Genomic DNA, 227,303 nt, shown 5'->3' on the forward strand with positions numbered 1-227,303 from the left:
ACCTCCCAAGAAGCTGGCGACGTCAGCGGGCGACCGGACCACCATTTTCACGCCTGCGTGGCGTCCGGAACAGGTCGGAATGACTCTGATCAGCTGAGCGATCCTGAGTCGGATCGGGTTTCCGGGATCGTTTCCCATCGTGGTGGGGTCGCGTGGGCATTCAGGTGGAATCCTGCGCCCAGTGCGGCTCCTCGTGGCCGGTGGCCGGCGGTGGTGGGTGTGCTGATCGTGTTCACGCCCTGGTGCCGGTGGGCTGCGCGAGGCAGCCGGGTCCGGTCCGTTGGTGCGTGTCCCTCCGGACGCTTGCCCGCTCGACCATGGGGCCGAATGGGGGAGGGTGCCCTGCGTCGCCTGGGCGCGGGGCGTGAGGTGCGGGGCCGGGTGGGGCCGGTCTTCGACCGATCCCTCCGGCTGGCATTAGAGGTGCTGGGGGTGACGACGGCGCCGGCTTCGAGGGTGTCCACGACCGAGCGGACCAGCATCTCGCTGGTCTTGTCGGTGACGGTCTTGCCCTGATGGGTCAGGCCACGGGCGGCGATACGGCGCCAGGCGCCGTGGTCGCGGTCGCCTTGCCAGCCGCAACTGGTGTTGGGGCAGATGGCCCACTTCCAGCCGGCCACGGTCGGCTTGTCGGGGGCTTTTCGGTGCCGTAGCGGGCTCAGGCACTGTGGGCAGTGTTTGGACGTGTTTCGGGCGGGGACGGTGACTACGGCGACACCGTGCTCGGCGGCGAGGTGCCGCATGCGGTCGCTGATCTTTCCGCAGACCTGCTGGGACAGGCGCGTGTTCAGGGTGGCGCCCATGCCCCGTGCTTCCATCGACCGCAGGTCTTCCAGGTAGATGACGGTCGCCCGGGCGGAGATGGCCTGGTCGACGGCCCATCTGGCGGCGGCCCAGGCGAGCGCGTTGTTCAGGTTTTGGCGGCGCTGAGACACGAGGCGGATTTCGGAGCGCAGCACCTCGTGTTGCTCGGTCAGGTGCTCGTCGGGGCGGCCGCCGAGCAGCCGCGCGTAGTGGTCGGCCTTGGCGTGCAGCCGCTCGCTGTGGCGGCGCAGGCGGTGCTGCTCGGCCAGGACCCCGGCGGCCCGGAACTGAGCCCCAGCCCCCAGCGCGGTGATCCGGCCATCCTTATCCAGTCGCAGGGCTCCGGCGGACAACAGGGTGTTCACACCCCAGTCCACACCGAGCGCCACCGTGTGACCGGCGCGTCGGGCCTCCGGCACTGGGTGGCTGTATGCCAAATCGGCGTACACCGTGCCGCCTGCGATACGCAGGGTCGGCAAGTGCAACACCGCGCCCGGGGGAACCGTGGGCGGCAGGATGATCGGGCACTCGACCCATGTCCAGTCTCGATACGCTCGGGGATCTGGGCGGGTGGGCAACTGCAGGCGGAGCAAAACCCTGCCCCGGTTGGTCTCGCTGCGTTCGATGGTGGCCTGCTGCTTGTCACATGCGGCCAGCAGCAGCATCCGCGGGACCTTCGGGACGCCTTCGAGTTCGAAGACGTCAACCGGCAGCCGGCCATGCGCGGCACGGAACTTGACGACCTGTCGGGTTCGGCCTTCGATTAGACTCGATGGCAGATGCCTGCCGCCAGGGATCGACGCCCGAACGTGCTCCCACTCGGCGTGGGTGCGATGACGTGGTTCGGCCGGCCAGGTCGCCAGGACACCGGCGGTCACGTCGGCCCGCCATTTCACCGAGCGGAGAGCACGCCCCGCCTGTTCCTGCGCCATCCGCGCGATCCGGTCATTGACCTTCACACCCTCCGGGGCGGTGGCCCAGCCCAGGCGCCGCAGCGCCATCCACGCGTTCGATGGAAGCTTCCGGCCACCAGCGTCCACGCCGCAAGCGAGCACCTCCACGTCCGCGGTGTTCCAGTGCTCGCTGATCAGCGCACCCACCATGCCCGCCACCAGGTCGGCACACCAGCCGACCCGTTGCACAAGCACCCCCTGGGACAGGACCTCGCCGGTCTCCTCGTCCACACCCGCGCGCACCAGGCTGCGGGCGCACACGGTACGGGAGGCCTCGCCCTCGGCCAGCGGCAGCCTCCGGCTCACCGGTCGCTGGCCTGGCATTGCCCGGACTCGGCCAGCAGACGACGCCGGTTCTCCGCCGACCGCATCCCGTAAAGGCGCCCCGCGAACGTCGTGACCACCGAAACAAAGTCCTCCAGCAACTCCTCCCGTCCGCCGAGCTTCTTCGGATGGAGCACTTCCAGGGTGGCGCCGTGCACGGCCAGCAAGTGTTTGAGCCAGCCGACACCGAAGCGCGCAAGCCGGTCCTCATGCGTCACCCGCACCACGGTGACACTTCCGTCGGCGACGGCTCGCAGCAGCCGGTTCAGGCCAGGCCGGTCCTCCCGCAGGCCCGACGCCCGGTCACGGAACACCTTCACGACCTCGCCGGTGGACGTAGCCCGCAGCTCATACTCCTGCGCCTCCCACGAGGACTCCTGCCCACTGGAGTCAGAGACCCGCACGTACAAGCCCTCCAACCGAAGGCGTGCACCGCCGCCGGTGGAAACCTTCATCGCCTCGACATCGATCGAGGAGAACCGACGCTCACGGCCCACCCACGTCACCGGAATCTTCCCCGAATCAGCCCACAGACGAAGCGTCACCGGGTGAACACCAAGACGCTTTGCGGCCTTCGCAAGCCGAAGAAGTTCCACGCGATCATCCTATGATCAATGAGGATTCTTAATCAATTGGTCAGTTTGCTGGCCGCGCTGATCCCCGAGCCGCGGCTGGGCTGGGCGGTACGGGAGCACCCGGGCCGCCCAGCCCGACGTCGCTCGACAGCCGGCGAGGCGGCGTCAGCGGGACTGCAGGGCGTCCAGGCCGACCGCCATGGCGATGACGAGCCGCCGGTCGATCTGCGGGTGCTGGATGTCGACGACGTACCGGTCGCGCAGGCCCCACTTCTTGTCGACCGAGAACACCGGCTGGCCACCGGCGACGAAGTCGAAGTGGTACGGCAGCCAGGAGAGCGAGTCGACGAACCGGCGCAGCAGCGCCACCGGCATGCTGCGCTCCTGCCCGGTGATCGGCGGCAGGCCGGGCTGCTCCACGTGCCAGGTGGACCGCAGCAGCGACTGGGCGAAGTCCTTGCGGAACAGGCCGATCGGGGTGCCGGCGTGGTCCGTCACGTCGTACGTGGCGCCGAGGTCGAGCCGCTGGCGGGCCTTGAAGCCGAGCAGGGGGTGCTGCTTGGCGTCGTCGGTGTAGATGGTCACCTGCTCCTTGAACGCGAGCCGCTTCTGCTGCGCGAAAGCGAGCAGCTCGCCTTCCGAGCCGTCCGGGGCCATGGCGTGGACCTCGTACTGGTTGACCATCATCCGGATCCGCTGCCGGACGATGAACTGGTGCTGGGTCTGCAAGCGGTCGAGCTGCACGTGATCTCCTTCAATAAGCAACGCCGGAGTCTCGCACAGCTCGGCCCTCGGCGTCCGCCCTCGCCGGGAGCGGCTGCGCGAGATCGCCAGTGACCCGGTGATCGCCGGCGTCTCCACCCCTGGCGCCCGACCGGCTGTGGTCGACCGCCACGAGGAGGCCAGGGCCGACGGGTTACCGCTGACCAGCCGCCGACCGCTCGTCCTGCCGAGGAAGGCCCACCCCGACGCCGCCCCGGCTCCCACCGGCCGCCGTCTCGGGCACCGCCTCGGCACCCGACTCAGCCGCAACGGCAGGTGAGGCACCGGCCTCATCAGAGGATCCAGCGACCGCCGCCAGGTTGGCGAGCACCACGTCGAGGACCTTGACGGCGTCCGGCTTGGAGAGCGGGTTGTTGCCGTTGCCGCACTTCGGGGACTGGACGCAGGACGGGCACCCCGCCTCGCAGCCACACTCGGCGATCGCGTCCCGGGTGGCGCGCAGCCAGGCCGCCGCCGTCCCGTACGCGCGCTCGGCGAAGCCCGCGCCGCCCGGGTGGCCGTCGTAGACGAAGACGGTGGGGGCCTCGGTGTCCGGGTGGACGGCGGTGGACAGGCCGCCGATGTCCCAGCGGTCGCAGGTAGCCATGAGCGGCAGCAGACCGATCGCGGCGTGCTCGGCGGCGTGCAGCGCGCCCGGGACGTCGGCGGCCTCGATCCCCGCTGCCGCCAGGGACTCGGGGGACAGGGTGAACCAGACGGCGACGGTGCGCAGTTCCCGGGCCGGCAGGTCCAGCGGCCGGGTGTCGATCACCTCGCCGGTGGCGATCCGCCGCCGCTGGTACGACACCACCTGGCTGGTCACGTCGACCTCGCCGAGGAAGAGCCCGACCGGCCCGGCGTCCACGTACGACCGGACCGACACCACGGACAGCGAGGTGGCGTCCCGGGCGTGGGTGGACCAGTCCGGCTCCTCGGCGTGCACCAGCGCGCACCCGTCCGCCAGGTCGAGCGCGTCGACCACGTACGAGACGCCCTGGTGCAGGTAGACCGCCCCGGAATGGAGGAGGAAGTGTGCGGAGCTGCCGTCGACCGTGCCGAGCAGCCGTCCGGTGGACTCCTCCACCACGCAGACCGGTGCCCCGTTCTCGCCGCGCAGGTCCACCTCGGGCCGCTCCCGGTGCCGCCAGTACCAGCCGGTCGGCCGCTGCCGCAGCGCCCCAGCGGCCACCAGGTCCTCGATCGCCTCCTTCGCGCCCTCCCCGAAGAGTTCCAGGTCGGCCGGGGTGAGCGGGGCCTCGAAGGCGGCGCAGGCGAGCTGTGGGGCGAGCACGTACGGGTTGGCCGGGTCGAGCACGGTCGCCTCGACGGGCCGCCCGAACAGCGCCTCGGGGTGGTGCACCAGGTAGGTGTCGAGCGGGTCGTCCCGGGCCACCAGCACCGCGAGTGCCTCGTCGCCGGAGCGTCCGGCCCGGCCGGCCTGCTGCCAGAGTGACGCCCGGGTGCCCGGCCAGCCGCAGATCAGCACCGCGTCCAGGCCGACCAGGTCGACGCCGAGTTCGAGGGCGTTGGTGGAGGCGAGCCCGAGGAGGTCGCCGTGCAGCAGGGCGCGTTCCAGCTCGCGCCGTTCCTCGCGCAGGTAACCGGCTCGGTAGGCGGCCACCCGGTCGCCGAGCCCGGGCACCGCCTCGTCCAGGGCGCGTCGGGCGTTGGCGGCGACCACCTCGGCACCGCGTCGGGACCGGACGAAGGCGAGGGTGCGGACCCCCTCGACGATGCTGTCGGCGAGCAGGTCGGCGGTCTCCCGCAGCGCGGAGCGGCGGACCGGGGCGAGGTCGGCGACATCGGAGGACGTATCCGAGGGGAGAAGCGGCGGCTCCCACAGCGCGAAGGTCACCCCGCCGCGCGGCGAGGTGTCCTCGGTGACGGCCGCGACCGGCAGCCCGGTGAGCCGCCCGGCCGTCGTCGCCGGGTCGCCCGACGTCGCCGAGGCCAGCACGAACACGGGAGTGTTACCGAAGCGGGCGCACTGTCGGCGTAGCCGGCGCAGCACGTGCGCCACGTGCGAGCCGAACACGCCCCGGTAGGTGTGGCACTCGTCGACCACGACGTACGCGAGCCGGCGCAGGAACCCGGACCAGTTCGCGTGCCCGGGCAGGATGCCGTGGTGCAGCATGTCCGGGTTGGTCAGCACGAACCGGGAGTGCCGCCGGATCCATTCGCGTTCGGCGCGCGGGGTGTCCCCGTCGTAGCAGGCGGGGCGTACCCCCTCCAGTTCGAGGCCGGCGACGGCGCGTAACTGGTCGGCGGCGAGTGCCTTGGTCGGAGCCAGGTAGAGCACGGTGGCACGGGGGTCGGCGAGCAGCGTGCCCAGCGCCGGAAGCTGGTACGCCAGCGACTTGCCGGACGCCGTGCCGGTGGCCACCACCACGTGCGTCCCGGCGTACGCCAGCTCGGCGGCCTCGGCCTGATGCCGCCACGGGGCGGTGACGCCGCGCCGGGCGAACGCCGCCCGCAGCTCCTCGGGGGCCCATGCCGGCCACGGCGCCGGCTCCCCGGCCCGGGCCGGCACCCGCTCGACGTGGGTGACCGGGTCGGCGGAGTGCCGGGCGCGCAGCCGGTGCAGCAGCTCGGCGGGCGGTCGCCCGGGGCCGCTGCTCGCGGACACGGTGGCTGCGGACGACGGCTTCTGGTCGTGGCGCGGCGGCACACGCGCCGAGCTGAAGCTGTCGTAGGTCACGGCCTGCACCTTCCGAACACGATCGGGAAATGAAACGCGGGGGGCCTGGGTAAGGGGGTTGAGCCTCGGCCGGTGACCCACCGGGGCGTTCGGGCGGGGATGGTTAGATGCCGTGGAGAGCTTACCGAGGAGGGACCGATGGAGCTGTCGCTGGCGACCCGCGCCGTGGGGGAGCACACGGTGCTCGAGGTCGGCGGTGAGGTGGACGTCTACACGGCGCCTCGCCTGCGGGAACGGCTCCTCGAACTGATCGACGGCGGGGCCCGCCGGGTCGTGGTGGACCTGGGCCGGGTGGACTTCCTCGACTCGACCGGGCTCGGCGTGCTGGTCGGCGCCCTGAAGCGGCTCCGCTCGGCGGGCGGCTCCTTCGCCCTGGTCTGCGACAAGGAGCCGCTACTCAAGATCTTCCGGATCACCGCGCTGGACCAGGTCTTCCCGCTGCATCCCACGGTCGACGCGGCGATCAGCGCCGATCCGACCGGCGCCGGCGCATGATGGCGACCGTCAAGCTCTCCTTCTCGCCCGCCCCGGTGCACGTGCGCACCGCCCGCCTGGTCGGCGTCGCGGTGGCCCGCCGGGCCGGCGTACGGGAGGACCTGCTCGACGAGGTGCGCCTGGCGATCGGCGAGGCGTGCACCCGGGCGGTGGCCCTGCACCGGCAGTACGGCCTGGCCGATCCGGTGCTGGTGGAGATGTCCGACAACGGGGCGTATTCGGTCCGGGTGGTGGACCGGGCCCCGATCGAGGCGGGCATCGGTCTCGCCGCGCTGCCCCCGGACGAGCTGGCCAAGGAGTCGCTCAGCGAGGACGCACTGACCACCGGTGTCGGCTTCGCCCTGCTCGCCGGCTTCGTGGAGGACCTGCAGGTGCGCCCGGTCGAGGAGGGCGTCGGCACCGAGGTCCGGATGGTCTGGCCGGTCGGCCGCTCCTGACGTTCGCACCCCCGCAGGCCGCGTTCCCGCCCAGGGAACGCGGCCTCGTCGTGCTGGCCGCCCCATATATCAGATTTTTTCGCATAGCACAGCGACGAAGATCATCGCGAAAGGGTGCCCCCTCGGTGTGAGCCGCAACACGTCGGAGGGCTACAGTACCCGGGTTGTCAGCAAGTGATCCGTCCCGCAGCCAGCGGGAATGGGTGTTCATCGCTGGTCCGCCGGGGTGGGTTGGCGCGCGCTTGCGAGTCCGCATCCAGGCGTCGGTCCGTGCGTCTCCACGGATCGGCGCGAGTTGTTCGGTACAGGAGGACATAGATGTCCGGGACCTTGGCCGCCGACGGCGGCGCACTGTCCCTTACCGGAGCCAACGTGACGTACGTCGTCATCGCCGCGGTCATCGCGCTGGTGGCGCTCGTCTTCGCGGCCGCCCTGACCAGGGCGGTGCTGGCAGCCGGTACGGGAACCACCAACATGCAGGAGATCTCCGGGGCGGTGCAGGAGGGCGCGTCCGCGTACCTGCTGCGGCAGTTCCGCACCCTGGCGATCTTCGTGGTGATCGCCGTCGTGCTGCTGTTCCTGCTGCCGGTGCACGACACCGACGGCAACCAGACCCTGGTGAAGATCGGCCGGTCGGCGTTCTTCGTGGTGGGCGCCCTGTTCAGCGCGTTCATCGGCGGCGCCGGCATGTGGCTGGCCACCCGGGCCAACCTGCGGGTCGCCGCGGCCGCGCGGGAGCGCGAAGGCGGGCGCGAGAGCGCCATGAAGATCGCCTTCCGCACCGGCGGCGTGGTCGGCTTCCTCACCGTGGGCCTCGGCCTGTTCGGTGCGGCGCTGGTCGTCCTGCTCTACAAGGGCGACGCCCCGACCGTGCTGGAGGGCTTCGGCTTCGGCGCCGCGCTGCTCGCCATGTTCATGCGGGTCGGCGGCGGCATCTTCACCAAGGCCGCCGACGTCGGCGCCGACCTGGTCGGCAAGGTCGAGCAGGGCATCCCCGAGGACGACCCGCGCAACGCCGCGACCATCGCCGACAACGTGGGCGACAACGTGGGCGACTGCGCCGGGATGGCCGCCGACCTGTTCGAGTCGTACGCGGTCACCCTGGTCGCCGCGCTGATCCTGGGCCGGGCCGCGTTCGGCAACGAGGGCCTGGTCCTGCCGCTGATCATCTCGACCATCGGCGTGCTGGTGGCGATCGTCGGCGTCTTCATCACCCGGCTGCGCGCCTCCGACCGCAACGGGCTGACCGCGATCAACCGGGCCTTCTACCTGTCCGCCCTGGTCTCCGCGGTGCTGGTGGCGATCGCCGTGTTCGGCTACCTGAAGCCGACCTGGGCGGACCTGCTCGGCGACAACTGGCGGGCGGCGCTCAACGTCACCGACGGCGAGCCGCCGTTCGGCCCCCGCGGGCTGGCCATCGGCGCGGTGGTGATCGGCATCGTGCTGGCCGCCGCGATCCAGGCGCTCACCGGCTACTTCACCGAGACCAACCGGCGCCCGGTGCAGGACATCGGCAAGAGCTCGCAGACCGGTGCGGCCACCGTCATCCTCGCCGGCATCAGCGTCGGCCTGGAGTCGGCGGTCTACTCGGCGCTGCTGATCGGCGCCGGCGTGTTCGGCGCGTTCCTGCTCGGCGGCAGCTCCATCACGCTGTCGCTGTTCGCCGTCGCGCTGGCCGGCACCGGCCTGCTCACCACCGTCGGCGTGATTGTCGCCATGGACACCTTCGGGCCGATCTCCGACAACGCCCAGGGCGTGGCCGAGATGTCCGGCGACATCGACGAGCACGGCGCGCGGACGCTGACCGAGCTGGACGCGGTCGGCAACACCACCAAGGCGATCACCAAGGGCATCGCCATCGCCACCGCGGTCCTGGCCGCGACCGCGCTGTTCGGCTCGTACACCGACACGCTGAAGACCGCGTTCGGCGACGCGAAGGTGGAGAACGTCGAGAACGCCATCACCAACCTGCTGAACGTGGCCAACCCGCGCAACCTGGTCGGCCTGATCGTCGGCGCGGCGGTGGTCTTCCTCTTCTCCGGCCTGGCCATCAACGCGGTCTCCCGCTCGGCCGGCGCCGTGGTGATGGAGGTACGCCGGCAGTTCCGCGAGCTGCCCGGGATCATGGACCGCACCCAGCGCCCCGAGTACGGCAAGGTGGTCGACATCTGCACCCGGGACGCGCAGCGCGAGCTGATGACCCCCGGCCTGCTGGCGATCATGGCGCCGATCGCGGTCGGCTTCGGCCTCGGCCCCGGCGCGCTGGCGTCGTACCTGGCCGGTGCCATCGGGGCGGGCACGCTGATGGCGGTCTTCCTGGCCAACTCCGGCGGCGCCTGGGACAACGGCAAGAAGCTGGTGGAGGACGGCGCCTACGGCGGCAAGGGCTCCGAGTCGCACGCCGCCACCGTCATCGGCGACACCGTCGGCGACCCGTTCAAGGACACCGCCGGTCCGGCGATCAACCCGCTGATCAAGGTGATGAACCTGGTCTCGCTGCTGATCGCGCCGGCCGTGGTGGCCTGGAGCGTGGGCGAGGACAAGAACACCGGCCTGCGGATCACGATCGCCGTGGTGGCCGCGCTGGTCATCGTGGCGGCCGTGGTGTTCAGCAAGCGCAAGGGCGTCGCCATGGGCGACTCCGACCGCGACGGCGACGCCGCGGGCAGCCCGGAGGAGCGGGCGGAGCCGGTCCGCGCCTGAGCGGGTACGAACTGGTGCCGGTTCCCGGTCGGCCTCGCGCCGGCCGGGAACCGGTCCGTTCGGAGGTCCCGGGCCGGAAACCTGACCGGTGGCACTTCCACCGGGAGGCCGTACGCTGCTTCGCATGCGTACCCGCGGGGCGGCAACCGCCGGAAAGCTCACGGTGGTCCTGGCCACGCTCAGCCTCGCCGTCGCCGGGTGCGGCGGTCCCAGCCCCCGGGCCTGGGCCGCGTCGGTCTGCCAGGCGCTCACCCCGTGGCGCGCGGAGATCAACAAGCTGACCAGCAGCACCCAGCAGCAGATGACCGCGCAGACCACCCCGGCGCAGGCCAAGGAGAACCTGGTCCGCCTCTTCGCCGGGGCCGAGCAGGCCAGCGAGACCGCCCGACGCAAGGTCGAGCAGGCCGGCGTGCCGGAGACCGACCACGGCGAGGAGATCTCCGCCGGGTTCCGCGCCTCGCTGAGCAAGATGCGGGACGCGTACGGCCGGGCCCGGGGCACCATCGACGGGCTGGACACCGCGCAGGCCGGGCCCTTCTACGACGGGGTGCGGGCCGCGGTGGACACGCTCAACAAGGAGTACGACGCGAGCGCGCTGGACACCAGCAAGCTCAACTCGTCCGAGCTCAAAGAGGCCTTCGACGAGGTCCCGGAGTGTCGCTGACGCACCCTCCCCCCGACCCGGTCCGCCAGCCCTCGCTGTTCTCCACCGAGGCGGCGGACCCGGCCCTGGCGGACCTGGCCGGTCTGCTCGCCGGACCGGGAGAGGTGGTGCGGATGGGCGGTACCGCCCGGGTCTCGGTGGTGGTGGACGCCGCCTGGCGGGTGCACGCGCTGGTGGCCGAGCTGGCGGCGCGGCGCGTGCCGGCGAGCTGGGAGCCGACCGAGGACGGGCGGCACCTGGTGCGCACCGCGTACGCGACCACGCTGGCCCCGCTCGCCACGGTCTGGCTGCGCGGCACGACGAAGCAGGTCCCGGCCGGCTTCCACCTCAACGGGCGCCGGCTGCGGCTCTGGCTCGCCGCCGCCGGGGCGGTCGACCCGGCCGGCTGCCAGCTCGGCCTGGGCCCGGCCGACGAGGAGTGCTGGCCCCGGGTACGCGCCGCGCTGGCCGCGGTGGGGCTGCCGGCGGCGTTCGTGGAGCCGGCCGACGGCGGACCCGCGTACCGGATCGCCGGCCGGCGGCGGATGGCCCGGCTGGCCGAGCTGGTGGGTGACCGCCCACCGGCGGCGCCGGCGGCCGGATGGCCGGCCGCCGGCTGAACCGGTGGCGCGCAACCCCGCCGGCTGTCCGATCCCGGACACCTCCGCGCGGTCGTTCGCACAGGAAAACGGAGGGTGCCTCCTCCGCCGTGGGTGCGTGATCGTCACAGTGACCCACTCGACGCCCTACCCACGGTGTACGGTGGCGCCGTTCGGCGGGTGCCGCCGCGCGAACCGGCCGGTGGGTCGCCCGAACTGAGTGTTTGCGGCCCACGAAACCCGGACCGCGGACGGCGCGTTACGTTGGACATCCGGACCACCGGTCGTCCGGGCGTGCAATGCGGCCCGAAACGGGCATAGAGCAGGAGTGAGGTCGGAGAGAGACGTGCCGAGCAACGCTGGAACCACCCGTCTGGTCATCGTCGAGTCACCGGCGAAGGCCAAGACGATCTCGGGCTACCTCGGCCCGGGGTACGTCGTGGAGGCCAGCTTCGGCCACGTCCGGGACCTGCCCCGCAACGCCGCCGACGTGCCGGCCAAGTACAAGGGCGAAGCGTGGGCGCGGCTCGGCGTGGACGTCGACAACGGCTTCCACGCGCTCTACGTGGTCTCGCCGGACCGCAAGCAGCAGATCAGCAAGCTGACCAAGCTGGCCAAGGAGGTCGACGAGATCTTCCTGGCGACGGACGAGGACCGCGAGGGCGAGGCGATCGCCTGGCACCTGGTGGAGACGCTCAAGCCCAAGGTGCCGGTCAAGCGGATGGTCTTCCACGAGATCACCAAGCCGGCCATCCAGGCCGCGGTGGCCAACCCTCGGGAGATCGACCGCGACCTGGTCGACGCGCAGGAGGCCCGGCGCATCCTGGACCGGCTGTACGGCTACGAGGTCTCCCCGGTGCTGTGGAAGAAGGTCATGCCGAAGCTCTCGGCGGGCCGGGTGCAGTCCGTGGCGACCCGGATCGTGGTCGAGCGGGAGCGGCAGCGGATGGCCTTCCGCACCGCGGAATACTGGGACATCCTGGCCACCCTCGCGGTGGCGAACCCCGGCGAGGGGCCACGGGCGTTCAACGCCACCCTGATCGCGCTGAACGGCGACCGGATCGCCACCGGCAAGGACTTCGAGCCGACCACCGGCCGGGTCCGGGCCGGCGCGGGCGTGGTGCACCTCGACGAGGGCGGGGCCAGGGGACTGGCGGCCCGCCTGGAGGGGCGGCCGTTCACCGTCACCCGGGTCGAGGAGAAGCCCTATCGGCGCCGCCCATACGCGCCGTTCATCACCTCCACGCTGCAGCAGGAGGCGGCCCGCAAGCTGCGGTTCTCGTCCCAGCAGACGATGCGCACCGCGCAGCGGCTGTACGAGAACGGCTACATCACCTATATGCGTACCGACTCGGTGAACCTGTCGGAGACCGCCGTCGCGGCGGCCCGCCGGCAGATCGTCGAGCTGTACGGCGAGCGCAGCGTGCCGCCGGAGCCGCGCCGCTACACCGGCAAGGTGAAGAACGCGCAGGAGGCGCACGAGGCGATCCGCCCCGCGGGGGACAACTTCCGCACCCCGGGCGAGGTGGCCAAGGAGCTGTCCGCCGAGGAGTTCAAGCTCTACGAGCTGATCTGGCGGCGCACCATCGCCTCGCAGATGACCGACGCGGTCGGCTCCAGCGTCTCGGTGCGGATCCGCGCGGTCTCCGCCGCACAGGAGGAGGCCGACTTCGGGGCGACCGGCAAGACCATCACCGACCCCGGTTTCCTGCGCGCCTACGTGGAGTCGAGCGACGACGAGAACGCCGAGGCCGAGGACGCCGAGCGGCGGCTGCCCACCCTGGTCAAGGACCAGCCGCTGACCGCCGAGGAGCTGGCCGCGCAGGGCCACCACACCCAGCCGCCCGCCCGCTACACGGAGGCGTCGCTGGTCAAGGCGCTGGAGGAGCTGGGCATCGGCCGCCCGTCGACGTACGCGTCGATCATGCAGACCATCCAGGACCGCGGGTACGTCGTCAAGCGCGGCCAGGCGATGATCCCGTCGTTCCTGGCGTTCGCGGTGATCGGGCTGATGGAGCGGCACTACCCGCGCCTGATCGACTACGACTTCACCGCCAGCATGGAGAACGAGCTGGACGAGATCGCCGGCGGCGACCACGCCGCGGTCGACTTTCTCACCGCGTTCTACTTCGGCAGCGCCAACGGCGCCGGCGACCGGGACATCGCCCACGCCGGTGGCCTCAAGAAGCTGGTGACGGAGAACCTCAGCGAGATCGACGCGCGCAGCGTCAACTCGATCCCGCTCTTCACCGACGAGGAGGGGCGCGAGGTCGTCGTCCGGGTCGGCCGGTACGGGCCGTACCTCCAGCGGGCCCTGCCGGGCGAGCAGCCCGCACCCACCGGTGAGGGCGAGGAGGGCGGCGCCCAGGGCGACCGGGCGCCGATCCCCGAGGGGCTGGCGCCGGACGAGCTGACCCCGGAGAAGGTGCACGAGCTGTTCCTCGGCGGCGCGGGCGAGCGAAAGCTCGGCGACGACCCGGCCACCGGCGAGCCGATCGTGCTGAAGTCCGGCCGGTTCGGCCCGTACGTGGCCAGCGGCGAGCGGAAGTCCTCGCTGCTGCGGTCGCAGTCGCCGGAGACGCTCACCTTCGACGAGGCGCTGAAGCTGCTCAGCCTGCCCCGGCTCGTGGGGGTGGCCCCGGACGGGGTCGAGGTGTTCGCCAACAACGGCCGCTACGGCCCGTACGTCAAGCGTGGTGACGAGTTCCGCTCGCTGGACTCGGAAGAGAAGATGTTCACCGTCACGCTGGACGAGGCGCTCGCGCTGCTGGCCGCCCCGAAGACCCGCCAGCGCCGGGCCGCCGCGCCGCCGCTGCGGGAGATGGGCGCCGACCCGCTCACCGAGAAGCCGCTGGTGATCAAGGATGGGCGGTTCGGGCCGTACGTCACCGACGGGGAGACCAACGCGTCGCTGCGGCGCGGGCAGACCCCGGAGGCGCTGACCCTGGAGGAAGCCTCCGAGATGCTCGCCGAGAAGCGGGCGAAGGGTCCGGCGCCGAAGAAGGCGGCGGCGAAGAAGGCGGCCCCGGCCAAGAAGGCGGCGGCGAAGAAGACCGCCGCCGCCAAGTCCACCGCCGCGAAGAAGACGACGACCGCCAAGGCCACCGCGGCCAAGAAGGCCCCGGCGAAGAAGGCCGCCCCCCGGAAAGCATCCACCTCCACGGAGTGACCTGTCGCCGCCGGCTACGGACCTGATCTCGGGAACGATTCACGCGGCGGGTGATCCGCCGATGTCATCAGGTCCGTAGCGGGTTCAGTCGCCGAGGATCTGGTTCAGGTAGGGGTTGGCGAAGCGGCGGTCGGGGTCGAGGCGGTCGCGGACGGCCAGGAAGTCGGCGAACCGCGGGTACGCGGGCGCGAGCGACGCCGCGTCCCGGTAGTGCAGCTTGCCCCAGTGCGGCCGTCCGCCCAGTTCCGTGGCCACCTCCTCGAAGGCCCGGAAGTAGGGCTCGAAGGGCATGCCCACGTACTGGTGGATGGCGAGGTACGCCGAGTCCCGTCCGTATCCGTGGGAGAGCCAGATGTCGTCGGCGGCGGTGAACCGCACCTCGACCGGGAAGAGCACCTTGAACGGCAGGTTGTCCACGATGCGCCGCAGCGCGTCCAGCGCGGCCGGCAGGACGGCGCGGGGCAGGGCATACTCCATCTCCACGAAGCGGACCCGGCGTGGCGTGCAGAAGACCCGGTCGGAGCGACCGGTGTAGGTGCGTTCGGTGAGCGCCCGAGCGGAGACGGCGCTGATCCCGGGGGCCAGCGCCGGCACGGCGCGGCCCAGCCGGCAGGCCCCGGCGAACACGGTGTTGGCCAGGAACTCGTCGTCCAGCCAGCCTCGCCAGCGGGGCAGCGGCCGGTCGTCGGCGGGCACCCGGTCGTTGGTCTTGACCTGCACCCGGGCGGTGTACGGGAACCAGTAGAACTCGACGTGGTCCTGCTGTTCGACGAGCCCGGGCAGGTCGGCGAGCACTGCGGACAGCGCCGCCGGCCGTTCGTGCGCGCGGAGCACGAAGGCGTCGACGCAGCGCAGGGTGACCTCGACCAGCACGCCGACCGCGCCGAGCCCGACGCGGGCGGCGGCGAAGACGTCGCGGTGCTCGTCGGCGGAGCAGCGCAGCACCTCCCCGGTGCCGGTGACCAGGGTCAGCCCGGTGACGAAGGTGGACAGGCAGCCGAGTTTCGCGCCGGTGCCGTGGGTGCCGGTGGCGAGCGCCCCGGCCACGGTCTGCGCGTCGATGTCGCCGAGATTGGGCAGCGCCAGTCCGTGGGTGGCGAGTAGGTCGTTGAGCGTGTGCAGAGTCATCCCGGCCGGTACGGTGACCAGTCGGCGGGTGGTGTCGACGGTGACGCCGGTGTCCAGTTCGGTCAGTTCGAGCCGGTGCCCGTCGGTGAAGGCCGTCCCGGTGAACGAGTGCCCGCTGCCCACCGCCCGGATCGTCCGGCCGGCGTCGGCGGCGGCGCGGATCGCCGCGGCGACCTCGTCGACGGTCCGGGGGCGCGCCACCAGGGTGGCGGTGCTGCGCTGGTTGCCGGCCCAGTTGGACCAGGCGGGTGGTGGCGTACCGGCCATGGACGCTCCTCGACATGAATATGAACTGACTTCATATCAGGAACGTTGTGCCTGGTAAATACCGCAAACGCGACACGCTCGTTGTACCGGTAGTCACGGTCTCGTGACTTGTAGATATGTTCTTCCGTCGAAGGGGGGTGGCGCCGAGTGTCCACACCAGCCGCCACGACCGGGCCGCTGCGCCGGGTGCCGGTGCAGGGTCGAAGTGTCGCGCGGGTCCAGCGGATGCTGGACGCCTGTGCCGAGCTCGTCGACGAGGTGGGGTACGAGGGGTTGACCACGACTCTCCTCGCCGAGCGCGCCGAGGTGGCGATCGGGTCGGTCTACCAGTTCTTTCCGGACAAGCGGGCGATCGTGCAGGCGTTGACCCTGCGCACGATGGAGTCCTATCTCCAGCGGCTCGACGAGCGGTTCGCCTCCGACGACCTGACCCACTGGTGGGACGGCGTCGACGCGGCGATCGACGAGTACATCACGATGCACCGCACCATCCCGGGGTTCCGTACCCTGCACTTCGGCGACGTGGTCGACCTGCACCTGCTCGATGAGCAGCGGGACAACAACGGGGTGATCGCCGATCAGCTCGCCCGCGTGCTCGCCGAGCGTTACGGTCTGGCCGACGTGCCCGACCTCCGGTTCCATCTGGAGATCGCGGTCGAGGCCGCGGACGCCCTGATCAAGCTGGCGTTCCGGCGCAAGCCGGAGGGCGACGAGCGGGTGCTTTCCGAGGCGAAGGCGCTTATCCGGGAGTACCTGCACCGGCAGGTCGACGCCCGGACCGAGGCCGCTCAGCAGAGCTGAGCGGACGCCGCCGGCCGGCGGCACAACGGGAAACACGCCCGGGGTGCGACCGGGTGGCAGGACGGGAAAGACGTCCGGGGTGCGACCGGGCGGCAGCACGCGAAAGACGCCTGGGGTGCGACCGGGCGGCACGAGGTACGGCGGGCGCCCGAGGTGCGCCGGGGCCCGCCGTCACCCGATCGAGGAGCCCAGGTCCTGCTTCACCAGGCCACGTTCCGTGACTAGAGGAACGCCCGGCCTTCGCCCCGGTAGGTGGGCACAGTGGCGACCACGCTGTCGCCGTCGACGAGATGCAGTTCGTTGACGTGCTCGCACAGCTCGCCGGCCTTGGCATGGCGGAACCAGACCCGGTCACCGACCCGCAGGGCCGTCGCGGCCGTGCCCGCCACCGGAGTCTGCACCTCACCCGCGCCTTCGGCGCCGAGCAGCCGTAGCCCGGCCGGCAACCACGGCCGGGGGAGCCGGCTGTCGGCGGCCGGGCCCGAGGCGATCCAGCCGCCACCGAGCACGGTGGCCACCCCGGGCGCCGGCCGGCGGACCACCGCGCAGGCGAAGAATGCCGCCGGGGTGGGGCGCCAGGCCCGGTACGCGTCGAAAAGCGTCGGCCCGTACAGGCCGGATCCCGCGGTGACCTCGGTGACCGCGGGGTCGGCGCTGGTGGCGGCCACGCTGCCGGTGCCGCCGCCGTTGACGAACTCGAGGTCGGCGTGCTCGCGTACCGCGGCGACCGCCGCCGCCCGGCGGGCCAGCAGTTCCCGGTACGACCCGCGCTGGGCGACCCGGATCGCGGTACCCAGCACCGCCTGCCCGGGCGGGGCGTCGCCGAGGCCGGCGATCTGCGCCTCGTACGACATCAGGCCGACCAGCCGGAAGCCGGGCCGGCCGGCGACGGCGCGGGCGAGCGCGCCGGCTGCCCGGGCGCTGTGCACCGGGGACCGCCGGACGCCGACGTGCACCCGCCCGCGGAGCGGTCGCCACGAGGCGTCCAGGTCGAGGCAGACCCGCACCGGTGGCCGGCGGCCGGGCGGGCACACCTCGTCGACCAGGTCGAGCTGACCGGCGTCGTCGACCATCAGCGTCACCGCGTCGGCGAGCGCCGGGTCGGCGGCCAACCCGGCGAGCGCGCCCCGGTCGGCGGTCGGGTACGCCACCAGCACCTCGTCGCTGACCCCGGCGCGGGCCAGCCAGAGCGCCTCGGGCAGGGTGAACGCCATCACGCCGCGCCAGCCGGGGCGCCCCAGCACCCGGCTGAGCAGTTCCCGGGCGCGGACCGACTTGCTGGCCACCCGGACCGGCTTGCCGGCTGCCCGGCGGGCGAGCGCGTCGGCGTTCGCGTCGAAGGCGGCAAGGTCGACGACCGCGTACGGCGGGTCGAGGTGGGCGGTCGCCCGGTCGAGGCGATCGCGAAGTCTGTCACTGTCGGTGGCCACGGCTGCACGCTAACTGTCTGGGAGTCAATGCGAAATACCCTCGCGTATGTCCGGGCTGCGGGCGGTGGCCCCGGCGGCCTAGGCTCGGCGAGCAGGCGAATGTCGCGGAGGGGGCGCTTCTCGCCGCGACTAGAGTGTTGCACCGGGGATGCCCAACTCTGGGCCGGCACGTGGAGGTACGGCCATCAAAAGCCAGAAGAACGGCGAGTCGCCCGGCGTGTCGTCGCCCGCGCAGGCTGACCTGTCCGCAGCGGCCGCCATCCGCTCGGTGCTGCGCATCCGGCCGTTCCGCCGGCTCTGGATCGTGCTCGGCGTCGCCTCCTTCGGCGACTGGCTCGGCCTGCTCGCCACCTCGGTCTTCGCCGCCGCTCAGGTCTCCGGCGACACCGCCAAGGGCGCGGCGTTCGGCACGCTGATCGCGATCCGGCTGCTGCCCGCCCTGCTGCTCGGCCCGGTGGCCGGCGTCTTCGCCGACCGGTTCGACCGGCGTTGGACCATGGTCATCTGCGACGTCCTGCGTTTCGTGCTCTTCGCCTCGATCCCGCTCTACGCGCTGACCGGCGCCAGCGGCGCCCTGGTGGTCACCTGGGCGGCGATCGCCACCTTCCTGATCGAGACGATCACCCTGATGTGGATCCCGGCCAAGGAGGCCGCGGTCCCCAACCTGATCCCGCGCGCCCGGCTGGAGACCGCCAACCAGCTCACCCTGATCACCACGTACGGCATCACCCCGATCGGCGCCGCCATCGTCGCCGCGGTGCTCGACCGCAGCGTGCGCGGGCTGGTCGGGGGCGGGCTGCCGAACTGGGCCGAGCCGGCGCAGCTCGCGCTCTGGGTCAACTCGTTCTCCCGGCTCGCCACCGCGCTGGTCGTCGCCTTCGGGATCAGAGAGATCAGCCGGACCCGCACCGGCGAGCGCGAGCCCACCGAGCAGAGCATGGCGCGGCAGTTCGCCGAGGGCTGGACGTTCATCCGGCAGACCCCGCTGGTCCGTGGCCTGGTGCTCGGCATCTTCGGCGCGTTCGCCGGCGGCGGCATCGTGGTCGGCACGGCCAAGTTCTTCGCCGCCTCGCTGGGCGCCGGTGACGCCGCGTTCTACCTGCTCTTCGGCGCGATCTTCATCGGTCTGGCGATCGGCATCGGGGCCGGCCCGATGATCGTCCGGGACATGTCCCGGCGCCGCTGGTTCGGCATGAGCATCGTGCTGGCCAGCGCGTCCGTGCTGGTGCTCGCCTTCGCCATTCACCTGTCCATGGCGATCCTCGGCGCGATCCTGGTCGGTGCGGGCGCCGGCATGGCCTTCCTGGCCGGCACCACCCTGCTCGGCGGCGAGGTCGCCGACGAGCTGCGCGGCCGGGTCTTCGCAGTGGTGCAGATCGGCACCCGGCTGGTGCTGATCCTGGCCATCGCGCTGAGCAGCCTCCTGGTCGGCGTCGGCGGCTCGCGTCAGCTGACCATCGCCGACCTGGGCATCTCGGTCTCCTCGACCCGCCTGCTGCTGCTCGTCGCGGGTGCCGCCGGCATCTTCGCCGGGATCAGCGCGTTCGGCCAGATGGACGACAAGAAGGGCGTACCGGTCCTGGCCGACCTGTGGGGCTCGATCCGGGGCCGCCCGCTGATGCCCGCCGAGCCCTTCGTCTCCAGCGGTCTCTTCGTGGTCTTCGAGGGTGGCGAGGGCGCCGGCAAGTCCACCCAGCTCGCCGCGCTCGCCGAACGGCTGCGCGGCCAGGGGCGGGACGTCGTGGTCACCCGGGAGCCGGGGGCGACCGCCGTCGGCGAGCGGATCCGCTCGCTGGTGCTGGAGACCGCCGGCGCCGAGGCCCCGTCGCCGCGCGCCGAGGCGCTGCTCTACGCCGCCGACCGCGCACACCACGTCGCCACGGTGGTCCGGCCGGCGCTGGCCAGGGGCGCCGTGGTGATCAGCGACCGGTACGTCGACTCGTCCCTCGCCTACCAGGGCGCCGGTCGTACGCTGCCGGCGCAGGAGGTCTCCTGGCTCTCCTCGTGGGCCACCGGCGGGCTCAAGCCCGACCTGGTGGTGCTGCTCGACGTCGAACCGCACACCGGCCTGTCCCGGGTCGGTTCCCGTAACCAGGGCGCCGACCGGCTGGAGGCCGAGTCGATCGCGTTCCACGAGCGGGTCCGGTACGCGTTCCTCGACCTGGCCGCCGCCGACCCCAAGCGTTACCTGGTGCTCGACGCCGCCCGGCCGGTCGAGGAGATCGCCGAGGCGGTCGCCCGGCGGGTGGAGGAGATCCTGGGCGACCCGGCTCGCATCGTGCACCCCCGCCCGGCACAGGGCCCGGACACCACGGTCCAGCCCGAGTTATCCGACGCGGAGCTGGTGACCATGAAGCGCCCCACCTGATGGCGGACGTCTTCGCCGACCTGGTCGGGCAGGACGAGGCCGTGGCGACGCTGCGCCACGCCGCCGCCTCGGCCGCCGCCCTGCTGCGGGCCGCCGCCGTGCCGGCGGCCCGCCCGGCCGGGCCGGCGACCGGTGCCGGGCCGGGCGACTCCTACGACGAACTCGACGCGCTCGCCGAGGAATTCGAGCCGGCCCCCGGCGCCGGTCCGCCGGGCGGACCGGGCGAGGCGGCCAGCGGCGACCCCGGCGCGGGGATGACCCACGCCTGGATCTTCACCGGCCCACCCGGCTCGGGCCGGTCGGTGGCCGCGCGCGCCTTCGCGGCCGCGCTGCAGTGCGTGCACGGCACCGGCTGCGGCGAGTGTCCCGGCTGCCACACCACGCTGGCCGGCACCCATGCCGACGTCCGACTGGTGGTGCCCGAGGGGCTGTCCATCGGCGTCGGCGAGATGCGCGCCCTGGTGCTCCGGGCGGCCAGCACGCCGTCCGGCGGGCGGTGGCAGATCGTCATCATCGAGGATGCCGACCGGCTCACCGAGGCGGCCGGCAACGCGCTGCTCAAGGCGGTCGAGGAGCCACCGCCACGGACCGTGTTCCTGCTCTGCGCCCCGTCCACCCACCCGGACGACATCTCCGTGACCATCCGGTCCCGGTGCCGGGTCGTACCGCTGCGCCAGCCGCCGGCCGGCGCGGTGGCCGAGGTCCTCGTACGCCGGGACGGCATCGCGCCCGACGTGGCCGAGTGGGCGGCGGCGGCCGCGCAGGGGCACGTGGGCCGGGCCCGACGGCTGGCCCGCGACCCGGAGGCCCGGCAGCGCCGCGACGCGGTGCTCGCCGTGCCGCGCCGGCTGACCGGGGTGGGTGCGGCGTTCGACGCCGCGTCCGCGCTGATCGAGGCGGCCGAGGCGGAGGCCGCGGCGGCGGTCGCCGAGATCGACGAGGCGGAACGGGCCGCGCTGCAGACCGCGCTCGGCGCGGGCGGCACCGGCCGGGGCGCGGCGGGGGCCATGCGGGGTGCCGCCGGCCAGCTCAAGGACCTGGAGAAGCGGCAGAAGTCGCGGGCCACCCGGGCCCAGCGCGACGCGCTCGACCGGGCTCTGGTGGACCTGGCCGGCTTCTATCGCGACGCGCTCGCCGTGGCGCTGCGGGCACCGGTCGCCCCGGTGCACACCGACACCGCCGCGCTGGCCGAGGCCGGCGCGCAGAAGTGGGACGCCGAGGGAGCGCTGCGTCGGCTGGAGGCCGTGCTGGAGTGCCGGGCGGCGATCGAGGCGAACGTCAAGCCGCGGATCGCGGTGGAGGCGATGATGCTCGCCCTCTGGAAGGGCTAGGCGAGGTTTCCGGCGCTGTCCACAGGGCATCGACAGGCGCGATTGACGTGCGGTACGGTCCGGTGTGCCGCGGTGACGGTGGCGGCACGCTCAGTGAGGGGCCAGCCGGGAGGAGTCCACCGATGCCACGGGGCGAGATCGACGAGGCCTGGATCGAGGAAGCGGTCCGGCGCTACCGGCGCATCGAGACCCTCCAGGCCGAGTTCGACCAGGCGGTGTCGACGGTCGAGGTCACCGTCCGCTCGCCCGACGGGCTGGTCGAGGTGGTGGTGACCGCCGGTGGGCGGATCACCGGCGTGCGCTTCCTCGGCCCGCTGCACCAGCGCAACCCCCGGGACGTCGCCGGTTCGGTGCAGGCCGCGGTCACCGCCGCCGCCGACGCCGCGCAGTGGGCCCGGGAGAAGCTGCACAACAAGACGTTCGCGGCGTACCGGCCGCTGGCGGGAGCCTGACATGGACACCCTGCACGCCCTGGCCGCCCGCCCGGAGGAGGCCAGCGCCACCCTCGCCACCCTGGCCCGCACGGTGACCGCGACCGACCCGCCGCACCCCGCCTTCGGCGCGCACGCCGAGGGCCGGCCCGGCGAGATCGGTCGGGCCCTGCACCGGCAGTGGACCGGCGCCACCGGCGACCGGGCCCGCGAGGCGGGCGCCGCCGCGACCCGGCTGTCCGCCGCCGCGGCCGCGCTGCGCAGCGCCGCCGACCGGTACGCGGCCACCGACGAGTCCGCCGGGCGCCGGCTCCGCTGGGAGGCCTGATGGACGCCCTGGACCGTCTCGCCGAGCCGGGCCTCGATCTGCTGGCCCGGGTCGACACGCTGCTCGCCGGCGGCGCACCCGAGGGGCACCCGCTCTGGCCGCTGCTGCGTCGCATGCAGGTGCTCCCCGGCGCGGCCGTGCGCGAGTTCCTTGAGCTGCATCCGGCGCCGTTGGCCGACGCCGGTCACGCCGTGCGCCGGCTCGTCCGGGGATACGACGACGCCGCCGCCCTGCTCGCCGACCCGGTCGCCTGGTCCGGGCCGGCCGCCGCGGCGTACGACGAGGCCCGCGGCGCCTTGCTCCGCCACCTCGACGAGGGGCCGGAGAGCCTGGTCGGGCGGCTGGAGTCGACCGCCGGATACGCCGACGCGCTGGCCGACTGGGTGGAGGGGAGCCGGCTCGCCCTGGCCCGGGCCCTGGCCGACGTGCTGCGCTCCACCGAGGCGGTCACCGTGCACGCCGCCGGACGGCCGGGTGTGGACGGCGGGCCGACCGGGGCACTGGCGGCGGCGGAGATCGCGGTCCGGGTGCTGGGTGTGCTCGGGGTGGCATACGACGGCGCGGAGACGCTGCTGCGCCAGTGGGCGCCGAGCCTGGCCGAGACGACCTGGCGGGAGCGGGTGTCCGGGGCGCCCCGCTACGGCGGCACCACCCGGATCGGCCACTGAGCGAGCGAACCAGCAGGCTCAGTGCGTGGTGCCTCATGACGGCGCGCAGCGAAGCGGAGTGTCGGCATGAGCCCCCGGCGCAAGTCCACGGCGCCGCGCGCCGTACCGGCCGTGGCCGGGCTCCGGCGGCGACGCCGTGGCTTCCCCTGCACCCCCCGCAGGTCTGTCTTCACTCAACGCGGTCGGTCGCCGTTTGTCCTCCGGTGGCCTCATCTTTCAGCCGTCCGGGCGAGGATCAACCACACGGCGGGTTGGCACCGGCTCGGTCGAGCCGACAATGGATCGCTGCGCCGGGTGACCGGACGGCGACCGCTGGGCGGCCGGCAAACCGCACGGCGTCGTAGGGTGGTGGCCATGGGCATGCTCTGCGCGGTCAGTTTCAACCGGTACGGGCGCCTCTACTACCTTGACCCGGGCGAGCTGCGCCCGCAGGTGGGCGACAAGGTGCTGGTGCCCACCGACGAGGGGCCCGAGGTGGCCGAGTGCGTCTGGGCCGCGCAGTGGGTCGACGAGGACACCGCCGGTGCGCCCAAGCTGGCCGGGCTGGCCCAGGATGAGGACCTGCGCCGCGACGAGCTGCTGCGCCGGCGCAAGGCGGACGCCAAGGTGGCCGCCAAGCGGCTCATCCGGGAGCACGGGCTGCCGATGAAGGTGGTGGCCGTCGACCACGTGCTCGGTACGCCGGACACCGGCAGCGACCGGACCACCGTCTACTTCACCGCGCCGCACCGGGTCGACTTCCGTTCCCTGGTGCGCGACCTGGGGGCGACGCTGCACTGTCGGGTCGAGCTGCGGCAGCTCTCCGCCCGCGACTCGGCGCGCGTCCAGGGCGGGATCGGCTCCTGCGGTCGGGATCTGTGCTGCGCCACCTTCCTCACCGACTTCGAGCCGGTGACCATCCGGATGGCGAAGGACCAGGATCTCCCGCTCAACCCGCTGCGAATCTCCGGCGCGTGCGGCCGGCTGATGTGCTGCCTCAAGTACGAGCATCCGCTCTACCAGCGGTTCCAGGAGTCCGCCCCGGCGATCGGCACCCGGGTCTCCACCCCGGAGGGGGACGGCAAGGTGGTCGGCCACAGCGTCCCGCGGGACTCGGTCACCGTCCGCCTGGACGCCGACGGCTCCCGCTGCTCGTGCAGCCGCGCCTCCGTCTGTGCCCCCCGCCAAGCCCACGACCAGCACTACACCCCCTAACCCCGCCGTCTGGCCCGTATTGATCATGAGGTTAGCGGCGATGTCGATCTCTTTCGGCGTCGCTAACCCCATGATCAACACCGCTTGGGGGTGGGCGGTCAGCGGAGGACGATGGGGGGTTCGGCCAGGCGGGGGGTCAGCGGGGCCTGGGGGGTCAGCCAGGAGGCGGTGGGGGACTGGTCCGGGTTCAGCTGCCAGGCGTGGCAGACCTTGTCCACGGCGATCGGATAGATGGTCAGCGTGCCGTCCGGGTCGATCCGGAACCGGAGGAACGCCTTCGAGTCCTCGATGCCCTGGCCGGCGAAGAGTTCGTTGACGTTCACTCCGAACGCCCCGGCCACCAGCAGGTAGAGCGCCACCAACTGGCTGGCGACCAGCCCGATCACCGGCCCGTACAGGACGGCTGCGGCGACCGCCGGCAACGGCCACGGCCAGTCGTAGAAGGGCAGCTTCAGCCAGAGCCAGGTGCCGCCGGCGGCCAGCGCGATGTGGGCGAGCCCGTGGCTCACGCCGAGGATCCAGTGCCGGGCGTGCCGTTTCCCGCCGGCGCTCGGCGGCTTCGCGAAGAACGCCGCGCTGAGCATGGTCACCACCAGCATGATCACCAGCGGGACGCTGAGCAGCCGCTGCTCGGTCGTGCCCACCTGGTTCGCCGTCACCCCGGCCATCGCCAGCATGAGCAGGGTGTGCAGCGTACCGAGCAGGGTCGCGAAGCCCGGGTTGCGGAACGGCAGGCGGGCGAAGATGCCCCAGCCGTAGCGCCGCGAGCGGGCCTTCTCCGGGTAGCGGGCCGCCAGGTCGTACTCGCGGGTGCGGCTGGCGCGGCGGGACAGCGTGTCCCGCGGCGGCACCTCGAGCCGCTCCGGGAGCATGTGTGTCGGGTAGAGGTAGGCGCCACCGGACCCGCAGGTGATGAGCTGCCGCTCCGGGCCGGTGTAGCGGGCGTAGTGGTGCAGGTCGCCGGAGATCAGCAGCCGCACCTGCGCCCCGGTGGGGGCGATGATCGTACGGATGAAGTAGTCGATCGAGTCGTACGCCGTGGGATGGTCCGCGGCCTTGACCCAGGTGGGCGCCGGGACCGCCAGGATCACCTTCGACCTCGGGGTGAGCTTCCGGGCGACCTCGTCGAAGTAGGTGAGCTGCGGGTCGTCCAGGTAGGACCCGGACTGGTCGTCGATGCCGAGCAGCCACCAGTCGGCGGGCAGCTCCACGGCGAAGTACGAGCGGGACTGACCGGTGCCCCAGCCGGCGAAGTGCCGGTCCCGGGACCGGACGAACAGCCGCAGGAAGGCGGTCAGGCCGTCGTACCAGTCGTGGTTTCCGGGGACGGCGAAGAGCGTCGGCCGCTCGGGCGGCGCCAGCGGCAGGGCGGCCTGATACGGCCCCTTGCACCGGTCCTCGTACGCCTCGTAGGCCGCCGACGGGTAGACCTGGTCGCCCCCCATCACCAGGGTCTGTGCCCGCGACAGCCGGTGCCCGTCGACCTCCAGCTCCGGCTGGGCGAGCAGGTACGCCACCGAATACGTCGCGTCGAAGCCGTCACCCAAGTCGGCCACGTAATCCAGCCAGAGCCCGCCGTCCGGCCCGACCTGCCGGAACGTGCCGTCGCCGAACGCGTTCTGCAGCTCACGCTTGTCCAGGTACGCCCCGAACAGCATCGCCAGCAGGGTACGCAGGCCGGTGCTGATCAGCAGCAGCGGCGCCAGCCACGGGACCGGCTTACGCGGGGTGAACCCCAGCTCCAGCGGGTCGAGGCTGCGCGGCCGGCGGGTTGCCCGCTCGCCGGGATGAGCTTCGGGGAGCGGCGGCTGCGGCGGTACCTGATCATCGCTCACCGCCGCAGGGTAGTCCCGACCGGGTGCGAGCGCTGTCCGGCGAACGACCGAACTTCTCCTCGATGTCCGGTTCGGCGAGAGTGGGGATCCCGTTCGGCTCCGGGCCGGGGTGTGCCGTACACTTGACGATCGTTGCCGCCTTAGCTCAGTCGGCTAGAGCGACGCACTCGTAATGCGTAGGTCGACGGTTCGATTCCGTCAGGCGGCTCGGTACGGAAGCCCAGGTCAACGGCCTGGGCTTCGCCGTTTCCCAAGGTCGACAACCTCGCCGCCGGCTGTGCCAGTCCGCAAATAGTCCGCATCCCGCGCGGCGACCGCCTCGTCCAGCCGGCTGGCGACCGCGTCCAGGGCCAGCGACAGCACCCGGTGCGCGTACTGGATGTTGCCGGGGCGAGGCCGGACGCGGTGAGCCGTTGGGCCCAGGCCGCCACCTCCGCGTACGAAACTGCCGAAAGCGGGATGCCGTCCCAGGAGCGAACCCTGGCCCATGTGCCCTGATGGCCTGCTACTGGGCACGCATCCCGCGCTGATCTTCGGGGCCAGCAGTCATGATGTGGCGACCTACGGATTTGAGGACCTCCAGTTCTACCGGGAGGTTGCCCAGCCGTCACCGAACAAGAGGCCCACGAGATCGGACTGGTCGGCCTCGGGCGTTGGGCCCAGCGAATCGGCCTCAGCACGCACAACCTGACTGTGGTGGCGCTGTTTGCCAGGGGCATCGCATAGTCGGACCACTCGACGCTGCTCCGTGGTTTGGTGCCTGTTGTCTAGTCCCACCACCTGCTTGACGAATCCGTCCCAGCACATGCACGACAGTCGGCCTTGGTTGCTCGGTCGTCCTGGTTACAGTCGGTGACATCTGAGTGCCTGCGGGCGCACTCAAACTCAGGCAGAGAACGAACCATTGCCGCCAAGACGCCATGCACGAGGGGAAGGCCGCCCAGCTCGCTGATCTCGACCCATGCGATGTCGTCATGCTCGTCAGGTGCACGGTTGGTGGGAGAGCCAACCCAGTCTCCAATTTGCCAGACGCCCACGTGAAGAGCGTCCTCACCACTGCCGGCATGCAAGACGCCCAACCGTGAAGCGGACTCCGCCACAATGCGAACACCGAGCTCCTCGTGCATCTCACGCGCGAGGGCTTGTAGTTCCGACTCACCCGCTTCGACTTGCCCCCCGGGCAGATCCCAGACATTTGGGTATGCCCGTTTGGTCGGCCTGCGGTGTACCAGCAGGACCGCGCCGTTTTCAACGAGTGCGCCTGTGACGACGACATGCATGGCGGGATTAGAGCAGAGGGATAGGACAAGCTCGCTCCAGCCAAAGGGGACCCCCAGAAGTCCGGATCTGCCGCGGTCCGATCGCTACGGGGCGTGGCAGCCTATCGCCGGCGGTTCGGCCATGCCACGATGCGCGCCCGTGCCGCGGACCGTGAAGGCTTCCGCGGCTCGGTGACGATGAGGACCAGGGCGTGCCCATCCCTCGGGGTGCCGGATCCTCTACGCCACCCGGCCGGCGTCAGGGCGCTGCGCGTCGGCAAGCCGATGGCCTCCGGCCACCCTTGACCCCGACCGGGCGTCGCAGTCTTTGGCACCGAGGCGGGGGATGGGAGCAGCGTGGCGGCGGCCTGGCGGATGCCTGCGAGGAGACCGCTAGCGCCTTATTCGCCTTCTACGGTGAGATGCGTGTCGCTCGGTTGCCACAGAGCCGTCTGAGCGGCCTTGAGCAGTTGGGCGACCCACTGCTCCACAACGGGGTCATCGAGTCGGTCAGCCACGAAACACAACTCGTCGATCAGCGTTTGAATCATGGGCCGGTTCAGCCGGACTGGATCGGAACCTCCGAGCAGCGGCAGCAGGTGCAACTCGTAGCCCTTCGCCACGTGTGACAAGCGCCAGAACACTCGCTCGGGCACACAGAGGCCGTCGGCCGGGTTATCGCGGTAGACCGCCACGATCGGATCATTGGCGTATGTGTCGGGGTCGATCCGATCGGCGTAGTCGCTCACCATGGCATCGTCGCATCCCAAGATCGGACGTGCAGGCGAGCGGTCCGCATCTAGTCCGCAAGTGGGCGACGGACGACGGGGGAGCGGTGCGAGATGTCGAGAGGCTTTTCCCTGCTAGGCGTCGATCAGCCCAGGTCGGCATGCCGGCCAACTTGATCTCGTAATGCCTAGGTCGATGGTTCGATTCCGTCAGGCGGCTCCATAGAAGGGCCCAGGTCACCGGCTTGATCGCCGATCATGACCTGGGCCCTTTACTCGCCGTCACGAGGCCGAGCAGCCAAACGTGTCCGACCGCCGGGCTCGCTCCGGCAAGGAGGTGAATGGTCAGCGTTTGGAGGCGCGGGGGCTGCCGTCGTCACCCAGTGAGGACGCGGCGTATTCCACGCCGGGCGTGCCGAGCGTACGGCCCTCGTCGATGGTGCCGCGCCAGGCGCCCGTCGCGGTGCCTCGGCTCTCGATGTACGACTTGAACTTCTCCAGGTCGGCCTCGGCCCGCTTCTCCACGATGCGCAGCTTGTCGCCGGACTGCTCGACCAGCCCCTCCGGCTCGTACTCCATGCAGAGCCGGACCTGGGTGCGGCCGGTGCCGATCGGCTGGAAGTAAACCGCGCCTGCGTTGGTGGCGCCGCTGGTGGCCGCCCAGGCCACCTTCCGGTCCGGCACCTGCTCGAGGACCGTGGCGTCCCACTCGCGCTTCACGCCGGCGATCTCGGCGATCCAGTGCATCCGCTGGTCGTCGAGCTGTCGCACCTCGTGCACGCCGCCCATGAAGCGGGGAAACTCCTCGAACTGCGTCCACTGGTTGTACGCGGTGCTGACCGGCACGTCGACTTCGATGGACTTCTCGACCTTGGTGGTCATGGATTCCTCCTCGTCGTTCTGACGTCCGTACTCAGATCCGTACCCATCGGAGAGGCGCTGAATCGAGACGGCCGGCTCAGCCGTCCTCGCGCTCCGGGTTCTCCAGCCGGAAGAAGTTGCTCTGCTTGCCGTCGGAGCGCTCCTCCTGGTAGATGAAGTTCAGCCGCCGCTCGTCGAACGCGCGGAGCCACTCCGCCCAGCTGATCTCGCGCAGCCGCTCGTCGCGGCCGTTGGCCGGGAAGTCGAACCGCAGCACCCCCGGGTGCCCGTCGTGCTCGGTGCCGTCGACGGTGACCGGTACGCCCTTGCGCGCCTCCGCCCAGCGCCGGATCACGTCGTGGTCGGTGGTGACCAGGCTGCGGCCGGGCCGCTCCGGCTCGTCGTCCACAGAGGTGATCTCCTGGGCGTACCGCAGCGATTTCGAGCTCTGCGAACCGGTCCGGACGCCGCCCGGCGAGGTCTTCTTGCCCGCTGCGGAGCCGGCGCGCGCCGTGGAGCCGCCGGCCCGCGCCGACGTGCTCTTCTTCGCGCCGTCACGCATGCTGCTCACCAGCGCCTTGACCAGGTCGCCCTTGCGCAGCTCGGCGGTGCCGGTGACGCCGCGTCGGCGGAGCCGGTCGCGGAGCTGGTCCACGGTCAGCCGGCCGATCTCGCTCTCGTTGACGTCGGGGGTGTTCGGGGTCTGGTTGCCCGGCGGGTTCGTGGTCGCGGTCGAGCCGCTGCCGCGCCCCAAGCTGTTCTTCGTGGGCATCGCACCTCATCCTCTCTCGACCCGTGCTCCAGGGGTTCCGGCGCCGCGTTGACGCGGTGGGCCGTCCCTGGATCAGTACCCCCAGCCGCCCGTCGAAACGTGAGCCGCCGGTACCCCGGGGTGAGAGGCGGGATCAGGAGTAGATGGTCTGCACGTAGTGGGGTCCGTAGTGGCGTTCGAGGTCGGCGAGGCTCTCGGCCGGGGCCTCCACCTCCTTGACCAGCCGGGCCCGGGACGGCAGGACGTCGGGCTGCCACGTCTCCGGCTGCCACAGCTGGGAGCGGAGGAACGCCTTCGCGCAGTGGTAGAAGATCTGCTCGATCGCCACCTCGACCGCCAGCACCGGGCGGTGTCCCTTGACCACCATGTCGGCGAAGTACGGCGCGTCCCGGACCAGCCGGGCCCGCCCGTTGATCCGCAGCGTGTCGGTGCGGCCGGGGACCAGGTAGATCAGCCCGACGTGCGGGTTGGCCAGGATGTTGCGGTAGCCGTCGGCGCGCCGGTTGCCGGGCCGCTCGGGGATGGCGATGGTCGCCTCGTCCAGCACCAACGTGAAGCCCGGCGGGTCGCCCTTGGGGGAGACGTCGCAGCTGCCGTCCGCGCCGGCCGTGGCGACCAGGCAGAACGGCGAGGCGGCCAGCCACTCCCGGTCCCGCGCGTGCAGCACGGTGCGCTCCTTGGTCAGCGCCCGCTGGTTCGGCGTACCCAGCAGCTCGCGCAGTTCCTCCGGTGAGGTGATCTCCACGGTCACGTATTCCTCCCCCGTCCGTTGACGTCGGCGGCATTTTCGGCCCGCGACCGGCCGGTTTCCGCCATGGTCAGCCTAGGCGTGCGCGCCGAACGCGAGGTTTGCCCCCGGGCCGGCCGGGTACGGCTTGACCCGCAGCCGCCCGGATGCGACCGATGGAGGCCCGATGGAGAGCCGATTGAAGGTGCTCGGTCACCCCGTGCACCCGATGCTGGTGATGTTCCCGGTGGCGCTCCTGGTCACCGCGCTGATCTTCGATGTGTTGGCCCTGCCCACCGGCGCCCGCGCCAAGCGGGTCGGCCTCGCCCACGCGGGCGCCACGGAGGCCGACCCGAACGTGCCGAGCTCGCTGCGCCCCTCGACACCCGAGCGGATCGGAGACATGCGATGACCGAACAGTCCGGTGGACGTGGGTTCTGGCGCGGCCGCCAGCAGGGCTGGGACCCGATGGGCGAGCTCCAGTCGCTGCGCGCCGAGTTGCGCCGCCTGGTCGGTGGCCGGGCCGGCCCGCCGGAGGTAGAGCTGGGCGAGGCGGCCGACGGCTGGGAGGTCGTCGTCCGGCTGCCGGGCGTGGCACCGGAGGAGGTGGCGGTCGAGCTGGACGACCGGGAGCTGTGCGTACGGGCCCGCTCGGAGGCGGAGGTCAACGCCGACCACGGCATCCAGGGCGGGTTCGAGACACGCGGCTTCGAGTACCGGGTGGACCTGCCGTCCCGGGTGGATCCCGACCGGATCGACGCGGTGATGGACCACGGTCTGCTCCGGGTGCGGCTGCCCCGGGCGGCCCGGCCCACGGCGCGCACCATCACCGTCGGCCGCACCGGCCCCCGCCCCGCCACCGTGGGTACGCGGACCCTGGCCGACCCGGCTGCGGACCGGGAGCTGCACCACCCGGACACCACGGTCGACGAGATCGACCGGCCGTAGGGGTCGCGTGGCCACCCCGTCGGTGCTCGGCCCGGTCGGCGAGCGCGTACCCGACGTCGAGCGGATCGCTGTGCTGCGGGCGAACGCGCTCGGTGACTTCATCTTCGTGCTGCCGGCGCTGGAGGCGCTGCGGGCCGCGTACCCCGGGGCGGAGCTCGTGCTGCTCGGCGCGCCCTGGCATGCGGTGCTCTGGCGCGACCGCCCCGGCCCGGTGGACCGGGTGCTGGTGGTGCCGCCCGCGCCCGGCATCCGCGACGCCGGGCCGGACGAGCCGCCGGCGGAGCTGGCGGACTTCCTGGCGGCGGCTCGCGCGGAGCGGTTCGACCTGGCGGTGCAGCTGCACGGCGGCGGGGCCAACTCCAACCCGCTGGTCGCCGGGCTGGGCGCCCGGGTCACCGCGGGGCTGCGCGCCGAGGCTGCGCCGCCGCTGGACCGCTGGATCCGGTACGTCTACTACCAGCACGAGGTGATCCGCTACCTGGAGGTGGTGGCCCTGGTCGGTGCGTCGGCCACCACGATCACCCCGGCGCTGGCGGTCACCGACGCCGACCGGGCCGAGGCCCGGCAGGTGCTCGGCGAGCCGGAGCGGCCCCGGGTGGCGCTGCACCCGGGCGCGACCGACACCCGGCGGCGCTGGCCCGCGGACCGCTTCGGCGAGGTCGCCCGCGCGCTGGTCGGCGACGGGTACGAGGTGCTGGTCACCGGCACTCCCGCCGAGCGGGAGACGGTGGACGCGGTGGTCGTGGCGGCCGGCGTTCCGGTCCGCCCGCAGGTCGGCACGCTCAGCCTGGGCGGGCTGGCCGCCTGCTACGCCGGCTGCGCGCTGGTGGTGTCCAACGACACCGGGCCGTTGCACCTGGCCGCCGCGGTCGGCGCGCCCACCGTGGGCGTCTACTGGATCGGCAACCTGATCAACGGCGCCACGCCGCTACGGGCCCGGCACCGCCCGATCGCCTCCTGGACCACGCACTGCCCGGTCTGCGGCGTCGACTGCACCCCGGGGATCTACCCGCACCGCCCGGGCGACGGCGACTGCCCGCACCGGGACTCGTTCGTCGCCGACGTGCCGGCCGTCGAGGTGGTCGAGGCGGCCCGCGAACTGCTGGCGGGCTGACCGGCGCGGCGCGCCGGGTCCGCCGACCGGCGAGCGGCGGGCCGGGGCGGGCGAGGGGTCAGGCCGGCTGCGGGGTGTCCGAGGGCTGGTCGATGAGGACGACCTCCCACGCCTCCACGTCCCGCTCGGTGACGGTGGTCGGCGACTCCAGGTGGAAGGCCCCGCTGGGGAGCACCCCGGCACCGCCGTGCCGCTCCAGCACTGCGAGCTGGGCGGCGACGTCCTCGCCCTGGTGCTTCTCGTGCAGCCGGCGCCAGAACTCGAAGCCGCCGGAGTCGATCAGCTTCGCCCGGTCGTAGAGCACGCAGCCGCCGATCCAGGAGACCTTGTACGCGCGCCAGGCCCCCGCCGGCAGCCGCAGCTTCTCGGTCACGTGCAGCAGGTTCGCCGCCGGATGGATGGCCGCCCGGTCCCACTCCGGCGTGCCCGGGCGGATCCGCTCGGGGACCGGCCGGCCCGGCCACTCCTCGTAGTGCGCGTGGGTCTCGGGGCGGACGTCGTCGGCGTAGGAGAGGCCGTGCACCGCGTTGCCGACGAACCCGCAGCCCAGCTCGCGGATCGCGGTGAGCAGCCGGGCGAGGGTGCCCGGTTCCAGCCAGACGTCGTCGTCGAGGCAGAGCACGTACCGGGCCGTCGACTGGCGCAGCAGGTACGCCCGGTGTTCCGCCAGCCCGCGCCGGGGCAGCCGCCGGGTCAGCAGCACCGGGTGGCCGCGGTGGCGCAGCGCCCGGACCATGGTGGCCGCCGCCGGGTGCGCGTACGCCGGGCCGTCGTCGGACTGGTCGCTCACCACCACCCCGAAGTCGGGTACGCCCTCCTGGGCGGCCAGCCCGGAGAGGGTGACCGCCAGCTCGGCCGGCCGGTTGCGGGTAGGGATCAGCACGTCCAGCTGCCGCGGCCGGCGGAAACCGTCCGGCGTGCCGGGGTCGAGCGGTCGGTTCACGCCGGCCTGCCCGTGCTCCGGCCGACGGTGGGCGTGACCGACTGGGCCCGGATCCGGTCGATGATCGCCGAGGTGGACCGGTCCGGCACGTATCCGAGGGTGCGCACCTGCCCGCCCAGCCGGCGCACCAGCGGAGCCTCCGGGACCATCTCGGGCGGGTAGTCGCCGCCCTTGACGTAGACGTCCGGGCGGACCGCCTCGATCAGCGCCGCCGGGGAGTCCTCCTCGAAGACCACCACGTGGTCGACGCACTCCAGCGCGGCCAGCAGGGCGGTCCGGTCCTCGACCGGGTTGACCGGCCGGTCCGGCCCCTTGAGCCGCCGTACGCTCTCGTCCGAGTTCACCGCCACGACCAGTAGGTCGCCGAGCGCCCGGGCCTGGGTCAGGTAGCGGACGTGCCCCGGGTGCAGCACGTCGAAGCAGCCGTTGGTGAAGACGATCGAGCGTCCGGCCCGGCGGTGCTCCTCGACGATCGCGGTCAGCTCCTCGGCGCCGACCAGGCTGGGATGGCCGGTCTGCTCCGGCCCGCTGCCCAGCGCGTCGAGCAGGTCCTCCCGCCGGCACACGCAGGTGCCGGTGTCGGAGACGGTGATGGTGGCGGCGAGCTGGGCGAGCTGGGCGGCGGTGGGCAGGCTCGCGCCCGCCGCCAGCGCCAGGGTCATCGCCGCCAGGTACGCGTCTCCCGCACCGACGGCGTGGCTGGCCGGGACCGGGGTGCTGTGGCTGCGCCGGGGCTCGCCGTCGGCCCCGCCGACCACCGCGCCCTCGGTGTCGAGGGTCACCGCGACCACGTCCGCGCCGGTGTGCGCGCGCAGCTCGGCCAGGCGCGACTCGGCCAGCATCGCCCGGTCCACGCCCTCGCCGGCCGCCGCGTTCACGGTGACGCCCGTGCCGGTCACGCTGAGCCCGTCCCCGGTCAGCGCGACGCGCTCCTCGCCCGGGGTCGGCTCCCCGGTCGGTCCGGGGCCGGCCGCGCCGGGGTGGCCGACCGACGGCGCACCGGAGGTGGGGTGCGGGGTGCCGGCGGTCCGCTCGCCCGCCCCGCCCGGTGCCGCGCCGACGACCAGCTCGGACGGGCCGTCGGCCGGGTCGGCCGGGTGGTCCAGGTGCAGGTCACCGGCGGTGGCGCCGCGCGCGGCGGTACGGCTGCCGCCGCCGAAGCCGACCGCGGCCCGGGCCAGCAGCCGGGTGGCCTCGGCGAAGCTCGGGGTCACCACGGTCGGGTTGAGGCCGCGCCAGTCGGCGAGGTCGTGCGCGTCGAGGGCCACGGTGGTGTAGCGGTCCCGGTTGGCGACCAGCCAGGCGCGGACCGCCCGGGGCAGCGCGCCCAGGCCGTAGTCGCAGACGACCAGGGTGAGCGGCCGGCCGGCGGCGACGTCCTTCAGCTCCTCCGTGGCGCAGTGCAGCGCGGTGAGCAGCCGGGCCACCCCGTCGTCGTCGAGCGCGTCGTCCGGCTCACCGGAGTCCTCGCGGAGCAGGATCTGGTTGCCGGCGAGCATCCGCCGCTTCACCGGCGTCGGCCGTCCGGTCTGGTTGACCGTACGGTCCCAGACGCCCGCGCGGTCGAGGCAGTCGTGCAGTTCGTCGCCGGCCGCGTCGGCGCCGACCGGCGACACCAGCACGGCCCGGCCGCCGAGGGCGGAGACGTTGACCGCCGTGTTCGCCGCGCCACCCGCGGCGGACGTACGGCGGCGCAGGGTGAGGACCGGGGCGGGGGCTTCCCGGCAGAGCCGTTCGGACTCCGCGAACCGCCACTCGTCCAGCATGGCGTCCCCGACGATCAGCACGGGACGCCCCTGCCAGCTCTCCACGACGGTGGCGAGCCGGCGCTCTTCGGCTGCTGCTCCTGCCATGTTCCCTCGGGTCCCCCGAGCCGCTCCCGTCAAACCTGCCCTTGCGGGGTCCGGGGGCCACGCCGGGCGTCCGGTTTCGCCCGCTTGAGCCCGGGCACGGATTGAGGGGACCGCTGGAGAGGAGAAACCACCATGGCAGCGACGCTGCAGGGCAAGCGGATCGCGTTCCTGGCCGCCGACGGCGTGGAGGAGGTCGAGTACACGAAGCCCCGCGAGGCGGTGGAGCAGGCCGGCGCGCGGGTCGAACTCGTCTCGGTGCGGCCCGGTTCGTGAGGTCGTTCTTCAGCGCCGGCAAGCCGGTCGGGGTGATCTGCCATGGCCCGTGGACGCTGGTCGAGGCGGACGTGGTGCGTGGCCGCCGGATCACCTCGTGGCCGAGCCTGCGCACCGACCTCGCCAGCGCCGGCGCGGCCTGGGTCGACGAGGCGGTCGTCACCGACCACGGCCTGGTCAGCAGCCGCAACCCCGAGGACCTCCCGGCCTTCTGCGCCAAGATCGTCGAGGCGTTCGCCTGACCACCCGTCCTCGTCGATCATGAGGTTGGCGGCGGTCGAGGAGATCGACATCGCCGCCAACCTCATGATCGGCCCGTCTCGGGGGCATGTTCTGCGGGACGTGGGAAAGAACCCGGGATGACTGCCCAGGCCAACGGTCGTCCCGTGCTGCACGCCCGCCAGGTCCGCCTGCTGATGTTCGGTCTGATGACCGGCATGCTGCTGGCGGCGCTCGACCAGACCATCGTCGGTACGGCGCTGCCGACCATCGTCGGCCAGTTGGGCGGGATCAACCACTACTCGTGGGTGGTCACCGCCTACCTGCTCGCCTCCACCGCCTCCACCCCGCTGTACGGGAAGATGGCCGACCTCAACGGCAGACGCCCGGTCTTCCTCTTCTCGATCGGCACGTTCCTGCTCGGCTCGCTGCTGGCCGGGCTGTCCCAGAACATGACCCAGTTGATCGTCACCCGGGGCGTGCAGGGGTTGGGCGCCGGCGGCCTGATGACGCTGGCGTTCACCATCATCTCGGACGTGGTCTCGCCCCGGGAACGTGGCCGCTACCAGGGCCTGTTCGGCGCGGTCTTCGGCATCTCCTCGGTGGCCGGGCCGCTGGTCGGTGGCTACTTCGCGGAGACCAACTGGCGCTGGATCTTCTACATCAACGTGCCGCTGGCGATCCTGGCCATCGTGGTCTGCTACCACGTGATGCGGCTGATTCCGTTCGAGCGGCGGGAGCACGCCATCGACTGGCTCGGGGCGGCGTTGCTGGTCGCCGGGGTGAGCAGCCTGCTGCTGGCGCTGAGCTGGGGCGGCAGTCAGTACGCCTGGGGCTCCGGCGTGATCATCGGGCTGTTCGCGGCCGGCGCGGTGCTCGGCACCCTCTTCGTGCTCCAGGAGGCCCGGGTGCCCGAGCCGATCCTGCCGCTGCGGCTGTTCCGTACCCGAACGTTCACGCTGGCCAACGCGGCGGGCTTCGTGCTCGGTCTGGTGATGTTCGGGTCGATCATCTTCATCCCGCTCTACCTCCAGATCGTCAAGGGCGCCTCGCCGACCCGCAGCGGCCTGCTGATGCTGCCGATGATGGCCGGCATCATCGTCACCTCGGTGTTCACCGGCCGGGCGATGAGCCAGATCGGCCGCTACAAGTGGTTCCCGGTGGCCGGCTCGGCGGTGCTGGTCGCCGGCATGCTGCTCTTCCGGCAGCTCCAGGTGGCCACCTCGCTCTGGGCGGCCTTCGGTTACATGGTGGTGATCGGCGTCGGGCTGGGCCTGTGCATGCAGTCGCTGATCCTGGCCGTGCAGAACGCGGTGCATCCGCGGGACCTGGGCGCTGGCACCTCCTCGGCGACCTTCTTCCGCTCCCTGGGCGGCTCGTTCGGTGTCGCCATCCTCGGCGCGGTGCTCTCGTCGCAGCTCACCCACCAGCTCGCCGACCGGCTGCCGCCCGCCATCGCGCAGCTGCCGCCCGCTGAACGGGCCGTCGTGGCGGCCCGGGGCGGTGCCCACATCTCGATCAACGAACCGGGGACCATCCTCGCCCTGCCCGCACCGGTCCGGGCCGCGATCCAGGCCGCGTTCGTCGATTCGCTGCACCTGGTCTTCCTGACCGCCGGACTGATCGCCATCATCGCGGTGCTGGTCACCCTGGCCCTGCCGAACCACCAGCTGCGCGGCACCGGCCCGCAGGGCGCCACCGGCGGCGCGGATCCGCTCGGCGGCAAGGCCGCTGCCCCCGGCGGCAAGCCGCTGACCAAGGAGTCGAAGGGCGAAGCCGCCGCCGAAATGGAGGCCAAGTCCCAGACGATGCTCTGACGGCGCCCTGTTGGTCAAGGAGTTAGCGTCGGCTACCGGCTCCGGCCCGACCCTAACTCCTTGATCAACGCCTGCACGGCGGGCGGGGGTTACTTGAGGATCAGGCGGTTCGTTTGTTCGAAGACGTCCAGGTCGGCGAGGGTCTCGATGACGCTGGCGGAGAGCGGGGTGGGCAGCTCCTCCGGGTGGAAGAAGCCGGCGTCGTCAGTCTCGTCGGTCACCCGGGCCAGCTCGCCGTCCCACTCGTCCACGCGGAACGCGGTGGTGAAGACCTGGTACGTGTGGCCGTACATGTTGGTGTGGGTGCGGTCGGGCCCGGTGTAGAGGGCGAAGGCGCTGACCCGCAGGGCGCGCAGCCCGGTCTCCTCGCGGACCTCCCGGACCGCGCAGTCGGCGATCGACTCGCCCAGCTCCATGGCTCCGGCCGGCAACGCCCACTGGCCGTTGTCCGAGCGCTGGATCAGCAGCACCCGGGCGGCGTTGTCCCGGACCACGGCGCGGGCCCCGACGAACATCAGGGTGCGGTCACCGGCCAGGGCGCGCAGTTGCCCCACGTACGAGTCGGCCCAGGAGATGCTCACCCGGACAATCTACGCAGTTTCCGCTGCCGGCTCGGCAAATCCGGGGCTTCCGTGGTGTGACCGGCGACACTAGTTTGCTACCCATGCGTAGCACGATGATGGATGCCCCCCTCCAGGTCGCCCGGATCCTCGAACACGGCTCCACCGTGCACGGCACGGCGGAGGTCGTCACCTGGACCGGCGCCGAGCCCCGTCGGATGACGTACGCCGAGGTCGGGCGGACCGCCGCCCGGCTCGCCCACGCGCTGCGCGACGAGTGCGGGGTGACCGGCGACGAGCGGGTCGCCACGTTCATGTGGAACAACAACGAGCACCTGGTGGCGTACTTCGCCGTGCCGAGCATGGGCGCGGTGCTGCACACCCTCAACCTCCGGCTCTTCCCGGACCAGGTCGCCTACATCGCCAACCACGCCGAGGACCGGGTGGTGCTGGTCGACTCGACGCTGATCCCGCTGCTCGCCCGGGTGATCGGGCAGCTGACCACGGTGCGGCACGTGGTGGTGGTCGGCGGCGGGGACCCGGCACCGCTGGTGGCGGCGGCCGGCGACCGGATCGCCGTACACCACTGGGACGCCCTGCTGGCCGGCCGGCCGGACAGCTACGACTGGCCCGAGGTGGACGAGCGGGACGCGGCCGCGCTCTGCTACACCTCCGGGACCACCGGCAACCCCAAGGGGGTCGCCTACTCGCACCGCTCCATCTACCTGCACTCGCTGCAGATCTGCATGCCGGAGGGCTTCGGGCTCGGCCCGACGGACCGGGAGCTGGCCATCGTGCCGATGTTCCACGCGATGTCCTGGGGCCTGCCGTACGCGGCGTTTCTCTCCGGCGCCTCGCTGATCATGCCGGACCGGTTCCTCCAGGCCGAACCGATCGCCGCGATGATCGCCGCCGAGCGCCCCACCCTGGCCGGCGCGGTGCCGACCATCTGGACCGACCTGCTGACCTACCTGGACAGTCACGACGTGGACACCTCCTCGCTCAAGGAGGTGATCGTGGGCGGCTCGGCCTGCCCGCCGGCGCTGATGCACGCCTTCCACGACCGGCACGGCATCGAGGTCATCCACGCCTGGGGGATGACCGAGATGTCGCCGCTGGGCTCGGTCTCCCGGCCGCCGGCCGGCGCGACCGACGAGACGGCCTGGCGCTACCGCTACACCCAGGGCCGGGTGCCGGCCGGGGTCGCCGCGCGGATCGTCGGCCCGCTGGGCGAGCCGCTGCCCGCCGACGGGACCTCCGTGGGTGAGCTGGAGGTCCGCGGGCCGTGGGTGACAGCCCGGTACGTCGGGGACGAGACCCAGGACGAGGAGAAGTTCCGGGACGGCTGGCTGCGGACCGGGGACGTCGGCATGCTCTCGCCGGACGGCTACATCACCCTCACCGACCGGGCCAAGGACGTGATCAAGTCGGGCGGCGAGTGGATCTCCTCGGTCGAGCTGGAGAACGCCCTGATGGGGCACCCGGCGGTGCTGGAGGCGTGCGTGGTGGGCGTACCGGACGAGCGCTGGGACGAGCGGCCGCTGGCCACCGTGGTGGTCCGGGAGGGCGCCTCGGTCACCGCCGAGGAGCTGCGGGACTTCCTGGCGAAGTCGGTGGCCCGCTGGCAGTTGCCGGAGCGCTGGGCGTTCATCGACGCGGTCCCGAAGACCAGCGTCGGCAAGTTCGACAAGAAGGTGGTGCGTTCCCGCTACGCGGAGGGCGGGCTCGAGGTGCGCGAACTGGCCGCGCCGTAACACTTTCCGGCGTAGCGTCGCTGGACGGGTAGAGACTTCCTCGTAAGGACATCTCTCCCCAGAGGGCGGCCCCGGCGTTCGCACCGCGCCGGGGCCGCCCGTCCATGCGGGGCGACCCGCACGTCCATTCTCGCGAAACTTGTTCGCCTCTGTCCCGATGTCAGAGAAATCCGTTTCGCGTTTATTACGCCTCGGCCGTGGCGATCAGCACCTTACCGACCGCGCCGTCCTCCACCGCCTTGTGCGCCGCCTGGGCCGCCGACATCGGGTAGCGGTGCAGCGGCAGCCCGGCCTCCTCGCCCACCCGGATCGCCCCCTGCGCCACCGCCGCCGTCACGTCGGTCACCGCCTGCGCCTTGGCCGCCTTCGGCGCCGTGTAGATCAGCACGAACTGCCAGCGGGCGTTCGGCACCATCAGCGGCCGGATCGGCAGCGTCACCTCGGACCCGCCGTCGTCCGCGTAGACGCAGACCGCGCCCCCGGGCCGCAGGATCTGCACGTCCGCCGCCGCGTTGACGGCCGCGGCGACCTCGACGATGGTGTGCACCCCGTCGGGCGCGATCTTGCGGACCTCCTCGACCACGTCCTGCTCGCGGTAGTTGATCACGAAGTCGGCCCCGGCCGCCGCCGCGAGCTGCGCCTTCTCCGGAGTGCTCACCGTGGTGATCACGCAGGCGTCGGCCCAGCGGGCGAGCTGGATGGCCGCGTTGCCCACCGCGCCCGCCCCGCCCTGCACCAGCACCACATGGTCGCTGAGCGCGCCCGCGTGCAGCTTGTCCGGCATGAACTCGCCGGCGGTGAGGCACCGGTGCGCGGTCAGGAACGGGATGCCGAGGCAGGCGCCCAGGTCGAAGGAGGCGGAACCGAGGCGTACCGCGTGCCGGACCGGGACCACCGTGTATTCGGTGGCGGTGCCCCAGGGCCGCTGCCAGGCGGCCTCCCAGAGCCACACCCGGTCACCGATCAGGATCTGGTCGACACCCTGGCCGACCGCCTCGATCACCCCGGCACCGTCCTGCCCGGGGATCTGCCACCCGGCCGGGAGCGGCCACTGCCGGCGGGCCTTCCAGTCCGTCGGGTTCACCCCGGACACGGCCACCCGCACCAGCACCTCGCCGGGGCCCGGCTCCGGGATCGGGCGCTCGGCCACCTGGAGCACCGAGACGTCGCCGTTGCCTTCGTACACGATCGCCTTCATCGCCGTCCCCTCACCGCCGACACGTGCGCCACCGGCTGCGCTACCCGGACGCACCCTGATCATTCCGATCGGACGCGCCGGGGAAAACGTACAACGCGGTGGTCGGCGGCAGGAGGGGTGTGCTGCGGGACATGCCGGCGGTGCAGGCGCGCGGGACGGTGGGCCGGCCGGGTCCCGATCGGTCGGCCCACCCCAGGCGGCTCAGCCCGCCGCGACCGACCGCTTCACGTAGTCGATCAGCTCCGGCGACGGGCCGCCCCACTCACTGGTGATCTCCGCGCGCTGTTCCGCGTACATCCGGTAGAGCGAGTCCCGCAGCCCCGGGTCCCCGCCGTGGAACGCCTCCAGCAGCTCCATCCACCGCTTCGCCAGCGCCCGCACCCGCGGGTCCGCCGGGTCGGTCCCGGCGTCCAGCTCCGCCTGGACCTGGGCGATCAGCCGGGGCCATTCCTCCTGTACGTCGCGGATGGCCGCCTCGCCGATCTGCTCCCGCCGCTGCGCCAGCACGGCGAGCTGGTCCTCGGTGAAATAGTTCCGGATCGTGTCCTCCACCCTGGTCACCTCCTCGATCACTGCGAGCAGGTCGACGGGCGCGGCACCCCCGGCGGCGCGTACGGCGGGCACCAGCATGGCCAACCGGTCACGCAGGCCGCCCAGCGCGGCGAGCTGCCGCTCCACGTGCGCCAGGTGGTCGTCGAGCAGTTCGGCCAGCTCCGGGCCGCCGCCACCGCCGCCGTCCAGCAGCACACCGATGGCCTCCAGCGGCAGGCCCAGCTCGCGCAGCGCGACGATCCGGTACAGCCGGTCCACGTCCCCCTCGGCGTAGAGCCGGTGGCCGGCGGACGTCCGCGCGGACGGCCGCAACAGCCCCACGTGGTCCCAGTGGTGCAGGGTCCGGACGGTGAGCCCGGTACGCCGGCACAGCTCGCCGATCCGCCAGGTGGACGCCACGTCCCACTCCCTCTCGCATCGCCGCACCCTGCGGCGACCGGAATCCGACGCTAAGACCTGACGTCGCGTCAGGAGCAAGTCGTCCCGCGGGCTTCAGTCGAGCCGTTCGACCACCGCTGGGGTGAGCGCGTCGATCGAGGGCAGCAGCACCGCCGCCAACGCCTCGGCGTCCCGGTCCAGCGGGTACGACCCGTGCGGCACCGCCACCACCCGCATCCCGGCGGCGGCCGCGGACCGGACCCCGTTCGAGGAGTCCTCGATCGCCACGCACCGGGCGGGATCCACGCCGAGCCGCGCCGCCACGCCCAGCCAGACGTCCGGCGCCGGCTTGCCCCGGGCGGTCTCCTCGGTCGACAGGGTCGCCCGGAAGGCGTCGGCCAGGCCCGTGGCGGCCAGCGCCGCCGCGATCAGTCGGGTGGGGGAGGAACTGGCCAGCCCCAGCGGCCAGCGCGTGGCCAGCCGGCGCACCACCGCGTCGGCGTCGTCGATCAGCGGTACGTGTGCCGCGTACCGCCGGGTCATCTCGGCCACCACCTCGGTGGCGACCTGCTCGGCGGTGCGGTCCACGCCCAGCTCACCGCTCAGGTAGGCGGCCCACTCGCCGGTGCTCATCCCCATCAGCCGGCGCTGGGTGTCCGGCTGCCAGGCGCCGCCGTGCGCGGCCACGTACGCCCGCCGGACCTCCTCCCAGACCGGCTCGGAGTCCACGATCACGCCGTCCAGGTCGAAGAGCACCGCGTCCACCATGAGCCCATCCTGCCGGACCCCGGCGGGCCGGTCAGCGGGCCGGGGCGGTCGCCTCCCCGGTGGAGGCGCGCGGGGCGGGCAGGCCGATCGGGCTCTGCCGGGGAATGATCGTGTGGCACCGGCTCGCGATCGGTTCGAGCAGCTCGCGCAGCCGCGCCGTACGCTCCGCGCCCAGCGCCCGCCACGGGCCGAGCGCGGCGCGGTCGGTGGCCTCCTCGACCGCCCGGAACGTCGCGGTGCCGTGCTCGGTCGGCGCCCGGTCGGCGGTCAGCCAACCCTTCTCCACCAGGCGCTCCTCGGCGGTGGCCCACTCCTCGTCGGTCCAGCCCCGGGCCATCTGGTGGAACTCGCGGGACTGGTCGAGCCGGCACCGCCAGGCCACCACCTCGACCGGATCCAGCCCGGTGGTGACCAGCGCCGCCACGTGCCCGTCGCCCCGGTGCTCGCGCAGCGTCGTGGCGGCCTGCCAGAGCCGGGCCAGCGGGTATTCCCCCCGGGGCAGCGCGGCGTTGACCGCGCCCAGCACCCGGCCCGCCGTCTCGACCCGCCCGGCCGCCTCCTCCAGCAGCCCCGCCGCCTCGACGAGGTGCGACTCGGGCAGCTCGTAGGTGAACTCGGCCAGCGCCTGCACGGCACCGGTGAGCCGGGCGCGCAGCGCCTCCTGCGGGGTGGCCAGGCGCCACACCGAGGGGAGCGCCCGGGCCACCATCGGCGGCGCGAAGCTGAAGAAGGCGGCAACCACCACTGGCGCGTCCACCGGCCCGAGCGGGGCGGCCCGGCCGGCGAAGTAGCCCCGCCAGTAGCCGCGCAGCCCCACCGCCTCGTACGCGGCGCGGGCCCGGGGGTGGAAGTAGGTCACCGCGTGGACCGGCTCGAAGTGGGTCCACATCAGCCGGGCCAGTCCGGGGTCGTCCAGCGCCGCCACGTGCACCTCCGCGTCGGTGGGCAGGTCGCCGCGGGCGGGTGGACCGCCCACGGTGACCATGAACCTACTGCCGCTGGGTGACGGGAAGGAAGCCTGCTGTGACCTACTGCGCGGCGATCACGTCAACGACGAAGCGCAGCGGGCCCGCCGGGCGACCGCCCGACGCGTCGTTGCCGTACGCCAGCTCACCCGGGATGTCGAGCTGCACCCGGCTGCCCACCGGCACGCCGACCAGGCCCTGGTCCCAGCCGGGGATGACCTGGCCGACGCCGATCCCGAAGGTGGCCGGCTCGCCCCGGCCCCAGGAGGAGTCGAACTCCTTGCCGTCCTTGTAGAACACCCCGACGTAGTTGGTGGTGATCTGCTGGCCGGCCTTCACCGCCGGGCCGTTGCCCTTGATCAGGGTGGTGACGGTGAGCTTCTTCAGCTCGCCCTTGCCCGCGCCGACCGTCGGCTTGGTCTTCAGCGCCGGGTCGGCGTCGGCGGGAAGCTGCGGTGCGGCGGCGGCGGTGGGCTCGACCGGGGCGTCGGCGCTGGCCGACGGGGCGGCGGCGGTGGACTTCGTGTCGTCGTCCCCGTTGTTCAGCCAGACGATGCCGCCGATCAGCGCGGCGACCGCGAGGACACCGACAAAGGCGCCCAGCATCGACTGCCGGCGGCGCCGCGCCTCGGCGGCCTTCTTCGCCGCCAGCTGCGCGGCCAGACGCCGCTCCGCCTTGGTGCCCGGGCCCTGGCCCGCCGACCGGTTCTGCACACGCTCGCTCACGTCGACTCCCCTGCTGGGTGGGTGGTGCGGCTCGTCGGCCGCTGTCGAGACCAGCGCACACGGTACCCGCCCGGACGCCTGCGGTGCTCCTACGGCCGGCTCCGATTCCGACAGCTCGGCCATCCATGGGCGCCAGCGTGAAGTCGGTGACGAACGACGCGACCGGGCGGTGGGCCGGCAACGGGCGTGGCGGCGGCGAACGACAGCGACACCGGACTCATCGGAGTACGTTCACGACCATGGCGATCCTCACCGAAGTAGACCTTGCCCTGCTCGCCGAGCCGCAGCTCGCGCATGTGGCGACCATCGAGCCCGACGGCACCCCGCACGTCACCCCGGTCTGGGTGGACACCGACGGCGAGCACATCGTGTTCAACACCGCCAAGGGCCGGAAGAAGTACCTCAACATCGCGCGCAACCCGGCGGTCGCGATTTCCGTGGTGGACAAGGCGGACGACTTCCGCACGCTCTGGGTGAAGGGCACCGCCGAGTTGATCACCGAGGGTGCCGACGAGCACATCGACCGGTTGGCGAAGAAGTACCTCGGGCAGGACACGTACCCGTTCCGGCAGCCCGGCGAGGAGCGGGTGATCGTCCGGGTCACCCCCACCGGGAAGCTCGGCCGCGGCTGAGCCCACGGAGGGCCCCTTCTCAACGCCTCCGGTAGAGCAGAGGCCCTCCACCAACATCGCCGTTCGGCCGGGAGACCAGCTGAGTGCGCACTTGGGTCTGTTGTTCACCGCATCGACGTGTTCTCATACGGGACGACGACGTCACTGACCTCGTGGCGGCGTCCCTTGTCCATTCCGCTCTGCCTCCATCCCACAGGCGTGAAGGGTGCAACGATGCGCAGAAGATCATCTTTCCAGCTGGCGGTCCTGACCGCTACCGCGGCGACGTTCCTGGCGGCCGGAGGCGCCTCCGGGGCGGTGGCCACGGCAGCGCCCGCGACCGCCTCCCCTGGGGTAGCGGCGTGTGAGCCGGGTGCCGAGGGGCACAGCGCCGCGCGGGTGAAGGAGGGCGCCACCGCCCAGGAACCGGAGCTGTACTCGAAGAACGAGGCGAACGCCTACGGCGTGCTCAAGGATTCGCCGCGCCTGCCCAACGGCAGCGTCACCATCCCCACGGTCTTCCACATGATCTCCGACCACCCCCTGAGCGCGGCCGAGACGGACCGGTTCAACACCATGATCGCCGCGCAGATGAAGGTGCTCAACGATTCGTTCGGAGGCAGCACGGCGCCCGACGCCTCCGACACGCCGTTCCGGTTCTCGCTCGTCGACACGACGTGGACGGTGAACAGCAACTGGTACACGGTCGTGCCGGGCAAGAACGAGCGCGACATGAAGAAGGCGCTGTACACCGGCGACGCCCGCACCTTGAACGTGTACGCGGCCAACATCGGCGGCGGGCTCCTCGGCTGGGCGTACTTCCCGAAGGGCTACAACAACGGCCGGGACTACATCGACGGCGTGGTGATGCTGGACGAGTCGATGCCGGGCGGAACGGCCGGCAAGTACGCCCTGGGTGACACGCTGACGCACGAGGTCGGGCACTGGCTGATGCTGGAGCACACCTTCGCGCACGGTTGCTCCGCCTCCGGCGACTTCGTCGCGGACACCCCGCGCGAGGCGGCGCCGCAGTTCAACTGCCCGGTGGGCGCGGACACCTGCACCGCACCCGGGCTGGACCCGATCCACAACTTCATGGACTACACGCAGGACTCCTGCATGAACATGTTCACGGCGGGCCAGGCGGACCGGATGAGCGACGCCTGGGTGGCATTCCGGGCCGGTGGCGGCAAGCAGTAACCAGGGCTTGGTGCCGGGGTTGACGGGCCGCCTTCAGCGGCTCGTCAACCCCTTCGCCGTCAGGCGGTCTTGCGGGGGGCCGCCTTCTTGGCGGCCTTCTTGGCCGGCGCCGCCTTCTTCTCCGCGGTCTTCTTGGCCGCCGCCTTCTTCGCCGGCTCGGCCTTCTTGGCGGCGGCCGCCTTCTTCGCCGGGGCCTTCTTCGCGGCCGCCTTCTTCGCCGGCGCCTTCGCGGTCTTGGCCGCCTTGGCCGCCTGCTGCGCCGACCGGGCCGAGGTGATCGGGGTCGGCTCGCCGGCGCCGCCGGCGGGTGCCTCGCCGCGGGCCGCCCGGGCCCGCTCGACCGACGCCTTCAGGGCGGCCATCAGGTCCACCGCGGCGGCCGGCGCGGCCTCTTCCTCCTCCGGCTGGACCACCTCACGGCCCTCGATCTTGGCGTCGATCACCTCCTGCAACGCCGCCCGGTAGTCGTCGGTGAAGGCGTCCGGCTCGAAGTCGCCGGCCATCGAGTCGATCAGCGAGCTGGCCATGGCCAGCTCCGGGGGACGGACCTTCAGGTCCTCGTCCAGGAACCCGAAGTCGGGGGTACGCACCTCGTCCGGCCAGAGCATCGTGTTGAGCAGCAGGACGCCCTCGCGTACCCGGAGGGTGGCGAGCTGCTCCCGCTGGCGCAGGGCGACCTTGACGATCGCCACCCGCTCCGAGTCGGTCAGCGCGTCGCGCAGCAGCACGTACGGCTTGGTGGCCGAGCCCTCCGGCTCCAGGAAGTACGCCTTGTTGTAGAGGATCGGGTCGACCTGCTCGGCGGGGACGAACTCCAGCACGTCGATCGCGTGCGAGGTGGTCAGCGGCAGGTCGGCGAAGTCCTCGTCGGTGAGGATGACCATCTCGCCGCCGCCGATGTCGTACCCCTTGGCGATGTCGTCGTAGGTGACCTCCTCGCCGCAGACCTGGCAGGTGCGCTTGTAGCGGATCCGGCCGCCGTCGTCCCGGTGCACCTGGTGGAAGCGGATGTCCTTCTCCTCGGTGGCCGAGTAGACCCGCACTCCGATCGACACCAGGCCGAACGACACCGCTCCTTTCCAGATGGCTCGCATCCCCGCGCTCCTCTCCCTGGTTCTGACCAGAATTGCAAACGATCGAACGGCACGCACGCCCTTCCGTGCGCAACTACAGTGATCAGGTGCCCGGCGCGCCGTTGAAGCCGATGCTCGCGATGACCGGGCATCTCCCGGCCGGTGCCGGCTGGGCGTACGAGTTCAAGTGGGACGGGGTCCGCGCGCTCGCCGACATCTCCTACGGCGACCAGCACCTGTACGCGCGTTCCGGCGTGGAGATCACCACGGCGTACCCGGAATTGATCATGCTGAAGGAGCAGGTCGACGACGCGCTGCTGGACGGCGAGGTGGTCCTCTTCAACGAGCTCGGGCAGCCGTCGTTCACCGCGCTGGCCGAGCGGATGCACGTGCGGAACCCGACCAAGGCGGCGCGGCTGGCGGCCAGCATGCCCGTCACGTACATGATCTTCGACGTGCTGCGGCTGCGCGGCGACGACCTGACCGGCCGCACCTACCGGGAGCGGCGCGCGGCGCTGGAGTCGCTCGGGCTCGGCGCGGCCCGGTGGGCGGTGCCGCCCGCCTTCGCCGACGGCCCGGCCACTTTTGCGGCGGCCGGCGAGCACGGGCTCGAAGGGGTGATGGCCAAGCGGGTCGACGCGGTCTACCGGCCCGGGGTGCGCTCGCCCGACTGGGTGAAGGTCAAGCTGGAGGTGACCGGCGACTTCGTGGTCGGCGGCTGGCGGCCCGGCGCGCGCAAGATCGGCGGCCTGCTGGTCGGGGTGCCCCGGCCGGACGGACGGCTCACCTTCCGGGGCCGGGTCGGCGGGGGGATCGGCGCGGCCCTCGAGCGGGACCTGCTGCGCGAGCTGGAACCGCTGCGCAGCGCCGCGTCACCGTTCGCCGGGGACGTGCCGCGCGAGGATGCCCGCGGCGCGATCTGGGTAACCCCGCGGGTGGTGGTCGAGGTCAAGTACGGCCAGCGCACCCCCGACGGGCGGCTGCGCTTCCCCCGGATCCTGCGGCTGCGGCCGGACAAGCCACCCGAGGAGGTCGACGATGCCAGCTGACCGGTTGAAGGTGGACGTCGAGGGACGCGCGCTGGAGCTGTCCAACCTGGACAAGATCCTCTACCCGAAGGCCGGCTTCACCAAGGGCGAGGTGATCGACTACTACACCCGGATCGCCCCGGTGCTGCTGCCGCACCTGCGTGACCGGGCGCTGACCCGGATCCGGTACCCCAACGGGGTGGAAGGCGGCTCGTTCTTCGAGAAGAACGCCCCGGCTGCCACCCCCGGCTGGGTACGCACCGAGACGCTGCCCGCCCCCGGGTCGAGCAAGGGGCGGGAGACCATCGACTACGTGGTCTGCGACGAGCTGCCCGTGCTGGTCTGGCTGGCCAACCTCGCCGCCCTGGAGCTGCACACGCCGCAGTGGAAGATCGGCGAGCACCCGGACATGATGGTGGTCGACCTGGACCCGGGCGCCCCGGCCGCGCTGAAGCAGTGCTGCCAGGTGGCGCTGCTGATGCGCGACCGGCTCGCCGACGACGGCATCGAGGCGTACCCGAAGACGTCCGGCAAGAAGGGCATGCAGCTCTGCTGCCCGATCGCCGGTACGCAGGATTCCGATTTCGTCTCGGGTTACGCCAGGCGGATCGCCCAGGAGCTGGAGCGGGCGCACCCGAAGCAGATCGTGTCGAAGATGGCCAAGAACCTGCGTCCCGGCAAGGTCTTCATCGACTGGAGCCAGAACAACGCGGCCAAGACGACGGTGGCGCCGTACTCGCTGCGCGCCCAGGCGGTGCCGGCGGTGTCCACCCCGCTGACCTGGGACGAGGTCGAGGCGGGCGCGGCGGGCAAGCGCCCGTCGACCAAGCCGTACACGGCGGGCGAGGTGCTCAAGCGGGTGGAGCAGCAGGGCGACCTGCTGGCCCCGCTCCTCGACGGCGGCCCCGAACTGCCCGGGGGCTGAGCGGCCCGGGCAGTTCGGGTCAGCGGTTGCCCTACAGGGCGAACAGCAGGGCGGCGTCGAGGAGGACGACCACGGCGGTGGCGAAGTGGATGCCGAAGGCGATCGCCTTCGTGCCGCCGTGCCGCAGCACGATCAGGGTGTCCCCCAACGGGTTGAGCGCGACGATCAGCATGAACCAGGCGACCGCGTCGGCGCTGGTGAAGGCGATCAGGGCGAGGCCGAGCAGGCCGTAGGTGAGGTCGCGCAGGCCCTTGATCGTGAGATACGCGGGGTCGCCGTCCGGCGCGGCCGGCACGCCGTAGCCGGCGGCCGAGGCGCGGGGCACCAGCAGGAACCGGGCGCCGATGAAGACGCAGAAGAGGCTGAGGACGACGGCGAGCCCGTAGGCGAGGGGACTGAGCATGTTCGGCTCCATTTGCTAGCAGCGCTAGATGCGAGAGCGAAGCTAGCAGAGCGCCGGCAGATTGGCTAGCGGTGCTAGAGTTTCGGTCATGGGGATTCAGGCCCGCCGGGAGCGGGAGCGGGCGGAACGGGAACGGGCGATCGTCGCCGCGGCCCGGGAGCTGGCCGAGTCGGAGGGCTGGGACGCCGTCACGACCCGCCGACTCGCCGCCGAGATCGAATACAGCCAGCCCGTCCTCTACAGCCACTTCAAGGGCAAGGACGCCATCATGGCGGCGGTCGCCGTGGAAGGCTGCGCTGATCTGGCCGCCGAACTCGCCGCCGCCCGGGCCGCCGCGACCGACCCGCGGCGGGCGGTGGCCGAGATCGCCAGGGCGTACGTCGCGTTCGCCGAGCGCCGGCCCGCGCTCTACGACGCGATATTCAACCTCCCCACCGATCTGCCCTTCGCCACCAAGGACGTGCCGGTCGAGCTGGCCCGGGCCTTCGCCGAACTGGCCGAGACCCTGCGCCCGGCCGCTGGCGACGACGACCTCGAGGCGTTCACCGAGACCTTCTGGAGCGGGCTGCACGGCCTCGCCACGCTGATGCGCAACGGCCGGCTCCGGCGCGCGGACCACGAGCGGCGGCTGGCGATCCTGGTGGACCGGTTCACCCGCTGAACCGACCCGCCGGTCGAGGGCGGTCGGGCCGGCGGTCGGCTGGTTAGGGTGAGCGGATCGGCAGGAGGAGTTTCCGATGGCTGTCCACACGCCCGCACCCGTCCCGGCCAACGCGCCATGGGAGGTCGGGCTCCCGCTGCTCACCTACTGCGACGACGCGACCGGGGAGCGGGTCGAGCTGACCGCGCCGCAGCTCGGCGGCTGGGCCGCGCGCAGCGCCAGCCTGCTGCGGGACGGCTGCGGGCTGGGCCCCGGCAGCCGGATCGCGGTGCTGCTGCCGCCGCACTGGCGTACCGCCGCGGTGCTGATCGGCGCCTGGTCGATCGGGATGGCCGTGTCGTTCCGGCCGCGGGCCACCGCCGGGCTGCCGGTCCTCGAACCCGGCGGCGACCAGCCGTACGACGCGGTGTTTGTGACCCCGGAGCGCCTCGACGACTGGCTGGAGGACGTGCCACTCGGCACGCATCGCTACCTGGTCCCCACCGGGCCGGCGCCGCTGGCCGAGGTGCCCCTCGGCTGGCTCGACTGGTCCATCGAGGTGCTCCGGCACACCGACACCCCGCCCGACTACACCGCCGTCCGCCCGTGGGACCCAGCCAGCCCCGACGGCACCAGCTACGGGGAGTGGCGGCAGTTGGCGTCGGCGATCGCCGAACAGCTCGACCTGCGGGCCGGTGATCGGCTGCTGGTCGACGCGACCGAGCACGAGCAGCCGGTGAAGTGGCTGCTCGCCCCGCTCGCCGCCGGCGCATCCGTGGTGCTCTGCGCCAACCTCGACCGGTCGAAGCTGGCTGTCCGGATCGAGGCCGAGCAGGTCACCCGGGTGCTCTCCACGTAGCTCTGATCACTTACAGGTCATCCGGTTCTTCCAGGCCAGGCCGATCACCACCGGGCCGTTCGTCGACGGGTCGTGGTACGAGATCGCCACCACCGCCCCTCTCGGAATGGCCGACGGGTTGATCGTCAGGACAGTGCTCGCGTCCGCCTCGCTCTGCGAGGGGAAGATCCGATCATCAAGTCTGGGCGCGGGCACGGACTGGCAGATTGAGCCGACCCTGACTTCCGCCGGCACGCCGGCTTCGGACAGCGCCTTTCGAACCGCGTCCGGGTCGGCGAACTGCTTCTTCGACAGACTGAGAGTCACCGTCCCGTTGGGCTCGCGGACCACGGAGAAGGCGACCAGTTGCGTCGGAGCCATGCTGGCTGGCCGCTGCGCGGACGGCGGCCCGGCGGACGGCGGCGCGGCGGGTCCCGAGCCGGTGAGCGCCGGTACTGCCAAGGCCAGCCCGGCGAGCATCGCCCCGGCCGCGGTCACTGCGGCCAGCCGCCGTCGGCGCCGCGAGGTGCCCGCGGCGATGATGTCCTCGGCCGGCCTGTCCATGTCGAGGCCGGACAGGCCGTCCGCCACGGCACGCAGTACGTCTTGATCTCTCACTGCTTGATCTCCAGAGTCTCGGCGGGTACGAACTGGCCGCGCAGCGTCGCGACGGCCCGGGACAGGTGAGCGGTGACAGTTCCCGCGGCGATGCCGAGCACCTGAGCGGTGGTCTCGGTGTCCAGGTCCAGGAACACCCGCAGCGCGATCACCTCGCGCTGGCGGGCGGGCAGCCGCCGCAGCGCCGCCATCAGCGCCGCGTCCACGCCCCCGGCGTCCGGGCCGACCGCCACGTCGTGCCCGTCGGCCAAGGCGACCTCGCGGCGGCGGCGCCGCCAGGCCGACACCCGCACGTTCAGGGCGGTGCGCACCACCCACGCCTGGGGAGCCGGGTGCCGGCTGACCTTCCGCCAGGACATCCAGGCCCTGGTGAACGCCTCCGCCACCAGGTCCTCAGCGCCCTCGCGATCGCCCGTGCCGGCCACCACCGCCCGCACACAGGCGGCCCGGTGGACCCGATAGAACTCTGCGAACTGTGCTTGCTCGTGTCCCACGTCCCGTACACGCCTGAGCCCGTCGGGCCACTTACCCTCGGCCGACATCTGCCCGGACAGAGTTGCCGGACGAGGCTCGACACCCGCATCGACGCCGAGCAGGTGACCCGAGTGCTGTGCGCACTACCTTTCGGCCCTGGTGCGCCGAGCGGTACGCCATTTGGCCGTATAGGGCAGCACGAACAGGTACAGGCCGGTGGACAGGAGCAGGAAGAGCGGGAGCAGCGGCACGTAGGACACCCAGACGACGGGCTCCTCCTGTGCCAGCGCGACGAAGGTGACGATGACCGTCACCGTGAAGACGATGGCCAGCCAGCGGTGGATCTGCCGGACCCACTTGTTCCAGTTCAACGGAACCTCCTCGGAAGACGAGCAACCCCGCCCCCTGCGCCTGCCGGGGGCGGGACATCCATGGCGGGTCACGCTAGCTGCGGCTCGGTGACCTGGGCTTCTCGATTCCTGACCGGTCTGGCCACCTGTTCCGGTCGCCGTGCGGGGCAGCGCGCCGGCCCGACGGAAACTCGTTGACAGTGGCGCGGGCCGGGATGCCTACTTGCCCACCGGGCGTCGTGCGGCCGGCGACAGGCGAAGGGGCAGTGGATCATGGCAGAACTGGGCGGAAATGCGCTGACCTGGAAAGAGTTCGGCGAGGAGCACCTCGTCGCGCTGACCGGACTGGCCGAGGCGTGCCTGGCCGCCGACGGTGGGCTGCCGCTGTTCGCCAGGCCGCCGCTGCTGCGGGCCAGGCTGCTCCAGACCCGTACCCTCGGCGGCTGGCAGGACGGCAGCCTGGTCGCGGCCGTCGGCGTCGGCACCGGCGAGCAGCCGGCCACCAGCACCGGCCTGGTGCATCCGGCCTGGCGGGGGCGGGGCGTGGGCAGCCGGCTGCTGAACTGGGCGGACGAGCAGGCCGGCGGCGCGGACCTGCTGCTGACCACCGAGTCCTGGAGCCCGGGCGCGGAAGCCCTCTTCACGGCGCGCGGCTTCGAGCTGACCTTCACCGAGTGGGTGCTGCGGCACGACCTCACCACCCTGCCTGCGGTCGCGCGGCCCGACGGCGTGACCACCGAGCCCGTGACCTGGGATATCGGCCCCGAACTCTTCGAGACCTACCGGGCGTCCTTCGCCGACCGACCCGGGTTCGGCAATCCCGCCGCCGAGGAGTGGCTGGGCGACCTGCGGGACGACGACGAGTACCGGCCGGACCTGTCGCTGATCGCGCGCGGTCCCGACGGCACGGCCGTCGGCTTCCTCAACGTCGTCGACAACTGGATCGACCAGGTGGGCGTCGTGCCCGGCTGGCGGCAGCGACGGGTCGGGGCGTATCTGGTGGCGACCGCGCTGCGGTCGCTGGCCGGGGATGGTGCCCGGGAGGCGTGGCTCTGCGTCAACGACAACAACCCGGCCGCCGCGCTGTACCGGCGACTCGGGTTCCGGGACGCCGGCCGCCGCGCCCGCTACCTGCGCCGGCGCGCGTGACCGCCGCCGAGGCCGCGATCGGCTCCGCATCGGCGATGTGGCGGTATCGAGGCGGGCTGGATGCCGCCACATCGGCGATGTGGTGTGTGGGTCAGGCCCGCAAAGGCGGTGTAATCACGGGCAGGCCGGGCCGACGCCGCGCAACTGGGCCTGCGGCTGGCTGGTCGCCAGCCCGGAGAGCGCCACGATCACCGACGAGCAGTTGTTCGTCTCGTCGGACTCGCTGAGCTTGCTGTCCGGGTCCACCGTTGTGAACAGGACGTACGTCCCGTCCGCCAGCCCGTACGTGTCGATCATCTGGTCCGGGAGGTACCAGTTGTAGCGGTCCGCCCAGCCCGGCGACATGCCCATGTCGAAGTAGTCCCGGCCGCCGCTGGTCGACTTCGGGTCCAGGCAGGCCGGTGCCGGGTACGACAGCGCCGCGTCCCCCTTGGTGCCCCAGCCGACCAGGTCGGTGTCGGCGATGCAGAAGCTGACCTTGTCCGCGACGGCGGCCGGCGCGCTGCCGACGACCCTGCCCGCCCGATCGGCCAGCCACAGTTCGGACTGTGCGAACCCCTTGAAGTGGTAGTGCCCATGGATCGGGTGGAACTCCACCTGCCCGGCCGACAGGTCCTGCCAGGTCGAGTCGGACCGGTAGACCCGCTGCCACACATCCTCGTCCTGCATAACGCCCGACTGGCGGGAGTAGTGCAGCTCCACCGGGCCGGTCCCGGCGTTCTGCAGCACCTGGTCGAACCGGAGGCACTGGCGGGCGCCCTGCTCGCTGCGCTCGCTGTCGAAGCACGACTGCCCCGGCTGGGCGGTGTCCCCGAAGATGGTGCCCGGGTTGTCGTAGGTGACGTTCTCCTGCGGCAGCGACCTGAGGTCGGGTAGCAGGTCGCGTACCGGCTGGACCGTCGGCCGGTACTCGACCTCGGCCAGGCCCTGGTAGGCGATGACCCGGTCCGGGTCGACCGCGCCGAAGGTGACCCCGTACGAGACGTACACGTCGTAGGAGCCGTTGCGCGCGGACGGGATGATGACCGACTGGGCGGTGCCGACCCCCGCGGTGGACTTCGCCACGAGCGTCTGGCCCCGGTAGACGAAGAGGCCGAGGCCGCCTTCGGTGGCGCCGTCCCACCGGATCGCCACCTGTACCCCGCCGGGGCGGGTCCAGGTGCCGGGCGGTAGTGCGACCGTGAGTCGCAGCTTTTCGCAGTGGACCGTCCGGCACTCGGGGATCTGCCGCGTGCCGGGTCCGTCGCTGCGGACCGTGCCGGCCCAGTACGAGGCCGGACCGTCCGACCTCAGTTTCACCTCGCCGGGACTGGCGGCCTGCGCGGCCCGCGGCAGCGCGGTGCCGGCGAGGACCAGCAGACCGGCCGCGAGCAGCGCTCCGGCCCGCCGGGTGCGGGCTGCGGAAAGACGCCCTGATACCGAGGTACGCATACGCGCATCCTCCTCAATATAGGTGACTGTGAAACGCCACGCTATACGGAGCGCACATGCTCTGGCATCAGCCCGTGATGCCATCCGGCATCGGGCGGGCGGTCAGCGCCTCATTCCACGCTCGGCAGCTTCGGCCCGGAGATGTCGGGCCCTCAATGGGCTTGGAGCTGAGCGGTTGATGCCCTCACTGGAAGAGCCGGCCGGGCCTTCTGGAGCGGCCCCGCTTGGTGATTATGGAGTCCCTGCGCCGGCGGCGCACCATGATCGAATTGGCCTTCCGCTTCAACCCTTTGAAGATTCGGTCCCTCATCGCGCACCTCTCTTTCCGCGTACGTCGGATCGGCCATGGCGATTCCGCGCCGAACAAGCGGCAGTGGCGCGGGGGCTACCGGCCTCATCCGTCGCCTGTCCCAGCCCGCGTACCCGGCGTGACAGCAGCCATTCGTCAATGCCGGCCTGCGCCGCCTCGCGACCTGCCCGAGCGAAATGACCGGTTCCGGGGGCGCCGCGCCGACAAGGACGTGTTCGTCGCCGAGCAGGGGAAGCGCAGGCAGGTGAGTCGTTTACGACATCAACTCCACAGCGGGCACGAGGCAACCTCGCTCCCCGCGCGTTAGGCCCGAGGCGAGCAAGAACGGGTCAGTCGAAGGTGGGCAGCGACGGGCCGAGGACGTCGTCGGCGTCCACGATGGTGTACGCGTACCCCTGCTCGGCGAGGAAGCGCTGACGGTGGGCGGCGTACTCGGTGTCGATGGTGTCCCGGGAGACCACGGTGTAGAAGTGCGCCTGCCGGCCGTCGGCCTTCGGTCGCAGCACCCGGCCGAGGCGCTGCGCCTCCTCCTGCCGGGAGCCGAACGTGCCGGACACCTGGATCGCCACCGCCGCCTCGGGCAGGTCGATGGAGAAGTTGCCGACCTTCGAGATGACGAGGGTGCGCACCTCGCCCGAGCGGAAGGCGTCGAACAGCCGCTCCCGCTCCTTGTTGGTGGTCGAGCCCTGCACGATCGGCGCGTCCAGGTATTCGCCGAGCTGGTGCAGCTGGTCGATGTACCCGCCGATGACCAGGACCTGCTCGTCCGGGTGCCGGTCGACCAGCGCGCGAACGACCGGCAGCTTGGTCCGGGCGGTCGCCGCCATCCGGTAGCGCTCCTCGGCCTCCGCCGTCGCGTACGCCATCCGCTCCGCGTCGGTCAGGGTGACCCGTACCTCGGTGCACTCGGCCGGGGCGATCCAGCCCTGCGCCTCGATGTCCTTCCACGGCGCGTCGTACCGCTTGGGTCCGATCAGGCTGAACACGTCGCCCTCGCGGCCGTCCTCGCGGACCAGCGTCGCCGTCAGGCCGAGCCGGCGGCGGGCCTGAAGGTCCGCGGTGAACCGGAAGATCGGCGCGGGCAGCAGGTGCACCTCGTCGTAGATGACCAGACCCCAGTCGCGGGCGCCGAACAGGTCCAGGTGCGTGAAGGCACCCTTGCGGCGCGAGGTGAGCACCTGGTAGGTGGCGATGGTGACCGGGCGGATCTCCTTGCGCTCGCCCGAGTACTCGCCGATCTCGTCCTCGGTGAGCGAGGTGCGGGCGATCAGCTCCCGCTTCCACTGCCGGCCGGCGACCGTGTTGGTGACCAGGATCAGGGTGGTCGCCTGCGCCTCGGCCATCGCCGCCGCCCCGACCAGCGTCTTGCCGGCGCCGCAGGGGAGCACCACCACCCCGGACCCGCCGGCCCAGAACGCCTCCACGGCCTCCCGCTGGTACGACCGCAACGTCCACGGCTTCCCGCCGTCCTTGCCAGCTTCGGCCAGCTCGATCGGGTGCGCCTCGCCGTCGACGTAACCGGCCAGGTCCTCGGCCGGCCAGCCGAGCTTGAGCAGCGCCTGCTTGAGCCGGCCCCGCTCGGACGGGTGCACCGCGATGGTGTCGTCGTCGAGCTTCGCACCGAGCATCCCGGCCAGCTTCTTGCTCTTGGCGACCTCGATCAGCACCACCCGGTCCAGCGCGCGCAGCACCAGGCCGTGCACCGGGTCGTTGACGAGCTGGAGCCGGCCGTACCGGTCCATCGTCTCGGCCACGTCGACCAGCAGCGCGTGTGGCACGGGGTAGCGGCTGTATTTGATCAGGGCGTCCACCACGCCCTCGGCGTCGTGGCCGGCGGCCCGGGCGTTCCACAGGCCCAGCGGGGTGAGCCGGTAGGTGTGCACGTGCTCGGGAGAGCGCTCCAGCTCGGCGAACGGCGCGATGGCCATCCGGCACGCCTGCGCGTCGGGGTGGTCGATCTCCAGCAGCAGGGTCTTGTCCGACTGCACGATCAGTGGTCCACCGCTCACGCCAGCGTCCTTTCGCTTGCCGGGATCTCCTCGCCCGCACGACGCTGACCTGCCGAAGGCGGACCATCCAGTGTTGCACGTCCGGAGGTGTCCGAAAAAAGTCACGCCGAGAAGGCAACGGGACATCCGTCTCGTACGTCTAGGAAGGGAACGCCTTGCCAGGGGAGGGCCCATGAAGCGTGTCCGGTTCGCTGCCCGGGTCGTCAGCCTGGCGGCGGTCGTGCTGGTCGGCGTCGGTGCGTGCGCGCTCGATCCGCAGGGCGACGACGGATCCGGGGCCGCGGCTCCGGCACCCGTCGCCGTGACGGAGAAGGCATCGGGGGCGAGCGGGCACGCACCGACACCGGGCCAGCCGTCGCCGTCCCCGTCGGTGTCGCCGAGCCGGACGGCCACGCCGAAGCCCAGCCGGTCGACGAAACCGAAACCGAGCGCCACGCCGAAGCCGGTCTGCCCGCAGGGCGAGCGCCAGCGGGAAGTGGAGACGTACCTGGCCAAGCTGGGTGGGTTCGGGACGGTGACCGTGGACGGGCAGCAGTCGGCCGCCGACTGCGCCGCGATCAAGAAGTTCCAGCGCCGGTACGGGATCAGCCCCGCCGCCGGTCGCGCTGGCGCCACCACCTACGACGTGGCGCGCCGCCTGGCCACCACCGACGTACACCGTTGCCGGGCCGGCTCCGGCCTCACCTTCTGCGTCGACCTGACCCGGCAGACGGTCTGGGCGATGCGGGGCGGCAAGGTGGTGATGGGCCCGACGGTCACCCGCACCGGCATGAGCGGGTACGCCACCCCGACCGGCACCTACCGGGTGGGCGGGCGGAACCTGAAGGAGTGGTCCAACCCGTACGAGGTGTGGCTGCCGTACTGGCAGCAGTTCAACGGTGGCATCGGCTTCCACGAGACCACGACGTACCTGCACAACGGGTCGATCGGTTCGCACGGCTGCGTGAACCTGCTGCACCAGGACGCGGTGCGGCTCTGGGAGCTGGGCTCGATCGGCACCCGGGTGGTCGTCTTCGGTCACCGTTCCGGCACCTGAGCAGGCCCGGCCGCCCGTACCCCTGACCCTCCCCGGGTGGAATGAGGGTTTTCTCCCCTGTTCGGTGGCCGATTCCGGTGCCACCCTGGAAATCGGGTCCGGCGGGGCGGGAGGGGCTGACGATGACGGTCGATCACGAGGCGCTCCCCGAGGACGACCGGGCGACGGGGGACGAGGTCTCCCCGGCGGCCCTGGTCGGGTATGCGGCCGCTGCCGTCGGCGTGGTCGGCTGGTTCTTCTTCGGTCTGCTGGTGCAGCGCCAGGGCTTCGTCGACTCGTTCGGCGAGTCGGCCGGCGCGGCGTTCGGCCTGCTGCTCGCGGTGTCGGTGATCGGCACGATCCGCCGCAACGGGCGCTGAGCGGGGCTCGGGTCGAGCCCCGGCCCGTTCAGTCCTCCCGCACCGCCGCAGTGATCCGGTGCAGGGCGAACGTGTGCAGCATCTCCGTGCGCTCGTCCTCGGCGCGCAGGTAGCCCGCGCCGATCGACACCGGCCGGACCAGGCGGGACGCGGTCGCCCCGTGCGCGTCGACGTAACCCACCCAGACCAGCGCCTTGTCGCGTACCGCCTGCTGGAGCACGGCCAGCGCGTCGCTGTGGCTGTGCGCCGGCACCGGACCTGTACGCGCCGCGCCGCCCCGGACCACCGCCGGCGCCCGCCGGGCCGCCCGCGCCGCCGCCTCGCCCCGCCGGATCTGCTCCACCACCCCGAGCAGCCGGGGCATGGGCAGCCGGGGCGCCGCCAGCGGGTCCAGGCTGCGGGTGGCGGCCGGCATCCGGGCCGGCGCCCGCCGGGTCTTCGGCCGGGCGAGCACCGTCGCGCCGCTGGCGTCCTCCGGCACCGGCGCGTAACCGGCGTCGCGCAGCGCGGTCAGCATCCGCCCCACCTGGTACGGGGTGGCGAGCACCGTCGGAGCCAGCCGGCGGAACGACAGCGCCTCCAGCCGCTTGTCGGACAGCACCTCGGTGAGCAGTGCCTCGTCGTCGCTGCGCACGTACCCACCGGCCGAGCCGACCCGCAGCCCGCCGTGCTTGCGCGCGACGTCGTCCACCAGGTAGCTCAGGCCCTGCGGCACCGGGGTACGCGACCGGCGGCGGAAGAGCGCGTGCAGGTCGTCGGCGGAGTAGCCGGCGTCCAGGGCGCGCCGGACACTGGCCGTGGTGACCCGGTGCACGCTCGCGCCGCCGGCCGACTCGTGCTCGGCCACGGCGTCCAGTTCGCCGGCGAGCGTCGGGTCGGGCGGGCCGGGCACCACCACAGTCAGGTCGGCCTGCACGAGGAAGTGGTCGACCGGGGCGGGGAGCAGCGCGTCCAGCGCGCGTACGGCGGTGGACGGCTCGCCCGACTCGGCCTCGGAGAGCAGCCCGAGCGGGTCATCCGCCCGTTCGTCGGCCTCGGTCACGTCGGCCAGCAACAGCCGCCCGTACGAGGTGAGCGCGCCGAGCCCGGTCACCCCGAGCTGGGCCGCCTCGGCGAGCACCTCCCGGTGCGCGGCCTCCCGGCCCCGGGCCCGCCGGGGCGCCCGCCAGTCCAGCAGCTCCAGCACCTCGTCCGGGGTCGGGGCGGTCGCCGGAGCCAGGTCGGCCAGGGTGGCGAGCACCGCGTGCCGGGCGGCCGGCGCGCCGGCCCGCTCCGCCTCGGCGGAGAGCACCGAGATCGGCCGGTCCCGGTCGTCCCGCTGGCCGACCAGGCCCACCTGGCGGGTCATGGTCAGCCAGGCCCGGGCCAGCTGCTCCCAGCGCTGGGCCAGGGAACTGGCCCGCCACACCTCGTACCCGCCGGTCGGCAGGATCTGCTGGTCGCCGCCGTACCGGGTGGTGGCGGCACCGGTCAGATCCAGCTCACCAACCAGCCCGGCCGCGTACGCCACCTCGAAGAGCAGGGCCGTGGTCTGGTCGTCCAGCCCGAGCCCGCGGGCCAGCCGGCGCAGGTCACGCACGCCGACGCCGCCGGAGCGCAGCACCGGGGCCGGCTCGGCGGCCAGGCTCTCCAGCAGCGCCTCGGTCTGGCGTACCACCTCCATGGTCTGCCCGGCCCCGGCGGAGTCCACGGCCTTTGCCTCCCGCGGCGGGCTGGCCACCACCGGCGGGCTGGTCCGTAGCGGGCCGAGCGGGCCGCTGTCCCGGCGCAGCAGCAGCCCCACCTCGCGGGGCAGCTCGACCGTGCCGGCGCCGCCCTTGCCGCCGGACATCCGAACCAGCAGCCGGTGCTCGACCAGCCAGCGAATCGGGGAGCCGGTCGGCGCGCCGCCGTTGACCAGGTCCGGCGGGAGCGTGTCCTCGGTGCCGGTGGCGGGGGCCGCCAGCGCGCCCGGGGGCACGGTGCCGACCGGCGGGCCGGCGGCCAGCCGGTCCAGGATCGCCCGGGCCGAGGGCGGCGCGGCCAGCAGCGTCCGCCGCAGCTTCGCCGGATCGGTGCACACGGCCGCCGCCCGCGGGTCCAGCTCCGACGCCGGTCGGCCCAGCCCCGCCGGGTACGGCGACACCTCGTCGACGCCGCCGACCACGTGCAGGTCGTGCTCGGGGCCGTACAGCAGGAAGAGCGCGCGGAGCCGGTCCACCGCGCTCCGGACGGCGGTCGGGGCGGGCGGGTGCGGGCCGGCGGTGGCCAGCGCCAGGATCTCTGCGGTGCTGGTGCCGCCCTCCTCGGGGTGCCGGGTGAGCCGGGCGGCGTCCAGGATCAGGAGGGTGAACTGGTCCAGCCCGTCGAGGGCCCGGGCCACGGATACCCGCGACTGGGCGCGGATGGCGAGGGCGGAGACGTCGGCCGGCACCGGTACGACGAGGTCCGGCCGCAGCCGGAGGAGGGCGGCCAGGGACTCGTCGGAGAGCGTCCGCAGCTGGTCGGCGAGTGAGGTGGTCATCGTCGTTCCACGCTAGCCCGGCCGGGGGGCCTCCCGCCCCTCGGACGTCCGGCTCGGCTCGGCGGCCGGGTAGGTTCGCGGCATGCCTCCACTGATGGTCGGCTTCGACCTCGACATGACCCTGGTCGACTCGCGCCCCGGCATCGCCGCCGCCTACCGGGCGTTGACCGCGCTGACCGGCGTGCCCGTTGACGCGGACCTGGCGGTGTCCCGGCTCGGCCCGCCGCTGCGTACGGAAATCGCCCACTGGTTCCCGCCGGAGCGGGTGGAGGAGGCGGTGGTCGCCTATCGCGAGCTCTACCCGGCGTACGCGATCACGCCGACGCTGCCGATGCCCGGCGCGGAGGCCGCGATCGACGCGGTGCATGCGCGCGGGGGCCGGGTGATGGTGGTGACTTCGAAGATCGGGCGGCTGGCGAAGCTGCACCTGGATCACCTCGGGCTGGCCGTCGACGAGCTGGCCGGGGACCTCTTCGCCGAGCAGAAGGCGACCGCGCTGCGGGAGCACGGTGCGACCCTCTACGTCGGGGATCACGTCGCCGACATGGCAGCCGCGCAGGCCGCGGGAATCCCGGGCGTGGGAGTGACAACCGGGCCCTGCTCGGGGAACGAACTGGGGGACGCGGGTGCCCACGTGGTGCTGGATGATCTCACCGGATTCCCGGCGGCGCTGGACCGGATCATCCGGCTAGCCTTGAAGGGGTAGTTATCTCGAGCGAAGCAGGGGTTGTCAGGTGCCGACGGGTCGAGTGAAGTGGTATGACGCGGCCAAGGGATACGGCTTTGTCACCAGTGACGAGGGTGGCGACGTGTTCCTGCCCAAGGGCGCGCTACCGGCCGGCGTCGCCGACCTCAAGGGTGGCCAGCGGGTCGATTTCAGCGTGGTCGACAGCCGCCGGGGCGCGCAGGCCATGGGCGTGAAGCTGCTGGAGGCGCCGCCGTCCGTGGCGGAGCTGCGCCGCCGGCCGGCCGAGGAGCTGCACGGCCTGGTCGAAGACATGATCAAGGTGCTGGAGGCGAAGGTCCAGCCGGACCTGCGCCGGGGTCGTTTCCCGGACCGGAAGACTGCGCAGAAGATCGCTCAGCTGGTCCACGCGGTGGCGCGCGAGCTGGAGGTCTGAGGGACGAGCCCGGCGTCGGCGGCCCGACCCAGCAGCGCCTCGACGGCGGCGAAGCCGGCGTCACCCAGGTCGGCGGTGAACTCGTTGACGTAGAGGGCGATGTGTCGGTCCACCACGTCGGGCTCCGTCTCCTGCGCGTGGGAGAGGACGTACGCCCGGCTGGCCTCCGGGTCGGCCCAGGCCTGGCGGACCGACTCGCGGATCCAGGCGGCAGCCTCGACCGGGTCGACCGCGCCCTTGCGGGCCAGGATCGCGCCGAGCGGGATCGGCAGGCCGCTGTCGCCCTCCCACCACTCGCCGAGGTCGACCAGGGCGGTCAGCCCGTGCCGGGGGTACGTGAACCGGGCCTCGTGGATCACCAGGCCGGCGTCGTACCGGCCGGCGGCGACGCCCGGCATGATCTCGTGGAACGGCACCACCTCGATCCGCGCCGGCGGCCGTTCCGCCGACCAGAGCCGGAACAGCAGGTACGCCGTGGTCCGCTCGCCCGGCACCGCGACCGTCGCGCCGGTGAGGTCGGTCCGGTCGCCGCGGGTGAGCACCAGCGGGCCGCAGCCCCGGCCCAACGCGCCGCCGCAGGGCAGCAGATGGTAGTCGTCGAGCAGCCAGGGCAGCGCCGCGTAGCTCACCTTCACCAGGTCGAACGCCCCGCGTTCGGCGGCCGTGTTGGTCACGTCCACGTCGGCGTAGGTCACCTCGACGGGCGGCGCGCCCGGCACCCGGCCGTGCACCAGGGCGTCGAAGACGAAGGTGTCGTTGGGGCACGGGGAGATCGCCAGGGAGAGGGCCACGCCCCCACCGTAACTCCGCGCTGCGGACCACCCGCCACCCCGGTCCCGCCACCGTGACGCCGCAGTGGTGTGCCGTCCTTCGACGGCGGGTGGCCTGACCGGAACCGGGCGTTGCCTCGCGCTGGCGGAGACAAGACTCGCTGCTCGCTTTGGAGCTGACATCGCAGACGATTCACGGATGGTCGTCGGCCCCTCTTCAGCTATGGCTGGGCGGCGCGCGCTTCCGGCTCTGGCTGGGTGGCGAGCCGGCGATATCACCAGCGACTCGGCTCCAAAGCGCTTCGCTATCCACACCTCGCCACGTCACGAAGCGGATGTCCACAGGGTTATCCACAGGTGGGTATGCGCTGTTGAAAGGGCGCGTGAGGCTGGGGCACATTTCGGGTGTGGTGGAGTCGCATTCTTCGATCGAGCCGGGCATAGACCTGGGTGATCTGCTACGCCGGCTGCGGCGGCGGGCCGACCTGAGCCAGCGTGAACTGGCTGCCCAGGCACGCGTGCCTCAGGCTACGGTCGCGCGGATCGAGTCCGGCCGGGCCATCGACCCCCGGTACCGGACGGTGGAGCGGTTGATCAGGGCCGCCGGGGGTGAAGTCCAGTTCTCCTGCCACGAACCGACATCCGGCGACTCCACGGTCGCCGGACCCGCCGGACCACGCCAGCTGCCAGCGCCGGTGCCGCACGATGAGCTGCGTGACCAGGCCGGGCGCCGGTATCCGGCCCACCTCGACGTGTGGGAGGTCCGCGAGCCGAAGGACTGGCCCGGGGCGTGGTGGGCGGAGTGGTACAACCTGCCGCCGGAGAAGTGGCCGCTGCCGCTGCCACCGGCGACGTACGAGATGAACCGGGAGTACCGGGATCGGCGGCGCGAGGCGGAATGGGTGCGTGGGTCGGTGACGGTTCGGCGGGTGACCGGGACCCAGACGGCCACGTCCTGGCGGTTCGTGGCGGAGTTGCCCGGCGGCGACCTGGTCGGGGAGCTTCGGGCGCACGAGCAGAGCCCGCATCTCTACTGGGGCGGCGAGGAACGCCCGGGGGAACGGGAGGCCGTCCTGGATGGGCTGCTCGTCGCCGCCCGGCACCGTCGGCTCGGGATCGGCCGTCGGCTGTTGGAGGCGCTCGCCGGGGAGTTGGCGAGGGCCGGCATCGGGGTGGTGCGGGCGCTGACCCAGGAGCCCGGCATCAGCTTCCTGCTGAGGTGCGGGTTTGAGCTGGAGGCGAGCCGGCCGGCCGCGTTGCGGCTGGAGCGGCCGGTCAACGCAGGGCGGCCGCCGCCGCGGTGAGGGCGGCGAACGCCTCCCGCATCCGCCAGGAGCCCCGGTCCCGGGGCCCGATCGGGTTGGAGACCGTGCGCAGCTCGGCGAAGGGCAGGCCGGCCTGGGCGGCGGCGACGGCGACGCCGTACCCCTCCATGGCCTCGGCCACCGCGTAGGGGTGCCGGGCGGCGAGGGCGGCTGTGCTGGCGGCCGTGCCGGTCACCGTGCTGACCGTGAGCACCACGCCGACGGTGGCCTGCGGCAGGGCCGTACGCAGGGCACCCAGCAGCTCCGGGTCGGCGGGTACGCCACTCCCGACGCCGAGCAGCTCCGCCGACATGCCCAGCTCCTCGATCGGGAGGAAACCCTCCGGTGACTCGGCGCCCAGGTCCGCCGCGACGCTGCGGGTCGCCAGCACGGCGCCGCCGATCTCCACCCGGTCGACGAATCCGCCGGCGATGCCCGCGCTGACCACCGCCCGGTACGGCCGCCCGGCCGCCTCGGCGAGCGCCAGCAGCCGGGCGGTGGCGGCTCCGGCGACGGCCGGGCCCACCCCGACCGGGGTGACCGTGACCGCCGGGTCGGCCAGCCCGGCCCGGATCGCCTCCGCCTCGGCAGGTACGGCGGTCACCACCAGCAGTCCCCTCACGCCGCCGCCTCGCTCCGCTCGGCGGCGGCGCGAGACGCCACGCTGCTGAGCCGAATGGTTCGCTCGCTCCGCTTGCTCACGCCACCGGCCCTCGCGGACCCTGTCGGTTCTCCTCCTCGGCCCCGCCCGGCCCGCCGACCGGGGAGGAGGACGGGCGGTAGATGTGGAACCCGGGCGGCGCGAGCCCGTCGTCGTCGGCCGGGGCGGGCGTGGCGGCCTGGGCGGGGGCCGGCGAGGTGGGCGTGGAGTCGGCCACCCCCTCCGCCGGCTCGGCCTGCTCGGCGGCCAGCTCCTCGTCCCCGAGCGGCCGGCCGACCAGGCGCTCGTTACGCAGCCGGCTGGCCACCAGCACGCCGCGCGCGGCCACCAGCGCCGCCACGCCGGCGGCCACCGCGACCCCGACCCGGCCGGTGAAGGGGACCAGCCCGAGCCCACCGCCCGCCACGAAGGCGAGCATGAGCGCGGTCTCCGAGTGGGCGAAGGAGCTGGCCCGCAGCCGCTCCGGGATCCGCTCCTGGATCGACGCGTCGACCGCGAGCTTGGCGATCCCGCTCATCAGCGAGGCGACCAGGCAGAGCAGCGCCACCAGCGGCAGCGAGAACTTCAGCGCGGCCAGCACCCCCACCCCGGCCACGACGATCGTGCCGCTGGACTGGATCGCGGCCGGCCGGTGGATGCGCAGCCGGGTGCCGACCGCGGTGGCCAGGAAGGTGCCCACCGCCAGCGCGCCGCCGACCAGGCCCAGCGCACCCTGGGCGCCCAGGTCCCGGCCGAAGAAGTCGGTGGTCAGGTCGCCGGCCTTGATGGCGAACGCCAGGAAGAGCAGCAGGAAGCCGTACACCCCGCGCAGCGCGGCGGCGCCGATCAGGGTGGCGATCACCAGGCGGCCGGCCGGGCGGCCCCGACCCAGCGGTCGTTCCCCGTCCCGGCGGCGCAGTGCCCGGAACGGCTGCGGCACCCGCTCCGGCGGCTCCGAGTCCGCCCGCGGCGGCAGGCGCAACGCGATCACCATGCCGACCAGGAAGATCAGCGAGGCCACCCGGAGCGGCCACTGCGCCCCGAACCAGAACGTGGCCAGCCCGAGCGGGGCGACCAGGCCGCCCGCCACCGTCCCGTAGACGCTCGCCCGGGCACCCACCTGGGACAGCCCCAGCCCCTCGGGCAGCAGCCGGGGTACGGCCGCCGAGCGGGCCACCCCGTACGCCCGGGAGAGGGCGAGCACGCCGAACGCCGCCGGGTAGAGCCCGAAACTGCCGAGGTAGTCGGAGAGCAGCCAGGCGAGGAAGGCCCGGCCGAGCATGGTGGTCGCCAGGGCGTACCGGCGGCCGTGCCGGAAGTGGTCCAGCAGCGGCCCGACCACCGGGGCGAGCATGGCGAACGGCACCATGGTCACCAGCAGGTAGAGGGCGACCTTGTTCCGCGCCTCGCCGAGCGGCACGTCGAAGAAGATCGTCCCGGCCAGGCCGATGGCGATCAGCGTGTCCCCCGCGCAGGAGAGGGCGTGCAGGTCGAAGAGGCGGACCATGCCCACCTCGTTGCCGGCGCTGCGCGCCCGGGCCGAGCCGGCCCGCCGGGTCATCCACCGTCCGCCGTGCAGCGAGCCGCGGAGCAGCAGGCGGGTGGCACGGATGCCGGTGCCGACGGTCCGCCCGAGGAGGGACCGGCCGGAGCGGGAGGACAGCGGCATGTCTCCCATCCTGGCCCATCTGATCGGCCCGCGCCGCACCACCTGTGGAGAACGACTCCGGGGAGTGCCTGACAGCCGACCGTGGGCATGGGGAACAATGGGCGGGTGACCAGGCCCGCCTCCGCCCGCGCTCCCCGGCTCGACCAGGTCTGCGCCGCCGCCGTCGAGGTGGCCCGCGCCGCCATCACCGAGGTGGACCCCGCCGACGTCGGCGAGCACCTCCAGGCCGTCGCCGAAGGCGACCGGCTCGTCACCCACTACTTTGACTGCCGGCTGGCGGGATACCGCGGCTGGCGCTGGGCCGTCACGGTGACCCGGGTGCCGCGCAGCCGGCACGTCACGATCTGCGAGACGGTCCTGCTGCCCGGCCCCGACGCGCTGCTCGCCCCCGGCTGGGTGCCCTGGCAGGAGCGGCTCAAGCCGGGCGACCTGGGCCCGGGCGACCTGCTGCCCACCCCGCCGGACGACGAGCGCCTCGCCCCGGGCTACCTGCTCTCCGACGACCCGGCGGTCGAGGAGACCGCGTGGGAGCTGGGTCTGGGCCGGCCCCGGGTGCTGTCCCGGGAGGGCCGCTCGGACGCCGCCCAGCGCTGGTACGACGGCGACCACGGCCCGAACGCCGCGATCTCGGTGGCCGCGCCGGCCGCCGCCCGCTGCGGCACCTGCGGCTTCTACCTTCCCCTCGCCGGCGCGTTGCGGCAGTCCTTCGGCGCGTGCGGCAACTTCTACGCCCCCGACGACGGCCGGGTGGTGAGCGCCGACCACGGCTGCGGGGCGCACTCGGAGACGCTGGCAGAGACGGCCGAGACGCCGGTCGACGAGCTGCCCACGGTCTACGACGACAGCGCGGTCGAGGCGGTGTCGGTCAGCCGGGCTCCCGGCTCGGTGGAGGCGGCCGAGCCGGCGGAGCCGTACGGGCACCCCTGACGGGCTGTCCTGACCGCCGCCCGGGTCAGTCCCGGCGGGCGGTGGCCTCTCGGCGGCGGCGCCGGTTGGCGTCGTGCCGCATCATCACGGCGAGACCGGGAAAGCCCCACAGGAAGCCGGCCAGGCAGGTCCAGAGCCAGTTCTGGTGCCCGTGCTCGGTGAGCCAACCGCGGAAGAAGATCAGCAGCACCAGCCCGACCACCGCCCAGACGATCAGCCCGGCGACGGCGAACGGCACCATCGGCGGGTCGAGCGGTTCGGGCCGCGGCGGTTGCTCCTGAGGCACCGGCACAGCGTACGCGAGGCCACGGACATCCACCCCCTGTTGTACGCCGCGGCGTTGTTGTTCATCCTGTACTTCCCGCGTGGGCCGATCGGGTCCGCGGTGTTCTGACGCGGGGAAAAGTCGATCTTCTGGTGAGCCTGGTCATATCGCATGTCGTTAGCCAGGCTCATTAGTTAAGCTAACTAGTGTGACGGAGCGGACGGTGACGGCGAAACGCGTGCCACCGGCGCAGCTGGCCCCTCAGCTGCGTAATGCGATCACCCGACTCAACCGGCGGGTCCGGCAGGCCCGCCCGGTCGGCGACCTGACGGGCAGCCAACTCTCGGCGCTCACCAGCCTCAACCTGGCGGGTGCCCTGACGCCCCGGGAGTTGTCCGACGTCGAGCGGGTGCAGCCGCCGACGATGACCAAGATCGTCGCAAAGCTGGAGGAGCGCGGCCTCGTGCAGCGCACCCCCCACCCGACCGACGGCCGGCAGGTCATCCTCGCGGCGACCGAGGGGGGACGGGCCGTGCTCGAGCAGTTCGAGCGGGCCCGCAACCAGTGGCTGGCCGACCGGCTGGCCGAACTCACCGAGGAGGAACGCGACACGCTGCGGCGGGCCGCCGACATCCTCCAGGAGATCGCTCGCGCCTGAGCCGACCGCGTCGTGCGGTCCGCCCCGTCCGCCGTGGATGAGGCGTACCCGACGCGAGGAGGCGCACTTAGCGTGCAGGCCAGGCTGAGCACGATGTTCCAGTCCCTACGAGTCCGCAACTACCGACTCTTCGCCACCGGACAGCTGATCAAGTTGATCGGCGTCTGGATGATGTTCATTGCCCAGGACTGGCTCGTCCTCGAGCTCAGCGACAACTCGGCCACCGCGCTCGGCGTGGTCACCGCGTTGCAGTTCACCCCCGTCCTGCTGCTGACCCTGCTCTCCGGCCGTCTCGCCGACCGCTACGACAAGCGGCTGCTGCTCTTCATCGCCAACGCCTTCTGGACCGCGCTGGCGCTGGTGATGAGCCTGCTGGTGATCACCGGCCTGGTGCAGTTGTGGCACGTCTTCGCGTTCGCCGCCCTGCTCGGCGTCGCCAACGCGGTGGAAACCCCGGTCCGGCAGGCGTTCGTCTCCGAACTGGTCGGCGTACCGCTGCTGCCGAACGCGCTCTCGCTCAACGCGGCCACCTTCAACTCGGCCCGGATCATCGGCCCGGCCGTCGCCGGTCTGGCCATCGCCGCCTTCGACGTCGGACCGGTGTTCCTCTTCAGCGCGCTCAGCTCGATCGCCCCGCTGGTCAACGTGGTCCGGATGCGTACCTCCGAGCTGCACCGCAAGGACCTGCTGCCGGCCGGCCAGCGCGACCAGGCCCGGGTGGTGGACGGCCTGCGGTACGTCGCGCGCCGGCCGGACATCCTGCTGCCGATGGCGCTGATGTCGGTGATCGGGATGAGCCTGTTCAACTTCCAGCTCACCCTCGCCGCGCTGGCCAAGACCGTGTTCAACACCGGCGCCGCCTCGTTCGGCCTGTTCAGCACCGCGCTCGCGGTCGGTGCGCTGACCGGCGCGCTGGCCGGCACCGGGCGGCGCAGCCGCCCCTCGGTCTGGCTGGTGCTCGGCGCGGCGGTCGGCTGCGCCACCTTCGGCACCATGGTCGGGCTCGCGGGGGCGTACTGGCTGGTCGTGGCGCTGCTGCTGCCGACCGGGTTCTTCATGGTCTTCTTCGCCCAGGCCGCGAACCAGCGGGTCCAGCTCAGCGTCGACGCCGCGTTCCGGGGCCGGGTGATGGCGCTGTGGGTGCTGGTCTTCCTCGGCACCAACCCGGTCGGCGCGCCGATCATCGGCTGGGTGGCCGAGACCTTCGGCGCCGGGGCGAGCATCTGGATCGGCGGGCTGATCTCGCTGGCCGCCGCGCTCCTCGCGCTCACCTGGCAACTGCGCCGCTCCGGCGCCCGGCTGCGGATGCGGGTGCTGCCGATGCCCCGCTTCTACGTGGTCTCGCCCGGCGCCGAGTGACCCGGTGACCACCGGAAGGACCGGTTTCCGCCCCGGGGACCGGTCCTTCCGTTTGCGCATTCCGGCCCGATCTCGCCAAACGGGTAGCGGGCCGCCACGAGGCGGCTTAGCGTCGATATGTGGGAGTGGGGCGGGGACTTCTGTTGATGCTGGCGATCCTCGCCGTCTGCTGCCTGCCCGCCGTCTTCGCGCTGCTCTTCTGCGCCGACGAGATCATCGACCGGGTGGCCTGCGGCTGGGCCGAGTGGCGGGAGCAGCGCCGCGAACGCCGGACAATCGCCCGGCTGGACCGGGCCATCGAGGCGGACTCGCTCACCCGCGACATCGACCTCACCGAGTTCGACCGGGGGGACCGCCGCCCGCTGGAACAGCTCGCCGTTGACCTGCGCCGGCTCGGCGGCCACCGGCTCGCCGCCGCCGACCGCTCCGTGGTGTGGCACGGCGCGGTCATCGACGCGTACGACGAGCGGCTGCGCGCCGCCTGCCGGGCACTCGACATCACCGAGCATCTGGCCGACCTGGAGGGCGTCGACCGGGAGATCGAACGCGTCCGGGTGGAGGGACTGGTGCACGCGGCCGGGCTCACTCTGCCCGCGGCCCGGCCCGGGCACCATCAGCGGCACCGCTGACGCCGGTGCGGCTCTTCGTCGCGGTCTACCCGCCCCGGACGGCGGTCGACGACCTCGCCGCCCAGGTGGCCCGGCTGCGGGTCGGTGCCGCCACCGCCGCCGGCACCAACGTCCGACTGGCCGACCCGGCGAACGCCCACCTCACCCTGGCCTTCCTCGGCGACGTGCCGGACGACCGACTGGTCGACGTGGAGAGCGCGCTCGGGCTGGCCACCGAGACGTTCCGGGACGGCCGGGACAACTCACCCCGGCTTCGCCTGGGCGGTGGGGGCAGCTTCGGGCGCGGTCGGTTCACCGTGCTCTGGGTGGACGTCCGGGGCGACGTCGAGGGGCTGGCCGTGCTGGCCCGGCTGATCCGGTTCGGGCTGCGCCGCGCCGAGCTGCCGCACGACGAGAAACCGTTCCGGGCCCACCTGACGATCGCCCGGCCCGGGGACCGGATCGACCGCGCCGACATCCTGGCCGACCGGGAGGCGCTGCACGACTACCTCGGCCCGGAATGGCCGGCGGAGGAGCTGGTGCTGGTCCGCAGCCATCCCGGCCCCCGCCCCACCTACGACCGCCTGGCCGCCTGGCCGATCTGATCCAAGCCAGCGCCGCCGGGGGATCGCGCCAGGTCGGCGATCGGGCGGTGTCCTCGGTGCATCCACCCCGCCAGATCGCCGACCTCGCGGCGCAGGCACGCGCCCGGTCGGCCGGAACGCGTCCGGCCGGCCCGGGACGGGTCACCAGGCCCAGGCCTCCGGGCCGGGGCCGCCGTTGCCGAGCGGCGGGAAGAGCCCGTCCAGCCGCTGCAGGGTGGCCTCGTCGAGGTCTACGTCCAACGCGCCGAGGGTCCGGTCGAGTTGGTCCAGCGTGCGCGGACCGACGATCGGGGCGGTCACCCCGGGCCGGGAGAGCAGCCAGGCCAGCGCCACGTCGGCCGGGTCGTGGCCGAGGTCGGCACAGAGCTTCTCGTACGCCTCGATGGTGGACCGGTGCGCGGCGAGCGCGTCGGCCGACCGGCCGGTGGTGCCGCGCGCCGCGCCGCCCTCGGCCATCTTCCGGATGACCCCGGAGAGCAGCCCGCCGTGCAGTGGCGACCAGGGGATGATGCCCAGCCCGTACTCCTGCGCGGCCGGGATCACCTCCAGCTCGACGTGGCGGGTGAGCAGGTTGTAGATGCACTGCTCGGAGACGAGGCCGAGGAAGTTGCGCCGGCCCGCCGCCGCCTGCGCCCGGGCGATGTGCCAGCCGGCGAAGTTGGACGACCCGACGTAGAACACCTTGCCCTGGGCGACCAGGGTCTCCATGGCCTGCCAGATCTCCTCCCACGGCGTGGTCCGGGAGATGTGGTGCATCTGGTACAGGTCGATGGTGTCGGTCTGCAGCCGGCGCAGCGACTCCTCACAGGCCCGGATGATGTGCCGGGCGCTGAGGCCCTGCTCGTTGGGCCAGTCGCCCATCTTGCCGTACACCTTGGTGGCCAGGACGACCTTGTCGCGGCGCCCGCCGCCCTGGGCGAACCAGCGGCCGATGATCTGCTCGGTGACGCCCTCGCCGAGCTTCCAGCCGTAGACGTTCGCGGTGTCGAAGAAGTTGATCCCGTGTTCCAGAGCCCGGTCCATGATGGCGAAACTGTCCGGCTCGTCGGTCTGCGGACCGAAGTTCATGGTGCCGAGGCAGAGCCGGCTCACCGAGAGACCGGTGCGTCCCAGGTTCGTGTACTCCATGGGTCCACCCTGGCACGCGGGCACTTCGAGTGCCTTGCGACGACTCCAGCTCGGCTGGCGGCCATGATTCGGCCTCCGCGCCGCTTGGCGGCGCTCCGGACCGAATGAAGGCCGGTCTGACGCCGCGCTGCGACCTGGAGCCGTCGCGCGCCAGGGTGGACCGGGTGGATCAGGATGACTCGCGGGCCGCCGGGCCGCTGCCGAAGAGGACGTCGTCCCAGCTCGGCAGCCGCTTGCGCGGCTTGCCGCCGGCTTCCGCCGACTCGCCGCCGCCGGCCGCTGCCGCCGGGCCGGTGCGCCGCGGCCGGAGCACGGCCAGCGACGGTACGGCCGGGACCTCCTTCGGCGCGTCCGAATCGTCGTCGAAGGCCGAACCCGGACCGCCGCCGAGCAGCGCCGCGGCGCCACCGGAGACCGGCCGCTGGCGGGGCGCCTCCGGCCCGGCCAGGGCGGCCGGGGACCGGGTGTCGAGACCCCGCCCGGACGCACCGCCGAGCGGCCGGTCCAGCGAGGCGAGCAGGGCGTCCCGGCCGGCGCGGATCGGGTCCCGCCCCGGACGGGCGTGCTCGGCGGGCGCCGGCAGGCCGTGCCCGCCCCGGCTCGGCTCGCCGCGCGACGGGCCGGGCAGCGCGTGGCCGCCCCGCTCCGGTGCCGGCTCCTGGCCGAGGATCGGCGTGGGCCGCTCGGCGCAGAGGTATTGCGCCATGTCGTCGTGCGGGGTGACGTGCTGCCGGGTCTTGTCGAGATCCCAGACCGCCTGCGCGGTGGCCTTGCCCGACGGCCAGGTGGCGATGATTCGCCAGGTGCCGTCGTCCCGCCGGTACGCGTCCCAGGAGATCTTCTCGGTGTCGATCCCGTGCTGGCCCAGCCGGCCGTTGACCACCTCGGCCAGCGGGGTCGGCTTCTCCGCGCCCTTGAGCCTGGTCCGCCGGGCGTGCTGGGCGAGCATGGCCCGCTCCTGGAGCACCGGGCCGGCGTAGCGCAGGACGCGGTCGACCGGGACACCGGCGATCCGGGCGACGTCCTCGGCGGACTCGCCGGAGCGGATCCGGGCCTGGATGTCCCGCGGCGAGAGCGACGGCGTCGGGTCGGCGGCGGTCGCCACGACCGCGAGGGGCGCCGCGCCGGGATCGGGGTGCAGCACCGAGGCGACGCGTTCGTCGATCGGCAGGGCGAGCAGGCGCCCGACCTCGTCGGCGAGCACCAGAGCCTGGCCGTCCTCGGAGAGGGCGACGAAGCGTACTGGGCGCATGGGCTTGCCTCCGTCCCGCTTCGCTGGCCGTCACGCCACGAGCCGGCCACCCGGGCGTCTCGCACCACCGTACGCGCATCTACCCGAAGGTGGGGGATGTGACACCCCGGCATGTCGCGACTGACCTGCGGCGATGATCACGGTGGGTGGCCGTCGGGGCGTCGGCGGCCACCCAGCGTCACGAGGTGATCAGAGTCGCTCGACCACGTGGTCGACGCACGCGGTGAGCGCCTCGACGTCGGCCGGCTCGACGGCCGGGAACAGCGCGATCCGGAGCTGGTTGCGGCCCAGCTTCCGGTACGGCTCGGTGTCGACGATGCCGTTGGCGCGCAGCACCTTCGCGATCGCCGAGGCGTCCACCCCGTCGGCGAAGTCGATCGTGGCGACCACGTTGGAGCGCAGCGCCGGGTCGGCCACGAACGGCGTGGCGAACGCGGACCGCTCGGCCCAGCCGTACACGATGCCGGCGCTCTCGGCGGTGCGCTTGGCCGCCCAGGCCAGGCCGCCCTGGGCGTTCATCCAGTCGGTCTGCTCGGCGGCCAGGAAGATGGTGGCCAGCGCCGGGGTGTTGTACGTCTGCTCCAGCCGCGAGTTGTCGATCGCGGTGACCAGGTCGAGGAAGGCCGGGATGTAGCGACCCGACTCCTTGATCTCGGTGGCCCGGGCGAGCGCGGCCGGCGACATCAGGGCCAGCCAGAGACCGCCGTCGGAGCCGAAGCACTTCTGCGGGGCGAAGTAGTAGACGTCCGTCTCGCCGACGTTGACCTCCAGGCCGCCGGCGCCGGAGGTGGCGTCGACCAGCAGCAGCGCGCCCTCGTCGGCGCCCGGCACCCGGCTGATCGGCACGGCCACGCCGGTCGAGGTCTCGTTGTGCGGGGTGGCGTAGACGTCCACGCCGACCTCGGCGACCAGGGTCGGGGCGCTGCCCGGCTCGGACTTGCGGATCGTCGGCTCGCCCAGGAACGGGGCGTCCTTGACCGACTTGGCGAACTTGGCCCCGAACTCGCCGAAGCTGGCGAACTGGGCCCGGTCGCGGACCAGGCCGAAGGTGGCGACCTCCCAGAAGGCGGTGGTGCCGCCGTTGCCGATGACCACCTCATAGCCCTCGGGGAGGGAGAAGAACTCGGCGATGCCCCGGCGCAGCCGGGCCACCTGGTCCCGCACGGTCTGCTGCCGGTGGGAGGTGCCCAGGTAGCTGGTGGCGACGTCGGCGAGGGCGGAGACCGCCGCCGGACGGACCTTGGACGGCCCGCAGCCGAACCGCCCGTCGGCGGGCTTGATGTCGTCGGGAATCCGGATGGTCGGTGCGTCAGCCACGGTTGTCTCGATCCTTCCGCGTGGGCTGCGAGGAGGGGCCCTTCAGCGGGCGCGGACCGACGACGGCCGCGCGTGGGCGCGCGGGGGAGCCGGGATCCGAGCCCGGGCCGGCGGCACTGCCGGCCTTCATCCTCCCACCCGGGCCGGCCCGCCCGGCGGCTGGTCCCACACCCCGCGGTGAGGGATGCGCCACAGCGATGCGCGAAGGGCCCCGTCCGCGGCGGACGAGGCCCTTCGAGGGGTACGCGGGGGATCAGACGCCGTGCGGGATGGCGTCCCAGCCCTCGACCTCCTGTGGCTTGCGCGGGCCGTGGCCGACGTACCGGGCCGAGGGGCGGACCAGCCGCTGGAGCTTCTTCTGCTCCAGGATGTGCGCGGACCAACCGCCCATCCGGGCACAGGTGAACATCGAGGTGAACATGTGCGCCGGCACCTCGGCGAAGTCCAGCACCACGGCCGACCAGAACTCGACGTTGGTGGCGAGCACCCGGTCCGGGCGGCGGGCCTGCAGCTCGGCCAGCGCGGCCTTCTCCAGCGCCTCGGCGACCTCGAAGCGGGGTGCGCCCAGCTCCTTGGCGGTGCGCCGGAGCACCCGGGCGCGCGGGTCCTCGGCCCGGTAGACCCGGTGGCCGAAGCCCATCAGCCGCTCGCCCCGGTCGAGGACGCCCTTGACGTAACCCTCGGCGTCGCCGCTGCGCTCGACCGACTCCAGCATGCTGAGCACCCGCGACGGCGCGCCGCCGTGCAGCGGACCGGAGAGCGCGCCGATGCCGGAGGAGATGCAGGCGGCGGCGTCGGCACCGGTGGAGGCGACGATCCGGGCGGTGAAGGTGGAGGCGTTCAGGCCGTGCTCGGCGGCCGAGATGAAGTAGGCGTCGACGGCCTTGACGTGCCGCGGGTCGGGCTCACCCCGCCAGCGCTTCATGAAGCGCTCGACGATCGTCTCCGCCTTGTCGATCTCCTTCTGCGGCACGGCGGGCAGGCCGAGGCCGCGGGCGGACTGGGCGACGAAGGAGAGCGCGGTGACCGACACCCGGGCCAGGTCCTCGCGGGCCTGCTCGTCGGAGATGTCGAGCAGCTGGTCGAGGCCCCAGTACGGGGCGAGCATGGCGACCGCGGACTGCACGTCGACGCGGATGTCGCCGGAGTGCACCGGCACCGGGAACGGCTCGGCCGGCGGCAGGCCCGGGCCGAAGCGCCCGTCGACCAGCAGCGCCCAGACGTTGCCGAAGGAGACCTGGCCGATCAGATCCTCGATGTCCACGCCGCGATAGCGCAGCGAGCCACCCTCGCGGTCCGGTTCGGCGATCTCGGTCTCGAAGGCTACGACGCCTTCCAGGCCCGGTTTGAAGTCGGACATGTCGTCTCCTGGCTTCCGGCTCGGTGCGCCCGCGCGGGCTGATCCGGCCCCGCTCCTTAGGCGACCCTCAGGGATGTGTTCGTGCCATCTTGCCTGCTCGGTAACCAAGTGCGCGACCCGCGGCGACTGTGCTGCACGCCTCATCCCCGCGGGTGGACAAGCTCACGGTCTGGGCCAGACTGGGCGGTGGGGTCTGGCCAGCGTCGGGGGACGCGGTCGCCTCGACGAGGGGGAGACGGAGTGACGGGCGACACACCGGCCCCGGCGGGCATGCGTAACGAGTACGCCGCCGACCTGGGCCTTTCCGAATCGGACCTGGCACCGGACTGGCACACCCAGTTCGGCCGCTGGTTCGCCGACGCGGTGGCGTACCCGCTGCCCGAACCGAACGCGATGGTGGTCGCCACCGCCGACGCCGAGGGCCGCCCGAGCGCCCGCACCGTCCTGCTCAAGGGGTACGACCCGGACGGCTTCGTCTTCTACACCAACTACGGGTCCCGCAAGGCCGCCGAGGCGGCCGCCAACCCGTGGGCCAGCCTGGTCTTCCCCTGGTTCCCGATGCAGCGCCAGGTGGTGGTCACCGGGCGGGTGGCGCGGGTGGACCGGGCCGAGACCGAGGCGTACTTCGCCAGCCGGCCGCGCGGCTCCCAGCTCGGCGCCTGGGCCAGCAGCCAGTCCCAGGTCGTCCCGGAGCGGGCCGCGCTGGACGCGGCGTACCGGGCGGCGGCGGAGCGGTTCGCCGACGTGGACCCGATCCCCGCCCCGCCGCACTGGGGCGGGCTGCGGGTCCGGCCGGAGACGGTGGAGTTCTGGCACGGCCGGGTCAGCCGGCTGCACGACCGGCTGCGGTTCCGCCGTACCGAGGGCGGCGACTGGATCACCGAGCGGCTGGCGCCGTGACCGGAGTGAAGGAGGCCCGGCCGCGCGGATCGCGCCGCTGGGCGATCGACCTGCGTCCGCTGAGCGTGCCCGCGTACCGGCGGGTCTGGCTCGGCAACGGCGTGGCGATGTTCGGCTTCCAGTTCACCGCGGTCGCCGTACCGGTCGAGATGTTCGCCCTGACCGGCGGCTCGTTCTGGGTCGGGCTGCTCGGCGTGGCCGGGTTCCTGCCGCTGCTGGTCTTCGGGCTGTGGGGAGGGGCGGTCGCCGACGCCCGGGACCGGCGCCAGGTGCTGCTCGCCGCCGGCGGGCTGCTCTGGGCGTCGACCCTGGGCCTGCTGCTCCAGTCGGTGTTCCGGGTGGGCAGCCCGACGCTGCTGCTCGCCCTGGTCGCGGTGCAGTCGATCGCCTTCGCGATCACCTCACCGGCCCGCAGCGCGATCCTGCCCCGGCTGGTGCCGGCCGAGCTGGTGCCGGCGGCCAGCACGCTGAACTTCACCACGTTCACCGCGACCTCGGTCTTCGGGCCGCTCACGGCCGGCCTGATCTTCGCCACCTGGCGGATCGACGTCGGGCTGCCGATCGCGTACGCGGTGGACGCGCTGCTGTTCACCGTCTCGCTCTGGGCCACCCTGCGCCTGCCGGCGATGCCGCCCGAGCCCGACGCGGACGGCGACGGCACGCCGCGGAAGGCGGGACTGGCCAGCATCGTGGACGGGTTCCGCTACCTGGCCACCACGCCGGTGCTGCTGCTGTCGTTCGCCATCGACCTGATCGCGATGGTCCTGGCCATGCCGCGGGCGCTCTTCCCCGAGGTGGCGCAGGAGCGGCTCGGTGGTGCCGGAGCCGTCGGCTGGCTCTACAGCGCCATCGCCATCGGCGCGATGGTGGGCGGGCTGACCTCCGGCTGGATCGGCCGGCTGCGGCGGCAGGGGCTGGCGCTGGTGCTGGCCGTGGTGGGCTGGGGCATCGCGATCGCCCTGGCCGGGCTGGCCCGCCAGCTCTGGCTGGTGGTGCTGCTGCTCGGCCTGGCCGGGGCCGCCGACCTGGTCAGCTCGGTGTTGCGGCAGTCGATGCTGCTGATCTACGCGCCGGACCGGATGCGCGGCCGGCTCCAGGGCGTGAACACCGTGGTGGTCGCCGGTGGTCCACGCCTGGGCGACCTGCGCGCCGGCACGATGGCCGCCGGCTTCGGCGCCGGCGTCGCCTGGGTGGGCGGCGGCCTCGTCTCGGCCGTCCTCGCCGTGCTGCTGGTGGTGGCCTTCCCGGCCCTGCTCCGCTACCGGGCCGCCAGCACGGCGGAGGCCGAGCGGAAGTGAGCCGCCTCCCGTGCCGGCCGGCGGGCTGAGTCCGGCGCGGGTTGGGGCCGACGGGCTAAGGTCGCCGGCATGGAGAACGCCGTGAACCGGTCGCCCTCGGGGGCACAGTGGACCATCGCCGCCGACGGCCACGAGGCGGTCGTCGTCGAGGTGGGTGGCGGGCTGCGCGCGTACCGGCACGACGGGGTGGACTACCTCGACGGGTACGGGACGGACGAGCTCTGCCCCGGCGGGGCCGGCCAGGTGCTGGCCCCGTGGCCGAACCGGATCCGGGACGGCGCGTACACCTTCGCCGACCGGTCGCTGCAGCTCGACCTGAGCGAGCCGGCCCGCAACAACGCCCTCCACGGGCTGGTCAACTGGGCGTCCTGGCACCTGGTCGAGCAGGCGGCGGACAGCGTCACGGTCGGGTACGAACTGCCGGCGCGGCCCGGCTACCCGTGGCCGCTGCGGCTGCGTACCCGGTGGCGGGTCGGGACGGGCGGGCTGCGGGCCGAGCACGAGGTGACGAACCTGGCCGGCGAGCCGGCGCCGTTCGGCTTCTCGGTGCACCCCTACCTGCGGCTGCCGAAGACCGGCGTGGCGGAGTCGTCGCTGCGGGTGCCGGGGCGGATCCGGGTGCTGGTGGACAGCCGGCTGCTCCCGATCGGGGCGACCGGGGTGGCCGGCAGTGAATACGACTTCACCGCGCCCCGCCCGATCGGCGACGCGGTGCTCGACGTGGCCTTCGGCGACGTCGAGCGGGATGCCGACGGCGGCTCGGCGGTGACCCTCGCCACGCCGGACGGCTCGGCCCGGCTGCACGTCTGGGCGGACCGCGAGTTCGGCTGGTGGCAGGTCTTCACCGGCGACACGCTCAGCGGGGAGCGGCGCCGCCGCTCGGTCGCCATCGAGCCGATGACCTGCCCGCCGGACGCGTTCCGCTCCGGGCGGGACCTGATCGTGCTGGCTCCCGGCCAGACCTGGCGGGGTGCCTGGGGCGTCCGGCCCGAGGCCTGAGCATGGAGTTCGCCGACGTCGTCCGGCGCCGCCGGATGGTCCGCAACTACGACCCGGACCGGCCGGTCCCGCCGGAGGTGGTGGACCGGCTGCTGGCGCACGCGATCCGGGCGCCCTCGGCGGGCTTCGCCCAGGGCTGGGGCTTCCTGGTGCTGGAGGAGCCGGCGGACCGGGAGCGGTTCTGGGCGGCGGCCACCCCGGGCGGTGGCGGCCGGGAACGCTGGCTGGCCGGGATGCGCCGGGCCCCGCTGATCGTGGTGCCGCACGCCAACCGTTCCGCCTACCTGGATCGCTACGCCGAGCCGGACAAGGGGTGGGCGGACCGCGCCGAGGACCGCTGGCCGGTGCCCTACTGGTACGTGGACACCGGCTTCGCCGCGTTGCTGATGCTGCTCACCGCGGTGGACGAGGGCCTGGGGGCGTGCTTCTTCGGCATCCCGCCGCAGCGGATCGGGGCGTACCGGGAGGCGTTCAAGGTGCCGGACGACTACCAGCCGATCGGCGCGGTCACGATCGGTTACCAGGCGCCCGACCACCGGTCACCGTCGCTGCGCCGCGGACGGCGACCGGTGGACGAGGTGGTCCGGCGCGGCCGCTGGAGTTGAGCTGGTTCCCCGGTCCGGCGCGGGGTGTCGGCGGGGGAGAAACCGACATGAGGGAGTAAAACGCGGTGTGGCGGGTGCCGCTAGGCTGGCACGGACATCATCAGCTGCCCCGGAGCGCCCGCCGCGATCGGCGGGGCGTCGGGGTGGATCCGGCCTTGGGGGAGGGGAGCGTGCCGTGATCTTCAGAGCGGTCCGGGACGGGCGTCCCTACCCGGAGCACAACCTCACGCTCAAGCAGTGGGCGGAGATCCCGCCGCGCCCGCTCCGGCTGGACCAGCTCATCACCACCAAGCGGGAGTTGGCGCTGGACAAGCTCCTCGCCGAGGACTCCACCTTCTACGGCGACCTCTTCCCACACGTGGTGCAGTGGAACGGCGGCCTCTACCTGGAGGACGGCCTGCACCGGGCGCTGCGCGCGGCGCTCCAGCAGCGCAACCAGATCCACGCCCGGGTGCTGGTGCTCAGCGGCCAGCCCGAGTGACGGCTTCCTGAGTCTTCGTTAAGGTGGCGGCCATGAGCGAGCGCGAGCGAGCGAATCATCAAGCTCAGTTCCGGGCCGGTCATTCCGGCGCCGAGCGGAGCGAGGCGACGGCATGACCGTACTGGACCTGCTCGACGTCGACGCCTCGCTGAGCGAGGAGGAGCGGCAGATCCGCGCCGTCGTGCGCCAGGTCGTGGACGACCGGGTACGCCCGCACGTCGCCGGCTGGTACGAGGACGGCCAGGTGCCAGCCCGCGAGCTGGCCCGGGAGTTCGGCAAGCTCGGCCTGCTCGGCATGCACCTGACCGGGTACGGCTGCGCCGGCGCGTCGGCCGTCGCGTACGGGCTGGCCTGCCTGGAACTGGAGGCCGGCGACTCCGGGGTCCGCTCGCTGGTCTCGGTGCAGGGTTCGCTGGCCATGTACGCGATCTGGCGCTACGGCAGCGAGGAGCAGAAGCAGCGCTGGCTGCCGGCCATGGCGGCCGGCGAGGCGATCGGCTGCTTCGGGCTGACCGAGCCGGACCACGGCTCCGACCCGGCCTCGATGGCCACCCGGGCCCGGCGGGACGGCGACGACTGGATCCTCAACGGCACCAAGATGTGGATCACCAACGCGCCGATCGCCGACGTCGGGGTGATCTGGGCGCGCACCGACGACGGGGTGCGCGGCTTCGCCGTACCGATGGACACGCCCGGGGTGACGGCGCGCGAGATCCGGCACAAGATGTCGCTGCGCGCTTCGCTGACCGGGGAGGTCGTCCTCGACGACGTCCGGCTCCCGGCGGACGCCCGGCTGCCCGAGGCGATCGGGCTGAAGGCGCCGCTGAGCTGCCTCACCGAGGCCCGGCACGGCATCGTCTGGGGGGCGCTCGGCGCGGCCCGCGACTGCCTGGAGACCGCCCTGTCGTATGCGACCACCCGGACCCAGTTCGGCCGGCCGCTGGCCGGTTTCCAGCTCACCCAGGCCAAGCTCGCCGACATGGCCGTCGAGTGGAACAAGGGCCTGCTGCTGGCGCTGCACCTGGGCCGGCTCGCCGACGCCGGGAAGCTCCGCCCGGAGCAGGTCAGCGTCGGCAAGCTGAACAACGTCCGGGAGGCGTTGGCGATCGCCCGGCAGTGCCGGACCATCCTCGGCGCCAACGGGATCTCCGGCGAGTACCCGGTCATGCGGCATGCCAACAACCTGGAGAGCGTGCTGACCTACGAGGGCACCTCGGAGATCCACCAACTGGTCATCGGGCAGCGCCTGACCGGGCTCTCCGCGTTCGCCTGACCTGCGGTTTTCGATTGCGCCTCCGCTCGGCGGGCGGGTGTCGTACCGGGGCCTTACCGTCATTCTCAGACACTGTGTCTGACGAGGACGGTGAGGGCGATGGCCCGCGACGGTGACATCAACGAGCCCACCAGGGAGTTCCCCGGCTACCCGACCAGTGACGATCTCAGGGCCCGGTCGGACGGCACACCCGATCCCGCTCCGGGCGTCCCGCCGTCGGCGGGTGGCCCGGTCCGTGGCCTGCTCTGGGTGCTCGGCGCGGCTGCGCTGGCCGTGGTGGTGCTGCTCGGCGTGCAGGCCACCGGGATCCTGCCGGAGTTCCGCAACCCGTTCGCCAAGGAGCAGACCGACCGCAGCCAGCCGCCGCTGCTCAAGTCGATCCGGGATCTCAGCCGGTACGTCGCCGCCGAGGGCGACTTCCAGGTCGTGGTCGACCTGCAGAACGACCGGAGGAACGTGCCGGACTTCCTGCTCAACGAGCGGACCCTGTTCGTCGGGGCGGGCCGGGTCGAGGCGTACGTCGACTTCTCGAAGATCGCCGAGGGGGCGATCGTGGAGTCCGCCGACAAGAAGTCGGTGGAGATCAAGCTGCCCGCGCCGCAGCTCGGGGAGACCAACCTCGACCTGGAGAAGAGCTACGTCTTCGCCGAGCAGCGTGGCCTGATCAACCGGCTCAACGACCTGGTGGCCGGCAACCCCAACCGGCAGCAGCAGGTCTACCAGCTGGCCGAGGACCGGATCACCGCCGCCGCCCGGGACAGCGGGCTCACCGCCCGGGCCGAGGAGAACACCCGCAAGATGCTGGAGGGCCTGCTCCGCTCCCTCGGCTACCAGAAGATCACGGTCACCTACACGGCCCCCTGACCCTTCCGACGTCGACACCCGCCCCGGGATTCGGGGCGGGTGCCCCGCTGTCCCCTGCCCCCCGACACGCGCACCGCGCTGCCCGCCCGTCCAGGCGCGCCCGCAACGGCGGCAGTTTCGGGAAGTTGCTGCCTCAGGCGTGGGCGGAGCCAGCAACTTCCCCGATGTTGCTGGCCGGGCCGCCCTCCCGGGCGGGCGGTGGCGGGGTGGGGTGGGGTGGGGTGGGGTGGGGTGGGGTGTCAGTGGCGGGTGGGGGCGAGGTAGCGGTCCTCGTTGGGCATCAGGATCCAGAGGATCAGGTAGATGATCACCTGGGTGCCGGGCAGCAGCAGGGACAGCAGGAACAGCAGCCGGACCAACCCGGCCGACATGCCGAACCGCTGCGCCAGGCCGGCGCAGACACCGGCGAGCATGCGCCCCTGGCGGGGCCGGACCAGTTTGCGACTCATCGTCGTACTCCCACTCTGCGGCGGATCCGCCGCGCTGATTCCACGCTAGGAACGGGTGGGAGCCGCGCCCTCGGCCCCGAGGAGGATCGGTGGCCTGGGCACCCGTAGGTGCTTACCCCGCCGGGTCCCGCCGACCCACGCCGGGCAAGGACCTCGCTGGCGGGTCCACCACTCACGTCTGGCCGAGCGTGCTACGCCGGGCGGCCACTGCCTGCGCTCGCTGGCGGCGCGGCACCGCACACCGCGCGTGGATCGCTGAAGATCGTGCTCGATCCTGGATCGAGTGCCATCCCGGTTGCGCCGAGGCCACTACTTCCTGGATCGAGCACGATCTCGGCGCGGTGCGCGGTGCGCGGTGCGCGGTGCGCGGTGCGCGGTGCGCGGTGCGCGGTGCGCGGTGCGCGGGGCGCGAGGGCGCGAGGGCGCGGTGACGCGGGGGAGACGAGCCGGGGTGCAGGGTGGCGGTGTGCGGGGTCGCGGGCGGGGGCTGACCTGGGCGGGTAGGCTCGCCGGTCGGGCGCCCACACCCCGGGTGCCGCCCGCCGTCCCCGGACCGGGGTCGGCACCACCGGGCCGGACCCGCACCCGGGTACGACGGCGAGGAAAGTGCAGCCATGATCAGTGTTTTCGACCTCTTCAGTGTCGGCATCGGGCCGTCCAGCTCGCACACCGTGGGGCCGATGCGCGCCGCCCGCACGTTCGTGGCCGGGCTCAAGGCGGACGGGCTGCTCACCGACACCGCCCGGGTGCAGGCCGAACTCTTCGGCTCGCTGGGCGCCACCGGACACGGCCACGGCAGTGACCGCGCGGTGCTGCTCGGGCTGGAGGGCGAGGCGCCGGAGACGGTCGACACGGACGCGGTCGGGCCGCGGGTCGAGCGGATCCGGGCCGAGCGCCGGCTCAGCCTGCTCGGCACCCACGAGATCGACTTCGACCCGGACCGGGACCTGGTGCTGCACCGCCGCCGCTCGCTCCCGTACCACCCGAACGGGATGACCTTCGTGGCGTACGACGCGGCCGACGCGGCGATCAGGGCCCGGACCTACTACTCCGTCGGCGGCGGGTTCGTGGTCGACGAGGCGGCCGCCGGGGCGGACCGGATCAAGCCGGACAGCACCCGCGTCCGGTACCCGTTCCTGACCGGCGCGGAGCTGCTGGCGGTCACCACCGGCAACGGTCTGTCGATCAGCGAGGTGATGCTCGCCAACGAGCTGTCCTGGCGCAGCGAGGCGGACGTCCGGGCCGGGTTGCTGGAGATCTGGCGGGTGATGCGGGACTGCGTCACCCGCGGCTGCGAGCGGGACGGCGTCCTGCCGGGCGGGCTGAAGGTCCGCCGCCGGGCGGCCGAGCTGCGCCGGAGCCTGGAGGCGGAGGCCGACGCCACCGATCCGCTGCGCGCGATGGACTGGGTCACCCTGTTCGCGCTCGCGGTGAACGAGGAGAACGCGGCCGGCGGGCGGGTGGTGACCGCCCCGACCAACGGCGCCGCCGGGATCATCCCGGCCGTGCTGCACTACTACACCCGGTTCGTGCCGGGCGCCTCCGAGGACGGCGTGGTCCGCTTCCTGCTCGCGGCCGGCGCGATCGGGGTGCTGTTCAAGGAGAACGCGTCGATCTCCGGGGCCGAGGTCGGCTGCCAGGGCGAGGTCGGCTCGGCCTGCTCGATGGCCGCCGCCGGGCTGGCCGAGGCGCTGGGCGGCACTCCCGCCCAGGTGGAGAACGCGGCCGAGATCGGTATGGAGCACAACCTCGGGCTCACCTGCGACCCGGTCGGCGGCCTGGTGCAGATCCCGTGCATCGAGCGGAACGCGGTGGCCAGCATCAAGGCGATCACGGCCACCCGGCTGGCGCTGCGCGGTGACGGGGTGCACGCCGTCTCGCTGGACAAGGTCATCAAGACCATGCGGGAGACGGGCGCGGACATGAAGGTCAAGTACAAGGAGACGGCGCGGGGTGGCCTCGCGGTCAACGTGATCGAGTGCTGAACCCGAAGGGGTGACCCGACCGGTAGCCCTGCCGGCGGACGCCGGTGAGGGTGACGATGGGACGGTGACGACAGGCGTCGCCGCGCTCTGGTCGGCCCGCAACTCGCTGCGCATCCTGGTCAAGCGGGACCTCGCGGTGAAGTACCAGCAGTCCGTGCTGGGCTACTTCTGGTCGCTCATCGAGCCGCTCGGCATGGGCCTGATCTACTGGTTCGTCTTCGGCGTGCTCTATTCCGGCGCCACCCGGGGGCACCTGGGCGACGCGGCCGGGTCGTACCCGCTCTTCCTGGTCACCGGGATCTTCGCCTGGATGTGGGCCAGTTCGGCGCTCACCGAGGCGACGAACGCGCTGACCGGACAGGCTCGGCTGATCACCACGATGAATCTGCCTCGGCAGGTCTTCCCGATCGGCCGGGTCACCGGCCGGTTCGCCGAGTACGCCGCCGGCCTGCCCATCCTGGCCGGCATCGCGGCGGTCTACGCGATGCACGGGAAGATCCACGTCGGGTGGACGCTGCTCGCCCTGCCGCTGGCCGTGTCGGTGCAGTTCGTGCTGCTGGCGGGGGTCGCGTTGCTGCTGTCGGCGCTCAACGTGCTGATGCGCGACATCGAGCGCTTCATGCGGCTGATCATCCGGGTGCTCTTCTACGCCACCCCGATCATCTACCCGCTCGGCCTGGTCCGCGGCTCGGGCATGCCGGCCTGGATCAAGCTCCTCTACGAGTTGAACCCGCTGGTCGGCATCTTCCAGTTGCACCACGCGATCTGGTATCCGGACCAGTTCCCCGACGCCCGGCTGCTCACCATCACCGTGGTGGGCAGCGTGCTGGTGCTGGCGGTCGGCTGGTGGTCGTTCCGCCGGCTGGAACCGGCCGTGCTCAAGGAACTCTGAATGACGGCCCGCATCGAGGCGACATGACGGCCATCATCGAGGCGGCGGGGCTGGGCATCCGGTTCGTCCGGAACCGGCGCCGCCAGCTGCGGCTGCGGGAGCTGCTGATCCACCGGGGCGGGCGGAACTCGGACGCCGGCCAGTTCTGGCCGCTGCGCGACGTGTCGTTCCGGATCCAGCCGGGCGAGACGGTCGGCGTGGTCGGTCGCAACGGCACCGGCAAGAGCACCCTGCTGCGGCTGATCGCCGGGGTGCTGATCCCGGACGAGGGCCGGATCCGGGTACGCGGCGAGGTGGCCCCGCTGCTGGAGCTGTCCGCGGGCTTCTCCAACGACCTGACCGGCCGGGAGAACCTGTATCTGGTGGGCGGGCTGCACGGGCTGTCGACGGGCTACCTGCGGCGCCACTTCGACGAGATCGTGTCGTTCGCCGGGGAGCAGGTCGAGCGGTCCATCGACACCTCGGTCCGGCACTACTCGTCGGGGATGAAGGTGCGGCTGGGCTTCGCGGTCATCGCCCACCTGCCCCACCCCATCCTGTTGGTGGACGAGGTGACCGCGGTCGGGGACGCGGAGTTCCGCGCGAAGTGCTATGCGACCATCGAGCGACTTCTCGCGGAAGGGCGCACGCTGGTGCTGGTGTCACACAACGAAAAGGACCTCACCCGGTTCTGCCGTCGGGGGCTCTACCTCGACGCGGGGCGGCTGACCGTCGACGGGACCATCGACGAGGCGCTGCACGCGTACGCCAGCGCCGCGCAGCGGTGACCCTCGCGATCGTGCTCGCCGCCGACCCGGCGGCGGGCCTGACCACCGAGGCCGGGGAGCGCCTCGTCGACCGGCTGGCCGGGCAGTGGCGGCGGGCCGGGGCGAGCGACGTGCGGGTGGCCACCGACCTGCTCGAGCTGGCCTCGCTGGTGGCCGGCGCGAGCGGCCCGGTGCTGGTCAGCGGGGCCGACCTGGTGGCGCACACGGCCGTGCTCCGGCACCTGGCGACCAGCCCGGTGGGGCCCGCAGTGGCGCTGGTGCTCACCGACCCGCCCGGGGACGGGCAGGTGACGGTCCGGGAGGAGCGCGGCCAGGTGGTGGCGGCCGGCGACCTGGCGGACGCGACCGGTGTGTTCGGCGGCGCGCTGCGGGTCGGCCCGAACGACCTGCCGGCCCTCGCCGCCGCCGCGCAGGCGGTCGCCGGTGCCGAGGGCGGACCGGCGTCCGCGGTGGACCGGCTCTTCGCCGAACTCACGGCGTGCGGCCCGCTGATCTTCGCCCATCGGGTACGCCTGCTCGTGGCGCACCGGGTCGGCACCGCCGCGGAGCTGCGCGCGGCCGAGGTGGCCGTGCAGGCGGTCGACGAGGACCGGGCCGAGCTGCGGCTGTCGGTGAAGGAGCGGGACGACTTCTTCACCACGTTCTTCGTCAGCACCTGGTCCCCGTACGTGACGAAGGCCGCCGCCCGGCTGCGGCTCAGCCCGACCGCGGTGACCATGATCTCGGTGGTCTTCGCGGTGGCCGCCGCGGTGCTCTTCGGCGTCGGCGGGCGGCCCGCGCTGGTCGCCGGGGCGGTCCTGCTCTACCTGGGCTTCGTGCTCGACTGCGTGGACGGCCAGTTGGCCCGCTACACCCGGCAGTTCAGTGCCTGGGGCGGCTGGCTGGACACCATGGCCGACCGGGCGAAGGAGTATGTGGTCTACGCCGGCCTCGGCTACGGCGCCACCCACGCCGGCTTCCGGTACGGCTGGGCCCTCGCGATCGCCGCGATGACCCTGCAGACCGTGCGGCACATGACCGACACCTGGTACGGCGTGCTGCACGACGAGGCGGCCCGGCGGCCCCGCCCGGCGACCGGGGAGGCCGGCGGCATCGGCGGCAAGCTGAACGCCGCCTCGACGAAGGTGCAGGCGGACACCGGGTCGGTGTCGTACTGGCTGAAGCGGACGGTGGTCTTCCCGATCGGCGAGCGGTGGGCGCTGATGGCGGTGACCGCCGCGCTCTTCGGCCCGCTGGTCGCGCTCTGCGCGGTGCTGGCCTGGGGGACGTTGGCGTTCGCGTACACCGGGGCGTTGCGGACCCTGCGGGCCCGCTGGATGCGGGTGCCGGTGATGGCGACGGTCGACCGCACCCTGCACCGCGACGACGGGCCGCTGGCCCGGACGCTGCCGGTGGTGCGCGGTCCGCTGGTGGTGGCGGTGCTCGGCGCGCTCGGCGCGGCGGCGCTGCTGCTCTGGGCGCTGTCGACCGTCCACGCCGGCCACCGGTTGCCGGGTTGGGCGGTGCCGGTCGGGCTGCTGGTGCTGCTGGTCGCCGGGTTCGGTGCCCGGGCGGCGCACGACGGGCCGCTGGACTGGCTGGTCCCGGCCGCGCTGCGGGCCGGGGAGTACCTGTTCGCGATCGCCGTCGGTGTGGCCGGCCGCGCGCCCGCCTGGCTGATCTTCGGGTACGTCTTCGTGCTCACCCTGCACCACTACGACCTGACCGCCCGGCTGGAGAAGCGGCAGGTGGCGCCGCCGCTGCATCCCGCCACGTTCGGCTGGGAGGGGCGGTCGGCGCTGCTGACGGTGGCGGCGTTCGTCGGATACGCGAGTATCGGTCTGGTTACACTCGGTACGTACCTTCTCGTGGTTTTTGTCGCGAGCGTGGTCCTCGCCTGGGCGGTCCTGCCGGCCCGCGCCCGACGCACGCCGGTCCCGGTGGGTGGGGGTGACCGCTCGCCGGGCTGACGGAGGGCCGGCCGGGATGACTCTGCTCAGCTTCGTCGTACCGGCCTTCCGGGTGCAGGGCTACCTGCGGGAGTGTCTCGACTCGATCCTCGACCAGCCGTACGACGATCTCGAGGTGATCGGGGTCGACGACGCCTCGCCGGACCACACCGGCGAGATCCTGGCCGAGTACGCGGAGCGCGATCCCCGGGTCCGGCCGGTCCGGCTCGCCGAGAACGCCGGGCTCGGTCCGGCCCGCAACGCCGGGCTGGACCGGGCCACCGGCACGTACGTCTGGTTCATCGACGGCGACGACTGGCTGGTCCCCGGCTGCCTGCCGCACGTGGCCGACCGGCTGCTGGCCACCCGTCCGGACGTGCTGATCGTCGACCACGTCCGGGCGCACTGGAACAACCTCGGCACCCGCAGCGCGATGGCCGAGGTGTTCCCCGAGCCGCCCGGCGAGGCGACGTTCCGGCTGCGCGACCGGCCGGAGACGCTGGGCCTGCTGCACACCGCCTGGAACAAGCTGGTCCGGCGGGAGCTCCTGGTCGAGCGGGGGCTGCGCTTCGCGCCCGGCTGGTACGAGGACGTCTCGTTCAGCTACCCGGTGCTGATGGCGGCCGAGCGGATCGGCGTGCTGGACCGGGTCTGCCTCAACTACCGGCAGCGCCGGACCGGGGCGATCACCCGTACCCGGGGCGACCGGCACTTCGAGGTGTTCGCCCAGTGGCATCGGGTGTTCCGGCTGATGGACCGGTGGGGGCCGGACATGGAACCGCTGCGCCCCGCGGTCTTCGAGCGGATGATCTGGCACTACCTGACCGTGCTGGGCAACGGCGCGCGGATCGCCCCCGAGCTGCGGCCCGCCTTCTTCACCCAGATCCACGAGGATTACGTGCGCCTCCGGCCGCCCGGCGGCTACCCGGTGCCACCCGGCGTGGACGGGCTCAAGCACCGACTGGTGGCGGCCGGGCGATGGCGTACGTTCAGCGCGCTGCGCGGTGCCCACCAGGCCGAGGAGACCGCGCGGCGCTCGGCGCGCCGGGCCCGGCGGCGGGTGCTGCCGGTGGCGCGGCGGACCGCCGGCCGGGCCCGGGACGCCGCGCTGGGCGAGTACTACCGGGTCGAGTTACGCCGGCCGCTCGACCCGAGCCTCGCCGTCTACGCCGCGTACTGGTACCGGGGGTACGCCTGCAACCCGGCCGCGATCTACGCCGCCGCGCGCCGCCTCGCCCCCCAGGTACGCGGCGTGTGGATCGTCCGGCGGGACCGGGTCGACACCCTCCCGCCCGGGGTGGAGTACGTGGTCGCCGGCACCCGGGCCTACTACCGGGTGCTGGCCCGGGCCCGCTGGCTGGTCAACAACGTGAACTTCCCGGACTTCGTCCGGAAGCGACCGGGCTCGGTGCACCTGCAGACGCACCACGGCACCCCGGTCAAGGTGATGGGGCTGGACCAGCAGCGGTACCCGATGGGCGCGATGGAGATGGACTTCGCCGACCTGCTGCGCCGGGTGGACCGCTGGGACTACAGCGTCAGCTCGAACAGCTTCTCGACGCAGATGTGGGAGCGGGCCTACCCGGCCGGGTACACCACGCTGGAGGTCGGCTACCCGCGCAACGACCGGCTGGCCACGGCCACCCCGGCGGAGTGCCGCCGGGCCCGGGCCGGGCTGGGCATCGGCCCCGATGAGTTCGTGGTGCTCTACGCGCCGACACACCGGGAGCACCTGCCCGGCTGGCGGCCGCCGTTCGACCCGGACCGGATGCGCGCCGTGCTCGGCCCGTCCGGTCGGTTGCTGATGCGCAGCCACTACTTCCACGACCGGGACCGGCGTCCGCGCGGCCGGTTCGCCGGCGGGGTGCTGGACGTGAGCGACCACGGCCGGGTGGAGGACCTGTATCTCACCGCGGACGTGCTGGTCACCGACTACTCCTCGGCGATGTTCGACTACGCCGTGCTGGACCGGCCGATCGTCGTCTACGCCCCCGACTGGGACGCGTATCGGGTGGCCCGGGGGGTCTACCTCGACGTGCTCGTCGAGCCGCCGGGCGCGGTGGCCCTCGACTTCCCGGCCCTGCTCGACGTGTTCCGCTCCGGCGCGGTACGCGGCGCGGCGGCCGAGCAGGCCCGGCAGCGGTTCCGGGCCCGGTTCTGCGCGCTGGACGACGGCCACGCCGCCGAGCGGGTGGTCCGCCGGGTCTTCCTCGACGAGCCGGCCTGAAACCGCTCCGAACGCCTTAATAGGACGGTCACGAGTCGAACATCACACGTTTACCCGATGTGCGGATTCGATGATTTTGGTCACAGTCATTCCCGGGTTCGGCCCGACGAGCTGGGGAGGAGACGGTGACCACCGTCGCGCTCAAGGATGTCACCAAGGTGTTCCAGGACGGGACAGTCGCGGTCGACACCATCAATCTGGACGTCAATGGCGGCGAGTTCATGGTGCTGCTCGGCCCCTCCGGCTGCGGCAAGTCCACGGTCCTGCGGATGGTGGCCGGCCTGGAGGACCCGACCTCGGGCGCGGTGATGCTCGACGGCGAGGTCGCCAACGACCTGCCGCCCCGGGACCGGAAGATCGCCATGGTCTTCCAGGACTTCGCGCTCTACCCGCACATGACCGTCGGCGACAACATCGGCTTCCCGCTGCGGCTGGCCGGCGTCGACCAGGCCCCGCGGGGGGAGCGGATCCAGGACGTGGCGAGCGCGCTCGGCATCGCGGACGTGCTCGGCCGCAAGCCCAGCCAGCTCTCCGGCGGCCAGCGGCAGCGGGTGGCGATGGGCCGGGCGATCGTCCGCCGCCCCGGGCTGTTCCTGATGGACGAGCCACTCTCCAACCTGGACAGCGGCCTGCGGGCCGAGCTGCGCGCCGAGATCTCCGGGCTGACCCGCGAGCTGGGCGTCACCACCATCTACGTCACGCACGACCAGGCCGAGGCGCTGACCATGGCCGACCGGGTCGCCATCATGCGCAAGGGCGTGCTCCAGGACGTGGGCACCCCCACCCAGGTGTACGGCCGGCCGGCCACCCTCTACGTGGCCGCGTTCCTCGGCAGCCCCCGGATGAACCTGTTGGAGGCGTCGGTCTATGTCCATCTCGACCGGTACGTGGCGTTGAGCCTGGGCGAGCAGTCGCTCTACCTGCCCTGGGACGACATCCGCTCCCGGGCGGTGGCGCACTATCACGGCGAGCGGATCGTCGTCGGGCTGCGGGCCGAGGGGCTCACCCCGGTCGCCCCCGGCACCGCCGGCCACGTGCTCCAGGGCCGGATCCGCTACCTGGAGCACCACGGCCACGAGTCGCTGGCCTTCCTCGACATCGGTGCCACCGCGATCGTGGTGGACGAGATGGGCACCCCGGTGGAGACCGGCGAGCCGGGCCAGCGGGGGCTGCGCCGCTTCGGTCAGGTGATGCAGCGCCTCACCGGACGGGCCGGCGACGCGCCGATCTCCGCGCCGCCGAGCGGCGTGAACCGGGCCAGCGTGCTCACCGACCCCGGCCGGCACCACCGCCGCCCGGCGGAACTGGCGGTCCGGCTGGCCCCGTACCCGGCGGTGTCGGCCGGGCACCCGCTGGCGGTCCAGGTACGGATGGACGCGCTGCACTTCTTCGACGAGCGCGGCGACCGCATCGACGTCGGCTGGCGCTGAGCGGGGCGGCCGAATTGAGTTGACCGCTTCTCCGCGCGGCTCGACGGTGTCGGGATGGGGATTGCCATCCGCAACGTCGCGTTCGACTGTGCCGACCCGTACGAGCTGGCGCAGTTCTGGGCCAAGGTCTTCGACTGCCCCCTCGACCCCCAGTTCGAGCCCGACGACGAGGAGCTCGTCATCGAGCCACCCGATGGCCCGAGGCTCTATTTCCAGCGGGTGCCGGAGCCGAAGACCGTGAAGAACCGCGTGCACATCTGCCTGCAACCGGACGTCCTGCGCGACCGGGAGGTCGAGCGGGTCCGTGGGCTCGGTGCCACCGTCGTCGTCGATCGACGTGAGCCGGACGGCAGCGGCTGGGTCGTGCTGGCCGACCCCGAGGGGAACGAGTTCTGTGTGGTGCGCAGCGAGGCCGAGCGGCATCCCACCGCATAGACCGGGGCTCGGTCGCTCTTGCCGGCGAAGTTACCGACGAGTAGCGTGCGGGCATGTCCATCGACTCTCGCCAGGTGGCGGCCGGTCTGCTGGAGGCCGTGCCGTTCGCCCGCACGCTCGGTATCGAGTTCATCGAGGTGGCGCCGGAGGCGGACGGCGGGGTACGCGCAACGGTCCGGCTCCCCGACGCCCCTGAGCACCGCAACCACGTCGGCGGCCCGCACGCCGGGGCCATGTTCACCCTCGGGGAGACCGCCTCCGGCGCGGTGGTGCTCGCCGCGTTCGGGCAGGTGCTCGACCGGGCGGTGCCGCTGGCCGTGACGGCGACCATCGCGTACCAGAAGGTCGCCCTGGGGCCGGTGCTGGCCACCGCGCGGCTGGGACGCACCCCGGCGGAGGTGCTCGCCGAGCTGGACGCGGGACAGCGGCCGGAGTTCCCGGTCGAGGTGGAGATCGGCACCGAGGACGGCACCACCACCTCGGTGCTGACCGTGACCTGGACGCTCCGTCCGAACCGCTGACGCCCGAATCGGGTTTGCCTGGCCGGTTCGGTGGATAGATTCGTACCGTGCTGGGCCTACCCGCCAACGTGACCGCCTGTCTCTTCGACCTGGACGGTGTGCTCACGCAGACCGCCAAGGTGCACAACGCAGCCTGGGCGGAGACCTTCGACGCGTTCCTGCGGCAACGCTCCGCGGCCACCGGGGAGCCGTTCCGTCCGTTCGACCCCGGGCCGGACTACAACCGGTACGTCGACGGCAGACAGCGGGCCGACGGTGTGCGCTCCTTCCTGGCCTCCCGCGGGATCAGCCTGCCCGAGGGCACGCCGGACGACCCGCCGGAGGCGGACACGGTCAACGGGGTCGGCAACCGTAAGAACGTCATCCTGCTCAAGCGGCTGCGCACCGACGGGGTCGAGGTGTACGAGGGCTCGGTGCGCTACCTGGAGGCGGCGGCCCGGGCCGGGCTCCGCCGGGCGGTCGTCTCGGCCAGCGCCAACTGCCAGGCCGTGGTGGCGGCGGCCGGGCTGGACCGGCTGCTGGAGGCGCGGGTGGACGGGCTGGTCGCCCGCCAGCGGGGGCTGCGCGGCAAGCCGTACCCCGACACGTTCCTGGCTGGGGCGGAACTGCTCGGCGTGCCACCGGCGAACGCGGCCGTGTTCGAGGACGCGCTGGCCGGCGTGGCCGCCGGCCGGGCCGGCGACTTCGGATACGTGGTCGGCGTCGACCGGGTCGGCCAGGCCGACGAGCTGCGCGCCCACGGCGCCGACGTCGTGGTGACCGACCTGGCCGAGCTGATGACGGAGCCGGTCCGATGATCCGGGAGCGCGCGTATCCGGTCGAGCCGTGGCACGTCCGCGAGGTGCGGCTCGACATGGACGTGCTGGCCCAGTCCGAGTCGGTCTTCGCCCTGTCCAACGGGCACGTGGGGCTGCGCGGCAACCTGGACGAGGGCGAGCCGCACGGACTGCCCGGCACCTACCTCAACTCCTTCTACGAGCTGCGGCCGCTGCCGTACGCGGAGGCCGGTTTCGGCTTTCCCGAGTCCGGTCAGACCATCGTCAACGTCACCAACGGCAAGCTGATCCGGCTGCTCGTCGACGACGAACCGCTCGACGTCCGCTACGGCGAACTCCTCTCCCATGAGCGGATCCTCGACCTGCGGGCCGGCACCCTGCACCGCGAGCTGCACTGGCGGTCGCCGGCCGGGCGGGAGGTCAAGGTCCGCAGCACCCGGCTGGTGTCGTTCACCCAGCGCTCGGTCGCCGCGATCAACTACGAGGTCGAGGCGGTCGGGGAGCCGATGCGGCTGATCCTCCAGTCCGAGCTGGTGGCCAACGAGACCCTGCCGCCGCAGAGCCGCGACCCGCGGGTGGCCGCCGTGCTGGAGTCGCCGTTGCAGGCCGAGGAGGAGCTGACCACCGACGACGGCGGCCTGCTGATCCACCGCACCAAGGTCAGTGGGCTGCGGGTGGCCGCCCAGATGGCGCACGACGTGAGCGGCCCGGAGCGCACCACGATCGAGTCCGAGGGGTACGAGGACTGGGTCCGCACCACCATCGGCTGTGTGCTCAGGCCGGGCGAGACGCTGCGGGTGGTCAAGTACCTGACGTACGGCTGGTCCAGCAAGCGGTCGTTGCCCGGGCTGCGCGACCAGGTCGGGGCGGCCCTGGCGGCCGCCCGGCTGGACCGCTGGGACGGGCTGCGCCGGGCGCAGCGGGAATACCTGGACGAATTCTGGGACGCCGCCGACGTGCGGGTGGAGGGCGACCCGGAGGTGCAGCAGGCGGTCCGGTTCGGGCTCTTCCACGTGCTCCAGGCCGGTGCCCGGGCCGAACGCCGGCCGATCTCCGCGAAGGGACTCACCGGCCCCGGGTACGACGGGCACGCGTTCTGGGACACCGAGATGTTCGTGCTGCCGGTGCTCACGTACACCCAGCCGAACGCGGTGCGGGACGCGCTCTACTGGCGCCACTCGACGCTGCCGCAGGCCCACGAGCGGGCCCGCACCTTGAACCTCAAGGGGGCGGCGTTCCCCTGGCGGACCATCGAGGGACCGGAGTCGTCGGCGTACTGGCCGGCCGGGACGGCCGCGTTCCACATCGCCGCGGACGTCGCCGACGCGCTGCGCCGCTACGTGCTCGCCACCGGCGACGACGGCACGGAACGGGAGATCGGGCTGGAGTTGCTGGTGGAGACCGCCCGATTGTGGCGTTCGCTGGGCCACCACGACCGGTACGGGCGGTTCCACATCGACGGGGTGACCGGCCCCGACGAGTACACCGCCGTCAAGAACGACAACATCTACACCAACCTGATGGCGCAGCGGAACCTGCTCACCGCCGCCGACTGCGCGATGCGCCACCGGGACCAGGCGTTCGACCTCGGGGTCACCGACGAGGAGGCGGCCGCCTGGCGGGACGCCGCGAACGCCATGCAGCTGCCGTACGACGACGAACTCCAGGTGCACGAGCAGGTGGAGGGCTTCACCCGGTTGCAGGAGTGGGACTTCGAGCACACCCCGCCGGAGAAGTACCCGCTGCTGCTGCACTACCCGTACTTCGACCTCTACCGCAAGCAGGTCATCAAGCAGGCGGATCTCGTGCTCGCCATGCACTGGCGGGGTGACGCGTTCACCGGCGAGGAGAAGGTACGCAACTTCCTCTACTACGAGCGGCGGACGGTCCGGGACTCCTCACTGAGCGCCTGCACCCAGGCGGTGATGGCGGCCGAGGTGGGCCACCCGGAGCTGGCCCACCGCTACCTGCGCGAGGCCGCGTTGATGGATCTGCACGACCTCAACGAGAACACCCGCGACGGGGTGCACATGGCCTCGCTGGCCGGGGCCTGGATCGCCCTGGTGGCGGGCTTCGGCGGGCTGCGCGACCACGACGGGACGCTGTCGTTCTCGCCCCGGCTGTCCAGCCGGCTCAGCCGCCTGGAGTTTTCCATGCAGTGGCGGTCGATCCGGTTGCGGGTGGACGTCCGGCCGCACCAGACGACGTACTCGCTGCGGCACGCCGGCCCGGACACCGTGCTGGAGCTGCGCCACCACGGCGAGACGATCCAGGTCACCGGCGATCAGCCGGTCACCGTGCCGGTGCCGCCGGCTCACCCGTCCGGTCCGCCGCCGGAGCAGCCGCCGGGCCGGGCGCCCCTGCTGCACCTGCCGGAACACTTCGCCTGAGACGTCCCGTCCCCCGCATTGCGGGGGCCGGGACACTGCTCCAGGTCGCGGCCGGGCGTCAGGCGCACCGCGACCTCGTCGAACTCGGGTACGTCAAAACTGGCGGCCGTTGGACGGCCGGCCGGCGGCGTCCCGGGGTGACATCGCCCGCGGGTCGTCGGCGGTACGCGCCTGCGCCGCCTCGTCCGCCCACTCCCGGGTGCGCTGGGCGTCCTGTTCGCGGCGTTTCTGTTCGGCGGCCTGCTGCCGGGACCTGTCCTGCTGTGCCATGACGATCCTCGCGATCGGTCGGGGCGCGGCTGCGCCGGTCCGTGGTCACTGCGCGCCTTCCCGATCGGTCCGGCGGCAAACGGCGGCTCAGGCCGGCGGCTGCCAGCCCGCCACGTGCCGGCCGAAGCTCAGCCGCAGGTGGTTCTTGGGCCGGGCACCGACGATCGAGCCGACCACCTGCCCGTCCCGGAAGACCAGCATGGTGGGCAACGACATCACCTGGTACGCGCGCGTGGTTTCCGGGTTCTCGTCCGAGTTGAGCGTGACGAAGTGCAGCGCGTCGCCGAACTCCTCGGCCAGCTCGGCGAGGTGCCGGGAGACCGTCCGGCACGGTGGGCACCACTCGGCCCAGAAGTCGACCACCACCGGCCGGTCGCCGGGCAGCACCGTGGCCGCGAACGTCTCGTCGGTGACCGTGGTCAGTCGGCCCTGGGCCGTGTCCTGAGGCATGTTTCCTCCCGCTGGGCGATCGCATGGGCGAGCTGGTCGTGCAGCTGTCGGCGGACCGCGCCGAGCCGGTCGAGATAGTCGTCCACCTCGGCGAGTTTGCGCCGCAGCACGGCCACCGAATCCGGGCAGACGTCACCGGAGCTGTTGCCGGCTCGCAGGCAGGCCACGAAGGGGCGGATGTCGTCCAGGCCGAAGCCCACCGCCAGCAGCGTCCGGATCTCGTGGACGACGCGCAGCTCCGCCTCGTCGTAGATCCGGTAGCCGTTGGCGGAGCGGCGTGGCCGCACCAGCCCCCGGGTCTCGTAGTACCGCAGGGTCCGGGTGCTCGTACCGGCACGTTCCGCCAGCTCACCGATGCGCATCCGACCTCCCTCGCCCGCCGTGTTCGCCACGCTAAACCTTGCCGCCAACGTCAAGGCAACACCGCTACCCCCACCGCTTGATCATGAGGTTGACGGTGGCGGGGAGCGCTTTCTCGGCGGCCAACCTCATGATCGCGGTGGGTGGCGGGTGGTGGGCGCGGCAGGGTGGGAGGTGAGGGCGGGGCGGGTGGGGGTATGCGGGTGGCGGAGGTGGGGCATGGAGACGCGCGAGGTGACGATCCCGGTGGTTGAGGGCGGGCTGCCGGCGGACGTGATCCTGCCGTCCGGCGCGGTCGGGGTGGTGCTCTTCGCGCACGGTAGCGGCAGCTCGCGGCACAGCCCGCGCAACACGGCCGTGGCGCACACGCTCAACGACCGGTCGCTCGCCACCGTACTGGTCGACCTGCTCACCCCCGACGAGGACGTACTGGACGCGCGGACCGCCGAGCTGCGCTTCGACATCGGGCTGCTCGCCGGGCGGCTGGCCGCCATCGTCGACTGGATGGGCGCCGAGCCGACGCTGGGCCGGCTGCCGATCGGGCTCTTCGGCGCCAGCACCGGCGCGGCCGCCGCCCTGGTCGCCGCGGCGGCGCGCCCGGAGCAGGTGGGCGCGGTGGTCTCCCGCGGCGGTCGGCCCGATCTGGCCGGCGGCTCCCTGCCGGCGGTGCGCGCCCCGACCCTGCTGCTGGTCGGCGGTCTGGACGAGCAGGTGATCGTGCTCAACGAGCAGGCGCAGGCCCAGCTGGGGGAGGTGGCCGAACTCCGCATCGTCCCCGGCGCCACCCACCTGTTCGAGGAGCCCGGCACCCTGGAACAGGTGGCCGACCAGGCCGGTACCTGGTTCACCACCCACCTCCGCACCCCGCACCCCGCCTGACGGGCAGCGCGGGCACCCGTTTGTGCCTCCGGTCGCCGGGAAGGCATGGACGGGAGGAGAGGAGATTCGGACATGCGTGACTTCATGGACAAGGCCCAGGACGAGGCCAAGAAGCATCCGAAGCAAGCCGACGAGGCTGTCCAGAAGGCCGGCCAGGAGGCCGACCAGCGCACCGGCGACCGGTACGACAAGCAGGTCCAGCAGGGCGAGCAGGCGGCGGAGCGGCGCATCAACCAGGGCGACCCCAACCGCTGACCGCGTCCCCGCTCCCGGGCCGTCCAGGGGATGGTCCGGGAGTGGCGTGTCCGGGCCGGTGGGAAAACCTCGCTGGCCTTCATCGACCAATCTCGCTACCATCCGCAGTCGGGGCATGACTCAGCGTGGAGTCGTGCGGAGTCGACCCGCACCGCACGGCGGTGCCGTGGACGAGAGCGAGTCAGCCGGTGACCGACACTTCCGAGGCGACCATCCCGCAGCGCTACCCGTTCAACGCCCCTGACCGACTCAACCTGGACCCCCGCTACGCCGAGCTGCGCGAGCAGCCGCTCATCCGGGTCCAACTGCCGTACGGCGAGCCGGCCTGGCTGGCCACCCGGCACGCCGACGTACGTACCGTGCTCGGCGACCCTCGGTTCAGCCGGGCGGCGGCCACCGGCCGCGACGAGCCCCGCAACACGCCGCACCAGCAGCAGACCGGCATCCTGTCGATGGACCCGCCGGACCACACCCGGGTGCGCCGGTTGGTGGCCAAGGCGTTCACCGCGCGCCGGGTGGACGAGCTGCGCCCGCGTACCCGGGCGGTGGCGGAGGAACTGGTCGACGGGATGCTCGCCGCCGGGCAGCCGGCCGACCTGGTCGAATACCTGGCCACCCCGCTGCCGATCCGGGTCATCTGCGACCTGCTCGGCGTGCCGGTGTCCGATCAGGACAAGTTCCACACCTGGTCCGAGGCGATCGTCTCCACCACCTCGCTGGAGCCGGGCCTCGTCCAGCACTACCTCGACAGCCTGCTCGCGTACATGGCGGGGCTGGTCGCGCGGCGGCGGGTCGAGCCGGCGGACGACCTGCTCAGCGCCATGGTGCGGGCCCGCGACGAGCACGCGGACCGGCTCAGCGAGGAGGAGATGGTGATGCTCGCCGCGGGGCTGCTCGCCGCCGGGCACGAGACCACCGTCACCCAGATCCCCAACATGATGTACGTCCTGCTGACCACCCCCGGTGCGTGGGACACGCTGCGTGGGCGGACGGAGCTGGTGGCGACGGCCGTCGAGGAGCTGATGCGGTTCATCCCGCTCGGCGCGACCGCCGCCTTCGCCCGGTACGCCACCGAGGACGTCGAGCTCGGCGGGGTGCTGGTGCGGGCGGGCGAGCCGGTCGTGGTCTCCATCCCGTCGGCCAACCGCGACGGGACCGTCTTCCCCGACGCCGACCGGCTCGACCTGGCCCGGGAGGTCAACCCGCACCTCGGCTTCGGGCACGGCGTGCACCACTGCCTCGGCGCCCAGCTGGCCCGGATGGAGCTGCGGGTGGTCCTGGAGACCCTGCTCGACCGGACGCCGGGGCTCCGGCTGGCCGTACCCGAGGAGGAGCTGACCTGGAAGAGCGGCCTGCTGGTACGTGGCCTGGTGGCGATGCCGGTGGGCTGGTGAGCAAAGCGACGACGGCGAAGGGGGAGGGACCGTGAGCGAGGTGGGGCCCGTGCCGGAGACGGAGTGGCGACTGCACGTGGATCCCAGCCGGTGCATCGGGTCGGGGATCTGCGCGGGAGTGGCTCCCCAGCATTTCGTCCTGGTCGACGGATTGTCCCGGCCGCTGGCCGAGCGGATCGTCCCCGCGGACGCGGTGCTCGACGCGGCCGAGTCCTGCCCGATGGAGGCGATCGTGGTGTCCGATGTGGAGAACTTCCGGCGGATCGCCCCAGAGGGCTGATCAGCCCCGCAGCAGGGCGGTCAGCTCGCCCAGGGTGGCCAGGGCGTGCCCGTCCCAGGTCGGGTCGGTGTCGTTGTGTTCGGTCGTCCGGATCACCGTCATGCCGACCGCCGCCGCCCCGGCCAACTCGCCGTCCGCCCCGTCGCCGACGAAGACGCAGTCGGTCGGGTTGACGCCCAGCCGCTCGGCCGTCGTCCGGTAGATCGTCGGGTCGGGCTTGGCCACGCCCAGCTCGCACGAGAAGACCGCGACGTCGAAGCGGCGGGCCAGCGCGCTCGACGGCCACGCCTCGGCGGTCTCGGCGGTGGCGTTGCTGATCAGGCCGAGCGGGTGGCCGTCGGCGCGCAGCGCGTCCAGCACGGCGAGGGTCTCCGGCGCGACCCGGGCCAGCACCCGGGTGGCCAGCTTCCGGCGATGCGCGGCGGCGCGGGCGACCTGGTCCTCGGTCGGCGTCCCGCCGAGCCGCCCGGCGAGGATCCGGACCGTCTCCGCGACGTCCCATCGGGTCATCCGGTCCCGCCAGGTGGCGTGGTACGCGGCCACGAGTGCCTCCGGCGGCACCCCCACCATCAGGCCCATCTCGCCGACCACCCGGTCCCGTTCGGAGTTCGCCCCGTCAACGAGGGTGTGGAAGAGGTCGAAGATCACCGGCCGCACGGCCACATGCTATTGGCGTGTGCCGGCCGGGCCCGAGCCGGTCTCGTGCGCCGGTGGTGAGCACGATGAAGGGCCGGCCTCCCGGGTTGGGGAGACCGGCCCTTCATGCCGCTCGATCAGGAGCTGTAGCCGCGGCTGGCGATCCAGTTGGCCAGGTCGGCGACGTTCATCCAGTACTCCGGCTCGCCCGGGCTGGCCGGGTCGGCGATCAGCACGGTGTTGCCGTCGTCCTTGTACTCCACCACCGTCAGGTAGTGGCCGGTGTAGCTGTGCGCGACCCCGTCGACGTCCACGGCGCTGCCGATGATGTTGGCGACCACCGGACGGCCCTGGTCTACTGCGGCCTTGACGTCGGCCCGCAACTGCTCGGCCTGATCCTTGGTGGCCGAGTTGTCCCGGATCTCGGTGGTCTTGTACTTGCCGCCGGTGTACTCGTTGAGCACCCGGGTGATGTCGATCGCCGAGTCGGTGCCGTTCACGGTCGTACCCAGCTTCTGGGCCAGCTCGTCCTGGCTGATCGACTTGCCCTCGGCCGACAGCGCGATCCGGGTCGACGCCGGGCCGCAGTAGTAGAAGTTGGGCTGCGCCTGGTACTCGTACCCGGCGCGGCGCTCGCCCTTGCCCTTGCCCTTGTCCGCGCTCGCCGCGCTGATGGGCTTGGCCTGCGCCGGAGCGGCGTGGGCGGCCACGGCCGGACCGGCCACGATCCCGCCGGACATGACGAGACCGGCGACGGACAGCATGCTGTTACGGAAGATCGAGTTCATGTCGAAGCTCCATTCGGGGGGTTGACGTCTCCGGGGAGACGCAGCACCAGGAGTGGCGCTCGGCTGTTCTCGGGGAAGCCGGCGTGCCGGGGTCCCACGGCCCACGGCGTTGACCGGGGGCGCACACGACCGCGGGCCCCGGGTCCTCCGTCCGTCGGGCCGTCCTGCTCGGTCGTACGGGAGATGCAACGAGCAGCAGAGGCAGGCGATTCCGCCATCCAGGTGGCCCTGCTCACCACCGAACCGGACAGGCCGCCCAGTCGGGGCGGATCCGGGCGGGACCGTGGTCCGGGTGGCTGGCGGGCGGCCCCGGTCAGGTGGTGGCCGGGAGGCTGCCGAGCAGGCGGGTCACGGCGATCTCGATGACCACCCGCTGCGGATTGGGCCGCGGCGGGCGGTAGCGCTCGGCGTACCGGCGCTCGGCCTCGGCCACGGATGCGGGGTCGCGGCGCAGCACCGCCCGCCCCTCGACGGTCAGCCACCAGCGGCCCGCCACCTGGCAGACCGCCACCGGCACCCCCGCCGTGCCGGCTGCCGCCACGTGCCGCGCCTTGGCCGAGGTGCCCGAGGTGATGACCCGGGCCAGCCCGGCGATCGGGTCGAAGGTGACCCCCACCGGCACGACGTGCGGTGTGCCGTCCGCCCGCAGCGTGGTCAGCGTGGCGAGGTGCCGGTCCTGGAAGAACCTCGTCACGCGCTCGTCGTCCGGGTTCAACCGGTGTTCACCCGCCATGCCCCAGTCCTCGGTGCGCCGAACCTGGGCCGACCGCCGGCCCGGTGCCGATCATGACACGGGGCGGCGCAGGCGACCCGGTCCCGGCGGGGACGGCGGCTGCTCGGGCAGCCCGCGCTGCGCCGCGCGGTGCCGGGCGGCCAGCCGGCCCAGATAGAACAGGGCACCCGCCAGCACGCCCATGTCGTCCAGGTAGATCGGGTCGGGTAGCAGGTCCACCGGCAGGATCGCGTAGATCAGCGCGCCGTAGAAGGCGACCTTGCCGCCGACGCCGAGCGCGCCGAGCAGCCGGCGGGTGCGGACCACCCGGACGGCGAGCAGTATCGCGCCGACCAGCGTGGCCAGCGCCACGAGACCGGCGAGGACGACCAGCACCCAGCTCTCACGGGACACGAGGTCACGCTAGCCGAGCCGGGCCAGCTCCGCCCGGCGGTCAGTACGCCGCGACCGCCGCCCGCCCGCGGGCCACCGATCCGGCCCCGCGGGCCGGCTCCCCGCCCCGTGCCGCGGGCAACTCCCGGGTGATCTCCACCGCGGTGAGGTCCACGGTGGAGATCAGCGACTGGGGTTCCGGGGCGGGGCCGGTCGCCGCGTACGCCTCGTCGCGCAGGCTCCGCACGGCGGCGGCAGCCAGCTCGGCGGCCCGCCAGGCGGCCTGCTCCCGCTCCCGGGCGGCCTGGTGCCGGGCGCGGAGGTTGTCCCGGATCAGCCGGCGCAGCAGCAGTTCCTGCTCCACCGGATGACGGCGCGGGTCCCAGCCGTGGTGTCCGAGGATGTCGCTGAGCTGCTCCACCGTGATCTCCTTGCGCCACTGCGCGTCCAGTGCCGCCCGGTGCAGCCAGCGCTCCCGGTCCGCGTACTCGGCCGGGGTCCGGTCGGTCCGCGGCAGGGGCAGGGTGGCCGCGGCGGCCAGCCGGCGGACGTCCCGCTCCGCCGCCTCGTACGCCCGCCACGCCTCCTCGACCTCCTCCTGGGCGGCCAGCCACTCGGCGCGCCGCCGCTCGGCGGTGGTCGCCGCCCGTTCCGCAGCCACCCTCACCTCCTGCGCGTACCGGGCCCGCTCGCGGGCCTCCTCGGCCAGCTCCAGGCTGCTCGGCATGGCTGCCGCGCTGATCCGGTCGCCGAGCGCCGAGCGGAACCGGTCCGGGCGGACGATCAGGGCGGCGACCACGATCGCCGCCACGGCGAGCAGGGCCAGCCAGATTCCGGCGGCCTGGGGAACGTCGGGCAGGACGGTGGAGAAGACGGTCTGCATCACCAGCACCTCGTGGTGGAACTCGAAATTCAGGATCTGGGCCCGGGGGCCGGGCGGAGGAACGCCGTTGGCGCGGGAAAGGGCGCGCTGCGGCCGTACCCGTTGGGGGTGGTGGGGACTCATCGAGGGCCGCGCGGGCGGCCGGTGGGATCAGGCGCGGGGTGGGCCGCGCCGGGCGATCGGCTCGCGGTCGGGGTCCGCGGCGGCCACGGCGACGGGCGGGCGCGGCGCCGCGGCATCGCCGTCAACGAGCCGTGCCGCCACGCCGGGAGCCGGCGGGGCCGCCGCCGCGAGTGGGTGACCGGCCGAGGAGTGCGGCGCGGGGGCCGGCCTGGTGTCGACGGCCCACGCGCCGGTCGCGGCCGCCCCGGCATCGACGAGGATTCCCGGGGTGGGCGCGTCGACCGGCTCCAGGTGGGTGCTGAGGCTGGCCGCCGGACGGTGTGTCGCGTCTGGACCGACGGGGCCGGTGGCCGCGGCAGCGGCGGCCGGACCGGTGAGGCCGGCGACCAGCGCCAGTGCGGTCACCGCCACCTGGGTCAGCTCGCGCAGGGTGCGCAGCGTCGCCGCCCAGAGGGACGGGGCGAACGCTACGACCGGCACCAGTTCAACCTATCTGTCAGATTCGCCTCGTGCAGCTCAACGGGCGTACGGATGACGTGACCCGGCCCACCATGGACAGAGGCGGTCAACGCGAACGGCGCGGCGCCCCTGGTGAGGGGCGCCGCGCCGTTCGTCAGCGTGCGATCAGTTGGTGCCGAGCACCGGCGGCGGGGCCGACTTGCCGTCGCCCCAGACCATCTCGTCCTCGGTCAGCCAGGTCAGCCGCTCCTCCGACTCGTCCTCGTCGGAGGTGCCGCGCCCGCCGAGGACGCCGTTGCGCCCGGCCAGCGCGGGCCGCGCGTTGGTGCCCCGGCCACCGTTGGAGCGGCCGTCCGCGTTGATCGTGACGCCCCGCCCCGAGGCGAGCCGCCCGGTGCCGGCTGCGGACCGGTTCTCGGCCCCGGGCATGCCCCCGACCCTGGCCGTGCCGGGACCCGAACTGGCCAGCGCGCCCGTGCCTCCGTTCGGCAGCCCGTAGAGCGGGCCCCCGCCGCCGCTCGGGACGTTGGTGGTGGGGGCGCTGGCGGTGCCGGTGCCGGGGAGGCCGGGGGTCGTCGGGCTGGTGACCATTTGGCCGGCGCCGGCGAGTGAGGTGCCGGCGGGGTCGACGACGCCCACCGAGCCGATCGTGCCGGGGCTGCCCCCGCCCGGGTGCCCGGTCGGGCCGTCGCCCACCGTGCCGCTGCTGGGGCCCGTGTGGTGCACGCCCGACGTGGTCGCGGTGGCTCCGGCGGTGGGCCCGAAGGTGCCGGAGGTCGGGCCGGCGGAGGGGGTGCCCACGGAGGGGCCGTTCTTCAGCGTCGGGTTCGTCGGGTCGCCGTCGCCGGGCAGGCCCGGGTCCGGCGGCTCCGGCACGACGATCCGGCCGTAGGCGGAGAAGTCGTAACCCTCGGCGAGGTTGGCGACGACCTGCACCATCCGCTGGTGGGCCTTCTCCTGCTCCTCCTTGTCCTGCTGGTGACCGACGATGCCGCCGATCACCGCGCCCGGCAGCCCACCGACCAGGAAGCCCTTGCCGGCGCCGGAGAGCAGCTTGTCGTTGTCGTCGGTCTCCTCCGGGCTCTCCGCCTTCGACTGGGCGGTGCGCAGCTCGGTGGCCATCATGTCGAGCGCCTGCCGGATGTCGGCCATGCCCTGGGCCAGGTTGCTGGAGTAGCCGACGACCAGGTTCAGCCGCCGGTGGAACTCCCGGGCGGCGTCGCCCGTCCAGGTCTTGGCCAGCGCGTCCAGGTCACTGGTCAGGTCCCGGCCGAGGCCCTCCAGGGTGTCCTTCAGCGAGCTCCACTGGGCGCTGAGCCCGTCGACCTGCTTCGGGTCGCCCGCGGTGACGCCCTGGTAGAGCTCCTGGTGGCTGACGTGCTCGTAACGCTGAACGTACTCAGACACGCGGATCCTCTCCCTTCGCCGGCCTCATCGCCGCATCCAGGCCGGAGAGGGCGGCGACGATGTCGGCCGCGGCGGCCGCGTTGCGTGCCTCGGCGGTCTTGTAGTTGGTCATGATCGCCTTGGTCGCCTTCTGGGCGGCCTCGATCGCCTGGCGCAGCCGCTCGACGTGGTTGGCGAAGCTCGTGTGCGTCTCGGAGTAGCGACGGGCGTTGCCGGTCGCGTCGGTGAAGGTGCCCAGCGCGGGTGGCCGGCACTGCATCTCCGTGTTGAGCTTCTTCAGCACCGACTCGGCCTCGCTGAGTCGCCGCCCCAGTCGCTGGTGAAAATCCTCCAGGGACAGTACGTCCACTGTCGTGCGCCCGGTCATGGCTGCATCCCCGTAGTCATCGTCGATAACCGTTGGTCACGCTCAGGTTAGTCGACCCGGCCCAGCCCGGGCGACCCGTGGTCGCCCCTATTCCACATCGGACGGCGGCCCGGGGTCAGCCGCCCTGGGCCGGGCCCGCCCCCGACTGCTGGTTGCCGCCCGGGCCGGTCGTCGCGGAGCCAGCCGGCACCGCGCCCGGATCGAAGAAGGCCAGTGCGTCCTGCCGCCCCAGCGTCGGCCCGGTCGGCACCAGCGCCAGCAGGGACGCCGGCACCGCCGTCGGCGTCGCGTCGCCGTACCCGAGCGCGACCTTCGCGTTGGGCCCGAGCGGATAGCGGACCCCCTGCGCCGTGATCAGGTAGACCGTGGCGCCGGCCGCCGCCTTCCCGCTCTCCCCGGCCGTGGCCTGCACCAGCACGCCCTTGCCACCCGGCAGCAGCACGCTCTCGGCGGTCCGCACAGCGTCCCGGGAGGTCTGCCGGGCGGCCACCCCGGTCGCCGCCGTCAGCTCGGCCGGCGGCTGGTCGAAGACCTCCAGGGTGGTGACCGGCGGCTGGCCGGACGCCCCGGCCCGGTAGGTGGCGCACAGTACCGTCCGGCCGGCGCGGACCTCGTGCAGGACGGGCAGCTTGTCCGGCAGGCCCTCGGGCTCCAGTCGCTGGTCGGTGAGGAGTTGGCCGGCCTGGTCCGGCGTGATGTCGGTGATCTGACCGCCGCCGCCGAGCAGCAGCAGCGCGGTCATCTCCTTGATCGCCACCAGTCCCTGCCGGGTCAGCACGTAGTGGTTGCCGGCGGCCCGGTAGACCTGGCCGACCTTCGCCGGGCGGTCACCCACCGTCAGGCCGCTGGAGCTGCCGTCCCCGTCGATGGTCGGCTTGCGCAGCGCCGGCCCCACCGGCACCGCGTTGAGCAGCTGCTGCCCCACGGTGAGGGTGGCCGCGCCGGCCATCTTCAACGCGACCAGCGCCTGCTCGTCACCGACCACTCGCAGCCGGGAACCGCCCGTGAGCAGGTACCGCGCCTCGTTCACCCGAACCAGGACCGCCCGGTCGGTGAGGGAGGTGCCGCCCGGCAGCGGCCGGTCGATCACCAGCCGGGTGGTGGAGCGCTGTGGATCGGCCGGGTCGGGCACGTCGCAGACCGACCAGGGGAGACCGACGAGCGACTTGCGGTCCGGCACGTCGTCCGGGGCGCCCACGATGCCGACCGCCCGCCCCCGCGGGCGCTCCTTGATCGACGCCTGCGACATGGTGCGGACCGCCGGGTCGGCCTCGTCGAGGATGAGCCGGGCGGAGGCGTAGTTCAGCGTCGGGTGCAGCACCCCGTCGGTGAAGACGTAGGTGGCTCCGGTCTCCCGCTCGATCACCAGCGTGTTCGACTCCAGCGGCGCGGCGTTGCCGGTGAGCTGGCCGTACGCGCCCGCACCGCCGAGCACGACGGCGGCGGCGATGACACTGCCGAACACCGCCATGCCGAGCCGGCGCATCGGCAGGTCATTGGTCTCCGGGTCGCCGGAGAGCAGCGCGGAGACGATGCGGCGGGTGACGAAGCGGTACGCCTGCACCTGATCGCGGCGGGTCCGCATGACTAACCTCCGGCAGGGGTGGGTCCGCGACGATCAGGTCCGAACGTCGCCGCGGGCTTCCCTACGATAAGGGGCCGGCGGCGGTTCACCGGGACCCCGCCCGTCCTCCGGCGACGCAACGCCGGGGCGGAAGCCCAGAATGTCCAGAAGGGACGCTCACCGATGACGCAGGTCCAGGCGCCACCCGGTCGTACGGCCACCGCCCCCGCCGCCCCGGCGGACCGCCCGATCATCCCGGCCGACCAGCGTCGACGAGGTCGGCTCGGCCCGCTCGTCGTCGGTCAGCTCGTGGTGCTGGAGTGCGCCGCGCTGGCCGTCTGGTTCGCCACCGGTGGCCCCGCCTGGCTGCTCGCGTCGGTCGGCGTGCTGGCCGTGCTGGCCGTCGTCGCCGCGTTCGCCCGCCGGGGCGGCCGCTGGTGGTACGAGGATCTGATGCTCCGCCGCCGGCTGCGCCGCCGCCGCGGGCGGGCCCGGAGCGCCACGCCGTCCGGTGACCCGCGACTGGCCGCGCTCGCCCCGGAGTTGACCGTCGTCGAGCTCACCGAGCGCGGCACCCGGCTCGGCATCGGCCAGGACGACCGGGGCTGGTTCGCCGCGGTCGCGCTGACCGGCCGGCCCGGCGCGCCCGCCGGGTCGGTGGAGGCGGCGACGATGGACCGCGCCCTCGCGGTGCTCGCCGACTTCACCGGGCCGGTCACACAGACCCAGGTCGTCTCGCACACCCTGGTCTGGTATCCCGCGCCGGGGGCCCCGCCGGCGGCGCACCGCACGATCTGGGTGGCGCTCCGCCTGTCGGTGTCCGACGCCCGCGCGGAAGCGGTGAGCCGGGGCGGCGGCATTCGCGGTGTGCACCGGACCGTGGCGGCCGGGATCGGCCGGCTCGGCAAGACGCTGAACGCCGCCGGCCTCGGCCACCGGGTGCTGGGCCGGGACGAGCTGCACACCGCGGTGGTCTCCGGCGCCGGGCTGGACCTGGCCCCGGAGGCGCCGGTGGAGAGCTGGACCAGCCTGCGCGGCGGCGGCTGGACCCAGCGCTGCCTGGCGCTGCGGGTCCGCCCCAACGGATCGCTCGGCGCGCTGGTGGACGCCGTCACCGCCACCTCCGCGCCGTCGCACACGGTCGCGGCGGTGGTGCTGCCGGGTGGCCGCCGGGTGCCTCCGCTGCTGCGGGTGGCGGCGATGGACGGGCATGCCGAGGCGCTGGTGAAGGTGGTCCGGGACGTGGCGAAGCGCAGCGGCGTGCCGGCCCGCCCACTGGACGGGCAGCACGGGCCCGGCGTCTACGCCACCGCCCCGGTCGCCACCGCGATGGGCACGGTCACGGTCGAAGGTTGACGATCCAGCCGTAGAGGCCGCAGACCCAGACGGCCAGCGGCACCACGGCGATGATCAGCAGGATCTCGACGATGTCGAGGAGGCGACCCCAGACCGGCGAGATCCGCTTGCCCGCCACGGTGAGGCCGTAGATCAGGCCGATCACCGTGGTCAGCAGCAGCCCGCCCAGGATCAACCCCAGCCGGACCGGCAGCGACCCGGCGCCGAAGGTGGCCGCCGCGGCCAGTCCGAGACCGATGGTGCCCGCGAGCAGCACCGGGGTGCGCTGCGCGCGGCCGATGAACGGGCGGGCCCGCAGCAGCGACAGCAGGGCCAGCACCAGGCAGAGCAGCACCGCCGGCAGCCGGCCGTTGTCGGCGAGCACCACCTGACCGCCGAGCACCAGCACCGAGACCGTCCAGAGCAGGCCGGTGAGGAACGCGTCGGCGCGCTCGCTGTTGCTCAGCACCTGCGGGCCGTCGACGGACTCGCTGTCGCTCTTCAGGTCGTCCGGCCCGGTCGGGATCGACGGCACCGGCAGCCGGGCCAGCCGGTAGGCCATCATCGGCAGCGCCGGCAGGGCGGCGAACGCGACGGTCGCCACCACCGCCGCGGCGGCCGCCGCGCCGATGCCGAAGGCCAGGCAGAGCGCCGCGCCGATGCCGACGGCCACCCCCACCGCGACCGCGCCGAGGAACAGCGGCAGCCGGTCGCCGACGGCCAGCGCGGCCAGTGCGCCGAACAGCACCGCGGCGGTCGCGGCCAGCAGCACGTGCGGGCTGGCCAGGTCGGCCAGCGCCCGGTCCCCGGCGAGCACCAGCAGGCCGCCGATCGCCGCGTAGCCGAGGCCGCCCATGGCCAGTATCGCGCCGGTACGGCTGTCACCGGCCGCCCGGGACAGCACCGCGGCGCTCACCAGCAGGGCGACCGCGACCACCAGGGCGGCCAGCGCGCCGGGCAGCTGCGGCGGCCCGGCGAACAGCGCCGCCGCGGCACCGGCCGTCAGCGCGGCCCCGGCGAGGAGCACCGCGAACGAGCGGGTGGTGCCGACCTGCCAGGTGCCGGGGCGCTGGTTGGTGGCCGTGGCGACGGCATCCACCACGTCGTCGAAGACGATCTCCGGCGCGGCGGCGGCCCGAGGGTTGAAGTAGAGCACCTCGCCGTCCCGGACGCCGAGCTGCGCGGCGGTACGCCCACCGTCCAGCGGCTGCCCGCCGAGCCGGGACAGACTCCATCCGCCGTGCCGCACGCCCTCGTCGGCGAGGTCCTCACCGGCGTACCGGAGCAGCGTGGGCAGCAGGTCGGCCAACGGGACGTCCGACGGCAACGCCAGATCCATCCTGGTGCGCGGCGCCACGATGGTGATCCGGCTCAGCCCGCCGGTCGCGGTCTTCGTCGCCACTGTGGCCTCCTCGTACTCGCCTACGATCCACCTCGGCCGGCGGCGTCGCCCCGACACGGGTCCACGACGCCTCCGGGAGATTACCTACGATGGCGGTCGCACAGGTTGCCCACCCGACGACTCGGGCCGTTGGCAGACCACGATCAGGGCCGATTCTGGGGAGGAGACGCCGTGAGCACGGTGGTGTTCCGCCGACTGCCGCGTCAACCGGGGCCCGCGCTGCCGCGCGGCGAGGTGCTGCTGGAGTCTCCGCCCGAGCTGCCTGAGCAGCAGTCGCGGGGCATGGGGCAGGTGTTGATGATCCTGCCGATGCTCTGCGGCGTCGGCGCGATGGCCTTCCTGTACGCCGGCCGCGGCGGCGGCATGATGACGTACGTCGCGGGGGGCCTCTTCGGGGTGTCCATGCTCGGCATGGCGATCGGCACGCTGGGCAACGGCGGCAACAACAAGGCCGAGCTGAATGCCCAGCGCCGCGACTACATGCGGTACCTGGCCCAGATGCGCAAGCGCACCCGGCGGGCCGCCGAGCAGCAACGCGCCGCGATGACCTGGCGGCACCCGGAGCCGGACGCGCTCTGGTCGATCGCCGCCTCGCGCCGGCTGTGGGAGCGGCGGATCACCGAGGACGACTTCGGTGAGGCCCGGATCGCGCTCGGCCCGCAGCGGTTGGCGGTGGAGATCGTGCCGCCGGAGACCAAGCCGGTGGAGGACCTGGAGCCGATGAGCGCGATCGCGCTGCGCCGGTTCGTCCGGGCCCACTCCACCGTGCCGGACCTGCCCACCGCGCTGTCGCTGCGCGCGTTCAGCCGGATCGTGCTGCGCGGCGACCGGGAGCCGGTGCTCGACCTGGCCCGGGCCGCCCTGGGCCAGCTGGTCACCTTCCACGCCCCGGACGACCTCATCGTGGCGGTGGTGGCCGCGCCCGACCGGCAGCCGGTGTGGGACTGGGTGAAGTGGCTGCCGCACGCCCAGCACCCGGGGCGTACGGACGCGGCGGGCGCGCGCCGGATGGTGTTCGCCAGCCTCGCCGAGGCGGAGGCGGCGCTCGCCAACGAGCTGGGCGGCCGGCCCCGTTTCGCCCCGGAGGCGAAGCCGCTCACCACCGCCCCGCACCTGGTGGTGGTGCTCGACGGCGGGGAGGTCTCGCCGACCTGCGCGTTGATGGGTCCCGGCCTGCTCGGTGCCACGGTCATCGACCTGTCCGGCACGGTGCCCCGGGACGCCGGCCGCTGGCTGCTCTGCCTCGACACCGGTGACGGCAGCGGACTGGACCTGGTCCGCGGTGCCACGACGTCGCGGCTCGGCCGGCCGGACCGGCTCAGCATGGCGGGTGCCGAGGGGCTGGCCCGGCAGGTCGCCCCCTACCGGCTCTCCCAGCAGCAGGGCGCCAGCACCGAGGAGCCGCTGGCCCGCAGCATGGAGTTGCCGGACCTGCTCGGCGTCGGCGATGCGGCGGCGGTGGACGTGCAGCAGACCTGGCGGCCGCGCAGCCACCGCGACCGGCTGCGGATCCCGCTCGGCCTCGGGCCGGACGGCAACGTGGTGGAGCTGGACTTCAAGGAGTCCGCGCACGAGGGTATGGGCCCGCACGGCCTGGTCATCGGCGCGACCGGCTCCGGCAAGAGCGAGCTGCTGCGGACGGTGGTGGGGGCGCTGGCCGTGACGCACTCGTCCGAGGAGCTCAACTTCGTCCTGGTCGACTTCAAGGGTGGCGCCACCTTCGCCTCGCTGGACGCGTTGCCGCACACCAGCGCGGTGATCACCAACCTCTCCGACGAGCTGCCGCTGGTCGACCGCATGCGGGATGCCCTGGCCGGCGAGATGAACCGGCGCCAGGAGGTGCTCCGGGCGGCCGGCAACTACGTCTCCCGGTACGACTACGAGAAGGCCCGGGCGGCCGGCGAGCCGCTGGAGCCGATGCCCAGCCTGCTGATCATCTGTGACGAGTTCAGCGAGCTGCTCGCCGCCAAGCCGGACTTCATCGACCTGTTCGTCATGATCGGCCGGCTCGGCCGGTCGCTCGGCGTGCACCTCCTGCTGGCCTCCCAGCGGCTGGAGGAGGGGAAGCTGCGCGGCCTGGACACCCACCTGTCGTACCGGATCGGTCTGCGTACCTTCTCGGCGGTCGAGAGCCGCATCGTGCTCGGCGTGCCCGACGCGTACGAGCTGCCGAGCGCGCCCGGTCACGGTTACCTGAAGACCGACACCAGCACCATGCTCCGGTTCCGGGCGGCGTACGTCTCCGGGCCGTACCGGGCGCCGGGGCAGGTGCAGCGGTCCACCCGGGCACAGGTGCAGCGCCGGATCGTGCCGTACGGCATCGACTACGTGCCGGTGCCGGCCCTGCCGAGCCCGGCGGAGACCGCGCCGGAGCCGGAGCAGGCGGCCGACGGCAAGGCGGTGGCCATGCTGGACGTGCTGATCGACCGGCTCAAGGGGCGGGGGCGTCCGGCGCACCAGGTCTGGTTGCCGCCGCTGGCCGAGCCGCCCGGTCTGGCCGAGCTGCTGCCGCCGTTGAGCGTGCACCCGACGTTCGGCCTCACCACGGCGAACTGGCCGGGGCGTGGGCGGCTCACCGTGCCGGTCGGCATCGTCGACCGCCCGTACGAGCAGCGACGCGACCCGATGATGATCGACCTGTCCGGCGCGGGCGGCAACGTGGTGATCGTCGGTGCCTCGCTGAGCGGCAAGAGCACCATGCTGCGCTCCATGCTCGCCTCGCTGGCGCTCACCCACACGCCGCGCGAGGTGCAGTTCTTCTGCCTCGACTTCGGCGGCGGCGCGCTGCGCAGCCTGGAGCGGCTGCCGCACATGTCCGGGGTGGCCGGACGGCGGGACACCGAGGCGGTCCGGCGGACCGTGGCCGAGGTGGTCGCGATCATCGACGACCGGGAGCTGCGCTTCACCCAGCACGGCATCGACTCGATGGCCAGCTACCGCCGCCGCCGGGCGGCCGGGGAGTTCGCCGACGACCCGTTCGGCGACATTTTTCTGGTGGTCGACGGCTGGAACACGCTGCGCCAGGAGTACGAGGAGCTGGAGCAGACCATCACCAACCTGGCCAACCGGGGGCTGGGTTTCGGCGTACACGTGGTTGTCACGGCCGTGCGGTGGGCGGAGATCCGGATCAACATGCGGGACCTGCTCGGCACGAAGCTGGAGCTGCGGCTCGGCGACCCGTCCGAGTCGGAGATCGACCGGCGGGCCGCGCAGAACGTGCCGGTCGGCACGCCGGGCCGCGGTCTGACCCACGACAAGCTGCACTTCCTCAGCGGGATCTCGCGGATCGACGGCAAGCGCGACATCGAGGACCTGACCGAGGCGTCGGTCGCCCTGGCCGGGCACGTCGCGGCCAACTGGTCGGGCCGCCCGGCGCCCAAGGTGCGGCTGCTGCCGCGCAAGCTGCCGGTCGGCGAGCTGGCGAAGGTCATCGACCGGTCGGTCCCGGGCATCCCGATCGGCGTCAACGAGTCGGCGCTCGCCCCGGTCTACCTGGACCTGGCGGGCGAGCCGCACCTGACCGTGTTCGGCGACGCCGAGTGTGGCAAGACGAACCTGCTGCGGCTGATCGCCCGGGGCATCGCCGAGCGGTACACCCCGGCCCAGGCCCGGCTGGTCATCGCCGACTACCGCCGCGGCCTGCTGGGCGCGGTGGAGGGCGACCACCTGCTCGACTACGCACCGTCCAACCAGGTGTTCAGCCAGGGGCTGGGCTCGATCCGCAGCGCGCTGCAGAACCGCCTGCCCGGTCCGGACGTGACCACCGCCCAGCTGCGCGACCGGAGCTGGTGGAAGGGCCCCGACCTCTACGTCCTGGTGGACGACTACGACCTGGTCGCCTCCGGCGGCAGCAACCCGCTTAGCGCGCTGCACGAGCTGTTGCCGCAGGCCCGGGACATCGGCCTGCACCTGATCATCACCCGCCGGGTGGGCGGCGTGGCGCGCGCCCTGTACGAGCCGGTGCTGCAGCGCCTGCGCGAGCTGGACTCGCCGGGCCTGCTGATGTCCGGCAGCCGGGAGGAGGGTGCGGTCTTCGGCAACCTGCGGCCGAGCCCGCAGCCGCCGGGCCGGGGCACCCTGGTCCGCCGCCGGGACGGCCAGCAGCTGATCCAGACCGCCTGGACGGAGCCGGCCTAGGGGCGGACGCCAGGCAAACCTTCCGATAGCGTCGGCCGGACCGTCGCGCGTGCAGAGAGGGACCCGTCGTGAGCACCCCGTGGGGTTACGGTGGCGCCGGTGGCGCCGTGGAGAACATGCTGCGCCAGGCGCAGGAGCAGCAGCGCCGGCTGGCCGAGTTCCAGCAGCAGCGAGCGGACCTGCGGATGACCGGGGAGAGCCCGGACGGCCTGGTCCGGGTGACCGTGGACGGCGAGATGAAGGTCGGCGACATCGAGCTCAACGCGCGGGCGATGCGGCTGGACAGCTGCACACTGGCGGAGTCGCTCCAGGCCGCCATCGACGCGGCGTACGCAGCCTTCAACGAGCGCCAGCAGGAGTTGCTGACCGAGATGCTCGGCGGCTCCGAGCTGGTCCGCCGGGCCCAGGAGGGCTCCCTGACCCCGGAGGACTGGTTCCGCCAGTTCGGTGTGGACCTGTCCGACCCGACCCGCGGCCTGCGTCGCTGAGCTGGGAGGAGGCGCGATGGCCAACAAGGTCGACGTCGACGCGATCCGGAAGGCGAGCAAGCTGCTCGACGCTCCGGACGGCCCGATCCAGTACCTGCGCAACGTGCAGGCGTTGCTGGAGGAGGTGAAGCTGCCGGGCGGCGCGCTGAGCCTCTTCGGCCACGGGACGGTGACCCAGCACAACGCCTCGGTCGACGGGCACCTCGACAACGTCAAGACCGGTATCGACCACCTGCACAAGGCCGCGGAGCAGCTCGAGCAGAGCGCGAAGAACTGGGAGAAGTCGGACCAGCCCTGGGTGGTCAAGTGACCGGCCGGGCCAGCCACGGGGGGAGCAGCTGATGCCACCGGAGATCTTCATCGCCAACGCCTCCGGCACGGTGACCGGCACCGTCTCGGTCGCCGAGACGACGGCGCCGGTGCGTACGGCGGCGGCCGTCGCGCGCGGCAACTGGATGTGGATCGTCTTCTCGGGGATCCTGATCGGCTCGATCCTCTACCTGGAGACGTTCGACAACCAGGAGGTCAACGAGGCCATCAAGAAGTGGAGCGACGCCGCGCGCCTGCTCGGCTCGGAGCAGTTCGGCGCGGCGCTCGCGGCGGTCCCGCCGGACCCGAAGGAGTGGGACTTCGACGACCGGGACGCGTTCGACCTCTTCATGCGCAAGCTGGGGGCGGAGATCAACTCGTTGGCCGAGGCGTTCAACGCCAACAAGGACACCCTCACCTCGGCGCGGGACGCCTACAACGACGCGGTCTCCGGGATGGCCCAGGCGCTCATGCCGATCCTGGTCGCGGTGACCGCCTCGATCGTGTTCCAGTTCTTCCCCGGCACCACCGCGCTGGCCCAGGCGATCGGCATCGCCGGACTGACGGCTGCCTCCGCCATCCTGGTGATGGTCTTCGGGGACATCGGCGCGCTCCTGCACGCCGTGATGGCCGGCTTCAACACCAACAGCCGGTTCGCGTTCGTGTCGGACTCCCGCCCCGGCTGGGCGCCCACGGGATCCGACCCGGACATCAAGGACATCAAGATCGACTGGGTCAAGGATTCCAAGTTCTACCAGTGACGAGAGGGGTCGGGGTGTTCGCGGCGCTCTACTGGCTGTTCATGTACTTCCTGCTGACCATCCCGGTCTTCCTCGGCCTTGCCCTGGCGGCCCGGCTCACGGGCTCGGCGGGGGTCCGGCGAGCCGCTGAAGTGGTGATGCTCACCGGTGGCGTGGCGCTGCTTCCGGTGGTGCTCCAGCGCGCCTTCGAGCGGCCGGTGCTGTGGGCCGTGGTGGTGCTGCTGGCGGTCCTGCTGGTGTTCGGGGTGATGATGCACGTCAAGTCGTACCGCCAGCCGTCCTGAGGCCGGTGCGGATCGAGGTGGTCGTCCGTCCATATCGTACGGTCCGCCCGGGAATGTGTTGTGGATCCTGGCTTGCCGGGAGACGACGATACGGGGACAGGGCTGCGCGGGTTGGACGTCGTCCGCTACGGTTCGGTTGAAGTGTCCGTCGGTGGGGTGTGTACGCCTTGCCGCGGGGGAGGGGCGCGGCGGATCCGCCGCCACGAAGATGACGGAAGGGTGTGAAGCATGGCGTTCGAGGTCAGTGCAGCGACTCTGCACACCGCCGCGAGTGACGTGCGGTCCACGCGCAGCGACGTCGACGGTGAGCTCAAGAAGCTGTGGAATGTCGTCGACGACCTGGCGATGGCCTGGAAGGGCCAGGCGTCCACGGGTTTCCAGAGCCTGATGACGCAGTGGAACGAGGACACGAACAAGCTCTTGACCGCGATGGACAACATCGCCGACCTGCTCGACAAGTCGGGTACGACGCACCAGGTCAACGACGAAGAGCAGCAGCAGATGCTGGACAAGTTCCACGCTGCTCTCAACCCGTGATCCGCGTAGTAGCCAGGTAGAGGAGGAACGATGAGCATCAAGGTCGACTACGCCGTCCTCGAGAGCAGCAACCAGCAGATGCAGGCCATCTCGCGGACCATCGACGAGAAGCTGGACACGCTGCGCTCGATGCTGACCAGGCTCGAGTGGGAGGGCCAGGACCGCGTCGCCTACCAGCAGCACCAGGCCCAGTGGGACGCCGCCGTGCGGGACATCAACAAGGTCCTGAACGACATCGGCCAGGCGGTCGGCATCGCCCGCGAGAACTACATGACCACCGAGATGAGCAACTCCAAGGTCTGGGGCAACTGACCCGACCGGCCCCGCTGCGGCCCCGCTCCGGCTCTGTCCGGGGTCGGGGCCGCAGTGCTTCTCCCGCGCCACCAGCGGCACGCTGACCGCCGCTGGTGCGCGGGGCGGTGTCCGGGGGCCGGGTGGGCGGGTTCAGGCGTCCAGGGCCGCAGGACGGCGTCCAGGGCGCCAGCCGCGCCGGCGGCCGTGGATCAGGATCGGCCGGAGCGCCAGCAGGGCGACGGCCAGCAGCCCGCCGACCGCGGCCACCCAGATCGCCACGGTCCGCTGCCACGCGAGCGGGTCGGCCGGCGGCGCCGGCTTCGGCAGCGCGCCGAGCGGCGGGTCGGTCCGGCTCCCCAGCAGGCTGGTCACCGCCCGGTACGGGTTGACCATCCCGTACCCGACCTCGGCGTTGTGCCCGTCCGGCGGGTTGTCGGCCGTCTGGGTCAGCCGGAAGGCGATCTCCTTCGGGGAAAGGGCCGGGTGGGCGGCGCGGACCAGCGCGGCCACCCCCGAGACGTACGCGGTCGCGAAGCTGGTGCCGCCCTGCGGCTCCGCCCGGTATCCCGACCCCTGTGGCGCCGGGCCGACGATCTTCAGCCCGGGGCCGGCGATGTCCACGTAGTCGCCGGTGACCGAGCTGCCGACGTGCTCGCCCGCGTCGTCGATGCCGGCGACGGCGATGACCCCCGGGTACGCGGCCGGGTAACCCGGCTGGTCCTGCTGGTTCTCCTGCCGGTTACCGGCGGCGGCCACCACGACGACCCCCTTGTCGAGGGCGTAGTCCACGGCGTCCTTCAGCCGGGCGTCGTCCAGCGTCACCAGGGACAGGTTGATCACGTCGGCCTTGTGGTCGACCGCCCACTTGATCGCCCGACCGATCTCGGCCGGGATCGACTCGTCGAAGGTGCGCTGGTTGTCGGCCAGCACCCGGATCGGCAGGATCTTGGCCTCGGGCGCGATCCCGCTGTACGGCACGCCGGTGCCCTCCTTGCCGGCGATGATGCCGGCCACCAGGGTGCCGTGGCCGACGAGGTCGCACTGTCCCTTGAGGTGGACCAGGTTGTTGAAGTCCTCGCCGGGCAGCACCCGGCCGCGCAGCAGGGGGTGGCTGGGGGAGACGCCGGAGTCGATGACCGCCACGGTGACGCCCTGGCCCCGGGTGACCCGCCAGGCCGCCGCCGGGTCGAGCCGCTCCAGCGCCCAGGACGCCTCGGTCGGGGCGGGGCCGCCGGGCGGGCCGCACTTCGGGGCCGCCGAGGCGGGCCCGGGCGCCACCAGGACGGCGCCGAGCAGGGCGGCCGCTCCCGCTCCACAGAGGATGGACCGGATCCGGTGCCCGGTACGGACGCGCACCGTCGTCCCGTCCGGCCGCAAGCTCTCGCGCACGCGCTGAGATTACCGTCGGCGCGCCGGCCGTGCGGTGACGGGAGCCGCCGGGGTCGGTCACGCCTCGGCGGCGCGCCTGTCGGCCGGTTCGGCGGTGAAGAGGGCGAGCAGGGCACCGACCTGCTGGTCGGCCTCCGCCGGGTGCCGGAAGTGGCCGCTCGGGTTGATCGTGTACTCGTTGCGCCGGCCGACCCGGGTGCGCCGCAGGTAGCCGCCGGCCGCCAGGTCGGCGACGATCGCCTGGGCGGCCCGCTCGGTCACCCCCACCTCGTCGGCCACGTCACGCAGCCGCGCGGTGGGGTTGCGCGCGATGGCCAGCAGCACGTGCCCGTGGTTGGTGAGGAAGGTCCAGTTCCGGCCGCTCCCGTTCTCGCCCGCTGTCGTCGCCATGGTGGTCATGGTATGGCCCCGCGCCGGTGTCGACCGGCCCCGGGCGGCGGCGGGCCGCTGGCGGCCGCCCGTCAAGTGACCGGTGACGTATGAAATCCGTATCACGTAAATCTTGACGTGTCTTGGCTCGGGTGTGACCGTGGTGGTCGAGGCCGCCTCTGCCGCCGGCCGGGCTGACCAGGTCGTTTCGCGCGAGGACGAGGTGAGTGCAGTGCTGCCGACCAATCCCGAACAGGCGCTCGCCGAGCTGTTCGCCGGCAACCAGCGGTTCGTCACCGGCGTACCCCGTCATCCCAACCAGGACGCCGAGCACCGCGCCGCCGTCGCCGACGGCCAGCACCCGTTCGCGGTGATCGTGGGCTGCGCCGACTCCCGGCTCGCCGCCGAGATCATCTTCGACCGTGGCCTCGGTGACCTGTTCGTGGTGCGGACCGCCGGCCACACCGTCGGCCCCGAGGTGCTCGGCAGCGTCGAGTACGCGGTCACCGTGCTGGGCACCCCGCTGGTGGTGGTGCTCGGCCACGACTCGTGCGGCGCGGTGCAGGCCGCCCGCGAGGTGGTCGCCACCGGCACGCCCCCCGCCGGCCACCTCGGCGCGTTGGTGGACGCCGTCGTGCCCAGCCTGGCCCGGGCCGCCCGGGAGGGTGTCGAGGACCTCGACGAGATCGTCGACATCCACATCGCGCGGACCGTGGAGGCGCTGCTGGCCCGGTCCGCCGTGCTCGCCGAGCGGGTGGCGGCCGGGCGGTGCGGGGTGGTCGGCATGTCGTACCGGCTCAGCGCGGGCGAGGTGCGGACGGTGGCCGAGGTGCCGGCCGGCAAGCCGAGCGCGACGCTGCCGGGCGCGGCCACGCCCGCGGACCCGGCGCCCACCGCCGTCGCCGGTTGAGCCCTACCTGACGCCGAGGGGCCGCCCCGCGGTCGCGGGACGGCCCCTCGGCGTGGTACTCCGGCTACAGCAGCGACACGTGCACGTGGTCGGTGTGGTTGGAGGGCCCGCTGTAGGACTTCCAACCGGTCGCCGGGAACCAGATCTGCCGGTTCCAGATCACGTAGTAGACGCCCAGCCGGTCGGCGTTGCGGATCAGGAACGCGGCGAGGTTGTTGCCGTACATCCGCATGTCGTTGTTGTGCCAGGGGGAGAAGCCGCTGCGCTGTAGCGACCAGTCGCAGGCCCGGCCCTTGGGGTGCTCCCAGGGACCGCCCGGGCGGTAACAGCCCACGAAGCGGTCGAAGCCGGCCCGCTTGACCTCCTTGTACATGTGCAGCGTGCGCGGGGTGATGTAGCCCGAGGTGGTCGGGTCCTTCACGCTGCGTGACTCGGGCTTCCACCCCCCGTCAGCCGTCCGGCCGGGAGCGATCCGGGCGACCGGGGAGGTGGCCGCGACCAGGCCGGCGGTGAAATCCCGCCCGCCGACCAGCCGCAGGGCCTTCTCCGCCTCGGCCTTCTCGCGCCGCATCGCGTTGGTCTGCTTCTGCTGCTCGCGGATCTCCGCATCGAGCGCGATCTTGGCCTGTTCCGCGCGGTTCTTCGCGGCGTTGACCTCGGCGAGCTTCTGCGCGTTCATCAGGTTCAGCTCGTCGAGGGCGGAGGCCCGCTGGACGAACGAGTCGGGCGCGTTGCTCTCCAGTAGCAGGGCCATCGCGCCGATCCGGCCGGTCCGATAGGACTGCGTGGCGATCTGGCTCACCTGCGGCCGCAGCGCGTCCAGGTCGGCCTGCGCCGCCCGGATCTCGAGGGCCAACTGGAGTTGGCGCTGCTTCGACTTGTCCAGCTTCGCCTTGGCCTGCAGGAAGCCGCGATTGGCGGCATCGATGACCTCGGTGATGAGCGGAGGATCGTTGTCCTCCTCGTGGCCCGATGGGTTGGGGGTGTTGGGTGCGGCCAGCGCCGGGGTGGGCCCGGCGACGATGGCGAACGCGGTGAGCACGGCCACCACAGGTGTCAACCAGCGGCGCAGGGGTGCCGTCAACAGGGTTCCCTTCCGTCGACCGCCGACCGGGTTAGCTGTCGGGTTCGGGACGGAAGTGGCCCCTACCGCTCGCGCGGATTCACCCCAGGTACCTGGTTCCCCGGTTCGCCACAGGGCGATTGGGCGGTGGTACCGCTGGCGCCGGTGCGCGCCTTCGGCGGTTACCGGCAGCGAGGTTACCCGAGAGCCCGGTCGGGGATCTACGTCCGGAAGCCGACCAATCGCACGTTTTCGTCGTCGCCCTGCGTGACCAGCGTCGCGTTCGCGCCGGCCGGTCACGCTGCGGAGTATCACCATGCGGCTTCCGTGCTCCTCTCCGGTCCGGATCGTCCGGCGGCCGCACCGCCGAGGGCCTCCAGCGCGTCGTGCCGCTCGGCCGGCGGCCGGGACGACGGCGGGCGGGCTCCGGCGTCCGTCGCGACGCCGGCCCGTCCGGCGGTCCGGACCACCGCCGCCAGACCGGTGGTCAGCGGTACGGCGGCGATCAGGCCGAGCGTGGCCACCGCGCTCCGGACGATCTCCTGCGCCATGAACTCGCTGGTGAGGATCTCGCCCACCGGTCGCGAGTCGGCGACCAGCAGGAGTAGCAGCGGCAGCGACGCGCCCGCGTACGCCAGCACGATGGTGTTGACGGTGGAGGCGATGTGCGCGCGGCCCACCCGGGTGGCCGCCCGGTAGAGCTGCATCCGGGACAGCCCCGGGTTCGCGTTCGCCAGCTCGGTGACCGTGGCCGCCTGGGTGACGGTGACGTCGTCCAGCACGCCCAGCGAGCCGATGATGATGCCGGCCAGGAGCAACCCGTGCAGGTCGACGTTCTGCTGGAACATCGACAGCGTGGTGGCGTCCTCGCTGCCGTAGCCGGTCAGGTGGGTGGCCGCGGTGGCCAGGGTGCCGAGGACGCCGGTCAGCACCAGGCTGCCCAGGGTGCCGAGCACCGCCACCGAGGTTTCGGCGGTGATCCCGTGGGTCAGGTAGAGCACCACGAACATGATCAGCGCGGCGCCGACGATCGCCACCAGCAGCGGCGGCTGGCCGGCGCCGATCCCGGGCAGCACGAAGCCGAGCAGCACGGCGAAGCTCGCCACCAGGCCGCCCAGCGCGGCCAGTCCGCGCCAGCGCCCGAACGCCACGATGGCGACGGCGAACAGCACGGCCAGCCAGACCAGCGGCGTGCCGCGCTGGTGCTCGGCGATGTTGTAGGTCTTGATCGTCGGATCGGCCGGGTCCATCAGCTCGACGAGGATGATCTTGTCGCCGACCTCGACCCGGGGTGCCCCGGGACCGGACGGGAGGGGTGCCTCGACCTGCCGGCCGGCGTCCGGGCCCTGTTCGGCGGCGACCGTCGCGGTTCCGCACGGCCCCGTGGGCTGGCCGGTGCCGCCCTCCGGCGTCGGCGGGCACGGCTCGGTCACCACCCGGGTCACCGTGCCGTGGTAACGCGGCAGGTCCGGGCCACCCGTCGGCTCCCGGCTGTCCCGCGGCCACAGCACCAGCGCGGCGACCACGGTCACCAGGAACAGCGGCACCACCGTCGCGACGAGGATCCGTCGCACCCCGGGCGGGGCGGGCGGAGCGGGACGGGTGTGGTCGGCGCCCATGGCGTGTCTCCCAACGAGTCACAGCGCGATACGTGTCACCGGGCTGGTCGGTTCACCGGGCCGGCGCTGGCGCCGACGGGGAGTGCAGGCCGGTCGCCGCCGGGAATGGTAGCCAGGCCCGGGGGCGGGACGCAGGCGATGAGCGACCTCCAGTGGTTCCTGCCGGCCCGGCCCGCCGCACCCACTAGCGTGGTTCTCGTGCGTACGGCGCCAGCGGTGACGACCGGACCGTGGGTCCGGCTCCTGCTGCTGCTCTGCACCCTGGTCGGGCTGACCGCCATGCACACTCTCGGCCACGGCACGCACGCCCCCGGCGGCCCGGGGGACCACGCGGCGGCCGACCACGCCGCCCCGCCGGCCGCGGCGGCCGGCCACGGCGCCCCGCCGGCTGCGGTGGCCGGTCCCGTCACTCTGCCGGCCGCGGTGGCCGGCATGGCCGGCGACTGCCCGGGTGACGGCTGCGGCCCGGCCCGGATGCTCCAGCTGACGGACGCCCAGGCCCGGCTGCTCCCGCTGGGTGATCCCGGCGGCGACCGGCCCGGCTGGAGCATCTGCCTGGCCGTGCTCGGCGCGTTCGCCGTCACGCTGCTGGTCGCCCTGCTGCTGCGGGCCGGGTCCCGGACCTACGGGCCGGCCGCCAGGGTGGCCCTCCGGGCCGCCCCAGGACCGCGCGCCCCGCCGCCCCGACCGTATGGGCTGCGCCTCGCGACGGTGTCGGTGCTGCGCAGATAGGACGCCCCGGCGCGGGTGGACCGGAAGACCGGTCACCCGCGTCCGCCGTCCGCTGCGTACGTTTCGACACCGAAAGGTCGTTCCATGTCCACTCGTACCCTCGCGCGTCGGGCCGCCCTGGCCGGCGCGACCGTAGCCGCCGCGCTCGCCCTCACCGGCTGTGGCGGTGGCGACCACCCGACCGCCGGCACCGGCCACGACACGCCCGCCACGGGATCGCCCTCCCCCGGGGCCTCCTTCGGCGACGCGGACGTGACGTTCGCCCAGATGATGATCCCGCACCACCGGCAGGCCGTGGCGATGGCCGAGCTGGCCGACGACCGGGCCGCCGACTCCGAGGTGCGGAGGTTGGCCGGGCAGATCAAGGCGGCCCAGGCGCCGGAGATCGCCAGCATGACCGACTGGCTTACCGCGTGGGGCCGGCCGGTGCCGCCGGCCAGTGCCGGCCACGGCATGCCGGGGATGGACCACGGCATGCCCGGGATGATGTCCGACGCCGACCTGGCGACGCTGAAGGCGTCGTCCGGGGCCGACTTCGACCGGCAGTTCCTGACCATGATGATCGCCCACCACGAGGGCGCGCTCACGATGGCGCAGGCGGAGCTGACCGGGGGCGCCAACCCCGAGGCCAGGGCGCTCGCCCAGCGGATCGTCGACGCCCAGCGGGCCGAGATCGACAGCATGCGGAAGCTGCTCGACGGGCGCTGACGCACAGCCGTTGGGGGCCGGACGCGCCGTCCGGCCCCCAACGGGCCTGGTCAGCCGCGCTTCATCAGCCGGCCGACGGCGGCCATCATCTCGGTGGCCATCTCGTCGGCGCGGCCCTCGGCCGCACCCTCGTGCATGCAGTGCCGCGCGTGCCCGTCGAGCAGGCCGAGGCCGACCTTGTCCAGGGCGGCCTGGATGGCGGAGATCTGGGTCAGCACGTCGATGCAGTAGCGGTCGTCCTCGACCATCTTCTCGATGCCGCGGACCTGGCCCTCGATACGGCGGAGCCGCGCGAGCAGCTGGTCCTTGCTGGCGGTGTAGCCCCGGGTCGGGGTCGTCGGTGCGGTCATGGCATCCAGGATAGCGTACCCCTCGGGGGTATGGTACGGTCCTCTCCGTTGGCTGATACCCCCACCGGGTAGCGGTAACAGAAGAGCGGCAGCGGTCTCTCTACCAATTACCCCCAGGGGGTATAGGGTGGGGGCGGCGAGAGGGGAGTTGCGATGGTCACCACCACGTACCAGGTGCAGGGCATGACCTGCGGGCACTGCGTCAACTCGGTCAGCACCGAGGTGAGCGCCATCCCGGGCGTCACGGACGTCCAGGTCGACCTGGCCTCCGGCCAGGTCACCGTCACCAGTGAGAGCCCGTTGGCCACGGACGCCGTCCGCGCCGCCGTGGACGAGGCCGGCTACGACCTCGTCGGGGCGTGACGGGTCCGCGGACCCGAAGGAACCGAGGTATCCCATGAACACGACGACGAAGCTGAGCGGCTTCGCCCTCGGCCTCGCGGCGGTGTTCGGCGCGGCGTACGGGGTCGGTCACCTGGCCGGCCCCGTCGACCCGCCCGCCGCGACCCCGCACGACACCACCGACGGCGATCACGGTGACGGAGGTCACGGCGACGCCGGCCCCGCGGCGGCCGCCACCGATCACCTGCCCGGCGGGCTGCTCGTCTCCGACCGCGGCTACACGCTGCAGCCGGTGAGCGCCCCGGCCGGCGAGTTCGCCTTCCGGATCACCGGCCCCGACGGCCGGCCGGTCACCCGCTACGACGTGGCGCACGACAAGCGCATGCACCTGATCGTCGCCCGGCGTGACCTCTCCGGGTTCCGGCACGTCCACCCCGAGCTGGCCGCCGACGGCACCTGGCGGGTCGCCTCGCCGCTCGCCGGCGCCGGCACCTGGCGGGCGTTCGCCGACTTCACCCCGACCGGCGGCATGCCGCTGACGCTCGGGGTCGACGTCACGGTCCCCGGCACGCTGGCCGACCGGCCGCTGCCGGCGCCCGCCACCAGCACCACCGTCGACGGCTACACCGTCACCCTCGGCGGCACCCCGCAGCCGGGCCGCACCAGCCAGCTCACCCTGACCGTGAGCCGGGACGGCCGGCCGGTCACCGACCTCCAGCCCTACCTCGGGGCGTACGGGCACCTGGTGGCGCTGCGGCAGGGCGACCTGGCCTACCTGCACGTGCACCCGGAAGGCGCGCCCGGTGACGGGCGGACCCCGGCCGGGCCGGCGGTCACCTTCTCCGCCGAGGTGCCCTCGGCCGGGACGTACCGCCTCTACCTGGACTTCCGGCACGGCGACGCGGTGCACACCGCGGAGTTCACCGTCGTGGCCGGCGACCCGGGCACGCCGGCGACGGGCGCGCCGGCCCCGACCACCACACCGACCCCGGAGGCCGACCACGGCACCCCGGGTCACGGGCACAATTGACCGGAGGTGCCGCGATGACATCGACCGCCAAGAGCGCGGGCTCTTCGTCCCTGCGGGTCGCGCCGAACCAGATCGAACTCGCGATCGGCGGCATGACCTGCGCCTCCTGCGCAGCCCGCATCGAGAAGAAGCTCAACCGGATGGACGGCGTCGAGGCCACGGTCAACTACGCCACCGAGAAGGCCACCGTCCGGTACGCCGACGACGTGACGCCGGACGACCTGATCGCCACGGTGGAGAAGACCGGCTACACGGCAGCCGTACCGCCCCCGCCGGCCCAGGCCCGGGCCGAGGCGACCGCCGAGCCGGTGGACGAGCTGCGCGGGCTGCGTACCCGGCTGTGGGTCTCGGTCGCGCTGGCCGTGCCGGTGATCCTGCTCGCCATGGTGCCCGCCTGGCAGTTCACCTACTGGCAGTGGCTGTCGTTGACCCTGGCCGCCCCGGTCGTGGTCTACGGCGGGCTGCCGTTCCACCGGGCCGCCTGGATCAACCTGCGGCACGGCGCGGCGACCATGGACACCCTGGTGTCGCTCGGCACCCTCGCCGCGTTCGGCTGGTCGCTCTGGGCGCTCTTCCTGGGTGACGCCGGGATGCCCGGGATGGTGCACCCGTTCCGCTTCGACATCACCCGCGGCGACGGCGCCGGCAACATCTACCTGGAGGCGGCAGCCGGGGTCACCGCCTTCATCCTCGCCGGCCGTTACTTCGAGGCCCGGTCCAAGCGGACCGCCGGCGCCGCCCTGCGCGCCCTGCTCGAGCTGGGCGCCAAGGACGTCGCGGTGCTTCGCGGCGACCGGGAGACCCGGATCCCGGTGGATCAGCTCGTGGTCGGGGACCGGTTCGTGGTCCGGCCCGGCGAGAAGATCGCCACCGACGGCATGGTCGAGGAGGGCACCTCGGCCGTCGACGCCAGCATGCTCACCGGCGAGTCGGTCCCGGTCGAGGTCGGGCCCGGCGCCACCGTCGTCGGCGCCACCGTCAACGCCGGCGGCCGGCTGGTCGTGCGGGCCACCCGGATCGGCGGAGACACCCAGCTCGCCCAGATGGCCAAGCTGGTCGAGGCGGCGCAGACCGGCAAGGCGGCCGTGCAGCGGCTCGCCGACCGGATCTCCGGGATCTTCGTGCCGATCGTGATCGCCCTGGCCGCCGGCACGCTGGGCTGGTGGTTCGGCACCGGGGCGGGGACGACGGCGGCGTTCACCGCCGCGGTGGCCGTCCTGATCATCGCCTGCCCGTGCGCCCTCGGCCTGGCCACCCCGACCGCGCTGCTGGTCGGCACCGGGCGGGGTGCCCAACTCGGCATCCTGATCAAGGGCCCCGAGGTGCTGGAGTCGACCCGCCAGGTCGACACGGTGGTGCTGGACAAGACCGGCACGGTGACCACCGGCAGGATGACCCTGGTCGACGTGCTCCCGGCCGCCGGTCAGGACGCCGACGAGCTGCTCCAGTTGGCCGGTGCGCTGGAGGCCGCCTCCGAGCACCCGATCGCCCGGGCGATCGCCGACGGTGCCGCGGGGGCCGGCCCGGTGCCCCCGGTCACCGGCTTCGCCAACGCGGAAGGGCTCGGCGTTGCCGGCTCGGTCGACGGCCGGGACGTGGTCGTCGGGCGGCTCCGGCTGCTGCGGGAGCGGGGTCTGGACGTACCCGAGGAGGTCGTGCGGGCGGCGACCGAGGCGGAGGCCGCCGGCCGGACGGCGGTCCTGGCCGGCTGGGACGGCCGGGCCCGTGGCGTGCTGGCGGTGGCCGACGTGGTGAAGCCGACCAGCGCGGTGGCCATCGCCCGGCTGCGCGAACTCGGGCTCACCCCGGTACTGCTCACCGGCGACAACACCACCGTCGCGAAGGCGGTGGCCGCCGAGGTCGGCATCGACCAGGTGATCGCCGAGGTGCTGCCGGCCGACAAGGTCGAGGTGGTGCAGCGCCTCCAGGCCGAGGGGCGGACGGTCGCGATGGTGGGGGACGGCATCAACGACGCCGCCGCCCTGGCCCAGGCCGACCTCGGGCTGGCCATGGGCACCGGCACCGACGTGGCGATCGAGGCGTCCGACCTGACCCTGGTCCGGGGTGACCTGATGGCGGCCGTGGACGCCATCCGGCTCTCCCGGCGGACCCTCGGCATCATCAAGGGCAACCTGTTCTGGGCCTTCGCCTACAACGTGGCGGCTCTGCCGCTGGCCGCCGCCGGCCTGCTCAACCCGATGATCGCCGGTGCCGCGATGGCCTTCTCGTCGGTCTTCGTGGTGGCGAACAGCCTCCGGCTGCGGCGCTTCCGGCCGGTCGGCTGACCTCCGCGCCCGCCGCCGGTCCCGGTCCGCCCGGGGCCGGCGGCCGGCGCCTCGCTCACCGGCATCTCGCCGGCCCGGCGAGCCGCGGGCGGACGGCGTCGGGCGGTCGCGCCGGATCCTTGGCACACTCGATCCGTCGCCGCTCGATCTGGCCGGGGCGCGGGCGGCGGCCCAGGACGGAGCCCCGGTTGACCACGCGCCGTCACCGACGGCCGACCACCGTACGGGGAGAACCATGTCGGGTACCGCCGCCATCCGTGCCGCCGCCCTGGTGACCATGACGGCCCTCGCCACGGCCTGCCAGCCGTCCTCGGAGGGGGACACCGGGGCGTCGACGGGCAACTGGGCGGGCCCGCCGACCGCCTCCGCCACCGCACCGGCCCCGACCGCCACCGCGTCGCCGTCGCCGGTGACCGCGGCCAACACCGCCGCGGTCTGTGCCGAGGTCGACAAGCTCATCATCGCCAAGAGCAAGGAGATCGCCGCCGACTCCGCCGCGGCCACCCGCCGGGACCTCACCCCCGAGCAGATCAACGACCAGGTCAAGGCGAATCTGGCCGACCTGGCCGACGACGTACGCCGGCAGGCCGCCCGGGCGCAGGACCCGGAGATCAAGGCGCTCGTGACCGACGCCGCGCGGCGGATCGACGTCGGGGCGAAGTCGTCCGCGCCGGTCACGTGGCTGAGCGCCAGCTTCGTCGAGATCCCGCAGCGGCTGGCCCGGGAGTGCCGCGCCTGACCGGTGTGCTGGGCCGGGGGCGGCTGTTCCGATCAGCGCTCCACGGCCAGGCGCGCGGCGCGTACCTCCAGGTAGCGCTGCTCGGGCAGACTGGTCGTCGCGCGCGCGGCGGCCAGATAAGCCGCCCGCGCCTCGTCCCGGTCGCCGGCCATTTCCAGCAGGTGGGCGCGGACCGCGGCGAGCCGGTGGTGCCCGGCCGTGCGGTCGTCCGAGTCCAGCGGGGCCAGCAGGGCGAGCCCGGCCCGGGGACCGTCCACCATGGCCACCGCGGCGGCCTGGTTGAGGGTGACCATCGGGTTCGGCGCGATCCGGGCGAGTACCCGGTAGAGCACGACGATCTGCGGCCAGTCCGTCTCCGCCGCCGACGGCGCCTCGGCGTGCACCGCCGCGATCGCCGCCTGCACCTGGTACGGACCCGGTGGCGACCAGGTCAGCGCCTCGGTCACCAGGGCGATGCCCTCCTCGATCTCGCTCCGGTCCCAGCGGGAGCGGTCCTGCTCGGCCAGCGGCACCAGTTCCCCGCCCGGGCCGGTCCGGGCGGCCCGGTGTGCGTCGGTGAGCAGCATCAGCGCGAGCAGCCCGGTGACCTCGCCGTCGTCCGGGAGCAGCCGGTGCAAGTCCCGGGCCAGCCGGATCGCCTCGCCGGTCAGCTCCGCCCGGTGCAGTTCGCCGCCGCTGGAGGCGGTGTACCCCTCATTGAAGACCAGGTAGAGCACGTGCAGCACGGCCCGCAACCGCTCGTCGCGGTCGGCGGCCGAGGGCAGCGCGAAGCGGGCACCGGCCGCCTCGATCCGCTGCTTGGCCCGGCGGATCCGCTGGCTCATCGTGGCCTCCGGCACCAGGTACGCCCGGGCGATCTCGGCCGTGCTCAGCCCGCCCACCGCCCGTAGCGTGAGTGCCACCTGGGCGGAGCCGGTGAGCGCCGGATGGCAGCAGAGAAAGAGCAGCTTCAGCGTGTCGTCCGCACTCGGCGGCTCCTCGTCGGCGGCCGGCGCGACCGCCGCGTACGCCGGCTCGCGGACCGCCACCGCGACCTCGCGGTCCCGGCGAGCCCGCTCGCTGCGCCACTCGTCCGTGAGCCGACGGGTCGCCACGGTGACCAGCCACGAGCGGGGGTGGTCCGGCACGCCCTGCTCCGGCCACTGCGTGGCGGCGGCGAGCAGCGCCTCCTGCACGGCGTCCTCGCAGGCGTAGAACTGGCCGTGCCGGCGCACGAGCACGCCGAGGACCTGCGGCGCGAGGGTGCGCAGCAGGTCCTCGACGACGGGGGACGTCACATCTCCGTCCCGGCCTGGTCCATCACCGCACGAACCTCCAGCACCCCGAATCCGCGCCGCACGTCCGGCCAGTTCGCGGCGATCTCGGCGGCCCGCTCCGGGGTCTCGCAGTCGACCATCAGGTAGCCGGCGAACTGTTCCTTGCTCTCCACGAACGGCCCGTCGGTGATCTCGACGCCGGCGGCGCCGGTCCGGACCGTACGGGTCTGCGACGGGTGGGCCAGGGCCTCCCCGCCGACCAGTTCACCGGACTCGGTCAGCCGCTTCATGATGTCGTCGACCTCGCCGAAGATCGCGTTCCGATCCGCCTCGGACAGCTCCTCGACGAAGCCGGGCCGGTTCCAGATCAGCAGCATGTACTTCACGGTCCACTCCTCGGGTTAGGGCCACCGGCGGTGGCGCCTCTCGCAGACGGGTCGGAGCCGGGACGTCCGATCCGACATCTTCCCCGAAAAAATCAGCGGCCCCGCCGTACCGCCCGGCGTGCCGGGGTGCCGACCTCCAGCGAGGCCCGGTCGGCGGCCGAGGTGCCCGAGGTCCAGCCCTCGGCGTCGCGTACCTGGAGCCGGTGCCGGGTGACGCCGGGAAAGAGCTGGTCGACGCGCTCCTGGACGGCGTCCGAGCGGGCGGCGAGCACCGGGAGCAGCCGGTCCCCGCCGCGCTCCCCGGCCGCCTCCCGGTCCGCCGCCGCGGTGACCGCCCGCAGCCGCTCCCCGATCCGCAGCGCGAACGCGTTGAGGAAGGACTCGTCGTAGCCCTTGGTGCGCCGGCCGCGGCCCGCGCGGCGCTCGCCCCGGCCGCGCAGCATCGCCGCGGTGGCCTGCACCAGCAGCGAGGTGTGCAGCAGCTCGACCGCCGCCAGGTCGGCCGGGAAGCCGAGCACGGTGGCGAAGCCGAGGTCGTCGGACCACACCGACTCGCACCGGTTCGCCGCCGCCACCTCCTGGATCAGCAGCGCCTTCGCCGCCGCGTATGGGGCCTCGGTGCCGAGCCGGACGCCGCTGGGCTGGTCCGGCCGCTCGGCGGTCGCGTCGAGCAGGGCGGCGTCGATGCTGTGCCGGGCCATCAGCTCCTGCGCCTTCCCGGTGAGCGCCTCCGCCTCGGCCGGGAAGGAGGTCGACTCGGCCTTGGCCAGCAGGGCGCGTACCCGGTCCAGCATCCGCGAGCCGGTGGCCGGCGTGGTGGTCCGCGAGGTGGCGGCCGGACCGCCCGGTGGCGGGCGGAGCACCGCGACCGGCGGCAGCGCCTCGACCAGCCCGACCGCGTCGACCGCGTCCCGCAGCGCGGTGATCCGGTCGCCGCCGGCTCGGCGGTCCAGCCAGCCGGCGTCACCGTCCCAGCGCGCGTCCAGCTCGGCGAGCTGGTCGTCGAACCACTGCGGGACCGGGCCTGGCTGCTCCCGCCGTTGGGCGGCCAGCACGCCCCGGAGCAGTTGCGCGCCCCGGGGTGCCAGCCGCCGGGCCGCGATGCGGTCCAGGTCGACCGGCTGCCAGCCCCGCGGCCAGAGCCGCCCGACGCCCCGGGCCAGCCGGGCGAGCAGCACCGCGTCCACCGCCGGGCCGTCGCCGACCACCAGCCGGTCGAGGGCGCGTTCAGCCGCCCGTACGTCGGTGCCGCGCGCCGCCGCGAGGGCGTCGGCGAGCAGCTGCTCGGCGTCCGGCACGCTGGGCCCTCCTCTTCTCGGGGTCGCCCGGCGGGCGCGTCGTGATCCACTCGGGGTGCGGCAGTTCGGGCCGCCACCGCAGCTGGGACAGCGCGGCGTGCCGCAACTCGCCGGCGGTGCGGTGGGCCGCGCGCCCGAGGAGGAACGGTACCGGCGGACCCGGTGCCGCCGCCCGTGAGTGCCCTCACCTCGGGCCGTCAACCGTCCGGTCCTGGCGTCCGTGGTCCCGCCCCCGACCGGAGCGATGCGACGGACGGAGATCGACGCGGGTGCTCAGCGGGGAAACGAGGCCCAGATGTTCTTGGTGTCCCCGGTCGCGTACCACCCGACGGCGAGGGATACCGACTGGGCCAGCAGCAGCCCGCGACCGCCCGAGTCGAGCGGGCTGGTGTCGCTCAGGTCGGGGCTCGTGCTGAGGTCGTGGTCGGCCACGTCGAGGATGAAACAGTCGTCGGCGGCGAGCAGGGTGACGATGGTCGGCGGTATGCCGTGCCGCAGAGCGTTGGTTGCCAGTTCGGTGGCGACCAGCACCACGAGGTGCGGGATCTCGTCGAGATCCTCACCTTGGGTGAGGCCGTGCCGGGTCAGCGCGTCGCGCAGCGAGGCCCGCAGGTCGCGCAGCTCGGTCGGGGTGCCGAGGCTCCACCGCTCCAGTTCGGTGGCCCGTGGCGGCGGCGGCGACGTGCGCAGCTGTCCCATGATCCTGCCTTACCCTGGTGGCCGCCCGCTAAGCCGCCCGAGCCGGTCCGGCCGCCGAACGGCGGCGGAACGTCGTCCCGGGCCGGCTCCCCGCGCGGGGGAACCGACCCGGGTGCGATCACCGCGGGAGCAGGGCGAAGACTCCCCAACCCAGGTACTCCCGCTGGTAGCGGACGTACCGCAGGGGGTCCTCGGTCAGTTCCCGGCGCAGTTCCCCGGCCAGTTCGTCGTCCGGGTTGGCGTCCAGCCAGCGGCGCAGGTTGAGCCAGTGCGCCGCCGCGTACCGGTCCCAGCTGTCCTGGTCGGCGAGGACCATCTCGACCAGGTCCCAGCCGCACTCGCCGAAGAGCCGGACCAGCCCAGGCAGGTCCTGGAACTCGTCCCGGGACCGGGCGTGGGAGCCGGCCACGGCCTCCTCGTCCGGCGGGTCGAGCCGCCAGTACGGCTCCCCGACCAGCGCCATCCCGCCGGGGCGCAGGCTGCGCCGGAGAATCTCCAGGGTGCCGGGCACCCCGTCGCCGATCCAGGTGGCGCCGACGCAGGCAGCCAGGTCGACCGGCTCCGCCGCGACGTACGTCGCGGCCTCGCCGTGCACGAACCGGACCCGGTCGGCGACGCCCAGCTCGGCGGCGCGCTCCCGGGCGGCTGCGGTGAAGGCGGTGCTGATGTCCACGCCGGTGCCGGTCACCGCGTGGTCGCGGGCCCAGGTGCAGAGCAGCTCGCCCTTGCCGCTGCACAGATCCAGGATCGACGTGCCGGGTGCGAGCTTGATCGCCCGGCCCAGGGTGGCGAGTTTGCCGGCGTCGAACGGGTTGAGAATCCGGAGGTCGCCCTCGCGGATGGTGAAGCTACGTGGCAGATCCAATGTCGTCACTCCAGAAGGTGGGTGCGTGGGTCAGGTCGATTCGCTTGATCGCGCTCAGCACGGGCACCAAAACACCCTCTTCGAGAAGTCGGAGTGACGTCGCGGCGACGCTAACCCTCATCCCGCCGACCGCCAACCGAAATATCCCGGTGGGGCGCCCACACCGCCGCCGGCCCGGAGGTGTCGGCCGTGCGGATATCTGCTGTGGTCAATGTCACGTTAGCGTTCCGGCATGCCGGCCGTCCCGCCGGCGCTCCGACGGGAGAACGCCATGAAGACACCGTGGAAAGTCGCTACCACGCTCGCCGCGGCCCTGCTCCTGATCCTGCCCGGGGGCACCGCCGCCCGGGCCGCGGGCACCCCGTACACCAAGACCCCGGTCGCCGGCTCGCTCCGCAGCTATCCGGTCTCCGCCGTGTACGTCGCCGGGGTCTCCTCCGGCGGGTACCTGGCCACCCAGCTCCAGGTCGCGTACTCGGCGCGGATCCGGGGCGCGGCCGTCTTCGCCGCCGGCCCGTACTACTGCGCCCAGAACAACGTGGCCCAGGCGCTCTACGGCTGCGGCGACAACATCTACCCGACGTACGTGTCCACCCTGGAGGGCTACACCCGCACCTGGGCGTCGTACGGCTGGATCGACGGGACCGGCAACCTCTCCGGCCAGCCGGTGTACGTCTACCACGGCGGCAACGACAACACCGTGAAGAAGTCCGTCACCGACGACCTGGTCCGCTACTACCAGGACTTCGGCGCCAGCGTCCGCTACGACAGCGGCAGCGCCGCGGGCCACGCCTGGGTCACCCCGTACGGCACGGTCGGCTGCACGGCGACCGCCTCGCCGTTCCTCAACGACTGCGGCACCGACCCGGAGGGCAGCTTCCTCGGCAAGCTGCTCGGCGCGGTGTCCGCCCCGAACACCGGGCCGCTCGGCGGCACGCTCATCCGCTTCAGCCAGGACACCTTCGCGACCAACGGCTGGGCCAACGGGCTGAGCATGGACGCCAACGGCTTCGCGTACGTGCCGAGCGCCTGCGCCGCCGGCCAGACCTGCCGGCTGCTGGTCGCCCTGCACGGCTGTGCCCAGGGGTACGCCAAGATCGGCACCGCCTTCGTCGACCGGGCGAACCTCAACCAGTACGCCGACACCAACCGGCTGATCGTGCTCTACCCGCAGGCCATCGCGACCGGAGCCAATCCGAACGGCTGCTGGGACTGGTGGGGCTACCTCGGCGCCACCAACTACCCGATCAAGGGCGGCTACCAGGTCGAAACGATCATGAACATGGTCCGCCGCCTCGACGGCTGACGGATTCACGGTCCGGAGACCACCCACCGCCTCCGCCACCTGTGGTGGCTGCCGCAGGTGGCGCTGGCGCTGGCGATGTTCGGTGCCAGCGCGGCGAAGCTGGCCGCCGAGGTGGCGACCGCCCGCTGGCGGCGCGCCGGCCGGTTTCCGGGCCGGCCGGAGGCGTGAAACGGCGCTGATCCCCGCCGCTGCGGATGTTCGTGCCGCCCGGCCTGGCCGAGTGATCGAGTTCACCGCCGGGACGGGCGCCGTGAAAAGCGTGTCAAGAAACCGCGGGCCGCCGTCACGGTCCCGTTATGGCCCCTGTCGGTTCGCTGGCCGGGGCGTTGTGATTGCCCGGCGCGGCCGGGAGTCGACCGCGGGGGACGTCCGTAAGAGGAGTCAGCCGTGTCTGACCTGGTGTTCGTGCTGATCACGGTGGGGCTGTTCGCAGCGCTCGCCCTCGTCGTGCGAGGGGTGGAGAAGCTGTGAGCGCGGTGAACGCCGTCGGTCTGGTGCTGGCGATCGGCCTGGGCGCGTTCATGGTCGTCGCCCTGCTGTTCCCGGAACGCTTCTGATGACCATGACAACAGCCGGCATCGTCTTCCTGCTGTCCCTGGTGGCGGCGCTCGTCGCGGTCCACAAGCCGTTCGGCGACTACCTGTACCGGGTGGTCTCCGGCACCCGGCAGTCGCGTGTCGAGCGGGTGGTCTACCGCCTGGTCGGGGTGAACCCCGCCGCCGAGCAGACCTGGGCCGTGTACGCCCGCAGCGTGCTGGCCTTCTCGGCCGTGTCGATCCTGTTCCTGTACGGGTTCCAGCGCCTGCAGAACCACCTTTGGCTCTCGCTGGGCTTCGATCCGGTGGTCCCGCACGGCGCCTGGAACACCGCGGTCTCCTTCGCGACCAACACGAACTGGCAGTGGTACTCGGGTGAGTCGACCATGGGCCACCTGGTGCAGATGGCCGGCCTGGCCGTGCAGAACTTCGTCTCCGCCTCGGTCGGCATTGCCGTGGCGATCGCCCTGGTCCGCGGTTTCGCCCGCAGCCGGTCCGGCGAACTGGGCAACTTCTGGGTCGACCTGACCCGGATCACGCTGCGGGTCCTGCTGCCGATCGCCGTGCTCGGCGCGCTGGCGCTGATGGTCGGCGGGGTGGTGCAGAACCTGTCCGGCGGCACCGACGTCACCACGCTGACCGGCGGCAGCCAGACGATCACCGGCGGGCCGGTGGCCAGCCAGGAAGTGATCAAACTGCTGGGCACCAACGGTGGCGGCTTCTACAACACGAACAGCGCCCACCCGTTCGAGAACCCGACGACCTGGACGAACTGGCTGGAGATCTTCCTGATCCTGGTCATCCCGTTCAGCCTGCCCCGGGTCTTCGGCCGGATGGTCGGGCAGCACCGCCAGGGCTACGCGATCGCCGCGGTCATGGCGATCCTGGCGCTGGCCAGCGTCGCCCTGACCAACGTCTTCGAGTTGGCCGGGCACGGCACCGTGCCGCAGGCGGTCGCCGCCGCCATCGAGGGCAAGGACGTCCGGTTCGGCGTGTTGGACTCGGCGACCTTCGCCGCCGCCACCACGCTCACCTCGACCGGCGCGGTGAACTCGTTCCACGACTCGTACACCGCCCTCGGCGGGATGATGCCGATGATCAACATGATGCTCGGCGAGGTGGCCCCGGGCGGGGTCGGCTCCGGCCTCTACGGCCTGCTGATCCTCGCCATGGTCACCGTGTTCGTGGCCGGACTGATGGTGGGCCGCACCCCGGAGTACCTGGGCAAGAAGATCGGCTCCCGCGAGATCAAGCTCGCCTCGCTGTACTTCCTGATCACTCCGGCCCTGGTGCTGATCGGTACCGCGGCCGCCTTCGCCACGGGCAACAACTCGACCGCGTTGAACGTCGGCCCGCACGGCCTCTCCGAGGTGCTCTACGCGTTCACCTCGGCGAGCAACAACAACGGCTCCGCGTTCGCCGGCATCACCGTGAACACGCCCTGGTGGAACACCGCGCTCGGGCTGTGCATGCTGCTCGGCCGGTTCCTGCCGATCATCTTCGTGCTCGCGCTGGCCGGTTCGCTGGCGCGCCAGAAACCCACCCCCGCCTCCGAGGGCACCCTGCCGACCCACCGACCCCTCTTCGTCGGGATGGTCGTCGGCGTCACGGTGATCCTCGTGGCGCTGACCTTCCTGCCCGCGCTCGCGCTCGGCCCCCTCGCAGAGGGGCTGTGACCATCATGAGGAACGAGGACATGCCCGTCACGCCCGTGACACACGGCGCCGGCGAGCAGCCGGTCGCCGGCACCCCGGCCACCCAGGGCAACCGGGTCGGCGGGGGCCTGCTGGACCCGAGGCAGCTGATCCGGTCCCTGCCGGACGCGCTGCGCAAGCTGGACCCGCGCACCCTGTGGCGCAACCCGGTGATGCTGATCGTCGAGATCGGCGCGGTCTTCACCACCGTGCTGGCCGTCGCCGGCCCATCGGTGTTCGCCTGGGCCATCACGGCCTGGCTCTGGCTCACCGTGATCTTCGCCAACCTGGCCGAGGCGGTGGCTGAGGGCCGCGGCAAGGCCCAGGCCGCGACGCTGCGGCAGGCGAAGAAGGACACCATGGCCACCCGGCTGATCGGCTGGACCCCGGGCGCCCCGGCCAACCGGTACCGGGACGAGGCGGTGCCCGCGCCGGAGTTGAAGCAGGGCGACATCGTGCTGGTCGAGGCGGGCCAGGTCATCCCGGGTGACGGCGACGTGGTCGAGGGCATCGCCAGCGTCGACGAGTCCGCCATCACCGGCGAGTCGGCGCCCGTCATCCGCGAGTCCGGCGGCGACCGCAGCGCGGTCACCGGCGGCACCAGGGTGCTCTCCGACCGGATCGTCGTCAAGATCACCCAAAAGCCGGGCGAGAGCTTCATCGACCGGATGATCGCCCTGGTCGAGGGTGCCAACCGGCAGAAGACCCCGAACGAGATCGCGCTGAACATCCTGCTCGCCGCGCTCACGATCATCTTCCTGCTGGCCGTGGTGACGCTCCAGCCGCTGGCGATCTTCGCCAAGGGCTTCCAGGCGGCCGCCCCCGACACCGGTGCGATCACCGACGCCGGGGTCACCGGGGTGGTCCTGGTGTCCCTGCTGGTCTGCCTGATCCCGACCACCATCGGGGCGCTGCTCTCGGCCATCGGCATCGCCGGCATGGACCGCCTGATCCAGCGCAACGTCCTGGCCATGAGCGGCCGGGCCGTCGAGGCGGCCGGCGACGTGAACACCCTGCTGCTCGACAAGACCGGCACCATCACCCTCGGCAACCGGCAGGCGGACGAGTTCCTCCCGGTCACGGGCGTGACCGTGGGCGAGGTTGCCGACGCGGCGCAGCTGTCCAGCCTCGCCGACGAGACGCCCGAGGGCCGCTCGATCGTGGTGCTCGCGAAGAACGAGTTCGGGCTGCGTGAGCGTGAGCCGGGCCTGATGCCGCACGCCACCTTCGTGCCGTTCACGGCGCAGACCCGGATGAGCGGCGTCGACCTCACCCCCGACAGCACCGCCGAGGGCGGTGCCAGCGCGCCGGCCCGGCGGATCCGCAAGGGCGCCGCCGCAGCGGTGATGAAGTGGGTCCGGGAGAACGGCGGCCACCCCACCGAGCAGGTGGGGCAGCTCGTCGACGAGATCAGCGGGATCGGTGGCACGCCGCTCGTCGTCGCCGAGCACGTCGAGGGCGAACCGGCCCGGGCGCTCGGCGTCATCCACCTGAAGGACATCGTCAAGACGGGGATGCGCGAGCGCTTCGACGAGATGCGCCGGATGGGCATCCGCACCGTCATGATCACCGGCGACAACCCGCGTACCGCCAAGGCCATCGCGGACGAGGCCGGGGTGGACGACTTTCTCGCCGAGGCCACTCCGGAGGACAAGCTCGCCCTGATCAAGAAGGAGCAGGAGGGCGGCCGGCTGGTCGCGATGACCGGCGACGGCACCAACGACGCGCCCGCCCTCGCCCAGGCCGACGTCGGCGTGGCCATGAACACCGGCACGTCGGCCGCCAAGGAGGCCGGCAACATGGTCGACCTCGACTCCGACCCGACCAAACTGATCGAGATCGTGGAGATCGGGAAGCAGTTGCTGATCACCCGAGGGTCACTGACCACCTTCAGCCTCGCCAACGACGTGGCGAAGTACTTCGCGATCATCCCGGCCATCTTCGCCGGCATCTACCCGAGCCTGGCCGCGCTGAACATCATGCGGCTGGCCAGCCCGGAGTCGGCGATCCTGTCCGCGGTCATCTTCAACGCGATCGTCATCGTCGCGCTGATCCCGCTGGCCCTGCGCGGCGTGCGCTACCGGCCGGCCAGCGCGTCGAAGCTGCTGAGCCGCAACCTGCTGGTGTACGGCCTGGGCGGCATCCTCGTGCCGTTCCTCGGCATCAAGCTCATCGACCTGCTCATCCAGTTCGTCCCGGGGATCTCGTGATGCGCCTCCCTACCTGGCTCGCTCAACACCTGGCCGCGCTGCGCGCGCTGCTCGTGTTCACCGTCCTGCTCGGCCTCGCGTACCCGCTGGCCATGGTCGCCGTCGGCCGGATCCCCGGACTCGACGGCAAGGCCGACGGCTCGCTGGTGAGCGTGAACGGCACGACCGTGGGCAGCTCGCTCATCGGGCAGTCGTTCACCGACCGGGACGGCAACCCCGTCCCGCGCTACTTCCAGTCCCGGCCGTCGGCGGCCGGCTACGATCCCACCGCCACCGCTGCCAGCAACCTGGGCCCGGAGAGCGTGGTCGACACCATCGCCAGCACCCCCGACGACTCGAAGCAGAGCCTGCTCACCCAGGTCTGCGCCCGGAGCAGGGCCATCGGCCAGTTCGACGGCGTCGACGGGCGGCGGCCCTACTGCACCCCGGACGGCGTGGGCGCGGTGCTGGCGGTGTTCCGCACCGACGGGCTGACCGGCCGGATCACCCGAGTGGTCAGCGTCAACCAGGTCGCCCCGGCCACCCCTTTCCTCCGTAGCTACCAGGGGGTGCCGGTGGAGCTGGCCCAGCCCGGCCACGACTACGTCGCCGGGGGCGGGGTGGTCACCCCGATCCGGGGTGACGCTCCCGCCGAGCCGGCGGTGCCGGCCGACGCGGTCACCGCCAGCGCCAGTGGCCTCGACCCGCACATCAGCCCGGCGTACGCGGAGATCCAGGTGGCCCGCGTGGCGCGCGCGCGGGACGCGGACCCGGCCGCCGTCCGCCGCCTGGTGTCTGCGCACACCACCGGCCGGGCGCTCGGCTTCATGGGCGAGCCCGCGGTCAACGTGCTCGAGCTCAACCTCGCGCTCGACCGAGAGTTCCCCGTCCGCTGACAGGGTCAAGAAGGACCCCCTTCGCCGCGCCAGGCGCCAAGGAGGGGCGCCGCCTTCCAGCAATCAGGGAGGATCGTTTCCGTGGCAAGGGGAGAGCTCCGCATCTACCTCGGGGCCGCCCCCGGCGTCGGCAAGACGTACGCGATGCTGGAGGAGGCCCAGCGGCGGGCCGAGCGGGGCACCGACGTGGTGATCGGCCTGGTCGAGGCGCACGGCCGGCCGCACACCGCAGCGATGATCGGGGACCTCGAGGTGGTGCCCCGACACACGGTGACCTACCGGGGTGTCGAGTTCACCGAGATGGACCTCGACGCGGTGCTGGCCCGCCGGCCCGAGGTCGCCGTGGTCGACGAGCTTGCGCACACCAACGTGCCCGGCTGCCGGCACGAGAAGCGCTGGCAGGACGTCCAGGAGCTGCTCGACGCCGGGATCAGCGTGCTGTCGACCGTCAACATCCAGCACCTCGAGTCGCTCAACGACGTGGTCGCGCAGATCACCGGTGTCACCCAGCGGGAGACGCTGCCGGACCAGGTGGTGCGGGCCGCCGAGCAGGTCGAGCTGGTCGACATGACCCCGGAGGCGCTGCGTCGCCGGATGGCCCACGGCAACATCTACCGCCCCGACAAGATCGACGCGGCGCTGGGCAACTACTTCCGGGTCGGCAACCTGACCGCGCTGCGCGAACTGGCGCTGCTCTGGCTCGCCGACAAGGTTGACGAGCAGCTCGACGCGTACCGCGCCCAGCAGGGCATCTCGGCCACCTGGGAGGCCCGGGAGCGGGTGGTGGTGGCGCTCACCGGCGGCCCCGAGGGGGAGACGCTGATCCGCCGCGCGGCCCGGATCGCCGCCCGCAGCAAGGGCGCCGACCTGCTCGCCGTGCATGTGGCCCGCAGCGACGGCCTGGCCGGCGCGGACCCGGCCCAGCTGGCCCGGCAGCGGGTGCTGGTGGAGAGCCTGGGCGGGACGTACCACCAGGTGCTCGGCACCGACATCCCGGCGGCGCTGCTGGACTTCGCCCGCGGCGTCAACGCCACCCAGCTCGTGCTCGGCGCCAGCCGGCGGGGACGCTTCGCCCAACTGCTGTCCCGGGGGGTCGGCGTCACCACCACCGCGCTGTCCGGGGCGATCGACGTACACCTGGTCACGCACGCCGAGGTCGGGCGGGGGCGGCGCGGTGCAGCGGTGCCCGCCGCGCTGTCCCGGCGGCGCCGGCTGCTCGGGTTCGCGCTCGCCGTGCTCGGCATGCCCGCCCTGACCGGGCTGCTGCGGGTGCTGCCCGACCTCATGCTGACCAACGACATCCTGCTCTTCCTCGCCGGCGTGGTCGGCGTCGCGCTGGTGGGAGGACTGTGGCCGGCGCTGGTCGCCGCGCTGGGTGGTTCCCTGCTGCTGAACTGGTTCTTCACCCCGCCCTACTACACGCTGACCATCGCCGAGGCGGACAACCTCCTCGCGCTCGGCGTCTTCGTCGGCGTCGCGGTCGCGGTGAGCTGGGTGGTCGACGTGGCCGCCCGGCGGACCCGGGAGGCGGCGCGCGCCTCCGCCGACGCGCAGACCCTGGCCACCGTCGCCGGCGGGGTGCTGCGCGGCGAGCGGCCGCTGCGCGCGCTCCTGGACCGGCTGCGGGAGACCTTCGCGCTGCGCGCGGTGAGCGTGCTGGAACTGGTGGCCGAGGCCGAGGGACGCCCCGGCCGGGCCCAGGAGGAGGCGGCCTGGCGGGTGGTGGCCACCGTCGGCGACCGGCCGCCGGGCAGCCCGGGCGCCGGGGAGACCGCCGTGCCGGTGGACGAGCGGCTCACCGTGGTTCTCGCCGGACGGCGGCTGGAGGCCGCCGACCGGCGGGTGGTCGAGGCGTTCGCCGCCCAGGCCGCCATCGCGCTGCGCCAGGAACGCCTCGCCGAGGAGGCCGCCACCGCCCGGCCGCTCGCCGAGGCCGACCGGATGCGCACGGCGCTGCTCGCCGCGGTCAGCCACGACCTGCGTACGCCGCTGGCCTCGGCTAAGGCGGCGGTGAGCAGCCTGCGCAGTCACGACGTGGAGTTCGGCGCGGACGACCGGGAGGAACTGCTGGCCACCGCCGACGAGTCCCTGGACCGGCTCGGCCGGTTGGTGGCGAACCTGCTCGACATGAGCCGGCTCCAGGCCGGCGTACTCGGCGTGACCGCCGCCGCGGTCGGGCTGGAGGACGTCGTACCCCGGGCCCTGGACGAACTCGGAACGGCGGCTGCCGACGTCTCCACCGACATCCCCGCCGACCTGCCGGCGGCCACCGCCGACCCGGGCCTGCTGGAACGGGTGCTGGTCAACATCGTGGCCAACGCCCTGCGGCACAGCCCGCCCGGGCAGCCGCCCACCATCACCGCCAGCGTCCACGCCGGGCAGGTGGAGCTGCGGGTCATCGACACCGGCCCGGGCATCCCCGAGGACCAGTGGGAGCACGTCTTCCTGCCGTTCCAGCGCCTCGGCGACCGGGACAACCAGACCGGGGTGGGCCTCGGGCTCGCACTGTCCCGCGGACTCGCCGAGGCGATGGGTGGCAGCATCACCCCCGAGACCACCCCGGGTGGGGGGCTGACCATGGTGCTGCGGCTGCCCGCCGCCGAGGAGAGGGGGGTCCGGTGACCCGCATCCTGGTCGTGGACGACGAACCGCAGATCCTGCGCGCTCTGCGGATCAACCTGCGCGCCCGCGGCTACGACGTCCAGGTCGCCGAGACCGGCGCCGCCGCGCTCAAGGCCGCCGCCAGCCACCCGCCGGACCTGGTGGTGCTCGACCTCGGGCTGCCCGATCTGGACGGCGTCGACGTGATCCGCGGCCTGCGCGGCTGGACCGCCGTGCCGATCATCGTGCTCTCCGGCCGGGCCGGCAGCGAGGACAAGGTCTCCGCCCTCGACGCCGGCGCGGACGACTACGTCACCAAGCCGTTCGGCGTGGACGAACTGCTCGCCCGCATCCGGGCCGTCACCCGCCGGCTCGGCGGCGCCACCCCGGCCGCCCCCGCTCTCCGGATCGGCCAGCACACCGTCGACCTGGCCGACCGGACGGTCACCCGGGACGACGGCGCCGAGGTCAAGCTCACCCCCACACAGTGGGCCATGCTGGAGAAGCTGCTCCGCAACCCGGGCAAGCTGATCAGCCAGCGGCAGCTGCTGCACGACGTCTGGGGCCCGGAGTACCACCATGAGACCAACTACCTGCGGCAGTTCATGGCACAGCTGCGCCGCAAGCTGGAGGACGACCCGGCCCGGCCCCGGCACCTGATCACGGAGCCGGGCATGGGCTACCGCTACCGCCCCTGATCCGGCTCTCCGTGCGGTCCGTCGCCGCCGCTCACCGGAGGGCCGCGACGGCGGCGTCGGCGCCGTTGCGCCAGTGCACACCGGCCTCGGTGAACCCCGCCGCCCGGAGGGCGTCGAGGTGCCAGGCGGCCGGCGGCGTCCACTCGGGACTGTGTCCGGTCGGGTAGATCTGCCGGCGCTTCTCGGCGAGCGGGGCGAGACCGGGGTCGGCACCGACCTGATCCCACCAGGCCGACCAGGAGAGGGCCGTCCCGGCCGCGTGCCGCGCCTCGCGTTGGGCGTGGGCGCGTGCGGCCAGGCGGGTGCTGAGCGCCGGCAGGGCGTCGTCGGGCATGTGGTCGGCGTTGACGAACACGCCGCCGGGCCGGAGCAGCCCGTGGAGTTCGCCGTACAGGGAGGCCAGGCGCGGGGCGTCGAGCCAGTGCAGGGCGGTGGCCGTGAGGACCGCGTCGAACTCGCGGTGCGGCAGGGTCGCCACCCAGTCGGGGGTGTTGAGGTCGGCCGTGACGACCGTGGCCCGCCCGGCCAGGGACGCCTCGGCGATGGCCAGCAGCACGGGGTCGAGGTCGACGAGGGTGACCTCGGCCCGGGGGAAGCGGGCCAGCGTCCGCAGGCTGATCGAGCCGGTGCCGCCGGCCAGGTCGAGCAGCCGTGGGCGGTCGCCGTCCACCACGGCGTCGACCGCGTCGAGCATCGCGGTGATCCGGTGTTCCCGGTCCGGCAGGTACGCCTCCTGCTGCCGGTCCCAGCTCTCCTGCCAGGCGCGCGGATCAAACTCGTAAGGACTCATAGTGCCGACGCTAGTTACCGGAACGGCGGGTTGTCCAGAGCTGTGGCGGAGTTGTTGCAAACAATTGGCAACTACAGAGACATTGCTACAAGCCCCAGCCCGTGTTGCGGGGGTCGCCGCCACCCGGTGTGTTCGCGTAGCCCGGGACGGAGCGTCCTCCGGTGCCTTTCGTCGGCCTGCGCGATCCGATCGCCTGAGCCGGTGTGGATCCGACGGTGGTGGGGCCATCGGTGAGACCGGAATTGATGTCGAGCTCGTTCTGCGGCCGCTCCAGGTACCGACGCGGCACGGAGGTGCCGCCCCGGTTGGGCAACCTGGATCGGGTCCGGACGTGCCGGACGGCGGAGAAGGCGGTCGTTGACCAAGGCGATGCTGGTGCCCCCGGCAGGATTCGAACCTGCGACACACGGTTTAGGAAACCGTTGCTCTATCCCCTGAGCTACGAGGGCGCGAGCGCTCAGTCTAGCGACCTGCGCGTCGACCCGGGATGCCAGGGAGCCGCCCAGGTTGACCAGCCCGCTGCGCTGGTTGATGACCGAGCATCGAGCCAGGTGGGGGCGGGCCGGGCAATGAGCCATCGTTGGCTGCGGCTTGTCGGGCGAGTCGAATTCCCTTCACATACTTCAATGAACGTCGATTTAACCGGTGTGTCGGCGGGTGCTGGTGTGGCGATGAAGGCCAGAATTGAGGGCCTTGGCACAAGGATGAGGCGTTCCGTTCGGAGGTGTCCGTTGATGTGGTGTCGCGGCCGACTGGCCCGGTGGACGCTGCGCGGGGCACTCCTGGTCGGTGGCGCGTTCGGCGTGTGGGCTGTTCACGATGCGATTGCGGATGGCGTGGCTCATGCACGCGCCAGCGCTGATGTGACGGTTGCGAACCTGGGCCAGCCGCTGACAGCCGTGGTGACACCGGCACGAGTACCTGCGGGCAAACCCGACCGAGCGGAGGATGCTGCGGCACTGCCGGGCCTGGAGAGGGGCGTCGAGGCGGTCATCGGGGTGACGCGTCCGGTCGTGGACCTGGCGTCGCCGGTGGTCGCGGGGATCTCCGACACACGGCTGCTGGAGCCGGTCCGGGAGGCCGTCAGGCCGGTAGCCGAGCCGATCGTTGACGTTCTGCCTCCCGCCCTGGCCCCGGTGCTCGGGCTGACCCAGCCGATCATCGGCGCACCCGCTGCGCCTCCGCCTTCTTCCGGTCCTCCGGCCGACGGGGCGCCGACACCGGCCCGGCAGGCGTCGACCGCCCGCGCCACGATCGCCCGCCCTGTGCTGCCGGTCGTTGCGACCCACCCGGAAGCTCCGTCACTGGAGGTTCCGGCCAAGCCGCCAAGTCGGGATGAGCTGCCAGCGAGCGATGGCGAGATGGTTCAGGTGTCCTGGCCGGGCGACCCGGAGGGAACCCCCGGAGTGACGCCTGCCGCCCCCGTCAGCACAGCCGGAACCGGCTCCGCTGCTGCCGGGACGGGCATCCCCGCCGACGCGTCACCTCGTTGCTGGTCGCCGGACCTACAACTTGTCGGCTGCCGCCTCTGCCGGTGCGACAAGCTGGCGTACCGGTCGAGTCAACCGGACACCAGACCCGCCTGAGAGCCCCGGCCGCCTGGGCGAGCGGCGGAACAGCCACGGCTGGTGTGAACGGTGCGGCCTGCCCCGGCAGGCCCGGCGCCGGTATTCCCATCGCGTGCAGGAGCGCCGCGATGACCACTCACGCCGCTGGCGGGAACCGCCACCGCCGCTGCCGTCGGAGGCCCGGCACCCGCCCGCATGGCGACGCGGTGCCCTGGCCGAAGGCGCTGCTCCACGCCTGATCCTGGCCGGCGTCGTCCCTGCCGCCCCGGCCGTCGTCCGCCGACCAGTCACACCCACCAACAGGAGAGGTCCGTGAGCAACACCCTGCCCGTTTGCCGTGCCCGATGGGGAGACATCCCCGAGATCGTCGATCTTGTCGTCGGCCCCTTCGCCGAGAGCGCCGTCGGCGCATGGCTCGTACCCGAGAGGCACCGCCGGCGTGACGTGCTCGCCGCCGTCATCCGGGTCTGGGCCGAACACGCTCTGCTCTTCGGCGAGGCCTACCTCCTGAAGGATCATTCCGCCGCCGCCGTGTGGCTGCACCGGTACGGTCCCGTCCCACCGCCGAATGACTACGGGGAGCGGCTCGCCGTCGCCTGCGGCGACTACCTGGACCGCTTCCTTCACCTCGATGACGTCCTGCGCGCCCACCGACCTGTCGATCCGCACAACCACCTGGCGTTCTTCAGCGTGGCACCCGTTCCCCACCGCAACCGGCGCGCCGCCACCCTGCTCGCCACCAGCAACGCCCGCATGGGCCAAGGCCTGCTCCCCACATACGCCGAGGCGACAACCACCGCCGAGCGGGACCTGTACGCCCGGCACGGCTACGTTCCCCACGAGCCGTTCAGCCTGCCCGACGGCACCATCACCTATCCCATGTGGCGCTACCCGGGACAGCGGCGGCCCGGCCACCACTCATCCCCCCGAACCAGGCGCCCGGACCAGCCCGCCCGCACCCATCCGCTGAACGACCTTTCCATCCGGGTCATCCTCGACACATCCGCGATAATCGCGTTCGCCAAGGGCTCGATGGCCGTCGGCGAAGCGATCGCAGCGGTTGCCGATGAGGGTGGCCTCTTCGGGCTACCCGTGATGTGCCTGGCTGAGGCATCGAGATCAGGGGCTGACCCCATCCGGCTGGACCTCCTGGTCAACCATCCGGCTGCGGCGGTGCTCACCGTTGATCCGCTCAAATGGAGGGCATTCGCCGTGATCTGTCGCAGGACCGGCCAGCTCGACACAGCGACCGCGCTGCTCGCCGCCGCCGACCACGACTGCGCCGTCCTGAGCGAACACCCCTGATCCCCTGCACAGCAACCGGCCATGGCGACCGTCATGCGAGCGACAGACAAGGGAGCCTCGGCGGCTGATGATTCGCCTCAGCGATCGCCTTCGTGCTGTCAGCTGATGGGCAGCGCTGCCCGATCGGTTGGGGCAGGCACGGTGTAGGGTGCCGGCGGCATGTTCGGTCGAGCCCGGTCCCGGTGACTGTTCGTAACGGGTCAAGGACTGGGCGTTTTCGTCGGCATTTGTATTACTCGGACACGCCGCTGGCGGATATTGACGCTCGTCACGATGGCTTGTCCGGTTTGCGCCTTGCAGACCGATGAATCGCTTCCCTAGCCTGAGCGCGCTCATGGGTTCAACGGGGGAGCGCGGCATGCAACTACGGATTCGGCTTCTAGGCCCGGTGGAAGTCCTCATGGACGGCGAGGACATCACTCCTAGCGGGGCCAATCGGCGGGCGGTTCTGGCCGGGCTGGCCCTCGATGCGAACCGGCCCGTCGCGCTCAGTCGGCTGGCCGGCATGGTCTGGTCCGATGCCCCGCCGGCTTCCGCCGTGGCTAACCTGCGGTCGCACGTCGCCGTGTTACGGCGCATGTTGGGTGCCCGCCTCGTCGCGCATCGAAATGCGTATGAGCTGCGGCTGGCGGCGGATGAGCTGGATGTGACCGAGTTCCAGCGGCTGGCGGAGGAGGGGCGCAGCATGCTGGCTACGCCCGACCCGCTCGGCGCCATCGGGACGCTGGCCAGCGCGCTGGCGCAATGGCGTGGCGCCTCCGGTGACGGAGTGCCGCGTGGCACGGCCTTGGACAACCGCTGGGCCAGTCTCGATGAGCAGCGGTTGCAGGTGTTCGAGGAGCTGGCGGAGGCCCGACTCGCCGCCGGCCAGCATGCACTACTGCTTGCCGACCTGCGTCGTCACCTCGCCGCGCATCCGCTGCGGGAGCGGGCCTGGGGGCAGCTCATGCTCGCCCTCTACCGTTGTGGGGAGGTGCCCGCGGCGCTCGTTGTCTATCGGGATGCGCGGGCCGTCCTCAACGAACAGCTCGGCATCGAGCCCGGTGAGGCGCTGATGAACCTGCATCGAGCGATGCTCGATCGGGCGCCCGAGCTGTCGCCGGCGACACCCGCTGGGCCCCTGGTCATGTCGGCCGTCGAGACGCGGTCCGCTGCCGGCTGGGCAGTGCCGCGGGAGCTCCCGGCGGACCTGGTCACCGTCGTCGCCCGGGTCCGGGAGACCGCCGACGTGGTCGCCGCGCTGCGCGGTCCGACACCGGCCGCGGTGATCGTCACCGGCGCGGCGGGCAGCGGCAAGACCACGCTGGCGATCCGCGCCGCGCACCAGGTGGCCGCCAACTTCCCGGACGGACAGGTCTTCGTCGACCTCGGCCACCGCAGTGCAGTGACTCCGGGTGAGGTACTGGCCCGGGTGCTGCGGGCGTTGGGGGTCGCCCCCGCCGACGTGCCCGAGGACGGCGACGAGCGGGCTGGCTGGTTCCGTTCTCTGGTCGCCGGGCGCCGGCTGCTGATGGTCGTTGACGGCGTCACGAGGGCGGCCCAGGTGCGACCGTTGATTCCCGCCGGTCCGGGGCCCGCCCTGATCGCCGTCAGTTCGCGGCAGCTCGGCAGCCTGGACGGCATCCGGCGGGTAGCGCTGCGGCCGCTGGGTGCTGGGCAGGCACGAGACCTGCTGGCCAGCATTGTGGGGCGGCAACGGTTGGCGGCGGATGGAGCGGCCACGGCGGAACTGGTCCGACTGTGCGCCGGCTCGGTGCTGGCGTTGCGGATCGCCGGCGCCCGCTTGGCGCGGTGGCCCACCATGCCGATGGCCACTCTGGCCGCCCAACTCGGCGACGACCGCCACCGGCTGGACCTGCTCGCTGACGGGGACCTGTCGGTGCGGGCCAGCCTGGCCAGCATCGTCGCTGTTGTCCGTGCCGAGGACGAGGTGGCCGGGCAGCTCTTGGAACTGCTCGGTGCCCACCCCGATGCGCCAGAACTGGCGGATCGAGCTGCCGCCCAGCTCGGGGTCAGCACTCAGCGAATCCGACGGGCCTTGGACAGCCTCGTCGACGCCCACCTGCTCCACCCGGGCGGCCCCGCTGGCAACCACCTGCCGGCGCTGGTTCGTGAATACCTCACCGAGCTGGCCGCCGTGCCGCTCGCGCCGGCGCATGTCCTGCGCGCCGGCGAATCGACCCGGCCACGGTCCGCCTGGCGGGATCTCGGTTGGCAGGGAATTGCCTCTTTTGTCGCGATGGTACCGGTCAACGCCGTGCTGTGACCGTCTTCCGTCCGGTCCCTCAGGCGCAAACGCAGGTCAAGCGGGGAATGTCGTCCATCTATATCGGCCGGTATATCGATCATCTTTAGCCTTCACTCGTCGTGTCTCTGATGGACCGGAGGGTGATGGTGAAGAGACGATCACGGGGCTTCCTGATCGGGGGGCTGGTGGTGGCCCTGGTGGCCACGTTGGGCGGGATGGAGGCCTTACCGGGCCGCGATCCCGACCGTGCTGACCAGGCTGCGGGCAGCGGCAAGAACGACGAGGGCGGGCTGCTGTCCCGGCTCGGCGACGCCGCGCGTGGGCTGGTCGGTTCTGGTTCGGGTGGGGCGCGGCCGGAGGTGGTCAGCGCTGGGCTGTTCCAGGCGGAGAAGCCTCTGCAGGGTAGGGAGTGGCCGCCGCAGAAGCGGGTGCGGGAGTTGCCCGGTGAGCGGACGGCGAACACCAAGACGTATCAGCTGTCGGATGGTCGGACGCAGGCGGAGATCTCGGCGGTGCCGGTGCATTACCGGGATGCGCAGGGCCGGTGGCAGGCCATTGACACCACGGTGCGGCCCACCTCGGAGAAGGGGTACGTGCAGGGCAACCGCACGAACACCTTCACCAGCCTGTTCGGTGACAGTTCGAAGGATCTGGTGCGGTTCGAGGCCGAGGGCCGCAGCCTTGAGCTGGGTCTGGCGGGCGCGGCGAAGAGCGTGACGCCGAAGGTGTCCGGTTCGACGGTGACCTACGCCGGGATCGCCGGTGGTGCGGACGTGGTGTACGACGTCACCTCGACGGCGTTGAAGGAAGAGATCGTCCTGCGGAAGCGGCCGGTTGGGCCGGTGTCGTACACGTTCACCCTGGACGCCGCCGGTCTGGCCGCGCGGCAGCGGGCGGACGGGTCGATCGCGTTTGTCCGTGCGAGTGGCGGTGAGCCGGTGTTCGTGATGCCGGCGCCGTTCATGTACGACTCGAAGGACGACAAGGCCTCGCCGCTGGGCAAGGTGTGGTCGGACAAGGTCACCCAGCGGGTGCAGCAGGTGTACGGGCAGACCACCGTCACCGTGTCGGCGGACGCGGCGTGGTTGACGGATCCGGCGCGGGTGTATCCGGTGGTCATCGACCCGACCATCAAGATCCAGCCGGTGCCCGATGGCACGTTGGGCGGGCAGGACACCCAGATCTACTCGGCCAACCCGAACCACGCCTATGGGCAGGACCAGGTCAGGTGGCCGTTGCATGTGGGCACCACGTCCAGTGGCGCGTGGCGGTCGTTGCTGAAGTTCAACCTGGACTCGATCCCGCAGAACACGCCGATCGACGACGCGCAGTTGCAGTTGTACTACTCGCAGACGCACACCGCCTGGCAGTACGACGTGCCGATGGAGGTGCGTCGGGTTCTGGAGGCGTGGGACGAGGACACGGCGACGTGGGGCACCGTCAGCGGCAAGATCGCCGGCGCGCCGGCGGGCAACGTGGTGACCAAGGACGACGGGGACTCCGGGACGTCGGTGGTCGGCTCCTGGCCGTATTCGGGGAACGCGACGTTGACGCCGAAGGCGATCAACGCGGACTACCGCTACCACGGCAGTGCCAGCGCTTCGGACACCCACACCTGGGTGCCGACGATCACTGAGGCGGGTGACTACCAGGTCGAGGTGCACTACGTGGGCGAGTCGGACCGGCCCACCAACGCCCCGTACACCGTCTATTACAACGGCGGGTCGAAGACCTACCCCGTCAACCAGAGCACCCCGACGGCTGCGGGCGCGTGGGTGACGTTGGGGACGCATCCGTTCGCGGCGGGCACCACCGGCAAGGTCGTGCTCAACGGTGTGCCGGGCACGACGGCCATCGCCGACGCGGTCCGGTTCACCAAGGCCGGTGCGGTGAAGAAGTACGCCAAGTCGAGCGTGTGGAACTCGTTCCCGGTGCGGAATCTGGTGCAGGACTGGGTGAACCGCACCTACCCGAACCACGGGCTCATGGTCAAGGCGCTGGACGAGGCGACCAGGAGCCGGGGCGGCCCGATCTACGAGGCGTCCGAGTACGCGTACAACAACGACCGCCGCGACTTCAACCTGCCGAAGCTGGTCGTCACCTACGGCCGGCCGGGTGTGGCGGTGAACCCGCCGACCACGATCACCTCCACCGGTGCCGTGCTCGACTGGCCGGCGTATTCGGGTTCGGACATCGTCGAGTACCAGGTGCACCGCAGCATCTTCCAGAACTTCACCCCGTCGGCGACGACGCTGATCGCGCCGGTGTCCACGGCGACCCGCAGCTACCAGGACACCACGGCGGTCCCGACAGCGGCGGACAACACCAACCCGATGGACCGCAAGTTCTACTACTACATGATCGCGGTGAAGACCCGCGACGGGCAGCTCATCGCCGGCCCGACGCAGCCGGCGATGCTGCCGAAGGCGGGCCAGATCACCCGGATCTACCGCACCGCGGCGACCGACGCGACCGGCTCGAACGGCGTCATCGACACCACCCTGTCCGCCGGGCGGCCGACGGAGAACGTCAACGTCTACGACGGTGACCCGTACGTCAGCCCGGGCAACAACTCGTCCTACTACGGCGACACCCGCGGCCTGGTCAAGTTCCCCACCCTGACCGGCATCCCCACCGACGCGAAGATCGTCGGTGCCGAGCTGCGGATGTACAACACCTACCTGTACGACGGTCTGGACACCGACGAGTACGTCGACGTCTACAAGCTCAAGCGGGCGTTCAACGAGACGAAGGCGACCTGGAACACCTACGACGGGGTGAACGCGTGGACCACGGCCGGTGGTGACTACGACACCGCCTGGAAGGCCAGCTTCAACGGCTTCACCAACGACCCGGAATGGGAAACCTGGGACGTCACCACCGCCGTGGACGGCTGGGTCAAGACCCCGGCCAGCAACTACGGCCTGCTGCTACGCCAGCGCGACGAGGTCAACCAGACCGCCCGCGCGATGCTGCTCTCCTCCGAGGGTGAGGAACCGCTGCTGCGCCCGACCCTCGAAGTCACCTACCTCGAGCAGACCGGCGAGTCGACCTACTACGCGGCGTCCACCCCGACGGTGGCGACCGCGAACGCCACGTACACGGTACCGGTCACCCTGTCCAACCCGACCCTGACCACCTGGAACCCGACCGACTGGGAACTCGGCTACGACTGGAAGCGGGCCGACGGCACCACCGACGGCGCGGACCCCAGCTTCGAGGTGGTCACCCCGCTGCCCAAGAGCGTTCCCGCCGGCGGCACGGTCGACGTCAACGCGCAGGTGAAGACCCCGCCGTCCTCGACGGAGGGCAACAAGCGCACCGACTACGTGCTCAAGTGGGACCTGCGCAACAAGCTGACCGGCAAGAAACTGTCGGAAACCACGCCGGCGATCCAGCCGTTGCCGCAGAACGTCGCGGTGGAGGAACCCACCTCCGACCAACTCGGCCTGGAGAAGTTCTACTCGTACGCGGGCAAGAACACCGGCGCCGGCGGCACCCTGATGAACAACCTCTACTCCGGCAACACGGTCTGGTCGTACAACGCGTTCAACAACCCCTCCCGGGGGCTGTCCACGTTCGTGCGGATGTCCTACAACTCCCTCGACACGTCCGACACCGTCGCCGGCTACGGATGGTCGGTGCAGGCCTCGTCGATGATGCGCCTCGGCGCCCCTCTCGACTTCCACCCCAACCCGAACCCCACCAAGGTCACCTTGACCGACGGTGACGGCACCAGCCACTGGTTCACCTGGGACGCGGCAGCGAACGAGTGGAAGAGCCCCAAGGGAGTTCACCTCTACCTGCAGAAGAACAGCAGCGTGGACTGCAAGCCCAACACCCAGGAACGCAGGGCGTGGGTGCTGACCCGGCCGGATCGGACGCAGTTCTTCTACGACTGCGAGGGCTTCCTGTCCAGCATCGTGGACAACAACGGCAACGAGATGCTCTTCACCTACGAGGAGCGGAAGTCCAACAACAAGCCGACCAAGTTCCTCCGCTACATCACCGACCCGACCGGTCGCAAGACGCTGACCGTCGACTACTACGCCAAGGGTCAGGCGTTCGACTACATCGACGACACCACCTGGACGCGGAAGTCCGCGACCAACCTGACCAACCCGAAGATCATCGATCACATCTCCCAGATCACCGACGTCTCGGGACGCAAGCTCACCTTCACCTACACCGACAAGGGCCTGCTCGGTGAGCTGATCGACGGAGCCGGGTCGACCGACGGTGCGCCGAAGACGTTCAAGTTCGCCTACGACATGACGCAGGGCAACAAGAACGTCAAGCTGGTCAAGGTCACCGACCCGCGCGGCAACCCCACCAGCCTGGTCTACAACTACCCGCAGACCGGCGACGACCCGAAGTTCCACTGGACCACGAAGTCCTACACCGACCGGCTCGGCTACCTCACCCAGTTCGGCTACGTCGACCCGGACGGCCCGCAGGGCAACAACATCAACGCCACGGTCACCGACGCCGAGAACCACGCCACCCAGTACCTGCTGGACGGCTACGGCCGGGCGTACCAGACGACCAACGCGAAGAACGAGGTCACCAAGCTCGGCTGGGACGACGACCACAACGTCATCCGGTTGGAGGAGGCCAACGGCGCGGTCTCCACCTGGGCGTACGACCCGAAGACCGGTTACCCGACCGAGGTCAAGGACGCCGAGGCGGTCCGCAACGGCTGGCCGGGCACGGCGCTGACCTACCAGCGCCAGCTCAACGGGTACGTGGCCGAGGTGGTCAGCAAGACCAGCTCGGAGGGGCGGAAGTGGACCTTCACGTACACGGCCGAGGGTGACGTCGAGACGGTCACCGACCCGGTGGGCAACACCACGGCGACCGATGGCGACTACACGAGCCGGAACACCTACGACGACTGGGGCCAGCTCGTCGCCGCCAAGGACGCCAACGGCAACACCACCGAGTACCTCGACTTCCACGCCAGCGGCTACCCGGCGAGGATCAAGGACGCCGGCAACGGGCTCTCGTACTTCACGTACGACGACCGGGGCAACGTCCTCGAGGTCAAGAACGGTAAGAACGCCAAGGTCACCCAGGGGTACGACACCTTCGGGCGGCCGAAGGACAAGGTCGAGCCGATGGACGCGGCCAACAACCGCTACATCACCACCAAGGCCTCGGTGTATGACGCCAACGACAACATCGTCACGGCGTACGCGGCCAACGGGACGGTGTCGACCTCGGTCTATGACAAGGCCGACCAGGTGATCGAGTCGTACGCGCCGAAGGACGAGGCGACCGACCCGGAGCGCAAGACCACCACGACGTACGACAAGGTCGGCAACGTCCTGACCGTCACGGAGCCGCAGGGCAACCTGACTCCCGAGGTCGGTGACTACACGACGACCACCAAGTACGACGCGATCTACCAGCCGATCGAGGTCACCAACGGCCTCGGCCAGAAGGTGGTCTCGGAGTACGACAATGTCGGCAACGTCACGGTCCTGTACGACGCGAAGAAGACCGCCAGCGCCGAGAACGACTTCACGACCAAGTACGAGTACGACTGGAACCACCGGGTCGTGAAGACCACCGACGCGCTCGGCAAGTTCACCACCGCCCGATTCGACAAGGACGGCCTGACCCTCGGCACCACGGACGCCGAGGGCAACGAGTCGCTGGCGACGTACGACGCCCGCGGCGCGCTGATCGAGTCGAAGGTGCCGCACACCAAGGACGGCGCCGGCACCATCACCTACCGCACCACCAAGTACGAGTACGACCAGGTCGGCAACCAGACGAAGGGGATCACCCCGCGCGGGGTGAACACCACCGACGATGCCGACGACTTCTCCGTGGTGACCGTGTACGACGCGCTCAACCGCAAGAAGGAGGAGTGGTCGTCCTACGACAAGGACGACAGCCGCTACAACACGCCGGACAAGACCTTCTACACCTACGACGAGATCGGCAACCTGACCAAGGTCAGCGCGCCCCCGTCGGAGGGGCAGAGCGTCCGGAACGACACCGAATACACCTACTACGACAACGGGTGGACCAAGACGTCCAAGGACCCGTGGGACATCGTCAACTCGTACGACTACAACGACCTGGGCCAGCAGACCAAGAACACGCTGAGCTCGGCCGGCGGGTCGACGACCCGGACGATGACCTGGGACTACTACCCGTCCGGCAACGAGAAGGGGCGCTCGGAGGACGGCCTGCCGGTCGGCAAGGACGTGATCCTGGTCGACAACTCCGACTCGAACAACACCGCGAGCCAGGGCACCTGGACCAGCGGCGGCGCGACCGGGCAGTGGGGCTACGACGTGGCCACCGCGCCGGCGGGCAGCGGCTCGGCCCAGTTCAACTGGCAGCTGAACGTCCCCCGCGACGGCAGCTACGAGGTGTTCGTGCGGCACCCGCAGGTCACCGGTGCCGCGACGGACGCGAAGTTCACCATCACCCACAACGGTGGCAGCGTCACCAAGACGGTGAACCAGACCCAGAACACCGGCGCCTGGATCAGCCTGGGCAGCTACGCGTTCGTCGAGGACGGCATCCAGAAGATCACCCTCACCGACCAGGCGACGGGCAAGGTCCTCGCCGACTCGGTCAAGCTGGTGCGGGACAACGCCGGTGACGTCGACAACGAGAAGAAGGAGTTCACCTACAAGTACAACCCGAACGGGTTGCTGGTCGAGGTCAAGGACCTCAGCCCCGGGGCCAAGATCAGCCGGTACGACATCGCCTACGACCAGCTCAACCAGATCTCCACGGTCAAGGAGTTCACCGGCGCCACCGACGCGACGCCGAAGAACACCACGGCGCTGACGTACGACGACAACGGCAACCCGCTCACCTCGACCCACGACCTGACCTGGTCAAAGATCGAGTACGACGCGCGGGACATGGTCGCGAAGGTGACCAACGCCGACTCGCCGACCGCGGGCAACCAGCAGATCTCGTCGTTCACCTACACCGCTCGCGGGCAGATGCTCAAGCAGACCAAGCCCAACGGCAACACCGTGGACTTCGAGTACTACCTCGACGGCGCCACCAAGCACCAGCTGGAGAAGACCTCCGGCGGGGCGACCGTCGCCGAGCACACGCTGGAGTATCAGGCCAACGGCCACCCGTCGCGAGACGTGCTCAAGTTGATGAACGCCGACAACTCGTCGGACTACATCGACAACACCTACACCTTCACCTACGACCCGCAGGACCGCATCAGCCGGCTCGACAAGACCGGCGACAGCACCTCGACCGAGTCGTACGTCTACGACGCCAATGGCAACACGGTGTCGCAGACGATCGAGGGTGTCACCAGCACGAGTAAGTACGACCGGAACCGGTTGCACTCCACCACGACGGCTGGGGTGACGTCGACATACAACTACGATCCGTTGGGCCGGCTGGACACTGTGTCGGTCGGTGGCCAGCGGGCGCAGAAGTACTACTACGACGGTTTCGACCGCACGGCGAAGACCACCGCCGGGGTCGGCGCCAACGCCAAGTCGACGACCTACGTGTACGACCCGTTCGACCGGACGGTGTCGCAGACGGCGGCCGGTAAGACGACGCTGTTCACGTACCTGGGGATGGACAACCAGGTGCTGCGTGAGGAGGTCGCCGGCAAGGCGGAGAAGTCGTACCAGTACGCGCCGTGGGGTCAGCAGCTGACCCAGATCAAGCACAAGGACGACGGCAGCCGGGAGTACTCGCAGTTCATCTACCGGCCGCGTGGTGACGTCATCGGCATCACCAAGGAGAACGGCAGCACCCGCGCCACCTACGGCTACACGGCGTACGGCAAGGACGACGAGTCCCAGTTCACCGGTGTGGACAAGCCGGGCGCTGCTCCGGAGGGTGAGGAGCCGTACAACGCGTTCCGGTTCAACGCCTCCCGGTGGGATGCGGGCTCGGGCACCTACGACATGGGGTTCCGTAACTACGATCCGGGCCTGAACCGGTTCCTGACCCGGGACACCTACGGCGGCGCCATGGCGGACATGGGTCTGGCTATGGACCCGTTCACGGGTAACCGGTACGCGTTCGCCGGCGGTAATCCGATCAGCTTCATCGAGCTGGACGGGCACCTGTTCGGGATGTCGTGGTCGGACATCGGCCACGCCGCCCTGGACGTCGCTGGCATGGTGCCGGTGATCGGTGAGGTCGCCGACGTCGCCAACGGCATCTGGTATCTGGCCGAGGGCAACTACGTCGACGCGGCGATGTCCATGGCCTCGGCGATTCCCCTCGCCGGGAACGCGGTCGCCGCAGCGAAGCTGGCGAAGACCGGCAAGAAGATCGCCGACGGCATCGACACCGCCAAGGACGTCGAGAAGGGCGTCGAGGCAACCGTCGACGCCTCCAAGGCGGCACCGTCCACCGGTGCCCCAAAGCCGAAGGACACCGAGGCACCGTCGTGTCCAATCCGTCCGAACAGCTTCGTGCCCGGCACGAAGGTCGTGATGGCCGACGGCAGCAGTAAGGCCATCGAGGAGGTGGAGGAAGGCGACCGCGTTCTGGCCACCGACGTTGAGAACGGCCAGAACCAGGACCGGGTTGTCACCAACGCCCGTAGCGTTGCAGGCAAGAAGACCTTCGTCACCTTCACCGTCGACCTAGATGGTAAGGACGGGTCGAAGACCGGAAGCATCACCTCCACTGATGCCCACCTGGTCTGGCTCCCCGACGCAGGCATGTGGGCCAAGGCCGAGCAGATCAAGCCCGGCATGTGGCTCCAGACCGCCGCCGGCACCTGGGTCCAGATCACCGCGGTCAAGCACACCGTCAAACACGAGCGAGTCCACAACCTCACCGTCGACGGCGTCCACAGCTACTACGTGCTCGCTGGCGACGAGCCGGTACTCGTCCACAACGAGGACCCTTGTAAGCCGTCGGTCCCCAAAAAGGCATCGGCGCATGCGGAGGGGGATAGCACCCTTAGCGGTTGGGGAGACGCACCGCCTGCGTACAACCGCTCTGTCTCACCTGAAGACGTGCTGGCCGAAACCCACCAAATGGGCGCCGTTCCCACCCCGGCGGTGCCTGCCTTCCTTGACCATGGCGTACCGGGGAAGTACTACGCGTCACACGCTGAAAGGCAGATGGCGCTGTTGCATCCTGATGCACCAATCGAGGTTGATCTCGACATGTGTGACGACTGTATTGACTGGTTCATTCGGAGAGCTGCCCATCGTGGCAAGACGCAACGGGTGACCGATCCTACCGGCACGAACGTATTTAGACCAGACGGCAGATGGGGGGTCGAGGGGGCCTGAAGATGTCGGGTGGCCCGGGAGAAATTCCCGGGCCACCCGCGGTTCTTCTAATCAGCATTATCCTGCTGTTCCCAGCCGCGTCATGCGCGACCGGCTCCACGATCTGGTCGCAGCCCATTCCATCGCGCCGTGGGCGCGAGCTCCGCATACAAGACAGCGGGCCGCCGAGTCGTCGCTTGGTGCGTCTAAGCCTGCACCAGATGGAGCCTGGGTCCGCCGGGTATGCGACACTCTGTCTTGCTGATCTCCTAGGGGCGAGGCAGCGCACGCGCCGTTTGACGATGCAAACGACCATGGAAGGCTGAACCTGGAGTTAGGTAGACCTCAAGGTCTGAGACCGGATTGCCTAATCAAGATTCTCGCGAACCACTGCTTAGGGGAAATCATGGACTTCTATGAACGGGGCCGGTCGGCAGCGCAGCGCGGTGACTTCGGAAAGGCGATTCGGCTTCTGACCGATGCTGGTCGAGACGGGCGAGCACTACTGCTGCTCGGGCAGATGGCCAGTAGCGGGCGTGGGCAGCCGGTTGATAAGGGTCGTGCGGTCGAATACTACGAGCAGGCGGCTGATCTCGGGAACTCTGAAGCCGCATATAATCTTGCCGCGATTTATGCAGCAGGCGGCGGTGTGGAAGCGGACCACAAAACGGCATTTTACTGGTATCGCCGCTCCGCAGAGCTCGGGAATGTCGACGCATTGCGTATGATCGGCGTGATGTACGCGTACGGGCAGGGGGTGGAGGTCGACCTAGTCGCTGCGGAAAAAGCGTTGGACAAGGCTGCCGCAAGAGGTCAGCGAGACGCTCCAAGAGATCTTGGAAGATTGTTTATCCGGGTTGGCTCGCCTGTGGCAGCGGCTCGGTGGTATCTGGAGGCCGCTCGGCGCGGTGATCGGGACGTCGTTGACGAGATACTTCGCCTTGCTCCTTCGCTTAAGGCTCTTGCTGACGAGGGCGATACAAGCGCTCGTACTTATTTAGGTGTCATCTTTATGCAGTATGTTGACGCTCCCGCAGAGACAATCGCACTACTGAGGAAGTCCGCAGACGAAGGCGATCCGATCGCGCAAAGATCACTTGGTTTCCTCTACCACCAAGGAGAGCTGATTGAGGCAGATCCAGCCCGCGCGCTCAAGCTGTTCCGATCCGCGGCCGAGGGCGGCGACGGTATTGCCGCTTACAACCTCGGTCTTCGCTACCTGAAGGGGGAAGGGGTTGAACGAGATTCGGCCGCCGCGATTCATTGGCTGCGCATTGCTGCGAATTCCGGTGTCGTTGAGGCGTATCCGCATCTCGGGAATGAACTCGCAGCCGTTGATGAGGACGCCGAGGCGCTGAGTTGGTACCTTCGGGGCGCTGAGGTTGGTCAAGCCGGGTGTATGTACGCTGCGGGATGCTGGTACCGTGACGGCATAGGAACGCCCGTGGACCTGGTCGAAAGCCTTCGTTGGTTCATCGCCATGCTTCGTGTTGGCAACGGAAATGGCATCCATGAAGCCCAATCATTCATTCGAGAGCTGTCGGACGAGCAGATCCGTCTTGCTGCACGTCGTGCCGGCAGTGTCTCCGATGGCGAGGTTTTTATTCAGCAACGGCAAGAGAACTAGGCGCGGGGCGATCCGACTGACATGGGCCGTCATCAGTAGTCGGCGCCCGCCCTCGCTTGGGGCGGGCGCCGACGCATGTTGGCCGCGTGACGTCGAAGCGCAGCCTGATCCCAGTGGTCTGGCTGAAAACGGTGCCGGTTTGTGTTCAGTGGGCGCCGTTCGATCGGACGGTGTCGAAGACCCTTGGGTCGAAGACCACGCTGTTACCCACCTGGGCATGGACATACTGCGGGGAAGGTTGCCGGTAAGGCGGAGAAGTCCGACCCGCCGGGGTGTGCAGCCGGAGAGCGAGGTTCCGGTTCAACGCCTCCCGGTGGGATGCGGGCTCGGGCACCTACGACATGGGGTTCCGTAACTACGATCCGGGCCTGAACCGGTTCCTGACCCGGGACACCTACGGCGGCGCCATGGCGGACATGGGTCTGGCTATGGACCCGTTCACGGGTAACCGGTACGCGTTCGCCGGCGGTAATCCGATCAGCTTCATCGAGCTGGACGGGCACCTGTTCGGGATGTCGTGGTCGGACATCGGCCACGCCGCCCTGGACGTCGCTGGCATGGTGCCGGTGATCGGTGAGGTCGCCGACGTCGCCAACGGCATCTGGTATCTGGCCGAGGGCAACTACGTCGACGCGGCGATGTCCATGGCCTCGGCGATTCCCCTCGCCGGGAACGCGGTCGCCGCAGCGAAGCTGGCGAAGACCGGCAAGAAGATCGCCGACGGCATCGACACCGCCAACGACACCCGCAAAGCCGTCAACGCGACCACCGACGGATCGAAGGCGCTCCCCAGCAACACCCGAAGGATACAAGGCCCTCGGGTCCGAGCTGCAAGACTAACAGCTTTGTTCCCGGCACCAGGGTCCTGATGGCCGATGGTTCGACCAAGGCCATTCAGGACCTCCAGGAAGGCGACTGGATCAAGGCTACGGATGTCGAGTTGGGTGTTACCAGGGACCGTCAGGTCACGGACACCCGTAACCACGAGGGTGACAAGAAGCTCGTCACCCTGACCCTTGATATTGACGGCAGCGATGGCGATGCCACCGGCAAGGTCACGTCAACGGCTGGTCACCACTACTGGCTTCCGGATGCGGGACGCTGGGTCACTGCCGACACGCTCAAGTCGGGCATGTGGTTGCGGACGTCTTCTGGCGTCTGGGTCCAGATCACCGCTGTAGAGCACGAGCGGCGGCACGAACGTGTCTACAACCTCACCGTCGATGCGGACCACAACTACTACATTCTGGTCGGCGGCCAGACCGTACTAGTCCACAACGAATGCCCTGACTACGATGAACTGGCTGGGGACCGGGCAAAGCAGCTTCACGAGGGGCTCAAGGACCCGAAGCAGGAGAAGGGCGGATGGGCCTATGAGAACGACACGACGGCCGTCGTTCTCGCGCGCGACCAAGGCGGCAACGTGCGCACCATCGTTGCCTCCAACCGGAAGTACGTGCCAAAGAAGATCAAGAATCAGCTCGATGCGACGGCTGGCGACGTATTTGCTAACGGCAAGGGTCATGCTGAAATGACGGCCCTGGACTACATGGACAAACAGGGCTGGGAGTTCCTCGGCGGTGGAGCGAACCGCAACGTTTGCCCGCCATGTGAAAACTCAACCCGGGACCGGGGGATGTCTTTGAGAGGGCCCAAGTTCCTCGGCAGATTGAAGTATCTCGGCAAGATGTTCAACTACATGGGCGAAAGGATATTCAGGTGACGGACCTGGAGGACGACATGAGCCAAGCGTCTCTGCTCAGCCCTGCAGCGCGGCAGAGTATCGCGGCTCTAGTCCTCGTCCGATACTTCGGCTTTAATCAGGATCCGAAGTTCTCGCCCTGGTTCGAACAGCACCGGGAGGCGTTGTCGCAGGCATTGGCTGATGGATCACGGTTCCACCGTCAGGCGATCACCGGAACGGCAATTTCAACCGAAGAGATCAGGCCCGTGAGAAGTCTGGTCGAGCGCGCTTTGGGAGCAAGCGATCCAGAGGGTCTGCCATTCGAGACGGAGATCGTCGACCATCTTGTATTAGCGGCCGAGGTTCTCGACTATTTGTCCGCGCCGCAGGATTTGGAACGATTGGAACGCGTTTTCGAGCACGCGGAGGAACTTGCCGAGGCGGGCGAAGAAATGGCGACCAGTGAGTCTATGGCGGAGGAAGGGGAAGGCGTCGATCTCCTTCAGTTGGAAAGCGAAACCCGGCGGTCGGACTTGAATGAGATGAGAGAAGCGCAGGACCTGGCAAGTTTCGATCCGAGTCCCCTGCTTCTTCGCAGTCAGGACTTTTCGCGAAAATATGCTGAGGTAATCGCAAACGGTTACTCTGATGAGGAGGCTGGTCGCCCCTAAGGTAAGGCGGGAATATGCGGTGCCCGCTCCACGCCAGTGGGCGAGCACTTCGCTCATTGGGGAGTCCTGGGGAGCCCAATGAAGCCAAACTCCTTCAATTCGGGGCCCAGTGCCGGCGCCGATTGGCGTATCGCGACGTAGGCCGCGCGGGCTGCTTAGGTGGATTCATCTAGGGCGGACGCCTAACCGGTGAATGTGGCCGCAATTCGTTCTGATGAGCGCCGAAAATTATTAAACCAATCACGTGAACCGATAGCGCACTTGGAGAGTTGGCTGAAGTGGTTGATCCTGGCGGACGTTTGGCGCTGATTCAGTCTCTCGGCTTGCTTTCGTTGGCGAGGTGCGTACCTCTGCTCCACTCGGCTCACTTCCAACTCGTCGATCACGTGGTCGATCTGGTCGAGGTAGGGCCAGTGGTGTGGAACGACGTCATGTGGCCGACCGAAACCCTGCCATTGGAATCGCATTTCAAGCGCTATCTTGATAATGTCGACTGGCAGGAAACGGGCCTCCCGCATGTGCAAAACCACACAATCCAGCTGGCGCATGCAATGTGTGACCCGCAGCTGGAAAGTGAGTCCGCTGAGCTGGCCTTCCGCGTGTCTTCAACAGAAGTGTGGGCTGCCTGCGACTGGATCACCGAGCGGTCGGATGGATGTAACGAACCCATCTTTGCGCGGTTGAAAACGACTCTTCTTGGCGTTGAATTTGAGTGGCAAGCTGCTGATGGGCGCGCCTTGATCGGAGCTGGATTGAATGAGAGATCCTACCGTGACCGGATGTTGTGTATCAAGGCGCCAGAACGGTATGCGCTGCGGACGCAAATCGCAGAGGCGATTGTGAGGCTTTCGAGTCGAGCGGGTGTCGAATGATTTCAGGAAACCGGTAATGCCCGTGCACCCTCTGCTGCAACTGGGCTGAACGGCCACGCCCCGGCCGGGGGGGAGGGGGGCGTCGCGGGCCAGTGCATCGGCGGCTGGCTGGGGCGGGCACCCGGCGGCACCCCCAGTTCGTGTTGTCGCGATCCAAGTGGCCGCCTGACGGGCAGGTACGACCGCGACCAACGCCAGCGCGGGCAGGCCATCGCGGTCTGGGCGGGCTGCCAGTTCACCGGCGGTGCGTTCGGGCCGGTGTTTGGCGGATTCCTGCTCTGGGACTTCTGGTGGGATCGGTGTTCCTGGCGGCCGTGCCGGCGAGCGATCGGTATGCGACGTATGTGCCCTAAAATCGCTAATTATCTCGCCGATGGTGCGAGGGCCACATATTCGGTTCCGCATGGGTCATCGCTTCTTCCGAGTTGGTGATGTTGATGTTCGAAGCATATCGAGCGTCCGATGAGACGGTGGCTGCTTGGCGCGTTTTAGCGCAGCGAGTACGTGAGGCGCTCGATCTCGCTGGAATCCCCAACCATTCCGCAGGCGACTCTCCTCGGCCGGCTGGCGCCGAAATTGAAATCGACCACGGCAATGATGAAATGGGCGGCGTGTTTGTCGACTGGCGACCGGCAGATGCCCTCACCGGCGCGGTTGCCGAATCCACGATGGAGGGCCGCCCGGACGCTCCTGCGATACAACTCTTCATGGCCATCGCGACATCTATGCGTGACGCGATGATCGGTATTCTGCACGCCTCGGGATTCAACGTGGTTCCTGTCGACGACTACGCCATGCGGCCTCCCGCGATCCATGTTCTCCGATGAACGGGTGGCCTTGATCCCACGGGCGTCGGAGCGCTCAGCGCTGGTTCGTGCTAAGGGCTCCAGTAGGTTTACGATACTGGCCATGCGGAGAGCGTCGTTGATGCAGTTCCGGGTGGAGGCGTACTATCGCCCACAGCACGGCGACAAGCGTGAGTTGCTTGTTGCGCCGGAGGATGTGGACGAGCTGATTGACTCCCTGTTGGCGGGACCGATCCACCAGAACCTGGCGGAATTGCATTCCCTGGAACGGTCAACCCTGCCTTCCGGTGCTCCCGATCACGAGCTGTTGGTCGGTGCTGATCAAAGCCTTCAGGTCGGCGTTCTTGAGTTCATGGATGCCAGCGGAAACTGGACGACGGTCGGGTTACAAGAGGGTCGTACCGAGGTTCGTTACTCGTGCGTAAATCATATGACCGAGTTTCCAGCGCATTCGGAGATTCCCATCGACCTAATACGTCGAGCGGTCAAGGAGTTCTGTCTATCCGGTGGGCAGCGGCCTACCTGTGTCCAGTGGGAGAATCCAGAGTTCTGGTGATTCTCTGAGAAGCACCTTGTTCTGACGATGCCGGAAGGCGCGAGGCCGGACCCACGAATGGGTCCGGCCTCGCTCCGTCTACGACGCCAATGGCAACACGGTGTCGCAGACGATCGAGGGTGTCACCAGGACGAGTAAGTACGACCGGAACCGGTTGCATTCCACCACGACGGCTGGGGTGACGTCGACGTACAACTACGATCCGTTGGGCCGGCTGGACACGGTGTCGGTCGGTGGTGAGCGGGCGCAGAAGTACTACTACGACGGTTTCGACCGTACGGCGAAGACCACCGCGGGTGTCGGTGCGAACGCCAAGTCGACGACCTACGTGTACGACCCGTTCGACCGGACGGTGTCGCAGACGGCGGCCGGTAAGACGACGAGGTCAACGGCCGGTTCATCGGAACTTGCTGGCGGTGTGGGCAGACGTCCAACAATCCGGACAATTTCCACGTAGGTCACCGAGATGAGGCAAAGTCCAACGATGGCAACCTGACCTTGATCGACCTCTGTCTAGAGGGCGCAGCCTGTAACCTACGTGCCAAGAACTCGGGTGCGCCCAAACTGGGTCGGTCTTGTGCGGATCGGGGAAGCTGTGGGGCCCCATACGGAGGAACGGGACTGATTGCCTTGGCGGAAGTCGTTCAGGTGTTGATTGGCAGGACGTGAGCGGGTGAGGATTCGTTCGAACCACTGCTCGTAACTCCCGTCGGCGCGGAACTTTATCAGTTGGAGCGCTCGCCGCTGATGGCAGATGGGATGGCTCGAGGCGACACCCTTCGCATCGAGAATGAGGGGCGAAGCTACCAGGTTATCCGTGACGGCGGCTACTATGCGGTGCAGATCTACTACCGCCGGGAGTTGGAGATCGAGGATCTAAGAGGGATGGAGTCGCACCTCTCGCAAGTTGGAGGTGAGGTCGACGCTCACGCCGCCCGCGTGATTGCCGTTACCCTTCCTGCCGGCGTACCGACGTCGACGTTGACTGCACTTCTTGATGGTCATCCACGACGTGGCGACTTCGAATGGCGGCTTTCAAAGTCTCCGTTAGCTAACTAGCCGTACCCAATGCGCCGGGTGGCCCTGTTCGCGAAGCTATGCCAGTCACGCGAACCGATAGCGCAAATTGGAGGAACAGTTGCTTCTCTGGGATCATGAGATGCAGCCCTTGCGGAACGAGTTGCAGAATATCCAGCCCCCTCAACGGCTGGCCATGGCGATGGCGGCGATGGAGTGGGCCCGCGACGCAATGGGCCAGATTGAGACAGGGGAGATCAGCGACTACCTGTTTCGCGGAATGGCGGCCGGCCGTGAAGCGGTGTCGGCCAGCGGGGACAAGATCGGTCTCCCCGAGGAGATGCTCGACGAGTACCAGGATGTCCTGGACTTGGCGGACGAGCCCGGAACTTCGCACATATTGTCGGCTCTTTTGGCCTGCGCCGATGCGCCTGAGGGGCTGACCGGTGAGGTTCTCTACGGTGTCTTCTCTTTCTGTTACGAAGGCCTTCTCGATCGAGAGGAACTGCCTGAGCGGACGGTGGAAGCCGAGCGAGCGAACGTCAGGTGCCTTGAGGCGATCGCCTTTCAGAAGAGGCTCGTCAACGAGGCGCTCGGACGTTGACCCGCACGGCGTCGCACGTCAGTGACGGGCGCTGATGACGCCGACAGACGTGAGGCTGGATCCGCGACGGGTCCAACCTCACGTCCGCACCGCCGGCGGCCTTTCGCAGGCGGTCGCCGGTTGTTGAGTCGAGCCGATCCCAGTGGCGGGCGGCCAGAATTCTGCAGCAGCACTCCTCAGCGACGGAAGGAGCGGTTGTTGGTGAACGCCGATGAGTTCGCGGAGACTGCCTCAATCGAACAGGCTGCTCTCTTCTCTGCCGCCTGCGCGGAGCGGGCGATTGGCGTCCTGTTCCGGGTGGTTTCTGAGGATGGCCGCCGGGATGATCTGGACCGCTACCACGAGGCTTTGGAAATGCTCTGGACGCCTGTTCCAGGTGATCCTTCGCGATACTCGTCAACGCGTCAGGCTCTTGAACGGATGCGTGAAATGCACGTCGGGGACGAGCTTCCCGGTCCCGCTGCTCACGCCCTTTATGGAGCCGTCGTCCTCCACGCGGCGCTGGGGACGCTCGCAGCGAGCGCGGTGGTTGCCCTGGAAGACTGCTCAATGGCGGCGCGAAACAGTGCCTTCAGAGTCGAGGCCAGGACCGGGCATCGCGTCCTCAGTGCGGAGGAGCGCTGTCAGGCGGAGGACATCGAAAGCCTCGTTGCCGGTGTGAGTGCGGACAAGATTCGGGAAAATGCCCGACGCCACGGGCGTAAGCGCCTGGACCTTCTGTACGCACACTACCGGCAGTCGAGGCCGGGGCCGGAGTTGCCGTCGAGCCGATGAGTTATTGGGACCGGGAGATGGCATATGGGACGGGTTTCAGCGGCGAGCATATTCCGGCAACTGGCCGAGGCCGGGGTAATACCCGAAGACGCTGTGATCGCCAGCCGCGGGGTCGCTACGTGGCAGCAAAGCGATCTGGAATGCGTCACCTGGCTTGAGGAGGAGCCAGCTGGGCTGGTGAGGGTATCCATGAACGTCGGTGACGCTCGACTGGGGTCGCCCATGGACGAGTTCGGCCGTATGGCGGTTCGCCTGCGCCCGAGGCTCTCCGGCATCTTCTGGCCCGAGAGGAAGGTGCTTACGGCGGAGCAGGTCAATTATTTTGAGACAGTCATCAGTGCAGAGCGTGCATTCCTCAGAGACAGGCGGGATCTGATCGATGTCCTGGCGTCGGAGTCGGAAGTCGTGCGCGGTGACGTCTATGCATGGCAGGATAAGGCCAGTCACGTCGCACGACGTGTTCAAGCGTTGATTCTTGCTGAGGACATGGGTGAGCTGGTTCTGGCTGCTCGACTGCGCGATTCCCTGCGGACGGGTACCAAGCATTCCCCGGGCGACCTGCCCGAGTTGATTCAGGCAAGGAGATGGGCCGACCGGTACGCTAAAAACCTAAATCGAAAGATAGTGATCTAGCATCGCTCGCCCAGCGAACTGTCGGGGCCGGCTTGTGTGCCGCTGCTGATCTCGGTCCCGGGGCAGCCGCGATCGAGCCCGGAGGTGCCGTGGTGCGTAACCAGCGACTGGTTGGTGGGCCGTTGTGGACGGCCCTGTTGTTCTTCTGGGGATGGCCATGTTCTTCGGCGTCGGCCTGATCGGTGCCGCCAACTCCTTGGGTTGTGAGGGCGCATGTGCGAGAAGTGCGGACTGGGCCTGGTTGGGGCTCGCGATCAGCTGCGGTGCCGGGCTGCTCTCCATGCTGCTGCTCGTGCTTCTCGGCTGGGTGCTGAAGGACCAACGACGTCGCTTCCTGACCTTCGCCAGCCTCGCCATGCTGGTGGCCGGCGTTGTCGGTGTGGTGGCGTTCGTGGACTCTACGACGGCCGGGGGGCGTCGCGGGCCAGCGCGTCGGCGGCTGGCTGGGGCGGGCACCCGGCGGCACCCCCAGTTCGTGTTGTCGCGATCCAAGTGGCCGCCTGACGGGCAGGTACGACCGCGACCAACGCCAGCGCGGGCAGGCCATCGCGGTCTGGGCGGGCTGCCAGTTCACCGGCGGTGCGTTCGGGCCGGTGTTTGGCGGATTCCTGCTCCAGCACTTCTGGTGGGGATCGGTGTTCCTGGTGGCCGTGCCGGCGATGGTGTTGCTGCTGTTCGTCGGGCCGGTCCTGCTGCTCGAGTTCCACAGCGACCACGCCGGCCGGCTCGACCTGGGCAGCGTCGGGCTGTCGCTCGTGGCAGTGCTGCTGATGGTCGACGGCATCAAGCAGCTGACCGTCGAGAGCGTGCCGGTCGTGCCGGCCGTGGCCCTCGTCGTCGGGGCAGTCGTCGGACTGCTGTTCGTACGCCGGCAGTTGCGGCTGGAGACGCCGCTGCTGGACCTGCGGCTGTTTCGCAACCGCCCGTTCACGGTCGTACTCGTCGCGCTGGTCTTCGCCGGGGTCGTCATGGCGGGTACGGGCCTGATGGTGACCCAGTACCTGCAGAGTGTGCTGGGCTTCTCGCCGGTCGCGTCGGCGGTGCTGTGCGCACCCATGGGCCTGGCCTCCGCAGTCGGGCACCATGGCCGTGTCGGTGCTGACTTGGCGGATGAGGCAGCCGACCGCGATCGCGGGTGGGCTGGTGAGTTCGGCGCCGGGCTGGCCGTACTGGTCCTGACCATGCGCCCGCCAACCCGGACCACCGCGGCCACGCTCCCCGACTACGAGGCGACTCGCTTATGAAACCCTGCCAAGGTCGGCGCTGCGCGTCGGTGCAACCAGGTGGGAGCGTCTCAGCTCGAACTGGCGGGTTTGTCGGCGTAGATGCCCTGCAGCATCCCGGTGGCCTGCCCGATCTCGATGACGTAGCCGTCCGGGTCGCGGAGGTAGCAGCGCACCTCCGCCTTGCGGTCGAGCGGCTCGGTCAGGAACTGCCCGCCCTTGGCCCGGGTGTCGGCGTAGAAGGCGGCGATGTCGGCCACCCGGACGTTGAGGAACGCGGAGACCGGGTCGCCCGGCTCGTGCGGGGTCAGGGTGATGTCGGGCTTGTCGGGGGTGGGGCCGCCGCCGGGGTTCATGATGATCCAGCTGTTGGCGATCTTGACGATTGTCGGATTCTCGGCGAGGACGATCTGCCCACCGAAGATGTCGGCGTAGAACTTCCGCGAGACGGCGACGTCGCGCACGGTGAGGAAGTGTGTGACAACCAGACCCTGCCGTGGCGCGGGAAGATCGTCGCGGTCCACCATCGGGCTCTCCTCACGGTCGCCTGGTCCTGCCGACGTAGGGGTTTCCGCCAGCCTCCCAGCTCTGTTGTCGCCACATACGCGGCTTCAGAAACTCCCGCCGGACGGGGTATGGTCCGCCGTCACCGACCGGCGACGTGGCCAGCGGACTTGATCATGGCTGGGCGCGGCAGCACCAGGTGATCAGTATTGAGCCGCGGCAGCGCGTAGCTCATCGACCACCCGCTCCCGAAGGTGGCCCGGTGCCAGCACCTTCACGGCGGTGCCGAGGCTGAGCAGTGCCGATAGCGCCCACCCTTCGTTCTCGAACGGGACGGTCAGCTCGACCGCCCCGGTCGCGGTGACCGGGACCCGGTCCTTCCCGGGGGCGGGCACCAGCCGGCGCAGGCGGGGCAGGGCCCGGGCGGTGACGCGTACGGTGACCTCGACGGCGGGCTCCTCGTCCTCCAGGGCCCGGCGCGCCTCGGTCCACGATCCGGCGAGGTCGAACCGGGGCGGGCGGGCGACCGGCTCGTCAAGGACGTCCACCGCGCGCATCCGGGAGACCCGGTAGGTGCGTCGCCGGCCGTCGCACAGGGCGACCAGATACCAGTCGCCGGCGGCGAGCACCAGCCCGAGCGGGTCGACCTTGCGGGTGGTGGGCCGCCCGTCGCGGACGTACTCGATGCGGGTGCGGCGGTCGCGCCAGACCGCGTCGGCGAGTTGGGGGAGGCAGGGCACCGGCTCGGGGGCGCTGTACCAGCGGGCCGGGTCGAGGTAAAAGCGCTCGGCGGTCCGGCCGGCGCGTTCCCGGGCCTCGCCGGCCAGGCTGGCCCAGACCTTGACCCGGGCGCCCTCCAGCAGCTCGCCGAGCCCGAGTTGCTCGGCCGGGCCGGCGAGCCCGAGGAACGCCAACGCGCCGGCCTCGTCCAAGCCGACGCCGGTGAGCCGGGTGCGGTAGCCGCGGTCGAGGCGGTAGCCACCCGCCGGCCCGCGGCTCGACCGCACCGGAATGCCGGCGGCCACCAGCGCCTCGACGTCGCGCTGCACCGTACGCTCGCTGACCGCCAGGTGCCGGGCCAGCTCCCGGCCGCTGGCCTGGCCGCGCACCTGCAGTTGCAACAGCACGGTCATCATCCGCGACGCACGCACGGTCCCATGATTGCCGACGTATACGACAGAAGATGTCGGGAACTCGGGTGAGACTCGGTGGACCGAGCCGCATCACCGAGGGAGAAGACATTGTCGGAGCGGATCACGCCGGGGCAGTTCCACGCGGCCGCCGGGGTCGAGGAATGGCGGGTGCTGGGCGAGGGGGCGTGTGCCTGGTTCCGTACCGGCTCGTTCGCGGCCGGCGCCCGGCTTGTCCGGGCGATCGGCGAGCTGCCCGGCCTCGAAGACCACCATCCGGACGTCGACCTGCGGCACGGCGGGGTGGCCGTCCGGCTGATCACTCTCACCTCCGACTACTACGGGCTGACCGGGCGCGACCTCGAGCTGGCCCGGCGGATCTCGGCGGTGGCCCGGGAGCTGGGCGTACCCGCCGACCCGTCGGCCGTGCAGACCGTGCAGGTCACCATCGACGCGCTGGTCGGCCCCGAGGTGACGCCGTTCTGGCGCGCCCTGCTCGGCTACGTCCACCGGGCCGGCAGCCCTGAGGACCTGGTCGACCCGCGCGGCCGGGGGCCGGCGTTCTGGTTTCAGGCGATGGACGCGCCGCGGCCGCAACGCAACCGGGTCCACGTCGACGTCTGGGTCCCGTACGACCAGGCCGAGGCCCGGGTGACGGCGGCGCTGGCAGCCGGCGGGCGGCTGGTCAGCGACGCGGACGCGCCGTCGAACTGGGTGCTGGCCGACGCCGAGGGCAACGAGGCCTGTGTCGGCGCGTCCGGCTGGCCGGGTGCCGGCGGTGCGGCGTGACGCCGATCGGTGCTGCGGTGTCGTCCGGGCCCGGGCCCATGCGCCGCGCTGTTACGCTCCGCGCGGGAGGACTGCGTACCGTCACGTTCCGGACTCGCGGCCGGCGGAGGGCGTCACATCGGTACCCTGCTAGTCCTGGCCTGCCCGCGACGACATGGTGGTTTGTTGATGAACGATCTTCGAGTGGTGGCGTTCGACCTGGACGACACCCTGGCCGTCTCCAAGTCGCAGATCGATCGTCGCATGGCGGAACTCCTCGGCCACCTGCTCACCGAGGTGGACGTCCTGATCATCTCCGGTGGCCGGTTCGAGCAGTTCGAGGCGCAGGTGCTGGCCCACCTCGAGCTCACCGAGGAGCAGCGCAGCCGGCTGCACCTCATGCCGACCTGCGGCACCCGGTACTACCGCTGGCGGGACGGCGACTGGCGGCTGGTCTACGCCGAGGACCTGAGCGAGGCGGACAAGGTCCGGATCGTCGCGGCGCTCACCGAGTCGGCGAAGGCGCTCGGCCTCTGGGAGGACCGGACCTGGGGCGACATCATCGAGGACCGGGGCAGCCAGATCACCTTCTCGGCGCTGGGTCAGTCCGCCCCGCCGCAGGAGAAGTACGGCTGGGACCCGGACGGCAGCAAGAAGAAGCGGCTCCGGGACGCGGTCGCCGAGCAGCTGCCCGACCTGGAGGTACGCGGCGGCGGCTCCACCTCGATCGACGTCACCCGCAAGGGCGTGGACAAGGCGTACGGCATGCGCAAGCTGCTGGAGTGCCTGGACCTGAAGCACGACAACGTGCTCTTCGTCGGCGACCGGCTGGACCACGGCGGCAACGACTACCCGGTCAAGGCGATGGGCATCCAGTGCCACGCCGTCACCTGCTGGGAGGAGACGGCCGACTACGTGCAGGTGCTTGTCGACGACCTGGTCCGGCGGCACGCCCAGCGGGCGTAACCGCCGAGCCCGGAACCGGGGCCCCAGCGCGTGCTGAGGCCCCGCTGCCCAGGCGGCTCAGAGCGCCGCGCGGATCGCCTCGGCGAGCGTGGTCGGCGTGCGGCCGAGCAGCTTCGCCAGGTCGTCACCGACCTCCAGGTCGCCCTGGGCGAGACCGCGGTCGCCGTCGGCGAGCACGGCCGCGTAACCCTCCGGCAGGCCGGCCGCGACCAGCAGTTCGGTGAGCTTGTCGATCGGCAGGTCGAGGTACGACACGCTGTTGCCGCTCTGTCGGGAGACCTCGGCGGCCAGCTCGGTCATGGTGAACGGCGAGCCACCCAGCTCGTACACCCGGTTGGTGTGCCCCTCGGTGGTGAGGACGACGGCGGCGGCCTCGGCGTAGTCGGCGCGGGTGGCGGCGCTGACCCGGCCGTCGTTCGCCGCGCCGGCGACCCCGTGCTGGAGGTACGTGGGGAGCTGCCCGGTGTAGTTCTCCAGGTACCAGCTGTTGCGCAGGAAGACGTGGGGCAGGCCGGAGTCCAGGATCAGCTGCTCGGTCGCCTTGTGCTCGGCGGCGAGCACCAGGCTGGAGGTGTCCGCCTTGGCGATGCTGGTGTAGACGACCAGCCCGACGCCCGCGGCCTTGGCGGCGGTGATCACGTTGCCGTGCTGCACCACGCGCCGGCCGACCTCGCTGCCGGAGACGAACATCAGCTTGTCCGCGCCGGCGAAGGCGGCCTGCAACGACTCGGCGTCGTCGTAGTCCACCTGTTGGGTGACCAGGCCGCGCCCGGCGAGGCCGGCCAGCCGGTCGACGTCGCGGCCGGCCGCCACGATCTGGTCGGCCGGTACACCCCGGTCGAGCAGCGACTGGACGATCAGGCGGCCGAGGTGGCCGGTGGCGCCGGTGACGACGATGGACATGGGAACTCCCTGCGGTCGGTGCTGAGAACACTGTCTTCGCACAGCAACGGGAACATCGCAGCCTTACTTCCCGTTGGAGAGTAGGCACCTTCAAGTTCGATACGCACCGAAAGAGAGTGAAGCCCGTGCAGGCGGACCCGTTCAACCGGAACTGCGGCAGCCGGAAGGTCCTCGACCGGATCGGCGACCGGTGGAGCGTGCTGATCGTGCTCACCCTCGCCGGCGGCGAGAAGCGCTACGGCGAACTGGCCGAGCGGATCGACGGGATCAGCCAGAAGATGCTCACCCAGACCCTGCGCGGGCTGGAACGCGACGGCATCGTCACCCGTGCCGTGCAGGCCAGCGTGCCGCCCCGGGTCGACTACGCGCTCACCGACCTCGGTCGCAGCCTGCTCGACCTGGTCGCCGGCCTGGAGGCGTGGGCCACCACCCACCTCGACGAGGTGGAGGCCGCCCGGGCCCGCTACGACGCCCGCTGACGGTTCCGGAACCGGCGCACCCTGGCGTCATCGGCGTCGATGCGGTAGGAACAGGGCGTCCCGGCCCAGAGAGCGCTCTCACAGCTTCCGCGGCCGATCCCAACCCCACCACCGACAGGGCAGGCAGATGAGACCACTCGACCCCTCCCGCCGCCGTTTCCTCACCCTGACCGCCGCCTCGGCCGTGTCCCTCACCGGCCTCGCGCTCCCCGCGCGCCCGGCCGCCGCCGCACCCGGCCGTCCCGAGGACGCCGAGCCGGACCTCGGCCCCAACGTCTTCGTGTACGACCCGACCACCCCGACCGAGGAGATCCAGTCCACCCTGGACCGTCTATTCGCCGCACAGGAACGCAACGAGATGGGCGCCGACCGGTACGCCGTGCTGTTCAAGCCCGGCCGGTACGAGGTCAACGCGAAGCTCGGCTACTACACCACCGTCGCCGGACTCGGCGCCCACCCCGACGACGTGGAGATCCACGGCGCGGTACGGGTGATCGGGCAACCCGACCCGAACTCGCCGGCCGGCATCTCCGCCCTCACCAACTTCTGGCGCTCGGTGGAGAACCTCGCCGTGACCCCAACCGACTGGTCGAACCAGTGGGCGGTCTCCCAGGCGTCCCCGATGCGCCGGGTGCACATCAAGGGCATCCTCTGGCTGGAGCCGGGCAACGGCGGTTACTCCAGCGGCGGCTACATCGCCGACTCCAAGGTGGACGGCATCACCATCAACGGTTCCCAGCAGCAGTGGCTGACCCGGGACAGCGAACTCGGCGGCGACTGGACCAACGGGGTCTGGAACCAGGTCTTCTCCGGCGTGCTCGGCGCGCCCGCGCAGGGCTTCCCGAACCCGCCGTACACCACCCTGCCGACCAGCCCGGTCACCCGGGAGAAGCCGTACCTCTTCGTCGACGGCGCGGGCCGCTGGCGGGTGGCCGTACCCGCGCTCCGGCACGACACCGCCGGCACCAGCTGGGGTGCGGTCGTACCCTCGTTGCCGCTGTCCGCCTTCTTCGTCGCCAAGCCCACCGACTCCGCGCAGCGGATCAACCAGGAACTGTCCCGGGGTCGACACCTGCTGCTCACCCCGGGCGTCTACCACCTCGACCGGGCCCTGCGGGTCAAGCACCCGGACACCGTCGTGCTCGGCCTCGGCATGCCCAGCCTCGCCCCGACCACCGGCGACGCGGCCCTGCGCATCGAGGACGTGGACGGGGTACGCATCGCGGGGGTACTGGTCGACGCCGGGCCGGTCGAGTCGGAGGTGCTGGTCGAGGTCGGCAAGCGGAACAGCCACCGGTCGCACGCGACCAACCCGATCTCGCTCCAGGACGTCTTCTTCCGGATCGGCGGACCCTCGGCCGGCCGGGCGGCCACCAGCCTGGTGGTGAACAGCCGGCACACCCTGATCGACAACATCTGGGCCTGGCGCGGCGACCACGGCAAGCCGGGCACCATCGGCTGGACCGTCAACACCGCCGGCACCGGGGTGGTGATCAACGGCGACGACGTGACTGCGTACGGGCTCTTCGTCGAGCACTACCAGCGGTGGCAGACCGTCTGGAACGGTGAGCGCGGCCGGACCGTGTTCTACCAGAGCGAGTTGCCGTACGACCCGCCGAGCCAGGCCGCCTGGCACAGCCCGACCGGGCGGGGCTGGGCGTCGTACCAGGTCGCCGACCACGTCCGCACGCACGAGGCGTGGGGGCTGGGGGTCTACTCCTACTTCAACCAGGGCGTCGACATCCGCTGTGACCGGGCGATCGAGGCGCCGCGCCGGGCCGGTGTGCGGTTCCACAACGCGATCACCGTCTTCCTCGACGGCAGCGGCGGCATCGAACGCACCATCAACGAGGCCGGCACGCCGGTCGTCGGCTCGTACGGCACCAGCCCGGTGATCAGCTACCCGTGAGACGGGGCGCGGGCGCGGCGCGCCGGTGAGGTAACAAAAATTCACCGGAACGCGCTGCGCCCGCTCCACCGTACACAGGCGCCGTCCCGACCATAGGCTCCGGCGCATATCGAGCCTTCGCGGCCACCCGCGAACGGTGTCGGACGCGATCGAGGGGGCGGGTCCGGCACCGGCCGTCGCCGATGCCCGCGCACGTTCCGGGCGATCTGCGCCACGCGCGCCCGGCCGGTCGCCCCCGTGCCGACCGGCGGCGGTCAGGCGGCGAGCTGCTCGGCTCGGGCGACGACCTGGTCGATGAGGCCGTACTCGCGGGCCTCCTCGGCGGTGAACCAGCGGTCCCGGTCCCAGTCGCGCTGGATCTCCGGCAGCGGGCGCCCGCTGTGCCGGCCGATCAGCTCCTGCATGGTCCGCTTCACGTGCAGCATGTTCTCCGCCTGGATGCTGATGTCGGCGACCGTGCCACCGAACCCCCCGGACGGCTGGTGCATCATGATCCGCGAGTGGGGAAGGGCGAACCGCTTGCCGGCCGTCCCGGCGCAGAGCAGGAACTGCCCCATCGAGCCGGCCATCCCGAGCGCCAGCGTCGCCACGTCGTTCTTGACGTACTGCATCGTGTCGTAGACGGCCATCCCGGCGCTGACCGAGCCGCCCGGCGAGTTGATGTAGAGGAAGATGTCCCGCTCCGGATCCTCGGCCGCGAGCAGCAGGATCTGCGCGCAGATCTGGTTGGCCGAGGCGTCGGTGACCTCGGTGCCGAGGAAGATGATGCGTTCGGCGAGCAGCCGCTCGAAGACCCGGTCGCCGAGGGACGGCTGCCCCTCGTCCAGCATCCAGATGCCGTACCCCATGACCTGACCACCCTCCGTGCCACCGGCGGGCGACGGGCCGCCCGGGAACCGGCGGTCTCCAGCGTCCGGCGGACGGTGGCCCCGGGCCCAGGGTTTCTGCCCGCGGCAGATCCGCCGTGGGCAGAACCGGCGGGCCCTAGGCCGCGGCCAGTCGCCGCCGGCCCGCCCGGGCCCGCCGTCTGGCCAGCGTGGCCGAGGTACGCGGGCGACGCCGCGCGTCGGTCGGCGCGGGGAACAGCCAGATCCGGGTGCCGGACCCGACGGTCGTCGGCGCCGGGTAACCGAGGCTCGCGCCGACGAGCGGGAACGCGGCCTCCGGCAGCCGCAGCGACCCGCCGAGCAGCGGCGCCGGCAGGGCGGGACGCCGGGCGACGTGCAGCCGGGGTGCACCGCCCACCCGCACGTGCGGACCGGTGCGGGGGCCGTGTGCCGCCGGCACCCGGTCCAGCCGGGCCAGGGCCACCCCCGACGTCACCGGCGTCCGCCGCTCGACCTGCCGCAGCTCGTCGCGGGCCTCCTCGAGCAGGTCGGAGAGGTGGATCCCGAGGGCCCGGCAGATGGCGGCCAACACCTCCGAGGACGCCTCCTTGCGGCCGCGCTCCACCTCCGAGAGGTACGGCAGCGACACCCCGGCCGCCTGGGCCACCTCGCGCAGCGTCCGGCCCTGCCGCAGCCGTACCCGGCGGAGCACCCCGCCGATCACCCGTCGCAGCAACGACATGCGGGCCTCCTCGCGGTCGTCGTCCCGGGACGTCCCCATCATGCCCCGTCCGACGGCCGGGCACGTCATGCGGGCGCGGACCGCGACCCGGGAGGCCGGAGCCCGCCGCAACGGCTATCTTGTGCTCGTGCAGGTGACCGTGGCGGAGCAGGACCGCCAGTGATCCATTTTCCCGCGCAACGGCGGGGGCCGCTGAGCGCGCTCAGTCTGCGCTTGCTCGCCGCCCTGGCCCTGGTCTGCGCCGTGGTGGCCGCGGTCTGGCTCGATCGCGACGGCTACCGCGACGTCAACGAGGACGGGATGACCCTCCTCGACTGCTTCTACTACGCGGTGGTCTCGCTCTCCACCACCGGCTACGGCGACATCACCCCGGCCAGCCCCTCGGCGCGGCTGGTCAACGTCGTGTTCGTCACCCCGGCCCGGGTGCTGTTCCTGATCATCCTGGTCGGCACCACCCTGGAAGTCCTGACCGAGCAGTACCGGACCGGCCGTCGCCTGTCGCGATGGAGGAGGACCGTGAAGGATCACGTCATCATCTGCGGCTACGGCACCAAGGGCCGGAGCGCGGTCTCCGCACTGCTGGAGAACGGGACGGACAAGTCCCGGATCGTGGTGGTGGAGCGGAGCGGTGCCGCGCTGCGGCAGGCCACCTCGGCCGGGCTGGTCGCCATCGAGGGTTCGGCGACCCGGTCGGCGGTGCTGGAGCAGGCGCACATCCGGACCGCCCGCGCGGTGATCATCGCGACCGACAGTGACGACGCCTCGGTGCTGGTGGCGCTGACCGTGCGGCAGCTCACCGCCGGCCAGGTCCGGATCATCGCGGCGGTACGCGAGGCGGAGAACGCCCCGCTGCTCAAGCAGAGTGGCGCGCACCACGTGATCGTCTCCTCGGCGACCGCCGGCCGGCTGCTCGGCCTCTCCACCTCCGCCCCGCCGCTGATCGACGTGGTGGAGGACCTGCTCACCCCGGGGCAGGGCATGGCGCTGGCGATGCGCTCGGCGGAGCGCGACGAGGTGGGCAGGTCGCCGCGCGAACTGGACTCCCTGGTGATCGCGCTGGTCCGGCGGGGCCGGGTGGTGACGCTCACCGACCGGGCCGGTGCGGAGATCGAGACCGGCGACATGGTCGTGTACGTCCGCGACGACCGCCCCCAGGCGACGGCCGCCGCACCCTGATCCGGTTGCCGTCGGGCGCGTTCGGGTGCCGGGCGAGGTGGTCGGGTGCCGCGATATGCCGGACCAAGGGTCGGTCGGACATTCACGATCAACCACTTGGATGTTTATCTTTCGGCGCGGACTTGTTAGCGTGTGGCCGCTTGGAACTGCCAACGGGCGCGGCAACCGGTCGGTCGCCGGCGCCATTAGCTTGGCCCGGGCACGGGGGATTCACTGTCACGCGAGCGTATGGAGCTCGTGTGTCTCGTTCTCAGCCTCCGCTGGGTGCCGCGTCGCGACGGCAGTTTCGAGTGCCTCGGTAACCAAACGACGGGAAAACTATGGCTCAAGAGGCAGAAAACGCAGGAACCCGACGGCGACGGGCGGCCGGAATTGTGGCCGGCATCGCTCTCGGCGGTGCGGCGATCGTCGCGCCGGGAACGGTCGTCCAGGCCGCCCCGGCGGGCGGCGCGTACGACGTGGGGAGCAGCGCCCAGGCCGAACGGCCGACGAAGCTGCCGCACTTCCGGGAGGGGAACTTCACCCCGCCCGCCCCGGGCGCGTACGGTCCCCGGTTCCAGTCGAAGGGCACTGGCGCGACTCCGCGGATCGTCGGCGGTACCACCGTCAGCGCGGCTGACTACCCCTACATCGTCGGGGTCGTCACCTACCTCGAAGGGGGCGGCTACGGCTGGTGCACCGGCACGATCATCGCCCGCAACAAGGTGCTGACGGCGGCGCACTGCACCGCTGACGGAGCGGGCACCACCCGGGTCATCGCCGGGCACGACCAGCTCCTCGACGCGAACGGCAACATCATCACCACCGCCGGCTACGTCGCGGAGGTCGGTTCCACCTGGACCCACCAGAGCTGGAACATCGCCGCGCAGTACGCCGGCACGGCGCAGACCATCCTCGACGACGTCTCCGTCCTCACGCTCAAGAAGGACCTGCCGGTCGAGTACACGCCGGTCAACTTCAGCGCGCAGGGCGAGACGGCGTACGCGCCCGGCAACACGGCGGACATCGTCGGGTACGGCGTCACGACGTCGGACCCGAACGTCAGGGGTGACACCCGGCTGCGCAAGGCGTCGGTGCCGATCCAGACCGACAGCTACTGTGCCGCCGACGCCAACCGGGCCGGCATCGGGTACGACGCCAACCGGATGCTCTGCGCCGGGAACGGCACGCCCGCCGCGCCGTCCGCCGACACCTGCGGCGGCGACTCCGGCGGCCCGCTGCTGGTGAACAACAAGCAGGTCGGCCTCACCGACTGGGGCTACGGCAACTGCGGTGAGCACCCGGGCTTCTACGAGGAGCTGGGCTACTACTCCAACGCGATCAAGGCGGACTACACCCGCCCGCCGCTGGTCAACGCCGACTGGACCGGCGACGGCCACACCGACCTGATCGGCCGGGACACGGCCGGCAACCTGCGGCTCTTCGTGGGTAGCGGGTTCTTCAACGACGGGTACGGCGGCATCTGGTCGAGCCGGATCATCGGCAGCGGTTGGGGCAGCTTCAAGCGCGTCTTCCGGGTCTACAACTGGAACGGCGACAACAAGCCGTCGATCATGGCGGTGAACACGGCCAACGAGCTGTGGATCTACAACACCGACGGTGCCGGCAAGTTCCTCGGCAGCCCCAAGCTGATCGGCACCGGCTGGGGCGGCTTCACCGCCCTGATGGTGACGAACAACTGGCTGGGCAACAACCGCCCGAGCTTGATGGTCCGCAACTCCAAGGGCGAGCTCATCCGCTACACCAGCAACGGCCAGGGCGGCTGGGACAACCCGAAGGGCACCCTGATCGGCACCGGCTGGAACACGTTCAACCTGTTCCTCACCCCGGGCGCCTGGAAGGGTGACGGCCTGGAGGTGCTGATCGGCCGCACCAGCGTCGGCGAGCTGAAGCTGTACCAGTCGAACGGCACGGGTGGCTGGACCAACCCGAAGGGAACGCTCATCGGCACCGGCTGGGGCGGGTTCAAGAACATCCTCACCCCGGGTGACTGGAACGGCGACAACATGGTGGACATGCTGGGCGTCGACGGCACCAACAGCATGCGCATTTACACCACCGACGGGCACGGCAAGTGGATCGACGGCCGCGGCCAGGTGATCGCCACCGGCTGGGGCTCCTACAACCTGGTCTTCTGACCGGGATCGCTACACAGCTCAACGAAAGGGCCCGCGACCGGTGGTCGCGGGCCCTTTCCTTGTCTCGGCGGACGCTAGCTGATCGTCCAGGTGTCACCGCTGGCGAGGAGCCCGGCGAGCTGCTGCTCCGGCGTCTCGTCGACGGTGGCCTTCGCCGTGGCGACCTGCTCCTGCACCACGCTGTCGTACGCCGGCCGGGTCACCGAGCGGAACACGCCGATCGGGGTGTTGCGCAGGTCCGCCCCCGGCAGCCGGGACAGCGCGAAGGCGTACGCGGGGTCGGTGACGCCCGCGTCGTGCACCACGATCTCCTCGGCCGGGGTGGCTGCGGTGTCGCGGACCTCCAGGCCGAAGCCGCCCGGCGGGTGGACGACGCAGAACTGCCCGTCCTTGCCGAACGTGATCGGCTGGCCGTGCTCCAGCCGGATCAGGTAGTCGTCCCGGGTGGCTGGCTCCTTGAGCTGGTCGAACGCGCCGTCGTTGAAGATGTTGCAGTTCTGGTAGATCTCCACGAACGCGGAGCCCTGGTGCTCGGCGGCGGCCCGCAGCACCGACTGGAGGTGCTTGCGGTCGGAGTCGATGGTCCGGGCGACGAAGGTGGCCTCCGCGCCGAGCGCCAGCGACAGCGGGTTGAACGGGGCGTCCGCCGAGCCGACCGGGGTCGACTTGGTGATCTTGCCGACCTCGGAGGTCGGCGAGTACTGCCCCTTGGTCAGGCCGTAGATCCGGTTGTTGAAGAGCAGGATCTTGAGGTTGACGTTGCGGCGCAGCGCGTGGATCAGGTGGTTGCCGCCGATGGAGAGCGCGTCGCCGTCACCGGTGACCACCCAGACCGACAGGTCCGGCCGGGTCACCGACAGGCCGGTGGCGATCGCCGGGGCGCGGCCGTGGATCGAGTGCATCCCGTAGGTGTTCATGTAGTACGGGAAGCGGGATGAGCAGCCGATGCCCGAGATGAAGACGATGTTCTCCCGGGGGATGTTCAGCTCCGGCATGAAGCCCTGCACGGCCGCCAGGATGGCGTAGTCGCCGCAGCCGGGGCACCAGCGCACCTCCTGGTCGGACTTGAAGTCCTTGGCGGTGAGCTTGAGGGCGATGGGCTCAGACATTCTTCAGGACCTCTTCCAGCATCGTCTCCAGCTCGGCGGCGGTGAACGGCAGGCCGCGGACCTGGTTGTAGCCGATCGCGTCGACCAGGTACTTCGCCCGGATCACGTGGGCGAGCTGGCCGAGGTTCATCTCGGGGATGACCACCCGGTCGTACGCGCGCAGCACCTCGCCCAGGTTGGCCGGCATCGGGGCCAGGTGGCGCAGGTGCGCCTGGGCGATGGAGAGCCCGCGCTGCCGCAGGCCACGGCAGGCCGCCCCGATCGGGCCGTACGTCGAGCCCCAGCCGAGCACCAGCACCCGGGCGTCGCCGTCCGGGTCCTCCACCTCGACGTCCGGCACCGGGATGGTCTCGATCCGCGCCGCCCTGGTCCGCACCATGAAGTCGTGGTTCGCCGGGTCGTACGAGATGTCGCCGGTCTTGTCGGCCTTCTCCAGGCCGCCGATCCGGTGCTCCAGCCCGGGGGTGCCCGGGACGGCCCACGGCCGGGCCAGGGTCTCCGGGTCCCGCAGGTACGGCAGGAACGTGGTGCCGTCCTCGCCGTTGGGCCGGCTGGCGAAGTCGACCCGGAGATCGGGCAGGCTCGCCACGTCCGGCAGCAGCCACGGCTCGGAGCCGTTGGCGACGTAGTTGTCGGAGAGCAGGATCACCGGGGTGCGGTAGGTCAGCGCGATCCGCGCCGCCTCCAGGGCGGTGTAGAAGCAGTCCGCCGGGGACTTCGGTGCGATCACCGCGACCGGGGCCTCGCCGTGCCGGCCGTAGAGCGCCATGTTGAGGTCGGCCTGCTCGGTCTTGGTCGGCATGCCGGTGGACGGCCCGGCGCGTTGCACGTCGACGATCACCAGCGGCAGCTCCAGCGCCACGGCCAGGGAGATGGTCTCGCCCTTCAGCGCCACGCCCGGGCCGCTGGTGGTGGTGACCCCGAGCGACCCGCCGTACGACGCACCCAGCGCCGCGCCGACCGCGGCGATCTCGTCCTCGGCCTGCATGGTGATCACGCCGAACCGCTTGTGCTTGCTCAGCTCGTGCAGGATGTCCGAGGCCGGGGTGATCGGGTACGCCCCGAGGAAGACGGGCAGCCCGGAGCGGACGCCGGCGGCCACCAGGCCCAGCGACAGCGCGGCGTTGCCGGTGATGTTCCGGTAGGTGCCCGGCACCATGCTGGCCGGCTTGACCTCGTACCGGACGGAGAAGTCCTCGGTGGTCTCGCCGAAGTTCCAGCCGGCCCGGAAGGCGGCCACGTTCGCCGCGACCAGCTCGGGGCGGGCCGCGAACTTGCGCTCCAGGAAGCGCAGCGTCGAGTCGTACGGGCGGGAGTACATCCAGCTCAGCAGGCCGAGCGCGAACATGTTCTTGGCCCGCTCGGCGTCCTTCTTGGACACCTCGTGCGCGGCCAGCGCGCCGACCGTCATCGAGGTCAGCGCGACCGGGTGCACCACGTAGCCGGAGAGCGAGCCGTCCTCCAGCGGGTTGGTCGTGTAGCCCACCTTGGCCAGGTTGCGCTTCGTGAACTCGTCGGTGTTGACGATGATGTCCGCGCCGCGCGGCAGCTCGGCCAGGTTGGCCTTGAGGGCGGCCGGGTTCATCGCCACCAGCACGTTCGGCGCGTCGCCCGGGGTCAGGATGTCGTAGTCGGCGAAGTGCACCTGGAAGCTCGACACGCCCGGCAGGGTGCCGGCGGGGGCCCGGATCTCGGCCGGGAAGTTGGGCAACGTGGAGATGTCGTTGCCCAGTTGGGCCGTCTCCGAGGTGAACCGGTCACCGGTGAGCTGCATGCCGTCGCCGGAGTCGCCGGCGAACCGGATGACTACCCGGTCCAGTTGACGGATCTGCTTGGTCACGCCCGCACCTCGCTTCGCTCAGCGCCGTCACACGGGCGGCTGAACATGATGGTGACCCCGCCTTGCCCGGCCACGTGCCCTCCTTGACGCGCTGCTATCGCGAGCCGTCCGTGCCCGGTTCGGCCCGCTCCATTTCTCACGTCAGAGCCTACGTCGGTCCGTTAGGGCCACCTTGGTGGAGGTCCGACGTGTGGGACCTGCTCGGCCGGCTGTATGCCCGGCTTTGCGGCATTAGTACCGTCACCGTAACTCAGATCACCGCACGCCTGGAGTGGTCCGGCGGATCACTCCGGGTGGCGGCTGCTGCGGCTGGGTCGCCGCTCGTCCGGCGGCGCAGCGAGGCGGTCGCCAGGACCAGCGCGAGCACCACCACGAGTCCGGAGGCGGCGATCAGGACGACGGCCGTCCGCACCGGGCTGGCGTCGTCCCCGCCCCCGGCCCGTCCCGCGTGATCCAACTCGCCCTGCGAGCCGCGCGTGTCGACGACCGGGCTGGCCGGCGCGGCGGCAGAGGTGATCCGGAAGCTCATCTGCACCTGCCGGTCCCGCCCGCTGCGGGGCTCCAGCCGGCCGGCGACCGCGCCGGACAGCGGGGCCCGGCGCCGGGCCTCCGGCGTGGCCGCCACCGGCAGCCGCAGGGTGACCGTGCGTCCCGCCGGCACGGCGCCCAGGTCACACCGGGTGCGGCCGTGGGTCACGGCGGTGCAGCCGGTGGGCGGGCCGGCAGGGGTCACCCCGTCGGGGAGGACCACGTCGACCTGGCCGGCGGCGTCGACCCGGCCGGTGTTGCCCAGGCGTACCGCCAGGGTGGTCGGGCCGCCGCTGTCGTCGAGGAGCACCTCCTCGGCGCGGAGCGCGATGCCGGGCGCCGGTGGCCCGGGCGGGAACAGGACAGCGAAGCCCTCGTCGTCGGTGGCCGACCCGCTGACCCCGGGTGCGGTGGCGGTGACCCGGACCGAGCCGGCCAGCGGCATGGACCGCCAGGCGGTGCTGGCGACCCGGACCCGGATCGCGCTGCGAAACCGGGCGCCCGGCGGGGTGGTCCACTCCCCGCAGCGGTACCTGCCGCCCCCGGCGGGCGCGCAGCCCGCGGTCCCCACGTCGGTCAGGCCGGCCGGCAGCGTGTAGCCGAGCCGGATCCGTGCGGTGCTGCCGCCGGTGTTGGTCACGGTCACCCGCAGTGTGGTGACCGTGCGGTCGGCGTTCCAGTACGCCGAGGTCAGCGTGACGTCCTCGGTGGTGACCCGTACCCCGAGCCGAGCGCCGGCCGGCTGACCGGGCGGGGCGGCCGGCGGCGGCGCCGGTGCGGTGGTGGTCGGCGCGGTGGTGGTGGGCGGGGGTTTGCCCGGAGCGGTGCTGGTGGGAGCCGGCGCGGTGCTGGTCGGGGCCGGCGGCGTGGTCCGCGGAGGTGCGCTCTCGGTCGGCGGCGCCGTGGTCGGTGCCGGCTCGGTCGTGGTCGGTTCCCCGGTGGGGGCGCCGCTGCCGGGCTCGGTCGCCGGATCGGTGGCCGCGCGCACCACGCCGGCCGTCGTGGGCGACGCGGTGGCCCACCCGGGCGCCACGCCGAGCGCCGCCGCGAGGCCGGCGGCCAGCGCGGGCGGGAGCAGCACCGAGGTACGTCGGTGCACGGCCCGCCGGGTGGGCCGTACGCGGGGGCGGGTCATCTGTCCTCCGGTGAGGCTCGTTTCCGTTTTTCGGCCATTGTTGTCATCGGGCGTTGGCCCCAAAACGAAACAAACCTGCGTCCGGGACCCGCTGGCGGGCGGAGCGGTAGGCTCCCGACCGTGACCGGTTATCTCGGCTCGTACGCCACCCTCGGTCTCCTGCTGCTCGCCGCCGTGCTCTTCTTCGTCACGGCGTTCTCAGCCAATCGGGTGTTACGTCCCAGCCGTCCGGCCGATCCCTGGGGGAAGCGGGCCAGCTACGAGTGCGGCCTCGACCCGGTCGGTGGCGACTGGGCGCAGATGCAGATCAGGTACTACGTCTACGCGTACCTGTACGTGCTCTTCGCGGTCGAGGCGGTCTTCCTCTTCCCCTGGGCCCTGGTCTTCGACCGGCCGGGGTTCGGCGTGACGACGGTGGTGGAGATGGCCGTCTTCGTCGCGGTGGTGGCGCTCGGCATCCTCTACGCCTGGCGGAAGAACATCCTCCGCTGGACGTGACTTCGCTCAGGCCAGGCCGCGGCGGGTCAGGGTCGGCGGCCGGTCCCCCTTGATCGAGGCGACCATGTCCAGCACCCGGCGGGTCTCCCGGACCTGGTGGGCGCGGAACACCCGGGCGCCGAGCCAGGCCGAGACGGCGGTGGCGGCCAGGGTGCCCTCCAGCCGGTCCGGCACCGGCAGGTCCAGCGTCTCGCCGATGAAGTCCTTGTTCGACAGGGCGACCAGCAGCGGCCACCCGGTGTCGGTGAGTTCGCCGAGCCGGCGGGTGATCTCCAGGGAGTGCCGGGTGTTCTTGCCGAAGTCGTGCGCCGGGTCGATCAGGATCCCGTCCGGGCGTACGCCGAGGGCCACCGCCCGGTCGGCGAGCCCGGTCACCGTGGCCACCACGTCGGCCACCACGTCGTCGAACGCGGCCCGGTGCGGCCGGGTCCGCGGGGTGAGCCCGCCGGCGTGCGAGCAGACCAGCCCGGCGCCGGTCTCCGCGGCGACCCGGGCCAGCGCCGGGTCCGCCCCCGACCAGGTGTCGTTGAGCAGGTCGGCGCCGGCCGCCACCGCCTCCACAGCCACCTCGGCCCGCCAGGTGTCGATCGAGATGACCACGTCGGGGAACGCGGCCCGGACGGCGGCGATGGTGTCCACCGTCCGGCGGATCTCCTCGGCCACGTCGACCTCGTCGCCCGGACCGGCCTTCACCCCGCCGATGTCGATGATCCCGGCGCCCTCGGTCACCGCCCGTTCCACCGCCCGCAGCGCGCTGTCCTGCGCGAAGGTGGCACCCCGGTCGAAGAACGAGTCCGGGGTGCGGTTGACGATCGCCATCACCACCAGCTCGCCGGGGGAGAAGGTCCGCCCACCGAGCCGCAGCGCCCCGGTCATGCCCGCCTCCTGATCTCCGCCCCGGCCCCGGTCGTCCGCCGGACGCCCCCGACGCTATCCGGTCGGTCCCCGGCCGGCCCGCCCGGTACGCCGGGTTTCGAATCATGATCGGTGCGGGTGGAGGGCTCGCCCGATGCGCGCCCGCATGCCACGATCTCCCCATGGGTGACGTTCTGCTCCTCTTGGTCGTGGCGCTGACCGTCGCGGCGGTGGTGTTCGGGGTGACGGTGCTGGTCTCCGGGCGGGACCCGGGCCTGGTGCCCACCGAGCCCGACGGGTGGGCCGTGCCCCTGCCGGGCAGCCGCCCGCTGGACGAGTCGGACATCGCCGAGGTGCGCTTCGACACCGCGCTGCGCGGCTACCGGATGGCCCAGGTCGACCAGGCGATGCGCCGGGCCGCGTACGACATCGGCTACAAGTCCGAGCTGATCGGCGTCCTCGAGGCCGAGATCGCCGCGCTCCGGGCGGGGCGGACCGAGGAGGCCGACGCGCTGCGCCGGACCCGGGAGCAGGCCGCCGGCACGGAGCCGGCCGACAGCCCGACCGCCGGGAGCAGCCCCGCCGACGCCCCGGCCGGCGAGACCACCGGGACCCCCGCCGACGCGGCCGCCGACAGTTCGACGGACGCGCTGACCGCCGAGGCGGGGCTGGCCGCGGCACCGGCCGCCGCGGCGGTGGAGGACGAGGCGATGCTCCCCTCGGACACCCCGGCGCCCCCCGGCCCGGTAGCCCCGGTCGCGGCACCCGCCGACGAGGCAGCGACCGATCGGGCCGCCGCCGCCGACCGGCCGTCGGCCGGCCCCACCTCCGCCCCGGCCGCCGGCACCCCGGCCGGTGGCCCCACCGGGGCGACCGCCCCGGACCCCGACGGCGAGCGGGAGCGCGGCGCGGTGGTCCGCTCGGAGTCGGCGTGACCGGCCCGGAGGGCGAATCGCTCGGCGAGGCGGCCCAACCCGGTGCCGCCGAGGTCACCGCGACGGTGATCGTCGACGCACCGGCCGAGCGGGTCTTCGCCGCGCTGACCGCCTGGGAACGGCAGTCCGACTGGATCCCGCTCACCACGGTGCGGGTGGTGGAGGGCGACGGCGGCGAGGGGAGCCTGGTCGAGGCGGTCACCACGCTCGGCCCGGCAGTGCTGCGTGACGAGATGCGGGTGATCCGGGTGGACGCCCCGTACGAGGTCGGCGTGGTTCATTGCGGCAAGCTGCTGCGCGGTCCCGGGGTGCTGCGTTGCACCCCGGTGGAGCGGGACCGGACCCAGGTGGTCTGGCACGAGTGGTTCCACCTGCCCGGCGGGACCGCCGGCCGGGTGGCCTGGCCGGTGCTCTGGCCCGGCTCGAAGTTCAGCCTCACCCAGGCGCTGAAGAAGTTCGCCCGGCTGGTCGAGCAGGGCCGGCTGCCCTGAGCCTGCGGGGGCCGTCGTCGCTCGTTGTCGGTGGGTCGGCCTAGCCTTGACGCCGTGACTGACCTGGTGATCGGCGCCGACGGGCTGCACCGCTGCGCCTGGGGAGCGAGCACGCCGGACTACGCCGTCTACCACGACGGGGAGTGGGGCCGGCCGCTGCGTGGCGACGACGCGCTCTACGAGCGGCTGACCCTGGAGGCGTTCCAGTCCGGGCTGTCCTGGCTGACCATCCTGCGCAAGCGGCCGGCGTTCCGGCTCGCCTTCGACGAGTTCCGGATCGAGAAGGTCGCCGGCTACGGCGAGGCCGACGTGGCCCGGCTGCTGGCCGACGCCGGGATCGTCCGCAACCGGGCCAAGATCGAAGCCGCCGTCGCCAACGCCCGGGCCGCCCTGGAGCTGCCCGGCGGCCTCTCCGCGCTGCTCTGGTCCTACGCGCCGCCGCCCCGGCCGGCCCGGCCCCGGTCGTTCACCGAGGTGCCGGCGCTCACCCCGGAGTCGACCGCGCTGGCCAAGGCGCTCAAGAAGCAGGGCTTCCGCTTCGTCGGCCCCACCACCGCGTATGCGCTGATGCAGGCCACCGGCATGGTGGACGACCACCTCGCCGGCTGCCACGTCACCCTCGACGCGGTCGGGACGTGACGCCGGCGGCGTCCGGCGGACGTGCCGGGGCCAGCACCGTCCCCGCGTGATGGGATTGACGCCATGACCGACACCGAGCTCCGTACGAGCGGGACGACTGAGAGCACCGCGTCCGGCGCCTGGGCGGTGCTGCTGCCCGCCGAGCGGTACGAGGCCGAGCGGCTGGTGCACCACGACACCCTGGAGCTCACCGGGCTGGACGGCGTCGCCCGGCCCCGGCCCGGTGACCCGGTCGCCGTGCTGGTCGACGAGCCGCTGCGGCTGGTGGCGCTCGGCCGGGTCGCCCTGGCGACCGCGGAGACCCGGGAGGACCCGGACGACCCGCAGTCCGAGGCCGGCCCGGGGGAGCTCGTCGTGACGTACACCCGGCGGGTGCTCGACGAGCCGGTGCCGGTGGCCGACGTGGCCCTCGACGGGCCGGTGACCGGGCTGGACCTGGCGGCCTGGGGGCAGCTGGCCGCCTTGCTCGGCCCGCCGCCCGCCCGACGGTCCTGGCTGGTCAGCCTCGACCTGCCGATCGAGGCGGCCTCGCCCGCCGAGGCGGTCCGGCTCTTCTGGTCGTACGTGCAGGAACTGGGCCCCCGCGAGCTGCCCGCCTTCGTCTCGCCGACCGGCGACGAGCTGGCCATGCAGGCGTACGTGCTCGGCGTGGCGGCCAACCAGGATCCCGAAGAGGACGACTGACCGTCGCCAGGGCGGCGCGCGGGGAAGCCCCGGTGGGGTCAGTGGCCTGCGAAGGTGGGCTTCTGCTTGTTGACGAACGCCAGGGTGGCCGCCTTGTGGTCGGCGGTGGCGCCGCAGATCGACTGCGCCTGCGCCTCGGCCGCGAGGGCGTCGGCGAGGGTGCCGGCGTCGGCGATGGAGAGCTGGCGCTTGATCGCCCCGTACGCGACGGTCGGGCCGGCGGCGAGCCGGGCGGCCAGCTCCTGCGCGGCCGGCAGCACCTGCTCGTCGTCGTCCACCAGGCGGGTGAGCAGGCCCAGCCGGCCCGCCTCCTCGGCGCCCACCGGCTCGGCGAGCATCAGCAACTCGACGGCCTTGGCGTGCCCGACGAGCCGGGGCAGCGTCCAGGAGGCGCCGGTGTCGGCGGCGAGCCCGACTCCGGCGAAGGCCATCAGGAACTTCGTCTTCGGCCCGCCGATCCGGAAGTCGGCGAGGAACGCCAGCGAGGCGCCGGCCCCGGCGGCCATGCCCCGGACCGCGGCGACCACCGGCTTGGGCAGGTTGGCCAGCCGGGCGGCGATCGGGTTGTAGTGGGCCCGCACGGTGGCCAGTTGGTCGGTGTCGGCGGATTCGAGGGTCTGCACGTGCTCCCGCAGGTCCTGCCCGGCGCTGAACGAGCCGCCCGCCCCGGCCAGCACGACCGCCCGGCAGGACCGGTCGGTCTCCAGCTCGGCGAGGGTGTCGCGGAGCGCCTCCTTGAGCGACACGTCCAGCGAGTTCATCGCGTTCGGGCGGTTCAGCGTCAGGGTGACGACGGCGTCGGTGCGGTCGACGAGCAGCGGCTCGGTCACGTTCTAACGACCCTTCTGTCGGGCGAGGCGGTTGCTGGCGTCGAGGCAGTGCTCGACGTACCGGTCGGCGGCCGGCCGGAGCCGGGCCGCGTGCCGGTCGAAGAAACCGGCCGCGTTGGTGCCCGGCCAGCGCTCGGGAAGCAGCGCCGGGGGCAGCTGCGGATCCCGGAAGAGGAAGGTACGCCACGCGTGCACGAGCCGGAATCGGGCCGCGTACGCCTCCTCGTCGCTGCTGCGCACGGTGACGCCGGACAGCAGGGGTTTCTGCTCCGCCACGAACCGCTCGTACGCCCGGCCGATCTCGGCCAGGTCCCAGGCCCGGCGGACCACCCCCATCGCGCCGGGGTTGCCGGCGGCGTGGGCGGCGGTGAACCGCTCGTAGTGCACGCCCGCCTCGGCGAGCAGGGCGTCGACGTCCTCACCGGGGCGGGTCGCCACCCAGGTGCAGTCGTCGAGGGTGCCGTAGCCGAGGAAGGTCAGGTTGGCGGCGAGCCGCTGCCGGTCCCGCCGGGACGTCGGCGCCTCCAGCACCAGCATGTCGAACCGCCCGTCCCAGCTGTGCCGGCCGGTGCGGTAGATCCGGGAGGCCGCCTCGTCGAGTCGCCGGGCAGCTTTCGGCGTGATCGAATAGCCGGGTCCGGTGGCGAGCCGGAGCGGTTCGAGCCAGCCCTGGCGGACCATCCGGGAGACCGCGGTGCGGACGGCCGGAGGGGCGATGCCGAGCGGCGCCAGCAGCTTGACCAGGGCGGCGACCGGTGCGCGCCCACCCCTCGCCCGGAGGTGGTCGCCGTACAGGTCGAAGAGTGCCGACCGTGCCTGCATGACCGCACATTGTGACAGGCCTATCCAAGATAAGCTAGATGCTGTTACATCAATGCTGCTTCGGTTTGGGTCCGGCGGTGTTCATCAGGGAAAATCGTTGGTCGACGCCCCCGCGGTGGTTGCGGGTGGTTATGGCGAAGTGGCTGTGGGGCAACCCACCGACCCTGGTGTAGGTCTGAGGGGAGACAACATGGCGGCGATGAAGCCGCGGACGGGCGACGGTCCGCTGGAAGTCACCAAGGAGGGCCGGGGCATCGTCATGCGGGTCCCGCTGGAGGGTGGTGGCCGGCTCGTCGTCGAGATGACTCCCGACGAGGCCACCGCGCTGGGTGACGCGCTGAAGGCGGCCGCCGGCTGAGCGAGGAGCGGTCCGCGCGGCCCGGGTCGCGCGAACGGTTCGTCCTACCCTGAGCCACCGGCGCCGCCGGTGGCTCAGGGCCTTCGTCGGCTCGCTTCGGCGAGTTATCCCGTTTTGAGAACCTTTCGGAGGTGCGGTCCAGCGTGCTGGCCATTCGTCTGGTGCGCGAGCCCGAGCGGCTCGACACCCTCGTCCTGCCCGTTCGTCCCGTTGGGCCGGACCGCCCGCCTGCGCTGGTCCCCACCGCCTCGCCGCCCGGCGACGACGTCCGGGCCGAGGCGACCGCGCTGCTCCCCGCCGCCCGGCTGACCGGTGCCGCGGGTGAGGTCCGGGAGCACCTGCGCCCGGGCGGCACGCCCGCGCGCCTGGTGCTGCTCGGCATCGGCGACGGTGACGAGCACGGCTGGCGGAGCGCGGGCGCGGCGCTGGCCCGCGCCGCCAAGGATGAGACGTACGTCACGGTGGCCCTCCCGGCGGACGCGGCGGAGGCGCTTCGCGGCCTGGTCGAGGGGCTGCTGCTGGGCTCCTACCGGTTCCGGCTGACCGAGGCCGGCGGGGCGCCCGCGCTGGCCGAGGTGGACGTCGTGGTGCCCGACCCGGACACGCTCGCCCCGACCCTGGCGGCCGCCCGGACCACCGCCGAGATGACCCGGCTGGCCCGCGACCTGACCAACACCCCCTCCTCGACCAAGAACCCGGGCTGGTTCGCCGCTCAGGTCGCGGCCGCGGCGACCGACCGCCCCGACCTGCACCTGCGGGTACGCGGCCCGGAGGAGTTGGCGGCGGAGGGCTTCGGCGGCATCCTCGCCGTCGGCGGTGGCTCGGCCAGCGGCCCCCGCCTGGTCGAGCTGGACTGGCGGCCGGCGGACGCGCGTACCCACGTGGTGCTGGTCGGCAAGGGGATCACCTTCGACACCGGTGGCATTTCGATCAAGCCGGTGCCGGCCATGAAGCTGATGCGCAAGGACATGGCGGGCGCCGCCGCGGTGGTCGCCGCGACCCTGGGCGCCGCCGCGCTGCGGCTGCCGGTGCGGATCACCACGCTCGCGCCGCTCGCCGAGAACATGGTCAGTGGCTCGGCGTTCCGCCCTGGCGACATCATCCGCCACTACGGTGGCCTGACCAGCGAGAGCACCAACTCCGACGCCGAGGGTCGGCTGGTGCTGGCCGACGCGTTGGCGTACGCGGAGCGCGAGCTCCGCCCCGACCTGCTGGTCGACCTGGCCACCCTGACCGGCGCGAACGCGGTGGCGCTCGGCAAGCGGCACGGCGCCCTCTACAGCGAGAACGATCAGCTCGCCGCCGACCTGCTGACCGCGATCGAGGCGGCCGGCGAGCGCGCCTGGCGGATGCCACTGCCCACCGACTATGTCGAGTATCTGGGCAGCGACGTGGCCGACCTGCACAGCTCCCCGGACCCGGCCAAGTCCATCACCGCTGCCCTGTTCCTGCGCGAGTTCACCGGCGACCTGCGGGACCGCTGGGTGCACGTGGACATGTCCGCTCCCTCCTGGTCGGAGGACGTGCACGGCGAGCTGACCCGGGGCGCCACCGGCTGGGGCGTACGCGGGCTGCTGCGCTGGCTGGCGACCCTGAGCTGACGGCGGGCGGCCGCCCGGCGAATCAGGCCTTCACGGCGACGAGCAGGCCGTGGCCGACCGGCAGCAGCGCGGGGATCCAGTGCTCCGACTCCCGGATCGCCTTGATGGTCTCCCGGACGGTGACCGTCTCCACGTCCCGGGCGGCGGGATCGCCGATCCGGCCACCGGCGAGGGTGCCGTTGAGCGCGAGCACCCCGCCGGGCCGCAGCAGCCGCAGCGCGGCGTCCACACAGGCGGTGAAGCCGGTCGCCTCCGCGTCCACGAAGACCAGGTCGTAGGCGCCGTCCGCGAGCCGCGGCAGCACGTCGAGGGCCCGGCCGGTGATGATCCGGGTACGCCCGGACGGAAAGCCCGCCTCCACGAAGAGCCGCCGGGCGATCCGCTGGTGCTCCACCTCCAGGTCGATGGTGGTGAGCACCCCGTCGGGCCGCATGCCGCGCAGCAGCCAGACGCCGCTGACCCCGGTGCCGGTGCCGATCTCCACCACCGCCCGGGCGTTGCCGGCGGCGGCGAGCAGTCGCAGCGCGGCCCCGGCCCCCGGCGTCACCGCCTCCACGCCCACCTCGTGGGCGAGACTGCGGGCCGTCCGCAGCACGAGATCCTCAGTGACGTACGACTCGGCGAACTGGAGCGCCTGGGCCGTCGCGTTGCCGGAGCTGGCGACCGTGGCGATGGGACACCTCCGGGCGGCGGGAGTGGTGCGAGGGGTCGGTTGCGCTATGAGCCTAGAGGCGCGAACCAAGGCGCGCAGCCGCGAGTGTGCCGCGCGACGATCACGGCCGGGCAACCCCTGACTCCGTTCGGGGCATTCGTGCAATCCTGGACGGTGTCCCGTGCGGCACGGCCGGCTTCGCCGGCCCCGCGCCACGGGACGTGCGGGACGGACTGGGAGGCACCGACGTGACCGACGGCTGGGACTGGCGCCAGCCCGGCGGGACACCGGCACCGGCGGGAGGGCCGGTGCCCGGGAGTCCGCCCCCGGGCATACCGGGCGCCGGGGGTGGCACGACCCCCGGGAGTCCGCCGCAGCGCCCCCAGGGCACATACGGCGCCGGGGACGGCACGTTCCCGGGGAGCTGGCCGCAGGGCCTTCAGGGCGCCGGGGGCGGCACGACCTCGCCCTGGTGGTCCGACGCGCTCGCCGATCCGTGGCGCGATCCGTACGCACCCGCCGCGGTGGTGGTCCCCGCCGCCCCGGTCGGTGCCGGCGAACCGGAGCCGGTGACCGACCCGGACGCGCCGGGCCGGCCGAAGCTGCGGCAGGTGGTGCTGGTCTCGCTCATCACCGCCCTGCTGGCCGGCTCGCTCGGCAGTGCCCTGACGTACGCCGTCCTGCGCGGCAGTGCGGTGACGACCCTCGGCGCGCCGTCCCCGTCGGCTCCGGCGCTCGCCCAGCGCAAGCCCGAGTCCCTGGCCGGCGTCGCCGAGAAGGTGCTGCCCAGCGTGGTGACCATCCGGGTGGCCAGCCTGGGCGGCACCAGCGAGGGCTCCGGCTTCGTGGTCAGCGCCGAGGGGCACATCATCACCAACGACCACGTCGTCGCCGGCGGCCCCGGCAAGGCCACGGTGATCTTCCACGACGGCAGCTCCGCGGCGGCCACGGTCGTCGGGCAGGATCCGGAGTCGGACATCGCCGTGATCAAGGTGACGCGTACCGGGTTGCGGCCGGTGGAGTTCGGCGACTCGGACGGGCTCGCCGTCGGGGATCCGGTGCTCGCCATCGGCTCGCCGCTCTCGCTCGCCAACACGGTCACCGCCGGCATCGTCAGCGCGGTGGACCGGACCATGCAGGCCGGCGAGCCGGGCGGCCCGACGCGCTACTACGCGGCGATCCAGACCGACGCGGCGGTCAACCACGGCAACTCCGGCGGCCCGCTGGTCGACTCCGGTGGCCGGGTGGTCGGGGTGAACTCGACGATCAAGTCGCTGGTCGCTGACGGGCAGGAGGCCGGCAACATCGGGCTCGCCTTCGCCATTCCGATCAACCAGGCGAAGCGGATCACCCAGGACATCATCGGCACCGGCAAGGCTCGACGCACGGTGATCGGTGCCCAGGTGGGTGGCACGGGCGTGTCCGGCGGTGGCGTACGTCTCAACGCGGTCGAGCCGTCCGGGCCGGCGGCGGCGGCCGGGCTGCGTGCCGGGGACGTGGTGCTCCGGCTCAACCGGCATCCGATGACCGACCCGACCGATCTGGTGGCACTCGTCCGCAAGTACGCCCCCGGATCGGTGGTGACGGTGGAGTATCGGCGGGGTACAAGCCGGCAGAACGCTTCGGTAACGCTGGCCGCAGACGCGAAGTGAGCACCCCTCTCCCCCTCCCGGACAGCCCGGTGACGTGCGTAGTCTTGCCATGGACGCGGACGAGGAGGCCGGAGTGTTCGAGAACCTGAACTGGTGGGAGATCGGCGCCCTGCTGCTCCTGGCGCTGCTGATCTTCGGCGACCGGCTGCCCACCGTGATCAACGACGGGCTCCGGATGGTCCGTAACCTGCGCGCCATGGCCCGGAACGCCACCGGCGACCTGAGCCGTGAGCTGGGCACCGACATCCAGCTGGAGGACCTGCACCCGAAGGCGTTCATCCGGAAGCACCTGCTCAGCGAGGAGGACGAGCAGGCCATCCGGAAGCCGCTGCAGAGCATGTACGACGGCCTGCGCGCGGACGTCAGCGGCGTGCACGACGACCTGAAGGAGGTCGCGAAGGCGGCCGACGTGCGGAACAACAGCCGTCCGATCACCGCCACCGGCGGCACGGCCCCCGCCCCGGCCCCCCGCGCCAGCTACGACGACGCCACCTGACCCGCCGGCCCCAGGGCGTCCCGCCTTCCCGGCGTCGTTGATCATGAGGTTGGCGGCGCACAGATCGGGTCGCATTGCCAACCTCATGATCAACGAGGCGGGCCGGAACGTCAGCGACCCTCCCGGGCGGGAGGCCGGGGAGGGTCGGTGAGGTGGGTCAGGGAGGTCAGTGGGTCAGCGGCCGGCGGGCTTGAGGCCCAGGGGCTTGCCGAGCAGGGACTCGCGGCGGACGGCCAGCCGGTCGGCGACCTGCAGGATCGCCTTGGCGGCCGGTGCGTCCGGCTGGGCCAGCACGATCGGGGTGCCGGCGTCGCCGCCCTCGCGGACCCGGGTGTCCAGCGGGATCTGCCCCAGCACCGGCACCTGCGCGCCGATGGTCCGGGTCAGCGACTCGGCGACCGCCTCGCCGCCGCCGGCCCCGAAGACCTCCATCCGGGACCCGTCCGGCAGCTCCAGCCAGGACATGTTCTCGATGACGCCGACCACCCGCTGGTGGGTCTGCAGCGCGATGGCGCCGGCCCGCTCGGCCACCTCGGCGGCGGCGGTCTGCGGGGTGGTGACGACCAGGATCTCCGCGTTCGGCAGCAACTGGGCCACCGAGATCGCGATGTCGCCGGTGCCCGGGGGCAGGTCCAGCAGGAGCACGTCCAGGTCACCCCAGTAGACATCGGCGAGGAACTGCTGCAGCGCCCGGTGCAGCATCGGACCGCGCCAGACGACGGCCGCGTTGCCCGGGGTGAACATGCCGATCGAGATGACCTTCACGCCGTGCGACTGCGGCGGCATGATCATGTCCTCGACCCGGGTCGGGGCGCCCTCGGCGCCGAGCATCCGGGGCACCGAGTGGCCGTAGATGTCGGCGTCCACCACGCCGACCGAGAGGCCACGGGCGGCCAGCGCGGCGGCCAGGTTGACCGTGACGCTGGACTTGCCGACGCCGCCCTTGCCGCTGGCGACGGCGTACACCCGGGTGCGGGAGCCGGGCTGGGCGAACGGGATGACCGGTTCCTGGCCGCCGCCCCCGCGCAGCTTCGACTGGAGCTCCTGGCGCTGTTCCGGGCTCATCACGCCGAAGTCGATCTCGACGCCGGTCACGCCGGGCACCGCGCCGACGGCCGCGGTGATGTCGGTACGCAGCTTGTCCTTCAGCGGGCAGCCGGCCACGGTGAGCAGCAGCTCGACCCGGACGACGCCGTCGTCGCCGACCTCGGCGGAACGGACCATGCCGAGCTCGGTGATGGGCCGACGAATCTCCGGGTCGTTGACGGTGGCCAGGGCGGCCTGGATCGCGTCGGAGACGGTGCTGACGGGTGCTGACATGCCCGCAATGCTACGTCGCTGGTCATTGGCGTCCGCCGTTGGCGGGGGCCGGTGTGAGCGAATCGATGACGCGACCGAGGGGTGGACGGGCCGTGCCGCGAAGTGGGACGATCGAGACGAACGCCGCTCGCCTGGCCCCTTGAGGCGCGCGGCGTTCAATACTTTCCGGACTTTCCGGCGGCTGCCGGCGGCCCGGGCGGCGGTGCCGGTCACCGCCCGGCTCAGCCCTCCGGGCGCCGGTCCCGGGCGTAGTCGCCGTCCAGTTCGTCCTGCGGCTCGTCGAGTGGCTCGCCGCCGTGCCGCCGGGGTTCCCGGGCCGGCTGCCGGCGCTCCCGCCGCTGCCGCCGCTGCGCCGCCTCGTCCAGCTCCTCGGCCAGCCGGGCCAGCTCCGAGCGGACGAAGTCCCGGGTGGCCACCTCGCCCACGGCGATCCGCAGCGCGGCGATCTCCCGGGCCAGGTATTCCGTCTCGGCCTTCTGCATGGTGGCGCGCCGCCGGTCCTCCTCCAGCGCGATCCGGTCCCGGTCCGACTGCCGGTTCTGGGCCAGCAGGATCAGCGGGGCCGCGTACGAGGCCTGGATGGACAGGAGCAGGGTGAGGAAGGTGAAGGTGTACGGGTCGAAGCGCCAACTCGGCGGAGCGAGGGTGTTCCAGGCGAACCACGCGCCGATGACCAGCGTCATGTAGACGATGAAGTTGGCCGTGCCCATGCCGCGGGCGATGCCCTCGGACCACCGGCCGAAGGTCTCCTGGTCGACCCGGGGCAGCCGGACGCCCCGGGGTTCGCGGGGCTGGTCCAGTCGCTCGGCCCGTCGCTGGTCAGCCATCGCCACCGTCCAGGGTCTCCGCCTCGGCGGCGGCCGGGGCCGGTACGACGTCCCGGTTGCGCCAGTCGCGGGGCAGCGAGTGGTCCAGCACGTCGTCCACGGTTACCGCCCCGACGAGCCGGTTGTTGCGGTCCACCACCGGCATGGCGACCAGGTCGTAGGTGGCCATCCGGCGGGTGATCTCGGGCAGCGGGGTGGTCGGTCGCAGCGGGTCGATGTCGTTGACCACCACCCCGCCGAGTAGGTCGGCCGGGGGCTCTCGGAGCAGCCGCTGGAAGTGGACCATGCCCAGGTAGCGGCCGGTGGGGGTGGTCATCGGGGCGCGGGTCACGAAGACCTGGGCGGCCACGGCGGGGGAGAGCTGCGGCTCCCGGATCCGGGCGAGCGCCTCAGCCACCGTGGCGTCCGGGGGCAGGATGACCGGCTCGGAGGTCATGACGCTGCCCGCGGTGCCCGAGGCGTAGCGCAGCAGCTGGCGTACCGGGTCGGCCTCGTCCGGCTCCATCAGGTCCAGCAGCACGTCCTGCTCCGGCGGCGGCAGCTCGTTGAGCAGGTCGGCGGCGTCGTCCGGCTCCATCTCCTCGAGCACGTCGGCGGCGCGTTCCCGATCCAGCGCGGCCAGGATCTCCACCTGGTCGTGCTCCGGCAGCTCGCTGAGCACGTCGGCGAGACGCTCGTCGTCCAGCGCGGCCGCCACCTCGTTGCGTCGGGCGTCGGGCAGGTCCTGCAACGCGTTGGCCAGGTCGGCGGGGCGCATGTCCTCCAGGACGGCGAGGAGGTTGGCCGTACCGCGGGTGTCGCCCACCCCGCCGAGGCCGCGTACCCGGTCCCACTCGGCCTGCTGGAGGTGACCGCGGCGGGTGAGCCGGCCGGTCTGCTCGCGGACGGCCACCCGGGTCAGCGGCCACTCGCCGCTGCGGCTGCGTTCCATCGCCACGTCGACCACCGTGCCGGGCTGCCCGTTCTCCAACTGCACCCGCCGGTCCAGCAGCTCCTGCAGCACCAGCAGCTCGTTGGGGCGCTTCTCGAAGCGGCGCAGGTTGAGGGTGCCGCTGCCCAGGACGACGGCGTCCGGGTCGATGGAGGTGATCCGGTTGATGGAGAGGAAGATGCGCCGGCGCATCGGCATCTCGGCGACCAGACCCACCACCTCGGGCGACTGCGGGCTCGGCCGCAGCCGGGCGACCGCGTCGCGGACCCGGCCCACCTGGTCGCCGTTCGGGTCGAAGACGGCGACTCCGGCGAGTCGAGCGAGGTAGACCCGGTTCGGCGTGCTCACAGCACCAGCCTAAGGGCCTAGTGTTTATCAACATGTCGACCTTGGCCTACGAGATCGTGGACGTCTTCACCGACCGCCCGTTCGCCGGCAACCCGCTGGCCGTGGTGTTCGGCGCGGAAGGGCTGGCCACCGAACAGATGCAGGCGCTCGCGCTGGAGTTCAACCTGTCGGAGACGGTGTTCGTGCTGCCGCCGACACAGGTCGGGGCGACGTACCGGGCGCGGATCTTCACCCCGGCCGAGGAGTTGCCGTTCGCCGGCCACCCGAGCGTGGGCGCGGCGGTGACCGCGAGCCGACGTGGCATGTTCGACGCGGGCCAGGTCAGCCAGGAGTGCGGTGCCGGGGTGCTGCCGATCGAGGTGACCGCGACGGGCGCGACCCTCACCGGCGGCACGCCCACCCTCGGCCCCGAGCTCGACCCGGAGCCGCTGCTGGAGATGGTCGGCCTCACCGCCGCCGACCACGCCGGCCCGGCACCGCGGGTGGCCGGCTGCGGCCTGGAGTTCCCCTACCTTCCGGTACGCCCCGACGTGGTGGCCCAGGCCAAGCTGAACCCGCCGGCGGCGGAGCGGTACGGCGTGGAGCACGTGAGCGTCTTCTCCTGGGACCCGGCCACGCAGACCGCGCACGCGCGGGTGTTCGTGCCGGGGCTCGGCGTGCCGGAGGACCCGGCCACCGGTTCGGCCGCGCTGGGCCTCGGGGTCTGGCTGGTCGCCAGCGGGCTGCTGCCCGGCGAGGGGCGCTCGGCGTACGCGGTCCGCCAGGGCATCGAGATCAACCGCCCGTCCGCGCTGGCCTGCACGGTGACCGCGGCCGGTGGAGTGGCCGTGGGCGCGACGGTCTCCGGCCAGGTGATGCCGGTGGCTCGCGGCGAGATCGCCGTCCCGCCCTTCGTGGGCTGACCAGCGCCCACCGCCGACGGGCGCGCGTACGAGAGGATGCCGGTGTGACGGACGAGTTGGACAGCCGCGAGGTGACGCCGCTGGTCGACGAGGCGGTGAAGAAGGCGGCGGTCTGCTGGGTGAGCGTCGGGAAGGGCCCGGCGGTGGCGCTCTGGTGCCTGCCGGTGGAGGGGACGCTGCTCGTGGTCAGCGGCCCCGGCGAGCAGTCCGCTCCCGGGCTGGACGACGCCGACGCGGCGCAGGTGACCCTGCGCGGCGACCACGGGGGCCGGATCGTCACCTGGCCGGCCCGGGTCACCCGGCTGCAACCGGGTACCGAGGAGTGGGAGGCCGCCGCACCGCTGGTCGCGGCGAAGCGGCTCAACGCCTCCGGCCCCACCGCCGACCTGATCGGACGCTGGGCCACCGAGGGCTGCGCGCTGAACCGGCTGGCCCCGGCGGGCACCCCGGTGGCGGGTGCCGACCTGCCGGCCGAGTCGCTGGCCGAGCCGCCCCGGGAGGCCCCCGTGGTCCGGGCCACCCGCAAGCCGTTCCGGCTGCACAAGGTGCGCCGCCGCTGAAGCTCAGACCGTAACGGCGCAGGGGACCGGGTCGAGCAGGTCCAGCACCTCGGTCAGCGAGGTCAGCACCGGGCCGTCCCAGCACCGGTCGGCGTTGAAGACCATGTGCCCGGCCAGGTCCGGGGCGGCCAGCCGGACCGCCGTCATGCCGGCCCGGTCCGCGCCGGTGAGTTCCTGGCTGCCTCCGTCGCCCACGTAGAGGCAGTCGGCCGGGGCGAGGTCGAGCCGGTGGCAGGCGGCCAGGTAGAGCGCCGGGTCCGGCTTGCAGCACCCGACCTGCACCGAGAAGACCCGTACGTCGAGCAGCGGCGCGACCGCGAGCTGCGGCAGGAACGCGGGCAGCTCGTGGGTGCAGTCGCTGATCAGCCCGGTGCGCACGCCCCGTTCACGTAGCGCGGCCAGCACCGGGACCGCCTCGTCCCGCAGCCGGGTGTCGGCGCGGATCGCCCGGTGGCGGGAGGCGACGGCGGCGCGTACCGCCAGGTCGGATGGGTGGACACCGGCCTGGTCGCAGACCCAGCGCAGGGTCGCCTCGGCGTTGCCGAACTGGCCGCTGGCGCGCTGGTAGTAGGTGCGGTCGAGCACCTCGATCAGGGTGTCGGCCGGACAGCCGAGCAGCTCGGCGGTGGCCTGGTGGGCGGAACCACGCTGGACGCAGCGGGTGAGGGTGCCGAAGAAGTCGAACAGCACCGCCTGGTAGCTGGGCATGGGGGAGTGCCTCCGGACGTCGAGGGGGTGTCGCCGGGACGCGCATGATCGTAACGGAGTGCTGACCGTCCGTGGTGTCCCCTGTTCGTGTGAGGATTGCTCTCCGTGTCGTCCGCTCCGTACCGCCCTCCGCCCGATGCGCTGACTCTGGGCGCGCTCGTGCTGGCCGTCGCCGCCGTCTCGTCGTCCGCCCCACTGGTCGCGTTCGCCGCCGCGCCGGCCCTCGCCGTCGCCTGCTGGCGAAACCTGCTGTCGGTGGCCGTGCTCGGTCCGGTCTCGCTGGCCCGGCGGCGGGCCGAGTTCCGGGCGCTGACCGTGGGCGCCGGCCGGCGCGAGGGGCTCTACTGCGTACTCTCCGGGGTGGCGCTGGCCGCCCACTTCGCCACCTGGATGCCGAGCGCGCAGCTCACCACGGTCGCCGCCGCCACCGCGCTGGGGGCCACCCAGCCGGTGTGGCAGGGGCTGATCGCCCGCTGGCAGGGCCGCCGGCTGCCGTGGGCGGTGTGGGCCGGGATCGCCGTGGCGGTGCTCGGCGCGGTGCTGGCCACCGGCGCCGACTTCGCCGTCTCCGGCCGGGCCTTCGCCGGTGACCTGCTCGCCCTGACCGGCGGCATGTTCGCCGCGGTCTACACCGCCTTCGGCGAGCGCGCCCGGGCCACCATCAGCAACACCACCTACACCACCATCTGCTACGGGGTCTGTTCGGCCGTCCTGCTGGTGGTCTGCCTGCTCGGCGGGGTACGCCTGCACGGCTACCCGGCGGGCACCTGGCTGGCGATCCTCGGCCTGGTGGCCGGCGCCCAACTGCTCGGTCACTCGATGTTCAACTACGCCCTGCACCGGGTCTCCGCCACCACGGTCAGCGTGCTGATCCTGCTGGAGGCGCCCGGCGCGGCCCTGATCGCCTGGGCCTGGCTGGGCCAACTGCCCCGCCCGCTCGCCCTGCCGGGGCTCGCGCTGCTGCTGGCCGGCGTGGCCGTGGTCGTGCTCGGCGGCGCCCGCGCCGGCCGCCGCGCCGAGCCGGTTCCGGTCCCCGCCGACGCCGCCCCGCTCACCGACTGACCCCGGCCGCCCGGGACACGGCGGCCACACTTTCCCGGGGAGTGTGGCGATTCCGCCTCCCGAGCCGCCGCTTTCGATGAAAGTGCGGAGGGTGGGGGCGCAGACGGAGCGGCAGGGTGACGAGCCCGATCGGGGCACTCTCGTCACCCCCTCGGCCGAGTTCCCGCCGTTGGACCCCGAGGAGCAGGCGGCATTGGGCCGGATCGGGGAGCGCTGGCGCACCCCTCGGCACGCCGACGAACTGCCCGTCGACCCGACCCTGGGCCGTAACCGGCCCGGTCCGGCGCCGAGCCGGTTCGGGCGGCTGGCCCCGATCAGCATGTTCACCGTCGAGGAACCGGACGAGCTGTGCGCCACCGGGCCGGCCCACGAGCCGGGCTCCCGGACCGGGCGGGTGCTCACCCGGCTGCGCCGGACGCTCTTCGGCCCGCCGCTGTCCAGCTCCGCCGTGCTGTACGAGCGGATGCGGAAGCTGGTCGCGCTGCCGATCCTCTCCTCCGACCTGCTCAGCTCGGTGGCGTACGGGCCGGAGGCGATGCTGGTCGTCCTGGTGCTCGCCGGCAGCGGCGCGCTCGGGCTCTCCCTTCCGCTGGCCGCGGCGCTGGTGGTGCTCATGATCGCGGTGGGGCTGTCGTACCGGCAGACCATCCCCGCTTACCCGCACGGCGCCGGGTCGTACATCGTGGCCGGTGACAACCTCGGGACGACGGCGGGACTCACCGCCGCGGCCGGGCTGATGCTCGACTACGTGCTCACCGTGTCGGTGTCGATCGCGGCGGGGGTGAGCGCGATCACCTCGGCGATGCCCGGGCTCACCCCGTTCACCGTGCCGCTCGGGGTGCTGGTGATCGCCGTGCTGCTCGCCGGGAACCTGCGCGGGGTACGTACCGCCGGAAACATCTTCGTGCTGCCCACGTACGCCTTCGTGGCCGCGGTCCTGGCGGTGCTGGTGGTCGGCTACGCGCGCGCGGCGGCCCGGGGTTTCGCGCCGGTGCCGCCGCCGCCCGTGCCGGCGGCGGAGGGGCTGGGCCTGCTGCTGGTGCTGCGGGCGTTCTCCTCGGGGGCGGTGTCGATGACCGGCATCGAGGCGGTGTCGAACGCGATCCCGGCGTTCCGGCCCAGGGAGTGGCGCAACGCCCGCACCACGCTCGGCTGGATGGTCACCATGCTGGTGGTGCTCTTCGCCGGGCTGATCGGCCTGATCCACCTGAACGGCCTGGTGCCCCGGCCGGACCAGACGATCCTGTCCCAGCTCGGCCGGCTCACCTTTCCCACCGGGCCCTGGTACGCGTTCCTTCAGGCCGCCACCGCGCTGATCCTGTTGCTGGCGGCGAACACCGCGTTCAACGACTTTCCCCGGCTGCTCTTCTTCATGGCCCGCAACGGCCACGCCCCCCGGCGGTTCCTGCACCTGGGGGACCGGCTGTCGTTCAACAACGGCCTGGTCGCGCTCGCCGTCGCCGCGGCGCTCATCTTCGTCGCCTTCCGCGGGCACACCGCGTCGCTGATCCCGCTCTACGCCGTCGGCGTGTTCCTCGCCTTCACGCTGTCGCAGGCCGGCATGGTCGTGCACTGGCGCCGGCACCGGGACCGGGGCTGGCGACGCCGACTGGTGCTCAACGCGGTCGGCGCCACCCTCTCCGGGCTGGTGCTGGTGACCGCCGCGATCGGCAAGTTCGCCCAGGGTGCCTGGCTGGTGGTGATCGCGGTACCCACCCTGGTGCTGCTCAGCCGCGGGATCCACCGCCACTACGCCCGGCTGGACGACAACCTGACGCTGCACCCACCGCCGTCCCCCGGGCCCACGTCAGGTAACGCGCCGCGGGGACCCGGCGGGTCGGCCGAGGGCGAGCGGCTGCCCCAGGAGGTACGCCATCTCGTGGTGGTGCCGGTGGCCCGGCTGAACCGGGCGTCGCTGCGCGCTATGGCGTACGCGGCGTCGCTGGGCCAGCCGACGCTGGCCGTGCACATCGCCCCCGAGGACGCCGAGGCGGACCGGTTCCGTGACCAGTGGCGGGCCTGGGGCGACCACCTGCGGCTGGAGACGATCGTGTCGCCGTACCGGGCGGTGATCGGGCCGCTCGCGCACTACCTGGAGGCGCTGCACGCCACCCGGCCGGAGCTGACCCTGACCGTGATCGTGCCGGAGGTGGTGCTTCGCCACCGCTGGCACCGGCTGCTGCACAGCCGCGCCGAGCTACGGCTGCGCGCCGCCCTGCGGGCCCTGCCCGGCGTGGTGGTCACCAGCGTCCCGGTTCACGTCGCCGAGTAGGGCTCACACGTCCTGGACCTCGAGCACCTGACCGGTGGGGGCGGCGTCGCCCAGCTCGGCGCGGAGCGCGGCCCGTTCCGGGTCGGCCAGGAACCCGTCGTAGCCGGCCCGGGCGGCGAACCGGATCACGTGCACCTCGGTCCGCCCGTCCCCGTTCCGCAGCCGCCGTTCCAGCCGTCCGCCGTGCCGCCCGAGCAGGGCGAGCACCGCGTCCTCGTACCGCCGGCCGGCCTCGGCGTCGGTGCCCAGGTCGACCAGGGCGACCACCCGGAGCACGCCCGCCGGGTCGTCGGCCAGCGGTTTCCAGAACTGGTGGTCGACGTGTCCGCCCGGGATGCCGTCCCGGATCCCGGTGTCGGTGTAGCCGTGCCTTCGGTAGAACGCCGGCGCCTGGAACGAGAACGACGCCACCGAGATCTCGGTGCAGCCCCGCCGGCGGGCCTCCGCCTCGGCGGCCCGCAGCATGCGTCCGCCCCAGCCGCGGTGCCGCTGGTCGGCGCGTACCCACATGGTGTTGATCCCGGCCCGGCCGCCCCAGGTCCAGCCGGTCAGCCCGCCGATCAACTCGCCGTCCGCGCCGGTGACCCGGATCGAGATGTCGGCCTCGTCGTCGGCGCCGGTGGCCGCGTTGTTGTACGCGGTGAGTTCCCGTTCGACCCGGGCGGCCAGATCGTCGTCCGTGCCACCGACATGCAGGGTTGCCTCGTCCTCGGTCATGCGGCGCAGTATCCCCGCGGACCGGGCCGGCGCGACAGCGGAAAACGCCTCAGCCGTCGAGGCCGACGGCCTGCGCGCTGGCGGTCCAGAGCCGGGCGGCGAGCGCCGGGTCGGCCGCCTTCGGCAGCGGCCGCCGGGGCCGCTGGTCGTGGTAGTAGCCGCCGTCGACCAGCCGGGACGGGTCCTGATTGGCCAGCCAGACCAGGGTCTCCGCGCCCCGCTCGGGGCTGCGGAACGGCAGCAGCCGCATGCCGAGGGCGACCAGCGGGCTCTCGTTGCCGAACCGGGTGCGCACCACGCCCGGGTGGAACGAGTACGCCGGCACGTCCGGCCAGCGCCGGGCCGCCTCGGCGGCGAAGAGGATGTTCGCCTGCTTGCTGGTGCCGTACGCGCGCATCGGCCGGTAGCGGCGCAGCACCACGTTCAGGTCGTCCGGGTCGAGCACGCCGCTGCGGTGGGCGCCGGAAGCGGTCACCACCATCCGCCCGATCCGATCCCGCAGCAGGTTGCTGAGCAGGAACGGGGCGAGGTGGTTGGCCTGCACGGTCAGTTCGAAGCCGTCGACGGTGGTGACCGGCTGGAGCACGATCGCGCCGGCGTTGTTGGCGAGCACGTCGATCCGGTCGTACGCCGCACGCAGCTTGTCCGCGAGTCGGCGTACGTCGTCCAGCACGGCGAAGTCGGCGCGGAACAGTTCGGGCGGCTCGCCGCAGCACTCGCGTACCCGGTCGCCGGCGGCCCGGAGCCGGGCCGGGTCCCGGCCGACCAGCACGACCTGGTCACCGCGGCGGGCCAGGTCCACCGCCGCGGCCAGTCCGATGCCCGAGCTGGCGCCCGTCACCACCACGGTCCGACGCTCAGTGAGATCTTCCACAGGTTCATTCACCCCGGTCACGGCACGAGGTTACCGTGGCGTCACTACGCCCTTTGGGATCGTTAAGTTCGCGGATTTTCGTCTGGTCGCGTCGGCGTGCCCGCAGACGCTGGAAGGAGCGCATCCATGGCCGCTGTCGGTCGCCCTCGTCGGTCCTGCCTCGCCGTGCCGGGTTCCAGCGTCAAGATGCTCGGCAAGGCCCAGGGCCTCCCGGCGGACCAGGTCTTCCTCGACCTGGAGGACGCGGTCGCTCCGCTGGCCAAGCCGGACGCCCGGAAGAACATCGTCGCCGCGCTGAACGAGGGCGACTGGGCGGGCAAGACCCGGGTGGTCCGGGTCAACGACCTGACCACGCCGTGGACCTACCGGGACGTCATCGAGGTCGTCGAGGGCGCCGGCGCCAACCTGGACTGCATCATGCTGCCGAAGGTGCAGGACGCCGCCCAGGTGCAGTGGCTTGACCTGACGCTCACCCAGATCGAGAAGACCCTCGGCCTGGAGGTCGGCCGGATCGGCATCGAGGCGCAGATCGAGAACGCCGCCGGCCTGGTCAACGTGGACGCGATCGCGGCCGCCTCGCCCCGGGTCGAGACCATCATCTTCGGCCCGGCCGACTTCATGGCCTCGATCAACATGAAGTCGCTGGTGGTCGGCGCGCTGATCCCGGACTACCCGGGCGACCCCTACCACTACATCCTGATGCGGATCCTGATGGCCGCAAGGATGCACGACAAGCAGGCGATCGACGGCCCGTTCCTGCAGATCCGGGACGTGGACGCGTTCCGCGAGGTGGCCCGGCGCTCGGCGGCGCTGGGCTTCGACGGCAAGTGGGTGCTGCATCCGGGGCAGATCGACGCGGCCAATGAGGTCTACTCGCCGGCCCAGGCCGACTACGACCACGCCGAAATGATCCTCGACGCGTACGACTGGTACACGTCGGAGGCGGGCGGCAAGCTCGGCGCGGTGATGCTCGGCGACGAGATGATCGACGAGGCGTCCCGGAAGATGGCGCTGGTGGTCGCCGCCAAGGGCCGCGCTGCCGGGATGACGCGCACCTCGTCCTTCACCCCGCCCACGGACTGACCGCCGGCCGCCGGTGCCGCCCCGGGGAGCCGGGGCGGCACCGCGGGTCAGAAGGTGGGTGTGCTGCCGCCGGTGTCCGAGCCGATGGCGATGATGATGATCACGACATAGACCGCGATCAGCAGCACCATCAGCACGGTGAGGATCCAGCCGATGATGATGGCGGCCTTCGCCATGCCCTCGCCCTGCTCACCGGTCTCCCGGATCTGCTTGCGGGCCACGTGTCCCATGATCGCGCCGATCGGGGCGGTGATGCAGGAGGTGAAGCCCACCAGCGAGAGCACCAGCGCCACGATGGCCAGGGTGTTGGTCTTGCTCGACGGTTGGCCGTACGCGGGGTGGGGCGGCGGCGGGTAGCCGGCCGCCGCGTACGGGTCGCCTCCGGCGGGCGGGTAGCCGGGCGCGGCGTACGGGCCCCCGGCGGGCGGGTAGCCGGGCGCCGCGTACGGGTCGGCCGGGGTCGGCTGGCTCGGGATCGGGTTGCCCATCGGCAGCGTCGGGTCGGCCGGTGGGCTCGACTGCTGACCCGCCGCCGACGGGTCGTGCCAGCCACCGGACGGTGGGGGATAGCTCATCAGAATCATCTCCGTAGACGTGGTGTCGTCAGGGTAGTCAGCGGGCCGCCGCGCCGAGGACCCCCTTTCCGGGTGCCAGCGTTGCCCGCAACGTCCACAGCGGGCAGGATCTCGGCATGGCACTTGACGCGCGCGGCGGTCGGTCGCGACGGGACGTGAGCCGGCCAGGGCTGGTGCGGCGCAACCGCGGCGGTGGCCCGGCCGGGTCCGCCGACCAGGACCAGCCGGCGCCGCTCGCCGAGCCGGCAACCATGCGCCTGGACGGCCGGGTCGCCCTGGTCACCGGGGCCGGCAGCCCGGACGGCATCGGGTACGCGACCGCGCACCGCCTCGCCGACCTCGGCGCCCGGGTGGCGATCGTCTCCACCACCCGGCGGATCCACGAGCGCGCCGGCGAGCTGGGTGTGACCGGGTTCGTCGCCGACCTCACGGACGAGTCCGAGGTGGGCGCGCTGGCCGACGCGGTCGCCGAGCAGCTCGGCGACGTCGAGGTGCTGGTCAACAACGCGGGCCTGGCCAGCCGGGCCAGCCCGGAGGTGCTGCGGCCGGTGGCCCAGCTCAGCTACGACGAGTGGCGCGGCGAGATCGACCGCAACCTGAGTACCGCGTTCCTGTGCAGCCGCGCGTTCATCGGCGGGATGGCCGAGCGGGGCTGGGGGCGGATCGTCAACCTCGCCGCCACCGCCGGCCCGGTCAACGCGCTGCCCACCGAGGCCGGATACGCGGCGGCGAAGGCGGGCGTGGTGGGGCTGACCCGGGCGCTGGCGATGGAGATGATCGCCGACGGGGTGACGGTGAACGCCGTCGCGCCCGGCATCATCCACACCGCGGCGTCCACCATGGCCGAGATCAAGCAGGGGCTGGGCACCCCGGTCGGGCGCCCCGGCACGCCGGACGAGGTGGCCGCGGCGATCGCCTTCCTCTGCTCGCCGGCCGCCTCGTACATCACCGGGCAGATGCTGGTGGTCGACGGCGGCAACAGTGTCCGGGAGGCGCAGTTCCGCTGACCGTCAGCGGTAGCTGCCGTTGTCGGAGTTGGCCCAGATGGCCAGGCCGATCCAGCCGCAGCAGACGAGCAGCCCGAGCGCGGTGAAGATGTAGCTGAGGATCAGCCCCCAGGTGGCGAGCTGGTCGCCCTCCTCACCGGTCTGCCGGATCTGCCGCTTGGCTAGGTGACCGAGGACGATCCCGGCCGGTGCGAAGACGAAGGCGAAGACCAGCGACAGGATGGCGAGCACGTTGGGCCCGCCGCCGCGCGGTCGAGGCCCCTGCCCGGGCGGCCCGTACTGGCCGTACGGGGGCTGCGGGGCGTACGGCGGCTGCTGGCCCCACGGTGGCTGCTGCGGGTGCCCGTACGGCTGGCCGTAGGCCGGCGGCTCGTACGGCGACGGCGGCTGGTCCGGCTCACCGGGTGGTTGGCTCACGCCCGCTCGCCCCCTCCGTCGCAGGTCAACGACCCCTCTCTCTTGCGGACGCTACCCGCAGCGGTGAACCTTTTCACAGTGGTTGTGTGGACTGGTCATCTTGGCTCCGCCGGTCGCGGGACCGATACTGACCGAGCGTTCAGTTACCCACGAGTAATGCGCCGATCCCCGGAGGCTGAGATGGCTCGACTCGCCCAGACGCCCGGCCTGACCGACGTGCAGCGGTCGATCCTGGAGACCGTCCGGGAGTTCGCCGACAAGGAGATCATCCCGCACGCCCAGCGGCTGGAGCACGCCGACGAGTACCCCACCGACATCCTCGACGGGATGCGCGAGATGGGCCTCTTCGGCCTCACCATCGCCGAGGAGTACGGCGGCCTGGGCGAGTCCCTGCTGACCTACGCCCTGGTGGTCGAGGAACTGTCCCGGGGCTGGATGTCGATCTCCGGCATCGTCAACACCCACTTCATCGTGGCGTACCTGATCTCGCAGCACGGCTCGGCGGAGCAGCAGGCCCGGCTGCTGCCCCGGATGGCCACCGGCGAGGTGCGCGGCGCCTTCTCCATGTCCGAGCCGGAGTGCGGCTCGGACGTCTCGGCGATCAAGTCGAAGGCGGTCCGCGACGGCGACCACTTCATCCTCAACGGCCAGAAGATGTGGCTGACCAACGGGGCGTACTCGTCGGTGGTGGCCACCCTGGTCAAGACCGACACCGGGGCCGACTCGGTGTACGGCAACATGAGCACCTTCCTGCTGGAGAAGGAGCCCGGATTCGGCGAGACGGCGCCGGGCCTGACCATTCCCGGCAAGATCGACAAGATGGGCTACAAGGGCGTCGAGACCACCGAGATGGTGCTCGACGACGTCAGCGTCCCCGCCTCCGCCGTGCTCGGCGGCGAGACGAAGGTCGGCCGGGGCTTCTACCAGATGATGGACGGCATCGAGGTGGGCCGGGTCAACGTGGCCGCCCGCGCCTGCGGCATCTCCATCCGCGCCTTCGAATTGGCCGTCGCGTACGCCCAGCAGCGCCGCACCTTCGGCCAGCCGCTGGCCCGGCACCAGGCCATCGCCTTCAAGCTCGCCGAGATGGGTACGAAGATCGAGGCAGCCCACGCCCTCATGGTCAACGCCGCCCGGCTCAAGGACGCCGGCCAGCGCAACGACGTCGAGGCCGGCATGGCCAAGCTGCTCGCCTCGGAATACTGCGCCGAGGTCGTCCAGGAGGCGTTCCGCATCCACGGCGGCTACGGCTACTCCAAGGAGTACGAGATCGAGCGGCTGATGCGGGAGGCCCCGTTCCTGCTCATCGGCGAGGGCACCTCGGAGATCCAGAAGACCATCATCTCCCGGGGCCTGCTCAAGGAGTACAGGCTCTGACCGGCGCCCCGGTCACCCGCCGGCCGGCTCCACGGCCGGCTCCGGTGCGGTGACCGGCAACCCCACCGCCAACATCTCCGGCCGGGTCCGGAAGTGCTCGATCGCGGCGACCAGCCGCTCCTCGGGCACCGCCGTGTCCCGGCCACCCACCACCGGCGCCGGCTCCAGCGAGACCCACCTCGCCGGCCGCAGCCGCACCCCGTCCACCCTGCCGTCCTGCTTGTGCGGGATGACCCGGTCGATGTTCGTCCATCCGTACGTCCGGCGGCCGTGCCGGATGCCGCTCGCGGTGAGCGCCAGCCGCCCGGTGAACCGGACCTCCTCGTGGACCGTCCGCCCGATCCAGGCGGCGACGCCGACCGCGAGCAGCGGCCGCAGGGGCACGCCCCACCACGACTCCTCGGGGAGCGTGCCGATCAGTCCCACCCCGAGCGCCGCCGTCGCAATCGTCTCGGTCACCAGGTCGGCCCAGCCGGCGAGGGACCGCCGCGCCACCAGGCCGGGCTCCACCGAGCGCCGGCCCGCCACCCGTGATCGCCACACCAGGCGGCCGTCGCGCCGGGGCCACCACCGCTGCGTCAACCACCGTGCACCCAGGAGCAGCCAGACGAAACAGCTGAGGTCGAAGTCGTCGCGGGGCGGCACCCGGAGCAGCCCGGCCGCGACCGGCACCGCCACCGCCGCTGCGGCGCCGAGGGCGAGCAGCCGGCGTGTCCAGAGGCCGTCGCCGGGCGAGGGCAGCCGGCCCCGCAGGGGGAGGGGCACCAGCGCAGGGTACGGACCCTCCGCCACCCTGAGCAGCACCCGCCCGTGCGCCGCGACCAGCCGGGACGCAGGCGGTCGCTCTGCCGGACAGCGGTGGTGAGTGGGGTCAGCCGTTGGCACCGGGCAGCCGTACCGCCAGGTGCTCGCGGGCCCGGGCGACCAGGGCGGCCGGGTCGTCGGCGTAGAGGCGGATCTCGTGCACCGGCCCGCTCGGGCCCTTCGGCAGCCGGACCGAGAGCGGCTCGCGTAGCACGACGTCGACGCTGGTCTGGCTGCCGACGCCGATGTTCAGGATCGTCCCCGCATCCGACTGCTCGAGCTGGACGGCGCGGCTGGACGGCAGCGACCGGTAGCGGTGCTCGACCCGGGCCACGGCCGACCAGGGCACCACGAAGTCGACCGAGATGCCGTTGCGGAGCCGCAGCCCCGCCGGGCCGACGACGTGCGGATGGATCCGCAGGCTGGCGAAGAGACCGAACATCCAGAGCAGTCCCCAGATGCCGAGCACGAGCGCGGTGTGCCGGACCGACGGCCACGGGACGGTGTGCCGGAGGATCAGGTCGAAGATCGGGATCTCGATCGCGGAGAGCACGATGAAGGCGACGAGGATCGGCTGCACCACGCCGACGTAGCTGAACGCCGCCGCCCCGGCCTCCAGCGCGGGGGGCCGCCGGAGCAGCCAGCGGGCGAGGCTGAGCCACATCCCCACCTCGTACGCGAGCACGCGACGCACTAACGCGACCGAAGGACTCTGCTTCCGCACGGCTCACCCGCCCTTCACTTCTTTTTGCATTGCAGTTGCAACGTAATCGGTTGACCGGCGGCGTGTCAATGCAGTCGCACTGTGAAAGCATGGGGGAATGCCGAAGCGGGTTGATCACGGGGAGCGGCGGAAGCTGATCGCCGACGCGCTGATGCGGGTGGCCGCGGAACGCGGGCTGGAGGCGGTCAGCCTGCGCCACGTGGCGGCGGAGGCCGGCGTCTCCTCCGGGATGGTGCAGCACTACTTCCGCACCAAGGACGAGATGATGACCTTCGCCCTGTCGGTGGTGCGTGACCGCAGCGAAGCCCGGGTGACCCGAGCCGTCGCCGCACTGGGGGACGAGCCGTCCCCGCGTACGCTGCTCCGGACCATGCTGGCCGAGCTGCTGCCGCTCGACGAGGCGCGCCGGGCGGACGGCCGGGTGGCGCTGGCGTTCCTGGCCTACACCGCGGTACGCCCCGCCGTCGCCGCCGGGCTGCATCAGGATTCGGCCGAGCTGCTGGCCTTCATCGCCGGGCAGATCCGCACCGCGCAGGCCGCCGGCGCGACGCACGTCGACCCGGACCGGGCCGCGGTGGCGCTGCTCGCCGTCATGGAAGGGCTGGGCGTCTACCTGCTCGGCGGGCACTACCCGCCGGAGACGGCGCTCGCCGCGCTGGACGCCCAGTTGGACCTGCTTTTCGGCCCCGAGCCTGCGGCACAGCGTGGCCGTGCGGCGCCGCCCCGGCGCTCGCCGGCGCCCTGACCTGGCTGGTCAGCCGAGCCGGGTCAGCCCCGCCACGGCCCGCTCCACGATGAGGCAGCGGTCCTCGACGTAGTCGATCCCGGCCTCCTCGGCGATCCGCCGCGCCTCCGCCGATACGATCCCGAGCTGCAACCAGACCGCCGGCGTGCCGACCGCCACCGCCTGCCGGACCACGTCGACCGCGTCCGCCGCGGGACGGAACACGTCGACCAGGTCGACCGGGTGCGGGATGTCGGCCAGCGATGGGTACGCCTTCTCGCCGAAGAGTTCGTCCACCGTCGGGTTCACCGGGATGATCCGCCAGCCGTACTGCTGCATCTCGGCCGGTACCTGGTGTGCGGCCTTGTGCGGGTCGCGAGAGGCGCCCACGACGGCGATCACGGCGGAGTCGGCGAGGATCTGCTGGGCTGAGCGCACCACGCGAGCCTAACCCTGTCGTTCCGTGGTCGCCGGCTTGTCGGAGTCGTAGTCGACTCTTGCCCGCGTGGGTGGCCGGATACATCTAGAGCAGCGTCAACTGCTCCGCCGGGGGCGGTGGTGGCTCGGGCGACCGGCGGTTGTCGCCCCGCTCGCCCCGGTGCAGCCCGTGCCGGCGGGACGCGATCCGGACCCGCGCGGTCAGCTCCCGCTGATACGCCTGCGGCGCGTACGCGCCCGCCCGGTAGAGCTGGCGGTAGCGGGGGACCAGATGGGGGAACTCCCGAGCCAGCCAGTGCGCGTACCACTCCCGGGCACCGGGGCGCAGGTGCAGGGCGAGCGGCGTCACGCTGGTCGCCCCGGCCGCGGCGATCGCCGACACGGTCGCCTCGATCGACTCGTCGTCGTCGCTGAGCCCCGGCAGGATCGGCGCCATCAGCACCCCCACCTCGAACCCGGCGTCGGTGAGCTGCCGGACCGCGTCCAGCCGGCGGCGGGGGCTGGGCGTGCCCGGCTCGACCGCGCGCCACAGCGCCTCGTCGACGAAGCCCACCGAGTAGGAGAGCCCGACCCGGGTGACCTCGGCGGCCTGGCGGAGCAGCGGCAGGTCCCGCAGGATCAGGGTGCCCTTGGTCAGGATGGAGAACGGGTTCGCGAAGTCGCGCAGCGCCTCAATGATCGGCGGCATCAGCCGATAGCGCCCCTCGGCCCGCTGGTAGCAGTCCACGTTGGTGCCCATCGCGACGTGCGCGCCGCGCCAGCGCGGGGCGGCCAGTTCGCGCCGGACCAGCTCGCCGGCGTTGACCTTGACGATCACCTTCCGGTCGAAGTCCGCCCCGGCGTCGAGGTCTAGGTAGGTGTGGGTGTTACGGGCGAAGCAGTTGTGGCTGACCACGCCGTTGGCAATGAAGTCGCCGGTGCCCGTGGTGATGTCCCACAGCGGCAGCTCCAGCCCGAGGTCCTCGATACTCACCACCCGCAGCGCCGCCTGGCACTTGAGCGCCGCCCCCTCGATGGAACGCTTGCGGGTGATGGCCGGGTCGGTCAGGTGGAAGAAGCGCAGCCGGGCGGTGAGACCGCCGGTCAGTCGGATCTGCCGCACCCGGTTCGGCAGGCCCGGATCCTCGAGCACCCAGGTGAACCCGAAGTGGTTCAGGGCGGCCCCGGTCGCCGCGAGGATCCGGTCGTCGCCGTTGCTGATCCGGAAGATGCCCCTGCTGCAACTGCCCTCGGCGTCGAAGATGCCGGCGAGAAAGCCCAGCCGCCAGTCGTCACCGGGAGCGTCCGGCCACCGGATCAGCTCCGTGATGGCCTCGACGTCGCGCCGCTTCGACGTCCGGATGGCGGTTATCGCCCGCCGGGTTGCACTGGCAGGGGCGAAGGAGAAGCGATTGGTCTCGACGCCCGCGTCGGTCAGGAATCGCTGCGTGCGGTCCAGCGCCTCGCCGTCGACGAGGGCCAACCGGAATTGGTGCACCGTCCCATAGGCGTACGAGTGGGCACCGAGGTGGGCGCCACCCCGCACCACTCCGCAGAGGTAGCCCCGGCGGTAGTCGGCCGAGGGCTTCGGCGGGGTCGCGAAGCGGCCGGTGCCGATCAGGCGGTTGTTGGTGGTCAGGTAGGGACGTTGCCCAGCACCGTTCATCGCGCCCGTCACGTACTTCCAGCCCCGGTCGGACAGGAAGCGATGGTCCCCGCTGGCGACCAGCGTGGTGCCGTCCGCCAGCGTGATCCGGTGGGCCCGCTTCACCGTCGACCACTTGTCAAGGACGGTGGTGACCACGTATCGCCGGTAGGCGCCCCGCCGCTCGGTGCCGTAGATCCGGTCGCCCGGCTCCAGTTCGCTGATCGGCCTTGTGCGGCCGTCCGCCATCAGGATCGGAGTGTCGCCAGCCATGCAGTAGACACACGCATGACTGCATCCCCGGTATGGGTTGATCGTCCACTCGAACGGCACGCGGGACGCGCCGGGCACCCGGTTGATGATCGACTTTGCCTGCACCTCGTAGAAGGTCATCCCGGCGAAGCCGGGGGTGTCGAAGGTGCGGGCAACCGCGCCGGGCAGCGCCAGCGGCAGGGGTGGAGTCGCTGGCGCTGCCCGACCAGGGACCTCCTCGTCCGGGGGAGCGGAAAGGTTGTCCCAGCGCACAGCCACTACTCGAACACGTGTACGAGGAGAGCGCAAGTGACTCGCCGGACACCGGGGCCCGAACCCGAGGCGGCGGGTGCAGGATGGAAGGCATGGAGACGTCGACCTTCGTCTACGACGGCGACTGCGCGTTCTGCACCCGCTGCGCGGAGTTCATCGAGCGCCGGATACCGACCCGCGCGCGGGTGCTGCCGTGGCAGTTCGCCGACCTCGCCGCGCTCGGGCTGACCGAGGCGGAGTGCGAGGAGGCGGTCCAGTGGGTCGGCGCCGACGGCGTACGCGCCGCGGGGCCGGACGCCATCGCCCGGCTGCTCGGGGAGAGCGGCCCGCTGTGGCGGATCGCCGGGGCCGGCCTGCGGTTCCCCCCGGTCCGGGCCGCCGCCTGGCCGGCGTACCGCTGGGTGGCCCGCAACCGCCACCGGTTGCCCGGCGGCACCGCGGCCTGCGCCGTGCCGTCCGCCAACCGGCCCTGACCGCGTCGCCGAGCCTCCCGCCGACCACCGCTCGTGCGCCCGCCGCCGGGCCGACCCGCCCGCCGGCTCCGGGCCGGCCGGTCAGCTCGGCAGACCGGTGCAGGCGGCACCGTCGATGGTGCACGTCCTGGGGGTGGCGCTGATCGCCGCGCCGCTCACCCGGAACGTCACCCGGACCGAGCCGCGGCCGGGCACCGTCGCGGTGCTCCCGTCCGGGGTGAACGTCCACGCCGCGCCGTCCCGGCTGGCCCGGGCCCCGGTGACGGAGCCGACCTCGAGCGACTCCCGGGGCAGCACGATGACGAGTTGCCAGTCCGGCGCCCCGGCCGTACCCGGGTTGGTGATCGTCACCGCGGCGCCGTAGCTGAGCAGAGCGTTGTCCTCGACGGCGAAGTCGGCGCGCAGCGCGGCCGGTGCGGGTGGCGGCGTGGTGGGCGCCGACGGTGCGCCGGCCGGCGGCGGGGCGGCCGGCGGCGCGGCGGTCGGTGCGGTGGTCGCGGAGTGCGTGGACGCCCGGGGTGTGGCGCTGGCCGACTCGGGTTGCCGGCCCGGCGTCCCGGTGGCCAGCGCCTCGGGCACCACCAGGTCCGGTGGCGGCTCGACGGCCACCGGGGTCAGCCGATCCGGCGTACGCAGCACCGTGACGGCCGCGTACGCCGTCGCCAGCAGCACCCCCAGTGCGGCGACGCCGGCCACCTGGGCGAGCCGCGACCCGTTCCCCCGGCCGGCGAGGGCGCGTCGCGCGGCCCGGGCTGTGGCGACGATCCCGTCCAACAGAATGATCGCCGTGGTCCGCCGTGGCTGGGACGGTGGTGCCGGCACTGGACCTTTCCCCCTTCAGATCGTCCGACGGACCGGCGTCCGCGCCCTCCGGTCCCGGCGGGTCAGAGCGCGCGGAGCCCGGCGAGAATCGCCTCAAGCAGTTCCATGGACGGTCGCCCGGACAGCGTCGGCGGCTCGTGCATCTCGATCAGCCCGGTCCCCAACAGATCACCGAGCAGCACCCGGACGGTACCCAACGGCAGGTCCAGTGCGGCAGCCACCTCCGCCACCGACAGTGGACGCTGGCACCGCTCGAGGATCCGGGCCTGCTCGGGAAACAGTTGCACGGCGGCGGGAACCGCCGGTCGGGCCACCACCAGGGAGATGACGTCGAGCTGGCCGTGGTCGGACGTGGTCCGCCCGCGCGTCATCGTGTACGGGCGAGCCACCGGTCCGGCCTCGTCGTCGTACCACGCCTCGTCATGGTCCCCAGTGGTCCGCACCGCTGTCCCCGCCTGTCGCCACCCGGGCCGGCTCAAGGTAGACCGGCAGGTCCCGCTCGGCCTGCGCCGCGAAGAGCGCCACCTCGTACGCCATGTCGCCGACATCGGCGTCACCGCCCATCCGGACGGTGAGGATGGCCCCGCCGCGGGTGGTGGCGATGAACACGAACGCGCGGGACATCTGCATGACGACCTGCCGCAGCGTGCCGGTGGCGCACACCCGGGTGACGGCCTGGCCCAACGCGTACAGGCCGCTGACCACGCTGGAGAGCTGCTCGGCCACCTCGTCCGACACGGCACGGGACCGGGCGAGCAGCAGCCCGTCGGGGGAGAGGACGACGGCGAACTCGGCGCCGGGCACCCGGTCGACCAGGCCGTCCAGGGCGACTGTCAGGCTGTCCATGGTGACCACTGGAGGTGTCATCTCGTCCTCTCGCTGCGTTCCCCGAACGGGATCCCGGCGGTGTCGGGGCCGGTGGCACCGGGTGCGGGCCGGCTCGCCCCGGGGCGGCGGACCCGCGTCGGCAGCCCGCCGCCGTCGGCGCCCTCCGGCGAGGTCCGTGGGTGCGGGAGGCCGCCCGCCGCCCGGTGCCCTGTCCCGGCAAGCCTGCCATCCTCGGGCCCGGCCCCGGTGACCAGCCCGACCGGAAGCACTACGACGGCCGCGGTCCCGCCGCGGGGGCCGGGACGGAGCGAGACCCGGGCGCCGCAGCGGGCGGCGAGCAGGGCGGCGACGTACAGCCCGGCCCGTCCGGTGGGCGGGCCGTCCGGTGGCGGCTGGGCCAGCAGTTCGTTCGCGTCGGCCAGCCCGGCGGCGGTGAGGCCGGGCCCGTCGTCGACGATCACCACGGAGCAGCCCTGCGGGCCGGGCTCACCGGCGACCCGTACGGTGGCGTGCTCCGGCGAGCAGGCCAGCCCGTTCTCGATCAGCTCGGCCAGCAGGTGGACGACGTCCGTGACGGCGGCCCCGGCGAGCGACCACGGCCAGTGCGGTGCGACCAGGACCCGGTGGTAGTCCGGCACCTCGGCGACCGCCCCGCGTACCACGTCGAGCAGCGGCACCGGTCGTCGCCAGCGGCGGGCCGGGGTCGCGCCGGCGAGGGTGACCACCTTCTCCACGTTGCGCCTGATCCGGGTGGCGAGATGGTCGAGCCGGAACAGATCGGCGGTCTCCTCCGCCGCGCGCTCGCGCCGTTCCATCGTGTCGAGCAGGTCGAGCTGGTCGCGCAGCAGGGCCTGGTTGCGCTGGGTGAGCCGCAGGAGCAGTTCCCGGGTGGCCGCTTCAGGCCCCGGGGCGCGCCGGTTGGCGGCACCCGGTCCCGGCCCGCCGTACTGGCCGGCCGGGCGGGCGTCGGGGGGCCCGGCGGCGACCGGCGGCAGCTGGATGGTCGGGGCGTCGGCGAGGCGGAGCCCGCCCGGCCGGTCGTCCAGCCCCGTGATGAGCCGGCGTACCGTGCCGGGCCAGCCGAGAAGTACCACGAGCACCGCGACGAGCCCGAGCCCCACCACCGCGCCGGTCCGCGCGACCACCAGTGCCGCGCCCGGCGCGGCCCGCTCGGCGCTGCTGTGCGCGGTGGCGATCACCAGCTCGCGTAGACCGCTCAGCGCCGGGTCGACCGCGGCCCGCCAGCTCTGCGCGCTGATCCCGGTCGTGGCGCCGGCCTCCGCCGTCCGCAGCAGCCGGTCCTCGAGTGCGAGCAGACCGGCGAACCGGGGGCCCTCCACCAGCCGTCGGTGCTGGTCCCGCCCGGTGGCCGGCAGCTGCGCGGCGGCCGTCGTGCGGGCGTACCGCTGGGTGGCCACCAGCTCGGCCAGGTGGTGCCGCTCGTCGGCGCTGAGCCGACCGCCGGTCAGGGCGGCGGTGAGCAGGGTGTCCTCCCGGGCGAGCAGTTCCCGGGCGCGGGCCAGCGCGATCACCGCCCGGGTCTCGTCGGCCAGCGCGCCCTCGCGCCCGCCCCACTCCGGGCCGTACACGGCGAAGGCGGCATCTACCAGCTGGTCGTAGCCGGCGACCGCGCCGACCCGGTCGAGCCGCCCGGCGTCCACCTCGGACCGGAGCGCGGCCAGCCCGGCCATCCGGTGGACGAGCTCGCCGGCCCGGCCCTGGACCGCGTCAGCGGTGAGCAGCCGCAGGTCGTGGCCTTCGGTGAACGCGTGCACCGGGGCGGCGGCGCGGTCGGTCCGATCGCGCGCCCCGGCCAGATCGGCGCGGGCCCGGCCGGCCCCGGCCAGCGCCTCGGCGGTGAGCCGGCGCTCGGCCTGCAGGTTGAGGATCAGCAGGTCGGTGGGCTGGCCGAGGGTTTCCGCCAGGACCCGGACCCGGACCAGCTCGGCCGCGTCCCGGCCGGTCAGGAACGCCGCGTACGCCCAGAGGGTCAGCAGCACCGCCGCCAGCGCGGCGAGCTTGAGCCGGATCCGCCTGTCACCGGGCTGCCGGGCGCCCTGCTCCGTCCGGTCCACCGGGTGGCTCACCGGGCGGACCGTTCCGGCCATGGCTGCCGGCCGGCGGTGCTCGACCGGTCCGCGACGACGGTGCGTAGCAGCGCAAGCAGCTCCGCCCGGTTGGCGCAGTTCAGCCGGGTCCGCATCCGCGCCACGTGGTGCTCCACCGTCTTGGCGGAGATGAAGAGCCGGTCGCCGATCTCCCGGTAGGTCAGGCCGGCCAGCACCAGCTCGGCCACCTCGTGCTCCCGGTCGCTGAGCCGGTGCTGCGCGGGGCCGGTGACAGCGTCGGCGACCGCGGCCCGGCCGTCGCCCGATGCGGGCGGCTGGCCGCCCCGGGGCGTGGTGGGCCGGCCCTGGAGCACCCGGGCGCACTCCAGCAGGCTGGTCATCGCCCGCCGGTCGGAGGTGCGGATCGCGGCCTGCCCGGCGAGGCGGGCGGCGTCCCAGCACAGTCCGGCGTCGTACAGCCCGCGGGCGGCGGCCTCCACCCGCACCGGGTCGACCACGCCACGGAGCACCTCGACCCAGCTCGCGGCGGCGGCGGCGACCACCGCGGCGTACCGGCTGTGGTCGGCTGCGGCGAGCAGAGCGGCGACGTGCTCGTCGGCGACCACCGGCTCCTCGGTCAGGATCGCGGCGTGCAGCCCGGTCCAGTGCAGCGGGGCGCTCCACAGTGCCGGGCCGCCGAGCCGGTCCAGCAGCGACCACGCCTCCCGCAGGTACGGCTCCAGCCGGGCCAGGTCGCCCAACCGGGCGCCCACGACTGCGAGTTCGCCGAGCGGCAGCAGCGTGAACAGGTCGACGGGGTGTCGGACCACCGCCTCCAGCGCGGGTACCCAGCCCTGGTGGAGCGCCCCGAGGTCGCTGTTGCGCCGGGCGATGCCCAGCCGGAGCGCGCTGGCCAGGAGCAGGTCGCGGGACTCCAGCGGGCGCTGGTCGGCGGCCACCGCCGCGAGGCACTCGGCCGCGGCGGCCGTGTGGCCCCGGACCATCAGGATCCAGGCCTGCAACAGCCGGTGGCGGCGGGCCATGAGCGGGCCCCCGATGCCGGTCGCGACGGCCCGGTCCAGCACTCCTTCGGCGATGTCCAGCTCGGCGCAGTGGATCGCGGTCAGCGCGGCGAGCGCGGCCGGACTGTCCGGCAGAAGCACCGCCCGCCCGTCCGGTTCCAGCAGCGCGGCGGCCTGCACGAGAGTGGACAGGGCGGTGGTCGGCGGGCCGGTGAGGCTCTCCCGTACCCCCTCGGCCATCAGCCGGGCGGCGCTGGCGTGCAGGGTGGGCGGTCCGCCGGCCCGGTCGTCGCCGGGTCCGTCCCCGGCGGCGGTCGGGCGGCCGACGGCCAGCGCGCCGACGGCGGCGAACGCGGCGGCCGAGGGGCTGCCCGACCACCGGTACAGCTCGACGCTGCGGCTCACCTGGCCGCGGTGGGCGAGCGCCGTCGCGGCCACCGTCGCCGCCGCCACCCGCTCTTCCGGAGCGGCCGTCGCGAGCAGCCGGTCCGCCAGCCGCAGGGCGGCGTCCAGGTCGCCGGCGAGCGCCGCGGCGAGCGCCTGCTGGGCGCCGGCCGGCAGCCCCGCCGCCGTGGCCGCCGCGAACAGCTCGGCCGCGAGTGTGGGCTCCCCGCTGAGCGCCTCCTCGGCCGCGGCCCGCAGCGCCGGGGCCGGGCAGTCGCCGAGTACGCCGGCCGCGCGCAGCGACAGGACCAGCGGGAGCACCGCGGCACCGCGGCCGAGCTGCAGTTCGGTGAGCCGGCGCCAGACCGCGGTGCGTTCGGTGGCCGGGCTGAGCGCGATGACGGCTCGCCGTACGAGCGGCGAGAGTCGGCCGTCGGCGCCGAGCAGGCCGGCGGCCCGGGTGGCGGTGACCAGCTCGTCCACCGCCTCGGGCGGCCGATCGAGCAGCACGCCGAGCAGGTCCACCGGGAGCGGTACGCCGGCGGCGAGGGCCAGCAGCAGTCGCCGGATGTCGGGCGGCAGCTCCTCCAGGTCCGGCCCGAACTGGAGGACGGCCGGCCGGGGCGGCTCGGCCGAGACGGTGACCGGTTCCTCCTGCCCGCGCAGCCCGCGGACCAGCCGCTCGACGTCGCGCGGGACGCCGCCGGTCTGCGCGTGCACGAAGGCGACCAGATCGCTCCGCCGGCCCAGTTCGGGCACGCCGGCGAGGTACGCGCCGGTCTGCTCGGGGGTGAACGGGGTGAGCGCGACCTGCTGCCCGTCCCGCTTCACCGCGTCGGCCAGGTCGGCGAGCGCCGCCGACCGGGGCCACGGGCGGTAGCCGACCAGCAGCCGGTGCCGGCGGGCGTCCACCAGTCGGCGCAGCGTCTCCAGCCGCGCGTCGTCGAGCAGGTGCGCGTCGTCGACCAGCAGCACCGCCTCGGGGTCGACCTGGCCGGCCGGGCTCGGGACGCCCTCCAGCACGGTGACCCCGGCTCGCTGGTGGGCCCGCGCCAGCTCGGTGAGCAGGGCGGTCTTGCCGTGGCCGCCGGGACCGGTCACGCCGACGGCGAGCGGCGTACCCAGGTCCGCCGCGACCGCCCCGAGCAGGGCCGTCGAACTCTTGCCCAGCACGAGCCGGGCCTCCGCCACGCTACTCATGATCATGGTCATCCTTCGCGTCCCCGGCCCCGGGCCAGCGCCAGGCGGGACGGCTTCGGCAGGTTCAGCGGGGCGATCCGGATCGGCGGGCGGGGTGGTGGCTCGCCGTGGGGGGCATGATGCGGCTCGCTGTGCCGCGCCGGGACGCCCGCCGTCCCGGCGCCGCTGACCGGCGTGGACGGGGGCGCCGGCACCGGCCGGCGGCGCGGGGACACCACCTGGCAGGCGGCGAGGGCCGCCCCGGTGGCGGCGGTCAGCTGGGGATCCGGCTCCACCTCGACGGGGACCGGAAAGGCCGCGGCGAGCAGCTCGCGGACCAGCGGGATCCGGGCGGAGCCACCGGCGAGGAGGACCCCGTCGAGCTGCGCGGGGGTCAGGCCGGCGGAGTGTACGGTCCGCACCAGCAGGTCGACGGTCGCCCGCACCGCCGGTCGGATCAGGTCCTCGAACTGCGTCCGGGTCACCGGCACCCGGACCGGTCCCGTCGGCAGGGCCAGCATGACGTCGGTCGCCGTACCGACGGTCAGCTCCCGCTTGACCCGGTCGCACTCGCGTAGCAGCCCGTGCGGCGTCGGGTGGGTCTCCCGGCGGGCCGTGCCCGTGAAATCCCGGCCGAGCACGGCACGGACGTGCTCGGCGAGCGCCTCGTCGAAGTCGGTGCCGCCGAGGGGGTCCAGGCCCTGGGGAAGGCCGAACGCCTCGTAGGTGCCCTGCGGGTTGCGGCGGACCAGCGCCGCCTCGAAGGTGCTGCCGCCCAGCGCGTAGACCGCGGCGGTGGTGCCCGGGAAGCCGCGTGCCGCGTGGTTCTCGGCGACCGTGACCGGGTGCGGGAGCAGCGTCACGTTGCGCAGGTCGAGGTGCCACAGCGCCCGGCGCAGCAGGTCGCGCCGGTGCGAGCCCCACCCGGCGGGGTGGCTGAGCACGACCGCCTCGGCGAACCCGCCCTCCCGGGCCGCGACCCGCTCCACCACCCACGCCGCCAGCTCCGCGATCAGGTTCTCCGGCGGGCACGGCTCGCCGCCGAGCAGCAGGGGCACGTCGTCGCCGATCCGGCGGACGAAGTCCCGGGTGGTGCGGGCGGGGTCGTCGACGGCGGGCTGGCCGACTGTGAGCGACCCGTCCGGCGACAGGTGCAGCACCGACGGTACGACGGGTTCCCCGGCGTCCAGCGCGACCACCTCAGGTCGGGCCCAGGTCTCATTCCGCCGTCGGGCGACTGCCGCGACTGTGCTGGTGCTTCCGATGTCCATCCCGAGGACGTACGGCATGTGTTTCTTCCTCCACCGTGAGTGGCCCTGGCGACGGTGTCGGTAACCGTGGCGACCCACCCCCGGCGAGCCCCGTGGGCTCCTACTTTCGTACCAGAGATCGCTTCCGTCCCGGTACCCTAACTCTGGCCGGCCCGGCTCCCCCTCTCCCCCTAACGAACGAGGGGGGGAAGGCCCTAATCCGCTCCCGGCCGGTTTCGGGTCGCTCCCCGATGACCACAGCGGCCCCCGCTCATAGCGTCACTGTGGAAGCACGACGGTGCTGACGCTACGTTCGAGGAGAACTCCCCCATGGATTCGCAACAGAGCCTGCACGTCAACTCGCAGCAGTCGGTGGACTCGTCCCAGACGCTGCACGACTTCGTGCTCAACCTGCTCACCGACCCGGACGCCCGGTCGGCCTTCGACCTCGACCCGGAGGGTGCGCTGCAGGCCGCGGGGCTCACCGACGTCACCGCCGCCGACGTGCAGGACGTGGTGCCGCTGGTGGTCGACTACGCCGCCCCCGGGGCGGGCCTCGCGCCGCTGGCGCCGGTGGCCGGGCAGCTCGGGCTCGACCCGCTGGCGAGCGACGCCACCGACGTGGTCGGCCAGCTCGCGGCCGCGCCGCAGCAGATCAGCGTCAACAGCACGTACGCCGGGGTGGACGTCTCGGCGGGTGCGCTGGGCGCCATCGCGGTCGACCCGGCCGGCCTGTACGCCGGGGCGGCCGTGCTGCCGGGGATCGGGCTGGGCGTCGGGCCGGGCGGCCTCGCGACCGACCTGACCGGGGCGCACGACGTCGCGCACACCCTCGACTCCGACGTGGTGGGCGCGGTGGACACCGCCGTCGACCCGGTCGTCGGGGACCTCGCCGGTACGGCGGGCGACCCGCTCGGCACCGCCACGGGCACCGGTGTGCTGCCCGGCGACGGCGCGCTCGGCGGTGACCTGGGCGTCCTCTCCGGCGCGCACGCCCAGGTCAACGGCGTGGTCGGTTCGCTCGGCGTCGACCACACCCTGGGCGGGCTCGGCCTCGGTGACGGCGCGGGCGGGGTCGTCCCGCCGGTCCACGTGCCGGCCACCGTGGACGGCGTCACGCAGCAGGTGAACGGCACGCTGTCCGGCGTCACCGGCACGGTCAACGGGGTTTCCGGCACGGTCGGCGGCCTCACCGCCGGGGTGACCGGTGACTCCGGGGCTCACGGCAGCGCCACCGTCCACGGCGACGTGCACGCCTCCTCCGACGGCGGTCTGCTGGGCGGTCTGCTCTGACGGAGGGCCCCCGAACAGGAGCGGAAGGCCGGCTCGCCGGCCTTCCGCTCCTGTGTTGGTTCGGGCCCCTCTTGATAATTGAGCCGAAATCCGCACACTTGGTGCGGTGATCGCGGCGATCTGGCTGGACGTACTCGACGAGATCGCCCGTACGTGCAGCGCACACGGGCGAGGTGACCTGCTCCAGACGGTGCGGCAGAAGCGGGTCCAACTGCTGGACCCCAGGTTGCGGGTGCTCATCATCGGCGAGTCGCACCAGGGCAAGAGCCAGCTGATCAACGCCATCATCAACGCGCCGGCCTGCCCGGTCGGCGACGGCCGCACCACCGTGCTGCCGACCGTGGTGCAGCACGCCGAGGTGCCGTCGGCCGCCGTGGTCCAGGCCCCGCCGGCGACCCCGGGCCGGTCCGCCGGCAGCGCGGTCCCGGTGACCACCGAGCGGATCCCGGTACCGCTGGACAAGGTCGCCGCGGGAGTTGCCGGCACGCTCGGCCGTCGGGCCGGCGGCGGTCCGGCGCATGTCGAGATCGGACTGCCCCGGGCCCTGCTCGGCACCGGACTGGTGCTGGTGGACACACCCGGCACCGACGAGGTCGCCGCGCTCGGCGCGGCCGGCCCGACCGCCGCGCCGGCCTGGGCGGACACCGTCCTGCTGGTCTCCGATTCCACCCGGGAACTCTCGGCCGGCGAGCTGACCATGCTGCTGCACCTGGCCCGGTCGCACCCGAACGTGGTGGTGGTGCAGACCAAGACCGATCTCGTACCGGACTGGCGCGCGGTCGCCGAGCGCAACCGGCAGCACCTGGCCGACGCGGGTGTGCCGGCGCCGGTCATCCCGGTCTCGGCGGTCCTGCGGCTGCGTGCGGCCGTCGTCGACGATCGGGAACTCAACGCCGAGTCCGGCTTCCCCGTGCTGATCGCCCGGTTGCAGCGGGACCTTGCCGGCAAGTCCGACCGCCTGGCCCGGGCCGCGGTCGGCGTGATCGCCCGGACCGTGGTGGAGCAGCTCGCCGCACCGCTGCGGGCCGAGTTGGCGAGCCAGGAGGCCGAGGAGCAGTCCGGTCCGATCTCCCGGCTGCACGCGGCCCAGCGCGAGGTCGACGAGCTGCGTCGCTGCTCGATGAGGTGGCAGAACACGCTCGCCGACGAGATGGCCGACCTGCTGTCCGACATCGAGTACGACCTGCGCGACCGGACCCGGCAGATCCTGCGCCAGGTCGAGGAGGCGTTCGACGAGGCCGACCCGCTGGTCGGCTGGGACGCCTTCCAGGAGTGGCTGGAGCGCAGCCTGGTGGAGGCGGCGGAGGCGAACCACGAGTGGCTGGTCCAGCGCTGCGACTGGGCCGCCCGCCGGGTGGCCGACACCTTCGCCCGGTACGGCGGTGACGTGCTGCCGCCGTGGTCCCTGGCGGCACCACCGGACCTCGCTGACCGGCTGCCGGAGATCGAACGGCCGCAGATCGACCGCTTCACCCCGAGCCAGAAGCTGATCACCGGCATGCGCGGCTCGTACGGCGGCCTGCTGATGGTTGGTCTCGCGACGACGCTGGCCGGGATGCCGATGATCAATCCGCTCTCGATCGGCGTCGGTGCCCTGTTCGGCGGCAAGAGCATCCACGACGAGAGTCGACAGCTGCTCCGCCGCCGCCAGGCGACCGTCAAGACGGCGATCCAGCGGCACGTCGACGACTTCTTCGTCCGGGTGACCAAGGAGCGCCGGGACGGTGCCCGGCAGGTGCAGCGGATGCTGCGGGACCACTTCAGCGCGCTCACCGAGGAGCTGCAGGAGGCCATCATCCGGTCGTTCCGCAGCGCCAAGCAGGCCGCCGACACCGACGCGGCCGCCCGCGACCAGCGGCAGCGCGAGATCCGGCTGAAGATGACCCGGCTGGCCACGCTCTTCGAGCAGGCCCAGCAGTTGACCGGCGGGCGGCCCGCCCCGGCGTCGCTGGGGCCTCGGGCATGACCGTCGGGCTGCGGCTGGACGAGGCGGTGTGGGGGCTGCTGAACCAGGCCCTCCAGCTCTACGGTGACGACCCGCGGGCGGTCGACCATCTCCGGCACCAGCTGGCCAGGCTGGAGGAACCGCTGCGGATCGCGGTCGTCGGCCCGTGGCGGTCCGGCAAGTCGACGCTGCTGAACGCGATCATGGGCGAGGAGGTCGCGCCGGTCGACGGCGTGGACGGCAGCACGGTCTTCACCTGGTACGAGGACGGACCGCAGCCGAGCGCCACCGCGTACTCGACCAGCCATCCGCCGCAGGAGCTGGCGATCGCCAAGTCGGCCACCGGGATGCGGGTGGACCTCGTCGGCTGGCGGGCGGGCGAGCTGCGGGACATCGTGGTGCAGTGGCCGACCCGGACCCTGCGCCAGGTGACGCTGATCGACACGCCGGCCACCGGCCTCGACGAGCAGGGCCGGGCGCCGGTGATGGAGCGCGTGCTGCGGGACGCGGACGCGGTGCTGTACCTGACCCGCGACGGCCGCGAGAGCGACCTGCGGGCGCTGGAGACCAGCCGGGAGAGTGCCGTCGGGCAGGCCGCCGCCGTGAACGTCGTGATGGTGCTGTCCCGGGTGGACGAGACCGGCGGCGGGCGGATCGACGGGCTGCTCACCGCCCGCCAGCTCGCCCGGCGGCAGCAGCGCGACC

General features: G+C 72.2%; 212 protein-coding genes, 2 tRNA genes, 2 pseudogenes and 1 riboswitch (1 of these 217 running past the window's edge). Of the genes and pseudogenes, 124 read left to right on the forward strand and 92 right to left on the reverse strand.

Annotated elements, in window-relative coordinates:
• Nucleotides 1–89: 89 nt before the first annotated feature.
• The 4 genes from ACGF4F_RS06955 to ACGF4F_RS06970 form a co-directional block, all read right to left on the reverse strand.
• Nucleotides 90–2,063, reverse strand: a complete 1,974-nt coding sequence (locus ACGF4F_RS06955) for a zinc ribbon domain-containing protein (protein ID WP_393075642.1) — start codon at nt 2,061–2,063, stop codon at nt 90–92.
• The gene (locus ACGF4F_RS06960; protein WP_357442132.1) at nt 2,060–2,677 is read right to left on the reverse strand and encodes an IS607 family transposase; all 618 of its coding nucleotides are present in this window, start codon (nt 2,675–2,677) and stop codon (nt 2,060–2,062) included. The genes ACGF4F_RS06955 and ACGF4F_RS06960 overlap by 4 nt, the downstream gene beginning before the upstream one ends.
• Nucleotides 2,678–2,821: 144 nt before the next feature.
• Entirely contained in the window at nt 2,822–3,400 is a 579-nt protein-coding gene (locus ACGF4F_RS06965; RefSeq protein ID WP_357442133.1) for a hypothetical protein, read from the reverse strand.
• A gap of 172 nt (nt 3,401–3,572) precedes the next feature.
• Nucleotides 3,573–6,125: a DEAD/DEAH box helicase gene (locus ACGF4F_RS06970; RefSeq protein ID WP_393075646.1), complete on the reverse strand. Its 2,553-nt coding sequence runs from the start codon at nt 6,123–6,125 to the stop codon at nt 3,573–3,575.
• Nucleotides 6,126–6,254: 129 nt separating this feature from the next.
• On the opposite strand from ACGF4F_RS06970, the gene ACGF4F_RS06975 reads away from it, so the two are divergent.
• The 6 genes from ACGF4F_RS06975 (at nt 6,255) to topA (ending at nt 14,162) form a co-directional block, all read left to right on the forward strand.
• Complete coding sequence (locus ACGF4F_RS06975; RefSeq protein WP_046565834.1) at nt 6,255–6,611, forward strand: STAS domain-containing protein; 357 nt, start codon at nt 6,255–6,257, stop codon at nt 6,609–6,611.
• The gene (locus tag ACGF4F_RS06980) at nt 6,608–7,048 is read left to right on the forward strand and encodes an ATP-binding protein (RefSeq protein WP_198940586.1); all 441 of its coding nucleotides are present in this window, start codon (nt 6,608–6,610) and stop codon (nt 7,046–7,048) included. The genes ACGF4F_RS06975 and ACGF4F_RS06980 overlap by 4 nt, the downstream gene beginning before the upstream one ends.
• Nucleotides 7,049–7,366: 318 nt before the next feature.
• A complete protein-coding gene (locus tag ACGF4F_RS06985) occupies nt 7,367–9,751 on the forward strand; it encodes a sodium-translocating pyrophosphatase (protein WP_357442134.1) in 2,385 nt (794 codons plus the stop codon).
• Nucleotides 9,752–9,875: 124 nt separating this feature from the next.
• A complete protein-coding gene (locus ACGF4F_RS06990) occupies nt 9,876–10,415 on the forward strand; it encodes a hypothetical protein (RefSeq protein ID WP_357442135.1) in 540 nt (179 codons plus the stop codon).
• Nucleotides 10,406–11,014, forward strand: coding sequence for a hypothetical protein (locus ACGF4F_RS06995; protein ID WP_357442136.1), 609 nt, complete (start codon nt 10,406–10,408; stop codon nt 11,012–11,014). Before ACGF4F_RS06990 ends, ACGF4F_RS06995 begins: the two co-directional genes overlap by 10 nt.
• 325 nt (nt 11,015–11,339) lie before the next feature.
• Nucleotides 11,340–14,162, forward strand: coding sequence for a type I DNA topoisomerase (gene topA / locus ACGF4F_RS07000; RefSeq protein ID WP_357442137.1), 2,823 nt, complete (start codon nt 11,340–11,342; stop codon nt 14,160–14,162).
• An 84-nt stretch (nt 14,163–14,246) separates the two neighbouring features.
• Here topA and ACGF4F_RS07005 read toward each other — a convergent pair whose 3' ends face one another.
• Nucleotides 14,247–15,557 carry a D-arabinono-1,4-lactone oxidase gene (locus ACGF4F_RS07005; RefSeq protein WP_357442138.1) on the reverse strand — a complete coding sequence of 437 codons (1,311 nt, stop codon included), beginning with the start codon at nt 15,555–15,557 and terminating at the stop codon, nt 14,247–14,249.
• Between the two features lie 225 nt (nt 15,558–15,782).
• Between ACGF4F_RS07005 and ACGF4F_RS07010 the strand changes: the two genes are divergently transcribed.
• On the forward strand, nt 15,783–16,358 hold the full coding sequence (locus ACGF4F_RS07010) for a TetR family transcriptional regulator (RefSeq protein ID WP_357442304.1): 576 nt from the start codon (nt 15,783–15,785) through the stop codon (nt 16,356–16,358).
• A gap of 221 nt (nt 16,359–16,579) precedes the next feature.
• Here the strand turns inward: ACGF4F_RS07010 and ACGF4F_RS07015 are convergent, their stop codons facing one another.
• Nucleotides 16,580–17,788, reverse strand: coding sequence for an amino acid deaminase/aldolase (locus tag ACGF4F_RS07015; protein ID WP_357442139.1), 1,209 nt, complete (start codon nt 17,786–17,788; stop codon nt 16,580–16,582).
• 304 nt (nt 17,789–18,092) lie between these two features.
• On the opposite strand from ACGF4F_RS07015, the gene tmk reads away from it, so the two are divergent.
• The 6 genes from tmk (at nt 18,093) to ACGF4F_RS07045 (ending at nt 24,108) form a co-directional block, all read left to right on the forward strand.
• Nucleotides 18,093–20,156 carry a dTMP kinase gene (gene tmk / locus ACGF4F_RS07020; protein ID WP_393076072.1) on the forward strand — a complete coding sequence of 688 codons (2,064 nt, stop codon included), beginning with the start codon at nt 18,093–18,095 and terminating at the stop codon, nt 20,154–20,156.
• A complete protein-coding gene (locus ACGF4F_RS07025) occupies nt 20,156–21,487 on the forward strand; it encodes a DNA polymerase III subunit delta' (RefSeq protein WP_357442141.1) in 1,332 nt (443 codons plus the stop codon). The genes tmk and ACGF4F_RS07025 overlap by 1 nt, the downstream gene beginning before the upstream one ends.
• A 122-nt stretch (nt 21,488–21,609) precedes the next feature.
• A complete protein-coding gene (locus tag ACGF4F_RS07030) occupies nt 21,610–21,939 on the forward strand; it encodes a YbaB/EbfC family nucleoid-associated protein (protein ID WP_393075654.1) in 330 nt (109 codons plus the stop codon).
• A 1-nt stretch (nt 21,940) separates the two neighbouring features.
• Nucleotides 21,941–22,246, forward strand: a complete 306-nt coding sequence (locus ACGF4F_RS07035) for a hypothetical protein (RefSeq protein ID WP_393075657.1) — start codon at nt 21,941–21,943, stop codon at nt 22,244–22,246.
• On the forward strand, nt 22,246–22,914 hold the full coding sequence (locus ACGF4F_RS07040) for a hypothetical protein (RefSeq protein WP_357442144.1): 669 nt from the start codon (nt 22,246–22,248) through the stop codon (nt 22,912–22,914). Before ACGF4F_RS07035 ends, ACGF4F_RS07040 begins: the two co-directional genes overlap by 1 nt.
• Before the next feature lie 354 nt (nt 22,915–23,268).
• Entirely contained in the window at nt 23,269–24,108 is an 840-nt protein-coding gene (locus tag ACGF4F_RS07045) for a regulatory iron-sulfur-containing complex subunit RicT (RefSeq protein ID WP_357442145.1), read from the forward strand.
• Between the two features lie 98 nt (nt 24,109–24,206).
• On the opposite strand, the gene ACGF4F_RS07050 is transcribed toward ACGF4F_RS07045, so the two are convergent.
• Entirely contained in the window at nt 24,207–25,943 is a 1,737-nt protein-coding gene (locus ACGF4F_RS07050; RefSeq protein ID WP_357442146.1) for a metallophosphoesterase, read from the reverse strand.
• A 134-nt stretch (nt 25,944–26,077) separates the two neighbouring features.
• On the opposite strand from ACGF4F_RS07050, the gene ACGF4F_RS07055 reads away from it, so the two are divergent.
• Nucleotides 26,078–26,151 (forward strand) — tRNA-Thr (locus tag ACGF4F_RS07055).
• Nucleotides 26,152–26,710: 559 nt separating this feature from the next.
• Here ACGF4F_RS07055 and ACGF4F_RS07060 read toward each other — a convergent pair.
• From ACGF4F_RS07060 to ACGF4F_RS07080, 5 genes are all read right to left on the reverse strand, one after another.
• Nucleotides 26,711–27,223: an NUDIX domain-containing protein gene (locus ACGF4F_RS07060; protein WP_357442147.1), complete on the reverse strand. Its 513-nt coding sequence runs from the start codon at nt 27,221–27,223 to the stop codon at nt 26,711–26,713.
• Between the two features lie 380 nt (nt 27,224–27,603).
• Entirely contained in the window at nt 27,604–27,951 is a 348-nt protein-coding gene (locus tag ACGF4F_RS07065; RefSeq protein ID WP_357442148.1) for a hypothetical protein, read from the reverse strand.
• A gap of 324 nt (nt 27,952–28,275) precedes the next feature.
• Complete coding sequence (locus ACGF4F_RS07070; protein ID WP_393075662.1) at nt 28,276–28,812, reverse strand: SRPBCC family protein; 537 nt, start codon at nt 28,810–28,812, stop codon at nt 28,276–28,278.
• Nucleotides 28,813–28,888: 76 nt separating this feature from the next.
• Nucleotides 28,889–29,563 (reverse strand): hypothetical protein, encoded by a 675-nt coding sequence (locus tag ACGF4F_RS07075; protein ID WP_357442149.1) that lies wholly within the window; start codon nt 29,561–29,563, stop codon nt 28,889–28,891.
• Between the two features lie 133 nt (nt 29,564–29,696).
• The gene (locus tag ACGF4F_RS07080; RefSeq protein ID WP_357442150.1) at nt 29,697–30,314 is read right to left on the reverse strand and encodes a pyridoxamine 5'-phosphate oxidase family protein; all 618 of its coding nucleotides are present in this window, start codon (nt 30,312–30,314) and stop codon (nt 29,697–29,699) included.
• Nucleotides 30,315–30,477: 163 nt separating this feature from the next.
• On the opposite strand from ACGF4F_RS07080, the pseudogene ACGF4F_RS07085 reads away from it, so the two are divergent.
• From ACGF4F_RS07085 to ACGF4F_RS07095, 3 genes and pseudogenes are all read left to right on the forward strand, one after another.
• Nucleotides 30,478–30,639 (forward strand): annotated as a pseudogene (locus ACGF4F_RS07085) (DUF2231 domain-containing protein); the annotation flags it as partial.
• A 59-nt stretch (nt 30,640–30,698) separates the two neighbouring features.
• Nucleotides 30,699–31,238 (forward strand): Hsp20/alpha crystallin family protein, encoded by a 540-nt coding sequence (locus ACGF4F_RS07090; RefSeq protein ID WP_393075666.1) that lies wholly within the window; start codon nt 30,699–30,701, stop codon nt 31,236–31,238.
• Nucleotides 31,239–31,245: 7 nt separating this feature from the next.
• A complete protein-coding gene (locus ACGF4F_RS07095) occupies nt 31,246–32,352 on the forward strand; it encodes a glycosyltransferase family 9 protein (protein WP_357442153.1) in 1,107 nt (368 codons plus the stop codon).
• Between the two features lie 58 nt (nt 32,353–32,410).
• On the opposite strand, the gene ACGF4F_RS07100 is transcribed toward ACGF4F_RS07095, so the two are convergent.
• Together ACGF4F_RS07100 and rfaE2 are read right to left on the reverse strand one after the other, a co-directional pair.
• Nucleotides 32,411–33,295, reverse strand: coding sequence for a glycosyltransferase family A protein (locus ACGF4F_RS07100; protein WP_357442154.1), 885 nt, complete (start codon nt 33,293–33,295; stop codon nt 32,411–32,413).
• Complete coding sequence (gene rfaE2 / locus ACGF4F_RS07105) at nt 33,292–35,148, reverse strand: D-glycero-beta-D-manno-heptose 1-phosphate adenylyltransferase (protein ID WP_357442155.1); 1,857 nt, start codon at nt 35,146–35,148, stop codon at nt 33,292–33,294. Before rfaE2 ends, ACGF4F_RS07100 begins: the two co-directional genes overlap by 4 nt.
• Nucleotides 35,149–35,280: 132 nt before the next feature.
• Here rfaE2 and ACGF4F_RS07110 point away from each other — a divergent pair.
• Together ACGF4F_RS07110 and ACGF4F_RS07115 are read left to right on the forward strand one after the other, a co-directional pair.
• Nucleotides 35,281–35,663 (forward strand): annotated as a pseudogene (locus ACGF4F_RS07110) (DJ-1/PfpI family protein).
• Nucleotides 35,664–35,780: 117 nt separating this feature from the next.
• Nucleotides 35,781–37,457 (forward strand): MDR family MFS transporter, encoded by a 1,677-nt coding sequence (locus tag ACGF4F_RS07115; RefSeq protein WP_357442156.1) that lies wholly within the window; start codon nt 35,781–35,783, stop codon nt 37,455–37,457.
• Between the two features lie 89 nt (nt 37,458–37,546).
• On the opposite strand, the gene ACGF4F_RS07120 is transcribed toward ACGF4F_RS07115, so the two are convergent.
• Nucleotides 37,547–38,038, reverse strand: coding sequence for an NUDIX domain-containing protein (locus ACGF4F_RS07120; RefSeq protein WP_073839077.1), 492 nt, complete (start codon nt 38,036–38,038; stop codon nt 37,547–37,549).
• 83 nt (nt 38,039–38,121) lie between these two features.
• Here ACGF4F_RS07120 and ACGF4F_RS07125 point away from each other — a divergent pair, with 83 nt between their 5' ends.
• Nucleotides 38,122–39,771, forward strand: a complete 1,650-nt coding sequence (locus tag ACGF4F_RS07125; RefSeq protein ID WP_357442157.1) for a fatty acid--CoA ligase — start codon at nt 38,122–38,124, stop codon at nt 39,769–39,771.
• Nucleotides 39,772–39,955: 184 nt separating this feature from the next.
• Here ACGF4F_RS07125 and ACGF4F_RS07130 read toward each other — a convergent pair whose 3' ends face one another.
• The 5 genes from ACGF4F_RS07130 to ACGF4F_RS07150 all read right to left on the reverse strand — a co-directional run bounded on the left by ACGF4F_RS07130 (nt 39,956) and on the right by ACGF4F_RS07150 (nt 44,358).
• A complete protein-coding gene (locus ACGF4F_RS07130) occupies nt 39,956–40,969 on the reverse strand; it encodes an NADPH:quinone reductase (protein ID WP_357442158.1) in 1,014 nt (337 codons plus the stop codon).
• 201 nt (nt 40,970–41,170) lie between these two features.
• The gene (locus ACGF4F_RS07135; RefSeq protein WP_357442159.1) at nt 41,171–41,920 is read right to left on the reverse strand and encodes a MerR family transcriptional regulator; all 750 of its coding nucleotides are present in this window, start codon (nt 41,918–41,920) and stop codon (nt 41,171–41,173) included.
• A gap of 93 nt (nt 41,921–42,013) precedes the next feature.
• A complete protein-coding gene (locus tag ACGF4F_RS07140) occupies nt 42,014–42,667 on the reverse strand; it encodes an HAD family phosphatase (RefSeq protein WP_357442160.1) in 654 nt (217 codons plus the stop codon).
• 31 nt (nt 42,668–42,698) lie between these two features.
• The gene (locus ACGF4F_RS07145) at nt 42,699–43,556 is read right to left on the reverse strand and encodes a hypothetical protein (protein ID WP_357442306.1); all 858 of its coding nucleotides are present in this window, start codon (nt 43,554–43,556) and stop codon (nt 42,699–42,701) included.
• A 139-nt stretch (nt 43,557–43,695) separates the two neighbouring features.
• The gene (locus tag ACGF4F_RS07150; protein WP_357442161.1) at nt 43,696–44,358 is read right to left on the reverse strand and encodes an FKBP-type peptidyl-prolyl cis-trans isomerase; all 663 of its coding nucleotides are present in this window, start codon (nt 44,356–44,358) and stop codon (nt 43,696–43,698) included.
• 239 nt (nt 44,359–44,597) lie between these two features.
• Between ACGF4F_RS07150 and ACGF4F_RS07155 the strand changes: the two genes are divergently transcribed.
• Complete coding sequence (locus ACGF4F_RS07155) at nt 44,598–44,990, forward strand: PPOX class F420-dependent oxidoreductase (protein WP_357442162.1); 393 nt, start codon at nt 44,598–44,600, stop codon at nt 44,988–44,990.
• Between the two features lie 213 nt (nt 44,991–45,203).
• A complete protein-coding gene (locus ACGF4F_RS07160; RefSeq protein WP_357442163.1) occupies nt 45,204–46,169 on the forward strand; it encodes a zinc metalloprotease in 966 nt (321 codons plus the stop codon).
• A 59-nt stretch (nt 46,170–46,228) separates the two neighbouring features.
• Here the strand turns inward: ACGF4F_RS07160 and ACGF4F_RS07165 are convergent, their stop codons facing one another.
• Nucleotides 46,229–47,263 carry a Ku protein gene (locus ACGF4F_RS07165; RefSeq protein ID WP_073839084.1) on the reverse strand — a complete coding sequence of 345 codons (1,035 nt, stop codon included), beginning with the start codon at nt 47,261–47,263 and terminating at the stop codon, nt 46,229–46,231.
• 86 nt (nt 47,264–47,349) lie between these two features.
• Between ACGF4F_RS07165 and ligD (ACGF4F_RS07170) the strand changes: the two genes are divergently transcribed.
• Together ligD (ACGF4F_RS07170) and ligD (ACGF4F_RS07175) are read left to right on the forward strand one after the other, a co-directional pair.
• The gene (gene ligD / locus ACGF4F_RS07170) at nt 47,350–48,291 is read left to right on the forward strand and encodes a non-homologous end-joining DNA ligase (protein ID WP_357442164.1); all 942 of its coding nucleotides are present in this window, start codon (nt 47,350–47,352) and stop codon (nt 48,289–48,291) included.
• Entirely contained in the window at nt 48,281–49,195 is a 915-nt protein-coding gene (gene ligD / locus ACGF4F_RS07175; RefSeq protein ID WP_357442165.1) for a non-homologous end-joining DNA ligase, read from the forward strand. The genes ligD (ACGF4F_RS07170) and ligD (ACGF4F_RS07175) overlap by 11 nt, the downstream gene beginning before the upstream one ends.
• A gap of 31 nt (nt 49,196–49,226) precedes the next feature.
• Here ligD (ACGF4F_RS07175) and ACGF4F_RS07180 read toward each other — a convergent pair whose 3' ends face one another.
• Nucleotides 49,227–49,598, reverse strand: coding sequence for a DUF4267 domain-containing protein (locus ACGF4F_RS07180; protein WP_357442166.1), 372 nt, complete (start codon nt 49,596–49,598; stop codon nt 49,227–49,229).
• Between the two features lie 88 nt (nt 49,599–49,686).
• On the opposite strand from ACGF4F_RS07180, the gene ACGF4F_RS07185 reads away from it, so the two are divergent.
• Together ACGF4F_RS07185 and ACGF4F_RS07190 are read left to right on the forward strand one after the other, a co-directional pair.
• Nucleotides 49,687–50,259, forward strand: a complete 573-nt coding sequence (locus tag ACGF4F_RS07185) for a TetR/AcrR family transcriptional regulator (RefSeq protein ID WP_357442167.1) — start codon at nt 49,687–49,689, stop codon at nt 50,257–50,259.
• Between the two features lie 76 nt (nt 50,260–50,335).
• Nucleotides 50,336–51,097, forward strand: a complete 762-nt coding sequence (locus ACGF4F_RS07190; RefSeq protein ID WP_357442168.1) for a TIGR03089 family protein — start codon at nt 50,336–50,338, stop codon at nt 51,095–51,097.
• Nucleotides 51,098–51,103: 6 nt separating this feature from the next.
• Here the strand turns inward: ACGF4F_RS07190 and ACGF4F_RS07195 are convergent, their stop codons facing one another.
• From ACGF4F_RS07195 to ACGF4F_RS07205, 3 genes are all read right to left on the reverse strand, one after another.
• A complete protein-coding gene (locus ACGF4F_RS07195; RefSeq protein ID WP_357442169.1) occupies nt 51,104–51,694 on the reverse strand; it encodes a hypothetical protein in 591 nt (196 codons plus the stop codon).
• A complete protein-coding gene (locus ACGF4F_RS07200) occupies nt 51,691–52,188 on the reverse strand; it encodes a sigma-70 family RNA polymerase sigma factor (RefSeq protein WP_357442170.1) in 498 nt (165 codons plus the stop codon). The genes ACGF4F_RS07195 and ACGF4F_RS07200 overlap by 4 nt, the downstream gene beginning before the upstream one ends.
• A 123-nt stretch (nt 52,189–52,311) precedes the next feature.
• Entirely contained in the window at nt 52,312–52,539 is a 228-nt protein-coding gene (locus ACGF4F_RS07205) for a hypothetical protein (RefSeq protein ID WP_357442171.1), read from the reverse strand.
• A gap of 252 nt (nt 52,540–52,791) precedes the next feature.
• On the opposite strand from ACGF4F_RS07205, the gene ACGF4F_RS07210 reads away from it, so the two are divergent.
• Nucleotides 52,792–53,667 (forward strand): GNAT family N-acetyltransferase, encoded by an 876-nt coding sequence (locus ACGF4F_RS07210; RefSeq protein ID WP_357442172.1) that lies wholly within the window; start codon nt 52,792–52,794, stop codon nt 53,665–53,667.
• A 114-nt stretch (nt 53,668–53,781) separates the two neighbouring features.
• Here ACGF4F_RS07210 and ACGF4F_RS07215 read toward each other — a convergent pair whose 3' ends face one another.
• Complete coding sequence (locus ACGF4F_RS07215; RefSeq protein WP_357442173.1) at nt 53,782–55,098, reverse strand: lysyl oxidase family protein; 1,317 nt, start codon at nt 55,096–55,098, stop codon at nt 53,782–53,784.
• A gap of 639 nt (nt 55,099–55,737) precedes the next feature.
• Nucleotides 55,738–57,417, reverse strand: coding sequence for a DNA repair helicase XPB (locus tag ACGF4F_RS07220; RefSeq protein ID WP_357442174.1), 1,680 nt, complete (start codon nt 57,415–57,417; stop codon nt 55,738–55,740).
• A 172-nt stretch (nt 57,418–57,589) separates the two neighbouring features.
• Here ACGF4F_RS07220 and ACGF4F_RS07225 point away from each other — a divergent pair, with 172 nt between their 5' ends.
• A complete protein-coding gene (locus ACGF4F_RS07225; RefSeq protein WP_357442175.1) occupies nt 57,590–58,453 on the forward strand; it encodes a L,D-transpeptidase family protein in 864 nt (287 codons plus the stop codon).
• 122 nt (nt 58,454–58,575) lie between these two features.
• Nucleotides 58,576–58,812 carry a hypothetical protein gene (locus ACGF4F_RS07230; RefSeq protein WP_357442176.1) on the forward strand — a complete coding sequence of 79 codons (237 nt, stop codon included), beginning with the start codon at nt 58,576–58,578 and terminating at the stop codon, nt 58,810–58,812.
• A gap of 28 nt (nt 58,813–58,840) precedes the next feature.
• On the opposite strand, the gene ACGF4F_RS07235 is transcribed toward ACGF4F_RS07230, so the two are convergent.
• Nucleotides 58,841–61,315, reverse strand: coding sequence for a helicase-associated domain-containing protein (locus ACGF4F_RS07235; RefSeq protein ID WP_357442177.1), 2,475 nt, complete (start codon nt 61,313–61,315; stop codon nt 58,841–58,843).
• Nucleotides 61,316–61,397: 82 nt separating this feature from the next.
• On the opposite strand from ACGF4F_RS07235, the gene ACGF4F_RS07240 reads away from it, so the two are divergent.
• Both ACGF4F_RS07240 and ACGF4F_RS07245 read left to right on the forward strand, forming a co-directional pair.
• Nucleotides 61,398–62,021: an HAD hydrolase-like protein gene (locus tag ACGF4F_RS07240; protein WP_357442178.1), complete on the forward strand. Its 624-nt coding sequence runs from the start codon at nt 61,398–61,400 to the stop codon at nt 62,019–62,021.
• 28 nt (nt 62,022–62,049) lie between these two features.
• Nucleotides 62,050–62,436 carry a cold-shock protein gene (locus ACGF4F_RS07245; RefSeq protein WP_026267952.1) on the forward strand — a complete coding sequence of 129 codons (387 nt, stop codon included), beginning with the start codon at nt 62,050–62,052 and terminating at the stop codon, nt 62,434–62,436.
• Here ACGF4F_RS07245 and ACGF4F_RS07250 read toward each other — a convergent pair.
• A complete protein-coding gene (locus tag ACGF4F_RS07250) occupies nt 62,397–63,227 on the reverse strand; it encodes a 1,4-dihydroxy-6-naphthoate synthase (protein ID WP_393075683.1) in 831 nt (276 codons plus the stop codon). The genes ACGF4F_RS07245 and ACGF4F_RS07250 overlap by 40 nt on opposite strands.
• A 389-nt stretch (nt 63,228–63,616) precedes the next feature.
• On the opposite strand from ACGF4F_RS07250, the gene ACGF4F_RS07255 reads away from it, so the two are divergent.
• Nucleotides 63,617–64,510 (forward strand): GNAT family N-acetyltransferase, encoded by an 894-nt coding sequence (locus tag ACGF4F_RS07255; RefSeq protein WP_357442180.1) that lies wholly within the window; start codon nt 63,617–63,619, stop codon nt 64,508–64,510.
• Here ACGF4F_RS07255 and ACGF4F_RS07260 read toward each other — a convergent pair.
• Nucleotides 64,482–65,132 carry a futalosine hydrolase gene (locus ACGF4F_RS07260; RefSeq protein ID WP_357442181.1) on the reverse strand — a complete coding sequence of 217 codons (651 nt, stop codon included), beginning with the start codon at nt 65,130–65,132 and terminating at the stop codon, nt 64,482–64,484. The two genes, ACGF4F_RS07255 and ACGF4F_RS07260, sit on opposite strands and share 29 nt — an antisense overlap.
• Before the next feature lie 76 nt (nt 65,133–65,208).
• Entirely contained in the window at nt 65,209–66,819 is a 1,611-nt protein-coding gene (locus tag ACGF4F_RS07265; protein ID WP_357442182.1) for an MFS transporter, read from the reverse strand.
• A gap of 87 nt (nt 66,820–66,906) precedes the next feature.
• Here ACGF4F_RS07265 and ACGF4F_RS07270 point away from each other — a divergent pair, with 87 nt between their 5' ends.
• The gene (locus ACGF4F_RS07270; RefSeq protein WP_357442183.1) at nt 66,907–67,746 is read left to right on the forward strand and encodes a DUF3027 domain-containing protein; all 840 of its coding nucleotides are present in this window, start codon (nt 66,907–66,909) and stop codon (nt 67,744–67,746) included.
• 25 nt (nt 67,747–67,771) lie between these two features.
• Here ACGF4F_RS07270 and ACGF4F_RS07275 read toward each other — a convergent pair whose 3' ends face one another.
• Nucleotides 67,772–68,032, reverse strand: coding sequence for a DUF2530 domain-containing protein (locus ACGF4F_RS07275; protein WP_357442184.1), 261 nt, complete (start codon nt 68,030–68,032; stop codon nt 67,772–67,774).
• Nucleotides 68,033–68,219: 187 nt separating this feature from the next.
• Here ACGF4F_RS07275 and ACGF4F_RS07280 point away from each other — a divergent pair, with 187 nt between their 5' ends.
• From ACGF4F_RS07280 to thpR, 4 genes are all read left to right on the forward strand, one after another.
• Nucleotides 68,220–68,669, forward strand: a complete 450-nt coding sequence (locus ACGF4F_RS07280; RefSeq protein WP_357442185.1) for a MarR family transcriptional regulator — start codon at nt 68,220–68,222, stop codon at nt 68,667–68,669.
• Nucleotides 68,670–68,741: 72 nt separating this feature from the next.
• Nucleotides 68,742–70,028: an MFS transporter gene (locus tag ACGF4F_RS07285; RefSeq protein WP_357442186.1), complete on the forward strand. Its 1,287-nt coding sequence runs from the start codon at nt 68,742–68,744 to the stop codon at nt 70,026–70,028.
• A gap of 119 nt (nt 70,029–70,147) precedes the next feature.
• Nucleotides 70,148–70,657 (forward strand): hypothetical protein, encoded by a 510-nt coding sequence (locus ACGF4F_RS07290; protein WP_357442187.1) that lies wholly within the window; start codon nt 70,148–70,150, stop codon nt 70,655–70,657.
• 5 nt (nt 70,658–70,662) lie between these two features.
• Nucleotides 70,663–71,241, forward strand: a complete 579-nt coding sequence (gene thpR / locus ACGF4F_RS07295; protein WP_357442188.1) for an RNA 2',3'-cyclic phosphodiesterase — start codon at nt 70,663–70,665, stop codon at nt 71,239–71,241.
• Between the two features lie 141 nt (nt 71,242–71,382).
• On the opposite strand, the gene ACGF4F_RS07300 is transcribed toward thpR, so the two are convergent.
• From ACGF4F_RS07300 to ACGF4F_RS07315, 4 genes are all read right to left on the reverse strand, one after another.
• Complete coding sequence (locus tag ACGF4F_RS07300; protein ID WP_357442189.1) at nt 71,383–72,369, reverse strand: aldo/keto reductase; 987 nt, start codon at nt 72,367–72,369, stop codon at nt 71,383–71,385.
• A gap of 169 nt (nt 72,370–72,538) precedes the next feature.
• Nucleotides 72,539–73,621, reverse strand: a complete 1,083-nt coding sequence (gene sepH, locus ACGF4F_RS07305; protein ID WP_357442190.1) for a septation protein SepH — start codon at nt 73,619–73,621, stop codon at nt 72,539–72,541.
• Nucleotides 73,622–73,810: 189 nt separating this feature from the next.
• Nucleotides 73,811–74,938: a phosphoserine transaminase gene (gene serC, locus ACGF4F_RS07310; RefSeq protein ID WP_357442191.1), complete on the reverse strand. Its 1,128-nt coding sequence runs from the start codon at nt 74,936–74,938 to the stop codon at nt 73,811–73,813.
• Between the two features lie 253 nt (nt 74,939–75,191).
• Nucleotides 75,192–76,298 carry a citrate synthase 2 gene (locus tag ACGF4F_RS07315; RefSeq protein WP_357442192.1) on the reverse strand — a complete coding sequence of 369 codons (1,107 nt, stop codon included), beginning with the start codon at nt 76,296–76,298 and terminating at the stop codon, nt 75,192–75,194.
• Between the two features lie 270 nt (nt 76,299–76,568).
• On the opposite strand from ACGF4F_RS07315, the gene pdxH reads away from it, so the two are divergent.
• The 7 genes from pdxH (at nt 76,569) to ACGF4F_RS07350 (ending at nt 82,718) form a co-directional block, all read left to right on the forward strand.
• Nucleotides 76,569–77,198 (forward strand): pyridoxamine 5'-phosphate oxidase, encoded by a 630-nt coding sequence (gene pdxH, locus ACGF4F_RS07320; protein WP_357442308.1) that lies wholly within the window; start codon nt 76,569–76,571, stop codon nt 77,196–77,198.
• Nucleotides 77,195–78,496 (forward strand): MFS transporter, encoded by a 1,302-nt coding sequence (locus tag ACGF4F_RS07325; RefSeq protein WP_357442193.1) that lies wholly within the window; start codon nt 77,195–77,197, stop codon nt 78,494–78,496. The genes pdxH and ACGF4F_RS07325 overlap by 4 nt, the downstream gene beginning before the upstream one ends.
• A 69-nt stretch (nt 78,497–78,565) precedes the next feature.
• Nucleotides 78,566–79,495, forward strand: a complete 930-nt coding sequence (locus tag ACGF4F_RS07330; protein ID WP_357442194.1) for an aldose 1-epimerase family protein — start codon at nt 78,566–78,568, stop codon at nt 79,493–79,495.
• A gap of 2 nt (nt 79,496–79,497) precedes the next feature.
• Nucleotides 79,498–80,100 (forward strand): nitroreductase family protein, encoded by a 603-nt coding sequence (locus tag ACGF4F_RS07335; RefSeq protein ID WP_357442195.1) that lies wholly within the window; start codon nt 79,498–79,500, stop codon nt 80,098–80,100.
• Nucleotides 80,101–80,275: 175 nt separating this feature from the next.
• On the forward strand, nt 80,276–80,581 hold the full coding sequence (locus tag ACGF4F_RS07340) for a type II toxin-antitoxin system VapB family antitoxin (protein ID WP_073839113.1): 306 nt from the start codon (nt 80,276–80,278) through the stop codon (nt 80,579–80,581).
• Between the two features lie 112 nt (nt 80,582–80,693).
• Entirely contained in the window at nt 80,694–81,854 is a 1,161-nt protein-coding gene (locus ACGF4F_RS07345; protein WP_357442196.1) for an acyl-CoA dehydrogenase family protein, read from the forward strand.
• A gap of 99 nt (nt 81,855–81,953) precedes the next feature.
• Nucleotides 81,954–82,718: a DUF4230 domain-containing protein gene (locus ACGF4F_RS07350; RefSeq protein WP_357442197.1), complete on the forward strand. Its 765-nt coding sequence runs from the start codon at nt 81,954–81,956 to the stop codon at nt 82,716–82,718.
• A 239-nt stretch (nt 82,719–82,957) separates the two neighbouring features.
• Here the strand turns inward: ACGF4F_RS07350 and ACGF4F_RS07355 are convergent, their stop codons facing one another.
• Nucleotides 82,958–83,167 (reverse strand): PspC domain-containing protein, encoded by a 210-nt coding sequence (locus tag ACGF4F_RS07355; RefSeq protein ID WP_073839116.1) that lies wholly within the window; start codon nt 83,165–83,167, stop codon nt 82,958–82,960.
• 614 nt (nt 83,168–83,781) lie between these two features.
• Between ACGF4F_RS07355 and ACGF4F_RS07360 the strand changes: the two genes are divergently transcribed.
• The 10 genes from ACGF4F_RS07360 (at nt 83,782) to ACGF4F_RS07405 (ending at nt 96,518) form a co-directional block, all read left to right on the forward strand.
• The gene (locus tag ACGF4F_RS07360) at nt 83,782–85,152 is read left to right on the forward strand and encodes an L-serine ammonia-lyase (protein ID WP_357442198.1); all 1,371 of its coding nucleotides are present in this window, start codon (nt 83,782–83,784) and stop codon (nt 85,150–85,152) included.
• A gap of 64 nt (nt 85,153–85,216) precedes the next feature.
• On the forward strand, nt 85,217–86,044 hold the full coding sequence (locus tag ACGF4F_RS07365) for an ABC transporter permease (protein ID WP_357442199.1): 828 nt from the start codon (nt 85,217–85,219) through the stop codon (nt 86,042–86,044).
• 23 nt (nt 86,045–86,067) lie between these two features.
• Nucleotides 86,068–86,811 (forward strand): ABC transporter ATP-binding protein, encoded by a 744-nt coding sequence (locus ACGF4F_RS07370; protein ID WP_073839119.1) that lies wholly within the window; start codon nt 86,068–86,070, stop codon nt 86,809–86,811.
• A complete protein-coding gene (locus tag ACGF4F_RS07375; protein ID WP_393075697.1) occupies nt 86,808–88,760 on the forward strand; it encodes a DUF5941 domain-containing protein in 1,953 nt (650 codons plus the stop codon). The genes ACGF4F_RS07370 and ACGF4F_RS07375 overlap by 4 nt, the downstream gene beginning before the upstream one ends.
• Nucleotides 88,761–88,776: 16 nt before the next feature.
• Entirely contained in the window at nt 88,777–90,966 is a 2,190-nt protein-coding gene (locus ACGF4F_RS07380; protein WP_357442201.1) for a bifunctional glycosyltransferase family 2 protein/CDP-glycerol:glycerophosphate glycerophosphotransferase, read from the forward strand.
• 125 nt (nt 90,967–91,091) lie between these two features.
• Nucleotides 91,092–92,396, forward strand: coding sequence for an ABC transporter ATP-binding protein (locus ACGF4F_RS07385; RefSeq protein ID WP_357442202.1), 1,305 nt, complete (start codon nt 91,092–91,094; stop codon nt 92,394–92,396).
• A gap of 54 nt (nt 92,397–92,450) precedes the next feature.
• The gene (locus ACGF4F_RS07390) at nt 92,451–92,831 is read left to right on the forward strand and encodes a VOC family protein (RefSeq protein WP_357442203.1); all 381 of its coding nucleotides are present in this window, start codon (nt 92,451–92,453) and stop codon (nt 92,829–92,831) included.
• A 53-nt stretch (nt 92,832–92,884) separates the two neighbouring features.
• Nucleotides 92,885–93,352 carry a DUF4442 domain-containing protein gene (locus ACGF4F_RS07395; protein ID WP_357442204.1) on the forward strand — a complete coding sequence of 156 codons (468 nt, stop codon included), beginning with the start codon at nt 92,885–92,887 and terminating at the stop codon, nt 93,350–93,352.
• A 47-nt stretch (nt 93,353–93,399) separates the two neighbouring features.
• Nucleotides 93,400–94,149, forward strand: a complete 750-nt coding sequence (locus ACGF4F_RS07400) for a beta-phosphoglucomutase family hydrolase (protein ID WP_357442205.1) — start codon at nt 93,400–93,402, stop codon at nt 94,147–94,149.
• Nucleotides 94,146–96,518: a glycosyl hydrolase family 65 protein gene (locus tag ACGF4F_RS07405; RefSeq protein ID WP_357442206.1), complete on the forward strand. Its 2,373-nt coding sequence runs from the start codon at nt 94,146–94,148 to the stop codon at nt 96,516–96,518. Before ACGF4F_RS07400 ends, ACGF4F_RS07405 begins: the two co-directional genes overlap by 4 nt.
• A 93-nt stretch (nt 96,519–96,611) precedes the next feature.
• Here the strand turns inward: ACGF4F_RS07405 and ACGF4F_RS07410 are convergent, their stop codons facing one another.
• The 3 genes from ACGF4F_RS07410 to ACGF4F_RS07420 form a co-directional block, all read right to left on the reverse strand.
• On the reverse strand, nt 96,612–96,788 hold the full coding sequence (locus tag ACGF4F_RS07410) for a hypothetical protein (protein ID WP_357442208.1): 177 nt from the start codon (nt 96,786–96,788) through the stop codon (nt 96,612–96,614).
• 87 nt (nt 96,789–96,875) lie between these two features.
• Nucleotides 96,876–97,238, reverse strand: coding sequence for a thioredoxin (trxA, locus tag ACGF4F_RS07415; protein ID WP_357442209.1), 363 nt, complete (start codon nt 97,236–97,238; stop codon nt 96,876–96,878).
• Nucleotides 97,208–97,600 (reverse strand): MerR family transcriptional regulator, encoded by a 393-nt coding sequence (locus ACGF4F_RS07420; protein WP_357442211.1) that lies wholly within the window; start codon nt 97,598–97,600, stop codon nt 97,208–97,210. Before ACGF4F_RS07420 ends, trxA begins: the two co-directional genes overlap by 31 nt.
• A 217-nt stretch (nt 97,601–97,817) precedes the next feature.
• Here ACGF4F_RS07420 and ACGF4F_RS07425 point away from each other — a divergent pair, with 217 nt between their 5' ends.
• The 4 genes from ACGF4F_RS07425 (at nt 97,818) to ACGF4F_RS07440 (ending at nt 100,406) form a co-directional block, all read left to right on the forward strand.
• Nucleotides 97,818–98,477, forward strand: coding sequence for a hydrolase (locus tag ACGF4F_RS07425; protein WP_357442213.1), 660 nt, complete (start codon nt 97,818–97,820; stop codon nt 98,475–98,477).
• 72 nt (nt 98,478–98,549) lie between these two features.
• Entirely contained in the window at nt 98,550–98,732 is a 183-nt protein-coding gene (locus ACGF4F_RS07430) for an antitoxin (protein WP_357442215.1), read from the forward strand.
• Nucleotides 98,733–98,920: 188 nt separating this feature from the next.
• Nucleotides 98,921–100,126, forward strand: a complete 1,206-nt coding sequence (locus ACGF4F_RS07435) for a cytochrome P450 (RefSeq protein ID WP_357442217.1) — start codon at nt 98,921–98,923, stop codon at nt 100,124–100,126.
• A 31-nt stretch (nt 100,127–100,157) separates the two neighbouring features.
• Nucleotides 100,158–100,406, forward strand: a complete 249-nt coding sequence (locus tag ACGF4F_RS07440) for a ferredoxin (RefSeq protein ID WP_357442219.1) — start codon at nt 100,158–100,160, stop codon at nt 100,404–100,406.
• Here the strand turns inward: ACGF4F_RS07440 and ACGF4F_RS07445 are convergent, their stop codons facing one another.
• The 9 genes from ACGF4F_RS07445 to eccB all read right to left on the reverse strand — a co-directional run bounded on the left by ACGF4F_RS07445 (nt 100,407) and on the right by eccB (nt 107,759).
• Nucleotides 100,407–101,063, reverse strand: a complete 657-nt coding sequence (locus tag ACGF4F_RS07445; protein WP_357442221.1) for an HAD-IA family hydrolase — start codon at nt 101,061–101,063, stop codon at nt 100,407–100,409.
• Nucleotides 101,064–101,179: 116 nt separating this feature from the next.
• The gene (locus ACGF4F_RS07450) at nt 101,180–101,830 is read right to left on the reverse strand and encodes a C39 family peptidase (protein WP_357442223.1); all 651 of its coding nucleotides are present in this window, start codon (nt 101,828–101,830) and stop codon (nt 101,180–101,182) included.
• Nucleotides 101,831–102,143: 313 nt separating this feature from the next.
• Nucleotides 102,144–102,563, reverse strand: a complete 420-nt coding sequence (locus tag ACGF4F_RS07455; protein WP_357442225.1) for a TIGR03618 family F420-dependent PPOX class oxidoreductase — start codon at nt 102,561–102,563, stop codon at nt 102,144–102,146.
• Between the two features lie 51 nt (nt 102,564–102,614).
• Nucleotides 102,615–102,956 (reverse strand): YkvA family protein, encoded by a 342-nt coding sequence (locus tag ACGF4F_RS07460; protein WP_073839134.1) that lies wholly within the window; start codon nt 102,954–102,956, stop codon nt 102,615–102,617.
• A 40-nt stretch (nt 102,957–102,996) separates the two neighbouring features.
• On the reverse strand, nt 102,997–103,818 hold the full coding sequence (locus ACGF4F_RS07465; protein WP_393076076.1) for a hypothetical protein: 822 nt from the start codon (nt 103,816–103,818) through the stop codon (nt 102,997–102,999).
• 150 nt (nt 103,819–103,968) lie between these two features.
• The gene (locus ACGF4F_RS07470; RefSeq protein WP_357442229.1) at nt 103,969–104,421 is read right to left on the reverse strand and encodes a hypothetical protein; all 453 of its coding nucleotides are present in this window, start codon (nt 104,419–104,421) and stop codon (nt 103,969–103,971) included.
• Nucleotides 104,422–104,565: 144 nt separating this feature from the next.
• Entirely contained in the window at nt 104,566–105,807 is a 1,242-nt protein-coding gene (locus tag ACGF4F_RS07475) for a WXG100 family type VII secretion target (protein WP_357442231.1), read from the reverse strand.
• Nucleotides 105,800–106,174 (reverse strand): hypothetical protein, encoded by a 375-nt coding sequence (locus ACGF4F_RS07480; RefSeq protein ID WP_357442233.1) that lies wholly within the window; start codon nt 106,172–106,174, stop codon nt 105,800–105,802. Before ACGF4F_RS07480 ends, ACGF4F_RS07475 begins: the two co-directional genes overlap by 8 nt.
• A gap of 115 nt (nt 106,175–106,289) precedes the next feature.
• Complete coding sequence (gene eccB / locus ACGF4F_RS07485) at nt 106,290–107,759, reverse strand: type VII secretion protein EccB (RefSeq protein WP_357442235.1); 1,470 nt, start codon at nt 107,757–107,759, stop codon at nt 106,290–106,292.
• A 162-nt stretch (nt 107,760–107,921) separates the two neighbouring features.
• Between eccB and ACGF4F_RS07490 the strand changes: the two genes are divergently transcribed.
• The gene (locus ACGF4F_RS07490) at nt 107,922–109,094 is read left to right on the forward strand and encodes a type VII secretion protein EccE (protein WP_357442237.1); all 1,173 of its coding nucleotides are present in this window, start codon (nt 107,922–107,924) and stop codon (nt 109,092–109,094) included.
• Here ACGF4F_RS07490 and eccD read toward each other — a convergent pair.
• A complete protein-coding gene (gene eccD / locus ACGF4F_RS07495) occupies nt 109,078–110,475 on the reverse strand; it encodes a type VII secretion integral membrane protein EccD (protein ID WP_357442239.1) in 1,398 nt (465 codons plus the stop codon). The two genes, ACGF4F_RS07490 and eccD, sit on opposite strands and share 17 nt — an antisense overlap.
• A gap of 171 nt (nt 110,476–110,646) precedes the next feature.
• On the opposite strand from eccD, the gene eccCa reads away from it, so the two are divergent.
• The 7 genes from eccCa to ACGF4F_RS07530 all read left to right on the forward strand — a co-directional run bounded on the left by eccCa (nt 110,647) and on the right by ACGF4F_RS07530 (nt 117,303).
• On the forward strand, nt 110,647–114,612 hold the full coding sequence (gene eccCa, locus ACGF4F_RS07500; protein WP_357442241.1) for a type VII secretion protein EccCa: 3,966 nt from the start codon (nt 110,647–110,649) through the stop codon (nt 114,610–114,612).
• Between the two features lie 68 nt (nt 114,613–114,680).
• Nucleotides 114,681–115,100, forward strand: coding sequence for a YbaB/EbfC family nucleoid-associated protein (locus ACGF4F_RS07505; protein WP_357442243.1), 420 nt, complete (start codon nt 114,681–114,683; stop codon nt 115,098–115,100).
• Between the two features lie 16 nt (nt 115,101–115,116).
• Nucleotides 115,117–115,410, forward strand: coding sequence for a hypothetical protein (locus ACGF4F_RS07510; protein ID WP_357442245.1), 294 nt, complete (start codon nt 115,117–115,119; stop codon nt 115,408–115,410).
• A 31-nt stretch (nt 115,411–115,441) separates the two neighbouring features.
• A complete protein-coding gene (locus tag ACGF4F_RS07515) occupies nt 115,442–116,170 on the forward strand; it encodes a hypothetical protein (RefSeq protein ID WP_393075711.1) in 729 nt (242 codons plus the stop codon).
• Nucleotides 116,167–116,454: a hypothetical protein gene (locus tag ACGF4F_RS07520; protein ID WP_357442249.1), complete on the forward strand. Its 288-nt coding sequence runs from the start codon at nt 116,167–116,169 to the stop codon at nt 116,452–116,454. Before ACGF4F_RS07515 ends, ACGF4F_RS07520 begins: the two co-directional genes overlap by 4 nt.
• A gap of 228 nt (nt 116,455–116,682) precedes the next feature.
• Nucleotides 116,683–116,991 (forward strand): WXG100 family type VII secretion target, encoded by a 309-nt coding sequence (locus ACGF4F_RS07525; RefSeq protein ID WP_357442251.1) that lies wholly within the window; start codon nt 116,683–116,685, stop codon nt 116,989–116,991.
• 30 nt (nt 116,992–117,021) lie between these two features.
• Nucleotides 117,022–117,303: a WXG100 family type VII secretion target gene (locus ACGF4F_RS07530; protein ID WP_073839147.1), complete on the forward strand. Its 282-nt coding sequence runs from the start codon at nt 117,022–117,024 to the stop codon at nt 117,301–117,303.
• A gap of 132 nt (nt 117,304–117,435) precedes the next feature.
• Here the strand turns inward: ACGF4F_RS07530 and mycP are convergent, their stop codons facing one another.
• Nucleotides 117,436–118,674, reverse strand: a complete 1,239-nt coding sequence (gene mycP, locus ACGF4F_RS07535) for a type VII secretion-associated serine protease mycosin (protein WP_357442254.1) — start codon at nt 118,672–118,674, stop codon at nt 117,436–117,438.
• Between the two features lie 57 nt (nt 118,675–118,731).
• Nucleotides 118,732–119,073 (reverse strand): helix-turn-helix domain-containing protein, encoded by a 342-nt coding sequence (locus ACGF4F_RS07540; protein ID WP_357442256.1) that lies wholly within the window; start codon nt 119,071–119,073, stop codon nt 118,732–118,734.
• A gap of 202 nt (nt 119,074–119,275) precedes the next feature.
• Between ACGF4F_RS07540 and ACGF4F_RS07545 the strand changes: the two genes are divergently transcribed.
• Nucleotides 119,276–119,953: a carbonic anhydrase gene (locus tag ACGF4F_RS07545; RefSeq protein ID WP_357442310.1), complete on the forward strand. Its 678-nt coding sequence runs from the start codon at nt 119,276–119,278 to the stop codon at nt 119,951–119,953.
• Nucleotides 119,954–120,017: 64 nt separating this feature from the next.
• Here ACGF4F_RS07545 and ACGF4F_RS07550 read toward each other — a convergent pair whose 3' ends face one another.
• Both ACGF4F_RS07550 and ACGF4F_RS07555 read right to left on the reverse strand, forming a co-directional pair.
• Nucleotides 120,018–121,037, reverse strand: a complete 1,020-nt coding sequence (locus ACGF4F_RS07550; protein WP_357442258.1) for a hypothetical protein — start codon at nt 121,035–121,037, stop codon at nt 120,018–120,020.
• A gap of 5 nt (nt 121,038–121,042) precedes the next feature.
• Nucleotides 121,043–121,173: riboswitch (cyclic di-AMP (ydaO/yuaA leader) on the reverse strand.
• A 154-nt stretch (nt 121,174–121,327) separates the two neighbouring features.
• Nucleotides 121,328–122,635: a YibE/F family protein gene (locus ACGF4F_RS07555; RefSeq protein ID WP_357442260.1), complete on the reverse strand. Its 1,308-nt coding sequence runs from the start codon at nt 122,633–122,635 to the stop codon at nt 121,328–121,330.
• Nucleotides 122,636–122,833: 198 nt separating this feature from the next.
• Between ACGF4F_RS07555 and ACGF4F_RS07560 the strand changes: the two genes are divergently transcribed.
• Both ACGF4F_RS07560 and ACGF4F_RS07565 read left to right on the forward strand, forming a co-directional pair.
• On the forward strand, nt 122,834–123,367 hold the full coding sequence (locus ACGF4F_RS07560) for a hypothetical protein (protein ID WP_357442262.1): 534 nt from the start codon (nt 122,834–122,836) through the stop codon (nt 123,365–123,367).
• A gap of 84 nt (nt 123,368–123,451) precedes the next feature.
• Complete coding sequence (locus ACGF4F_RS07565) at nt 123,452–124,075, forward strand: DUF305 domain-containing protein (RefSeq protein ID WP_357442264.1); 624 nt, start codon at nt 123,452–123,454, stop codon at nt 124,073–124,075.
• A 50-nt stretch (nt 124,076–124,125) separates the two neighbouring features.
• On the opposite strand, the gene ACGF4F_RS07570 is transcribed toward ACGF4F_RS07565, so the two are convergent.
• The gene (locus ACGF4F_RS07570) at nt 124,126–124,425 is read right to left on the reverse strand and encodes a metal-sensitive transcriptional regulator (RefSeq protein WP_046568942.1); all 300 of its coding nucleotides are present in this window, start codon (nt 124,423–124,425) and stop codon (nt 124,126–124,128) included.
• 153 nt (nt 124,426–124,578) lie between these two features.
• Between ACGF4F_RS07570 and ACGF4F_RS07575 the strand changes: the two genes are divergently transcribed.
• The 4 genes from ACGF4F_RS07575 to ACGF4F_RS07590 all read left to right on the forward strand — a co-directional run bounded on the left by ACGF4F_RS07575 (nt 124,579) and on the right by ACGF4F_RS07590 (nt 128,821).
• Nucleotides 124,579–124,788 (forward strand): heavy-metal-associated domain-containing protein, encoded by a 210-nt coding sequence (locus ACGF4F_RS07575; RefSeq protein ID WP_073839153.1) that lies wholly within the window; start codon nt 124,579–124,581, stop codon nt 124,786–124,788.
• Between the two features lie 34 nt (nt 124,789–124,822).
• Nucleotides 124,823–125,797 (forward strand): hypothetical protein, encoded by a 975-nt coding sequence (locus ACGF4F_RS07580; protein WP_357442266.1) that lies wholly within the window; start codon nt 124,823–124,825, stop codon nt 125,795–125,797.
• Nucleotides 125,798–125,811: 14 nt separating this feature from the next.
• The gene (locus tag ACGF4F_RS07585; RefSeq protein ID WP_357442268.1) at nt 125,812–128,082 is read left to right on the forward strand and encodes a heavy metal translocating P-type ATPase; all 2,271 of its coding nucleotides are present in this window, start codon (nt 125,812–125,814) and stop codon (nt 128,080–128,082) included.
• Between the two features lie 235 nt (nt 128,083–128,317).
• Nucleotides 128,318–128,821 (forward strand): hypothetical protein, encoded by a 504-nt coding sequence (locus tag ACGF4F_RS07590; protein ID WP_357442270.1) that lies wholly within the window; start codon nt 128,318–128,320, stop codon nt 128,819–128,821.
• Between the two features lie 32 nt (nt 128,822–128,853).
• Here the strand turns inward: ACGF4F_RS07590 and ACGF4F_RS07595 are convergent, their stop codons facing one another.
• The 5 genes from ACGF4F_RS07595 to ACGF4F_RS07615 all read right to left on the reverse strand — a co-directional run bounded on the left by ACGF4F_RS07595 (nt 128,854) and on the right by ACGF4F_RS07615 (nt 133,334).
• Nucleotides 128,854–130,098, reverse strand: a complete 1,245-nt coding sequence (locus tag ACGF4F_RS07595; RefSeq protein WP_357442272.1) for a sigma-70 family RNA polymerase sigma factor — start codon at nt 130,096–130,098, stop codon at nt 128,854–128,856.
• Nucleotides 130,095–130,454 carry a YciI family protein gene (locus ACGF4F_RS07600; RefSeq protein WP_357442312.1) on the reverse strand — a complete coding sequence of 120 codons (360 nt, stop codon included), beginning with the start codon at nt 130,452–130,454 and terminating at the stop codon, nt 130,095–130,097. Before ACGF4F_RS07600 ends, ACGF4F_RS07595 begins: the two co-directional genes overlap by 4 nt.
• Nucleotides 130,455–130,555: 101 nt before the next feature.
• Nucleotides 130,556–131,761, reverse strand: a complete 1,206-nt coding sequence (locus ACGF4F_RS07605) for a DUF2786 domain-containing protein (RefSeq protein ID WP_357442274.1) — start codon at nt 131,759–131,761, stop codon at nt 130,556–130,558.
• Nucleotides 131,762–132,034: 273 nt separating this feature from the next.
• Nucleotides 132,035–132,460, reverse strand: coding sequence for an ATP-binding protein (locus ACGF4F_RS07610; RefSeq protein ID WP_357442276.1), 426 nt, complete (start codon nt 132,458–132,460; stop codon nt 132,035–132,037).
• A 118-nt stretch (nt 132,461–132,578) separates the two neighbouring features.
• Nucleotides 132,579–133,334 carry a methyltransferase domain-containing protein gene (locus tag ACGF4F_RS07615; protein ID WP_357442278.1) on the reverse strand — a complete coding sequence of 252 codons (756 nt, stop codon included), beginning with the start codon at nt 133,332–133,334 and terminating at the stop codon, nt 132,579–132,581.
• Nucleotides 133,335–133,557: 223 nt separating this feature from the next.
• Between ACGF4F_RS07615 and ACGF4F_RS07620 the strand changes: the two genes are divergently transcribed.
• The 7 genes from ACGF4F_RS07620 to ACGF4F_RS07650 all read left to right on the forward strand — a co-directional run bounded on the left by ACGF4F_RS07620 (nt 133,558) and on the right by ACGF4F_RS07650 (nt 143,245).
• Nucleotides 133,558–134,631 (forward strand): poly(3-hydroxybutyrate) depolymerase, encoded by a 1,074-nt coding sequence (locus tag ACGF4F_RS07620; RefSeq protein ID WP_393075722.1) that lies wholly within the window; start codon nt 133,558–133,560, stop codon nt 134,629–134,631.
• A gap of 467 nt (nt 134,632–135,098) precedes the next feature.
• Nucleotides 135,099–135,188 (forward strand): K(+)-transporting ATPase subunit F, encoded by a 90-nt coding sequence (gene kdpF, locus ACGF4F_RS07625; protein WP_357442282.1) that lies wholly within the window; start codon nt 135,099–135,101, stop codon nt 135,186–135,188.
• Nucleotides 135,188–136,843, forward strand: coding sequence for a potassium-transporting ATPase subunit KdpA (gene kdpA, locus ACGF4F_RS07630; protein ID WP_357442284.1), 1,656 nt, complete (start codon nt 135,188–135,190; stop codon nt 136,841–136,843). The genes kdpF and kdpA overlap by 1 nt, the downstream gene beginning before the upstream one ends.
• Before the next feature lie 20 nt (nt 136,844–136,863).
• Complete coding sequence (gene kdpB, locus ACGF4F_RS07635; RefSeq protein ID WP_357442286.1) at nt 136,864–139,071, forward strand: potassium-transporting ATPase subunit KdpB; 2,208 nt, start codon at nt 136,864–136,866, stop codon at nt 139,069–139,071.
• A complete protein-coding gene (locus ACGF4F_RS07640) occupies nt 139,071–139,946 on the forward strand; it encodes a potassium-transporting ATPase subunit C (RefSeq protein ID WP_357442288.1) in 876 nt (291 codons plus the stop codon). The genes kdpB and ACGF4F_RS07640 overlap by 1 nt, the downstream gene beginning before the upstream one ends.
• An 81-nt stretch (nt 139,947–140,027) precedes the next feature.
• Nucleotides 140,028–142,568: a DUF4118 domain-containing protein gene (locus ACGF4F_RS07645; RefSeq protein WP_393075727.1), complete on the forward strand. Its 2,541-nt coding sequence runs from the start codon at nt 140,028–140,030 to the stop codon at nt 142,566–142,568.
• Entirely contained in the window at nt 142,565–143,245 is a 681-nt protein-coding gene (locus ACGF4F_RS07650; protein WP_357442292.1) for a response regulator, read from the forward strand. Before ACGF4F_RS07645 ends, ACGF4F_RS07650 begins: the two co-directional genes overlap by 4 nt.
• A gap of 31 nt (nt 143,246–143,276) precedes the next feature.
• Here the strand turns inward: ACGF4F_RS07650 and ACGF4F_RS07655 are convergent, their stop codons facing one another.
• A complete protein-coding gene (locus tag ACGF4F_RS07655) occupies nt 143,277–144,035 on the reverse strand; it encodes a class I SAM-dependent methyltransferase (protein ID WP_357442294.1) in 759 nt (252 codons plus the stop codon).
• Between the two features lie 373 nt (nt 144,036–144,408).
• Nucleotides 144,409–144,484: transfer RNA gene (locus tag ACGF4F_RS07660), tRNA-Arg, on the reverse strand.
• Between the two features lie 1,431 nt (nt 144,485–145,915).
• On the opposite strand from ACGF4F_RS07660, the gene ACGF4F_RS07665 reads away from it, so the two are divergent.
• From ACGF4F_RS07665 to ACGF4F_RS07740, 16 genes are all read left to right on the forward strand, one after another.
• Complete coding sequence (locus ACGF4F_RS07665; RefSeq protein ID WP_357442296.1) at nt 145,916–146,908, forward strand: hypothetical protein; 993 nt, start codon at nt 145,916–145,918, stop codon at nt 146,906–146,908.
• Nucleotides 146,909–147,266: 358 nt separating this feature from the next.
• Nucleotides 147,267–149,174, forward strand: a complete 1,908-nt coding sequence (locus ACGF4F_RS07670; protein ID WP_357442298.1) for a BTAD domain-containing putative transcriptional regulator — start codon at nt 147,267–147,269, stop codon at nt 149,172–149,174.
• A gap of 128 nt (nt 149,175–149,302) precedes the next feature.
• The gene (locus ACGF4F_RS07675) at nt 149,303–158,422 is read left to right on the forward strand and encodes a DNRLRE domain-containing protein (protein WP_393075732.1); all 9,120 of its coding nucleotides are present in this window, start codon (nt 149,303–149,305) and stop codon (nt 158,420–158,422) included.
• 385 nt (nt 158,423–158,807) lie between these two features.
• Nucleotides 158,808–160,028 (forward strand): tetratricopeptide repeat protein, encoded by a 1,221-nt coding sequence (locus tag ACGF4F_RS07680; RefSeq protein ID WP_357437189.1) that lies wholly within the window; start codon nt 158,808–158,810, stop codon nt 160,026–160,028.
• 272 nt (nt 160,029–160,300) lie between these two features.
• Nucleotides 160,301–160,897: an RHS repeat-associated core domain-containing protein gene (locus ACGF4F_RS07685; RefSeq protein WP_393075736.1), complete on the forward strand. Its 597-nt coding sequence runs from the start codon at nt 160,301–160,303 to the stop codon at nt 160,895–160,897.
• The gene (locus tag ACGF4F_RS07690) at nt 160,897–161,751 is read left to right on the forward strand and encodes a polymorphic toxin-type HINT domain-containing protein (RefSeq protein WP_393075739.1); all 855 of its coding nucleotides are present in this window, start codon (nt 160,897–160,899) and stop codon (nt 161,749–161,751) included. The genes ACGF4F_RS07685 and ACGF4F_RS07690 overlap by 1 nt, the downstream gene beginning before the upstream one ends.
• The gene (locus ACGF4F_RS07695) at nt 161,748–162,383 is read left to right on the forward strand and encodes a hypothetical protein (RefSeq protein ID WP_357437196.1); all 636 of its coding nucleotides are present in this window, start codon (nt 161,748–161,750) and stop codon (nt 162,381–162,383) included. Before ACGF4F_RS07690 ends, ACGF4F_RS07695 begins: the two co-directional genes overlap by 4 nt.
• 269 nt (nt 162,384–162,652) lie before the next feature.
• Nucleotides 162,653–163,255 (forward strand): hypothetical protein, encoded by a 603-nt coding sequence (locus ACGF4F_RS07700; RefSeq protein ID WP_357437198.1) that lies wholly within the window; start codon nt 162,653–162,655, stop codon nt 163,253–163,255.
• 437 nt (nt 163,256–163,692) lie between these two features.
• Nucleotides 163,693–164,082, forward strand: a complete 390-nt coding sequence (locus ACGF4F_RS07705) for a hypothetical protein (protein WP_393075743.1) — start codon at nt 163,693–163,695, stop codon at nt 164,080–164,082.
• 100 nt (nt 164,083–164,182) lie between these two features.
• A complete protein-coding gene (locus tag ACGF4F_RS07710) occupies nt 164,183–164,617 on the forward strand; it encodes an Imm1 family immunity protein (RefSeq protein ID WP_393075746.1) in 435 nt (144 codons plus the stop codon).
• A gap of 100 nt (nt 164,618–164,717) precedes the next feature.
• On the forward strand, nt 164,718–165,074 hold the full coding sequence (locus ACGF4F_RS07715; protein WP_393075749.1) for a hypothetical protein: 357 nt from the start codon (nt 164,718–164,720) through the stop codon (nt 165,072–165,074).
• Between the two features lie 236 nt (nt 165,075–165,310).
• Complete coding sequence (locus tag ACGF4F_RS07720) at nt 165,311–165,676, forward strand: DUF4265 domain-containing protein (protein WP_393076079.1); 366 nt, start codon at nt 165,311–165,313, stop codon at nt 165,674–165,676.
• Nucleotides 165,677–165,785: 109 nt separating this feature from the next.
• The gene (locus ACGF4F_RS07725; protein ID WP_393075752.1) at nt 165,786–166,238 is read left to right on the forward strand and encodes a hypothetical protein; all 453 of its coding nucleotides are present in this window, start codon (nt 165,786–165,788) and stop codon (nt 166,236–166,238) included.
• Between the two features lie 201 nt (nt 166,239–166,439).
• Nucleotides 166,440–167,012, forward strand: a complete 573-nt coding sequence (locus ACGF4F_RS07730) for a hypothetical protein (protein ID WP_393075755.1) — start codon at nt 166,440–166,442, stop codon at nt 167,010–167,012.
• Between the two features lie 222 nt (nt 167,013–167,234).
• Complete coding sequence (locus tag ACGF4F_RS07735; RefSeq protein WP_393075758.1) at nt 167,235–167,645, forward strand: hypothetical protein; 411 nt, start codon at nt 167,235–167,237, stop codon at nt 167,643–167,645.
• A gap of 377 nt (nt 167,646–168,022) precedes the next feature.
• On the forward strand, nt 168,023–168,889 hold the full coding sequence (locus ACGF4F_RS07740; protein WP_393076082.1) for an MFS transporter: 867 nt from the start codon (nt 168,023–168,025) through the stop codon (nt 168,887–168,889).
• 50 nt (nt 168,890–168,939) lie between these two features.
• Here the strand turns inward: ACGF4F_RS07740 and ACGF4F_RS07745 are convergent, their stop codons facing one another.
• Together ACGF4F_RS07745 and ACGF4F_RS07750 are read right to left on the reverse strand one after the other, a co-directional pair.
• Nucleotides 168,940–169,395 carry a VOC family protein gene (locus ACGF4F_RS07745; protein ID WP_393075761.1) on the reverse strand — a complete coding sequence of 152 codons (456 nt, stop codon included), beginning with the start codon at nt 169,393–169,395 and terminating at the stop codon, nt 168,940–168,942.
• Between the two features lie 180 nt (nt 169,396–169,575).
• Nucleotides 169,576–170,523 carry a helix-turn-helix transcriptional regulator gene (locus ACGF4F_RS07750; protein WP_393075764.1) on the reverse strand — a complete coding sequence of 316 codons (948 nt, stop codon included), beginning with the start codon at nt 170,521–170,523 and terminating at the stop codon, nt 169,576–169,578.
• A 90-nt stretch (nt 170,524–170,613) separates the two neighbouring features.
• Between ACGF4F_RS07750 and ACGF4F_RS07755 the strand changes: the two genes are divergently transcribed.
• Nucleotides 170,614–171,291: a VOC family protein gene (locus ACGF4F_RS07755; RefSeq protein ID WP_393075767.1), complete on the forward strand. Its 678-nt coding sequence runs from the start codon at nt 170,614–170,616 to the stop codon at nt 171,289–171,291.
• Between the two features lie 168 nt (nt 171,292–171,459).
• Nucleotides 171,460–172,236 carry an HAD-IIB family hydrolase gene (locus ACGF4F_RS07760; protein ID WP_073840070.1) on the forward strand — a complete coding sequence of 259 codons (777 nt, stop codon included), beginning with the start codon at nt 171,460–171,462 and terminating at the stop codon, nt 172,234–172,236.
• Between the two features lie 57 nt (nt 172,237–172,293).
• Here ACGF4F_RS07760 and ACGF4F_RS07765 read toward each other — a convergent pair whose 3' ends face one another.
• Nucleotides 172,294–173,139, reverse strand: a complete 846-nt coding sequence (locus tag ACGF4F_RS07765; protein WP_393075771.1) for an SDR family oxidoreductase — start codon at nt 173,137–173,139, stop codon at nt 172,294–172,296.
• 125 nt (nt 173,140–173,264) lie between these two features.
• Here ACGF4F_RS07765 and ACGF4F_RS07770 point away from each other — a divergent pair, with 125 nt between their 5' ends.
• The gene (locus ACGF4F_RS07770; RefSeq protein ID WP_393075774.1) at nt 173,265–173,618 is read left to right on the forward strand and encodes a winged helix-turn-helix transcriptional regulator; all 354 of its coding nucleotides are present in this window, start codon (nt 173,265–173,267) and stop codon (nt 173,616–173,618) included.
• Nucleotides 173,619–173,745: 127 nt separating this feature from the next.
• A complete protein-coding gene (locus ACGF4F_RS07775; RefSeq protein ID WP_393075777.1) occupies nt 173,746–175,527 on the forward strand; it encodes an adenylyl cyclase in 1,782 nt (593 codons plus the stop codon).
• Between the two features lie 254 nt (nt 175,528–175,781).
• Here the strand turns inward: ACGF4F_RS07775 and ACGF4F_RS07780 are convergent, their stop codons facing one another.
• Both ACGF4F_RS07780 and ACGF4F_RS07785 read right to left on the reverse strand, forming a co-directional pair.
• The gene (locus ACGF4F_RS07780) at nt 175,782–176,375 is read right to left on the reverse strand and encodes an ATP-dependent Clp protease proteolytic subunit (RefSeq protein ID WP_357437234.1); all 594 of its coding nucleotides are present in this window, start codon (nt 176,373–176,375) and stop codon (nt 175,782–175,784) included.
• Between the two features lie 136 nt (nt 176,376–176,511).
• Nucleotides 176,512–177,096 (reverse strand): helix-turn-helix domain-containing protein, encoded by a 585-nt coding sequence (locus ACGF4F_RS07785; RefSeq protein ID WP_393075780.1) that lies wholly within the window; start codon nt 177,094–177,096, stop codon nt 176,512–176,514.
• Nucleotides 177,097–177,136: 40 nt separating this feature from the next.
• Here ACGF4F_RS07785 and ACGF4F_RS07790 point away from each other — a divergent pair, with 40 nt between their 5' ends.
• From ACGF4F_RS07790 to ACGF4F_RS07800, 3 genes are all read left to right on the forward strand, one after another.
• Nucleotides 177,137–177,259, forward strand: coding sequence for a hypothetical protein (locus tag ACGF4F_RS07790; protein WP_357437236.1), 123 nt, complete (start codon nt 177,137–177,139; stop codon nt 177,257–177,259).
• The gene (locus tag ACGF4F_RS07795; protein WP_073840066.1) at nt 177,256–178,272 is read left to right on the forward strand and encodes a TrkA family potassium uptake protein; all 1,017 of its coding nucleotides are present in this window, start codon (nt 177,256–177,258) and stop codon (nt 178,270–178,272) included. Before ACGF4F_RS07790 ends, ACGF4F_RS07795 begins: the two co-directional genes overlap by 4 nt.
• 374 nt (nt 178,273–178,646) lie before the next feature.
• On the forward strand, nt 178,647–180,410 hold the full coding sequence (locus ACGF4F_RS07800) for a trypsin-like serine protease (RefSeq protein ID WP_393075783.1): 1,764 nt from the start codon (nt 178,647–178,649) through the stop codon (nt 180,408–180,410).
• Nucleotides 180,411–180,484: 74 nt separating this feature from the next.
• Here ACGF4F_RS07800 and ACGF4F_RS07805 read toward each other — a convergent pair whose 3' ends face one another.
• The 3 genes from ACGF4F_RS07805 to ACGF4F_RS07815 all read right to left on the reverse strand — a co-directional run bounded on the left by ACGF4F_RS07805 (nt 180,485) and on the right by ACGF4F_RS07815 (nt 185,022).
• The gene (locus ACGF4F_RS07805) at nt 180,485–181,519 is read right to left on the reverse strand and encodes a 2-oxoacid:ferredoxin oxidoreductase subunit beta (RefSeq protein ID WP_357437238.1); all 1,035 of its coding nucleotides are present in this window, start codon (nt 181,517–181,519) and stop codon (nt 180,485–180,487) included.
• Nucleotides 181,512–183,359 (reverse strand): 2-oxoacid:acceptor oxidoreductase subunit alpha, encoded by a 1,848-nt coding sequence (locus tag ACGF4F_RS07810; protein WP_393075786.1) that lies wholly within the window; start codon nt 183,357–183,359, stop codon nt 181,512–181,514. Before ACGF4F_RS07810 ends, ACGF4F_RS07805 begins: the two co-directional genes overlap by 8 nt.
• Nucleotides 183,360–183,609: 250 nt before the next feature.
• Nucleotides 183,610–185,022, reverse strand: a complete 1,413-nt coding sequence (locus ACGF4F_RS07815) for a hypothetical protein (RefSeq protein WP_393075789.1) — start codon at nt 185,020–185,022, stop codon at nt 183,610–183,612.
• Nucleotides 185,023–185,142: 120 nt separating this feature from the next.
• On the opposite strand from ACGF4F_RS07815, the gene ndhC reads away from it, so the two are divergent.
• Nucleotides 185,143–185,520: an NADH-quinone oxidoreductase subunit A gene (ndhC, locus tag ACGF4F_RS07820; protein ID WP_073840061.1), complete on the forward strand. Its 378-nt coding sequence runs from the start codon at nt 185,143–185,145 to the stop codon at nt 185,518–185,520.
• Nucleotides 185,521–185,526: 6 nt separating this feature from the next.
• Here ndhC and folP read toward each other — a convergent pair whose 3' ends face one another.
• On the reverse strand, nt 185,527–186,396 hold the full coding sequence (gene folP / locus ACGF4F_RS07825; protein ID WP_387422942.1) for a dihydropteroate synthase: 870 nt from the start codon (nt 186,394–186,396) through the stop codon (nt 185,527–185,529).
• A gap of 161 nt (nt 186,397–186,557) precedes the next feature.
• On the opposite strand from folP, the gene ACGF4F_RS07830 reads away from it, so the two are divergent.
• The 4 genes from ACGF4F_RS07830 (at nt 186,558) to ACGF4F_RS07845 (ending at nt 189,124) form a co-directional block, all read left to right on the forward strand.
• The gene (locus ACGF4F_RS07830) at nt 186,558–187,310 is read left to right on the forward strand and encodes a DivIVA domain-containing protein (RefSeq protein ID WP_393075792.1); all 753 of its coding nucleotides are present in this window, start codon (nt 186,558–186,560) and stop codon (nt 187,308–187,310) included.
• The gene (locus ACGF4F_RS07835) at nt 187,307–187,801 is read left to right on the forward strand and encodes an SRPBCC family protein (protein ID WP_393075795.1); all 495 of its coding nucleotides are present in this window, start codon (nt 187,307–187,309) and stop codon (nt 187,799–187,801) included. The genes ACGF4F_RS07830 and ACGF4F_RS07835 overlap by 4 nt, the downstream gene beginning before the upstream one ends.
• Before the next feature lie 54 nt (nt 187,802–187,855).
• Nucleotides 187,856–188,440, forward strand: a complete 585-nt coding sequence (locus ACGF4F_RS07840) for a DNA-3-methyladenine glycosylase I (protein ID WP_357437251.1) — start codon at nt 187,856–187,858, stop codon at nt 188,438–188,440.
• Nucleotides 188,441–188,503: 63 nt separating this feature from the next.
• Nucleotides 188,504–189,124 carry a hypothetical protein gene (locus ACGF4F_RS07845; protein ID WP_357437253.1) on the forward strand — a complete coding sequence of 207 codons (621 nt, stop codon included), beginning with the start codon at nt 188,504–188,506 and terminating at the stop codon, nt 189,122–189,124.
• Between the two features lie 38 nt (nt 189,125–189,162).
• Here the strand turns inward: ACGF4F_RS07845 and ACGF4F_RS07850 are convergent, their stop codons facing one another.
• The gene (locus tag ACGF4F_RS07850; RefSeq protein WP_393075799.1) at nt 189,163–189,954 is read right to left on the reverse strand and encodes an enoyl-CoA hydratase/isomerase family protein; all 792 of its coding nucleotides are present in this window, start codon (nt 189,952–189,954) and stop codon (nt 189,163–189,165) included.
• A gap of 3 nt (nt 189,955–189,957) precedes the next feature.
• Nucleotides 189,958–190,776: a PaaX family transcriptional regulator C-terminal domain-containing protein gene (locus ACGF4F_RS07855; protein ID WP_393075802.1), complete on the reverse strand. Its 819-nt coding sequence runs from the start codon at nt 190,774–190,776 to the stop codon at nt 189,958–189,960.
• A gap of 190 nt (nt 190,777–190,966) precedes the next feature.
• On the opposite strand from ACGF4F_RS07855, the gene ACGF4F_RS07860 reads away from it, so the two are divergent.
• Nucleotides 190,967–191,134 (forward strand): DUF3117 domain-containing protein, encoded by a 168-nt coding sequence (locus ACGF4F_RS07860; RefSeq protein ID WP_013283866.1) that lies wholly within the window; start codon nt 190,967–190,969, stop codon nt 191,132–191,134.
• Between the two features lie 143 nt (nt 191,135–191,277).
• Nucleotides 191,278–192,735: a leucyl aminopeptidase family protein gene (locus ACGF4F_RS07865; RefSeq protein ID WP_393075805.1), complete on the forward strand. Its 1,458-nt coding sequence runs from the start codon at nt 191,278–191,280 to the stop codon at nt 192,733–192,735.
• Between the two features lie 22 nt (nt 192,736–192,757).
• Here the strand turns inward: ACGF4F_RS07865 and ACGF4F_RS07870 are convergent, their stop codons facing one another.
• On the reverse strand, nt 192,758–193,408 hold the full coding sequence (locus ACGF4F_RS07870; protein ID WP_357437875.1) for an O-methyltransferase: 651 nt from the start codon (nt 193,406–193,408) through the stop codon (nt 192,758–192,760).
• A 212-nt stretch (nt 193,409–193,620) separates the two neighbouring features.
• Between ACGF4F_RS07870 and ACGF4F_RS07875 the strand changes: the two genes are divergently transcribed.
• Nucleotides 193,621–195,039 (forward strand): S1C family serine protease, encoded by a 1,419-nt coding sequence (locus tag ACGF4F_RS07875; RefSeq protein ID WP_393076085.1) that lies wholly within the window; start codon nt 193,621–193,623, stop codon nt 195,037–195,039.
• Between the two features lie 73 nt (nt 195,040–195,112).
• Nucleotides 195,113–195,535 carry a preprotein translocase subunit TatB gene (locus ACGF4F_RS07880; RefSeq protein ID WP_357437877.1) on the forward strand — a complete coding sequence of 141 codons (423 nt, stop codon included), beginning with the start codon at nt 195,113–195,115 and terminating at the stop codon, nt 195,533–195,535.
• A gap of 174 nt (nt 195,536–195,709) precedes the next feature.
• Here the strand turns inward: ACGF4F_RS07880 and ACGF4F_RS07885 are convergent, their stop codons facing one another.
• The 3 genes from ACGF4F_RS07885 to ACGF4F_RS07895 all read right to left on the reverse strand — a co-directional run bounded on the left by ACGF4F_RS07885 (nt 195,710) and on the right by ACGF4F_RS07895 (nt 198,961).
• Nucleotides 195,710–196,855, reverse strand: a complete 1,146-nt coding sequence (locus ACGF4F_RS07885; protein WP_393075808.1) for an Mrp/NBP35 family ATP-binding protein — start codon at nt 196,853–196,855, stop codon at nt 195,710–195,712.
• A gap of 221 nt (nt 196,856–197,076) precedes the next feature.
• Nucleotides 197,077–197,682, reverse strand: coding sequence for a DUF1003 domain-containing protein (locus tag ACGF4F_RS07890; protein ID WP_393075811.1), 606 nt, complete (start codon nt 197,680–197,682; stop codon nt 197,077–197,079).
• Nucleotides 197,675–198,961 carry a magnesium transporter MgtE N-terminal domain-containing protein gene (locus ACGF4F_RS07895; RefSeq protein WP_393075814.1) on the reverse strand — a complete coding sequence of 429 codons (1,287 nt, stop codon included), beginning with the start codon at nt 198,959–198,961 and terminating at the stop codon, nt 197,675–197,677. The genes ACGF4F_RS07890 and ACGF4F_RS07895 overlap by 8 nt, the downstream gene beginning before the upstream one ends.
• A 32-nt stretch (nt 198,962–198,993) precedes the next feature.
• On the opposite strand from ACGF4F_RS07895, the gene ACGF4F_RS07900 reads away from it, so the two are divergent.
• Entirely contained in the window at nt 198,994–199,863 is an 870-nt protein-coding gene (locus tag ACGF4F_RS07900; RefSeq protein WP_393075817.1) for a PhzF family phenazine biosynthesis protein, read from the forward strand.
• Nucleotides 199,864–199,907: 44 nt separating this feature from the next.
• The gene (locus ACGF4F_RS07905; protein ID WP_393075820.1) at nt 199,908–200,423 is read left to right on the forward strand and encodes a hypothetical protein; all 516 of its coding nucleotides are present in this window, start codon (nt 199,908–199,910) and stop codon (nt 200,421–200,423) included.
• Between the two features lie 3 nt (nt 200,424–200,426).
• Here the strand turns inward: ACGF4F_RS07905 and ACGF4F_RS07910 are convergent, their stop codons facing one another.
• Nucleotides 200,427–201,131, reverse strand: coding sequence for an HAD family hydrolase (locus tag ACGF4F_RS07910; protein WP_393075823.1), 705 nt, complete (start codon nt 201,129–201,131; stop codon nt 200,427–200,429).
• A 96-nt stretch (nt 201,132–201,227) separates the two neighbouring features.
• Between ACGF4F_RS07910 and ACGF4F_RS07915 the strand changes: the two genes are divergently transcribed.
• Both ACGF4F_RS07915 and ACGF4F_RS07920 read left to right on the forward strand, forming a co-directional pair.
• Nucleotides 201,228–202,193 carry a DMT family transporter gene (locus ACGF4F_RS07915; RefSeq protein WP_393075826.1) on the forward strand — a complete coding sequence of 322 codons (966 nt, stop codon included), beginning with the start codon at nt 201,228–201,230 and terminating at the stop codon, nt 202,191–202,193.
• Nucleotides 202,194–202,284: 91 nt separating this feature from the next.
• Nucleotides 202,285–204,465 carry an APC family permease gene (locus ACGF4F_RS07920; protein WP_357437281.1) on the forward strand — a complete coding sequence of 727 codons (2,181 nt, stop codon included), beginning with the start codon at nt 202,285–202,287 and terminating at the stop codon, nt 204,463–204,465.
• Between the two features lie 3 nt (nt 204,466–204,468).
• Here the strand turns inward: ACGF4F_RS07920 and ACGF4F_RS07925 are convergent, their stop codons facing one another.
• Both ACGF4F_RS07925 and ACGF4F_RS07930 read right to left on the reverse strand, forming a co-directional pair.
• Entirely contained in the window at nt 204,469–205,182 is a 714-nt protein-coding gene (locus tag ACGF4F_RS07925) for a GNAT family N-acetyltransferase (RefSeq protein ID WP_357437283.1), read from the reverse strand.
• Between the two features lie 49 nt (nt 205,183–205,231).
• Nucleotides 205,232–206,056, reverse strand: coding sequence for an SDR family NAD(P)-dependent oxidoreductase (locus ACGF4F_RS07930; protein ID WP_357437879.1), 825 nt, complete (start codon nt 206,054–206,056; stop codon nt 205,232–205,234).
• A 126-nt stretch (nt 206,057–206,182) separates the two neighbouring features.
• Between ACGF4F_RS07930 and ACGF4F_RS07935 the strand changes: the two genes are divergently transcribed.
• Complete coding sequence (locus tag ACGF4F_RS07935; protein WP_387422926.1) at nt 206,183–207,139, forward strand: HpcH/HpaI aldolase/citrate lyase family protein; 957 nt, start codon at nt 206,183–206,185, stop codon at nt 207,137–207,139.
• Between the two features lie 47 nt (nt 207,140–207,186).
• Here the strand turns inward: ACGF4F_RS07935 and ACGF4F_RS07940 are convergent, their stop codons facing one another.
• Nucleotides 207,187–207,714, reverse strand: a complete 528-nt coding sequence (locus ACGF4F_RS07940) for a DUF4190 domain-containing protein (RefSeq protein ID WP_357437288.1) — start codon at nt 207,712–207,714, stop codon at nt 207,187–207,189.
• Nucleotides 207,715–207,830: 116 nt separating this feature from the next.
• Here ACGF4F_RS07940 and ACGF4F_RS07945 point away from each other — a divergent pair, with 116 nt between their 5' ends.
• Complete coding sequence (locus tag ACGF4F_RS07945) at nt 207,831–208,721, forward strand: SDR family NAD(P)-dependent oxidoreductase (RefSeq protein ID WP_357437291.1); 891 nt, start codon at nt 207,831–207,833, stop codon at nt 208,719–208,721.
• Nucleotides 208,722–208,724: 3 nt separating this feature from the next.
• On the opposite strand, the gene ACGF4F_RS07950 is transcribed toward ACGF4F_RS07945, so the two are convergent.
• Nucleotides 208,725–209,138 carry a DUF4190 domain-containing protein gene (locus ACGF4F_RS07950; RefSeq protein ID WP_357437294.1) on the reverse strand — a complete coding sequence of 138 codons (414 nt, stop codon included), beginning with the start codon at nt 209,136–209,138 and terminating at the stop codon, nt 208,725–208,727.
• A 180-nt stretch (nt 209,139–209,318) separates the two neighbouring features.
• Between ACGF4F_RS07950 and ACGF4F_RS07955 the strand changes: the two genes are divergently transcribed.
• Nucleotides 209,319–210,515: an acyl-CoA dehydrogenase family protein gene (locus ACGF4F_RS07955; RefSeq protein WP_393075833.1), complete on the forward strand. Its 1,197-nt coding sequence runs from the start codon at nt 209,319–209,321 to the stop codon at nt 210,513–210,515.
• Nucleotides 210,516–210,527: 12 nt separating this feature from the next.
• Here ACGF4F_RS07955 and ACGF4F_RS07960 read toward each other — a convergent pair whose 3' ends face one another.
• Both ACGF4F_RS07960 and ACGF4F_RS07965 read right to left on the reverse strand, forming a co-directional pair.
• The gene (locus tag ACGF4F_RS07960; RefSeq protein WP_357437298.1) at nt 210,528–211,280 is read right to left on the reverse strand and encodes a hypothetical protein; all 753 of its coding nucleotides are present in this window, start codon (nt 211,278–211,280) and stop codon (nt 210,528–210,530) included.
• A gap of 106 nt (nt 211,281–211,386) precedes the next feature.
• Nucleotides 211,387–212,013 (reverse strand): hypothetical protein, encoded by a 627-nt coding sequence (locus ACGF4F_RS07965; protein ID WP_357437300.1) that lies wholly within the window; start codon nt 212,011–212,013, stop codon nt 211,387–211,389.
• A 127-nt stretch (nt 212,014–212,140) separates the two neighbouring features.
• Here ACGF4F_RS07965 and ACGF4F_RS07970 point away from each other — a divergent pair, with 127 nt between their 5' ends.
• On the forward strand, nt 212,141–212,788 hold the full coding sequence (locus tag ACGF4F_RS07970; protein WP_357437303.1) for a TetR family transcriptional regulator C-terminal domain-containing protein: 648 nt from the start codon (nt 212,141–212,143) through the stop codon (nt 212,786–212,788).
• A gap of 9 nt (nt 212,789–212,797) precedes the next feature.
• On the opposite strand, the gene ACGF4F_RS07975 is transcribed toward ACGF4F_RS07970, so the two are convergent.
• Together ACGF4F_RS07975 and ACGF4F_RS07980 are read right to left on the reverse strand one after the other, a co-directional pair.
• The gene (locus ACGF4F_RS07975; protein ID WP_393075837.1) at nt 212,798–213,205 is read right to left on the reverse strand and encodes a CoA-binding protein; all 408 of its coding nucleotides are present in this window, start codon (nt 213,203–213,205) and stop codon (nt 212,798–212,800) included.
• 85 nt (nt 213,206–213,290) lie between these two features.
• Nucleotides 213,291–215,360 carry an intein-containing Rv2578c family radical SAM protein gene (locus ACGF4F_RS07980; RefSeq protein ID WP_393075840.1) on the reverse strand — a complete coding sequence of 690 codons (2,070 nt, stop codon included), beginning with the start codon at nt 215,358–215,360 and terminating at the stop codon, nt 213,291–213,293.
• Between the two features lie 86 nt (nt 215,361–215,446).
• Here ACGF4F_RS07980 and ACGF4F_RS07985 point away from each other — a divergent pair, with 86 nt between their 5' ends.
• On the forward strand, nt 215,447–215,827 hold the full coding sequence (locus ACGF4F_RS07985; protein ID WP_073840033.1) for a thiol-disulfide oxidoreductase DCC family protein: 381 nt from the start codon (nt 215,447–215,449) through the stop codon (nt 215,825–215,827).
• A gap of 81 nt (nt 215,828–215,908) precedes the next feature.
• Here ACGF4F_RS07985 and ACGF4F_RS07990 read toward each other — a convergent pair whose 3' ends face one another.
• The 6 genes from ACGF4F_RS07990 to ACGF4F_RS08015 form a co-directional block, all read right to left on the reverse strand.
• On the reverse strand, nt 215,909–216,649 hold the full coding sequence (locus ACGF4F_RS07990; protein WP_357437310.1) for a cellulose binding domain-containing protein: 741 nt from the start codon (nt 216,647–216,649) through the stop codon (nt 215,909–215,911).
• Between the two features lie 62 nt (nt 216,650–216,711).
• Nucleotides 216,712–217,092: a DUF742 domain-containing protein gene (locus tag ACGF4F_RS07995; protein WP_357437313.1), complete on the reverse strand. Its 381-nt coding sequence runs from the start codon at nt 217,090–217,092 to the stop codon at nt 216,712–216,714.
• On the reverse strand, nt 217,070–217,495 hold the full coding sequence (locus ACGF4F_RS08000; RefSeq protein ID WP_357437315.1) for a roadblock/LC7 domain-containing protein: 426 nt from the start codon (nt 217,493–217,495) through the stop codon (nt 217,070–217,072). Before ACGF4F_RS08000 ends, ACGF4F_RS07995 begins: the two co-directional genes overlap by 23 nt.
• Before the next feature lie 17 nt (nt 217,496–217,512).
• Nucleotides 217,513–219,564: an ATP-binding protein gene (locus tag ACGF4F_RS08005; RefSeq protein WP_357437317.1), complete on the reverse strand. Its 2,052-nt coding sequence runs from the start codon at nt 219,562–219,564 to the stop codon at nt 217,513–217,515.
• Nucleotides 219,561–222,131, reverse strand: coding sequence for a LuxR C-terminal-related transcriptional regulator (locus tag ACGF4F_RS08010; protein ID WP_357437319.1), 2,571 nt, complete (start codon nt 222,129–222,131; stop codon nt 219,561–219,563). The genes ACGF4F_RS08005 and ACGF4F_RS08010 overlap by 4 nt, the downstream gene beginning before the upstream one ends.
• Before the next feature lie 8 nt (nt 222,132–222,139).
• A complete protein-coding gene (locus tag ACGF4F_RS08015) occupies nt 222,140–223,399 on the reverse strand; it encodes an Hsp70 family protein (protein WP_357437322.1) in 1,260 nt (419 codons plus the stop codon).
• Nucleotides 223,400–223,690: 291 nt separating this feature from the next.
• On the opposite strand from ACGF4F_RS08015, the gene ACGF4F_RS08020 reads away from it, so the two are divergent.
• From ACGF4F_RS08020 to ACGF4F_RS08030, 3 genes are all read left to right on the forward strand, one after another.
• Nucleotides 223,691–224,653: an IniB N-terminal domain-containing protein gene (locus tag ACGF4F_RS08020; protein ID WP_357437324.1), complete on the forward strand. Its 963-nt coding sequence runs from the start codon at nt 223,691–223,693 to the stop codon at nt 224,651–224,653.
• 106 nt (nt 224,654–224,759) lie between these two features.
• Entirely contained in the window at nt 224,760–226,619 is a 1,860-nt protein-coding gene (locus ACGF4F_RS08025) for a dynamin family protein (protein WP_357437327.1), read from the forward strand.
• Nucleotides 226,616–227,303, forward strand: partial view of a dynamin family protein gene (locus ACGF4F_RS08030; RefSeq protein WP_357437330.1) — the 5' portion only. Its footprint extends 779 nt past the window's final position; the window shows 688 of its 1,467 coding nt (coding positions 1–688); the start codon lies at nt 226,616–226,618; its stop codon lies beyond the right edge, outside the window. The genes ACGF4F_RS08025 and ACGF4F_RS08030 overlap by 4 nt, the downstream gene beginning before the upstream one ends.

The sequence above is a fragment of the Micromonospora sp. NPDC047740 genome (assembly GCF_043204735.1).
GTDB lineage: Bacteria > Actinomycetota > Actinomycetes > Mycobacteriales > Micromonosporaceae > Micromonospora.

Bases quoted from the DNA above. Each gene is read 5' to 3' on its own strand.
- ACGF4F_RS06975 (WP_046565834.1), top strand. From the start codon at position 6,255: ATGGAGCTGTCGCTGGCGACCCGCGCCGTGGGGGAGCACACGGTGCTC.
- ACGF4F_RS06980 (WP_198940586.1), top strand. From the start codon at position 6,608: ATGATGGCGACCGTCAAGCTCTCCTTCTCGCCCGCCCCGGTGCACGTG.
- ACGF4F_RS06985 (WP_357442134.1), top strand. From the start codon at position 7,367: ATGTCCGGGACCTTGGCCGCCGACGGCGGCGCACTGTCCCTTACCGGA.
- ACGF4F_RS06990 (WP_357442135.1), top strand. From the start codon at position 9,876: ATGCGTACCCGCGGGGCGGCAACCGCCGGAAAGCTCACGGTGGTCCTG.
- ACGF4F_RS07005 (WP_357442138.1), bottom strand. From the start codon at position 15,557: ATGGCCGGTACGCCACCACCCGCCTGGTCCAACTGGGCCGGCAACCAG.
- ACGF4F_RS07010 (WP_357442304.1), top strand. From the start codon at position 15,783: ATGCTGGACGCCTGTGCCGAGCTCGTCGACGAGGTGGGGTACGAGGGG.
- ACGF4F_RS07025 (WP_357442141.1), top strand. From the start codon at position 20,156: ATGGCGGACGTCTTCGCCGACCTGGTCGGGCAGGACGAGGCCGTGGCG.
- ACGF4F_RS07030 (WP_393075654.1), top strand. From the start codon at position 21,610: ATGCCACGGGGCGAGATCGACGAGGCCTGGATCGAGGAAGCGGTCCGG.
- ACGF4F_RS07035 (WP_393075657.1), top strand. From the start codon at position 21,941: ATGGACACCCTGCACGCCCTGGCCGCCCGCCCGGAGGAGGCCAGCGCC.
- ACGF4F_RS07040 (WP_357442144.1), top strand. From the start codon at position 22,246: ATGGACGCCCTGGACCGTCTCGCCGAGCCGGGCCTCGATCTGCTGGCC.
- ACGF4F_RS07045 (WP_357442145.1), top strand. From the start codon at position 23,269: ATGGGCATGCTCTGCGCGGTCAGTTTCAACCGGTACGGGCGCCTCTAC.
- ACGF4F_RS07060 (WP_357442147.1), bottom strand. From the start codon at position 27,223: ATGCATGTCGTCGTCACAGGCGCACTCGTTGAAAACGGCGCGGTCCTG.
- ACGF4F_RS07070 (WP_393075662.1), bottom strand. From the start codon at position 28,812: ATGACCACCAAGGTCGAGAAGTCCATCGAAGTCGACGTGCCGGTCAGC.
- ACGF4F_RS07075 (WP_357442149.1), bottom strand. From the start codon at position 29,563: ATGCCCACGAAGAACAGCTTGGGGCGCGGCAGCGGCTCGACCGCGACC.
- ACGF4F_RS07090 (WP_393075666.1), top strand. From the start codon at position 30,699: ATGACCGAACAGTCCGGTGGACGTGGGTTCTGGCGCGGCCGCCAGCAG.
- rfaE2 (WP_357442155.1), bottom strand. From the start codon at position 35,148: ATGGCAGGAGCAGCAGCCGAAGAGCGCCGGCTCGCCACCGTCGTGGAG.
- ACGF4F_RS07115 (WP_357442156.1), top strand. From the start codon at position 35,781: ATGACTGCCCAGGCCAACGGTCGTCCCGTGCTGCACGCCCGCCAGGTC.
- ACGF4F_RS07125 (WP_357442157.1), top strand. From the start codon at position 38,122: ATGCGTAGCACGATGATGGATGCCCCCCTCCAGGTCGCCCGGATCCTC.
- ACGF4F_RS07130 (WP_357442158.1), bottom strand. From the start codon at position 40,969: ATGAAGGCGATCGTGTACGAAGGCAACGGCGACGTCTCGGTGCTCCAG.
- ACGF4F_RS07140 (WP_357442160.1), bottom strand. From the start codon at position 42,667: ATGGTGGACGCGGTGCTCTTCGACCTGGACGGCGTGATCGTGGACTCC.
- ACGF4F_RS07145 (WP_357442306.1), bottom strand. From the start codon at position 43,556: ATGTGGACCCACTTCGAGCCGGTCCACGCGGTGACCTACTTCCACCCC.
- ACGF4F_RS07155 (WP_357442162.1), top strand. From the start codon at position 44,598: ATGGCGATCCTCACCGAAGTAGACCTTGCCCTGCTCGCCGAGCCGCAG.
- ACGF4F_RS07160 (WP_357442163.1), top strand. From the start codon at position 45,204: ATGCGCAGAAGATCATCTTTCCAGCTGGCGGTCCTGACCGCTACCGCG.
- ACGF4F_RS07165 (WP_073839084.1), bottom strand. From the start codon at position 47,263: ATGCGAGCCATCTGGAAAGGAGCGGTGTCGTTCGGCCTGGTGTCGATC.
- ligD (WP_357442165.1), top strand. From the start codon at position 48,281: ATGCCAGCTGACCGGTTGAAGGTGGACGTCGAGGGACGCGCGCTGGAG.
- ACGF4F_RS07180 (WP_357442166.1), bottom strand. From the start codon at position 49,598: ATGCTCAGTCCCCTCGCCTACGGGCTCGCCGTCGTCCTCAGCCTCTTC.
- ACGF4F_RS07185 (WP_357442167.1), top strand. From the start codon at position 49,687: ATGGGGATTCAGGCCCGCCGGGAGCGGGAGCGGGCGGAACGGGAACGG.
- ACGF4F_RS07190 (WP_357442168.1), top strand. From the start codon at position 50,336: ATGGCTGTCCACACGCCCGCACCCGTCCCGGCCAACGCGCCATGGGAG.
- ACGF4F_RS07210 (WP_357442172.1), top strand. From the start codon at position 52,792: ATGGCAGAACTGGGCGGAAATGCGCTGACCTGGAAAGAGTTCGGCGAG.
- ACGF4F_RS07215 (WP_357442173.1), bottom strand. From the start codon at position 55,098: ATGCGTACCTCGGTATCAGGGCGTCTTTCCGCAGCCCGCACCCGGCGG.
- ACGF4F_RS07225 (WP_357442175.1), top strand. From the start codon at position 57,590: ATGAAGCGTGTCCGGTTCGCTGCCCGGGTCGTCAGCCTGGCGGCGGTC.
- ACGF4F_RS07230 (WP_357442176.1), top strand. From the start codon at position 58,576: ATGACGGTCGATCACGAGGCGCTCCCCGAGGACGACCGGGCGACGGGG.
- ACGF4F_RS07235 (WP_357442177.1), bottom strand. From the start codon at position 61,315: ATGACCACCTCACTCGCCGACCAGCTGCGGACGCTCTCCGACGAGTCC.
- ACGF4F_RS07240 (WP_357442178.1), top strand. From the start codon at position 61,398: ATGCCTCCACTGATGGTCGGCTTCGACCTCGACATGACCCTGGTCGAC.
- ACGF4F_RS07265 (WP_357442182.1), bottom strand. From the start codon at position 66,819: ATGCCGCTGTCCTCCCGCTCCGGCCGGTCCCTCCTCGGGCGGACCGTC.
- ACGF4F_RS07270 (WP_357442183.1), top strand. From the start codon at position 66,907: ATGGGGAACAATGGGCGGGTGACCAGGCCCGCCTCCGCCCGCGCTCCC.
- ACGF4F_RS07300 (WP_357442189.1), bottom strand. From the start codon at position 72,369: ATGGAGTACACGAACCTGGGACGCACCGGTCTCTCGGTGAGCCGGCTC.
- sepH (WP_357442190.1), bottom strand. From the start codon at position 73,621: ATGCGCCCAGTACGCTTCGTCGCCCTCTCCGAGGACGGCCAGGCTCTG.
- ACGF4F_RS07315 (WP_357442192.1), bottom strand. From the start codon at position 76,298: ATGTCCGACTTCAAACCGGGCCTGGAAGGCGTCGTAGCCTTCGAGACC.
- pdxH (WP_357442308.1), top strand. From the start codon at position 76,569: ATGCGTAACGAGTACGCCGCCGACCTGGGCCTTTCCGAATCGGACCTG.
- ACGF4F_RS07330 (WP_357442194.1), top strand. From the start codon at position 78,566: ATGGAGAACGCCGTGAACCGGTCGCCCTCGGGGGCACAGTGGACCATC.
- ACGF4F_RS07335 (WP_357442195.1), top strand. From the start codon at position 79,498: ATGGAGTTCGCCGACGTCGTCCGGCGCCGCCGGATGGTCCGCAACTAC.
- ACGF4F_RS07345 (WP_357442196.1), top strand. From the start codon at position 80,694: ATGACCGTACTGGACCTGCTCGACGTCGACGCCTCGCTGAGCGAGGAG.
- ACGF4F_RS07350 (WP_357442197.1), top strand. From the start codon at position 81,954: ATGGCCCGCGACGGTGACATCAACGAGCCCACCAGGGAGTTCCCCGGC.
- ACGF4F_RS07355 (WP_073839116.1), bottom strand. From the start codon at position 83,167: ATGAGTCGCAAACTGGTCCGGCCCCGCCAGGGGCGCATGCTCGCCGGT.
- ACGF4F_RS07360 (WP_357442198.1), top strand. From the start codon at position 83,782: ATGATCAGTGTTTTCGACCTCTTCAGTGTCGGCATCGGGCCGTCCAGC.
- ACGF4F_RS07370 (WP_073839119.1), top strand. From the start codon at position 86,068: ATGACGGCCATCATCGAGGCGGCGGGGCTGGGCATCCGGTTCGTCCGG.
- ACGF4F_RS07380 (WP_357442201.1), top strand. From the start codon at position 88,777: ATGACTCTGCTCAGCTTCGTCGTACCGGCCTTCCGGGTGCAGGGCTAC.
- ACGF4F_RS07390 (WP_357442203.1), top strand. From the start codon at position 92,451: ATGGGGATTGCCATCCGCAACGTCGCGTTCGACTGTGCCGACCCGTAC.
- ACGF4F_RS07395 (WP_357442204.1), top strand. From the start codon at position 92,885: ATGTCCATCGACTCTCGCCAGGTGGCGGCCGGTCTGCTGGAGGCCGTG.
- ACGF4F_RS07405 (WP_357442206.1), top strand. From the start codon at position 94,146: ATGATCCGGGAGCGCGCGTATCCGGTCGAGCCGTGGCACGTCCGCGAG.
- ACGF4F_RS07410 (WP_357442208.1), bottom strand. From the start codon at position 96,788: ATGGCACAGCAGGACAGGTCCCGGCAGCAGGCCGCCGAACAGAAACGC.
- trxA (WP_357442209.1), bottom strand. From the start codon at position 97,238: ATGCCTCAGGACACGGCCCAGGGCCGACTGACCACGGTCACCGACGAG.
- ACGF4F_RS07420 (WP_357442211.1), bottom strand. From the start codon at position 97,600: ATGCGCATCGGTGAGCTGGCGGAACGTGCCGGTACGAGCACCCGGACC.
- ACGF4F_RS07425 (WP_357442213.1), top strand. From the start codon at position 97,818: ATGGAGACGCGCGAGGTGACGATCCCGGTGGTTGAGGGCGGGCTGCCG.
- ACGF4F_RS07430 (WP_357442215.1), top strand. From the start codon at position 98,550: ATGCGTGACTTCATGGACAAGGCCCAGGACGAGGCCAAGAAGCATCCG.
- ACGF4F_RS07450 (WP_357442223.1), bottom strand. From the start codon at position 101,830: ATGAACTCGATCTTCCGTAACAGCATGCTGTCCGTCGCCGGTCTCGTC.
- ACGF4F_RS07455 (WP_357442225.1), bottom strand. From the start codon at position 102,563: ATGGCGGGTGAACACCGGTTGAACCCGGACGACGAGCGCGTGACGAGG.
- ACGF4F_RS07465 (WP_393076076.1), bottom strand. From the start codon at position 103,818: ATGCAGACCGTCTTCTCCACCGTCCTGCCCGACGTTCCCCAGGCCGCC.
- ACGF4F_RS07480 (WP_357442233.1), bottom strand. From the start codon at position 106,174: ATGACCGGGCGCACGACAGTGGACGTACTGTCCCTGGAGGATTTTCAC.
- eccB (WP_357442235.1), bottom strand. From the start codon at position 107,759: ATGCGGACCCGCCGCGATCAGGTGCAGGCGTACCGCTTCGTCACCCGC.
- ACGF4F_RS07490 (WP_357442237.1), top strand. From the start codon at position 107,922: ATGACGCAGGTCCAGGCGCCACCCGGTCGTACGGCCACCGCCCCCGCC.
- ACGF4F_RS07510 (WP_357442245.1), top strand. From the start codon at position 115,117: ATGGCCAACAAGGTCGACGTCGACGCGATCCGGAAGGCGAGCAAGCTG.
- ACGF4F_RS07515 (WP_393075711.1), top strand. From the start codon at position 115,442: ATGCCACCGGAGATCTTCATCGCCAACGCCTCCGGCACGGTGACCGGC.
- ACGF4F_RS07525 (WP_357442251.1), top strand. From the start codon at position 116,683: ATGGCGTTCGAGGTCAGTGCAGCGACTCTGCACACCGCCGCGAGTGAC.
- ACGF4F_RS07530 (WP_073839147.1), top strand. From the start codon at position 117,022: ATGAGCATCAAGGTCGACTACGCCGTCCTCGAGAGCAGCAACCAGCAG.
- ACGF4F_RS07540 (WP_357442256.1), bottom strand. From the start codon at position 119,073: ATGACCACCATGGCGACGACAGCGGGCGAGAACGGGAGCGGCCGGAAC.
- ACGF4F_RS07555 (WP_357442260.1), bottom strand. From the start codon at position 122,635: ATGGGCGCCGACCACACCCGTCCCGCTCCGCCCGCCCCGCCCGGGGTG.
- ACGF4F_RS07565 (WP_357442264.1), top strand. From the start codon at position 123,452: ATGTCCACTCGTACCCTCGCGCGTCGGGCCGCCCTGGCCGGCGCGACC.
- ACGF4F_RS07570 (WP_046568942.1), bottom strand. From the start codon at position 124,425: ATGACCGCACCGACGACCCCGACCCGGGGCTACACCGCCAGCAAGGAC.
- ACGF4F_RS07575 (WP_073839153.1), top strand. From the start codon at position 124,579: ATGGTCACCACCACGTACCAGGTGCAGGGCATGACCTGCGGGCACTGC.
- ACGF4F_RS07580 (WP_357442266.1), top strand. From the start codon at position 124,823: ATGAACACGACGACGAAGCTGAGCGGCTTCGCCCTCGGCCTCGCGGCG.
- ACGF4F_RS07585 (WP_357442268.1), top strand. From the start codon at position 125,812: ATGACATCGACCGCCAAGAGCGCGGGCTCTTCGTCCCTGCGGGTCGCG.
- ACGF4F_RS07590 (WP_357442270.1), top strand. From the start codon at position 128,318: ATGTCGGGTACCGCCGCCATCCGTGCCGCCGCCCTGGTGACCATGACG.
- ACGF4F_RS07600 (WP_357442312.1), bottom strand. From the start codon at position 130,454: ATGCTGCTGATCTGGAACCGGCCCGGCTTCGTCGAGGAGCTGTCCGAG.
- ACGF4F_RS07610 (WP_357442276.1), bottom strand. From the start codon at position 132,460: ATGGGACAGCTGCGCACGTCGCCGCCGCCGCCACGGGCCACCGAACTG.
- ACGF4F_RS07620 (WP_393075722.1), top strand. From the start codon at position 133,558: ATGCCGGCCGTCCCGCCGGCGCTCCGACGGGAGAACGCCATGAAGACA.
- kdpA (WP_357442284.1), top strand. From the start codon at position 135,188: ATGACCATGACAACAGCCGGCATCGTCTTCCTGCTGTCCCTGGTGGCG.
- kdpB (WP_357442286.1), top strand. From the start codon at position 136,864: ATGCCCGTCACGCCCGTGACACACGGCGCCGGCGAGCAGCCGGTCGCC.
- ACGF4F_RS07640 (WP_357442288.1), top strand. From the start codon at position 139,071: ATGCGCCTCCCTACCTGGCTCGCTCAACACCTGGCCGCGCTGCGCGCG.
- ACGF4F_RS07655 (WP_357442294.1), bottom strand. From the start codon at position 144,035: ATGAGTCCTTACGAGTTTGATCCGCGCGCCTGGCAGGAGAGCTGGGAC.
- ACGF4F_RS07670 (WP_357442298.1), top strand. From the start codon at position 147,267: ATGCAACTACGGATTCGGCTTCTAGGCCCGGTGGAAGTCCTCATGGAC.
- ACGF4F_RS07680 (WP_357437189.1), top strand. From the start codon at position 158,808: ATGGACTTCTATGAACGGGGCCGGTCGGCAGCGCAGCGCGGTGACTTC.
- ACGF4F_RS07690 (WP_393075739.1), top strand. From the start codon at position 160,897: ATGGCCGATGGTTCGACCAAGGCCATTCAGGACCTCCAGGAAGGCGAC.
- ACGF4F_RS07705 (WP_393075743.1), top strand. From the start codon at position 163,693: ATGTTCGAAGCATATCGAGCGTCCGATGAGACGGTGGCTGCTTGGCGC.
- ACGF4F_RS07710 (WP_393075746.1), top strand. From the start codon at position 164,183: ATGCAGTTCCGGGTGGAGGCGTACTATCGCCCACAGCACGGCGACAAG.
- ACGF4F_RS07735 (WP_393075758.1), top strand. From the start codon at position 167,235: ATGGACGAGTTCGGCCGTATGGCGGTTCGCCTGCGCCCGAGGCTCTCC.
- ACGF4F_RS07745 (WP_393075761.1), bottom strand. From the start codon at position 169,395: ATGGTGGACCGCGACGATCTTCCCGCGCCACGGCAGGGTCTGGTTGTC.
- ACGF4F_RS07760 (WP_073840070.1), top strand. From the start codon at position 171,460: ATGAACGATCTTCGAGTGGTGGCGTTCGACCTGGACGACACCCTGGCC.
- ACGF4F_RS07765 (WP_393075771.1), bottom strand. From the start codon at position 173,139: ATGTCCATCGTCGTCACCGGCGCCACCGGCCACCTCGGCCGCCTGATC.
- ACGF4F_RS07775 (WP_393075777.1), top strand. From the start codon at position 173,746: ATGAGACCACTCGACCCCTCCCGCCGCCGTTTCCTCACCCTGACCGCC.
- ACGF4F_RS07780 (WP_357437234.1), bottom strand. From the start codon at position 176,375: ATGGGGTACGGCATCTGGATGCTGGACGAGGGGCAGCCGTCCCTCGGC.
- ACGF4F_RS07785 (WP_393075780.1), bottom strand. From the start codon at position 177,096: ATGTCGTTGCTGCGACGGGTGATCGGCGGGGTGCTCCGCCGGGTACGG.
- ACGF4F_RS07790 (WP_357437236.1), top strand. From the start codon at position 177,137: ATGCCCCGTCCGACGGCCGGGCACGTCATGCGGGCGCGGACCGCGACC.
- ACGF4F_RS07805 (WP_357437238.1), bottom strand. From the start codon at position 181,519: ATGTCTGAGCCCATCGCCCTCAAGCTCACCGCCAAGGACTTCAAGTCC.
- ACGF4F_RS07815 (WP_393075789.1), bottom strand. From the start codon at position 185,022: ATGACCCGCCCCCGCGTACGGCCCACCCGGCGGGCCGTGCACCGACGT.
- folP (WP_387422942.1), bottom strand. From the start codon at position 186,396: ATGACCGGGGCGCTGCGGCTCGGTGGGCGGACCTTCTCCCCCGGCGAG.
- ACGF4F_RS07830 (WP_393075792.1), top strand. From the start codon at position 186,558: ATGGGTGACGTTCTGCTCCTCTTGGTCGTGGCGCTGACCGTCGCGGCG.
- ACGF4F_RS07845 (WP_357437253.1), top strand. From the start codon at position 188,504: ATGACCGACACCGAGCTCCGTACGAGCGGGACGACTGAGAGCACCGCG.
- ACGF4F_RS07855 (WP_393075802.1), bottom strand. From the start codon at position 190,776: ATGCAGGCACGGTCGGCACTCTTCGACCTGTACGGCGACCACCTCCGG.
- ACGF4F_RS07860 (WP_013283866.1), top strand. From the start codon at position 190,967: ATGGCGGCGATGAAGCCGCGGACGGGCGACGGTCCGCTGGAAGTCACC.
- ACGF4F_RS07885 (WP_393075808.1), bottom strand. From the start codon at position 196,855: ATGTCAGCACCCGTCAGCACCGTCTCCGACGCGATCCAGGCCGCCCTG.
- ACGF4F_RS07890 (WP_393075811.1), bottom strand. From the start codon at position 197,682: ATGGCTGACCAGCGACGGGCCGAGCGACTGGACCAGCCCCGCGAACCC.
- ACGF4F_RS07900 (WP_393075817.1), top strand. From the start codon at position 198,994: ATGTCGACCTTGGCCTACGAGATCGTGGACGTCTTCACCGACCGCCCG.
- ACGF4F_RS07910 (WP_393075823.1), bottom strand. From the start codon at position 201,131: ATGCCCAGCTACCAGGCGGTGCTGTTCGACTTCTTCGGCACCCTCACC.
- ACGF4F_RS07925 (WP_357437283.1), bottom strand. From the start codon at position 205,182: ATGACCGAGGACGAGGCAACCCTGCATGTCGGTGGCACGGACGACGAT.
- ACGF4F_RS07935 (WP_387422926.1), top strand. From the start codon at position 206,183: ATGGCCGCTGTCGGTCGCCCTCGTCGGTCCTGCCTCGCCGTGCCGGGT.
- ACGF4F_RS07940 (WP_357437288.1), bottom strand. From the start codon at position 207,714: ATGAGCTATCCCCCACCGTCCGGTGGCTGGCACGACCCGTCGGCGGCG.
- ACGF4F_RS07945 (WP_357437291.1), top strand. From the start codon at position 207,831: ATGGCACTTGACGCGCGCGGCGGTCGGTCGCGACGGGACGTGAGCCGG.
- ACGF4F_RS07955 (WP_393075833.1), top strand. From the start codon at position 209,319: ATGGCTCGACTCGCCCAGACGCCCGGCCTGACCGACGTGCAGCGGTCG.
- ACGF4F_RS07970 (WP_357437303.1), top strand. From the start codon at position 212,141: ATGCCGAAGCGGGTTGATCACGGGGAGCGGCGGAAGCTGATCGCCGAC.
- ACGF4F_RS07985 (WP_073840033.1), top strand. From the start codon at position 215,447: ATGGAGACGTCGACCTTCGTCTACGACGGCGACTGCGCGTTCTGCACC.
- ACGF4F_RS08000 (WP_357437315.1), bottom strand. From the start codon at position 217,495: ATGGACAGCCTGACAGTCGCCCTGGACGGCCTGGTCGACCGGGTGCCC.
- ACGF4F_RS08010 (WP_357437319.1), bottom strand. From the start codon at position 222,131: ATGAGTAGCGTGGCGGAGGCCCGGCTCGTGCTGGGCAAGAGTTCGACG.
- ACGF4F_RS08015 (WP_357437322.1), bottom strand. From the start codon at position 223,399: ATGCCGTACGTCCTCGGGATGGACATCGGAAGCACCAGCACAGTCGCG.
- ACGF4F_RS08020 (WP_357437324.1), top strand. From the start codon at position 223,691: ATGGATTCGCAACAGAGCCTGCACGTCAACTCGCAGCAGTCGGTGGAC.